Annotated in this window: 197 protein-coding genes, 1 tRNA gene and 2 pseudogenes (1 of these 200 running past the window's edge); 125 read left to right on the top strand and 75 right to left on the bottom strand. The window is 72.6% G+C overall.

From position 1 onward, the window contains the following. The 3 genes from ACFYMU_RS11235 to ACFYMU_RS11225 all read left to right on the top strand — a co-directional run. On the top strand, positions 1-793 hold the 3' portion of the coding sequence (locus ACFYMU_RS11235; RefSeq protein WP_388371276.1) for a S1 family peptidase. The gene continues 113 nt to the left of window position 1, outside the view; only the last 793 of its 906 coding nucleotides appear in the window; the start codon falls outside the window, past its left edge; the stop codon is at positions 791-793. A 579-nt stretch (positions 794-1,372) separates the two neighbouring features. Beyond that, entirely contained in the window at positions 1,373-2,416 is a 1,044-nt protein-coding gene (locus ACFYMU_RS11230; protein ID WP_388371405.1) for a S1 family peptidase, read from the top strand. A 269-nt stretch (positions 2,417-2,685) separates the two neighbouring features. Then, on the top strand, positions 2,686-6,135 hold the full coding sequence (locus ACFYMU_RS11225) for a DNA polymerase III subunit alpha (RefSeq protein WP_388371274.1): 3,450 nt from the start codon (positions 2,686-2,688) through the stop codon (positions 6,133-6,135). Between the two features lie 58 nt (positions 6,136-6,193). Here the strand turns inward: ACFYMU_RS11225 and ACFYMU_RS11220 are convergent, their stop codons facing one another. Further along, positions 6,194-6,568 (bottom strand): cupin domain-containing protein, encoded by a 375-nt coding sequence (locus ACFYMU_RS11220; RefSeq protein ID WP_388371273.1) that lies wholly within the window; start codon positions 6,566-6,568, stop codon positions 6,194-6,196. A 110-nt stretch (positions 6,569-6,678) separates the two neighbouring features. Between ACFYMU_RS11220 and ACFYMU_RS11215 the strand changes: the two genes are divergently transcribed. The 3 genes from ACFYMU_RS11215 to ACFYMU_RS11205 all read left to right on the top strand — a co-directional run bounded on the left by ACFYMU_RS11215 (position 6,679) and on the right by ACFYMU_RS11205 (position 8,895). Beyond that, positions 6,679-7,125, top strand: a complete 447-nt coding sequence (locus ACFYMU_RS11215; RefSeq protein WP_388371270.1) for a MarR family winged helix-turn-helix transcriptional regulator — start codon at positions 6,679-6,681, stop codon at positions 7,123-7,125. Positions 7,126-7,356: 231 nt separating this feature from the next. Next, a complete protein-coding gene (locus ACFYMU_RS11210) occupies positions 7,357-8,214 on the top strand; it encodes an esterase/lipase family protein (protein ID WP_388371268.1) in 858 nt (285 codons plus the stop codon). Between the two features lie 207 nt (positions 8,215-8,421). Further along, positions 8,422-8,895: a GNAT family N-acetyltransferase gene (locus tag ACFYMU_RS11205; protein WP_388371265.1), complete on the top strand. Its 474-nt coding sequence runs from the start codon at positions 8,422-8,424 to the stop codon at positions 8,893-8,895. Positions 8,896-8,934: 39 nt separating this feature from the next. Here the strand turns inward: ACFYMU_RS11205 and ACFYMU_RS11200 are convergent, their stop codons facing one another. After that, positions 8,935-9,069 (bottom strand): hypothetical protein, encoded by a 135-nt coding sequence (locus ACFYMU_RS11200; protein ID WP_388371262.1) that lies wholly within the window; start codon positions 9,067-9,069, stop codon positions 8,935-8,937. 137 nt (positions 9,070-9,206) lie between these two features. Between ACFYMU_RS11200 and ACFYMU_RS11195 the strand changes: the two genes are divergently transcribed. Next, positions 9,207-9,845, top strand: a complete 639-nt coding sequence (locus ACFYMU_RS11195; RefSeq protein WP_388371259.1) for a class I SAM-dependent methyltransferase — start codon at positions 9,207-9,209, stop codon at positions 9,843-9,845. A 9-nt stretch (positions 9,846-9,854) separates the two neighbouring features. Here ACFYMU_RS11195 and ACFYMU_RS11190 read toward each other — a convergent pair whose 3' ends face one another. Beyond that, positions 9,855-10,355: a DUF402 domain-containing protein gene (locus tag ACFYMU_RS11190; RefSeq protein WP_388371257.1), complete on the bottom strand. Its 501-nt coding sequence runs from the start codon at positions 10,353-10,355 to the stop codon at positions 9,855-9,857. Further along, a complete protein-coding gene (locus ACFYMU_RS11185; RefSeq protein ID WP_388371254.1) occupies positions 10,336-11,265 on the bottom strand; it encodes a GNAT family N-acetyltransferase in 930 nt (309 codons plus the stop codon). The genes ACFYMU_RS11190 and ACFYMU_RS11185 overlap by 20 nt, the downstream gene beginning before the upstream one ends. A 72-nt stretch (positions 11,266-11,337) precedes the next feature. On the opposite strand from ACFYMU_RS11185, the gene ACFYMU_RS11180 reads away from it, so the two are divergent. Continuing rightward, positions 11,338-11,706 carry a GntR family transcriptional regulator gene (locus ACFYMU_RS11180; RefSeq protein WP_388371251.1) on the top strand — a complete coding sequence of 123 codons (369 nt, stop codon included), beginning with the start codon at positions 11,338-11,340 and terminating at the stop codon, positions 11,704-11,706. Positions 11,707-11,797: 91 nt separating this feature from the next. Here ACFYMU_RS11180 and ACFYMU_RS11175 read toward each other — a convergent pair whose 3' ends face one another. Both ACFYMU_RS11175 and ACFYMU_RS11170 read right to left on the bottom strand, forming a co-directional pair. After that, on the bottom strand, positions 11,798-12,589 hold the full coding sequence (locus ACFYMU_RS11175) for a DUF72 domain-containing protein (RefSeq protein ID WP_388371249.1): 792 nt from the start codon (positions 12,587-12,589) through the stop codon (positions 11,798-11,800). Positions 12,590-12,618: 29 nt separating this feature from the next. Then, the gene (locus ACFYMU_RS11170; RefSeq protein WP_388371246.1) at positions 12,619-13,713 is read right to left on the bottom strand and encodes a DUF5925 domain-containing protein; all 1,095 of its coding nucleotides are present in this window, start codon (positions 13,711-13,713) and stop codon (positions 12,619-12,621) included. A 373-nt stretch (positions 13,714-14,086) separates the two neighbouring features. Between ACFYMU_RS11170 and ACFYMU_RS11165 the strand changes: the two genes are divergently transcribed. After that, positions 14,087-14,881: an SGNH/GDSL hydrolase family protein gene (locus ACFYMU_RS11165; protein WP_388371243.1), complete on the top strand. Its 795-nt coding sequence runs from the start codon at positions 14,087-14,089 to the stop codon at positions 14,879-14,881. A 3-nt stretch (positions 14,882-14,884) separates the two neighbouring features. Here ACFYMU_RS11165 and ACFYMU_RS11160 read toward each other — a convergent pair whose 3' ends face one another. The 4 genes from ACFYMU_RS11160 to ACFYMU_RS11145 form a co-directional block, all read right to left on the bottom strand. Beyond that, the gene (locus ACFYMU_RS11160) at positions 14,885-16,495 is read right to left on the bottom strand and encodes a protein kinase (RefSeq protein ID WP_388371240.1); all 1,611 of its coding nucleotides are present in this window, start codon (positions 16,493-16,495) and stop codon (positions 14,885-14,887) included. A 63-nt stretch (positions 16,496-16,558) separates the two neighbouring features. Continuing rightward, positions 16,559-18,181 (bottom strand): sulfite exporter TauE/SafE family protein, encoded by a 1,623-nt coding sequence (locus ACFYMU_RS11155; RefSeq protein ID WP_388371237.1) that lies wholly within the window; start codon positions 18,179-18,181, stop codon positions 16,559-16,561. Continuing rightward, positions 18,178-19,839: a tetratricopeptide repeat protein gene (locus tag ACFYMU_RS11150; RefSeq protein WP_388371234.1), complete on the bottom strand. Its 1,662-nt coding sequence runs from the start codon at positions 19,837-19,839 to the stop codon at positions 18,178-18,180. Before ACFYMU_RS11150 ends, ACFYMU_RS11155 begins: the two co-directional genes overlap by 4 nt. 146 nt (positions 19,840-19,985) lie before the next feature. After that, positions 19,986-21,512, bottom strand: a complete 1,527-nt coding sequence (locus tag ACFYMU_RS11145) for a DUF4331 domain-containing protein (RefSeq protein WP_388371231.1) — start codon at positions 21,510-21,512, stop codon at positions 19,986-19,988. Positions 21,513-21,718: 206 nt separating this feature from the next. On the opposite strand from ACFYMU_RS11145, the gene ACFYMU_RS11140 reads away from it, so the two are divergent. The 3 genes from ACFYMU_RS11140 to ACFYMU_RS11130 all read left to right on the top strand — a co-directional run bounded on the left by ACFYMU_RS11140 (position 21,719) and on the right by ACFYMU_RS11130 (position 23,464). Next, on the top strand, positions 21,719-22,261 hold the full coding sequence (locus ACFYMU_RS11140) for a sigma-70 family RNA polymerase sigma factor (RefSeq protein WP_388371402.1): 543 nt from the start codon (positions 21,719-21,721) through the stop codon (positions 22,259-22,261). After that, positions 22,258-23,079 carry an anti-sigma factor domain-containing protein gene (locus ACFYMU_RS11135; protein ID WP_388371228.1) on the top strand — a complete coding sequence of 274 codons (822 nt, stop codon included), beginning with the start codon at positions 22,258-22,260 and terminating at the stop codon, positions 23,077-23,079. The genes ACFYMU_RS11140 and ACFYMU_RS11135 overlap by 4 nt, the downstream gene beginning before the upstream one ends. A 115-nt stretch (positions 23,080-23,194) precedes the next feature. Further along, entirely contained in the window at positions 23,195-23,464 is a 270-nt protein-coding gene (locus tag ACFYMU_RS11130; RefSeq protein WP_388371225.1) for a hypothetical protein, read from the top strand. Positions 23,465-23,526: 62 nt separating this feature from the next. Here ACFYMU_RS11130 and ACFYMU_RS11125 read toward each other — a convergent pair whose 3' ends face one another. From ACFYMU_RS11125 to hmgA, 4 genes are all read right to left on the bottom strand, one after another. Further along, on the bottom strand, positions 23,527-24,735 hold the full coding sequence (locus ACFYMU_RS11125; RefSeq protein WP_388371222.1) for a CaiB/BaiF CoA transferase family protein: 1,209 nt from the start codon (positions 24,733-24,735) through the stop codon (positions 23,527-23,529). Between the two features lie 102 nt (positions 24,736-24,837). After that, positions 24,838-26,013 (bottom strand): type ISP restriction/modification enzyme, encoded by a 1,176-nt coding sequence (locus ACFYMU_RS11120; RefSeq protein WP_388371219.1) that lies wholly within the window; start codon positions 26,011-26,013, stop codon positions 24,838-24,840. 12 nt (positions 26,014-26,025) lie between these two features. After that, positions 26,026-26,775, bottom strand: coding sequence for a GntR family transcriptional regulator (locus tag ACFYMU_RS11115; protein WP_388371216.1), 750 nt, complete (start codon positions 26,773-26,775; stop codon positions 26,026-26,028). Between the two features lie 27 nt (positions 26,776-26,802). Beyond that, on the bottom strand, positions 26,803-28,122 hold the full coding sequence (gene hmgA, locus ACFYMU_RS11110; RefSeq protein WP_388371213.1) for a homogentisate 1,2-dioxygenase: 1,320 nt from the start codon (positions 28,120-28,122) through the stop codon (positions 26,803-26,805). Positions 28,123-28,415: 293 nt separating this feature from the next. Here hmgA and ACFYMU_RS11105 point away from each other — a divergent pair, with 293 nt between their 5' ends. From ACFYMU_RS11105 to ACFYMU_RS11085, 5 genes are all read left to right on the top strand, one after another. After that, positions 28,416-28,820, top strand: a complete 405-nt coding sequence (locus ACFYMU_RS11105; protein WP_388371211.1) for a hypothetical protein — start codon at positions 28,416-28,418, stop codon at positions 28,818-28,820. Between the two features lie 154 nt (positions 28,821-28,974). Then, positions 28,975-29,595 (top strand): TetR family transcriptional regulator, encoded by a 621-nt coding sequence (locus tag ACFYMU_RS11100; protein ID WP_388371208.1) that lies wholly within the window; start codon positions 28,975-28,977, stop codon positions 29,593-29,595. Positions 29,596-29,769: 174 nt separating this feature from the next. After that, on the top strand, positions 29,770-32,007 hold the full coding sequence (locus ACFYMU_RS11095; RefSeq protein ID WP_388371205.1) for a molybdopterin oxidoreductase family protein: 2,238 nt from the start codon (positions 29,770-29,772) through the stop codon (positions 32,005-32,007). Positions 32,008-32,310: 303 nt separating this feature from the next. After that, a complete protein-coding gene (locus tag ACFYMU_RS11090) occupies positions 32,311-33,708 on the top strand; it encodes an aldehyde dehydrogenase family protein (protein WP_388371202.1) in 1,398 nt (465 codons plus the stop codon). A 4-nt stretch (positions 33,709-33,712) separates the two neighbouring features. Beyond that, positions 33,713-34,795 (top strand): Zn-dependent alcohol dehydrogenase, encoded by a 1,083-nt coding sequence (locus ACFYMU_RS11085; RefSeq protein ID WP_388371199.1) that lies wholly within the window; start codon positions 33,713-33,715, stop codon positions 34,793-34,795. 97 nt (positions 34,796-34,892) lie between these two features. Here the strand turns inward: ACFYMU_RS11085 and ACFYMU_RS11080 are convergent, their stop codons facing one another. The 3 genes from ACFYMU_RS11080 to ACFYMU_RS11070 form a co-directional block, all read right to left on the bottom strand. After that, complete coding sequence (locus ACFYMU_RS11080) at positions 34,893-35,891, bottom strand: DMT family transporter (RefSeq protein ID WP_388371197.1); 999 nt, start codon at positions 35,889-35,891, stop codon at positions 34,893-34,895. 190 nt (positions 35,892-36,081) lie between these two features. Further along, positions 36,082-36,819 (bottom strand): ArsR/SmtB family transcription factor, encoded by a 738-nt coding sequence (locus ACFYMU_RS11075; protein ID WP_388371194.1) that lies wholly within the window; start codon positions 36,817-36,819, stop codon positions 36,082-36,084. 79 nt (positions 36,820-36,898) lie between these two features. Then, positions 36,899-37,561, bottom strand: a complete 663-nt coding sequence (locus tag ACFYMU_RS11070; protein WP_388371191.1) for a TetR/AcrR family transcriptional regulator — start codon at positions 37,559-37,561, stop codon at positions 36,899-36,901. Between the two features lie 77 nt (positions 37,562-37,638). Here ACFYMU_RS11070 and ACFYMU_RS11065 point away from each other — a divergent pair, with 77 nt between their 5' ends. Together ACFYMU_RS11065 and ACFYMU_RS11060 are read left to right on the top strand one after the other, a co-directional pair. After that, positions 37,639-38,790: an acyl-CoA dehydrogenase family protein gene (locus tag ACFYMU_RS11065; protein WP_388371188.1), complete on the top strand. Its 1,152-nt coding sequence runs from the start codon at positions 37,639-37,641 to the stop codon at positions 38,788-38,790. A 175-nt stretch (positions 38,791-38,965) separates the two neighbouring features. Continuing rightward, positions 38,966-39,619: a TetR/AcrR family transcriptional regulator gene (locus ACFYMU_RS11060; RefSeq protein ID WP_388371185.1), complete on the top strand. Its 654-nt coding sequence runs from the start codon at positions 38,966-38,968 to the stop codon at positions 39,617-39,619. On the opposite strand, the gene ACFYMU_RS11055 is transcribed toward ACFYMU_RS11060, so the two are convergent. Beyond that, on the bottom strand, positions 39,610-40,071 hold the full coding sequence (locus tag ACFYMU_RS11055) for a MaoC family dehydratase (RefSeq protein WP_388371182.1): 462 nt from the start codon (positions 40,069-40,071) through the stop codon (positions 39,610-39,612). The genes ACFYMU_RS11060 and ACFYMU_RS11055 overlap by 10 nt on opposite strands. Before the next feature lie 114 nt (positions 40,072-40,185). Between ACFYMU_RS11055 and soxR the strand changes: the two genes are divergently transcribed. Beyond that, positions 40,186-40,698: a redox-sensitive transcriptional activator SoxR gene (gene soxR, locus ACFYMU_RS11050; protein WP_388371179.1), complete on the top strand. Its 513-nt coding sequence runs from the start codon at positions 40,186-40,188 to the stop codon at positions 40,696-40,698. Positions 40,699-40,748: 50 nt separating this feature from the next. Here the strand turns inward: soxR and ACFYMU_RS11045 are convergent, their stop codons facing one another. Together ACFYMU_RS11045 and ACFYMU_RS11040 are read right to left on the bottom strand one after the other, a co-directional pair. Further along, positions 40,749-41,816 carry an RNA ligase (ATP) gene (locus ACFYMU_RS11045; protein WP_388371176.1) on the bottom strand — a complete coding sequence of 356 codons (1,068 nt, stop codon included), beginning with the start codon at positions 41,814-41,816 and terminating at the stop codon, positions 40,749-40,751. 303 nt (positions 41,817-42,119) lie between these two features. After that, complete coding sequence (locus ACFYMU_RS11040; protein ID WP_388371174.1) at positions 42,120-42,722, bottom strand: hypothetical protein; 603 nt, start codon at positions 42,720-42,722, stop codon at positions 42,120-42,122. Positions 42,723-42,950: 228 nt separating this feature from the next. Between ACFYMU_RS11040 and ACFYMU_RS11035 the strand changes: the two genes are divergently transcribed. Then, positions 42,951-45,740, top strand: coding sequence for a penicillin acylase family protein (locus ACFYMU_RS11035; RefSeq protein WP_388371171.1), 2,790 nt, complete (start codon positions 42,951-42,953; stop codon positions 45,738-45,740). Between the two features lies 1 nt (position 45,741). Here the strand turns inward: ACFYMU_RS11035 and ACFYMU_RS11030 are convergent, their stop codons facing one another. Both ACFYMU_RS11030 and ACFYMU_RS11025 read right to left on the bottom strand, forming a co-directional pair. After that, complete coding sequence (locus ACFYMU_RS11030; protein ID WP_388371168.1) at positions 45,742-47,121, bottom strand: serine-threonine protein kinase; 1,380 nt, start codon at positions 47,119-47,121, stop codon at positions 45,742-45,744. A gap of 79 nt (positions 47,122-47,200) precedes the next feature. Next, entirely contained in the window at positions 47,201-48,436 is a 1,236-nt protein-coding gene (locus ACFYMU_RS11025) for an exo-beta-N-acetylmuramidase NamZ domain-containing protein (protein ID WP_388371165.1), read from the bottom strand. Positions 48,437-48,651: 215 nt separating this feature from the next. Between ACFYMU_RS11025 and ACFYMU_RS11020 the strand changes: the two genes are divergently transcribed. From ACFYMU_RS11020 to ACFYMU_RS10995, 6 genes are all read left to right on the top strand, one after another. Continuing rightward, a complete protein-coding gene (locus tag ACFYMU_RS11020) occupies positions 48,652-49,416 on the top strand; it encodes an SDR family oxidoreductase (protein WP_388371163.1) in 765 nt (254 codons plus the stop codon). Continuing rightward, positions 49,413-51,071 (top strand): class I adenylate-forming enzyme family protein, encoded by a 1,659-nt coding sequence (locus ACFYMU_RS11015; protein WP_388371160.1) that lies wholly within the window; start codon positions 49,413-49,415, stop codon positions 51,069-51,071. Before ACFYMU_RS11020 ends, ACFYMU_RS11015 begins: the two co-directional genes overlap by 4 nt. A gap of 26 nt (positions 51,072-51,097) precedes the next feature. After that, on the top strand, positions 51,098-51,691 hold the full coding sequence (locus ACFYMU_RS11010) for a TetR/AcrR family transcriptional regulator (protein ID WP_388371157.1): 594 nt from the start codon (positions 51,098-51,100) through the stop codon (positions 51,689-51,691). A gap of 64 nt (positions 51,692-51,755) precedes the next feature. Next, entirely contained in the window at positions 51,756-52,001 is a 246-nt protein-coding gene (locus ACFYMU_RS11005) for a ferredoxin (RefSeq protein WP_388371399.1), read from the top strand. Next, a complete protein-coding gene (locus ACFYMU_RS11000) occupies positions 51,991-53,385 on the top strand; it encodes an NAD(P)/FAD-dependent oxidoreductase (RefSeq protein ID WP_388371154.1) in 1,395 nt (464 codons plus the stop codon). Before ACFYMU_RS11005 ends, ACFYMU_RS11000 begins: the two co-directional genes overlap by 11 nt. A gap of 63 nt (positions 53,386-53,448) precedes the next feature. Beyond that, complete coding sequence (locus tag ACFYMU_RS10995; protein WP_388371151.1) at positions 53,449-54,684, top strand: cytochrome P450; 1,236 nt, start codon at positions 53,449-53,451, stop codon at positions 54,682-54,684. A gap of 60 nt (positions 54,685-54,744) precedes the next feature. On the opposite strand, the gene ACFYMU_RS10990 is transcribed toward ACFYMU_RS10995, so the two are convergent. The 4 genes from ACFYMU_RS10990 to ACFYMU_RS10975 all read right to left on the bottom strand — a co-directional run bounded on the left by ACFYMU_RS10990 (position 54,745) and on the right by ACFYMU_RS10975 (position 58,694). After that, on the bottom strand, positions 54,745-55,995 hold the full coding sequence (locus tag ACFYMU_RS10990; protein ID WP_388371148.1) for an acyl-CoA dehydrogenase family protein: 1,251 nt from the start codon (positions 55,993-55,995) through the stop codon (positions 54,745-54,747). 5 nt (positions 55,996-56,000) lie between these two features. After that, positions 56,001-57,023 carry a phosphotransferase family protein gene (locus ACFYMU_RS10985; protein WP_388371145.1) on the bottom strand — a complete coding sequence of 341 codons (1,023 nt, stop codon included), beginning with the start codon at positions 57,021-57,023 and terminating at the stop codon, positions 56,001-56,003. Between the two features lie 209 nt (positions 57,024-57,232). Further along, the gene (locus tag ACFYMU_RS10980) at positions 57,233-57,754 is read right to left on the bottom strand and encodes an NUDIX hydrolase (RefSeq protein WP_388371142.1); all 522 of its coding nucleotides are present in this window, start codon (positions 57,752-57,754) and stop codon (positions 57,233-57,235) included. 46 nt (positions 57,755-57,800) lie between these two features. Continuing rightward, positions 57,801-58,694 (bottom strand): DMT family transporter, encoded by an 894-nt coding sequence (locus ACFYMU_RS10975; protein ID WP_388371139.1) that lies wholly within the window; start codon positions 58,692-58,694, stop codon positions 57,801-57,803. Between the two features lie 296 nt (positions 58,695-58,990). Between ACFYMU_RS10975 and ACFYMU_RS10970 the strand changes: the two genes are divergently transcribed. The 5 genes from ACFYMU_RS10970 to ACFYMU_RS10950 all read left to right on the top strand — a co-directional run bounded on the left by ACFYMU_RS10970 (position 58,991) and on the right by ACFYMU_RS10950 (position 65,015). Further along, positions 58,991-60,646, top strand: coding sequence for an FAD-binding dehydrogenase (locus ACFYMU_RS10970; protein WP_388371136.1), 1,656 nt, complete (start codon positions 58,991-58,993; stop codon positions 60,644-60,646). Between the two features lie 175 nt (positions 60,647-60,821). Then, the gene (locus ACFYMU_RS10965) at positions 60,822-61,775 is read left to right on the top strand and encodes a hypothetical protein (RefSeq protein ID WP_388371133.1); all 954 of its coding nucleotides are present in this window, start codon (positions 60,822-60,824) and stop codon (positions 61,773-61,775) included. A 59-nt stretch (positions 61,776-61,834) separates the two neighbouring features. Then, complete coding sequence (locus ACFYMU_RS10960) at positions 61,835-63,385, top strand: APC family permease (protein WP_388371130.1); 1,551 nt, start codon at positions 61,835-61,837, stop codon at positions 63,383-63,385. 234 nt (positions 63,386-63,619) lie between these two features. Further along, complete coding sequence (locus tag ACFYMU_RS10955) at positions 63,620-64,393, top strand: molybdopterin-dependent oxidoreductase (RefSeq protein WP_388371127.1); 774 nt, start codon at positions 63,620-63,622, stop codon at positions 64,391-64,393. Next, positions 64,377-65,015: a cytochrome b/b6 domain-containing protein gene (locus ACFYMU_RS10950; protein WP_388371124.1), complete on the top strand. Its 639-nt coding sequence runs from the start codon at positions 64,377-64,379 to the stop codon at positions 65,013-65,015. Before ACFYMU_RS10955 ends, ACFYMU_RS10950 begins: the two co-directional genes overlap by 17 nt. Here ACFYMU_RS10950 and ACFYMU_RS10945 read toward each other — a convergent pair. Beyond that, the gene (locus tag ACFYMU_RS10945) at positions 64,969-65,961 is read right to left on the bottom strand and encodes an NAD(P)-dependent oxidoreductase (protein WP_388371122.1); all 993 of its coding nucleotides are present in this window, start codon (positions 65,959-65,961) and stop codon (positions 64,969-64,971) included. The two genes, ACFYMU_RS10950 and ACFYMU_RS10945, sit on opposite strands and share 47 nt — an antisense overlap. A gap of 59 nt (positions 65,962-66,020) precedes the next feature. Here ACFYMU_RS10945 and ACFYMU_RS10940 point away from each other — a divergent pair, with 59 nt between their 5' ends. Continuing rightward, positions 66,021-66,371 (top strand): MerR family transcriptional regulator, encoded by a 351-nt coding sequence (locus ACFYMU_RS10940; protein WP_388371120.1) that lies wholly within the window; start codon positions 66,021-66,023, stop codon positions 66,369-66,371. Between the two features lie 70 nt (positions 66,372-66,441). On the opposite strand, the gene ACFYMU_RS10935 is transcribed toward ACFYMU_RS10940, so the two are convergent. Together ACFYMU_RS10935 and ACFYMU_RS10930 are read right to left on the bottom strand one after the other, a co-directional pair. After that, entirely contained in the window at positions 66,442-67,839 is a 1,398-nt protein-coding gene (locus tag ACFYMU_RS10935) for a GntP family permease (protein ID WP_388371118.1), read from the bottom strand. 98 nt (positions 67,840-67,937) lie between these two features. After that, a complete protein-coding gene (locus ACFYMU_RS10930) occupies positions 67,938-68,468 on the bottom strand; it encodes a gluconokinase (RefSeq protein WP_388371116.1) in 531 nt (176 codons plus the stop codon). Between the two features lie 150 nt (positions 68,469-68,618). Between ACFYMU_RS10930 and ACFYMU_RS10925 the strand changes: the two genes are divergently transcribed. Further along, positions 68,619-69,320 carry a FadR/GntR family transcriptional regulator gene (locus tag ACFYMU_RS10925; protein ID WP_388371113.1) on the top strand — a complete coding sequence of 234 codons (702 nt, stop codon included), beginning with the start codon at positions 68,619-68,621 and terminating at the stop codon, positions 69,318-69,320. Positions 69,321-69,378: 58 nt separating this feature from the next. Here the strand turns inward: ACFYMU_RS10925 and ACFYMU_RS10920 are convergent, their stop codons facing one another. Beyond that, positions 69,379-69,762, bottom strand: coding sequence for a YchJ family protein (locus ACFYMU_RS10920; RefSeq protein WP_388371110.1), 384 nt, complete (start codon positions 69,760-69,762; stop codon positions 69,379-69,381). 162 nt (positions 69,763-69,924) lie between these two features. Between ACFYMU_RS10920 and ACFYMU_RS10915 the strand changes: the two genes are divergently transcribed. Then, positions 69,925-70,236, top strand: a complete 312-nt coding sequence (locus ACFYMU_RS10915; protein ID WP_388371107.1) for a dsRBD fold-containing protein — start codon at positions 69,925-69,927, stop codon at positions 70,234-70,236. 12 nt (positions 70,237-70,248) lie between these two features. Further along, complete coding sequence (locus tag ACFYMU_RS10910; RefSeq protein ID WP_388371104.1) at positions 70,249-71,559, top strand: phosphoribosyltransferase family protein; 1,311 nt, start codon at positions 70,249-70,251, stop codon at positions 71,557-71,559. 163 nt (positions 71,560-71,722) lie between these two features. Here the strand turns inward: ACFYMU_RS10910 and ACFYMU_RS10905 are convergent, their stop codons facing one another. Both ACFYMU_RS10905 and ACFYMU_RS10900 read right to left on the bottom strand, forming a co-directional pair. Then, positions 71,723-71,962: a hypothetical protein gene (locus ACFYMU_RS10905; protein ID WP_388371101.1), complete on the bottom strand. Its 240-nt coding sequence runs from the start codon at positions 71,960-71,962 to the stop codon at positions 71,723-71,725. A 37-nt stretch (positions 71,963-71,999) separates the two neighbouring features. Then, positions 72,000-72,800 carry an HPF/RaiA family ribosome-associated protein gene (locus tag ACFYMU_RS10900; RefSeq protein ID WP_388371098.1) on the bottom strand — a complete coding sequence of 267 codons (801 nt, stop codon included), beginning with the start codon at positions 72,798-72,800 and terminating at the stop codon, positions 72,000-72,002. A 174-nt stretch (positions 72,801-72,974) separates the two neighbouring features. Here ACFYMU_RS10900 and ACFYMU_RS10895 point away from each other — a divergent pair, with 174 nt between their 5' ends. After that, positions 72,975-74,108, top strand: a complete 1,134-nt coding sequence (locus ACFYMU_RS10895) for a CapA family protein (RefSeq protein WP_388371095.1) — start codon at positions 72,975-72,977, stop codon at positions 74,106-74,108. 8 nt (positions 74,109-74,116) lie between these two features. Here ACFYMU_RS10895 and polX read toward each other — a convergent pair whose 3' ends face one another. Continuing rightward, positions 74,117-75,844 carry a DNA polymerase/3'-5' exonuclease PolX gene (gene polX / locus ACFYMU_RS10890; RefSeq protein WP_388371093.1) on the bottom strand — a complete coding sequence of 576 codons (1,728 nt, stop codon included), beginning with the start codon at positions 75,842-75,844 and terminating at the stop codon, positions 74,117-74,119. A gap of 138 nt (positions 75,845-75,982) precedes the next feature. On the opposite strand from polX, the gene ACFYMU_RS10885 reads away from it, so the two are divergent. Both ACFYMU_RS10885 and ACFYMU_RS10880 read left to right on the top strand, forming a co-directional pair. Further along, on the top strand, positions 75,983-76,351 hold the full coding sequence (locus ACFYMU_RS10885; protein ID WP_388371090.1) for a MerR family transcriptional regulator: 369 nt from the start codon (positions 75,983-75,985) through the stop codon (positions 76,349-76,351). A 45-nt stretch (positions 76,352-76,396) separates the two neighbouring features. Continuing rightward, a complete protein-coding gene (locus ACFYMU_RS10880; protein ID WP_388371087.1) occupies positions 76,397-77,413 on the top strand; it encodes a zinc-binding dehydrogenase in 1,017 nt (338 codons plus the stop codon). Positions 77,414-77,566: 153 nt separating this feature from the next. On the opposite strand, the gene ACFYMU_RS10875 is transcribed toward ACFYMU_RS10880, so the two are convergent. Next, positions 77,567-77,654 (bottom strand) — tRNA-Leu (locus ACFYMU_RS10875). Between the two features lie 190 nt (positions 77,655-77,844). Here ACFYMU_RS10875 and ACFYMU_RS10870 point away from each other — a divergent pair. The 3 genes from ACFYMU_RS10870 (at position 77,845) to ACFYMU_RS10860 (ending at position 80,491) form a co-directional block, all read left to right on the top strand. Continuing rightward, positions 77,845-79,170: a M20/M25/M40 family metallo-hydrolase gene (locus ACFYMU_RS10870; RefSeq protein ID WP_388371084.1), complete on the top strand. Its 1,326-nt coding sequence runs from the start codon at positions 77,845-77,847 to the stop codon at positions 79,168-79,170. A gap of 135 nt (positions 79,171-79,305) precedes the next feature. Beyond that, a complete protein-coding gene (gene chpH, locus ACFYMU_RS10865) occupies positions 79,306-79,539 on the top strand; it encodes a chaplin ChpH (protein ID WP_054239358.1) in 234 nt (77 codons plus the stop codon). A gap of 184 nt (positions 79,540-79,723) precedes the next feature. Continuing rightward, the gene (locus ACFYMU_RS10860) at positions 79,724-80,491 is read left to right on the top strand and encodes a chaplin (protein WP_388371081.1); all 768 of its coding nucleotides are present in this window, start codon (positions 79,724-79,726) and stop codon (positions 80,489-80,491) included. Between the two features lie 144 nt (positions 80,492-80,635). Here ACFYMU_RS10860 and ACFYMU_RS10855 read toward each other — a convergent pair whose 3' ends face one another. Further along, a complete protein-coding gene (locus ACFYMU_RS10855) occupies positions 80,636-80,824 on the bottom strand; it encodes a DUF5703 family protein (protein ID WP_005485166.1) in 189 nt (62 codons plus the stop codon). A gap of 47 nt (positions 80,825-80,871) precedes the next feature. Here ACFYMU_RS10855 and ACFYMU_RS10850 point away from each other — a divergent pair, with 47 nt between their 5' ends. Then, positions 80,872-81,579 carry a hypothetical protein gene (locus ACFYMU_RS10850; RefSeq protein ID WP_388371078.1) on the top strand — a complete coding sequence of 236 codons (708 nt, stop codon included), beginning with the start codon at positions 80,872-80,874 and terminating at the stop codon, positions 81,577-81,579. A gap of 107 nt (positions 81,580-81,686) precedes the next feature. Here the strand turns inward: ACFYMU_RS10850 and ACFYMU_RS10845 are convergent, their stop codons facing one another. Together ACFYMU_RS10845 and ACFYMU_RS10840 are read right to left on the bottom strand one after the other, a co-directional pair. Beyond that, a complete protein-coding gene (locus ACFYMU_RS10845) occupies positions 81,687-84,059 on the bottom strand; it encodes a helix-hairpin-helix domain-containing protein (RefSeq protein ID WP_388371075.1) in 2,373 nt (790 codons plus the stop codon). Then, entirely contained in the window at positions 84,056-85,039 is a 984-nt protein-coding gene (locus tag ACFYMU_RS10840; RefSeq protein ID WP_388371072.1) for an aldo/keto reductase, read from the bottom strand. The genes ACFYMU_RS10845 and ACFYMU_RS10840 overlap by 4 nt, the downstream gene beginning before the upstream one ends. Before the next feature lie 159 nt (positions 85,040-85,198). Between ACFYMU_RS10840 and ACFYMU_RS10835 the strand changes: the two genes are divergently transcribed. Next, on the top strand, positions 85,199-86,254 hold the full coding sequence (locus ACFYMU_RS10835; RefSeq protein WP_388371069.1) for an LLM class F420-dependent oxidoreductase: 1,056 nt from the start codon (positions 85,199-85,201) through the stop codon (positions 86,252-86,254). Positions 86,255-86,511: 257 nt separating this feature from the next. Then, positions 86,512-87,300 carry a ferritin-like domain-containing protein gene (locus ACFYMU_RS10830; RefSeq protein WP_388371066.1) on the top strand — a complete coding sequence of 263 codons (789 nt, stop codon included), beginning with the start codon at positions 86,512-86,514 and terminating at the stop codon, positions 87,298-87,300. 78 nt (positions 87,301-87,378) lie between these two features. Here ACFYMU_RS10830 and corA read toward each other — a convergent pair whose 3' ends face one another. Then, positions 87,379-88,377, bottom strand: a complete 999-nt coding sequence (gene corA / locus ACFYMU_RS10825; protein ID WP_388371063.1) for a magnesium/cobalt transporter CorA — start codon at positions 88,375-88,377, stop codon at positions 87,379-87,381. Between the two features lie 104 nt (positions 88,378-88,481). Here corA and ACFYMU_RS10820 point away from each other — a divergent pair, with 104 nt between their 5' ends. The 4 genes from ACFYMU_RS10820 (at position 88,482) to mshC (ending at position 92,132) form a co-directional block, all read left to right on the top strand. Continuing rightward, entirely contained in the window at positions 88,482-89,168 is a 687-nt protein-coding gene (locus ACFYMU_RS10820) for a histidine phosphatase family protein (RefSeq protein WP_388371060.1), read from the top strand. A gap of 114 nt (positions 89,169-89,282) precedes the next feature. Beyond that, positions 89,283-89,873: a DUF3090 domain-containing protein gene (locus ACFYMU_RS10815; RefSeq protein WP_388371057.1), complete on the top strand. Its 591-nt coding sequence runs from the start codon at positions 89,283-89,285 to the stop codon at positions 89,871-89,873. Then, positions 89,837-90,655 carry an SCO1664 family protein gene (locus ACFYMU_RS10810; RefSeq protein WP_388371055.1) on the top strand — a complete coding sequence of 273 codons (819 nt, stop codon included), beginning with the start codon at positions 89,837-89,839 and terminating at the stop codon, positions 90,653-90,655. Before ACFYMU_RS10815 ends, ACFYMU_RS10810 begins: the two co-directional genes overlap by 37 nt. A 247-nt stretch (positions 90,656-90,902) precedes the next feature. Continuing rightward, on the top strand, positions 90,903-92,132 hold the full coding sequence (gene mshC / locus ACFYMU_RS10805) for a cysteine--1-D-myo-inosityl 2-amino-2-deoxy-alpha-D-glucopyranoside ligase (protein WP_388371052.1): 1,230 nt from the start codon (positions 90,903-90,905) through the stop codon (positions 92,130-92,132). Between the two features lie 116 nt (positions 92,133-92,248). On the opposite strand, the gene ACFYMU_RS10800 is transcribed toward mshC, so the two are convergent. The 7 genes from ACFYMU_RS10800 to ACFYMU_RS10770 form a co-directional block, all read right to left on the bottom strand. Next, positions 92,249-93,223 carry a PAC2 family protein gene (locus ACFYMU_RS10800; RefSeq protein ID WP_388371049.1) on the bottom strand — a complete coding sequence of 325 codons (975 nt, stop codon included), beginning with the start codon at positions 93,221-93,223 and terminating at the stop codon, positions 92,249-92,251. A 250-nt stretch (positions 93,224-93,473) separates the two neighbouring features. Continuing rightward, positions 93,474-94,793 (bottom strand): amidohydrolase, encoded by a 1,320-nt coding sequence (locus tag ACFYMU_RS10795; protein WP_388371046.1) that lies wholly within the window; start codon positions 94,791-94,793, stop codon positions 93,474-93,476. Beyond that, positions 94,790-95,563, bottom strand: a complete 774-nt coding sequence (locus tag ACFYMU_RS10790) for a nucleoside phosphorylase (protein WP_388371043.1) — start codon at positions 95,561-95,563, stop codon at positions 94,790-94,792. Before ACFYMU_RS10790 ends, ACFYMU_RS10795 begins: the two co-directional genes overlap by 4 nt. Positions 95,564-95,765: 202 nt before the next feature. Continuing rightward, positions 95,766-97,373: an FAD-dependent oxidoreductase gene (locus tag ACFYMU_RS10785; RefSeq protein WP_388371040.1), complete on the bottom strand. Its 1,608-nt coding sequence runs from the start codon at positions 97,371-97,373 to the stop codon at positions 95,766-95,768. A 6-nt stretch (positions 97,374-97,379) separates the two neighbouring features. Then, positions 97,380-98,918 (bottom strand): glycerol kinase GlpK, encoded by a 1,539-nt coding sequence (gene glpK / locus ACFYMU_RS10780; protein ID WP_388371037.1) that lies wholly within the window; start codon positions 98,916-98,918, stop codon positions 97,380-97,382. Positions 98,919-99,003: 85 nt separating this feature from the next. Next, positions 99,004-99,792 (bottom strand): MIP/aquaporin family protein, encoded by a 789-nt coding sequence (locus ACFYMU_RS10775; protein WP_388371035.1) that lies wholly within the window; start codon positions 99,790-99,792, stop codon positions 99,004-99,006. A 347-nt stretch (positions 99,793-100,139) separates the two neighbouring features. Further along, positions 100,140-100,904: an IclR family transcriptional regulator gene (locus ACFYMU_RS10770; protein WP_388371032.1), complete on the bottom strand. Its 765-nt coding sequence runs from the start codon at positions 100,902-100,904 to the stop codon at positions 100,140-100,142. 268 nt (positions 100,905-101,172) lie between these two features. On the opposite strand from ACFYMU_RS10770, the gene metH reads away from it, so the two are divergent. The 4 genes from metH to ACFYMU_RS10750 all read left to right on the top strand — a co-directional run bounded on the left by metH (position 101,173) and on the right by ACFYMU_RS10750 (position 109,425). Then, positions 101,173-104,700, top strand: coding sequence for a methionine synthase (metH, locus tag ACFYMU_RS10765; RefSeq protein ID WP_388371029.1), 3,528 nt, complete (start codon positions 101,173-101,175; stop codon positions 104,698-104,700). Positions 104,701-104,984: 284 nt separating this feature from the next. After that, positions 104,985-105,686: an HAD family hydrolase gene (locus tag ACFYMU_RS10760; protein WP_388371026.1), complete on the top strand. Its 702-nt coding sequence runs from the start codon at positions 104,985-104,987 to the stop codon at positions 105,684-105,686. 414 nt (positions 105,687-106,100) lie between these two features. Next, positions 106,101-107,705 (top strand): ABC transporter substrate-binding protein, encoded by a 1,605-nt coding sequence (locus ACFYMU_RS10755; RefSeq protein WP_388371023.1) that lies wholly within the window; start codon positions 106,101-106,103, stop codon positions 107,703-107,705. A 136-nt stretch (positions 107,706-107,841) separates the two neighbouring features. Further along, positions 107,842-109,425 carry an ABC transporter substrate-binding protein gene (locus tag ACFYMU_RS10750; protein WP_388371021.1) on the top strand — a complete coding sequence of 528 codons (1,584 nt, stop codon included), beginning with the start codon at positions 107,842-107,844 and terminating at the stop codon, positions 109,423-109,425. A 72-nt stretch (positions 109,426-109,497) separates the two neighbouring features. On the opposite strand, the gene ACFYMU_RS10745 is transcribed toward ACFYMU_RS10750, so the two are convergent. Together ACFYMU_RS10745 and ACFYMU_RS10740 are read right to left on the bottom strand one after the other, a co-directional pair. Beyond that, on the bottom strand, positions 109,498-110,169 hold the full coding sequence (locus ACFYMU_RS10745; RefSeq protein ID WP_388371018.1) for a response regulator: 672 nt from the start codon (positions 110,167-110,169) through the stop codon (positions 109,498-109,500). Positions 110,170-110,183: 14 nt separating this feature from the next. After that, on the bottom strand, positions 110,184-111,080 hold the full coding sequence (locus ACFYMU_RS10740) for a RecB family exonuclease (protein ID WP_388371015.1): 897 nt from the start codon (positions 111,078-111,080) through the stop codon (positions 110,184-110,186). A gap of 224 nt (positions 111,081-111,304) precedes the next feature. Between ACFYMU_RS10740 and ACFYMU_RS10735 the strand changes: the two genes are divergently transcribed. From ACFYMU_RS10735 to ACFYMU_RS10725, 3 genes are all read left to right on the top strand, one after another. Then, positions 111,305-112,987 carry a site-2 protease family protein gene (locus ACFYMU_RS10735; RefSeq protein ID WP_388371012.1) on the top strand — a complete coding sequence of 561 codons (1,683 nt, stop codon included), beginning with the start codon at positions 111,305-111,307 and terminating at the stop codon, positions 112,985-112,987. A gap of 107 nt (positions 112,988-113,094) precedes the next feature. Beyond that, a complete protein-coding gene (locus tag ACFYMU_RS10730) occupies positions 113,095-113,997 on the top strand; it encodes a tRNA (adenine-N1)-methyltransferase (protein ID WP_388371010.1) in 903 nt (300 codons plus the stop codon). A gap of 217 nt (positions 113,998-114,214) precedes the next feature. Continuing rightward, a complete protein-coding gene (locus ACFYMU_RS10725) occupies positions 114,215-114,793 on the top strand; it encodes a hypothetical protein (protein ID WP_388371007.1) in 579 nt (192 codons plus the stop codon). Positions 114,794-114,872: 79 nt separating this feature from the next. On the opposite strand, the gene ACFYMU_RS10720 is transcribed toward ACFYMU_RS10725, so the two are convergent. Continuing rightward, on the bottom strand, positions 114,873-115,175 hold the full coding sequence (locus ACFYMU_RS10720; protein WP_388371005.1) for a ferredoxin: 303 nt from the start codon (positions 115,173-115,175) through the stop codon (positions 114,873-114,875). Between the two features lie 244 nt (positions 115,176-115,419). Here ACFYMU_RS10720 and arc point away from each other — a divergent pair, with 244 nt between their 5' ends. From arc to prcA, 6 genes are all read left to right on the top strand, one after another. After that, positions 115,420-117,186: a proteasome ATPase gene (arc, locus tag ACFYMU_RS10715; RefSeq protein ID WP_388371001.1), complete on the top strand. Its 1,767-nt coding sequence runs from the start codon at positions 115,420-115,422 to the stop codon at positions 117,184-117,186. A gap of 232 nt (positions 117,187-117,418) precedes the next feature. After that, on the top strand, positions 117,419-118,930 hold the full coding sequence (gene dop / locus ACFYMU_RS10710) for a depupylase/deamidase Dop (protein WP_388370998.1): 1,512 nt from the start codon (positions 117,419-117,421) through the stop codon (positions 118,928-118,930). Between the two features lie 181 nt (positions 118,931-119,111). Continuing rightward, positions 119,112-119,330 (top strand): ubiquitin-like protein Pup, encoded by a 219-nt coding sequence (locus tag ACFYMU_RS10705; protein WP_356149350.1) that lies wholly within the window; start codon positions 119,112-119,114, stop codon positions 119,328-119,330. Between the two features lie 61 nt (positions 119,331-119,391). After that, positions 119,392-119,967 carry an endonuclease VII domain-containing protein gene (locus tag ACFYMU_RS10700; protein ID WP_388371397.1) on the top strand — a complete coding sequence of 192 codons (576 nt, stop codon included), beginning with the start codon at positions 119,392-119,394 and terminating at the stop codon, positions 119,965-119,967. Continuing rightward, the gene (gene prcB / locus ACFYMU_RS10695) at positions 119,919-120,764 is read left to right on the top strand and encodes a proteasome subunit beta (RefSeq protein WP_388370996.1); all 846 of its coding nucleotides are present in this window, start codon (positions 119,919-119,921) and stop codon (positions 120,762-120,764) included. The genes ACFYMU_RS10700 and prcB overlap by 49 nt, the downstream gene beginning before the upstream one ends. 60 nt (positions 120,765-120,824) lie before the next feature. Next, positions 120,825-121,595, top strand: a complete 771-nt coding sequence (gene prcA / locus ACFYMU_RS10690) for a proteasome subunit alpha (RefSeq protein WP_388370993.1) — start codon at positions 120,825-120,827, stop codon at positions 121,593-121,595. Between the two features lie 129 nt (positions 121,596-121,724). Here prcA and ACFYMU_RS10685 read toward each other — a convergent pair whose 3' ends face one another. After that, positions 121,725-122,783, bottom strand: coding sequence for a LacI family DNA-binding transcriptional regulator (locus ACFYMU_RS10685; RefSeq protein WP_388370991.1), 1,059 nt, complete (start codon positions 122,781-122,783; stop codon positions 121,725-121,727). 62 nt (positions 122,784-122,845) lie between these two features. Here ACFYMU_RS10685 and ACFYMU_RS10680 point away from each other — a divergent pair. Beyond that, positions 122,846-122,986 (top strand): annotated as a pseudogene (locus ACFYMU_RS10680) (MFS transporter); the annotation flags it as partial. A 438-nt stretch (positions 122,987-123,424) separates the two neighbouring features. Here ACFYMU_RS10680 and ACFYMU_RS10675 read toward each other — a convergent pair. After that, a complete protein-coding gene (locus tag ACFYMU_RS10675; protein WP_388370989.1) occupies positions 123,425-124,045 on the bottom strand; it encodes a hypothetical protein in 621 nt (206 codons plus the stop codon). 109 nt (positions 124,046-124,154) lie between these two features. Further along, positions 124,155-132,104, bottom strand: a complete 7,950-nt coding sequence (locus ACFYMU_RS10670; RefSeq protein ID WP_388370986.1) for a ricin-type beta-trefoil lectin domain protein — start codon at positions 132,102-132,104, stop codon at positions 124,155-124,157. Between the two features lie 543 nt (positions 132,105-132,647). Between ACFYMU_RS10670 and ACFYMU_RS10665 the strand changes: the two genes are divergently transcribed. From ACFYMU_RS10665 to ACFYMU_RS10655, 3 genes are all read left to right on the top strand, one after another. Further along, entirely contained in the window at positions 132,648-135,848 is a 3,201-nt protein-coding gene (locus tag ACFYMU_RS10665; RefSeq protein WP_388370984.1) for a DNRLRE domain-containing protein, read from the top strand. A 314-nt stretch (positions 135,849-136,162) separates the two neighbouring features. Beyond that, positions 136,163-136,786 carry a helix-turn-helix domain-containing protein gene (locus tag ACFYMU_RS10660; protein ID WP_388370981.1) on the top strand — a complete coding sequence of 208 codons (624 nt, stop codon included), beginning with the start codon at positions 136,163-136,165 and terminating at the stop codon, positions 136,784-136,786. Between the two features lie 29 nt (positions 136,787-136,815). Then, the gene (locus tag ACFYMU_RS10655; RefSeq protein ID WP_388370979.1) at positions 136,816-137,268 is read left to right on the top strand and encodes a hypothetical protein; all 453 of its coding nucleotides are present in this window, start codon (positions 136,816-136,818) and stop codon (positions 137,266-137,268) included. A gap of 70 nt (positions 137,269-137,338) precedes the next feature. Here the strand turns inward: ACFYMU_RS10655 and ACFYMU_RS10650 are convergent, their stop codons facing one another. Beyond that, complete coding sequence (locus tag ACFYMU_RS10650) at positions 137,339-137,752, bottom strand: hypothetical protein (RefSeq protein WP_388370976.1); 414 nt, start codon at positions 137,750-137,752, stop codon at positions 137,339-137,341. A gap of 329 nt (positions 137,753-138,081) precedes the next feature. Then, positions 138,082-139,287, bottom strand: coding sequence for an MFS transporter (locus tag ACFYMU_RS10645; RefSeq protein ID WP_388370974.1), 1,206 nt, complete (start codon positions 139,285-139,287; stop codon positions 138,082-138,084). Positions 139,288-139,538: 251 nt separating this feature from the next. Between ACFYMU_RS10645 and ACFYMU_RS10640 the strand changes: the two are divergent. The 12 genes and pseudogenes from ACFYMU_RS10640 to ACFYMU_RS10585 all read left to right on the top strand — a co-directional run. Next, positions 139,539-140,102 (top strand): annotated as a pseudogene (locus ACFYMU_RS10640) (MFS transporter); the annotation flags it as partial. Positions 140,103-140,111: 9 nt separating this feature from the next. Further along, the gene (pafA, locus tag ACFYMU_RS10635; protein WP_388370971.1) at positions 140,112-141,473 is read left to right on the top strand and encodes a Pup--protein ligase; all 1,362 of its coding nucleotides are present in this window, start codon (positions 140,112-140,114) and stop codon (positions 141,471-141,473) included. 129 nt (positions 141,474-141,602) lie between these two features. After that, positions 141,603-142,604, top strand: coding sequence for an FKBP-type peptidyl-prolyl cis-trans isomerase (locus tag ACFYMU_RS10630; RefSeq protein WP_388370968.1), 1,002 nt, complete (start codon positions 141,603-141,605; stop codon positions 142,602-142,604). A gap of 70 nt (positions 142,605-142,674) precedes the next feature. Beyond that, positions 142,675-143,046 carry an FKBP-type peptidyl-prolyl cis-trans isomerase gene (locus ACFYMU_RS10625; RefSeq protein WP_388370965.1) on the top strand — a complete coding sequence of 124 codons (372 nt, stop codon included), beginning with the start codon at positions 142,675-142,677 and terminating at the stop codon, positions 143,044-143,046. Between the two features lie 139 nt (positions 143,047-143,185). Next, positions 143,186-144,211, top strand: coding sequence for a helix-turn-helix transcriptional regulator (locus tag ACFYMU_RS10620; RefSeq protein ID WP_388370962.1), 1,026 nt, complete (start codon positions 143,186-143,188; stop codon positions 144,209-144,211). Positions 144,212-144,226: 15 nt separating this feature from the next. Further along, the gene (locus ACFYMU_RS10615) at positions 144,227-145,255 is read left to right on the top strand and encodes a helix-turn-helix transcriptional regulator (RefSeq protein ID WP_388370960.1); all 1,029 of its coding nucleotides are present in this window, start codon (positions 144,227-144,229) and stop codon (positions 145,253-145,255) included. Further along, positions 145,252-145,584 (top strand): hypothetical protein, encoded by a 333-nt coding sequence (locus tag ACFYMU_RS10610; protein WP_388370958.1) that lies wholly within the window; start codon positions 145,252-145,254, stop codon positions 145,582-145,584. The genes ACFYMU_RS10615 and ACFYMU_RS10610 overlap by 4 nt, the downstream gene beginning before the upstream one ends. A gap of 10 nt (positions 145,585-145,594) precedes the next feature. Further along, on the top strand, positions 145,595-145,789 hold the full coding sequence (locus tag ACFYMU_RS10605; RefSeq protein WP_388370956.1) for a hypothetical protein: 195 nt from the start codon (positions 145,595-145,597) through the stop codon (positions 145,787-145,789). Positions 145,790-146,100: 311 nt separating this feature from the next. Next, a complete protein-coding gene (gene tatA / locus ACFYMU_RS10600) occupies positions 146,101-146,382 on the top strand; it encodes a Sec-independent protein translocase subunit TatA (protein WP_388370955.1) in 282 nt (93 codons plus the stop codon). A gap of 47 nt (positions 146,383-146,429) precedes the next feature. Next, positions 146,430-147,380 (top strand): twin-arginine translocase subunit TatC, encoded by a 951-nt coding sequence (gene tatC / locus ACFYMU_RS10595; RefSeq protein ID WP_388370952.1) that lies wholly within the window; start codon positions 146,430-146,432, stop codon positions 147,378-147,380. Between the two features lie 31 nt (positions 147,381-147,411). Further along, positions 147,412-148,302, top strand: a complete 891-nt coding sequence (locus ACFYMU_RS10590) for a diacylglycerol kinase (RefSeq protein WP_388370949.1) — start codon at positions 147,412-147,414, stop codon at positions 148,300-148,302. A gap of 37 nt (positions 148,303-148,339) precedes the next feature. Continuing rightward, entirely contained in the window at positions 148,340-151,192 is a 2,853-nt protein-coding gene (locus ACFYMU_RS10585) for a DEAD/DEAH box helicase (protein ID WP_388370946.1), read from the top strand. A gap of 232 nt (positions 151,193-151,424) precedes the next feature. Here ACFYMU_RS10585 and atzF read toward each other — a convergent pair whose 3' ends face one another. The 4 genes from atzF to ACFYMU_RS10565 all read right to left on the bottom strand — a co-directional run bounded on the left by atzF (position 151,425) and on the right by ACFYMU_RS10565 (position 158,133). After that, positions 151,425-153,080 carry an allophanate hydrolase gene (gene atzF / locus ACFYMU_RS10580; protein WP_388370943.1) on the bottom strand — a complete coding sequence of 552 codons (1,656 nt, stop codon included), beginning with the start codon at positions 153,078-153,080 and terminating at the stop codon, positions 151,425-151,427. A gap of 63 nt (positions 153,081-153,143) precedes the next feature. After that, positions 153,144-156,665, bottom strand: coding sequence for a 5-oxoprolinase/urea amidolyase family protein (locus ACFYMU_RS10575; protein ID WP_388370940.1), 3,522 nt, complete (start codon positions 156,663-156,665; stop codon positions 153,144-153,146). After that, the gene (locus ACFYMU_RS10570) at positions 156,662-157,276 is read right to left on the bottom strand and encodes an urea amidolyase associated protein UAAP2 (RefSeq protein ID WP_388370937.1); all 615 of its coding nucleotides are present in this window, start codon (positions 157,274-157,276) and stop codon (positions 156,662-156,664) included. Before ACFYMU_RS10570 ends, ACFYMU_RS10575 begins: the two co-directional genes overlap by 4 nt. Positions 157,277-157,308: 32 nt before the next feature. Next, complete coding sequence (locus ACFYMU_RS10565) at positions 157,309-158,133, bottom strand: urea amidolyase associated protein UAAP1 (RefSeq protein WP_388370935.1); 825 nt, start codon at positions 158,131-158,133, stop codon at positions 157,309-157,311. Between the two features lie 218 nt (positions 158,134-158,351). Between ACFYMU_RS10565 and ACFYMU_RS10560 the strand changes: the two genes are divergently transcribed. From ACFYMU_RS10560 to ACFYMU_RS10535, 6 genes are all read left to right on the top strand, one after another. Then, positions 158,352-158,978, top strand: coding sequence for a TetR/AcrR family transcriptional regulator (locus tag ACFYMU_RS10560; RefSeq protein ID WP_388370932.1), 627 nt, complete (start codon positions 158,352-158,354; stop codon positions 158,976-158,978). A gap of 332 nt (positions 158,979-159,310) precedes the next feature. Next, the gene (locus ACFYMU_RS10555; RefSeq protein WP_388370929.1) at positions 159,311-160,921 is read left to right on the top strand and encodes an ATP-binding protein; all 1,611 of its coding nucleotides are present in this window, start codon (positions 159,311-159,313) and stop codon (positions 160,919-160,921) included. Then, entirely contained in the window at positions 160,918-161,325 is a 408-nt protein-coding gene (locus ACFYMU_RS10550) for a roadblock/LC7 domain-containing protein (protein ID WP_388370926.1), read from the top strand. The genes ACFYMU_RS10555 and ACFYMU_RS10550 overlap by 4 nt, the downstream gene beginning before the upstream one ends. Next, complete coding sequence (locus ACFYMU_RS10545; RefSeq protein WP_388370924.1) at positions 161,322-161,738, top strand: DUF742 domain-containing protein; 417 nt, start codon at positions 161,322-161,324, stop codon at positions 161,736-161,738. Before ACFYMU_RS10550 ends, ACFYMU_RS10545 begins: the two co-directional genes overlap by 4 nt. Next, complete coding sequence (locus ACFYMU_RS10540) at positions 161,719-162,339, top strand: ATP/GTP-binding protein (protein WP_388370921.1); 621 nt, start codon at positions 161,719-161,721, stop codon at positions 162,337-162,339. Before ACFYMU_RS10545 ends, ACFYMU_RS10540 begins: the two co-directional genes overlap by 20 nt. Positions 162,340-162,442: 103 nt before the next feature. Next, the gene (locus ACFYMU_RS10535) at positions 162,443-163,963 is read left to right on the top strand and encodes a cytochrome P450 (RefSeq protein WP_388370918.1); all 1,521 of its coding nucleotides are present in this window, start codon (positions 162,443-162,445) and stop codon (positions 163,961-163,963) included. A 221-nt stretch (positions 163,964-164,184) separates the two neighbouring features. Here the strand turns inward: ACFYMU_RS10535 and ACFYMU_RS10530 are convergent, their stop codons facing one another. Beyond that, positions 164,185-165,126 (bottom strand): RluA family pseudouridine synthase, encoded by a 942-nt coding sequence (locus ACFYMU_RS10530; RefSeq protein WP_388370916.1) that lies wholly within the window; start codon positions 165,124-165,126, stop codon positions 164,185-164,187. Between the two features lie 78 nt (positions 165,127-165,204). Between ACFYMU_RS10530 and ACFYMU_RS10525 the strand changes: the two genes are divergently transcribed. After that, positions 165,205-165,843, top strand: a complete 639-nt coding sequence (locus tag ACFYMU_RS10525; protein ID WP_388370913.1) for a GNAT family N-acetyltransferase — start codon at positions 165,205-165,207, stop codon at positions 165,841-165,843. 242 nt (positions 165,844-166,085) lie between these two features. Here ACFYMU_RS10525 and ACFYMU_RS10520 read toward each other — a convergent pair whose 3' ends face one another. Beyond that, complete coding sequence (locus ACFYMU_RS10520; RefSeq protein WP_388370910.1) at positions 166,086-167,645, bottom strand: amino acid permease; 1,560 nt, start codon at positions 167,643-167,645, stop codon at positions 166,086-166,088. Positions 167,646-167,899: 254 nt separating this feature from the next. Here ACFYMU_RS10520 and ACFYMU_RS10515 point away from each other — a divergent pair, with 254 nt between their 5' ends. The 3 genes from ACFYMU_RS10515 to ACFYMU_RS10505 all read left to right on the top strand — a co-directional run bounded on the left by ACFYMU_RS10515 (position 167,900) and on the right by ACFYMU_RS10505 (position 170,515). Next, positions 167,900-168,550 carry a PadR family transcriptional regulator gene (locus ACFYMU_RS10515; protein WP_388370907.1) on the top strand — a complete coding sequence of 217 codons (651 nt, stop codon included), beginning with the start codon at positions 167,900-167,902 and terminating at the stop codon, positions 168,548-168,550. Positions 168,551-168,728: 178 nt separating this feature from the next. Next, the gene (locus ACFYMU_RS10510) at positions 168,729-169,742 is read left to right on the top strand and encodes an ATP-binding cassette domain-containing protein (protein WP_388370905.1); all 1,014 of its coding nucleotides are present in this window, start codon (positions 168,729-168,731) and stop codon (positions 169,740-169,742) included. Beyond that, a complete protein-coding gene (locus ACFYMU_RS10505) occupies positions 169,739-170,515 on the top strand; it encodes an ABC transporter permease (RefSeq protein WP_388370902.1) in 777 nt (258 codons plus the stop codon). The genes ACFYMU_RS10510 and ACFYMU_RS10505 overlap by 4 nt, the downstream gene beginning before the upstream one ends. A 78-nt stretch (positions 170,516-170,593) precedes the next feature. Here the strand turns inward: ACFYMU_RS10505 and ACFYMU_RS10500 are convergent, their stop codons facing one another. After that, positions 170,594-171,436: a siderophore-interacting protein gene (locus ACFYMU_RS10500; RefSeq protein ID WP_388370899.1), complete on the bottom strand. Its 843-nt coding sequence runs from the start codon at positions 171,434-171,436 to the stop codon at positions 170,594-170,596. Between the two features lie 105 nt (positions 171,437-171,541). Further along, on the bottom strand, positions 171,542-172,462 hold the full coding sequence (locus ACFYMU_RS10495; RefSeq protein ID WP_388370896.1) for a 5'-3' exonuclease H3TH domain-containing protein: 921 nt from the start codon (positions 172,460-172,462) through the stop codon (positions 171,542-171,544). A gap of 644 nt (positions 172,463-173,106) precedes the next feature. On the opposite strand from ACFYMU_RS10495, the gene ACFYMU_RS10490 reads away from it, so the two are divergent. Both ACFYMU_RS10490 and ACFYMU_RS10485 read left to right on the top strand, forming a co-directional pair. Continuing rightward, positions 173,107-173,682 carry a helix-turn-helix domain-containing protein gene (locus ACFYMU_RS10490; RefSeq protein ID WP_388370893.1) on the top strand — a complete coding sequence of 192 codons (576 nt, stop codon included), beginning with the start codon at positions 173,107-173,109 and terminating at the stop codon, positions 173,680-173,682. A gap of 134 nt (positions 173,683-173,816) precedes the next feature. Next, positions 173,817-174,536, top strand: coding sequence for a helical backbone metal receptor (locus tag ACFYMU_RS10485; RefSeq protein ID WP_388370890.1), 720 nt, complete (start codon positions 173,817-173,819; stop codon positions 174,534-174,536). Here ACFYMU_RS10485 and ACFYMU_RS10480 read toward each other — a convergent pair. Beyond that, a complete protein-coding gene (locus ACFYMU_RS10480) occupies positions 174,502-175,620 on the bottom strand; it encodes a TDT family transporter (protein ID WP_388370888.1) in 1,119 nt (372 codons plus the stop codon). The genes ACFYMU_RS10485 and ACFYMU_RS10480 overlap by 35 nt on opposite strands. A gap of 71 nt (positions 175,621-175,691) precedes the next feature. Between ACFYMU_RS10480 and ACFYMU_RS10475 the strand changes: the two genes are divergently transcribed. Then, on the top strand, positions 175,692-176,672 hold the full coding sequence (locus ACFYMU_RS10475) for a LysR family transcriptional regulator (RefSeq protein ID WP_388370886.1): 981 nt from the start codon (positions 175,692-175,694) through the stop codon (positions 176,670-176,672). 41 nt (positions 176,673-176,713) lie between these two features. Here ACFYMU_RS10475 and ACFYMU_RS10470 read toward each other — a convergent pair whose 3' ends face one another. Both ACFYMU_RS10470 and ACFYMU_RS10465 read right to left on the bottom strand, forming a co-directional pair. Beyond that, the gene (locus tag ACFYMU_RS10470) at positions 176,714-177,403 is read right to left on the bottom strand and encodes a gamma-glutamyl-gamma-aminobutyrate hydrolase family protein (RefSeq protein ID WP_388370884.1); all 690 of its coding nucleotides are present in this window, start codon (positions 177,401-177,403) and stop codon (positions 176,714-176,716) included. Between the two features lie 52 nt (positions 177,404-177,455). After that, positions 177,456-178,199, bottom strand: coding sequence for a FadR/GntR family transcriptional regulator (locus ACFYMU_RS10465; RefSeq protein ID WP_388370881.1), 744 nt, complete (start codon positions 178,197-178,199; stop codon positions 177,456-177,458). Between the two features lie 74 nt (positions 178,200-178,273). Between ACFYMU_RS10465 and ACFYMU_RS10460 the strand changes: the two genes are divergently transcribed. Genes ACFYMU_RS10460 through ACFYMU_RS10445 form a run of 4 tightly spaced genes read left to right on the top strand, consistent with a single transcriptional unit; the run spans position 178,274 to position 183,107 of the window. Continuing rightward, positions 178,274-179,638 carry a glutamine synthetase family protein gene (locus tag ACFYMU_RS10460; RefSeq protein WP_388370878.1) on the top strand — a complete coding sequence of 455 codons (1,365 nt, stop codon included), beginning with the start codon at positions 178,274-178,276 and terminating at the stop codon, positions 179,636-179,638. Positions 179,639-179,649: 11 nt separating this feature from the next. Further along, complete coding sequence (locus tag ACFYMU_RS10455) at positions 179,650-181,044, top strand: aldehyde dehydrogenase family protein (protein WP_388370875.1); 1,395 nt, start codon at positions 179,650-179,652, stop codon at positions 181,042-181,044. Further along, positions 181,041-181,832: a 3-oxoacyl-ACP reductase gene (locus ACFYMU_RS10450; RefSeq protein WP_388370872.1), complete on the top strand. Its 792-nt coding sequence runs from the start codon at positions 181,041-181,043 to the stop codon at positions 181,830-181,832. The genes ACFYMU_RS10455 and ACFYMU_RS10450 overlap by 4 nt, the downstream gene beginning before the upstream one ends. A gap of 27 nt (positions 181,833-181,859) precedes the next feature. Continuing rightward, entirely contained in the window at positions 181,860-183,107 is a 1,248-nt protein-coding gene (locus ACFYMU_RS10445; protein ID WP_388370869.1) for a haloacid dehalogenase-like hydrolase, read from the top strand. A 38-nt stretch (positions 183,108-183,145) separates the two neighbouring features. Here ACFYMU_RS10445 and ACFYMU_RS10440 read toward each other — a convergent pair whose 3' ends face one another. Continuing rightward, on the bottom strand, positions 183,146-184,423 hold the full coding sequence (locus ACFYMU_RS10440) for a DUF6923 family protein (RefSeq protein WP_388370867.1): 1,278 nt from the start codon (positions 184,421-184,423) through the stop codon (positions 183,146-183,148). A gap of 323 nt (positions 184,424-184,746) precedes the next feature. Here ACFYMU_RS10440 and ACFYMU_RS10435 point away from each other — a divergent pair, with 323 nt between their 5' ends. Continuing rightward, positions 184,747-185,670 carry a DUF2510 domain-containing protein gene (locus tag ACFYMU_RS10435; RefSeq protein ID WP_388370864.1) on the top strand — a complete coding sequence of 308 codons (924 nt, stop codon included), beginning with the start codon at positions 184,747-184,749 and terminating at the stop codon, positions 185,668-185,670. A gap of 4 nt (positions 185,671-185,674) precedes the next feature. Here the strand turns inward: ACFYMU_RS10435 and ACFYMU_RS10430 are convergent, their stop codons facing one another. Next, a complete protein-coding gene (locus tag ACFYMU_RS10430) occupies positions 185,675-186,877 on the bottom strand; it encodes an amino acid deaminase/aldolase (RefSeq protein ID WP_388370861.1) in 1,203 nt (400 codons plus the stop codon). A 600-nt stretch (positions 186,878-187,477) separates the two neighbouring features. Here ACFYMU_RS10430 and ACFYMU_RS10425 point away from each other — a divergent pair. Both ACFYMU_RS10425 and mycP read left to right on the top strand, forming a co-directional pair. Next, on the top strand, positions 187,478-188,578 hold the full coding sequence (locus ACFYMU_RS10425) for a hypothetical protein (RefSeq protein WP_388370858.1): 1,101 nt from the start codon (positions 187,478-187,480) through the stop codon (positions 188,576-188,578). Positions 188,579-188,630: 52 nt separating this feature from the next. Beyond that, positions 188,631-189,806 carry a type VII secretion-associated serine protease mycosin gene (gene mycP / locus ACFYMU_RS10420; RefSeq protein ID WP_388370855.1) on the top strand — a complete coding sequence of 392 codons (1,176 nt, stop codon included), beginning with the start codon at positions 188,631-188,633 and terminating at the stop codon, positions 189,804-189,806. 82 nt (positions 189,807-189,888) lie between these two features. Here the strand turns inward: mycP and ACFYMU_RS10415 are convergent, their stop codons facing one another. Then, positions 189,889-190,839, bottom strand: coding sequence for a serine hydrolase (locus tag ACFYMU_RS10415; RefSeq protein ID WP_388370853.1), 951 nt, complete (start codon positions 190,837-190,839; stop codon positions 189,889-189,891). A 150-nt stretch (positions 190,840-190,989) separates the two neighbouring features. Between ACFYMU_RS10415 and ACFYMU_RS10410 the strand changes: the two genes are divergently transcribed. Continuing rightward, positions 190,990-191,721, top strand: a complete 732-nt coding sequence (locus ACFYMU_RS10410; protein ID WP_388370850.1) for an SseB family protein — start codon at positions 190,990-190,992, stop codon at positions 191,719-191,721. Positions 191,722-191,806: 85 nt separating this feature from the next. On the opposite strand, the gene ACFYMU_RS10405 is transcribed toward ACFYMU_RS10410, so the two are convergent. Beyond that, positions 191,807-192,928, bottom strand: coding sequence for a helix-turn-helix domain-containing protein (locus ACFYMU_RS10405; RefSeq protein ID WP_388370847.1), 1,122 nt, complete (start codon positions 192,926-192,928; stop codon positions 191,807-191,809). A 253-nt stretch (positions 192,929-193,181) separates the two neighbouring features. Here ACFYMU_RS10405 and ACFYMU_RS10400 point away from each other — a divergent pair, with 253 nt between their 5' ends. The 4 genes from ACFYMU_RS10400 (at position 193,182) to ACFYMU_RS10385 (ending at position 197,722) form a co-directional block, all read left to right on the top strand. Beyond that, a complete protein-coding gene (locus tag ACFYMU_RS10400) occupies positions 193,182-193,931 on the top strand; it encodes an SDR family NAD(P)-dependent oxidoreductase (protein WP_388370844.1) in 750 nt (249 codons plus the stop codon). 205 nt (positions 193,932-194,136) lie between these two features. Then, entirely contained in the window at positions 194,137-195,498 is a 1,362-nt protein-coding gene (locus tag ACFYMU_RS10395; protein ID WP_388370841.1) for a flavin-containing monooxygenase, read from the top strand. After that, complete coding sequence (locus ACFYMU_RS10390) at positions 195,495-196,355, top strand: SDR family NAD(P)-dependent oxidoreductase (protein ID WP_388370838.1); 861 nt, start codon at positions 195,495-195,497, stop codon at positions 196,353-196,355. Before ACFYMU_RS10395 ends, ACFYMU_RS10390 begins: the two co-directional genes overlap by 4 nt. Continuing rightward, on the top strand, positions 196,352-197,722 hold the full coding sequence (locus ACFYMU_RS10385; RefSeq protein ID WP_388370835.1) for an MFS transporter: 1,371 nt from the start codon (positions 196,352-196,354) through the stop codon (positions 197,720-197,722). Before ACFYMU_RS10390 ends, ACFYMU_RS10385 begins: the two co-directional genes overlap by 4 nt. Positions 197,723-197,884: 162 nt before the next feature. On the opposite strand, the gene ACFYMU_RS10380 is transcribed toward ACFYMU_RS10385, so the two are convergent. Beyond that, positions 197,885-198,271, bottom strand: coding sequence for a DUF1844 domain-containing protein (locus tag ACFYMU_RS10380; RefSeq protein WP_388370832.1), 387 nt, complete (start codon positions 198,269-198,271; stop codon positions 197,885-197,887). Positions 198,272-198,687: 416 nt separating this feature from the next. On the opposite strand from ACFYMU_RS10380, the gene infC reads away from it, so the two are divergent. The 10 genes from infC (at position 198,688) to ACFYMU_RS10330 (ending at position 210,142) form a co-directional block, all read left to right on the top strand. Next, positions 198,688-199,383: a translation initiation factor IF-3 gene (gene infC / locus ACFYMU_RS10375; protein ID WP_388370829.1), complete on the top strand. Its 696-nt coding sequence runs from the start codon at positions 198,688-198,690 to the stop codon at positions 199,381-199,383. Between the two features lie 188 nt (positions 199,384-199,571). Then, complete coding sequence (gene rpmI / locus ACFYMU_RS10370) at positions 199,572-199,766, top strand: 50S ribosomal protein L35 (RefSeq protein ID WP_007829094.1); 195 nt, start codon at positions 199,572-199,574, stop codon at positions 199,764-199,766. A 95-nt stretch (positions 199,767-199,861) separates the two neighbouring features. Beyond that, complete coding sequence (gene rplT / locus ACFYMU_RS10365) at positions 199,862-200,245, top strand: 50S ribosomal protein L20 (protein ID WP_055492778.1); 384 nt, start codon at positions 199,862-199,864, stop codon at positions 200,243-200,245. Between the two features lie 175 nt (positions 200,246-200,420). Beyond that, on the top strand, positions 200,421-201,281 hold the full coding sequence (locus ACFYMU_RS10360) for a TrmH family RNA methyltransferase (protein ID WP_388370825.1): 861 nt from the start codon (positions 200,421-200,423) through the stop codon (positions 201,279-201,281). A 90-nt stretch (positions 201,282-201,371) separates the two neighbouring features. Continuing rightward, on the top strand, positions 201,372-202,514 hold the full coding sequence (locus tag ACFYMU_RS10355) for an ATP-binding protein (protein ID WP_388370822.1): 1,143 nt from the start codon (positions 201,372-201,374) through the stop codon (positions 202,512-202,514). A gap of 205 nt (positions 202,515-202,719) precedes the next feature. Then, positions 202,720-203,844 (top strand): phenylalanine--tRNA ligase subunit alpha, encoded by a 1,125-nt coding sequence (pheS, locus tag ACFYMU_RS10350; protein WP_388370820.1) that lies wholly within the window; start codon positions 202,720-202,722, stop codon positions 203,842-203,844. Beyond that, positions 203,844-206,354, top strand: coding sequence for a phenylalanine--tRNA ligase subunit beta (gene pheT, locus ACFYMU_RS10345; protein ID WP_388370817.1), 2,511 nt, complete (start codon positions 203,844-203,846; stop codon positions 206,352-206,354). Before pheS ends, pheT begins: the two co-directional genes overlap by 1 nt. Before the next feature lie 560 nt (positions 206,355-206,914). Next, positions 206,915-207,895 carry a PP2C family protein-serine/threonine phosphatase gene (locus tag ACFYMU_RS10340; RefSeq protein ID WP_388370814.1) on the top strand — a complete coding sequence of 327 codons (981 nt, stop codon included), beginning with the start codon at positions 206,915-206,917 and terminating at the stop codon, positions 207,893-207,895. Positions 207,896-208,170: 275 nt separating this feature from the next. Next, positions 208,171-209,511, top strand: coding sequence for a transcriptional regulator (locus tag ACFYMU_RS10335; protein ID WP_388370811.1), 1,341 nt, complete (start codon positions 208,171-208,173; stop codon positions 209,509-209,511). Positions 209,512-209,596: 85 nt separating this feature from the next. Further along, positions 209,597-210,142, top strand: a complete 546-nt coding sequence (locus tag ACFYMU_RS10330; protein ID WP_388370809.1) for an NUDIX hydrolase — start codon at positions 209,597-209,599, stop codon at positions 210,140-210,142. A gap of 29 nt (positions 210,143-210,171) precedes the next feature. Here the strand turns inward: ACFYMU_RS10330 and ACFYMU_RS10325 are convergent, their stop codons facing one another. Further along, positions 210,172-210,429, bottom strand: a complete 258-nt coding sequence (locus ACFYMU_RS10325; protein WP_388370806.1) for a hypothetical protein — start codon at positions 210,427-210,429, stop codon at positions 210,172-210,174. 189 nt (positions 210,430-210,618) lie between these two features. Then, entirely contained in the window at positions 210,619-211,479 is an 861-nt protein-coding gene (locus ACFYMU_RS10320; RefSeq protein WP_388370803.1) for a 3-hydroxybutyryl-CoA dehydrogenase, read from the bottom strand. A 221-nt stretch (positions 211,480-211,700) separates the two neighbouring features. On the opposite strand from ACFYMU_RS10320, the gene ACFYMU_RS10315 reads away from it, so the two are divergent. Next, entirely contained in the window at positions 211,701-212,921 is a 1,221-nt protein-coding gene (locus ACFYMU_RS10315) for a glycoside hydrolase family 10 protein (protein ID WP_388370800.1), read from the top strand. A gap of 4 nt (positions 212,922-212,925) precedes the next feature. On the opposite strand, the gene ACFYMU_RS10310 is transcribed toward ACFYMU_RS10315, so the two are convergent. Both ACFYMU_RS10310 and ACFYMU_RS10305 read right to left on the bottom strand, forming a co-directional pair. After that, positions 212,926-213,129 carry a DUF1918 domain-containing protein gene (locus tag ACFYMU_RS10310; protein WP_388370797.1) on the bottom strand — a complete coding sequence of 68 codons (204 nt, stop codon included), beginning with the start codon at positions 213,127-213,129 and terminating at the stop codon, positions 212,926-212,928. Between the two features lie 94 nt (positions 213,130-213,223). Next, positions 213,224-214,147, bottom strand: coding sequence for a DMT family transporter (locus tag ACFYMU_RS10305; protein WP_388370794.1), 924 nt, complete (start codon positions 214,145-214,147; stop codon positions 213,224-213,226). On the opposite strand from ACFYMU_RS10305, the gene ACFYMU_RS10300 reads away from it, so the two are divergent. From ACFYMU_RS10300 to ACFYMU_RS10290, 3 genes are all read left to right on the top strand, one after another. Beyond that, a complete protein-coding gene (locus tag ACFYMU_RS10300; protein WP_388370791.1) occupies positions 214,146-215,588 on the top strand; it encodes a PLP-dependent aminotransferase family protein in 1,443 nt (480 codons plus the stop codon). The two genes, ACFYMU_RS10305 and ACFYMU_RS10300, sit on opposite strands and share 2 nt — an antisense overlap. A gap of 99 nt (positions 215,589-215,687) precedes the next feature. After that, entirely contained in the window at positions 215,688-216,173 is a 486-nt protein-coding gene (locus ACFYMU_RS10295; RefSeq protein ID WP_388370789.1) for a GNAT family N-acetyltransferase, read from the top strand. A gap of 45 nt (positions 216,174-216,218) precedes the next feature. Next, the gene (locus ACFYMU_RS10290) at positions 216,219-216,797 is read left to right on the top strand and encodes a histidine phosphatase family protein (protein ID WP_388370786.1); all 579 of its coding nucleotides are present in this window, start codon (positions 216,219-216,221) and stop codon (positions 216,795-216,797) included. A gap of 4 nt (positions 216,798-216,801) precedes the next feature. Here the strand turns inward: ACFYMU_RS10290 and ACFYMU_RS10285 are convergent, their stop codons facing one another. Beyond that, positions 216,802-217,251, bottom strand: coding sequence for a DUF6314 family protein (locus tag ACFYMU_RS10285; RefSeq protein WP_388370783.1), 450 nt, complete (start codon positions 217,249-217,251; stop codon positions 216,802-216,804). A 379-nt stretch (positions 217,252-217,630) separates the two neighbouring features. Here ACFYMU_RS10285 and ACFYMU_RS10280 point away from each other — a divergent pair, with 379 nt between their 5' ends. Genes ACFYMU_RS10280 through ACFYMU_RS10270 form a run of 3 tightly spaced genes read left to right on the top strand, consistent with a single transcriptional unit; the run spans position 217,631 to position 221,728 of the window. Next, positions 217,631-220,279, top strand: coding sequence for a YfhO family protein (locus tag ACFYMU_RS10280; RefSeq protein WP_388370780.1), 2,649 nt, complete (start codon positions 217,631-217,633; stop codon positions 220,277-220,279). Between the two features lie 22 nt (positions 220,280-220,301). Beyond that, positions 220,302-221,279: a glycosyltransferase family 2 protein gene (locus tag ACFYMU_RS10275; protein ID WP_388370777.1), complete on the top strand. Its 978-nt coding sequence runs from the start codon at positions 220,302-220,304 to the stop codon at positions 221,277-221,279. Further along, on the top strand, positions 221,279-221,728 hold the full coding sequence (locus tag ACFYMU_RS10270; RefSeq protein ID WP_388370775.1) for a GtrA family protein: 450 nt from the start codon (positions 221,279-221,281) through the stop codon (positions 221,726-221,728). Before ACFYMU_RS10275 ends, ACFYMU_RS10270 begins: the two co-directional genes overlap by 1 nt. On the opposite strand, the gene ACFYMU_RS10265 is transcribed toward ACFYMU_RS10270, so the two are convergent. After that, the gene (locus ACFYMU_RS10265; protein WP_388370772.1) at positions 221,697-222,569 is read right to left on the bottom strand and encodes a universal stress protein; all 873 of its coding nucleotides are present in this window, start codon (positions 222,567-222,569) and stop codon (positions 221,697-221,699) included. The two genes, ACFYMU_RS10270 and ACFYMU_RS10265, sit on opposite strands and share 32 nt — an antisense overlap. A gap of 153 nt (positions 222,570-222,722) precedes the next feature. On the opposite strand from ACFYMU_RS10265, the gene argC reads away from it, so the two are divergent. From argC to ACFYMU_RS10240, 5 genes are all read left to right on the top strand, one after another. Further along, entirely contained in the window at positions 222,723-223,751 is a 1,029-nt protein-coding gene (argC, locus tag ACFYMU_RS10260) for an N-acetyl-gamma-glutamyl-phosphate reductase (protein ID WP_388370770.1), read from the top strand. Beyond that, positions 223,748-224,899, top strand: coding sequence for a bifunctional glutamate N-acetyltransferase/amino-acid acetyltransferase ArgJ (gene argJ, locus ACFYMU_RS10255; RefSeq protein WP_388370767.1), 1,152 nt, complete (start codon positions 223,748-223,750; stop codon positions 224,897-224,899). Before argC ends, argJ begins: the two co-directional genes overlap by 4 nt. A gap of 163 nt (positions 224,900-225,062) precedes the next feature. After that, complete coding sequence (gene argB, locus ACFYMU_RS10250) at positions 225,063-226,010, top strand: acetylglutamate kinase (RefSeq protein ID WP_388370765.1); 948 nt, start codon at positions 225,063-225,065, stop codon at positions 226,008-226,010. After that, on the top strand, positions 226,007-227,218 hold the full coding sequence (locus ACFYMU_RS10245; RefSeq protein WP_388370763.1) for an acetylornithine transaminase: 1,212 nt from the start codon (positions 226,007-226,009) through the stop codon (positions 227,216-227,218). Before argB ends, ACFYMU_RS10245 begins: the two co-directional genes overlap by 4 nt. Before the next feature lie 7 nt (positions 227,219-227,225). Continuing rightward, entirely contained in the window at positions 227,226-227,762 is a 537-nt protein-coding gene (locus tag ACFYMU_RS10240) for an arginine repressor (protein WP_388370760.1), read from the top strand. Positions 227,763-227,913: the final 151 nt, after the last annotated feature.

Raw genomic sequence — 227,913 nt, 5'->3', positions numbered from 1 at the left:
GAACGACGCACACACCTTCAGTGCGAACCAGCTCAGCAAGGCGAGCGACTCGGTGCTCAAGTCCGATGTCGCCGGCACGGCCTGGGCCGTCGACCCGACGACGAACCGTGTCGTCGTCACCGTCGACAACACCGTCTCCCAGGCCGAGATCGCGAAGATAAAGAAGGCGGCCGGCGGCAACGCCGACGCCCTCACCATCAAGCACACGCCCGGCACCTTCAACAAGCTGATCTCCGGTGGCGACGCCATCTATGCGAGTAGCTGGCGCTGCTCGCTCGGCTTCAACGTCCAGGACGGCAGCGGGAACTACTACTTCCTGACCGCCGGCCACTGCACCGACGGCGCGGGCACCTGGTGGTCGAACTCGTCGCACTCCACCACGCTCGGCAGCACCGCCGGCTCCAGCTTCCCCGGCAACGACTACGGCATCGTGCGGTACACCAACAGCTCGGTGACCAAGTCGGGCACGGTGGGCAGCGTCGACATCACCAGCGCGGCCACACCCTCGGTCGGCGCCACCGTCTACCGTCGCGGTTCCACGACCGGCACCCACAGCGGCCGGGTCACCGCGCTCAACGCGACGGTCAACTACGGCGGCGGCGACATCGTCTACGGCCTCATCCAGACCACGGTCTGCGCCGAGCCCGGCGACTCCGGCGGCCCGCTGTACTCCAGCGGCGGCGTCGCCTACGGTCTGACCTCCGGCGGCAGCGGTGACTGCACCTCCGGCGGCACGACCTTCTTCCAGCCGGTCACCGAGGCGCTCAGCGCCTACGGGGTCCACGTCTTCTGACCCTGCCACCGGCGCCCGCACACCGCCCGGCCCGCGCCCGGCGGCCGGCGAGCCCCCGCACGCGACCCGCGTGCGGGGGCTCGCCCTTGCCCGCGCCGCGGCGCGGCGGCCGGTGGCGGTGCGCCCCCGTGGCAGGCCGCGCCACCGCCCGGGCCCCGGGGCCCCCGCGGCCCCGGCCGCCGAGCAATCGGTGCAGGAGCAACGCCCGTCCGCCCCTCCCCTCCCGAAAACGGGTTCCGGCGGGTCGAGTTCCGGACAGGACCAGACCCCGTGGGCCGCACAGGGAAAACCCTGGCGTGGCATTTGCAGAGGGAACGCGGATCGGGAGACCAGGGGCCGGTCACGACGCGGGGGGCGCAGGCCTGTTGACGCGCGCGCGTCCTGAAGTCGGTCTTGTGTGCGCCCCCGGGCCTCGGAATAGTGGGCGCCGCACGTGGGCGCGGACGTGGCTTCTGTGGTGTACCGCCTCCGTGCCCGTACGCCTTCCGGTCCGCGGCGGTCCCCACAATCTCCGCGGCCGGTCCCCCCACAGGAGGACATGAGTTGAAGCACCGACACATACCCGAGCGGCGTGCCGTCATGGCCGGAGCGGGTGTCGCCGCGCTGATCGCGGCGGGCGTCACCTTCCAGAACGCGAACGCGAGCGAGGCCCCGCGGACCGGGACACCCCACATCCTCTCGGTCGCCGCGGCCGGAAAGCTCGCCTCGACGCTCGGCGGGGACCTGGGCACCGCCGCGGCCGGAACGTATTACGACGCGAAGACGAAGCAACTCGTCGTCAACGTGCTCGACGAGGCGGCCGCGAAGAGCGTCCGGACGGCGGGAGCCCGGGCCAGAGTCGTCCCGAACTCGCCGGCCGAGCTGGCGGCCGCCCGCACCACGCTGAAGGAGGACGCGACCATCCCCGGCACCTCGTGGACGACCGACCCGAGGAGCAACAAGGTCGTCGTGACCGCCGACCGCACCGTGTCGAAGGCCGAGTGGGCGCGGCTCACCAAGGTGGTCGACGGGCTGGGCGGGAAGGCCGAAGTCAAGCGGTCGAAGGGGAAGTTCACCCCCTTCGTCGCGGGTGGCGACGCGATCACCGGCTCCGGCGGGCGCTGTTCGCTGGGCTTCAACGTGGTCAAGGACGGCCAGCCGTACTTCATCACCGCCGGTCACTGCACCGAGGCGATCTCCACCTGGTCGGACTCCAGCGGCAACGTGATCGGGCAGAACGAGCAGTCGAGCTTCCCGGGCAACGACTTCGGCCTGGTCAAGTACACCGCGAGCGTCGACCACCCGAGCGAGGTCGACCTCTACGACGGCTCCTCGCAGTCGATCACCAGGGCGGCCGACGCGACCGTGGGCGAGCAGGTGACCCGCAGCGGCTCGACGACCCAGGTGCACTCCGGCACGGTCACCGGCCTGGACGCCACCGTGAACTACGCGGAGGGCACGGTCAGCGGCCTCATCCAGACCGATGTCTGCGCCGAGCCCGGGGACAGCGGCGGCTCGCTGTTCGACGGCGACGCCGCGATCGGCCTCACCTCCGGCGGCAGCGGTGACTGCAGCTCGGGCGGTGAGACCTTCTTCCAGCCGGTCACCGAGGCGCTGTCGGTCTTCGGCGCCCAGATCGGCTGACCCGCACGCCGGTCCGTCGGAGCCCCGCCCCGCACCCGGGGGCGGGGCTCCTGTCCGTCGGGTCGCCGCCGTCGGGACGGTGGTCACCGCCTCCCCGGGCCGCCCCTCCCTCCGGGCCCCGCGGCCATGCGGTCCGGCGTTTGCGCAGGTCGGGCGGGTGCAAGTGGATGTCGTACGACAGTTCGAAAATTAGTCTATGGTGAGGGTGAGGGAGATGGGAACGGACGTTCGAGAGTCGCCGTGCGGGGCTCAGGTCACTGGAGGTGCGTGTGCCCGGTTTCACGCATCTGCACACCGTCTCCGGGTTCTCCCTGCGGTACGGGGCATCACACCCGGAGCGGCTGGCCGAGCGCGCCGGTGAGCGGGGCATGGACGCCCTCGCGCTCACCGACCGGGACACCCTCGCCGGCGCCGTCCGGTTCGCCAAGGCGTGCGCGACGGCGGGCGTCCGGCCCCTGTTCGGAGCGGAGCTGGCGGTGGGGGAGCCGGAGTCCGTACGGCGGGAACACCGCCGCACCCCCGTGCGCGGCGGTGCCTTCGTCGACGAGTCGGCATCCCGCGCGGTCTTCCTCGCCCGCGACGGCGCCCGCGGCTGGGCCGACCTGTGCCGGCTCGTCACCGCCGCCCATTCCTCGTCCCGGGGCACGCCCCTGCTGCCCTGGGACGGCAACCACGCCGACGGGCTGACCGTTCTGCTCGGCCCCGACTCCGACGTGGGCCGCGCCCTCGCCGCCGGGCGACCGGACCGCGCGGCCAGGCTCCTCGCGGCCTGGCGGGAGGTCTACGGCGACGCCCTGCGCCTGGAGGCCGTCTGGCACGGGCGCACGGGCACCGGTCCCGGCTCGCTCCGCCTGGCCGCCCGCACCCTCGGCCTCGCCGCCGAACAGGGCGTCCGGCCCGTGCTCGGCAACGCCGTCCGGTACGCCGACCCGGGTCTGGGCCCGGTCGCCGACGTCCTGGACGCCGCCCGCCGCCTGGTTCCCGTCGACCCCGCCGCAGGGCTGGACTCCGGGGAAGCCTGGCTCAAGGGCCCCCAGGCCATGCTCGAGGCGGCCGAGCGGATCGTCGAGGCCGCGGGCTACCGGCGCGACACCGCCCACCGGCTGCTGGAGCAGACCCGGGCCACCGCGGCCGAGTGCCGGGTCGACCCCGAGGACGACCTCGGCATCGGCACCGTCCACTTCCCCGAGGCGCACCTCGTCGGCGCCGGCCGCCGCACCGCCCAGCGCGCGCTCGCCTCCCGGGCGGCGGCGGGCATGGTGCTGCGCGGCTACGGCGCCCGGCGCGCCTACTGGGAGCGGATGCACGAGGAACTGGACATCATCGCCCACCACGGCTTCGCCTCCTACTTCCTGACGGTCGCCCAAGTGGTCGACGACGTACGGAAGATGGGCATTCGGGTCGCCGCGCGCGGCTCCGGCGCCGGGTCCCTCGTCAACCATCTCCTCGGCATCGCGCACGCCGACCCGGTCGAGCACGGGCTGCTGATGGAGCGCTTCCTGTCCAAGCGCCGGGTGGCCCTGCCCGACATCGACATCGACGTGGAGTCCGCGCGCCGCCTCGAGGTCTACCGTGCGATCATCGGCCGGTTCGGCACCGAGCGGGTCGCCACGGTGGCGATGCCCGAGACGTACCGGGTCCGGCACGCGATCCGCGACGTGGGCGCGGCCCTGTCCATGGACCCGGCCGAGATCGACCGGATCGCCAAGTCCTTCCCGCACATCCACGCCCGCGACGCCCGCGCGGCCCTCGACGAACTGCCCGAGCTCAAGGCCCTGGCGGCACAGCGGGAGCGGTACGGCAGGCTCTGGGAGCTGGTCGAGGCCCTCGACGCCCTGCCGCGCTCGGTCGCCATGCATCCGTGCGGGGTCCTGCTGTCCGACGCCACCCTCCTCGCCCGTACGCCGGTCATGCCGACCAGCGGTGAGGGCTTCCCCATGTCACAGTTCGACAAGGACGACGTCGAGGAACTCGGCCTGCTCAAGCTCGACGTGCTCGGTGTGCGGATGCAGTCCGCGATGGCGCACGCGGTCGCGGAGGTCGAGCGGACGGCGGGGGAGCGGATCGACCTCGATTCCCTCGCCCCGGGCGACCCGGCGACGTACCACCTCATCCGCTCCACCGAGACGCTCGGCTGCTTCCAGATCGAGTCGCCGGGCCAGCGGGACCTGGTCGGGCGGCTCCAGCCGACCGGCTTCCACGACCTCGTCGTCGACATCTCGCTTTTCCGGCCCGGCCCGGTCGCGGCCGACATGGTGCGGCCGTTCATCGAGGCGCGGCACGGGCGGGCTCCGGTCCGCTGTCCGCACCCCGATCTGGAGGCGCCGCTGAAGGAGACGTACGGCGTGGTCGTCTTCCACGAGCAGATCATCCATATTTTGGACATCATGACCGGGTGCGGGCGCGACGAGGCGGACCGGGTGCGGCGCGGTCTGTCGGATTCCGAGGCGCAGGAGCGGATCAGGATCTGGTTCGCACAGCGGGCGGCGGCGAACGGGTACGACGCAGAAACGATTCAGCGCACCTGGGAGATCGTCGAGGCGTTCGGGTCGTACGGCTTCTGCAAGGCGCACGCGGTCGCCTTCGCGGTGCCGACCTACCAGTCGGCCTGGCTGAAGGCCCATCACCCCGCCGCCTTCTACGCGGGGCTGCTCACGCACGACCCCGGGATGTACCCGAAGCGGCTGCTGCTGGCGGACGCGCGGCGCCGGGGCGTGCCGATCCTGCCGTTGGACGTGAACAAGTCGGGGGTCGCCCATCGCATCGAACTGGTGTCTGAATCAGGGGAGTCCGGCGGGCCGCCCGGACCGGGCCGGACGGAGTGGGGACTCCGGCTCGCCCTGTCCGACGTGCACGGCATCAGCGAGGCCGGGGCGAAGCGGATCGAGGCCGGGCAGCCGTACGCCTCGCTGCTCGACTTCTGGGAGCGGGCGCGGCCGAGCCGTCCCGTCGCCGGGCGGCTCGCCCAGGTCGGCGCACTGGACACGTTCGGCGCCAACCGCCGTGACCTCCAGCTACACCTGGCCGAGCTGCACCGGGGCGCCCGCGGCGCGGTCGGGGACCAACTCCCTCTGGCCGGCGGGCGGAAGACCGCGTCCGCCGGGCTGCCCGACCTCTCCCCGGCGGAGCGGCTCAGCGCCGAGCTGGGCGTGCTCTCCATGGACGCCTCGCACCATCTGATGGACGATCACCGTGCGTTCCTCGACGAACTGGGCGTGGTGCCGGCGCGCCGGCTGCGCGAGGCCGAGCACGGGGAGACGGTGCTGGTCGCGGGCGCCAAGGCGGCCACCCAGACGCCGCCGGTCCGCTCCGGCAAGCGGGTCATCTTCACCACCCTGGACGACGGTACGGGCCTGGTGGACCTGGCCTTCTTCGACGACTCCCACGACGCGTGCGCCCATACCGTCTTCCACTCCTGGCTGCTGCTGGTGCGCGGGGTGGTGCAGCGGCGCGGGCCGCGCAGCCTGAGCGTGGTGGGCGCCGCGGCCTGGAACCTCGCCGAACTGATCGAGCTGCGCGTCGAGGGCGGTCTCGACGTGGTGGCGGCACGGCTGGCGGAGCCCGCACCGGAACGGCCCGAGGGTGACGCCGCGAAGGGCCGCCGCATCCGGATGTCCACGGGGTACGAGATGAACCCCTGGGCCGACATGCGTCCCGCCGGTGAGGGCCCGGCGGGCGGGAGGAAGCTGTGGCACCAGAGTCCGGGGAGCGCGGGATGACCGCCTCGCCGCGGGCGTGATGCCGGGGCGCCCGGCCGCACGGTCCCTTCGCGGCGGTTCAGCCGGCCCACGGCGGGGCGACGCGGGTGCCGTCGGCCAGCTCCGCCTCCAGGCCGATGGACGTGGTGACCCATGAGACGGCGGTGTCCGGTGTCGGGTTCTCGACGCCCAGGGTCGCACCGCGGTTGACGATCACCGTGTCGCCCGCGGTGATCCGCTCGGTGCGGCCGTCGAGCGTGATCAGCAGCTCGCCGCTGAGCAGGTGGAAGATCTCCTCCCGGGTGACGGTGTGGAGGGGGGCCCTGGTGCCCCCGGGGATCTCGCCGCGCCATGCGCACAGTTCCCTGCTTCCGTTCAGGGAAGTGGCGTACGAGACGAAACGGGCGCCGTGCATCTCATGGGTGACGGCTTCGGACGAGCGGACGACGGGCATGGAAGCCTCCTGCTGTCGGGCGGGTAGATGGTCAAGCTGCTTGACCAAGTTGCGACGCCCCTTATGGTCAAGGAGCTTGACCGGTCTGTCAACGGTGTTTCAATGCCTGTGTGCAGAACTCCGAGGCCATGGGCCTGACCGCCGCCCTGCTCGCCGTCGCCGGTGAACTCACCCGGCGTATCCATGAGGGCGTGGAGGCGCGCGGCTTCGAGGGCCTGCGGCCCGCGCACGGCTTCGCGTTCGCCCGGCTCGCCCCGGACGGTGCGACCGTCACGGACCTGGCCGCCCACCTCGGGGTCACCAAGCAGGCCGCGAGTCAGCTCGTCGAGGAGATCGTCCGCAAGGGGTACGCCGAGCGGCGGCCGCACCCCGACGACGCGCGGGCCCGGCTCGTCGTGCTGACCGAGCGCGGCCGCGCCTGCACGCGGGCCGCGGAGGAGGCCGCGGCCGAAGCGGTGCGGCCGTGGGTCGAACTGCTGGGCGAGCGTGAGATCCGCGCGCTGTCCCGGCGGTTGTTCGAGATCGCACCCTGTGGGCCGATACGGCCGACCTGGTGATGATCCGTCACTTACGTCGGGTGGTTATCAGCAGGCGCGTGAAGACACCCGCTATCACTGGAAGTTTTTACTGACGCGTAACTTCACGCTTCCACTACTCGCCCGTAACTTGATGGGTGAACAGACAGCATCCTTGTGATCCGGATCACCAGGCGTCGTCAATGCCGTCGTCACGGCCGTCGTCACGGCCGTTGCACCTCCTCCTCCCCTGAGCCGCAAGGAGATCACCCGATGCTGCCCTGGAAACGACTGCTCAGACCACTGGCCGCGGTCCTGCTGACCACCGCGCTCGCCGTCGCTCCCGCCGCCGCAGCCCACGCCGCCGCCCCGAGCAGCGGCTGGAACGACTACACCTGCAAGCCGTCCGCGTCCCATCCCCGCCCCGTCGTCCTCGTCCACGGCACCTTCGGGAACTCCGTCGACAACTGGCTGTCCTTCGCCCCCTACCTGGAGGACCGCGGCTACTGCGTCTTCTCGCTCGACTACGGCCAACTGTCGGGCGTCCCGGTCTTCTACGGGCTCGGCTCGATCGCCGACTCCGCCGGGCAGCTCCAGACCTTCGTCGACAAGGTGCTCGCCGCGACCGGCGCCGCCAAGGTCGACATCGTCGGCCACTCGCAGGGCGGCATGATGCCCCGCTACTACCTCAAGTTCCTCGGCGGTGCCGCCAAGGTGAACACCCTCGTCGGCATCGCGCCCAGCAACCACGGCACCACCCTGGACGGGCTCACCCAGCTCCTGCCGTACTTCCCCGGCATCGAGGACCTGCTCACCACCGCCACGCCCGCGCTCGCCGACCAGGTGGCCGGTTCGGCGTTCCTGACGAAGCTCAACGCGGGCGGCGACACCGTGCCCGGCGTCCACTACACGGTCATCGCGACGAAGTACGACGAGGTGGTCACGCCGTACCGCACGCAGTTCCTCAGCGGATCCGACGTCCACAACGTCCTGCTCCAGGATCTGTGCGCGGTCGACCTCTCCGAGCACGTGGCGATCGGCCTGTTGGACCGGATCGCCTTCCACGAGGCGGCGAACGCGCTCGATCCGGCGCACGCCACCGCGACCACCTGCGCCTCGGTGTTCAGCTGACGGCGGCGCCCCACCCGGCCGCGGCGCCCCCGGCCGCCGCGGCCGTCGCCGGGGGTCTGTCCGGCCTGAGCCGCCGGACAGACCCCGAAGATCCCGCCGACCGCCACCAGGAAACCGCGGAATCGCCTGCTCGGGGCGGCCGGAGGGGATCCTTATGGTCGCGTTAAGGGAGTGCTGAGACTGCGATCAGGTACGTACCGTGCCGTCATGAGGTACTTCACCAGGCCCCCCGTGCCGGCCGCGGAGATCAGGCCGGCCGTCGCCGCGGACGTGCCGGCCGTGCGGGCCGTGACCGACGCGGCGTACCACCCCTACATCGAGCGCATCGGGGTCGTGCCCCAGCCCATGGAAGCGGACCACGCGGCGAACGTGGCCGCCGGGCGTGTGTTCGTGACGGGAGAACCCGTGGACGGGCTCGTGGTGGTCGAGGCGTTGCGGGACCATCTCTTCCTCGACAGCATCGCCGTGCACCCCGACGCCCGCGGCCGGGGCGTGGGGCGGCGGCTGCTCGCCTTCGTGGAGGCGCGTGCGCGCGCGCTCGGGCTGTCCGAGATCAGGCTCTACACGAACGCGATGATGTGGGAGAACCAGCAGATCTATCCGAAGTACGGGTACGAGGTCGTGGAGCGCCGCGTCGACGGACCGTACGACCGCTTCCACTACCGCAAGCGGCTGGAGTGAGCGTCCTCGCGCTGCCGCCGCGGGGCACGGGCGGGCCGCTCAGCCCTCCGGCCACCAGACGCGGGCGATGTCCTTGCGCACCTCCGGACGCTCGGCGGGGCGCTCGTCGGACTCCTCCCGCACGCGGCGGGCATCGGTCCTCTTCAGGGGCTTGTGCACGGTCACTCGGCGCATGGCTGCCTCCTTGTGCCTACCGGATACCGCAGCCTGTGCGGGGGCAGACCCTCTCGGCGAGGGTTTTTCGTGGGCCCCGGCCTGTCTGTGGCTTCTGTCATGACTCGACTGTCAGTGGTGCCTGTCACCCTGGCGACATGACCAGGAACATGACCAGGAACAAGGCGACCGAAACCTCCACGGGCACAAGCGCGGGAGTGGACTGGGACGCCGCCTCCGCCACCTTCGACGACGAGCCGGACCACGGGCTGCGTGATCCGGTGGTACGCGAGGCGTGGGCGGCGCGGCTGGAGGCCTGGCTGCCCCGGCGTGCCTGCGACGTCCTCGACCTGGGCTGCGGCACCGGCAGCCTCTCCCTTCTCGCCGCCGAGCGCGGGCACCGGGTCACCGGGGTGGATCTGTCGCCGGCCATGATCGAGCTGGCCCGCGCCAAACTGGCGGGCCGTGACGCCGTGTTCCTGGTGGGTGACGCCGCGGCCCCACCGGTCGGCGAGCAGCGCTTCGACGTCGTGCTCGTCCGCCATCTGCTGTGGGCGCTGCCCGACCCCGGCCGGGCCCTGCGGCACTGGCGGGGTCTGCTGCGCCCCGGAGGGCGCCTCGTACTGGTCGAAGGCGTGTGGGGCACCACGAGCCCCCTCGGCATCCCCGCCGACCGTCTCGCCGCCCTCCTCGCCCCTCTCGCCGGGGACGTCCGCGTCGAGCGGCTGTCGGACGACGCCCGGCTGTGGGGGAGGGAGGTGGACGACGAGCGGTATGCGGTGGTGGCGGTGGGCTGACCGTCCGGCTCACGCCAGCAGCGACGCGAAGCCGCCCTCGCGGGCGAGGAGTTCCAGGGTGTCCAGGGCCCGTTCGGCGGCCTCGGCGGCCTCGGGGTCGGCCGCCGCCAGGCCGCTCGCGGCGAACTCGTCCTCGTCCAGGCGCAGCACGGTCGAGCCGTCCGCGGAGCGCCACAGGTCCAGATCCAGGTCCTCGACGACGAGTTGGGCGCCGGAGAGGGTGGCCGGGCGGGTGATGTCGCAGTACCAGCCCTTGAGAGCCCCCTGCCCGTCGCGGACCTCCTTCACCGCGTACCAGCGGTCCCGCCAGTAGTACTCGGTGAAGACGTCACCGGGCTCGAACCGCACGAAGCCGAAATCACGTACGCCCTCGCCCGCCCAGGAGGCGCGCACGGCGATCCGGGTGCCGTCGTCGTCGACCAGCACGGCGGGATAACGGATCTTCGTACGCCCCGCCTTGACCAGGACCACCTCCACCACGGCGGCCGGCTCAGCCGAGTTCGCGGACATACCGCACCTCCGTCGCACAGATCTCGTAGCCGAACCACTCGTTGATCGCGATCATCGGGGCGTTGCCCGCGTCGTTGCCCGTGAACGCCTGCGTGTATCCGGCGGCGCGGGCGCGGTGCAGGGAGTGGTTCTTGGCGAGCTTGGCGAGGCCGCGGCCGCGGAACGCGCGGGCGGTGCCGGTCATCGCGGTGGAGTAGGCGGCGGCGCCGTCGGTGCGGGCGGCGGTGAAGGCGGCGGGGCGCCCGTCGGCCACCGCCACCATGGTCAGTTCGGGGCTGAACAGCGGGTGCCGCCAGCTCTCCTCGAGCCACGCCTCGTAGTCGGTGAACTCCGCGTCGATGTCGCTCGGTTCGTCCGCCATCGTCTCCGCGTCCAGTTCGAACAGGGGCCGCGGGTCGTCCGCGAAGTCCGCGCCCGTGCGCAGTTCGACGCCCGGCGGGGGATCCTGGAGCGGCGGCAGGCCGCCGTTCGCCAGGTCCAGGCGGAGGAAGTGCGCGGAGCGGCTGGCCCGGTAGCCGTGCCGCTCGGCGAACACACGGTTGCCGGGCTCGTCCAGGACCCAGGACAGCAGCCGGGTCGCGCCCACGGCGGTCAAGTGCTCCTCGGCGGCGCGGACGAGGACGGACCCCGCGCCGCGGCCTCTGCGCTCCGGGTGCACGTACACGTTGACGTTCCCCTGGCCGGGCTCCCGGCTGTCGTGGGCGAGGTGGACCTGGGCCGTGCCGATGATCTCGCCGTCCTGCTCGGCGACCAGCGGCCGGTAGCGGGCGTCGGGATGCAGGTGGGCGATGTCGTGGGCCAGGGCCTGCGGGCTGTACACCATGAACGGCAGGGCCCGTTGCCGGACCCGCACGAACCCCTCGGTGTCGGCCCGTACGTCCGGGCGCACATCACGCACGATCACTGTCATGTCGGCGCACGGTACGCGGGCGGCGGCCGGGGTGCCTCTCAATTTTCCGCCGGGTGCGGGAGAATCGCCTATGTGACCTTGAAGATCCACATCGACGGGAGCGCACCGCCGTACGAGCAGGTTCGGGCGCAGATCTCCGAGCAGGCCCGGTCGGGGGCGCTGCCGGTGGGATACCGGCTGCCGACCGTGCGCGGGCTCGCCGAGTCCCTCGGCCTCGCGGCCAACACGGTCGCCAAGGCGTACCGGGCGCTGGAGGCGGACGGGGTGATCGAGACGCGCGGCCGCAACGGGACGTTCGTGGCCGCCGCCGGCTCGGCCGCGGAGCGTGAGGCGGCGGCTGCCGCCGCCCACTATGCCGAGCGGGTGCACCGCCTCGGCCTCAGCGAGTCCGAGGGCCTGGCGGCGATCCGGGAGGCCCTGCGGGCGGCGTACCGGGAGTAGGGCAGGCGGGGCGCGCCCGTGCCGTGCCGCGGGCGTCGGCGGGGCCGCGCTCGTGTCGTGCCGCGGGCCCGCCGAGCGAGCGGACGGGTGCTCAGGGCCGCGCCGGGGCCGGTGCCCGTGCCGGCAGTGCGCGGGGTGCCCGGGTCGCCCGCAGGCCCGCCGCCGTCGCGACGCGGGCGAACGCCGTCGCGTCCAGGACCGCCGCCGCGTGGGGGTCGTTGTTGAAGTATGCGTAGACGTCGCGGTCGTCGGGCCAGGCCGCCGCGATGCGGTGCGCCCAGGACGTCAGGGACCGGCGGCCGTAGCGGGGCCACGGCTCGGCGCAGCCGGCGTGGAAGCGGACGTAGCCCCAGTCCGTGGTCCGCCACAACGGGGTGACCGGTCGGGACAGCACGTCGGCCCAGCACAGCGCCGCACCCCGCGTCTCGAGCACCGCGCGCACCTCGGGCGTCCACCAGGAGTCGTGGCGCGGTTCGACCGCGACCCGGGCGCCGGCGGGGAAACAGGCCAGGCAGTCGTCCAGGAGCACGGGGTCCGCGCGCAGCGTCGGAGGGAGCTGGAGCAGCACCGGGCCGAGACGGTCGCCGAGGCCGGCCGCATGGGTCATCAGGCGGTGCACCGGCTCCTCCGGCTCCCGCAGCCGTTTGATGTGCGTCAGATAGCGGCTCGCCTTGAGGGCGACGACGAAGTCCGGCGGGGTGCGCTCGCGCCAGCTCTCGAAGACCTCGCGGGACGGCAGCCGGTAGAACGCGTTGTTGATCTCGACCGTGGCGAACCGTGCCGCGTACTCCTCCAGCCACAGCCGCACGGGCACCTGCGGCGGGTACAGGACGTCCCGCCAGTCCTTGTACTGCCACCCCGACGTGCCGACGAACAGGGTCATACCTCCATCAAAGCACCGTCGGCGGTCTCCTACAGGTACAGCCCCGCGTCCGCTCCCGCCCGCTGGTCCGGCACCGACGCGGGTGACGTCCCCCGCTGCAGCGCGTAGAGCTCCGCCAGGGTCGCGCCGTCGCGGCCCACGCCCTCCTCCCGGCCCAGCCAGGTCACCGCCTCAGGGCGGGTCAGCGGGCCCACCTCGATGCGGGCCAGACAGCGTCCGGGACGGACGACGGCCGGGTGGAGGCGCTCCAGGTCCTCGTTGGTCGTGACGCCCACCAGGACGTTCCTGCCCTGCCCGAGCAGGCCGTCCGTCAGGTTCAGCAGGCGCGACAGGGCCTGGCCCGCCGTGTGCTTCGCCTCGCCGCGGATCAGCTCGTCGCAGTCCTCCAGCAGGAGCAGACGCCAGCGGCCCTTGCCCGCCGCGTCCTCCTCGCCGATCGCGATGTCCATGAGATAGCCGACGTCGGAGAACAGGCGCTCCGGGTCCAGGACGCAGTCCACCTGGCACCAGTCACGCCACGAGCGCGCCAGCGTCCGCAGGGCCGACGTCTTGCCGGTGCCCGGCGGGCCGTGGAGCAGCAGCAGCCGGCCCGCGATGTCCTCCGGGGTCGTCTTCATCAGGCGGTCCATCGCGTCTGCCACCGGCGCCGTGTAGTTGGCGCGGACCTCCTCCCAGGTGCCCGCCGAGATCTGCCGCGTCGTACGGTGCGGGCCGCGCCGCGGCGACACGTACCAGAACCCCATCGTCACGTTCTCCGGCTGCGGCTCCGGCTCGTCCGTCGCGCCGTCCGTCGCCTGGTTCAGCACCGTCTCGGCCAGTTCGGCGCTGGTCGCGGTCACCGTGACGTCCGCACCGCGGTTCCAGCGGGAGACCAGCAGCGTCCAGCCGTCACCCTCGGCGAGCGTCGCGCTGCGGTCGTCGTCGCGGGCGATCCGCAGTACTCGGGCGCCCGGCGGCAGGAGCGTGGCACCGGACCGCACGCGGTCGATGTTCGCGGCGTGCGAGTACGGCTGCTCGCCCGTTGCGAAGCGGCCGAGGAACAGCGCGTCGACGACATCGGACGGGGAGTCGCTGTCATCGACGTTGAGCCGGATCGGCAGAGCGTCGTATGGGTTCGCAGACATGTCGCCATGATCCGTCACGAGGGGGCCCCGTGCACCCGGTTTCCGCGGTCCGCCGGGAGTGTCGGCCGTGTCCCGTGCCTCCGGTCGGTCCCGTCCGCTCTGTCACCGGGCTGTCGCACGACGCGATCCGCCGTCCGGTCGACGCGCCCCTTTGCTGTCGTTTCTGATGGGGCGTCATGGGTGGAATTCGGGGGTTCCGAGGGGCCCTTAAGTGCGCCTTTAGCTGTCATGCGCATGCTTTGCCGGCTCGGCATCCGAGGGAACGGCCGTGTCGGCGCTGACTCGTGTTCAACAGTTTTGGCATGAACACTTCCAGTCAACACGCGTAGCTGCTACCAAAGTTGGTGCAGAGATCCTGCTAAAGGGAGGTTCCATGAGACGTTTCCGACTTACCGCATATGTGACTTCACTCTTCCTCGCCATCGGGCTGGCCCTCGCCGGGGCCGGCACGGCGCAGGCGGCGGGCGTCAACTACGTTGCCCTCGGCGACTCCTATTCCTCGGGCGTCGGGGCGGGCAGCTACACCAGCGAGAGCGGTGACTGCAAGCGCAGCACGAAGGCATACCCCTACCTGTGGCAGGCCGCCCACTCGCCTGCCTCGTTCAGCTTCACGGCCTGCTCGGGCGCCGTGACGACCGATGTGATCAATAACCAGCTCGGCCCCCTCAACTCCTCCACGAACCTCGTGTCCATCAGCATCGGCGGCAACGACGCCGGCTTCGCCGACGTCATGCTCACCTGCGTGCTCGGGAACGACAACGACTGCCTGAACCGGATCGCGACGGCCAAGGCGTACGTCGACTCCACCCTGCCCGGTCGGCTGGACGCCGTGTACTCGGCGATCAGCGCCAAGGCTCCCTCGGCCCACGTCGTCGTCCTCGGCTACCCCAGCTTCTACAAGCTCGGTACGTCCTGCGTCGGGCTCTCCGAGACCAAGCGGTCCGCGATCAACGGCGCGGCGAGCTACATGGACGACGCGATCGCCAAGCGTGCGGCCGACCACGGCTTCACCTTCGGTGACGTCCGCACCACCTTCAGCGGCCACGAGATCTGCTCCGGCAGCCCCTGGCTGCACAGCGTCAACTGGCTGAACATCGGCGAGTCCTACCACCCGACCGCGGGCGGCCAGTCCGGCGGCTACCTGCCCGCGCTCAACAGCGCGGCCTGACGGTCAAGAAGACGAAGGGGAGGCCCCGCCCGTCGGGGTCTCCGTCCGGCACGTCACGGAGAACGGCACGGAGCCGGACGTGACGTGCACCGGATCGCGCACCTCGACGCCGATCCCGTTGCGGATCGTCGCGTCCGTCTCGTACGCGGTGACCACGACCCGCGTCTGCTTGGTCCTCCCGTCGCCCGCCGCGAACGACAGCGTCTTCCAGCCCGGGTCCGACACCTGCCCCGTCCGGGTGACCCAGCGGTAGGACACATCGACGGGAACGCTGCCCACCGTGAACGTCGCCGTGAAGGCGGGCGCCTCTGCCTCCGGCGGAGGGCAGGCGCCGGAGTAGTCGGTGCGCGTGCCCGTGACCGTCACCCGGACGTACTGGGCGGGCGGGCTCGTCGTGCGACCGCCGCCGGTGCCCGAGGCGGAGTCGCCGGCGGGAGCGGTGGCCGTGCCGGTGCTCTCCCGCGTACTGCTCGGACTCCCGCCGCCCGCACCCCCGCCGGCGGTGCCGCTGCTCGTACCGGCTTTGCCCGCACCGCCGTTGTCGCGGTGCACGAAGGCGTACGTCAGCCCGGCGGCGGCGAGCGCGAGGGCGGCCACCCCCGCGACCAGGGCGACGGCCGCCCGGCGGTCGCGCGGACGGTCCGCGGAGTCGGGCGGGGCGAGCGGTGCGGTCGGCGCGTGGCCGCGTCCGGACGGCGGCGCGGTGGGCGTTGCCGCCGGGCCGGGGAAGGCCGCGACCGTCGGCGTGTACGCGGCGGCGCCGGCGCGCGGGGTGTCGGCGGGAGCGCCGCCCGCGGCGACGGCCCGCAGGTCCTGCTCGGCCCGTTCCGCGGAGACCCGCTCCGCCGGATCCTTGCGCAGCAGTCCCTGGATCACCGGGGCCAGCGGACCGGCCCGGCGGGGCGGCGGCAACTCCTCGTCGACGACGGCCCGCAGGGTGCTCAGCGGGGTGCTCTGCCGGAACGGCGAGTTGCCCTCGACCGCCGCGTACAGCAGCACGCCCAGCGACCACAGGTCGGACTGCGGGCCCGGTGTGCGCCCGAGCGCCCGCTCCGGCGCCAGGAACTCGGGCGAGCCGATGACCTCGCCGGTCATGGTCAGCGCGGAGCTGCCCTCGACGGTGGCGATGCCGAAGTCCGTCAGCACCACCCGGCCGTCGTTCGCCAGCAGGACGTTGGCCGGCTTGACGTCACGGTGCAGCACGCCCACGGCGTGTGCGGCGCGCAGGGCGGCGAGCACCTCGGCGCCGATGTGCGCGGCCCGCTGCGGAGCGATCGGGCCCTCCGCGTCCAGCAGGTCCGACAGGGCGACACCGCGGACCAGCTCCATGACGATCCAGGGGCGGCCCTCCTCGGTCGCCACGTCGTAGACCGTCACCACGTTCCGGTTCGCCACCCTGGCGGCCGCCCACGCCTCGCGCTCCAGCCGGGCGTACATGCGCTCGACGTCGGCCGCCTGGAGCCCCGCCGGGGCGCGTACCTCCTTGACGGCCACCTCGCGGTGCAGGACCTCGTCACGGGCCCGCCACACCGTGCCCATGCCGCCCTGGCCGAGCGGGGACAGGAGGCGGTACCGTCCCGCGATCACACGTTCACGGCCGGGTTCTCCGGACACGGGCGCCCCCCATTCGCATCCGCGCGATGTATCCACTCCGCGTGATATCTCCCCAAAAGTAGCTCAACCGAGTGCGGATGCCGCCCCCTTGAACACGAGTCCGGCTCCCAGGGCCAGGACGACGAACGCGGATCCCAGCGGCGCGGTCCTGCGCAGCAGGGCCGCGGCCGGACCGCGGGTCCAGTCGGGGCGCCGGTCCAGGACGCGGTTCATCCCGCTGCCGAGCTTGACCACGGCGACCCCGGCCGCCGTCAGCGTCAGGGCGAGCCCGACGCCGTAGGCCACCACGAGCAGCAGACCGAACCATGCCTGGCCGAGGGCGGCCGCGCCGACGAGGACCACCACGGCGGAAGGGCTGGGCACGAGCCCGCCGGCGAAGCCGAGGAGGATCGTGCCGCGCAGCGTGGGGGCGGTGGGGTGGGTGTGGGGGACACCCCCGTGGGTGTGGGAGACGCCGTGGCTGTGGTCCTGCTCGGGGTCCGGGTGGGGGCGGGCGTCCTCGTGGCGGTGCTCGTGCGTGGCCCCCGGGTGGGAGTGCGCGTGCTCGTGCGCGTGCGCGCTCTCCGCGAGGTGGTGCGCGTGCCGGCGCCCGTGGTGGTGCCCGTGGTCGTGCCCATGGTGCTCGTGGGTGTGCGGGTGCCCGTCGGCGCGGACCCGGTTGCGCCACGCCCGTCGTACGAGCGACGCGCCGGCCAGCGTGACCAGGAACCCGCTGGCCAGTCCCAGCCACGCGATCACCGACGGCGCCGCCGCCGAACCCGCCGTGACCAGCAGGCCCAGCGTGACCACGCCCAGGGTGTGGGTGACCGTCACCGAGGCGGCCAGGGGCAGCACGTCCCTGGGCCGTGCCCGGCCGCCGCGGGCCGCCGCCGTCGCGGCCATCAGGGTCTTGCCGTGGCCCGGGGCGAGCGCGTGCATCGCACCGAGGCCGATGGCGACGACCAGGGCCAGCGCGGCGAAGCCCGGCGTGAGGTCGTGGCGGGCGACCAGATCGTCCAGCGCCCGGGTCCAGCGGTCGGCGCCGCGCGGCAGCACGGAGGCGGCCGGCGCCTCCCGCCGGTCGTCGGCCAGGGCGGGGCCGCCCGGGCGCACCCGCAGGGACGCGCTGACGGTGTCGGCCGGAGAGGAGAGCAACTCCTTCGGGTAACTGGTCAGTTCGCGGGACGACGAGGTCCCCGGCACGGTCGAGGCGGTGAGCGTCGTACGGTCGCCGCGCGCGGTGATCTCCCGCCAGCCGGGCCCGGTGGCCGTACCCGCGCTGTGGAAGTCCAGGGTGAGAGTGGTGTCCCTGGGCAGCGGTGCCGTCAGCCGGCACTCCACCCGCAGTGTGTTCAGCCCCGCCTGGCCGGGGCGCGACTGCGCGCGGCTCGTGCCGACGGCCAGTGCGGCCGGCTGTCCGCCGACGGTGACCGTGCTGCCCGCGGCGGCCTTCTCGCACCGCTGCCGGGCCCACTCCGCCAGCCCCAGCCGCCCGATGTCCGGCTTCGCCTGGGTGGCCGGGATCTCGGCGAGGTCCTCCACGTGGTCGACCCGCAGCTGCCCCGGTGCGGCGACCAGGCCGTCGTACCGGTTGACGGTGAAGTTGCCGAGGGGATGGGCGCCGGCCTGCCCGGCGGGCAGCAGGACGAGCGCGCACGCGGCCGTGAGCACGGCCGCGCCGGAGGCGACGAGGCGGCGGAGGATCACTTCATCGCCTCCAGCGCCTCACGGGCCGTGCGGGCGCCCAGCGGCGAGAAACCGGCGTTGAGCCGCAGCGCCGTGGTGAGGGAGGCGCGGGCCTGCCGCGGGTGACCGGTGGCGCGCTCGATCATGCCGCGGTGGTAGAGGAAGGCGGCGTTGCGACAGCCGGTGGCGGTGGCCCGCCGGGCGTACGGCAGGGCCTCCCGGTCGCGGCCGCCCACGTGCAGGGCCCAGGCGAGGGCGTCCGCGGTGTGCACGGTGTGGCGCCGCGCCCACTCGGCGCGGGCCGCCTTCAGCGCGGCCGCCCGGTCGCCGTGGTCGGCGGCGGCCAGGGCCGTGTCGAGGTCGGCGTCGACGCCGTTCGCACGGGCCAGCGAGACCCAGGCGTCGACGAGGGCGTACTGGTCGCGCGCTCTGGCCAGGTCGCCCTCCTTGCCCCGCGCCTCGTACAGTTCGCCGAGCTCCACCAGGGGCTGCGGCAGCGGAGCACGGTCGACGACCTGCTCCATGCCGCGGATCGCGGCCTCGGTGTCGCCCCGCGCCGCCTGGGCGCGGGCGCGCCCCTCGAGCGCCGGGAGATAGGTGTCGTCGGCGGCCAGGGCACGGGCGTAGTGGGCGAGGGCGGTCGCGTACCGGCCCTGGCTCCACGCGAGTTGGCCGAGCGCGGTGGCCACGTACGCGATGTCGCCGCGGCTCGTCGCCGTGCTCAGGGCCTGTTCCAGGACGCGGCGGGCGCTCGTCACGTCGCCGCGCAGTTCGTGGACGTAGGCGTAGCGCGTGAAGACGGGGACGCCGGGCCGGCGCGCGTCGGCCAGGTCCGCGGCCTTGGCGGCGTCGGAGTAGCGGCCGAGTTCGACGAGCGCGTCGACGCGGGAGGACAGGGCGCGCTCGCTGTACGGGTTCTGCTTCAGGGCCAGGTCGGCGTCGGTGAGGGCGCCGGCGAAGTCGTGCCGGGCCGCGGCGAGGGCGGCGCGGCCGGCGAGCGCGGCGTCGTTGGCGGGGCGCAGCCTCAGCGACCGGTCCAGGGCGCGCTGCGCCTGCGGGTAGCGGGAGGGGTCGCCCTTGGTGCGGGCCTGCTCGACGTAGGCGAGACCGAGCGTCGCCCAGCTGCCGTAGTCCCGTGGCTGGGCGCGGAGATGGGTCTGCAGGGCGCGGATGCCGGAGTCCAGGTCGCCACCGGCGAGCAGAGCGGGGGAGACGCCGCCGGGCGTGGCGGCGACCGGGGCGGTACCGCTGTTCCGCACGGCCCCGACGACCATGGCCCCGGCGGTGAGCGCGACCGCCAACGAGGCGGCACACAGGCCGAGTCGCACGGCACGCCACCGCCTCCCCGACGCGGAGAACCTCCGCAGCGCGACGATCCGCTCCTCGGCGCCGGCCGGGGGCGAGGCGGCCTCCGCGGCGGACGCGCCGGCCCCGGCGGTGGACACGGTGGCGGCGGCGGTCTCGGCGGCGGTCGTGTGCGCCGGAGCCGGAGCCGGAGCCGGAGCCGGAGCCGGAGCCGGAGCCGGAGCCGGAGCCGGAGCCGGAGCTGTGCCCGTGGCCATCTCTGCGGACGCGTCGGCGCTCACGGGGCCCTCCTCGGGCGTGGGGCCCGCCGGCCCGGCCTCCGGCCGGCCGCCGTGCCCGCTCTCCGGCGCGCTTGCGTTCGTACGCGGGGACATGCCCTCTCCTCGATCTCCTGGGCGGAAACGGTCGTTGTCGGGACGGGTCGGGACGGGTCGGCGCGGCCCGCGCCGTGGGGGATGGGAAGGGTACGGGCCGCGCCGGTCGAGGGGACGGGCCACCGCGGTGGCCCGTCGAAGGGCGCTCAGTACGCCCGGTAGCGGGCGCGTCGGCGCCACCACATCAGCGCGCCGGCGATCAGCAGGAACCCGGCCGCGCCCGCCGCCGCGGAGGCCGCGATCAGCGTGGTGTCCGAGCCGCTCGAACCGGTCGGCACGAGCCCGTCGCCCAGCTGGTTGCGCACGTTGTTCCCGGTGCCCTTCGCCAGCGGGCCGCGCGAGCCCGAGGTCGGTTCGGCCAGGTACGGGAAGGAGTGCCCGAACTTCTTGTCGTTCGCGTCGACCGCGTCGCCCAGGTCGTTCTTGGAGCCGACCAGCTCGCCCTCCACCACCTGGAGTGCCTCGTCGATCACGTCGTCGGTGAGCCGGCGCCCGTTCGGGAAGCCCGCGTTGTCGCCGTCGAGCACACCGAGCCGCTTGGGGTCGGCGCTGGGCTGGATCGAGGTGTTGAGCCGCAGTTCCTCCGCCGGCCGTACGTACGGCGGCTGGTTGAGGCCCTTGACGCCCTTCAGGAAGACGTCCACCAGGTCGTTGCGGGGCTCGGCCGGAGCCTTGATCTTGTAGATCGCCTCGATGAGCTTCGGCAGCTCCGGGTTGGTCACGTTCTTCAGGAACTGCGCGTCCTGCCACGGCGCGGACGCGTTGAACGTGTCCTTGTCCTTCTGCGGGTTGACCACCTCGTTGACCAACGGGTTGCCGAGGCGCGAGACCTGCGTCCAGTCGCCGTGCGCGTCCTTGCGCTGGACCGTCGCCCAGATGCCGACGACCGGCTGGTGCGCCGACTCGCGGATCAGGTCGTTCGGCACCTGGAGGGCGAGCGAGTTGACGTTGTAGCCCTTGAGGGTGTCGTTGCCGACCTCGGAGAGGTTCCCGCCGTACAGCAGGTCGAAGACCCGCAGGTCCGCGAAGAACGGGTCGTCGGCCTGCCCGGCGAACGTCGTCGCGCCGCCCGCCAGCTGATGGACCGCCTGGTCGCGCAGCTTGCCGTAGTCGGGCATCGACGCCTTGCCGACGTTCGACGGGGCGACCGGCACGTCGTCCGCGATCCTCGTCTTCGCGACGAGCCTCTGCTTGTGCAGCTTGACGAGGTCGATGTCGTACGTCTGCGTCACGTTGAGGTCGGGGTCGTCGAGGCTGTCCACCGGACCCGTGTTGTAAAGGAAGGTGTTCTTGTTCTTGACGTGCGTCTTGAACGTGTACCGGAAGACCAGCTCGCCCTGCGCGTCACCGTTGTTGTCGACGTGGATGTCGTACTGGGCGTCGTCCGCGAACGTGTAGAAGTTGGGGCCGCCCGCCGGCTCCTCGAACGGGACGAAGTTCGCGATGACCGTCGTCGTGTCCGGCTTGTCGGGGCTCACGAACGCGTACAGGTCGGTGTTGTCGTACTGCGGCTGCCCCGAGATCAGCGGGGCCTCCCGGTGGGAGGAGGCGGAGGCCGCCCCCGGTTCCAGCGTGGTCACGCCGGCGGCCGCGAGCCCTCCGGCCGCCAGTGCGCCACAGATGAGGGCCGCGAGACTCCCGCGTCCCACGCTGCTCCTGGAGAAACGTGTCATGCCGTCCGTCCTCAGTGCCAACTTGCCTGACGCACGGGGATTCGGAGCGGTGGCCGGGGTGGATTGGTCGAATCCGAAAACTCATTTCCTGCCTGCTGGACCCGCGTTTTCGGCAGGCTGATCCGTAACACCGTCCGAGGGCGTGAGCGCTCCGAATGCCACAGTGGAGCAAGCTGCCGTGCGCGGCGGCGGAGAGGGGGAGACGAGTGGAGGCGGACGAACTTCTGGTGCTGGTGGCCGGAGGTGACCAGAAGGCATTCGAGGACCTGTACGGACTGGTGTCCGGTCCGGTGTTCGGGCTGGTGCGCCGGGTCGTGCGGGACCCCGCCCAGTCGGAGGAGGTGGCCCAGGAGGTGCTGCTCGAACTGTGGCGTTCCGCCCCGCGGTTCGACCCCGGTCGCGGCAGTGCGCTGTCGTGGATCCTCACCCTGGCCCACCGCCGCGCCGTCGACCGGGTGCGCAGCGTCCGCGCGGCCGGCGAACGCGAGCAGCGCGAGGCCCGGCGCGCCCACCATCCCGCCTTCGACCATGTCGCCGAGGAGGTGGAGGCGGGCCTGGAGCGCGAGTGGGTGCGCCGCTGCCTGGACCGCCTGACCGCGCTGCAGCGCCAGTCCGTCACGCTCGCCTACTACGACGGCTACACGTACCGTGAGGTGGCCGAGCGGCTCAAACTCCCGCTCGGTACGGTCAAGACGAGAATGCGCGACGGACTCACCCGGCTGCGCGAGTGCCTGGGAGGTGTCGCATGAGCTTCTTCTCCCGTCTGCGTTCCGGCGATCTGCACTCGCTCGCCGCCCCCTACGCGCTGGACGCGCTCGAACCCGGCGAACGGCGCCGCTTCGAGAAGCACCTCAAGCACTGCGACCGCTGCGCCGCGGACGTGCGCGCCCTCTCGGAGGACGCCGTCCGCCTCGCCTGGTCCACGACGGCCCCGGCCCCGCCCGGTCTGCGGAACCGGGTGCTGACCGCGGTGCGGACCATCCCGCAGGACCTCGCTCCCGCACCGGACACGGCCCGCGGCCGGGAAACACATCTGCCGCCGTACGTCTGGGGCACCGCGTCGGCGCCCCCGCGCGCCCGTGCGCCCCGGCTGCGCCCTCTCTTCGGCCCGCTCGCCACGGCCACGGCCGCCGCGGCCCTCGTCGTCGCCGCGCTGTTCGCCGTCCAGGCCACACGGACGCAGGACCAACTCGACGCGGAGCGCGCGCAGGCGCGTCGGATCGCCGCCGTCCTCGCCGCCCCCGACGCCCGTGCCACCGGCGACCGGGACGCCGAGGGGCGGGGGATCGCCGTGGTCGCCTCCGCGTCCGAGGGGCGCGCCGTCGTCACCCTCAGCGGACTCGGCGCACCGTCAGGCGGCCGTGTGCATCAACTCTGGCTCATGCGCCCCGACGTGCAACCACGCTCCCTCGGTCTGTTCCAGGGCGACACGCCCCTGGTGGCGAGCGGGATCGGCAGGTCGGCGACGTCACTCGCCGTGACCGTGGAACCCGATGGCGGCTCACCACAGCCCACCAGCCAGCCAGTTGTCCAACTCGCCCTGCGCTCCGTCGGATTCGGTGGGTAGTCGTCAACGCCCCGACGGCGAAGGTGAATCCTGCGCCCGCGATACACGAGTGCCATGAGGGAGCGATAGGGTTACTCTGCCCGGGCTGGGTGGACTCGTACGGGTGGGGAGTGACATGGAACAGATAACAGCGCGCAGCAGGGCGAGGGTCCCTGCGATCACCTGCGGGAGCAGCGCGACCAGTTCGCGCCTCGACCGCCATCTCTCGGTGCTGGCCGGTCCCGCCGTCCCGCAGCGCGAGACGGTCGAGGCGACCTCGCTGATGCGTGAGCTGACCGCACGTGACGCCGCGCGCGACCGCAGCGGCAGGGGGGCCCGCATGCGCGGGGTCTCGCTGTTCGCGCCGCTGCGCCGTCTGCGTCGTTCGCTGTTCGGCGGGCGCTGAGCGACACCGGCTCTCTCACCTTGTGACGCCCGGTCCGCGGGCGTGCCGCAAGGAGCCCGCGCTCAGGCGGCCACACCGTCCCGACGCAACGCTGCGATCTCGTCGTCCGTCATCCCCACGGCACGCAGCAGCGTCCCGGTGTGCTCCCCGAGCGCGGGCACATCCCCCATCCGTGCCTCGTCCCCGCCCGGCAGCGTGATCGGCGGCAGCAGTGCCCTCAACGGCCCCACCGGCGTCCCCACCTCCCGCCACCGCCCCCGGGCCGCCAGCTGAGGGTGCGCTGCCACCTCCCGTACGTCCCTGAGGCGTGCGCACGCGATGCCGGCCGCCTCCAGCCGGGCCACGGCCTCGTCCGTCCCGAGCGCTCCCAGCGCCTTGGCGACCAGGGCGTCCGTGTCCTCCCGGTGGGCGACGCGCGCCGCGTTCGTCGCGTACGCCGGGTCGGTTCCCCACTCGGGGCGGCCGAGGACCTGCGCGGCGAGCCGCCGCCACTCCCGGTCGTTCTGCACGGACAGCAGCACCCGCCCGCCGTCCGCCGTGGGATAGGCGTCGTAGGGCGCGATGACGGCGTGCGCCAGGCCCGTGCGCGCCGGGGGAGTGCCGTCGTGCATCACATGGTGCAGCGGGTGCCCCATCCACTCGGCGAGCGCCTCCAGCATGGAGATCTCGACCGGCCCGCCGCGCCCGGTCGTGCCCCGCCGGACGAGCGCCGCGAGCACTCCCGAGAAGGCGTACATGGCCGCCGCGATGTCGGCCGCCGGAATCCCCGCCTTCACCGGCTGCCGCGGAGTGCCGGTGACCGACACGAGTCCCGCCTCGCACTGCACGAGCATGTCGTACGCCCGCTTGTCCGCGTACGGCCCCGACGCCCCGTAGCCCGAGATGTCCACCGCGACCAGCCGCGGATGGGCCGCGCACAGCGTGGCCGCGTCCAGGCCGAGACGGGCGGCGGCGCCCTGGGCGAGGTTCTGCACGAAGACGTCCGCCTCCGACACCAGCCGCCGTACGACGTCCAGCCCGCGCGGGTCCTTGAGATCCAGCGCGATCGACTCCTTGCCGCGGTTGCACCACACGAAGTGCGAGGCCAGACCGCGGGCGGCGGTGTCGTAGCCGCGGGCGAAGTCACCGCCGTCCACCCGCTCGACCTTGATCACGCGGGCGCCGAGATCGGCGAGCTGCCGGGTCGCGAACGGCGCGGCCACGGCCTGCTCGACGGCGACGACGGTGATGCCCTCCAGGGGCAGGGGAAGGGGAGCCATGGGACGGATCATGTCCCGTACCTGCTGCCTTTGTCAGCGGGCGGCGTCACACGCGGGTGTCCCGCACGCCGACTCCCCCCATGCCTGCGGCTCCCCGGGGCCGGTGCCCCGGCACTAGATCAACGCGAACTGCCCCTCGGGGCCTTCTTCGCGGTGGTCCAGCACCGAGGCGGGGCGGCGTGCCGCCGCCGGTACCGGCAGCACACCCGCCGTGCGCAGCTCGCCGGCCGTCACGGGAGCGGTCACGGTCAGGCCGGCCCGCAGCGGACGCAGCTCCGCCAGCAGGGCGAGGACGGTGATCAGCTCAAGCAGCTCCGAGGTCCACGGCTGCGGCCAGGTGGCCGGGCGGATCGCCGCCAGCGTGCCCGGCTCGGCCCGGGCGGTCCGGGCCGCGAACCACTCCTCGAGCACCCGCACGCCGCCCGCCTCGAAGTCCCAGGCGGCGGGGGGCACCGGAGCGATACGGCCCTCGTCGAGGTGCAGGGTCTCCTTGTCGGCGTCGTAGCGGACCGTGAGCGGGACGGGCGGCAGCGGGGCGCGGACGTACGGGCGGCGACCGCCGGGAAGCCTGGGGCGTTCGCCGTCGCGGCGCATCAGCCAGAGCATACGGTGGCCCAGCTCGACGCCCTCCGTCCACAGCCCGGCGTCCTCGGTGAGCGGGACCCGTGGGCCCTCGGGCCCGGGGCGCGCGACGGCCAGGCTCCAGGCGAGGACGTCCACCGGAGCGGGGGACCTCCCCAGGCGGGCGCCGAGATGCTCCGGCAGTCCGGGTGCCAGATTGGGTTCCTCGCCGGCGGGGCGCCGGAACAGCGGGCGGATACGGCCGGAGCGGAGCGTGGGCACCAGGGACGTCGCGAGCAGGAGGGGCTCGCGGGAGCCCGGGGCGGCGCCCGTCTCCACGAGGAAGATCTGGTGCTCGTCCGCCACCCGCCACAGCTCCGGCCGGGCCGCGTCGATCAGACGGTGGTCGGGGATCAGCCACTGCTCGTCGAACGGTGCGTGCAGCACCCGCACCGGCTCCGGGCAGGGCCCCGAGGCGCGGATCAGTCGTCCGGTGCCGCCGGGACGGCCGGGCAACTGGCCGACCGCCGAGTGCAGCGTACGGGCACGGGTCGGCTCGAACAGGGCCTCCCGCTCAGGGCCTTCGGCCTTCATGAGGGCGTCCCAGCGGGCTCTCAGGGATGCCGCGTCGGGTGCCGACGGCCAGGCGCGGCCCGGCCGCAGGGGGGCGACGGACCACGGCATGAGGTCCGCGAGCAGCGGAGCGTCGTCGTGCGTCACGCCGGGCATCGTACGACGGGGTCAGGTGGCCTCGAGGGTGACCGTGAAGGAGAAGCGGTCCCCGCGGTAGTGGATCACCGCCACGTCCAGGGGCCGCCCGTCGGTGTCGTAGGTGACGCCCGTGTAGTGCAGGATCGGGCTGAGCAGCGGGACGTGCAGCAGCCGGGCCGTCTCCGGGTCCGCGAGCCGGGCTTCCACGGTGTCCGTGATGCGGCTGATGTCCGCGCCGACGACGTCCCGCAGCACCTTGGTCATCGGCCAGCGGACCAGGTCGTCCGGGGTGATGCGGTCGGCCAGCTCCGGGCGGACGTAGTTGCGGGCGTGGTTGGTCGGCTCGCCCGTCTTCTCGTCGCTGCGCAGCCGGTGGTACGTCGCCGCCTCGGCGAGGTCGGGGAAGTGCTCGGCGAGTTCGGGCGGCACCGGCGCCCGGCCGTGGTCCAGCAGTTCCGTCGTCATGCCGGACTGCTGGGCCACGATCGCGTCCACCGAGCCGAGGAGCCGGACCGGGGCGCCCCTGCGCACGCTGGGCTCGATGAACGTGCCGCGCCGGCGGTGGCGCGTGATCAGCCCCTCGTCCTCCAGCTCCTTCAGCGCCTGCCGCATGGTCAGCACGCTCACCCCGTAGTGCCCCGCCAACTGCTCCTCGGTGGGCAGGCGCAGCGGGTCCCGGGGGGAGCGGCCGAGTATCGAGGCGCGCAGCGACTGCGACACCTGGTACCAGAGCGGCAGCTTTCGGTTCAGGACGATCGAGTCCGGGGCGAAGGAGGTCACGGGGCTATCCGTACCGGTCGGGGGCGCTCAGTGCAACGGGCGGAAGTGGCGTTCGAGGCCCTGCCACACCTCGTCGTACGCGGGTTGCAGCTGCTCGGTCCGGGCCGCCTGCGGTGTGAGGGTCACCGGCCAGCGGGTCTCGAACATGAACGCCAGCCCGTCGTCGACCTTCTGCGGGCGCAGCTCGGCGGCGCTCGCCCGCTCGAACGTCTCCCGGTCCGGGCCGTGCGCCGACATCATGTTGTGCAGCGATCCTCCGCCCGGCACGAAGCCCTCCGCCTTGGCGTCGTAGGCGCCCTCGACGAGGCCCATGTACTCGCTCATCACGTTCCGGTGGAAGTAGGGCGGCCGGAAGGTGTCCTCGCCCACCAGCCAGCGCGGCGCGAACACGACGAAGTCGATGCCCGCCAGGCCGGGGGTGTCGCTCGGCGAGGTCAGCACGGTGAAGACCGACGGGTCCGGGTGGTCGTAGCTGATGCTGCCGATCACATTGAACCGGCGCAGATCGTAGAGGTACGGCACATGGTTGCCGTGCCAGGCGACGACATCGAGCGGCGAGTGGTCGTACGTCGCCGTCCAGAGGTTGCCGCAGAACTTGTTGACCACCTCGACCGGGCCCTCGACGTCCTCGTAGGCGGCGACCGGGGCCTGGAAGTCCCGGGCGTTGGCCAGTCCGTTGGCACCGATCGGGCCGAGCTCGGGGAGGCGGAAGGGGGCGCCGTAGTTCTCGCACACATAACCCCGGGCGGTGTCGTCGAGCAGCGCCACCCGGAAGCGGACCCCGCGAGGGATCAGCGCCACATGGCCGGGCTCCGCGTGCAGCATCCCGAACTCGGTGTGCAGCAGCAGCCCGCCGCGCTCGGGGACGATCAGCAGCTCGCCGTCGGCGTCGCTGAAGACGCGCTCCATGGACGCGTCGGCGTGGTAGAGGTGCACGGCCATGCCGGCGCGCTGGGTGGCGTCGCCGTTGCCGCCGACCGTCCACAGGGCCGCCAGGAAGTCCGTGCCCGCCGGGGGTTCGGGCAGCGGGTCCCAGCGCTGCCGGTTGGGATCGGGCACCGTCTCGGTGAACGGCGCCGAGCGGAGCGTGCCGTTGTCCGCGCGGGTGAACGCCGGATGTGCCGCCGAGGGGCGGATGCGGTACAGCCATGAACGGCGGTTGTGCGCGCGCGGTTCGGTGAACGCCGTACCGCTCAGCTGCTCCGCGTACAGCCCGAGCGGTGCGCGCTGAGGGGAGTTGCGGCCCTCCGGCAGCGCGCCCGGGACGGCCTCCGAGCTGTGCTCGTTGCCGAAACCGGAGAGGTACGACAGCCCCTCCGCGGTCTTCCTCGCGTCGTCCCCGCTCATCACCGCTCCCTCGTCGCTGATTCCTATGCATCACCGTAGGATTCGGGGCGGCGCACGCGCAAGGGGTGGGCGGAGCCGGTGGAACGGCGGGCGCCGGCCGGGACCGTCGTCCGGAGGATGCGGAAACCGGCCTTCGGACGGATCCGGCCGACGGCGGGGTGCCCTACGCTCCCCGGCATGGCGTGGACGCGCGGACTGCTCGCCGCGCTCGCGGTGGGTGCCCTGCTCGGCGGCTCGGCGGCTCGGCGGGTTGCGGCTCGGACGGTGCGCACCGCGGGGCGACGGCCCCGCCGGTGGGCAAGGTGCTGAAGGACACGGACGAGGAAGGGCGGCACTACCGTGAAGTCGACCCGTCGGGCGCGCCCCGGGTGGCGGTCGTGGTCGAGCCGGACTCCGGCGGCTGGGACGTGCGGCTGACCGTCCGAGCCTTCCGCTTCTCGCCCGCCGGCGCCCGGCCGGTGGCCGTGGCCGGCCGCGGCCTCGCCCGGCTCTATCTGGACGGCCGCTCCCTCGGGTGGCTGCACGCCCCCGACCACCACCTCCCCGGCCGGCTGGTGCCGCGCGGCACGCACCATGTGACGGCCCGGCTGTACGCGGACGACGGGACGGTGTGGGCGGTGCACGGCGCGCCGGTCCAGAGCACGGCCGACATCACCGTGTCGGGCACGGAGACGGCGGTGAGCCCGGAGCCCAGGTGATCCGCCGAGGGCCGGAGACCCGCCGAGGGCCGGAGACCCGGACGGGGCGGGCCGGGTGACCCTGAGTGACACGGCCGATTCGTCCGGTGAGTAACCGGCCCGATTCCTTCCGTACAGCCGGGCGAGGTTCACCGGCCACCGGCGGAAAGGCATCATGAAACACGTGCCCCACGCGACATCGCTGCGCCGTGCGCCGGTTCAACGCCGTAGCGCGGAACGACTGACCAGAATCCTCGACGCCTGCGCCGATCTGCTCGACGAGGTCGGTTACGACGCCTTGAGCACCCGGGCCGTCGCCCTGCGTGCGGGCGTCCCCATCGGATCCGTCTACCGCTTCTTCGGCAACAAGCGCGCGATGGCCGACGCCCTCGCCGAACGCAACCTCGAACGCTACATCGAGCGTGTCGTCCGGCGCCTGGCGGACGCGGAGGGCGAGGGCGGCTGGCGCGAGGTCATGGACGCGGTCCTGGACGAGTACCTCGACATGAAGCGCACGGCGCCCGGGTTCGCCCTCGTGGACTTCGGCAACCAGATCCCGGTCGGCGTCCGCCACTCCGAGCCCAACCGGCGGGTCGCCGACCGCCTCGTGGACCTCCTGTCCGGGCACTTCGACCGCGCACCGGACGAGGACCTGCGTCGCATGTTCCTGATCGCGGTGGAAACGGCCGACACCCTGATCCAGCTGGCCTTCCGGGCGGACCCCGAAGGTGACGAGAAGATCATCGAGGAGATGCGCGGGCTGCTGAGGGCGTACATAGGGCGGGCGCTGGACTGACCGGGTCCCGGAGCCCCGGCTCGAACCCGGTCACCCCGGCGGTACGGCGACGACAGGGCCTGGGGCCCTCGCGGATCCCAAACGTGAGGGCCGCCGCCCCTCCCCTCCATGCGTACCGGTCGGTATGCTCCCTCTCGTCCGTGCGCCGTCGCCGCCACGCCTCCGGGAGGACCCGTGTCCCGCACCGCCCTGCGTATCTGCCCGCTCTGCGAGGCCACCTGCGGGCTGACGCTCACAGTCGAGGGCACCCGTGTCACCGGCGCCCGGGGCGACCGTGACGACGTGTTCAGCAAGGGGTTCATCTGCCCCAAGGGGGCCTCCTTCGGCGCCGCCGACTCCGACCCCGACCGGCTGCGCACCCCCCTCGTGCGCCGGGACGGGGAACTGCGCGAGGCCACCTGGGAAGAGGCGTTCGACGCCGTCGCCGCGGGGCTGCGACCCGTCGTGGAACGGCACGGACCGCATGCCGTCGGGGTCGTCCTCGGCAACCCGAACGTGCACACCATGGCCGGCGCCCTCTACCCGCCGCTCCTGCTCGCCGGCCTGCGCACCCGTAGCGTGTTCACGGCCTCCACGCTGGACCAGATGCCCAAGCACGTCTCCAGCGGACTGCTGTACGGAGACGCGGGCGCCATCCCCGTGCCCGACCTCGACCGCACCGACCATCTCCTGCTGATCGGAGCCAACCCGCTGGAGTCCAACGGGAGTCTGTGCACGGCCCCCGACTTCCCCGGCAGGCTCAAGGCGCTCAGGGCCCGCGGCGGCACCCTCACCGTGATCGACCCGCGCCGCACCCGCACCGCGCGGCTCGCGGACCGGCACATCGCCATCCGCCCCGGCACCGACGCCCTGCTGCTCGCGGCGATGGCGCACGTCCTCCTCGAGGAGGACCTCGCCGACCTCGGGGACCTCGCCCCGCACGTGCAGGGGCTCGGGGAACTGGCCGCGGCGTTGAGGGACTTCACCCCGGAGGCCGCCGCCGGGGCGTGCGGCGTCCAGGCGGACACCGTCCGGGACCTCGCCCGCGGGCTCGCGGCGGCGCCCACCGCTGCGGTCTACGCACGCATCGGCACGTGCACCGTCCCGCACGGCACCCTGGCCAGCTGGCTCGTCGACGTGCTCAACATCCTCACCGGCAACCTCGACCGGCCAGGCGGCGCCCTCTTCCCGCTGTCGGCCACCGACAGGACCCCGCGCCCCGCCGGGCCCGGACGCGGCTTCGCGCTCGGGCGCTGGCACTCGCGGGTGCGCCGGCACCCCGAGGCCAAGGGGGAGTTGCCGATCGCCGCGCTCGCGGAGGAGATCGACACCGCCACCGACGAGGGCAGCCCGGTGCGTGCGGTCGTCGTCGTCGCCGCCAACCCCGTGCTCTCCGCGCCGGACGGAGACCGGCTCGACAAGGCGCTCGGCTCGCTCGACTTCATGGTCAGCGTCGACCCGTACCTCAACGAGACCTCGCGCCACGCGCACGTCGTGCTGCCGCCGCCCCCGCCCTCCCAGGCCGCCCACTTCGACTTCGCCTTCAACTCCCTGGCCGTGCGCAACCAGGTCCGCTACACCCGCGCCGCCGTCCCCCCGGAGCCGGGCCGCATGGCGGAGGCCGAGATCCACGCGCGGCTGATCCTCGCCGCGACGGGCCTGCACGGCGCCGACCCGGAAACCGTGGACGCCATGGTCGTCGAGCAGACCCTCGGCAAGGCCGTCACCGAGGCGCACTCGCCGGTCCACGGCCGCGATCCGCACGAGCTGGCCGCCCGTCTCTGCGGTGAGAACGGTCCCGAGCGGCGGCTCGACCTGATGCTGCGGCTCGGTCCGTACGGCGACGGGTTCGGCGCCCGCCCCGACGGGCTCACCCTGGAGCGGCTGCTCGCCCACCCGCACGGGATCGACCTCGGCCCGCTCGGGCCCCGCCTGCCGCAGCCGCTGAAGACCCGCAGCGGCAAGGTCGAGCTGCTGCCCGGGCCGATCGCGGACGACCTGCCGCGCCTGAGGCGGGCCCTGGGCGAGCGCGCCGCCGGACTCGTGCTCGTCGGGCGGCGTCATCTGCGCTCCAACAACAGCTGGCTGCACAACGTGCCCGCGCTGACCGGCGGCTCCAACCGCTGCACCCTGCACATCCACCCCGAGGACGCCGAGCGGCTCGGGCTCGCCGACGGCGCGCCGGTACGGGTCAGGGGCGCCGGGGGAGCGGTGACCGCGCCCGTCGAGATCACCGACGCCATCCTGCGCGGTGTGGTCAGCCTTCCGCACGGCTGGGGCCACGACCGGCCCGGTACCCGGACGAGCCATGCCGCGCTGGACCCCGGCGTCAACGTCAACCAGCTCCTCGACGGCAGTCTGCTCGACCCCCTGTCGGGCAACGCGGTGCTCAACGGCATACCCGTGGAACTGACCCCGGTGGGCACGGACTGACCCCGGTGGGTACGGACTGAACCCGAGCGTCCGCTTTCTCACGGTGCGCGATCGGACGCCCGATCGCGTCAGGTCTCTTCCCCCGAGCGCGTGCCGTCCGTCACCTTCCGTGACCCACAGTCCCGTACGACCCGCACGGGACGGCCGACCGCGCGGCACCTGCGGCACCTGCGGTACCTGTGAGCCCCGGGGACACCGCGAGAGCGCTCTCAGGCCTGGCGCGATAAAACTAACACCGCTAGTTTGGTGTCCATCGCCCGTACGGGGGGCGGGGACGACGCCGCCCGGCCCAGGAGGAGAACGATGCAGGCACACGACGGCATGTACATCGACGGCGCGTGGCGCGCGGCCACGGGACCGGACCTGATCGAGGTCGTGAACCCGGTCGACGAACAGGTCATCGCCCACGTCCCGGCGGGCGCCGTCGAGGACGTCGACGCCGCTGTGCGGGCGGCCCGTGCCGCGCTCCCCGCCTGGGCGGCCACCGCGCCGGCCGAACGTGCGGCGCGCCTCACGGCCCTGCGGGACGTGCTCGTCGCCCGCAAGGACGAGATCGCCGAGACCGTGACGGCCGAACTGGGCTCGCCGCTGCCGTTCTCGCAGTCCGTCCAGGTGGGCCTGCCGATCCTGGTCGCGGGCTCGTACGCCGAACTGGCCGCCGCGCACCCCTTCCAGGAGGAGGTCGGCAACTCCGTGATCCACCACGAACCGGTCGGTGTCGTGGGCGCGATCACTCCCTGGAACTACCCCCTCCACCAGATCGTCGCCAAGGTCGCCCCCGCCCTCGCGGCGGGCTGCACGGTCGTCCTCAAGCCCGCCGAGGACACCCCGCTGACCGCCCAGTTGTTCGCGGAGGCGGTGCACGAGGCGGGTGTCCCGGCCGGTGTGTTCAACCTGGTCACCGGCCTCGGCCCGGTCGCCGGCCAGGCGCTCGCCGGACACGAGGGCGTCGACCTGGTCTCCTTCACCGGCTCCACGGCGGTGGGCAGGCGGATCGGCGCGACGGCGGGAGCCGCCGTGAAGAAGGTCGCCCTGGAACTCGGCGGCAAGTCCGCGAACGTCATCCTGCCGAGCGCCGACCTCGCCAAGGCGGTGAACGTCGGCGTCGCCAACGTCATGTCCAACTCCGGCCAGACCTGCAGTGCCTGGACGCGGATGCTGGTGCACCGGGACCAGTACGACGAGGCGGTCGCCCTCGCCGCGGCGGCCGCCGAGAAGTACGGCGACCGCATCGGCCCGGTGGTGAACGCGCGGCAGCAGGCGCGCGTGCGCGGGTACATCGAGAAGGGCGTGGCGGAGGGCGCGCGGCTGGTCGCGGGCGGCCCGGACTGCCCGCGCGAGCGGGGCTGGTTCGTGCGGCCCACCGTCTTCGCCGACGTGACCCCCGAGATGACGATCGCCCAGGAGGAGATCTTCGGTCCCGTGCTCTCCGTCCTGCGCTACGAGGACGAGGAGGACGCCCTGCGGATCGCGAACGGCACGGTGTACGGGCTCGCCGGCGCCGTCTGGGCGGGCGACGACGCGGAGGCGGTCGCCTTCGCGCGGAAGCTGGAGACCGGGCAGGTCGACATCAACGGCGGACGCTTCAACCCCCGTGCGCCGTTCGGTGGTTACAAGCAGTCCGGCGTGGGCCGGGAGCTGGGTGCGCACGGGCTCGCCGAGTACCTCCAGACCAAGTCCCTCCAGTTCCAGGAGCGTTAGCCACATGATCCGCGCCGCTGTCCTGCCCGCCGTCGGTGCCCCGCTGGAGGTCACCGGGATCGAACTGCCCGAACCGGGCCCCGGCCGGGTCCGCGTCCGGCTGGCCGCCGCCGGGGTCTGTCACTCCGACCTGTCCCTGTCCGACGGCACCATGAGGGTGCCGGTGCCCGCGGTCCTCGGCCACGAGGGGGCGGGGACGGTGGTGTCCGTGGGGAAGGGCGTCACCCATGTCGCCCCCGGCGACGGGGTCGTCCTCAACTGGGCGCCGTCCTGCGGGCGCTGCCACGCCTGCGGGCTGGGCGAGGTGTGGCTGTGCGCCGACGCGCTCACCGGAGCCGCTGACGTCCACGCCCGCCGCGCCGACGACGGCACGGACCTGCACCCCGGTCTGAACGTCGCGGCCTTCGCCCAGGAGACGGTGGTGGCCGCGTCCTGCGTACTGCCGGTGCCCGACGGCGTGCCGTTGGTCGACGCGGCCCTGCTGGGCTGCGCGGTGCTCACGGGCTACGGGGCCGTGCACCACGCGGCGCGGGTACGGCCGGGGGAGTCGGTGGCCGTGTTCGGCGTCGGAGGAGTGGGCCTCGCGACGCTCCAGTCGGCCCGGATCGCGGGCGCGGAGCGCATCATCGCCGTGGACGTGTCCGCGGAGAAGGAGGAACTGGCGCGGCGGGCGGGAGCCACCGACTTCGTGCTCGCCTCCGAGAACACCGCCCGCGAGATCCGCGCCCTCACGGACAAGCACGGGGCCGACGTGGCGGTGGAGTGCGTGGGCCGGGCGGTCAGCATCCGCGCGGCCTGGGACTCCACGCGCCGCGGCGGCCGTACGACGGTCGTCGGCATCGGCGGCAAGGACCAGCAGGTCACGTTCAACGCCCTGGAGATCTTCCACTGGGGCCGCACCCTGGCCGGCTGCGTCTACGGCAACTGCGACCCGGCCCGGGACCTGCCCGCGCTGGGGGAGCACATCAGGGCCGGCCGCCTCGACCCGGGCGCCCTGGTGACGGAGCGGATCTCCCTGGAGGGCATTCCGGCGGCGTTCGAGAACATGCGGGCGGGCAAGGGCGGCCGCGCGCTCGTGGTCTTCTAGAAGGCCGCGCCACGACCCCGGCCGCGCTCCGGGCGGCCGGGGTCCGCGGGGTGCCCGCGCCCCGCGGTCACGCCCGTGCGCGCCGGGCGTCCGGGCCTCAGGCCCGATCGGGTTCGGGCTCGGGTTCGGGCTCGGTTTCCGGTTCGGGCCGCGGTCGTGCGGCGGACTCCTCGGCCGCGGCGCGGTGCCGGAGCGACGCCTCGCGCGGCCGGGACCGGGACACCGCCACCCCGGCCAGGCACACCAGGCCGCCCCCGAGCGTCAGCAGCCCCGGCACCTCGTCGAGGAACAGCCACGACATCAGGACCACCAGCGCGGGCACGGCGTACGTCGTCGCGCCCATCCGGCTCGCGGTCGTACGGGCCAGGGCGTACGCCCAGGTCGTGAAGGCCAGAGCGGTCGGGAAGACGCCCAGGTAGAGCATGTCGAGTGTGGCGGAGACCGGCGCGCGGGCGGCGTCGTGGACCAGTTGCCCCGCGAACGGCAGGCAGGCGACGGCGCCGACGAGGCAGCCGAACGTCGTCACCTGCAGCGCGCTCGCCGTCGCCAGGGCCGGCTTCTGCCCGACGACCCCGAACGCGTAGGCGGCCGCGGCGAGGACGCAGAGCACCACCCCGAGGACCGACGACCCGCCCCCGCCGGACATCGACAGTCCCACGGCCACCGCCCCGGCGAACGACACGGCCATTCCCGTCAACAGCCGGGGTGGCATGGTGTCGCCCAGCAGCCGCGCGCCCAGCAGCGCGATCAGGATCGGCCCGATGTTGACCACCAGGGCGGCCGTTCCCGCGTCCACCCGCTGCTCGGCCCAGTTGAGGGCGACCATGTAGAACCCGAACCACAGCACCCCGGATATCGCGATGCCCCGCCATGCGGCACGCGGCGGCAGTCCCTCCCGCCGCACGGCCCACAGGAGCCCGAGCGCGACCGCCCCCGACAGCAGGCGTCCGAGGGCCAGCGCGCCGGGTGCGTAGGCGGCGCCCGCGCTGCGGATCGAGACGAAGGCGGAGGCCCAGAGCACCACGGTGACCGTGGCCGCGCCCGCGGCGAGCAGGTCCGCGCGACGGGCAGAAGGGGGCGTAGACGCGTTCATCATGCTCCACAGGTTAGGAACCGGGCCGATCGAGGGCTCGCGGTTTTCGGACGCCGAGACGACGGGCGCAGACAAGGGCGAGGGCAGGGGCGAAGGCAAGGGCAGGGACAGGGGCAAGGGCGAAGGCAGAGCCAAGGGCAAGGGCAGACGCGGGGCAGGGGCGCCCGACGGGCCGTGGCCGGCCGCCGTGGGGTCAGCGCAGCGCCGCCGCCTCGATGCCGAGGAGCTCGGCCAGCGCGCGCTCGCCCGCCGGCGTGACCTTCACGGCCCGTTCGGAGCCGATGCGCACGCACCAGCCCGTGTCCAGGGCGTGCCGGCACAGGGCGGCGCCCGCCACGCCCGCGAGGTGGTGACGGCGCTCGGTCCAGTCGAGGCAGGCGCGGGCCAGCGGGCGGCGACCCCCGCGGACGAGCATGATGCCGACGGCGTCGAACCACCGCAGGCCCGCGTCCGTGAGTGCGAACCCCGTGTCCCGGCGCAGCAGCCCGCGCGCCGCCAGCGCGTCGGTGACGGCGATGCCGAGCTGGCCGGCGAGATGGTCGTAGCAGGTGCGCCCGCGGGCCATGGCGCTCTCGGCGCTCGACTCCCTGAGGGTGCGGGGCCGCAGTGCCGAAGGAGCGGGCGCGACCTGTGCGGCCAGGTCCTCGACGAGCTGGGCGGCCCGCGCGTCGGCCAGTCGTACGTATCGGTGCCGGCCCTGCCGCTCCTCGGTCAGCAGCCCGCCGGCCACGAGCTTGCCCAGGTGTTCGCTCAGCGTCGAGGGGGCGACGCCCACGTGCCGCGCCAGCTCACCCGCGGTCCAGGCACGTCCGTCGAGCAGCGCCAGCAGACAGGCGGCCCGCGTCTCGTCGGCGATCAGCCGGGCGAACGCCGCGAGGCCGGGCGCCTGACGGTCCCCGGCCCGTGTCCGGCCGGTGTTCCCGATGGTCATGCGTCCCAGCATGGGGCACACATGCTTCGGCGCCCACCGAACGGTGTCGTACCGGGCGTCGCGACGCCGCGGAGATCCGTCAGAAGGGTCCCTGAGGCCCCCGTCCGAGCCGCTGGAACTGCCGCTCCAGCCCGTCGAGCAGCGCCGTGAGCCCGGTCTCGAAGGCCCGTTCGTCGATCTTCTCCTGGTGCTCGGCCAGGAGGTGGGCCTGGCCGAGGTGGGGGTAGTCGGCCGGGTCGTACGCCGTCCGGTCGTCGACGAAGCCGCCGGCGAAAGAGCCGAGCGCCGACCCCATGACGAAGTAGCGCATCAGCGCGCCGATGGAGGTGGCCTGGGCCGGCGGCCAGCCCGCCCGGACCATGGCGCCGTACACCGCGTCGGCCAGGCGCAGCGCGGCCGGGCGGCGGCCGGGGCCGCGGGCCAGGACGGGCACGATGTTCGGGTGGTCGCGCAGGGCCGTGCGGTAGGAGACCGCCCAGTCGTGCAGCGCGGTCCGCCAGTCGCGGCCGTCCTCGAACATCGACAGATCGACCTGTCCGCTGACGGAGTCCGCCACCGCCTCCAGGATCTGGTCCTTGGTGCGGAAGTGGTTGTAGAGGGACGGGCCGCTGACCCCGAGTTCGGCGGCGAGCCGGCGCGTGGAGACGGCCGCGAGGCCCTCCGCGTCCACCAGCGCCCGGGCCGTGTCGACGATGCGGTCGGTGCTGAGCAGGGGCTTGCGCGGTCGGGCCATGGCGCACATAGTAGGGCTGCACTCTGAAACTAGCAGTGCTAATTTAAATGTGCGGGATTCAAAGACTTCCCTTGGGGTGACGCGTCGTGAACCTGGAGCTCAGCGAGGAGCAGGCCGCCGTGCGGCAACTGGCCGAGAACTTCGTCGACCGCGAGATCGCCCCGCATGTCGTGACCTGGGACCGGGCCGAGGAAGTCGACCGGTCGATCGTCAGGAAGCTGGGCGAGGTCGGCTTTCTCGGGCTCACCGTCGGTGAGGAGTACGGCGGATCGGGCGGCGATCACCTCGCGTACTGCCTGGTGACCGAGGAACTGGGCCGCGGGGACTCGTCCGTGCGCGGCATCGTGTCCGTCTCGCTCGGCCTGGTCGCCAAGACCATCGCCCACTGGGGGAGCGAGGAGCAGAAGCGGCGGTGGCTTCCCGGGCTCACCTCGGGCGAGTACGTCGGCTGCTTCGGCCTCACCGAGCCGGGCACCGGGTCCGACGCCGGCAACCTCACCACCAAGGCGGTCCGTGACGGCGACGATTATGTGATCAACGGCGCCAAGATGTTCATCACCAACGGCACCTGGGCCGATGTCGTGCTCCTCTTCGCCCGCTCCACCGACGCCCCCGGCCACAAGGGTGTCTCCGCCTTCCTGGTACCGACCGACACGCCCGGTCTGACCCGCCGTACCATCCACGGCAAGCTCGGCCTGCGCGGCCAGGCCACCGCCGAGCTCGTCCTCGAGGACGTCCGGGTGCCCGCCTCCGCGATGCTGGCGCCCGAGGGCAAGGGCTTCTCCGTCGCCATGTCCGCACTCGCCAAGGGGCGCATGTCGGTCGCGGCGGGCTGTGTCGGCATCGCCAGGGCGGCCCTGGACGCGGCCGTCAGGTACGCGGGCGAGCGCGAGCAGTTCGGCGCGCCCATCGCCCGGCACCAACTCGTCCAGGAACTCATCAGCGACATCGCCGTCGACGTGGACGCGGCACGGCTGCTGACCTGGCGGGTCGCCGACCTGATCGACCGCGGTCTGCCCTTCGCCGTCGAGTCCTCCAAGGCCAAGCTCTTCGCCTCCGAGGCGGCCGTCCGCGCCGCGAACAACGCCCTGCAGGTGTTCGGCGGCTACGGCTACATCGACGAGTACCCCGCGGGCAAACTCCTGCGCGACGCCCGGGTGATGACCCTCTACGAGGGCACGAGCCAGATCCAGAAGCTGCTGATCGGGCGCGCGCTGACGGGGGTTTCGGCGTTCTGACGGTTGTCGCCCGCCCGCTGCGCGGAGGGTGGGGGACGGGTGGGGGACTCCTTGCCGCACCCGCACCGCGCGAGAGCCCCGAGGGGCGCGTTTCGGACGCCGCCCGGTGGGCTCTCTAAGCGCCCGCTCACCTTCGGGGGTATGGTGTTCGTCCTGCCAGTGGAAGGGGCGAGCGATGAGTACGGCGGAGGAGACGGCCGACGACGGGATGCAGCCGTGGGCGGAGGTCACCCCTGACGCGGCACGGCGGCTGCTGGCCGCCGCCGTCGAAGCCTTCGCCGAGCGCGGCTACCACGCCACCACGACCCGCGACATCGCGGGCCGCGCGGGCATGAGCCCGGCCGCGCTGTACATCCACTACAAGACCAAGGAAGAACTGCTCCACCGCATCAGCCGGATCGGGCACGAGAAGGCCCTGGACGTGCTGCGCACCGCGGCGAAGGGCGAGGGGAGCGCCGCCGAGCGGCTCGCCGAGGCCGTGTCGTCCTTCGTCCGCTGGCACGCGGCGCAGCACACCACCGCGCGGGTCGTCCAGTACGAACTGGACGCGCTGGGCCCCGAGTCGCGCGCCGAGATCATCGCCCTGCGCCGCCAGGTCGACGCGGAGGCGCGCGGGATCATCGAGGACGGCGTGGCGGCGGGCGAGTTCGACGTGCCCGACGTGCGCGGCACCACCCTCGCCGTGCTCTCGCTCTGCATCGATGTGGCCCGCTGGTTCCGGGTGGACGGCCCGCGCACCCCCGACGAGGTCGGCGCGCTCTACGCCGACCTCGTGCTGCGGATGGTGGGGGCACGGCGGCAGTCGCCGTCCGCGACGGCTCAGAGGTAGTACCGCGCCACCGACTCGGCCACGCACACCGGCTTGTCGCCGCCCTCGCGCTCCACGGTGAAGGCGACGGTCACCTGCACCCCGCCCGGCACGTCGTCGACGCCCGTGATCGTCGCGGTGGCCCGCAGCCGGGAGCCGACCGGGACCGGGGCGGGGAAACGGACCTTGTTCGTCCCGTAGTTGACGCCCATCTTCACGCCCTCGACGTGCATGAGCTGGGGCCCGAACAACGGGAGCAGCGACAGCGTGAGGTAGCCGTGCGCGATGGTGGTGCCGAACGGGCCCGCGGCCGCCTTCTCCGGGTCCACGTGGATCCACTGGTGGTCGCCCGTGGCCTCGGCGAACAGATCGATCCGCTTCTGGTCGACCTCCACCCAGTCGCTGTGTCCCAACTGCTCGCCCACCGCCGCCTTCAGTTCGTCGGCGGACGTGAAGGTCCTCGGCTCTGCCATGTCCCGGCCTCTCGCATCACGAAACAACTGTGTCTAAGCAACTGCTTAGCATGGTCGGGGGCGGGGCGCATGTCAACGGACCGGGAGGGTGACGTGACCGGTAGGCTCCGGGGGGTGCCCCAGATCCCCGAGAAGATCCATGAGCTGACCGTCGGCCAGTTGTCCGCCCGCAGCGGCGCCGCCGTCTCCGCCCTGCACTTCTACGAGTCCAAGGGCCTGATCAGCAGCCGCCGCACAGCGGGCAACCAGCGCCGCTACCAGCGCGACGCGCTGCGCCGGGTGGCCTTCGTGCGCGCCGCGCAGCGCGTCGGCATCCCGCTGGCCACCATCCGCGAGGCGCTCGCCGAACTCCCCGAGGAACGGACGCCGACCCGGGAGGACTGGGCCCGGCTCTCGGCGGCGTGGCGCTCCGAGCTCGACGAGCGCATCAACCAGCTCACCCGGCTCCGCGACCACCTCACGGACTGCATCGGCTGCGGCTGCCTGTCCCTGAGGACCTGCGTGCTGTCCAACCCGGACGACGCCTTCGGCGAGCGCCGGTCGGGCTCGCGACTGATGGTCGAGCCCGGCTCCGCACGGCGGCGACGCAACCCGCAGCCGTGCGAGCCGGCCGGGGACTGCCGCTGAGCGGTCCCGGCCCCCGGCCCCGGCCCCTGGTCCCCGCCCCCCGCCCCCGGTCACTCGTACTCGGTCCCGCCCTTCCGCGTCAGGTACGCCGGGCTGACCGCCTTGGCGATCGCCCTGCCGCCGGTCACCGGGCTGTGGCGCTCGGTGACCGGGCGGATCACCACGCCCTCGCGCAGATGCAGCCCGCGACCGGAGACGGTCTCCCGCCCCGAGGCGAACTCCAGCACCCGGGCGATGTCGTACGGGCCCTGGTACAGCCGTGGCACCAGCGGCAGTTCGCCCTCCAGCAGGGTCCGCGCGTCCAGCCACCGCAGCGCCCCGCCGATCTCGGCGGACACGTCGAAGACCGCGTACCCGAGCGTGTCGCGGCGGCCGTCGGCCCCGTAGGCCAGGTCCTGGACGCCCGCCCCGTACACCTCGCCGAAGATCCCCACCCGGCGCGCGCCGAGCCGCTCGGCGAGCCGTGCCGCGGCCTCGGGGACGCCGTGGCCGCGCACCGCGCGCCAGTACAGATTGCGCGGATCCTCCACGAGCGCCAGGGACTTGGCGCCGAACCCCTTCGAGGAGACGAGCACCCGGTCCTCGTCCGCGAGGTACGTCAGCAGGCACGCCGAGCCGTGCAGCTTCTCGGTCAGGACCACGGGCTCACCGAGCGTGAAGACGTCCGGAAAGCGCTGGACGTTCTCGATGTCGACCCAGGGCAGCAGGTCGGGCGCGGACTCGATCTCGCCGTTCATGGTCGGCGGAATCGGCGGCACCCACTTGGTGATGCCGAGCGCCTCCGCGAAGTCGGTGCCCTCGGCGGCGGCCCGCGCGAGGTCGACGTCCGCCAGGGCCCTGGGGCGGCACACGATGCCCTGGGACAGCTCGCCGCGCAGCCTGACCGCCTTGACCCGGTCGGACCCGCTGCCCGCGAGCCGTCCGGTCAGGCCCAGCTCCTCGATCAGCTCCGGTGGGAGCACGGACTGCTCGGGGACGTAGACGGCGGTGTCACCGGTGCGGTACTGGCCCTTCGCCACGACGGCCCGGTACAGGCCCACTTGGGCCAGTTCGAGCGCGTCGGCGTTCGGATGCTCGTGGACGGTCAGTACTTCGGCGGTGACGCGCAGCGTCGACATCGGGGCTCCTCGGGTTGCTCAGCCGTGTTTCATCACCTCCGACTGTCCGGGTGCCAAACGGGTGGAGCGAGCGGATTTGCGGCTGGTAGCGTCGTGCCTCCGCGTCGATGCGGGCCGCCGGCCCGGAGTGCCCGGCCACGGCACCAGGCGCACCACCGGCCAGGTGCCCGCCCCTTGGCCCTGTGGCGGCACCGGATCACGCCAGGGCGCCGCCGGGCCCGGACGGACCCGCACCCCGCCGTCCGGGCTGCCGGACGCCGCGGACCACGGGGGTGCGGCATCCCCCGGCGCACCCCCTCGCCCTCAGGCGGACACCAGCACCCGCGCGCGCCTGGCCCCTGCCAGGGCCCCGGGCGTCAGCACGGGCCGCGGCACCACGATGCCGCAGTCGGTGCAGACCGGGCCCGACGACGGTTCATGGGCCAGATCGTGCTTCCAGACGAGACGTTCACCGGCGCACACCGGGCAGACCGAGCCCGGCTCGCGCTCCAGTGCCGCGATGAGCCGGCGCAGCACCTCGGCCAGTGGCTCGTGGGGGTGGACCCGCGGGTCGTCGCACCAGGCGACCCCGAACCCGCCCCAGGTCAGCCGGTGCCAGTCGTCCACGGTGCCCGGCCTGCGCAGTCCACCGTGCTTCTCCCTCCTGCGGCGTTCGGTGAACTCCGCCTCGTAGGCCAGCCAGACGGAACGGGCCGCCTCCAGTTCGTCCAGTGCGGCCACGAGCCGCGCCGGATCGGGGGAGCGGTCCTCGGGACCGAAACCGGCCCGGGAACACAGATGGTCCCAGGTCGCCCGATGCCCGTAGGGCGCGAACTTCTCAAGGCACTTGCGCAGTGAGTAGCGCCGTAGTGCCAGATCGCACCCGGGATCTCGCACCTGTCTCGCCAGACTCCGGAAACCGGCCATCGCCCTGCACCTCCGTCACACCTGTACCTGTACTCCGGTCACTTCGGCGTCGTCGTACGGACGTCGTCGAATAGACGTATCGACAAGCGATCCGGCTCCATCCGTTTTCCGAGGATCTTCATCCTCCGCCTGCCGACCCATTGAAAAAGTGACGCATGTTCAACTTCAATCACGGGGATACCAAGCGGTAACGTCCGCCCGCCCCCACTCCGTTCGGGAGGAGCCGCCATGCGATGGCGCACCCCAGGCAACGCTCTCGACAGACTGAGAACTCCCCGCAGATTCCCGAAGTTCCTCAAGGCCGCCGCGATATGCACCCTCGTCGGCGGTCTTCTCTCGCCGCTCTCCCAGGCGGCGGCCGCAGGCGCGTCGGCCACGGCCTCCAACGACTACTGCGGCGGCCAGTGCTCCGACATCCTCCCGCCCGGTGAGAACGGCAACGCCACCCTCGCCGACATCCTGCTCCACCAGGTCTTCGGCACCCAGCCCAAGCACGCCGAGGACCAGCTCGCCCCCTACGCCAACCTGGCCACGGGCTACTCCTCGCTCACCGACGCCAAGATCAACACCTTCTTCAACGACGCGTCGTTCGGAGTCCCGTCCGACCAGGTCGCCTCCACCGAGAAGCCCGGCGGGCGCGGCGACGTGACGATCGTCCGCGACAAGAAGACGGGCGTCCCGCACATCAGCGGCACCACCCGGTACGGCACCGAGTACGGTGCCGGCTACGCCGCCGCCGAGGACCGGCTGTGGCTGATGGACGTCTTCCGGCACGTCGGACGCGGCCAGCTGACCTCCTTCGCGGGCGGCGCGGCCGCCAACCAGGGCCTGGAGCAGGAGTTCTGGCGCAACGCGCCCTACACCGAGGCCGATCTGCAGGCTCAGATCGACCGCGCGGTGGCCGGCGCCGGCGCCCGCGGCCAGCAGGCCCTCGCCGACGTCAACGCCTACCTCGACGGCATCAACGCCTACATCGACGCCTCCGACAAGGGCCTGTACTTCCCCGGCGAGTACGACCTGACCGGCCACAAGGACGCCCTCACCAACGCCGGCACCATCGAGCACTTCAAAGTCACCGACATGGTGGCGCTCTCCTCCGTCATCGGCGCGCTCTTCGGCTCCGGCGGCGGCGGCGAGGTCAACAACGCGCTGTCCCTGCTCGCCGCCCAGTCCAAGTACGGCGTGGAGGAAGGCACCAGGGTCTGGGAGTCCTTCCGCGAGCGCAACGACCCCGAGGCCGTCCTCACCGTCCACAACGGCGAGAGCTTCCCGTACGTGTCGAAGCCCGCGAGCCCGCAGGGCGCGGCGCTGCCCGACGCGGGATCGGTCACCCGGGAGCCGCTCGTGTACGACCGCACCGGCAGCGCGGCGACCGCCGGCGCCACCGGTACCTCGGTGAAGGCGGCCACCGCCGCCCTGAGCTCCGCCCGGCGCGGCATGTCCAACGCCCTCGTGGTGAGCGGCAAGCACACCGCCAGCGGCCACCCGATCGCCGTCTTCGGCCCGCAGACCGGCTACTTCGCGCCGCAGCTGCTCATGCTCCAGGAGATCCAGGGCCCGGGCATCAGCGCCCGCGGCGCCTCCTTCGCGGGCCTGAGCATGTACGTCGAACTGGGCCGCGGCCAGGACTACTCGTGGAGCGCCACCAGCGCGGGCCAGGACATCATCGACACCTACGCGGTCGAGCTGTGCCAGGACGACTACCACTACCTGTACCACGGCACCTGCACCGCCATGGACAAGGTCGAGCAGAAGAACTCCTGGAAGAAGACCCTCGCCGACTCCACCCCCGACGGCTCCTACACCATGCGGGTGTGGCGCACCAAGTACGGGCCCGTGGAGTACCGCGCCACGGTCGGCGGCAAGAAGGTCGCCTACACCACCCTGCGCTCGTCCTACCTGCACGAGACCGACTCCATCATCGGCTTCCAGATGCTGAACGACCCTGACTACGTCAAGGGCCCGCAGGACTTCCAGAGCGCGGTGCAGCACATCAACTACACGTTCAACTGGTTCTACGCCGACTCGCAGCACACCGCGTACTACAACAGCGGTGACAACCCGGTGCGGGCGAGCGGCGTCGACGCCGAGTTCCCGGTGTGGGCGCAGGCGGCGTACGAGTGGAGGAACTGGGACCCGGCGGCGAACACGGCGGACTACACGCCGACGTCCGCCCACCCCAACTCCGTGGACCAGGACTACTACATCTCCTGGAACAACAAGATCGCCAAGGACTACACGGCCGGGTCCTGGGGCGAAGGGTCCGTGCACCGCGGTGACCTGCTGGAAGACCGGGTGCAGAAGCTGGTCGCGGCCGGCGGGGTCACGAGGACGTCGCTGGTGAAGGCGATGGCGGACGCAGCCCTCGCCGATCTGCGCGCCGAGGACGTGCTGTCGAACCTGCTCAAGGTGATCAAGAGCTCGCCGGTGACCGACTCCACGGCGGCGGCAGCGGTGGACAAGCTGTCGACCTGGCTGTCGGCGGGCGCGCGGCGCACGGAGACCTCGGCGGGCTCGAAGACGTACGCCGACGCCGACGCGATCCGCATCCTGGACGCCTGGTGGCCGCTGCTGGTGAAGGCCGAGTTCGAGCCCGCTCTCGGCACCGACCTGTATACGGCCTTCACCGCCAACCTGCCGGTCGACGAGTCCCCGGCGGCCGGGCACGGCCCGACCGGCGGCCACGCCGGAAGCGCCTTCCAGTACGGCTGGTGGAGCTATGTCGACAAGGACATGCGAGCGGTGCTGGGTGAGACGGTGGGCGGTCCGCTGACGCAGAAGTACTGCGGCGGCGGCAGCCTGGCCTCCTGCCGGGACACCCTGCTCAGCACGCTGAAGGACGCCGCCGGCAAGACCGCGTCGCAGGTCTACCCCGGCGACGACCAGTGCTCGGCCGGTGACCAGTGGTGCGCCGACGCGATCGTCCAGCGGCCCCTCGGCGGCATCAAGCACGGCAAGATCAGCTGGCAGAACCGGCCGACGTTCCAGCAGGTAGTGGAGTACACGTCACACCGGTAGGTCAGTCCCCGACGGCGGCGGGCCGGCCCACCCGGCCCGCCGCCAGCACCACCTGCGCCAACTCCCGGTGCACGATGTCGCTGTGCGCGCCGGTCGGTGGTCCGCCGCGGCGGACCACCGCGGACGCGTCGACGTTCACGCAGCCCGACGCGGGCAGCGCGCCCCGCAGCGCGTCGGCGAGCGCGACGTGGGGAGTGCCGTCCACCGCCTGCACCCCGTCGTGCCCCATCGCTCCCCACTTCGGCCCCAGGAAGCGGCCGATGTCGAATCCCTCCGCGAGCCCGGTGACGCACCCGGCCACCGACCGCGCGTCCCCGGCCATCCGTGACGCCAGCGGATAGAACGTGCCGAGGGCCGAGTCGAAGCGCGACCAGCAGCACACCAGGGGACCGTCGATCCGGGTCTGCCGGCCCGAGAGGGCGCCGCACGACCGCGGGTCGTGGGGCAGACGGGTCGCGAACGCGTAGTGGGAGAAGGCTCCCTGGAGCAGGGTCACGGACTTCACCGTGCGCACGCCCTCCGGCAGGCCGCGCAGGGCGAACGACACCAGCCGGCCGCCGAAGCTGTGACCGACCAGGTGCACCCGCACGTTCGGCGCCGCGTGCGCCAGCCGCCCGATCACCGGCCCCAGGCCGCGCTCCCCGACCGTCCCCGCGCGTCGCTTCATCGCGTAGTAGGTGGCCTGCCGCAGCAGTTCGTGAGCCCCGTCCCACAGGCCCTTCGGCGTGAAGGCGAACTCCCGGGTGTCCGCCGCGCGCGCGTGTGCCGACTCCACCCGCTCCAGGGCCCGCGCGAAGTCCTCGCACACCCGCACCGCGTCCCCGCGCAGCATCTCCGGACCGGTCCCGGGCGACCCCTCCGCCGGCGTGTCCGCGGCGCACCCGGGCGACTCCCCGGACGGCTCCACCAGCCCTCCCACGAGCCGCCCGAACTCCCGCAACGACGGGCCCTCGTCCGGGCGCAGCCGCAGCAGCCGCGCGATCTGCTCCACCGTGTCCCCACGGCCGGGGAAGACCGCCGTGAGGGCGGCGCGGCTGTGCTCGTCCAGTCCGGGCCGCGCGGGCGCCGCGACCGCCGCCGCGGCCGACGCCGGGAAGTCCGGGACCGGTTCGTCCGCGAACGCCATCGACGGCCAGATCACGCCGACGTAGCCGAGGTTCGCCCGAGGAGCCAGCGAGGGCACCGGCGCGAAGAAGCGGTCGTAGAGCCGGGTCGCGCCGGAGCGCTCGTTGTTCCAGCCGTGCGCGAAGACCAGCAGGTCCCGCACCCCGCGCCGGGTGACCTCCGCGAGCAGCCGGTCCCGCTCCGGCCCGGCCGCGTCGCCGTCCGCGTCGAAGGCCAGCTCCCAGTAGGGACTCACGCTCATCGCCGGTTCCGCCATGACAACCCCCTTGTCCGAGGCCGAGCGCGCCGTGGGCGCATCGTCCTGCCGGCGGGGCGGGTTGGCCAGACGCCAGGACTCATCCGTACACGAGGTACTCCCTGCGCACCCGCCGGAAAGCCGCCAGCTCGTCCTGCCAGGCGGCCACCACCTCGTCGGCCGTCGCGCCCGCGTCGATCATCGTGCGCACCTGCGTGGAGCCCGTGAGCTTGTCGATCCAGTCGTCGGAGCGCCAGGCGAAGCCGCTCCACACCTTCCTGGCGGTCACGAGGAGCGCGATCCCGGTGCGCACCGGGTCGTACACCGCCCGGTCGTGCACATGGACCTGCACGCCCCCGACGGTCTTCCCCTGGAACTTGGAGAAGGCGGGCGCGAAGTACGCCTCCCTGAAGTGCACCCCCGGCAGCCCCAGCCGTTCCGCCTCGGCCGCCCACCGGCCGTCGACGCCCTCCGCGCCGAGCAGTTCGAAGGGGCGGGTGGTGCCGCGTCCCTCGGAGAGGTTCGTGCCCTCGAAGAGGCATGTGCCCGCGTAGACGAGCGCGGTGTCGGGCGTCGGCATGTTCGGGCTGGGCGGCACCCAGGGCAGCCCGGAGGCGTCGTAGAAGTCCGTGCGCCGCCAGCCCGTCATCAGGACGGTCTCCAGCGGCACCGGCGTGCTCAGGAACTCGCCGTTGAACAGCCGCGCCAGCTCCGCCACCGTCATGCCGTGCGCCTGGGAGACGGGCCGGCGTCCCACGAAGGTCGCGAACTCCTTGTGCAGGACCGGGCCCAGGGCGCACCGGCCGGTCACGGGGTTCGGGCGGTCCAGGACCATGAACCGCTTGCCCGCCAGCTGGGCCGCCTCCATGCAGTCGTACAGCGTCCAGATGTAGGTGTAGAAGCGGGCGCCCACGTCCTGGATGTCGAAGACGACGGTGTCCACGCCGGACGCCGTGAAGACGTCCGCGAGGGCCCGGCCGCTCTTCAGGTACGTGTCGTAGACGGGCAGCCCGGTCGCCGGGTCGGCGTAGCGCCCCTCGGAACCGCCGGCCTGAGCGGTGCCGCGGAAGCCGTGCTCGGGCCCGAAGACGGCGACGAGGTTCACCCGCGTGTCGGCGTGCATGACGTCGACGATGTGCCGGACGTCCCGGGTCACCCCGGTGGGGTTGGTGACGATGCCGACCCGTCGGCCGTCCAGCGGCGCGTAGCCGTCCGCCGCCAGGCGTTCGAAGCCGGTGCGCAGCCGTCTGCCGCGGCTCCGGGCGGACGCGGTGGGCACGGGGAGCGCCACGGCCGCCGTGGTCGTGGCGAGCAGTCCTCGTCTGGACAGTCTCATGCGGTGACCTCCGTGATCGACGCAACTGTCATGACCATGAACGCTAACCATCAACCCCGGCCCTGAACACCGGCGCGCGCGCCCGCATGGCACAACCACCCCACCGCCTCTTCCCCGACGACATACCGACTGGTTAGTCTGGAGCGTGAAGCAGGAGCCGACTGGCAGTGGAGCGACCGCGGCAGGACCGATTCGCTTCACGTCGAAGGAGACCGATGGTGCAAGCCGTGCAGGATGCGGGAGTGGTCGTCACCGGGGCGGGAGGCGGCATCGGAGCCGCCCTGGCCCGCCGTTTCGCGGCCGAGGGGGCCCGGGTCGTCGTCAACGACCTGGACGCCGGGAAGGCGAAGGCCGTGGCCGACGAGATCGGAGGCATCGCGGTACCGGGTGACGCCTCCGCGATCGTGGACGAGGCGCGGGACGCCCTCGGCGGCACGGTCGACGTCTACTGCGCCAACGCGGGCCTCGGCTCCGGCGGCACCGAGGCCGCCGACGAGGAGGTGTGGGCGGCGGCCTGGGACGTGAACGTCATGGCGCACGTCCGCGCGGCCCGCGCTCTCCTGCCCGGCTGGCTGGAGCGCGGCGCGGGCCGGTTCGTCTCCACCGTCTCCGCGGCCGGACTGCTCACGATGATCGGCGCCGCCCCGTACAGCGTCACCAAGCACGGGGCGTACGCCTTCGCGGAATGGCTGTCGCTGACATACCGTCACCGCGGGGTCAGGGTTCACGCGATCTGCCCCCAGGGCGTCCGCACCGACATGCTGACCGCCTCCGGCAGCGCCGGCGACCTGGTGCTCGCCCCGACCGCCATCGAGCCCGAGCACGTGGCGGACGCCCTCTTCCGGGGCATCGAGGAGGACCGGTTCCTGATCCTCCCGCATCCCGAGGTCGCCGAGTTCTACCAGGCACGCGCCGCTCAGCCGGACCGGTGGCTGACCAACATGAACCACATCCAGCAGAAGTGGGAGGCCACCTGGTGAGCGCGTCCCGCTATGCCGCACGCCCTTGGCTCGCCCTGCTGAACGACGCCCAGCGCGCCCCGGTCAGCCCCCCGGACTCCCTGGTGCACGCCCTGCGCACGGCCCCCGCGGACCGCACCGCCCTCGCCTACTTCGACGGCCGGATCACCTACGCCGAACTCGACGCCCTGACCGACTCCGTCGCCGGCCACCTCGCCGCCCGCGGCCTGGAGCGCGGCGACCGGGTCGCGATCCTGCTGCAGAACTCGCCGCAGTTCGTGCTCGCCCTGCTCGGCGCCTGGAAGGCCGGCGCGAGCGTCGTGCCCGTCAACCCGATGTACAAGGCGGGCGAGGTCACCCATGTGCTCCGGGACGCGGAGGTGACCGCACTGGTGTGCTCCGACCGGGCCTGGGAGTCGTATCTGCGCGAGACGGCCGCCGCGTCCCCCGTCCGCGTGGTGCTCACCACCGGCGAGCGGGACCTCCAGACCCGTGACGACCCCCGCGTGCTGGGCTTCGAGCGCCTTCCGCAGGCCCCGGACGCGGACGACCTCGTGGCCGTCGCGCGGCAGGGCGGCAGCGCCCCCGAGGGGCGCGACCCGGGCCCGTCCGACGTGGCGCTGATCAGCTACACCTCCGGCACCAGCGGCACCCCCAAGGGCGCCACCAACACGCACGGCAACATCATGTACAACGCCGAGCGGCAGCGGACCGGACTCGGCCTGCCGGAGGTGCCCGTCTACTTCGCGCTGGCCCCCCTGTTCCACATCACCGGCATGGTCGTCGAACTCGCGGCCTGCCTCGACAGCGCGGGCACGCTCGTGCTCGCGTACCGCTTCGACGCGGGCGTCGTGCTCGACGCCTTCACCGAGCACCGGCCCCACTACACCGTCGGCCCGTCGACCGCCTTCATGGCGCTGGCCGCGCACCCCTCGGCCACACCCGACCACTTCTCCTCCTTCCAGGTCATCTCCTCCGGCGGCGCCCCGCTGCCGCCGGCCCTGGTGGAGAAGTTCCGGGCCGGCTTCGGGCCGTACATCCGCAACGGCTACGGCCTCACCGAGTGCACCGCCCCCTGCGCCTCCGTGCCGCCCGGCCACGAGGCGCCCGTGGACCCGGCCTCCGGGACTCTGGCTGTGGGCCTGCCCGGCCCGGACACGGTCGTCCGCATCGTCGACGACCAGGGCGAGGAGGTACCGTTCGGCGAGCAGGGCGAGATCGTCGTACGGGGCCCGCAGGTGGTGCCCGGCTACTGGCGGCGCCCCGAGGCCACCGCCGAGACGTTCCCCGGGGGCGAACTGCGCACCGGTGACATAGGGTTCATGGATCCACAGGGCTGGCTCTACGTCGTCGACCGGAAGAAGGACATGATCAACGCGTCCGGCTTCAAGGTGTGGCCGCGCGAGGTCGAGGACGTCCTCTACACCCATCCGGCGGTGCGCGAGGCGGCCGTCGTCGGAGTGCCGGACGGGTACCGCGGGGAGACCGTCAGGGCCTACATCAGCCTGCGGCCGGGGGCGGAGGCCGACCCGGATGCGCTCGCCGCGTACTGCAGGGAGAGACTGGCCGCCTACAAGTACCCCCGGCAGGTGGAGATCCTCCCCGACCTGCCGAAGACGGCGAGTGGGAAGATCCTCCGTCGGGAACTGCGTTCCCGGACGCGGACGAGCCAGTAGACATCACGGAAAGGCAGGTGGCGGCAGTGCCCAGAACGACGGACGGGAACGGTACGCCCGTTCCGCAGCGGCTGCTCGCCGCCGCCACCCGGCTCTTCGCGGAGAAGGGCTACGACCGCACGTCCGTGCAGGAGATCGTCGAGGCCGCCGGCGTCACCAAGGGCGCGCTGTACCACTACTTCGGCTCCAAGGACGACCTGCTGCACGAGGTGTACGCGCGCGTGCTGCGCGTCCAGCAGGAGCGCCTCGACGCCTTCGCGGGCGCCGACGAGCCGGTGGAGAAGCGGCTGCGGGACGCCGCCGCCGACGTCGTCGTGACCACGATCGACAACCTCGACGACGCGTCGATCTTCTTCCGGTCCATGCACCACCTCAGCCCCGAGAAGAACAAGCAGGTGCGCGTGGAGCGGCGCCGCTACCACGAGCGGTTCCGCGCCCTGATCGAGGAGGGCCAGAAGGCCGGCGTGTTCTCCACGGCCACGCCCGCCGACCTGGTCGTCGACTATCACTTCGGCTCCGTGCACCACCTGTCGACCTGGTACCGCCCGGACGGTCCGCTCAGCCCGCAGGAGGTCGCCGACCACCTCGCGGACCTGCTGCTGCGGGCGCTGCGGCCGTAGGGGCGTTCACTCCTTCGGTGCGCCTCGGCGGGCGCGGGCCCGCGGCGGTTCCGATGCTGGCGTGGTGAGGCTCGTCGTCGATCTCAACAGATGCCAGGGATACGCGCAGTGCGCGTTTCTCGCACCGGACGTCTTCGCCCTGTACGGCGAGGAGTCGCTGGTCTACAACCCGCGGGCGGGGGAGGAGCAGCGGGAGAAGCTGGCCCGCGCGGTCGCGGCCTGCCCGGTGCAGGCGATCACGGCCGAAGGACTGGACGGTCCGGGCGACCCGCCCGCCGCGGCCGGGCAGGAGACGTCCCGTGGCGGCTGACGCGTTCCTGGAACGGCTCAGACGCGAGGGCCGGATCGTGATCGTGGGAGCCTCGCTGGCGGGCCTGCGGGCCGCGGAGACGCTGCGGGCCGAGGGCTTCGCCGGTTCGCTCACCATGATCGGCGACGAGCCGCACGAACCGTACGACCGGCCGCCGCTGTCCAAGGCGGTCCTGCTGGGCAGGGCGTCCCCGCTCCACACCGAGCTGCCGCGCCGCCGGGAGGTCGACGCGACGTGGCGCCTCGGGGTCGCGGCGACCGGCCTCGACGTCGCCGCCTACCGGGTGCGGCTGGCCGACGGGGACGAGGTGGAGTACGACCGGCTGCTGATCGCGACCGGGGTGCACGCCAGGCCCTGGCCGAAGGAGACGGAGGCCCGGCTGGACGGGGTCTTCGTGCTGCGGACCCGCGACGACGCGGACGGTCTGCACCGACGGCTGAAGGCCGGACCGCGCCGGGTGTTCGTCATCGGCGCCGGATTCACCGGTTCGGAGATCGCCTCCGCCTGCCGGGACCAGGGCATCGAGGTCACCGTCGCGGAACGCGCGGGCGCGCCCCTGGTCGGCGCCCTCGGCGGGGTGATCGGCGCGGTGGCGGCGGAGCTGCAGCGCGAGCACGGTGTGGACCTGCGCACCGGGATCACGGTGACCGCCCTGGAGGGCGACGCGGCGGGCCGGGTGCGGGCCGCCCATCTGTCCGACGGCGCCGTCGTGGAGACGGACGTCGTGGTCGTGGCGCTGGGCGCGACCCGGAACACCGCCTGGCTGGCCGGGTCCGGACTGGGCGCGGGCCCCCGGGGCATCGCCTGCGACGCGGGCTGCCGGGCCTTCGACGTCCGCGGCATCGTCACCGACGACGTCTATGTCGCCGGCGATGTCGCGCGGTCCCCGCACCCGCTGTTCGGCTACCAGTTCCTGTCCCTCGAACACTGGGGCAACGCCGTCGCCCAGGCGGAGGTCGCCGCCCACAACATGATCAGCCCCGGTGCGGAGCGGCGCCCGCACCTGTGGGTGCCCGCCTTCTGGTCGGCGCAGTTCGGGGTGAACATCAAGTCGGTCGGCGTCCCGACCATGGGCGAACAGATCATGATCGCGCAGGGGTCGCTCGCCGAACGCCGGTTCGTCGGCGTGTACGGCCACCAGGACCGCGTCATCGCCGCCGTGAGCTTCGACAACACGCGGTGGCTGCAGTTCTACCAGCGGCTGGTCGAGACCGGCGCGCCCTTCCCCCTGGACTTCCCCACCGTGGACCGCCGGCCCGAGGGGCGCCGGCCGGTGCCGGCCGACTTCCCGGACCCGGCCCTGCCCACGCACGGCCCGACGGTGACCCTCAGCGGTTACTCGCCGGCCGACCAGCGGCTGGTCTTCACCCCGGGCCGCCCCTGACCGCCGGCCACCCCGGCAGCACACCCCACCCCCGACGGACCGTCACGCCCCGAGGACCCCCCCATGACGCACGCCTCGCTCCTGCGCCGGATCACCGACTACGCGTATCGCGCCGACCCGTACCCGCTCTACGCGGAGCTCCGCGGGACCCCGGTGCTGCACGAGGAGGAGGGCGGCCCCTACCTCGTCGGCTCCTACTGGGACATCCGCGGCCTGCTGCACGATCCGCGGATCAGCTCCGACGCCGCCAACCTCGCCGCCGCGGGCGGCGACGAACCCGGCGGACCGGAGGAGGCCGGGCTGCCGCCGAGCTTCATCCGTCTGGACCCCCCGGAGCACGACCGGCTGCGGCGCATGGCCAACCGCCCCTTCGGCCCGCCGCACAGCCCCCGCCGGATCGATGCCATGAGCGGCGAACTCCGCGAGATCGTCTCCGGCCTGATCGACGGACTGCGGGACGCAGGACAGGTCGACCTGGTCGACCAGTTCGCGTATCCCTTCCCGGTGACCGTCATCTGCCGCCTGCTCGGGGTGCCGCGCGAGGACGAGCCGCGCTTCCGCGCCTGGGTCGACCCGCTCGTCGCCAGCCTGGACCCGGAAACGGGCGGGAACGAGACCGACCGACTGCGCGCCGTGCAGGAGACACGGATGCAGCTGGGCATGTACCTGGCCGGACTGGTCGAGGAGCGCCGCAGGGAACCCGGCGCGGACCTGCTGTCCGAGCTGGCGGCCGACCACGGCCCCGACGGCCCGATGACCATGACGGAAGTGCTCAGCACCGCCGTGCTGTTGCTGATCGCGGGCCACGAGACCACGGTCAACCTGATCACCAACGGCATGCTCACGCTGCTGCGCCACCCGCACGTCCTGCACCGGCTGCGCGACGAGCCGGGCCTGGCCGTCAACCTCGTGGAGGAGCTGCTGCGCTACGAGCCGCCGGTGCAGTTCGTGCCGCAGCGCACCTGCATCGCCGACGTCGAGGTGCGCGGGACCGTCATCCCGAAGGGATCGAGGATCTGGCTCGTCCTCGCCGCGGGCAACAGGGACCCGGAGCGCTTCGAGGACCCCGACCGGTTCGACCCGGACCGCAAGGACATCCAGCACCTCGGCTTCGGCAGCGGTGTCCACAGCTGCTTCGGCGCGCCGCTGGCCCGGCTGGAGACGCAGATCGCGCTGTCCGAACTCGCCCGCAGGCTCGACGCCCCCCGCCTGGTCGAGGACCCGCCGCCCTACCGGCGCAACGCGGTCCTGCGCGGCCCGCGCCGTCTGAACGTCGCCCTCGACGGGGTGCGCCCCTGACAGGTGCGCGGGTGGGGAGGGCCGGTGCGCGCGAGGAGGACGCCCGCACCGGCCCCGGGCTCACCGGTACTTCCTCAGCTCCCGCCGGGCCAGCGAACGCTGGTGCACCTCGTCCGGGCCGTCCGCGATCTTCAGCGTCCGGGCCGCCGCCCAGAGCTCGGCGAGCGGGAAGTCCTGGCTGACACCGCCCGCGCCGTGCAACTGGACCGCCTTGTCGATGATGTCGACGACCGTGCGCGGGGTGGCGATCTTGATGGCCTGGATCTCGGTGTGGGCGCCCTTGTTGCCGACCGTGTCCATCATCCACGCCGTCTTCAGGACCAGCAGCCGCAGCTGCTCGACGGCAACGCGCGCATCGGCGATCCAGCCGTGGACGACGCCCTGGTCGGCCAGCGGCCTGCCGAACGCCGTGCGCGAGACCGCCCGCCGGCACATCAGCTCGATGGCCCGCTCGGCCATGCCGATCAGCCGCATGCAGTGGTGGATGCGTCCGGGACCGAGGCGGGCCTGGGCGATGGCGAAGCCGCTGCCCTCCTCGCCGATCAGGTTCGACACCGGCACGCGCGCGTGGTCGAAGACGACCTCGGCGTGGCCGCCGTGGTAGTGGTCCTCGTAGCCGTACACCTGCATGGCACGGGTGACCTCGACGCCGGGGGTGTCGCGCGGGACCAGCACCATGGACTGCTGGCGGTGGACGTCGGGACCGTCCGGGTCGGTCTTGCCCATCACGATGAAGATCTTGCAGTCCGGGTTCATCGCCCCCGAGGCGTACCACTTGCGGCCCGTGATGACGTACTCTCCCCCGCTCTCGGCTCCGCTCGAGCGGGAGGTGCCCCCATCCTCCCGCTCGATGCGCGTGGCGATGTTGGTCGCGTCCGAGGAGGCCACCTCGGGCTCGGTCATGGCGAAGGCCGAGCGGATCTCGCCCGCCAGCAGCGGCTCCAGCCACTGCTTCCGCTGCCGCTCGTCGCCGAACTGCGCGAGCACCTCCATGTTGCCCGTGTCGGGCGCCGCGCAGTTCAGCGCGGTCGGCGCCAGCTGGGGCGAGCGGCCGGTGATCTCGGCGAGCGGGGCGTACTGGAGGTTGGTGAGCCCGGCGCCGTACTCGGCGTCCGGCAGGAAGAGGTTCCACAGGCCCTGCCTGCGGGCCTCGGCCTTCAGCTCCTCCACGACCGCGGGCGTGTCCCACGGCGAGGCGAGCCGTGCACGCTGCTCGTGGGCGACGGGCTCGGCCGGGTAGACGTACTCGTCCATGAAGGCGAGCAGCTTGGCGCGCAGTTCCTCCGTGCGCGCGTCGAACGCGAAATGCATGGCGGTCAGCCTTCCTGAAGGGTGGTGAGACCGTGCTCGACGAACAGGGGCACCAGCTCGCCGATGCGGTCGAAGCCCGCGCCGACCGTCTGGCCGAGCGTGTAGCGGTAGTGGATGCCCTCGAGGATCACGGCGAGCTTGAACCAGGCGAAGGCCGTGTACCAGGAGACCGCGGCGACGTCGCGCCCGGAACGCGCGGCGTACCGCTCGACCAGCTCGGCCGGGGCCGGGTGTCCGGCGGCCGAGGCGGTCGTGGAGATGGGGGAGTTCGGCAGCTGGAGCGGCACGCTGTACATCACCAGCAGACCCACGTCGGTGAGCGGGTCGCCGAGCGTGGACATCTCCCAGTCCAGGACGGCGGCGATGCTGTCGTCGTCGCCCAGCAGGACGTTGTCCAGGCGGTAGTCGCCGTGGATCACGGTGGGTGCGGGCGAGGTCGGCAGTTCCCGGCCGAGAGCCGAGTGCAGTTCGTCGATGCCGGGCAGCTCGCGGTTGCGGGAGGCGTCCAGCTGCTTGCCCCAGCGGCGCAGCTGGCGGTCGAGGAAGCCCTCCGGGCGGCCGAAGTCCTCCAGACCGACCGAGGCGGGGTCCACCGCGTGCAGCTCGACCAGCGTGTCGACCAGGCCGAGGACCGCGTCGCGCGTGCGCTGCGGGCCGAGCGGGGCCAGCTGCTCGGCGGTGCGGTAGGGGGTGCCCTCGACGAAGTCCATGACGTAGAAGGGGGCGCCCAGCGCCGACTCGTCCTCGCACAGGAGCACCGGTCGGGGCACCGGGACGGCCGTCGGGTACAGCGCGCTGATCACCCGGTGTTCGCGCTTCATGTCGTGCGCGGTGGCCAGCACGTGCCCGAGCGGCGGCCGCCGCACGACCCACTTGGTCGTGCCGTCCGACACCGCGTAGGTGAGGTTCGACCGCCCGCCCTCGATCAGCCGCCCGGTGAGAGGGCCGGTCACCAGGCCGGGCCGCTCGGCGTCGAGCAGGCCGCGAAGCCGGTCGAGATCGAGACCCGGCGGGTGATCTGGGCTCATCATTGCTCCTACCTACGTGGAAACGTGACGGTCAACATGATGCCGACCGGTCGGTATGTCGTCCAGTGTGCGGAGCAAACGTGATCGGCGCCACGGTGTCGCCGCGGCGCCGACCGGACCGGATCAGCGATCGTCCCGGTGCGGTGTCTCCGACGCGTCGGGCGTGTGCGCCGCCGAGGTGCTCCGAGGCGTCCGGAGCCACTCGTCCGTCACTCCGTGGCGCGGCGGCGGTGCGCCATGAGCCGCTGGTACGCCACGAGCCCGTCCGGCACCCAGGTCCATTCGGACAGCCGGCGCTCCACCTCGTCCTCGGGCAGGAAGTCGTGCCAGGCGATCTCCTCGGCCTGGGGACTGACGGGCAGCTCGCAGCGGACCTGGTAGACGGAGGACCACCAGCTCCGGCCGGCCCCGTCGTCGTACAGGAACGTGAAGAGCGGCTCGGGCCGGGGCAGCCCGCGGACGCCGAGCTCCTCCTCGGCCTCCCGCAGGGCGGCGTCGTCGTAGGTCTCGCCCGCACCGACGACCCCACCGACGAACATGTCGTACAGGGAGGGGAAGACCAGCTTGGTGGGCGTGCGGCGGTGGACGAAGATCCTGTCCTCGGCGTCCCGCGCCAGGACGAACGCACACCGGTGGCGCAGCCCGCGCGCATACGCCTCGCCCCGCGGCAACTGCCCGATGATCCTGTCGTTCTCGTCCACGATGTCGATGAGTTCCTCGGCGGCATTCATGGACCCCATCCAAGCAGCCACGCGGGCGGCGGGGCGGTGCCGCCGGTCAGCCCGGCTGGAGATCCTTCTGCCGTTGCACGGCCCCCGTGCCCCGAGGCATGGCGGGGTGCATCCCGAGCAGCACGATGCCGGCGACGATCGCCGCCAGGCCCGCCGCCTGCCAGGCCAGCGCGCCCACGTCGGTGCGCAGCCGGTCGCCGAGGAAGCCCACCCCGCACAGGATCCCGGCCAGCGGCTGGGCCGCGGTGAGGGCTGGCAGGGACATCCGCAGCGGCGCCGTCTCGAACGCGCTCTGGACCAGGATCAGTCCCGCCACCCCGAGCACCAGCACACCGTAGGGCTGCCAGCCGGTGACGAGCTCCGCCAGGCCGCCCCGTGCGAACCGCTGCCCGCTGACCCGGGTGAGCGCGTCCTGCACGCCGTACAGGAGCCCCGCCGCGAGCCCCAGCAGTACCGGCCCGATGATCAGCCGGGACTTCTTCGCGCACGTCGTCAGCAGCAGCGCGAGTCCCACCGTCACGCCGATGATCAACCAGTGCCGCAAGGGGTTCGTGACGGCGTTGCCCCCCTCGGGCCGGCCCGCGAGGAGGAACGCGGTGACACCGCCGGCGAGCAGCGCGAGTCCCGCCCAGCCCTGGCGGCCCAGGGGCTGCCTGGTCTGCTGACGGGACAGTGCCAGGGCGAACAGCAGGTTGGTGGCGACCAGCGGTTCGACCACGGAGATCTCCCCGTTGGCCAGTGCGCCCGCGCTGAGGACCATCCCCGCGACCATCAGACCGATGCCGGCGAGCCAGCGGGGCATCCTCATCAGGTCCAGCAGCAGCCGGGGGGAGAGGAAGTCGCTCAGCGGTGCCTGCTGGGCGGCGTTCTGCTGCAGCACGAACCCGGTCCCCAGACAGACGGCCGCGCTCACGGCGAGGGCCAGAACCAGTACCGACACGCTGCGTACCTCAATGATTCAGCGGGGTCACGGGATGCGTATCACGCCGACTGTAGCGCTCCGCGCCGTGACCCGCCCGTGGTCGGCCGCTCACGGCAGGCTCCCGGCCGCCCGGGTGGCGCCCGGGCCGAGCGTGCCGGGCGGCGGCGCACCCGCCGGTGGAAAGGCGGACGAGCAAGGCGACGGCCTCACGAGTACCCGGAAGCGGCCGGTTGACGCGGTCGCTCTTTCTGCCGAAGGATCTGACCCGTCAGTAACAAGGGATCGACCGCCGGTCGTGGCGAGAGGACGGGCGCATGGCCTACGACGCTGATGTCATCGTGATCGGGGCGGGCCTCGCCGGACTGGCGGCGACCGCGGAGCTGGTGGACGCCGGCCGGACGGTGGTCCTCCTCGATCAGGAGCCGGAGCAGTCGATGGGCGGCCAGGCGTTCTGGTCCTTCGGCGGCCTGTTCCTCGTGGACTCGCCCGAACAGCGCCGGCTGCGGATCCGGGACAGCCATGCGCTCGCCCTCCAGGACTGGATGGGCACGGCCGCCTTCGACCGCCCCGAGGACCACTGGCCGCGCAGGTGGGCGGAGGCGTACGTCGACTTCGCGGCCGGCGAGAAGCGGGCCTGGCTGCACGGGCAGGGCGTGCGCTTCTTCCCGGTCGTGGGCTGGGCCGAGCGCGGCGGCTACGACGCCACCGGGCACGGCAACTCCGTGCCCCGCTTCCACATCACCTGGGGGACGGGCCCCGGTCTGATCGAGCCGTTCGTGCGGCGGGTGCGGGAGGGGGTCGCCCGCGGCCTCGTCCGGCTGCGGTTCCGTCACCGCGTCACGGGGCTCTCGCGCAGCGCGGGCGCCGTCGACACGGTCACCGGAGAGGTACTGAAGCCCTCGGACGCGGAGCGGGGCAGGGCCAGCAGCCGTACCGTCACCGGCGCCTTCGAGTTCAGGGCCCAGGCGGTGATCGTCACCACGGGCGGCATCGGCGGCAACCACGACCTGGTCCGCGCGAACTGGCCGGAGCGCCTCGGCAGCCCGCCGGAGCGGATGGTCTCCGGGGTGCCCGCACACGTCGACGGGAAGATGCTGGGCATCGCCGAGCAGGCGGGCGCCCGGCTGATCAACCGCGACCGGATGTGGCACTACACCGAGGGCCTGCACAACTGGAATCCCGTCTGGCACAACCACGGCATCCGCATCCTGCCGGGACCGTCCTCGCTCTGGCTCGACGCCCGCGGCCGGCGGCTTCCCGTCCCGCTGTTCCCCGGCTTCGACACCCTCGGCACCCTCGAGCACATCATGCGCACCGGGTACGACCACACGTGGTTCGTGCTCGACCGGAAGATCATCGGCAAGGAGTTCGCGCTCTCGGGCTCCGAGCAGAACCCCGACCTCACCGGGAAGTCGGTCAGGGACGTGATCGGACGGGCCCGCACGGACGTGCCCGGGCCGGTCAGGGCCTTCATGGACCACGGCGTCGACTTCGTCGTCGAGAAGGACCTGGGGGCACTGGTGCGCGGCATGAACGCGCTCACCGAGGAGCCGCTCATCGACGAGGCCGCGCTGCGCCGCGAGATCGTCGCGCGGGACAGGGAGATCCTCCATCCCTTCACCAAGGACCTCCAGGTGACGGCGATCCGCGGTGCCCGCAGGTTCCTCGGCGACCGGCTGATCCGCACGGCCGCCCCCCACCGCATCCTCGACCCCAAGGCGGGCCCGCTGATCGCCGTGCGCCTCAACATCCTCACCCGCAAGACGCTCGGCGGCCTGGAGACCGATCTCTCCTCGCGGGTGCTGACCGAGGGCGGCGATCCGCTCCCGGGCGTCTACGCGGCCGGCGAGGCGGCCGGGTTCGGCGGCGGCGGCGTCCACGGCTACCGCTCCCTCGAGGGCACGTTCCTCGGCGGCTGCCTGTTCTCGGGGCGCACGGCGGGCCGGGCGGCGGCCGAGGCGCTCGGGTAGCCGCCGCCGGGCGGCACCAGCGGGGCACGCGGTCGTCCCGGGTCTCAACGCCGTTGGGGCGGCGGTCACTTGAAACGGCGGCCGGACAGGTCCGCCCTTGACGTGCGCCCTGGGCGGAGGGTTTGCTGTGCGTGACCGCTCCCTGACGAGCCGCGTTCTGTGAGGATGTTCCGCGGTGCCACCCCCGCCCCCAGCGGCCTTCAGCCGCGGCCGCAAACGCGCGGCCCACGTCTTCGACGCCGCGCTCGACGACGTCGAACTCGTCGCCGCCCGCGCCTCGCTGGCACGGGGACGATGGGCCATCGTCCGTGCCCTGCTCGCCGCGACCCGTGACGACTGGGACCGCCGCGGGCACCGCGTCACCGTCCTCGCGCAGGAGCCCTCCGCCCTCGCCTGGGCGCGCGACTGGCAGCTCGCCGAGCCGGAGTCGCGCTGCGCCTCCGTCCTCGTCGCCCACGCCACCGTGTACCGCGCGCTGCAGGGCAAGGAGCGGGCGGAGGCGGCGCGCGAGGCATGCCGGGCCGCGGCCGTGACCGCCCCCGAGGACCCGACGCCCTGGCTCGGCCTGCTGATCCTCGAACGGTCGCTCGGCACCGAGGAGGACGTGGTCCGTCTCTTCGACGAGGTCCGCGCCCGCTACCCGGACCACCATCACGCCCACTACCTGATGATCGCCCGGCTCGCCGAGCGCCGCGCCGACCTGGGGCAGGACCCGCTGCACGAGGTCTACGACTTCGCCGGCTGGGCCGCCGAACAGGCCCCCGCGGACTCGCCGCTCGCCATCCTCCCGGTCGTCGCGCACGCCGAGCGCTACCGCGTGCTGGCCGCCGCGGGCAGCGAACCCGCCGATCCCGTCGCCTCCGGCCACTGGGTGGGGCGGCGGGCCCGCCAGGTGATGAAGGCCGCCTTCGACTGGTGGCTGGAATGGGAGCGCGACGACCACCCGCGCCGTCACATCGACCTCAACTTCCTCGCCCACGCCAAGTACTGCGAGGGCCGGAGCGCCGAGGCCGCGGCCCTGTTCCACCGCATCGGGCCGTACGCGACGCCGGCACCGTGGTCGTACCCGGACCGCGACCCGTACCGGGCCTTTTGCACCGCACGCGAGCAGGCGCTGGGCACGACGTGACGGTGGCCGGCCGCAGAGACCCCCCTTTCCGCAAGCGACCCCGAGAGGACCATCGCGCGATGACGACCGGCAGTGCGAGCCCGAGCGGACCGGCCACCGACGGCGGCTGCACCATCAGCACCTTCAAGGGGCAGGAGCACGCGCTGCGCGCGGGCCGGCTGGGCACGGCCGGACTGCTGCTGTCCGTGCTGGCCGCGACCGCCCCCCTCATGGTGGTCGCGGGTGTCATGCCCACCACATTCGGGGTGATGGGTATCGTCGGGCAGCCCCTGCTCTTCGTCGTCCTCGGCCTGGTGCTCGGCCTCTTCTCCTTCGGCTACGCGGAGATGAGCCGCCACGTCCACAACGCGGGCGCCTTCTACGCGTACATCTCCCGCGGCCTCGGCGGCACCTTCGGCGCGGCCGCCGCCGCGGTCGCCCTCGTCGCCTACAGCGCAATGCAGTTCGCCATCTACGGCATCTTCGGCTTCGAGGTCTCCGGCCTGTTCGCCACCTACCTGGACGCTCAGGTCGCCTGGTGGATCCCGGCGCTGGCCGCCGTCCTCGTCGTCGGCGTGCTCGGCCGGCTGAAGATCGACGTCAACGCGCGGGTGCTGGGCGTGGTGCTGCTGATCGAGGTGGCGCTCGTCGTCCTCTTCGACGTCGCGGCCGTCGCCAACCCGGCCCCGGAGGGCCTGTCGCTGCACGCCTTCGACCCCGGCACCCTCACCGGGGCGGGCGTCGGCACCGCGCTCTGCTTCTGCGTGGCGGCCTTCCTGGGCTTCGAACAGGCCCCCGTCTACGCCGAGGAGACCAGCCGTCCGCATGTGCTGGTCCCGCGGGTGATGTTCCTCGCGGTCGGCTTCGTGGCCGTCTTCTTCGCGGTCACCTGCTGGGCGCTGACGGTCGCCGCCGGCCCCTCCGGGATCGTCCCGGCCTCGCGCAGGCAGAGCGCGGGCCTGCTGTTCTGGCTGACGGAATCCCTGCTCGGCCACACCTTCACCGATGTGCTGCACGTACTGTTCGTCACCGGCATGTTCGCGGCGATGCTCAGCTTCCACAACGTCGTCGCCCGGTACGCGTTCGCCATGGGCCGCGAGGGCCTGCTGCCCGCCGCCTTCGGGCGCACGACCGGCACCAGCGGAGCCCCCGGCACGGGCTCCCTGCTGCAGAGCACGGTGTCCGCCGCGGTCGTGATCACCTTCGCGGTCACCGACGACGGGCCGAACGGCGATCCGACCGCGCCCGTGCTGCACCTGTTCACCTGGTTCGGCAGCGTGGGCGCGCTCGGCGTCACGGTGCTCATGGTCGCCGCCTCCGCCTCGGTGATCGTCTTCTTCGCCCGCCGCGGCTCCGCCCGCGCGCAGGCATGGCGGCTCGTCACCTCCGCGGTGTCCGGTCTCGCGCTCCTCGTGATCGTCGGCTACACGGTCAAGGACTTCGACGTCCTGGTCGGTACGGGCCCGGACTCGGTGCTCGGCCGGCTGCTCCCGGGGATCATCGGGGCGGCCCTGCTGGTCGGTCTGGTCCAGGGACTGCTGCTGCGCTCCCGCCGGCCGGAGGCGCACGCCCGCATCGGCCTGGGCAACGAGGCGTTCCAGCTGGAGAAGGCCGCCGAGTCGGCGGCGTAGGGCGTCGCGGGGGCGGCCCGGTGACGCGGGTACGGGCCGGTGCCCGCCCCCGGTGCCCGCCGGTACGGGCCGGTGCCCGCCGGTACGGGCCGGTGCCCGCCGGTACGGGCCGGTGACGCAGGTACGGGCCCGCGGGTGCCGCTGCCCGGGAACCGGGTGGGACGTGGTTACGGAAATCTGACGGGCTCCCGTCGCCCCTGGCCCCCAGGGGGTGAAGGGTGCTCGAATCGTGGGGTGAACACCGAACGACCCGAAGAGCGGGACGCACCGGGGCCCGCGGACCGGGAGACGCCCGAGCCGACGGCGAGCGGCACCCCCGTCGGCCGCCGGGTCCTGCTGGGCACCCTCGGACTGGGCGCGCTGGGCGTGGTCGCGGCGCCCAGGCTCCAGCGCGGCCTGGAGTCCTTCCTGGGCAGCGTCTCCGGCAAGGACCCCACGGGCCTGACCGGTCTGCTGCCCAACGGCGGCGGCTTCCGCTACTACTCCGTGACGGCGTCCGTCCCGCACCGGGGCGAGAGGGACTACCGCCTCACCGTGGACGGCCTGGTCGACCACCCGACCACGTACACGCTCGCCGATCTGCGCGCCCTGCCCCGGACGCGGGTCGTGCACGACGTGCAGTGCGTCACGGGATGGCGGGTGCCGAGGACGCCGTTCGAGGGCGTACGGCTCGCCACGCTGCTGGACGCCGCGGGTGTCCGCCCCTCCGCCGGGGCCGTGCGCTTCACCTGCTTCGACGGGGCCTACACCGAGAGCCTCACCCTCGACCAGGCGCGCCGCGACGACGTGCTGGTCGCGCTGACGATGCAGGACAAGCCGGTGCGCCACGAGCACGGTGGCCCGGTCCGCCTCTATGTCGCCCCCATGTACTTCTACAAGTCCGCGAAGTGGCTCTCCGGCATCACCGTCACCCGGGACGTACGCCCCGGGTACTGGGAGGAACGCGGCTACGACGTCGACGCATGGGTCGGCCGGTCGAACGGACGGGACGATGCCCCCACGAGTTGACGCCCCCCGCCCCGTCTCCGCCCCCGCCCCCGCCCGGGTACGGCGCTTCACGCGCGCCGAGCGCTGGGTCCACCGCGCCACGGCCGCGCTCATGGGCGTGTGCGTGGTCACCGCGGCCTGCCTGTACATCCCCGCCCTCGCGGAGCTGGTGGGACGCCGCGAACTGGTGGTCCGCCTCCACGAGTGGGCGGGGCTGCTGCTGCCCGTCCCCGTGCTGGCGGGCCTCGTCTCCCGCGCCTTCCGCGCGGATCTCGGGCACCTGAACCGCTGGGGGCCGCACGACCGGGTCTGGTTGCGTGCGGCCCTGCGCCGCGACCACCGCCGTGCGTCCCGGCCGGCCGGCAAGTTCAACGCCGGCCAGAAGACGTACGCGGCCTGGATCGCGGGCGCCACCCTGGTGATGCTCGGCACGGGGCTGCTGATGTGGTTCACCCACCTCGCACCTCTGGTGTGGCGCACGTCCGCGACCTTCGTCCACGACTGGCTCGCCCTGACGATCGGCGTGGTCGTCGCCGGCCATGTCGGCATGGCCCTCGGCGACCCGGAGGCCCGGCGGGGCCTGCGCACCGGGCTGGTCAGCCGCGCGTGGGCGGAGCGGGAACACCCGCTGTGGCGCCCCTAGCGCTGTGGCCGGGCGTCGCGAGCCGGTGAACCTTCCCGGTCACAGCACTGGCGGCCGCCATGGCCGGGACGAGACGGGCCAGCCCCTGCTCACCGTCGCCGTCGGCGACGACCCGGTCGGCGGCCCGCTTGGCCGCCGTCAGCGCTCCGACGTCCAGGCCGTGCCCGGCCGCGGCCTCGACGAGCCGGGCGAGCGTCGCCGCCGCCGAGGCGACCGTGGAGCGCTCCCCGGGGAAGCGGCCGGTGCGCAACTGCTCGGCCCAGCGCGGAATCATCTCCGCCAGCAGCCCGCTGATCCGGACGGCGAACGGCGCGAGGTCCCCGGGCGCGATGCCCTCGGCCGAGGTGAGGGCGAAGGCGTGCGCGGCGCCGTGCACCGAGGTGGCGAACAGATCCAGCAGCGCGACCTCGTACGCCGCCGCGCGCCCCGGGTCGGCACCGAGATACGTGCCCGTGCCGCCCAGGGCCGCCATCGCCTCCCGCACCGCCTCGTACGCCTGAGGGTCCCCGCTGTAGAGGACCGCGGCGGCAGATGTGCCGATCGCCGGGGTGGGGGTGAGGATCGCGCCGTCCAGGTGGCGGATGTTGTGGTCGGCCGCCCAGTCGGCCAGGGCACGGGCCTGGTCCGGCTCCGCGCTGGTGAGGTCGACCAGGGTACGGCCGGACCAGCCGGCGGCCGGCAGCACGGCACGTACGACGTCGTGGTCCAGGAGGCAGGTCACGATCACGTGCCCGGCACGCAGGGCCTCCTCGACCGAGGCTGCGACCGTCGCTCCCCGGTCGGCGAGGTCCCCGGCCCGGCCGGGGGTGCGGTTCCACACCGTCAGCGGGTGGCCCGCGGCCAGGAAGGCGGCCGCGAGGGCTCGGCCCATGGGGCCCAGGCCGAGGACGGTGACGGGGGCGGGGCGGACGGTCGGCATCGGGGACTGCGAAGGGGATGTCGTCATGCGTCGACGCTAGACATTCACGTTGACGTCAGAGTCAAGTCCCTGTTGGACTCGGCCGCATGAGGATCGGTGAACTCTCGCGCCGCACCGGCGCGAGCCCGCGCGCGCTGCGCTACTACGAGGAACAGGGCCTGCTCTCGCCGGTGCGGCGGCCGAGCGGGTACCGCGAGTACGGGGAGCGGGACGTGACGACCGTGCGGCGGATCCGGGTCCTGCTGTCCGCCGGGCTCGGCACGTCCGCCATCTCGGAGATCGTGCCCTGCGCCGACGACGAGAACGTCGTCCTGGCGGGCAGCTGTCCCGAACTCCTCGACGGGCTCGCGAGGGAGCGCGCGCGGATCACGGCGGCGATCGACGATCTGATCGCCGCCCGCGACATCCTGGACTCCGTGGTGGGACGCCCGCTGTGACCGGGTCCCCCCAGGGCCCGGAGGCGGCCCGGAGGCGGCCTGGAGGGGTCCGGAGACCGCCCGGAGGGGTCTAGAGGACGAGGGACAGCAGCAGGACCAGGCCCCCGGCGACCACGGAGATGATGCACTCCATGACCGACCAGGTCTTCAGGTTCTGCCCGACACTCAGCCCGAAGTACTCCTTCACCAGCCAGAATCCGGCGTCGTTGACATGGCTCAGGAAGAGGGAACCGGCGCCGATGGCCAGCACCAGCAGGGCGGTGTGCGTGGTCGACATGTCGGCGGCGAGGGGCGCCACGAGACCGGCGGCCGAGACGGTGGCCACGGTGGCGGAACCGGTCGCCAGCCGGATCGCCACCGCGATCAGCCAGGCCAGCAGCAGCGCGGGTATGGACCAGTCCTTGGAGATGTCCAGGATCATCCGGCCCACGCCGCAGTCGATCAGCGTCTGCTTGAAACCACCGCCCGCACCGACGATGAGCAGGATGCCCGCGATCGGCGCGAGTCCCTTCTCGACGATCCCCGAGATCCGCTCCTTGCCGAACCCGGCCGGGCGGCCCAGCGTGAAGATGCCCACGATCACGGACGCGAGCAGGGCCGTCAGGGGGGAGCCGATCACGTCGAAGACGCGCTGCACCATCCGCGCCGGGTCGTCGACGACGATGTCGACCAGCGCCTTGGACAGCATCAGCACCACCGGCAGCAGCACGGTGGCCAGCGTCGCGCCGAAACCGGGCCGCCGCTCCAGCTCCTCCGAGGCGCGCGGAGGAATCATCCGGTCGGGGACCGGGGCGTCCACCCAGCGGGCGGCGACCTTCGAGAACAGCGGCCCGGCGATGATCACCGTCGGCACGGCGACCAGCACGCCGAGCGCCAGCGTCACGCCGAGGTCGGCCTTGACCGCGTCGATCGCGACCAGCGGGCCGGGGTGCGGGGGGACCAGGCCGTGCATCACGGACAGGCCCGCGAGCGCGGGAATGCCGATGCGCATCAGTGAATAGTTGCCGCGCTTGGCGACCATCAGCACGACCGGGATCAGCAGCACGATGCCGACCTCGAAGAACAGCGGCAGGCCGATCACCGAGGCGATCAGCACCATCCCCCACGGCATCGCACGGCCTCCCGCCTTCGCGAGGATCGTGTCGACGATCTGGTCGGCGCCGCCCGAGTCGGCGAGCAGCCTGCCCAGGATCGCGCCCAGCGCGATCAGGACGCCCACACCGGCGACGGTCGAGCCGAGCCCGGTGCTGAAACTGGTGATCGCCTTGTCGAGCGGTGCCCCGGCGAACGCGCCGAGCGCGAGCGAGCCGATGGTGAGGGCGAGAAAGGCATGGAGCTTGAACACGGTGATGAGCAGCACGATGACGGCGATGCCCGCCAGTACCGCGATGCCCAGTTGAGCGTGGCCCGCCGAGGTGATCGGCTCGACGGGGTCCGCTGCCAGCATCTCGACGCTGAGTCTGGTCACGGGTGTTCCCTTGGGTGAGGAGAGGGACTCTCGGTTTCGGGTGGGGAGGGTCCGCGCGGCGGCGCCCCTCGAGGGCGGGCCGCGAGGGGGAGAGGGGATTACTGCGAGGGCCGGGCGGAGGGCGGCTCGACGTCACGCAGCGCGTCGAGGGCGCGGGAGGCGATCTCCTCGGGAGTGCCCGAGACGTCCACCACGACCCCGGCCTCGTCCCGCTCCAGCGGCTGGAGCGTGGCGAACTGGGAGTCCAGCAGCGCCGTGGGCATGAAATGCCCCCGCCGGTGTGCCATCCGGTCCTCGATGAGCGGGCGGTCGCCCGCGAGGTGCACGAAGACGAGGTCGGGAGCGGCGGCCCGCAGCCGGTCGCGGTACGACCGCTTCAGCGCCGAGCAACTGACCACCCCGCCGAGGCCCGCCCGCCCGTGCGCCCAGGCGCCGATGGCGTCCAGCCAGGGCCGGCGGTCCTCGTCGCCGAGGGGCGTCCCGGCCGCCATCTTGGCGACGTTGGCCGGGGGGTGGAAGTCGTCGCCCTCGGCGTACGGAACGCCGAGCCGGGCCGCCAGCAGGGGACCGATCGTGGTCTTGCCGGTGCCCGCGACGCCCATGACCACGACGACGTGGGGGGTACTCATCGCTGCCTCGCTGTCTTCGTCCTCGTCGACCTCTGGTGTCGACGACCGATGTCGCACGCCACTGAAACCGATTAGGTACGACGAATTCAAGGCTCTGTGACCAATAAATCTGACTTTTGCGTCCCGTGATCCGCCTCGTACGCTGAGTGCATGACCACACCGGGCCGGGGGCTGCACGGCCGCGTACTCGACACCCTCGGCCCCGCGATCACCGCGGGTGAATACCCGCCGGGCAGCGTCCTGCGCACGGACGAACTCGCCCAGCACTTCGAGGTGTCGCGCTCCGTGATGCGCGAGGCCGTGCGGGTCCTGGAGTCGATGCACCTGGTGGCGTCCCGCCGCAGGGTGGGCGTGACGGTCCGCCCCAAGTCCGAGTGGAACGTCTACGACCCCCAGGTCATCCGGTGGCGGCTGGCCGGCTGCGACCGCCCGCAGCAGCTGCGCTCGCTGACCGTGCTGCGCTCGGCGATCGAACCGGTGGCCGCGGGCCTGGCCGCGCGCAACGCCACCTCCGAGCAGTGCGCCCGGCTCACGGAGTGCGCGCTCGGCATGGTCGCCAACTCACGCGGCCACCGGCTGGAGGCGTACCTCTTCCACGACGTGGCCTTCCACCGGGTGATCCTGGACGCGTCGGGCAACGAGATGTTCGCCCGCCTCGGGGACGTCGTCGCGGAGGTCCTCTCGGGCCGCACCCATCACGACGTCATGTTCGAGGACCCCGACCCGGCGGCCGTCACCCTGCACGTGCAGCTCGCCGAGGCCGTACGGGAGGGCGACGCGGCCCGCGCGGAGCGACTGACCCGCGAGATCACCGTCGGCGCACTGCACGAGCTGGACATCCTGGCCCCCTGAGCGGACACGGCTCGGAGCCTGTGTCCTCGGGCCCGGGCGCGGGGGTGTACACGGGCTCTCAGTCCAGGAACTCCCCGTCCACGTACACCCACGCCCCGTCGACCCGCTCGAACCGGCTCCGCTCGTGCAGCGAGCCGCCGCGGTAGGAGGCCCGGAAGGTCACGGTCCCCGTGGCGTGGAACGCCGTGCCCCCGGTCGTCCCCAGCACCTCCAGCCCGGTCCACCGCATCCCCGGATCGACCTCGAGCCGCGCCGGCCGGGTGCGCGGATGCCAGGTGCGCAGCAGATATCCCGCGTCCCGCCTCACGAAGGCGCTGTACCGCGACCGCATGAGCGCCTCGGCGGTCGGCGCGGGGGCGGCACCGGAGTGGAAACGGCCGCAGCAGTTCTCGTACGCCTCGGGCAGCCCGCACGGGCAGGAACGCATGGTCATGACCGCCATTGTGCCCACCGGCGCCGGGGCCGGGGCCGCCGGCCGGTCCCCGCTCCCGCACCGGCCGGAGCCGCCCGCCCATGCGGTACGCGCCCATCCGAGTCACAGTGGAAGAAGGCCGCACAGCCCTTGTGTCCCGCTGCCTCGCTGCGGCGTGAGGAGGGACGGAAGATGACCCGAGCCGACGGCAGCCGGCCCCCGTCCGCCAAGGAGTGGACGCTGCGCCTGTACCTGTCCGAACACGACCCGGACACCACCGCACGGGTCGTCCTGGACACGGGTGACAACCTGCTGGAGAGCCGCGCGGAGGCCCACCGGAACCCGTACGACCGGGCGGTGCCCGAGATCGGTGACGAACTCGCCGCCGGTCGGGCCCTGATCCTGCTGGGCCGGCAGCTGCTGCGCGACGCCGCAGGTGACATCAGAGCGGTCGGGGCGCCGGAGAGCGCCCCGCCCATCCCGCTCTGGTTCCCTCGGGAATGAGGAGGCGGAATCGTGTTCTTCATGGATCGTCGCGACGCTGGACGGCAACTGGGCGCCCGCCTCCAGCACCTCATGGGCAAGGACGTCGTGGTGCTGGGGCTCCCCAGGGGCGGGGTCCCCGTCGCCCTGGAGGTCGCCGAAGCGCTCGGCGCGCCGATGGACGTCTGCCTGGTCCGCAAGCTCGGCGTGCCCTACCAGCCGGAATTGGGCATGGGGGCGCTGGGCGAGGACGGCGTGCGCGTGATCAACGACCTGGTGATGCGCGAGGCACGCGTCACGCCGGAGGAGCTGGCGCAGGTCGAGGAGCGCGAACGCGAGGTGCTGGAACGGCGCGCCCGACGCTACCGCGGCCGCCGGCCGCCGGCCCACATCGCGGGGCGCACGGTGGTGGTGGTCGACGACGGCGTCGCCACCGGCTCGACCGCACGGGCGGCCTGCCGGATCGCCCGGGCCCGCGGGGCGGCGCACACCGTGCTCGCGGTCCCGGTCGCGCCGCGGGACTGGACCGCGCGACTGAGCGGTGAGGCCGACGAACTCGTCTGCCTCGACACGCCGCGGGACTTCTTCGCGATCGGGCAGTTCTACGCCGACTTCGCGCAGGTCGGCGACGAGGAGGTCGTCGCCTGCCTGGAGCGGGCGGCGCACCGGCCCCACGGAGCCGCCGCCGGCGCGACGGCACCCCGGTCCCGGGAGGTGGAGATCACGGCCGGGCCCGTGCGGCTGCGGGGGAGTCTGACCGTGCCCGAGGCCGCGGACGGGATCGTGCTCTTCGCGCACGGCAGCGGCAGCAGCCGGCACAGCCCGCGCAACCGGTTCGTGGCCGAGGGACTGAACAGGGCCGGGCTCGGCACGCTCCTGTTCGACCTGCTCACCGAGGACGAGGAGCGAGACCGGGCCAATGTGTTCGACACCGGCCTGCTGGCCGGACGACTGACCGACGCCACCGGCTGGGTGCGCGGACAGCCCGAGGCCGAAGGGCTCGCCATCGGCTACTTCGGCGCCAGCACCGGCGCGGCCGCCGCCCTCTGGGCCGCCGCCGAACCGGAGGCGTCGGTGGCCGCCGTCGTCTCCCGCGGGGGCAGGCCCGACCTGGCCGGACCCCGACTGCCCGCGGTCACGGCCGCCACGCTGCTCATCGTCGGAGGCGCCGACCTGACCGTCCTCGACCTCAACCGGGAGGCACAGGCCCGGCTGCGCTGCGAGAACCGGCTCGCGGTCGTGCCCGGCGCCACGCACCTGTTCGAGGAGCCCGGCACGCTGGAGGCGGTGACCGAGCTGGCCCGTGACTGGTTCACCGACCACATGGCGCCGGCCCACGTCTGACGCGCACGCCCGCATGGCGTCGGCCCATGTCTGACGCGCACGCCCGCACGCCCGGACGCGCGCCGCGCATCCGGGCGCTCTCCGCGCATCCGTCCGCTCTCCCCGCACCCGTCCCGGCCCCCGAGGGAGCCGGGACGGGTGCGGACGGGGACGGTGCCGCGCGCTACAGACCCTGCGAGAGCAGCAGTTCGTGAGCCAGCCGGGCTCCCTTGGCCGCCTCCTCCGGAGGAGTGTCCTCCGCGGGGACGTTCTCCAGGCCGTGGGCCAGCGCCCGGACGGCGCCGGCGAGGGTCGCGACCTGCGATTCCAGCCGGCTCAGCCGGGCCTCCGGGCTCAGCTCGCTCTCCGCGCCGGAAGCGGCGGCACGGGTCTCGGTGTCCGGTTCGCTGGAGTGGTGCGTCATCTCGGGCCTCCTTGTCTGGCGGTGGTAGGCCGGGTGGCTACTCGACGGGCGTGATCAGGCCGTAGTGGCCGTCGTAGCGGTGGTACAGGACGTTCCCGCGTCCGGTCTCCTCGTCGGTGAAGAACACGAACGGGAACCCGCTGATGTCCAGCCGCTGCTTCGCCTCGTCCACGCGCATCCGGGGGGCGGGCATCTCGCTCACGGTCAGCGGCACGGCCGCGCCGTCGACCGGCGGGTTGTCGGGGTGCGCCAGGGCGAGCCGGTAGCCGGTCGGGCCGCCCCGGTACACCACACAGTCCTCACCGGTGTCGATGTCGGTGAACAGGTGGAAGCCGTAGTCCATCATCTCCATCTCGAAGGCCGCCTCGTCCAGCGTCTCGCGGGCCAGGGAGAACGACTTGTGCCGGACGACCTGCCGCTCCTCGGCGGGGCGCGGGAAGTAGTCGGGGCGCTGCGCGCGCTCGCTGCCGTGCCGCCACTCGTGCGGCTCCGGGACGGGCATCCGTCCGCGGCGGGCCTGCCAGTGCCGCTCCAGCCGCTGCATGCGTTCCGAGAGCCGGTCCTGGAGCTGGTCGACGGCCTCGGTCATCGTCGGGGCGGCGACATGCGCCCGGGCGAGGCGCCCGTTCACATCCAGGTTCGCCTGGGCCACCGCCGGCCGCTGCATGGCGGGATTCGCCATGTGGGTCAGCTTGACCCGGGCGAACAGGACCGGTTCACGGGTCCGTTCGATGAGTGCCCCCACCTTCTCCCGCGCGTACTCCGTCACGTCCGGCGGCATCTGGCCCTGGGCCTCCACCTGGATGTCGGGAGCCTGCTGTGGTGCCGATCGCTTCATGGCGCCTCCTGTGCTGGAAGGTGTCACCTTCAAGACTTGTCGCCGATCAGTGGGATGTGGAGGGCCGAAGGTCCCCGGCATCGTCGCCGCCAGGGCCCTGAGGTCGGCCGTCACCGTACGGGTGCACCCGCCGTGGACTTCGCACACCGTCCGGAACCGCTCTAGCGTGGGACCATGCACGAGGATGTGGTCACGCTGTTCCTCGGCGGCGACGTCATGCTCGGCCGGGGTGTCGACCAGATCCTTCCGCACCCCGGCGACCCGGTGCTGCGGGAGGCGTACATCCGCGACGCCCGGGCCTACGTCGACCTCGCCGAGGACGCGAACGGGCCGATTCCCCGGCCCGTCGGCTTCGACTGGCCTTGGGGCGAGGCCCTGGAAGCCCTGGACGGCGCCGCGCCCGACGTGCGGGTGATCAACCTGGAGACCAGTGTCACCGGGGACGGGGAGTTCGCGACCGGCAAGGGCGTCCACTACCGGATGAGCCCGGCCAACCTGCCGTGCCTGGCCGCGGCCCGCCCCGACGTGTGCGTCCTGGCCAACAACCATGTGCTCGACTTCGGCCGGCGCGGCCTGGACGAGACACTCGACGCCCTGGCCGGGGCGGGGCTGCGGACGGCGGGCGCGGGCCGGGACGTGGTCGCCGCGAGACGGCCCGCGATCGTCCCCCTGGACGCGGGCGGACGGGTGCTCGTCTTCTCCTTCGGGATGCCCTCCAGCGGGATCCCGCACGGCTGGGCCGCCGGAGAGGAGCGGTCCGGCGTCGACTTCGTCGAGAGGCCGTCGGCCGCCGCCGCGGCAGCGTTCGCCGACCGCCTGCGCCAGGTGAAGCGCCCCGGGGACATCGCGGTCGCCTCGGTCCACTGGGGCCCCAACTGGGGTTACGAGGTCTCCAGCGGAGAGGTCCGCTTCGCCCACGCCCTCGTCGACGCGGGCGCGGACATCGTGCACGGACACTCCTCGCACCACCCGCGCCCGCTGGAGGTCCACCGGGGCCGGCTCGTCCTGTACGGCTGCGGCGACCTGGTGGACGACTACGAGGGCATCGGCGGCTACGAGCACTACCGGGACGATCTGCGGCTGCTGTACCTGGTGTCGGTGGAGCCGGACACCGGCAGGCTGGCGGGCGTGCGGATGGTGCCCCTCCAGGCGCGCAGGATGCGGCTGGAGCATCCCTCGCCCGACGACACCGAGTGGCTGCGCGCCACCCTCGACCGTCACTGCCGGGGCTTCGGCACCGGTATCGACCGGGAGCCTGGCGGCACCTTCGCGCTCCGGACGCTGCGGGGGGCGCGGTCGGGCGGCTGACCGGCACCTCATGCGCCCCGGCCCTTGCGCAGGAACTGGCGCAGCCGGCGCAGCGGCCACGTGTTGATCACGTCGTCCGCGGTGAGCCAGCCCCGCTGCGCGGTGCCGACGCCGTAGCGCAGGTAGGCCAGGTGCAGCACGGAGTGCGCGTCGGTGTCGACGGCGAATTTCACCCCGTGCCGCCTGGCGCGCAGGATGTCCTCGTCGCCCAGGTCGAGTCGGTCGGGCTGTGCGTTGACCTCGAGCGCGGTCCCGGTACGGGCGCAAGCGGCGAAGACCTCGTCCCAGTCGGCGTCGATGCCGGGGCGCTTGCCGATGATCCTGGTGGTCGGATGGCCGATCACGTTCACACAGGGGTTCTCGCAGGCCCGCACCAGCCGCCGGGTCATGGCCGCACGGTCGAGATGGAAGTGGGAGTGCACGGAGGCCACACAGAGGTCGAAACCCTCCAGGAAGTCGTCCGGCCAGTCCACCTCGCCGTCCGGGCCGATGTTCAGCTCGGTGCCGTGCAGCAGCCGCATCCGGTGGTGGGCGCCGTCCAGCGCCCGCAGCCGCTCCCGCTGGGCCAGGATCTTCTCGTCGGTCATGCGCTGCATGTACAGGTTCGGCGCGTGATCGGTGACGGCGTAGTAGGCGTAGCCCCGTTCGGCGGCGGCCGCAACCATCTCCTCCAGCGGGGCGAGGCCGTCGGTGAGGTCGGTGTGGGTGTGCAGGTCGCCCCGGATGTCCCGCTCGGTCACCACCTCGGGCAGTTCGCCGCGCAGTCCGGCCTCGATCTCCCCCCGGTCCTCCCGCAGGGTCGGCGGGATCCACGGCAGGCCCAGCCGGGCGTAGACCTCCTCCTCGGTCCGGGAGGCGATCGCCTTGCCGCTGTCCGCCTCGAACAGCCCGTACTCGGACAGCTTGAACCCGTGGCGGATGGCGATCGTACGGGTGCGGATGTTGTGCGCCTTGGACCCGGTGAAGTACTGCAGTCCGGCGCCCCAGGAGTCGGGCGGCAGCACCCGCAGGTCCACCTGGACGCCCTTCACCGTGCGGATCGACGTCTTCTTCTCGCCGTGGGCGATGACCTCCGCGGTGGACGGCAGCTCGCTGAGCGCGTCCATGAAGGGGCGGGAGCGGTCGGCGGCGACCAGGACGTCGATGTCCCCGATGGTCTCCTTCATTCGGCGCAGGGAGCCGGCGTAGGTGCAGCGGCGGCAGCCGGTCACCCGGGAGAGCTCGGCGACGATGTCCTCGGCCGGGTCCATCGCGATGTGCAGCAGGATGCGGCCGCCCGCCTGCTGCATCAGCGCGATGCCGTGCAGGATGTTCTCCTCCGTCTTCCTGCCGAAGCCCTTCAGCCCCTCCAGCTTGCCCGCCCGGATGGCGTCGGCCAGTTCGTTCACCGAGGAGATGCGCAGGTCCTCGTAGAGCGTCATCGCCTTCTTGGGGCCGAGGGTGGGGATCGTGATGAGCTCCCGCACCCCGGTGGGGATCGCCGCCCGGCGCTCCTCGACCACGGCGACGGTGCCGGTGCGGAAGTACTCGGTCACCTTGTCCGCGATGGACCTGCCCACCCCGGGGATGTCGCGCAGTCCCTTGGCGTCCAGGTGGGAGACGTCGGCGGGGTAGCCGCCGATCGCACGCGCGGCCTTCTCGTAGGCGCGCGCCTTGAAGGCGTCGCCTCCGGTGATGGCGATGAGGTCGGCGTACTCCTGAAGGAGCGCTTCGACCTCCTCGTTGGGCCGGCCCACACTCCGAGTCTAGGAACGTACACGCGGAAGGGACCAACCGGAAGGAACGGGGTAATACGGACTGCGATCGCAGAGTCGCAGTGTGTGGCGGCCGGAAGTCACGGAAGTCCGCGGAGCGTCCGGACGTTGACGCCAGGTATGAAGATCGGCGAAGCGTCCAGGATCAGCGGCGTGAGTGCGAGGTCGTTGCGGTACTACGAGGACGAGGGCTTGATCGTCCCCGGCCGTTTCAGCAATGGGTACCGCGACTACTGCCCGTCGACCGTCGACCGGGTCCTCGCCGTCCGCTCGCTGCTGGAGTCCGGACTGCCCTTGCGATTGATCAAGGAGATCCTGCCCCACCTCACGGACGGACGCGAGGGCGGCGGCACGGACCCGGTGTGCGCGGAGTTCCTTCGCGAGGTGCGGAACTATCGCGATCGGCTCACCGCCCGCATCGCGGATCTCAGTGCTCAGCGGTCAGCACTCGACGCCTACTTGCGGGAGGTCCGATCCACTGACGCCTGATCACCTTGACCTTGACGCAAGTGTGAAGCTTCTACGTTCCGGCACATGGAGATTCACGAACAGCGACACGGCGCCGAGCAGACGATGCGGGCCCTGGTCCAGCGCTCGCACCGCGGGCCGAAGGACCTGAGCCGCACGACCGACCGGCGCCGCCCCGTCCCGGGCCCGGGCGAGTACCTGATCCGCGTCGGCGCCGCCGGGGTCAACTTCGCGGACGTCATGCAGACCCGCGGTACGTACGCGGGAGGCCCACAGGCGCCCTACGTGGCGGGCTTCGAAGCCGCCGGCGAGATCGTGGGCGTCGGACCGGACGTCACATGTCCGCTCCAGGTCGGCAGCCACGTCGTCGGGACCGGTCCGGGCGCCTTCGCGCAGTACATGACGATCCCGGCCGCGCAGGCGCTTCCCGTCCCGTCGGGCTGGACGGACGCCGAAGCCCTCGGCCTGGTGCTGAACTGGGCGACCGCGTTGGCGGCACTGAAGCCGCTGGGCGAGATCGAGGCGGGCGACACGGTGCTCGTCCATGCCGCAGCCGGCGGTGTGGGACAGGCCGCCGTCCGCCTCGCACGTCACTACGGCGCACGGGTGATCGCCACGGCCTCACCGGCCAAGCACGATGCCGTCGAAGCACTCGGCGCCGACGCGGTCCTGGACAGCTCACACCCCGGCCTGGCCGCGGAGATCACCCGCCTGAGCGGAGGCGTGGACCTGGTCCTGGAGTCCGTGGGACGAGCCACATTCCGGGTCAGCCTCGCGGTCACCAAGCCCTTCACCGGACGCGTCGTCGTGTTCGGAGCCGCCTCCGGCGACGCCGGCCTGACCACACACGACCTGGTCTTCGCCCACCAGGTCCAGGTCAAGGGCCTGCACATCGGCGCGCTGGCAACCGCAGCCCCGTCCGTCTACCGCGGGCTGCTCGCCGAGATCGATGCACTCATCGCCGACGGCGTGTACCCGCCGGGCACCCCCCAGGTCCATCCCCTGGCCGACGGGAGGACCGTCCTCCAGGAACTCGGAGCGGGCCGGACCCGCGGCAAGCACGCCCTCGATCCGTGGCTCTGAGCACCGGCTGCGACCGCTGAACCGGCGCCGCCCCGTCGGCCCCGGCGGCGACACGGACCGGGAGCCACGGAAGACCACGGCCCGCCGTCCCGCTCAACGCTCAAGAGGGCCTCGACCGTCAGGTCGAAGCCCTCGTCATCACATCGTCCGCGATGGTGTCCGAGGGGGGACTTGAACCCCCACGCCCGATAAAGGGCACTAGCACCTCAAGCTAGCGCGTCTGCCATTCCGCCACCCGGACCAGGTGTCTGTCGTACCGGGGTCTCACCCGCGGCGACGAAGGAAACATTACCAGGCTTTCGGGGCCGTTCGATCACACCCGGTTCCCGCGTGAACGGCCTGTGACGGGGCGGACGCCCGCTTGGGGCGGGGCCGGGATCGGGGAGAGGATGAGGGGGGAAGCACCGGCAGGGACAGCGGGAGGAAGCAGCGTGACCGAGACGGACACGGCCAGGAGCGTCACCGGCGAGGACGAGGTCGTGGACCTCTGTCGTGAGCTGATCCAGATCGACACCAGCAACTACGGAGACCACTCCGGACCCGGCGAGCGCAAGGCCGCCGAGTACGTCGCCGGGAAGCTGGCGGAAGTGGGACTCGAACCGCAGATCATCGAGTCGCACCAGGGCCGGGCCTCCACGGTGGCGCGCATCGAGGGCGAGGACCCCTCGCGGCCCGCGCTGCTGATCCACGGCCACACCGACGTGGTACCGGCCAACGCGCAGGACTGGACGCACCACCCGTTCTCCGGCGAGATCGCCGACGGGTGCGTGTGGGGGCGGGGCGCGGTCGACATGAAGGACATGGACGCCATGACGCTGGCGGTCGTCCGGGACCGGCTGCGCAGCGGACGCAGACCGCCCCGCGACATCGTCCTCGCCTTCGTCGCGGACGAGGAGGCCGGCGGCACCTGGGGCGCCCGGCACCTGGTCGACCGCCACCCCGGGCTCTTCGAGGGCGTCACCGAGGCGATCGGGGAGGTCGGCGGGTTCTCCTTCACGGTCAACGAGCAGCTGCGGCTGTATCTCGTCGAGACCGCCCAGAAGGGCATGCACTGGATGAAGCTGACCGTGGACGGCACCGCGGGGCACGGCTCGATGATCCACCGGGACAACGCCATCACCGAACTGTCCGAGGCCGTCGCCCGCCTGGGCCGCCACCGGTTCCCGGTGCGCGTGACCAAGACGCTGCGGCATTTCCTCGACGAACTCGGCGACGCGCTCGGCACCGAACTCGACCCGGAGGACATGGACGAGACGCTCGCCAAGCTGGGCGGCATCGCCAAGCTGATCGGGGCCTCGCTGCAGAACACCGCCAACCCGACCCAGCTGGGCGCCGGTTACAAGGTCAACGTGATCCCGGGCCAGGCCACCGCGCACGTCGACGGGCGCTATCTGCCGGGCTACGAGGAGGAGTTCCTCGCCGACCTGGACCGCGTCCTCGGCCCCCGCGTCACACGCGAGGACGTGCACACGGACAAGGCACTGGAGACCACCTTCGACGGTGCGCTGGTCGAGGCCATGCAGACCGCTTTGTCCGCCGAGGACCCCATCGCCCGCGCCGTGCCCTACATGCTCTCGGCGGGCACCGACGCCAAGTCCTTCGCCGACCTCGGCATCCGCTGCTTCGGCTTCGCGCCGCTGAAGCTGCCGCCGGAGCTGGACTTCGCGGGCATGTTCCACGGCGTCGACGAGCGGGTTCCGGTGGACGCGCTGAAGTTCGGCGTGCGCGTGCTGGACCGGTTCATCGACGCGTCCTGAGCGCTATTCGCCCGTGCGTGCGGAGCCCGACCAGGACGGGTGAATGCGACGATACGCTCGTAGCCTCATTACTCCCTCCTCGTTACACGTGATGCGGTCCGAGGCTTGGACCGCTCTTGCCAACAAGGAGGAAGAATGATCAAGAAGGTCGTCGCTGCCGCGGCTGCCACCGGTGGTCTCGTTCTCGCCGGTGCGGGACTGGCCGTCGCGGACGCCGGTGCCCAGGGTGCCGCCGTGCACTCCCCGGGCGTCGTGTCCGGCAACGTCATCCAGGTCCCGGTGCACGTGCCGGTGAACGTCTGCGGCAACACGATCTCGGTGATCGGGCTGCTGAACCCCGCCTTCGGCAACACCTGCATCAACAAGTGACGTTGTGCCTCACCCCGTGAGGGGCCCCACCCCACGCGGGTCTGAGTCCGCCGGCCCCGGAGTGCGTGCCATGCGCTCCGGGGCCGGCCGGTTCCTCCGCGTCCGCGCACAGCGCGCGGGCGCCCCCCGGACCGTTACGGACGGTCCACACCAGCACGACACAGTCGAAGGCAGGGAATCAGCAATGCGACAGGTCACCCGCAAGGGCCTGATGACCGTGGCCGCCGCGACCGGCGTCCTCGCCGTCACCGGCGGCTACGCGCACGCCGACTCGGGTGCGAACGGATCGGCCACCGGCTCGCCCGGCGTGCTGTCCGGCAACACCGTGCAGGCGCCCGTACACGTCCCGGTGAACGTCTGCGGCAACACCGTGAACGTGATCGGGCTGCTCAACCCGGCGTGGAACAACACCTGTGCCAACAGCGGCGGCGGTGGCCACACCGGCGGCGGAGGCGGCGCCCACGCCGGCGGGCACACCGGTGACTCGCCCGGCGTCGGCTCCGGCAACGAGGTGCAGGTGCCCGTGGACGTGCCGGTGAACGTCTGCGGCAACAGCGTCGATGTCGGCGGACTCGGCAACGCGGCGGGCGGCAACGACTGTGCCGACGTCCCCGGCGGCGGCCACTCGACCACCCCGCCCGTCACGCCGCCTCCGGGCGGCGGGCACGAGACGCCGCCCGGAGGCGGTGGCAGCACCCCGCCCGGCACGCCCGGACAGCCGGAACAGCCCGGACAGCCCGGGCTGCCCACCCACCCCGGCACTCCGCAGCAGCCCGGCGTCGGCACCGGTCACCCCAACCAGCCCGGGGCGCACTCCGCCCCCCAGCCCGCCGGCAGCGCACAGCTCGCGCACACCGGGAGCAGCCTGCCGCTCGGCATCCTCGTTCCGACGAGCGCCGGGGCACTGCTCGGCGGTGCGCTGCTCTACCGCCGGGCGCGCGCCGGCATGTAGCCGTCCCCGCGCCCCCGAGGCCGGGACGCCCCACGAGCCGGGACGCCCCACGAGCCGGGTCGGCGCACCACCGCTCGCCCAGCGGCGCGCGGAACGGATCGGGCCCCGCCGACGCGGGGCCCGATCCGTCTCAGTGGCCTGCGCTCACCACGTGGCGCGCACCTGGCGAATGATCCGCCGGCGCAACCGCACCCTGCGGCTGCCGTCCCGCAGCAGGCTCAGGCGGTCCAACTCCCAGTGTCCGTACTCGGCATGGTCCGTCAGCAGACGTGTGGCGTCCTTGCGGGAGACCCCGCGCGGTACGTACACGTCGACAAATTCGTATTCCGGCATCGCATCTATTGTGCGGGCTGGGGCCCGGTACGGATAGCGTCTGCACTATGTCTGATGCTGCGCAGCCCACCGCTGCCGAGGTACGCGCCGCCGCCGAGGCGGTCAAGACCGCGCTCGACCGCCACCTGGCCGCGGTCGAGCGCAGGACGGGCGAGGACGACCCGGCCGTCTACGAGGCGTTCAACGAGCTGGCCGCGGCGGCCGAGGAGTACGACGAACTGCTCTACGACCGCTACGACGAGGTCACACCCTTCGAGATCCCCGGTGCGGAGGAGACGCTGCCGCCGTACACGGGCCCCGAGGAACCGAACGCGCTGAGCGTGCTGATCCGCCGTGACTACACGGTGGCGGAACCGCAGCGACTGCTGGCGCAGGCGGAGCGTGTGGAGGCGGCGGACGAGGACAGCGCGCCGCCGGCGTCGTCGGCCGGCACGGTCCACGGGGCGCTCGGCGTCCTCTTCGGGGAGTTCGAGCCGGACGAGATCGCCTCCCGGCACAAGGAGTTCGGCCTGGAGGAGGGCGACTCCACGCTGTGGGTGACGGCCGCGGACGAACCGGCGGAGCCGGGCGAATGGCTGGAAGACCCCTTCGAGCAGATCGATCCGCAGCGTGTCGTCTGCCGCTTCGACGTCAGCGCCGTCTTCGACGAGGAGACGGAGGACGGCGACCTGGAGGACGACCTCGGACCCGATCCGGAGTTCGACGGCGAGCTGGAGGACGATGCGGACCTGGAGCCGCTGGACGCGGACCGCTGAGCGACCCCGGCCGACCGCCCCGCGAGAGCGGCGGCGGGCCGGCCGGGGCGGGACGGCGGCCACCGGGCGCTCCGGTGGCCGCCGTCGTCGTCTGCCGCGCCGGTGCCTCAGCCGGGCGCCGGGACCTGGGGCCGGAGCAGCACGGGCAGGCGGGTGGTCCTGGGCTTGGCCGGGACCTCGGCCACGGCTCGCGGCAGCGCCTGCTCCACCCCGAGCACGACGGACAGATGCCCTGCCGCCCGCCCGAAGGCCGTGTACACCCAGGGCCGGGTGAGGGCCTGGGCGGCGTCACCGGGCAGCACCACGACCACCGCGGGCCACCGCTGCCCCACGGCCTGGTGCGCGGTCAGCGCCCATCCGTGCCGCACCGACTGCTCCACCCGCTCCTTCGGTACGACGACGGGGGCACCGGAGCACTCCAGGTGCAGCCCCTCCGCGTCGGCCCTGACGACGCGGCCCGGCAGCGCACGGCCCGGGGCGGGGGAGTGGACGATCCGGTCTCCGGGGTCGAAGCCGCCGAAGCGGCCGGGACCCGGGTTGAGCCGTTCCTTCAGCGCCGCGTTCAGGGCGCGCGTGCCCGCCGCGCCGCCATGGCCCGGCGTGATCACCTGGGTGTCCTCGGGCGGGATCCCGATCGCGCGCGGCACCGAATCCGCGACGAGCTGCACGGTCCGGTGCACCGCCTCCCCGGCGTCCCGCACCGGCACGATCACGACCTCCTTGCCGGGCGCGTCGACCTGTGGAAGCTCACCCACGCCGATCGCGGAGACCAGCTCGCCGATCGGGCCGGGATCGGGCGTCCGGGAGGCGATCCGGGGGCACACACCGGCGGCGAGCACGTCGGCGAAGACCCGCCCGGGACCGGCCGACCACAGCACGCCCGGATCGCCGCTGAGCACCAGGCGGGCACCGTCGGGCAGCGACTCGGTGAGCAGGGCCGCCGTCTCGACGTCGAGCTGCGGCGCGTCGAGCACGATGAGCAGATCGAGGTCCAGGGCACCGTCCGCGTCCCGGCCGGGGCCCTCCGTACCGGACAGCAGACCCGCCACCGTCGCGACCGCCGGGCGCGGCTCCTCAGGAGCCGGGGGCAGGCCGGACCCGCCGATGAGGGCCGCGAACAGCGTGCGGCCGGCCGGGCTGTGCGTGGCGGCCCAGGCGCGCACTCCGAGTTCGCGCGCCGCGCACAGCAGCGCCGCCGGCTCGGCGCGCGACGCCTCCCCGCCCGTGTGGACGACCAGGCCGTGGCCGGCGGCCGCGCGGATCAGCTCCGCCGCGGAGCCGCGCGCCGACCGGGCCGCCCGCTCCCAGCCCTCGGCCGAACCGTCGTCCTTCGGCACCGAGCCGACCAGCCGTGCCAGTCCGTCGGCGAGGCTCTCCTCCGCCAGCGCGTACCGCTCCAGGCCGATCAGCACCCGGACCGGGCGCTCCTCCTCCGACCCCTCCTCCTCGTCGCCACCCGGCGCGGCGGTGTCCAGGGCGTCCTGGAAGACGAGGGCCTCGCCCTCGGCGATCGTGCTCCGCACCGCCGCGTCGGGATCCGGCACCGAGCGCTGGGCGAGTGCGGCCTCGAGGGCCGGGGCCTCCAGCGCCGTGTGCCCCGCGAGGGCCGCCTGCTCCAGCAGCCAGACCGTGACCGCGCGGGCCCGCCGCTCGTCGTCCGGGCGGCACTGCGGACCGAGCAGTGCCCGGGCGAAGGTGTCGGCCTGCTCGGGCCGCACCCCCGGGATCCGCAGCAACCGCCACGGGTCGGCGCGCAGCCGCGCATCCGCCTCCTCGCCGAGGGTCGCGGCGATCTGGGGCGCCAGGCCGTCGGGGGCACCGCCCTCCACCAGCACGGCGCGCACCGCCGCGACGGCCTGGGCGGCGGGAGCCGCCGGGGCCGGGGGCGCCTGGGGCTGCACGCGCCGCACGGGCTCCGGCGCGGCGGGCCGGCGCGGGGTCGGCTCCGGCCCGCTGAAGGCGCTCGCCGCCGGCTTCTCACCGCTCTCCACGGCCCGCACGGCCGCGAGCAGGTCGGCGGCCTTCCCGCTGAGCCTCGCGCCGGCCGCGATCGGCCCCTTCTTCTCCGCCTTGCGCCGCTCGATCCGCTCCCGCTCGATCCGCTGGGCGGCCAGTTCCGCCTCCGCCTCGGACAGCTGGGGCGAGACGGCCGCACCGTCCCCGGTCCCCACCGCCTCGCCGCCGTCCCCGGCCGCGTCCCCGGAGCCGTCCGCGCCGGAGGCCCCCGCGTCCCCGGAAGAGGCCGGCGCGTCCGCGGAAGAGGCCGGCGCGTCCGCGCCGCCGTCCCCGGTCCGGCCGCCCCCCGTGGCGGCGTCCGCCCCGGTCCCGCCCACCGGGTCCCCGGAGCCCCTGGCGGACGCCGGGCCCCCGCCCGTCTCGCCGGCCGCGCCACCGGCGGTGCCGGCGGCCCCTGCCCCTGCCCCGGCCTCCGGCCGCTCCGGCCCTGGGGCCGTCTCCGTGGTCTCCGGGTCGGTGGTCACAGCGTGCTCCAGTCGTGATCGGGATAGCGGTGCACCGGGGCCGACACGTCGTCCAGCGCCCGGCAGATCTCGTCAGGAAGACTAAGCCTCTCCACTGACAACGCCGCCGTGAGCTGCAGTGCGTTGCGGGCGCCGACGATCGGCGCGACCACCCCCGGCCGGTCGCGGACCCACGCGAGCGCCACCTGGAGCGGCGTTGTGGCCAGCCCGTCGGCGGCCGTCTGCACCGCGTCGACGATGCTGCTCGCGGTGTCGTCCAGGTAGGGCGCGACGAACGGGGCCAGCTGCTCCGACGCCCCGCGCGAGTCGGCGGGCGTCGAGACCCGGTACTTGCCGGTCAGCACGCCCCGGCCCAGCGGGGAGGACGGCAGCAGCCCGACGCCGAGGTCCAGGGCGGCGGGCAGCACCTCGCGCTCCACGCCGCGCTGCAGCAGTGAGTACTCCATCTGCGTACTGGCGATGCGGGTCCGTGTGCCCGGCGCCGCCAGCTGCCATGTCGCCGCCTTGGCGAGCTGCCAGCCGCAGAAGTTGGAGACGCCCGCGTACCGCACGCGTCCGCTGGTGACCGCCAGGTCCAGGGCCTGCAGCGTCTCCTCCAGCGGGGTGTGCGGGTCGAAGGCGTGGATGTGCCACAGGTCGACATGGTCCGTGCCGAGGCGGGCGAGGGAGGCGTCCAGCGCGGCGAGCAGGTGGCCGCGTGAACCGTCGAAGCGGCGGTCGGGATCGGGCACGCTCCCCGCCTTCGTCGAGATGATGAGGTCCCGGCGTGGCACCAGCCCGTCCATGAGCCGCCCGAGCAGATACTCGGCCTCCCCGTCCCCGTACACGTCCGCCGTGTCGACGAGGGTGCCGCCGGCCTCCCAGAACGCCTTCAGCTGGTCCGCGGCGTCATGCTCGTCCGTGTCGCGGCCCCAGGTCAGGGTGCCGAGACCGATCCGGGACACACGAAGGCCGGTACGGCCGAGATGCCTCTGCTCCATGAACGCCGACATTACTGGCCGGAACTGGTGGTGCGGGGAGGCTGTGGACAACCGGTCGTCCCAGGCCCGCCGCTCGTGGCTCCGCTCTCCCCTCAGGGCGGGCCGCCGCGCTAAGGTCTGCCGACAAGGGACGTTACTGATCGGTAAGGGGAATGGGCCATGCAGCTCGGTATCAACCTCGGCTACTGGGGTGCCGGAATGGACACGGACAACCTGGCCGTGGCCCGGGAAGCCGACCGGCTCGGGTACGCGGTGTGCTGGGCCGCGGAGGCGTACGGCTCCGACGCGGCGACCGTGCTCGCCTGGGTCGCCGCGCAGACCGAACGCATCGACGTCGGCTCGGCCATCTTCCAGATCCCGGCTCGTCAGCCCGCCATGACCGCGATGACCGCCGCCACCCTCGACTCGCTGTCCGGCGGCCGCTTCCGCCTCGGTCTCGGCGTCTCCGGACCGCAGGTCTCCGAGGGCTGGTACGGCGTCAAGTTCGACAAGCCCCTGGCGCGGACCCGCGAGTACGTCGAGATCGTACGGAGGGCGATGACGCGCGAGCGGCTGACGTACGAAGGCGAGCACTGGACCCTGCCCCTGCCCGGCGGCCCCGGCAAGCCGCTGAAGCTGACCGTGCACCCCCAGCGCGAGCACATCCCGCTCTACATCGCCGCGATCGGCCCGAAGAACCTGGAGCAGACCGGCGAGATCGCCGACGGCGCCCTCCTCATCTTCCCCGCCGCCGAGCACCTCGAGGAGACCGCGATCAGGTATCTGCGCGCCGGGCGTGAGAAGGCGGGCAAGACCCTCGACGGCTTCGACGTGTGCCCCACCCTCCCGCTCGCGCTCGGTGAGGACAAGGACGTCGCCACGCTCGCCGACACCTTCCGCCCCTACACCGCCCTCTACGTCGGCGGCATGGGCAGCCGCAAGCAGAACTTCTACAACCGGCTCGCCCAGCGCATGGGCTACGAGCAGGCGGCCGCCGAGATCCAGGACAAGTACCTGTCCGGCGACAAGCAGGGCGCCGCCGCCGCCGTCCCCCACGAGCTGATCGACCGGACCACCCTGCTGGGCTCCGTGGACCGCATCGCCGACCGGATGAAGGCGTACGCGGCCGCAGGCGTCACCACCCTCACGCTGGCGCCCGCCGGTTTCACGCTGGAGGAGCGGATCGCCGCGCTCCGGGCCGGGACCGAGGCCCTGGAGCGGGCCGGGCTGGCCTGACCGCAGGAAAGGGTCTCCACGGCCGTGGTGGGGGCTCGGGGGTCCTCCCCGCCACGGCCGTCACCGGGAACAACGCGCCGGCGTGCCACGGGTTACGCGGTGGCGGACGCCGGGTCACGCGGCGGCGCGGCCCGGGGCGCCCGGCGGGCCGGCCCTCCGCGTCCTCCGTTCGGCCCAGTCGCCGGCCCCTCGTGTTGCCGCCTCCCTGGCACCGCATTTGACTCGTTCTTTGCGGATCCTGCAGAGAGGTGCCAGTGATGCTTTCGGCCAAGAGCGTGTTCCAGGAGATCTTCGACAACGACGAGTCGTTCCGGCTCTTCTGCTCCATCGCCGCCAGCGGCGAGGCACAGGGCGGCTGGGAGAACGGACGCATCGCCACGCTGGTGCCGGCCGGTGAACGCGACCTCGCGCCCAAGATCGCCCGGCACGGCGCCGACGAGGACAAGCACGGGCGGCTCTTCAACGCCCTGATGAGGAAACGCGGCCTGGAACCCGTCGAGGTGCCTCCCGAGACCGACTACACGATGCTCCTGGAGAAGCACGGGATGGGGCTCGCCCACGAGAAGCTGCGGGGCGACCGGCCGCTGACCGTGCAGGACATCGTCACCTACCTCGCCCACAGCAGGGTCACCGAACAGCGAGCCTCGGAACAGATGCGGCTGCTGCGCAAGAACTTCGCCGCCCATCCGGACGTGGGGCGGGCGGTCAGGATGATCTCGGACGACGAGGACAACCACCTCGCCTACTGCCACGAGGAGCTGTTGCGCCTCGCGCGCGCCGGACACGGCCGCGCCATCCAGCGGGCGCTGCGCGAGTGCGCCCTGGCCGAGATCCGCATCCACCGGGACGTCGGCCTCGCGGTGACGGCCCGCATGGGGCGCATCCTGCGCTGGCCGCGGGCGAAGACGGCGCTGCTCTCGGCGGCCGTCCACCTGCTGTACGCCTACGAGCGCGTCGGCGGCTGGCGCCGCATGGTCTCGCTGAGGATGCCGGAACGGCGCAACGCCCTGGGCGGCCCCGCCACCACGGCGTCGGACGTCGCCTAGCCGCCGGCGCGCTCCACGCGCACGTGGAGCGCGCCGGCGCTGTCGCCGTCCGACGGGGGCCGCGCGGCCGCGCGCCTCCTACAGCCAGCCCCGCCGCTTGAACAGCCGGTACAGCAGGACCTCCAGGGCCCCCATCAGCAGGATCACCACCGGGTACGCCGCGACCCAGCGCAGTTCCGGCATGTGGTCGAAGTTCATGCCGTAGATCCCCGCGATCATGGTGGGGACCGCGGCCATCGCCGCCCACGCCGAGATCTTCCGCATGTCGTCGTTCTGCCGGACGCTCATCTGCGCCAGATGCGCCGAGAGGATGTCGGACACCAGCCGGTCCAGGCCCTCCACGGACTCGTTCACCCGGGTCAGATGGTCGCTGACGTCGCGGAAGAAGGGGCGCGACCTCTCCTGCACGAACGGCACCGTCGCACCGAACGCCCCCTGACCGGCCAGCCGGGCCAGCGGCGGTGCCAGCGGGACCGTCGCCCGCCGGAACTCCAGGATCTGCCGCTTGAACGTGTAGATCCGCGAGGCCGTGTGCCGTGAGTCCCCGCCCGTGGGCGAGAAGACGTCCGCCTCCAGCTCCTCCAGGTCGGTCCCCAACTCGGTCGCCACGTCCAGATAGTGGTCGACGACCCGGTCCGCGATCGAGTACAGCACCCCCGTCGGCCCGTGCCGCAGCGTCTCCGGCTGCTCCTCCAGATGGCGGCGGACGGACGCGAGCGGCATGTCCTGACCGTGGCGCACCGTGACCACGAACGAGTCGCCGAGGAACAGCATCAGCTCGCCGGTGGTGACGGTGTCGCTGCGCGGCTCGTACGACACCGGCTTGAACACCACGAACAGCGAGTCCTCGTACACCTCCAGCTTGGGCCGCTGGTGGGCCTTCAGGGCGTCCTCGACGGCCAGCGGATGCAGCCCGAACTCCTCGGTGACCATCTCGAACTCGTCCGCCGTCGGCTCGTACAGGCCGATCCACAAGAACGCGTCCCCCGCCCCGCGCGCCTGCTCCAGGGCGTCGGAGAGGTCCTCGGGGCCCTCGGTCCGGCGGCCGTCGCGGTAGATGGCGCAGTCGATGATCACGACAGGTATTCTCCGCTCCGACGCGACACGGGCGCGCGGAGGGGCTCCCTCGCGCGTCCGCTCGCCCTGCCCGGGGCGTGGGACGTCCCCTTAGGCTGGGCGGCATGCCCACGTTGATCCTCGTCCGGCACGGACGCTCCACCGCCAACACCGCGGGACTGCTCGCCGGCTGGACCCCCGGCGTCGCCCTCGACGAGCGTGGCAGGGCCCAGGCCGCCGCCCTGCCGGGGCGCCTGGCCGAGGTGCCCCTCGCCGAGGTCGTCACCAGCCCCCTCCAGCGCTGCCGGGAGACGGTGCAGCCGCTCCTGGACGCCCGGCCCGGACTGAGCACCCACGCCGAGGAGCGGATCGGCGAGTGCCACTACGGCGACTGGTCCGGCCGCAAGCTCGCGGAGCTGAAGGACGAGCCGCTGATGGAGGTGGTGCAGGCGCATCCGTCGGCGGCCGCGTTCCCCGGCGGGGAGTCGATGCGGGCCATGCAGACCCGCGCCGCGGAGGCGGTGCGGGAGTGGAACGCGCGCGTGGAGCGCGATCACGGCGCCGACGCCGTGTACCTCATGTGCTCCCACGGCGACGTCATCAAGTCCCTCGTGGCGGACGCTCTCGGACTTCATCTCGACCTCTTCCAGCGGATCTCCGTCGAACCGTGTTCCATCACGGCGATCCGTTACACCCGGCTGCGGCCGTTTCTCGTCCGCCTCGGCGACACCGGCGATTTCGCCTCCCTCGTGCCGCACGAGGAACCCCCCGGTTCCGACGCCACGGTCGGCGGCGGCGCGGGCGCACCGTGATCGTCGGCCGCAGTAGGGTGAAGCGGTCGAACCAGCGCAGCAGTTGTCAGCAACCCAGCCGGACCGGTGCGGTCGCCGGTCCCGAACCCGATCCCGATCCCATGGAGACAGGACGTGTCCCGTCAGGTGTTCCTCTACGACCCCCCGGACCGTTTCGTGGCCGGTACGGTCGGGCTGCCCGGGCGCCGTACCTTCTTCCTTCAGGCGTCGTCCGGACCGCGGGTCACCAGCGTGGCCCTGGAGAAGACCCAGGTCGCGGCGCTGGCCGAGCGCATGGACGAGCTTCTCGACGAAGTCGTGCGACGGAGCGGCGGCAGCGCGGCCGTCCCCGCCGTGGCCCCCACGGAGGTGTCCGACACGGCCCCGCTGGACACTCCCATCGAGGAGGAGTTCCGCGTCGGCACCATGGCCCTCGCCTGGGACGGCGACGAACAGCGCATGATCGTCGAGGCCCAGGCCCTGGTGGAACTGGACGCCGACTCCGAGGAGGACCTCGCCGAGGCCGAGGAGCGGCTGCTGCAGGACGAGGAGAACGGTCCCCCGATGCTGCGGGTCCGGCTCACCGGCGCCCAGGCGAGGGCCTTCGCCAAGCGCGCACTCGACGTCGTCAACGCGGGGCGCCCGCCCTGCCCGCTGTGCAGCCTCCCGCTCGACCCGGAAGGACACGTATGTCCGCGCCAGAACGGATACCGCCGCGGAGCCTGACCACGGCCGGAATGCTCGCCGAGGGCGAGCTGACCGTGCGCGGACGCATCCGCGAGGCGTCCAACGCGGCGCTGTACTGCACGGTCGCCCACGACGGCCGCGAGGCGGCCTGCATCTACAAGCCCGTCGCCGGGGAGCGGCCCCTGTGGGACTTCCCCGACGGCACGCTGGCCCAGCGCGAGGTCGCCGCGTACGAGGTGTCCGAGGCGACCGGGTGGGGGCTCGTGCCGCCCACCGTGCTGCGCGAAGGGCCGTACGGGCAGGGCATGTGCCAGCTGTGGATCGAGGGCGGGCCGGAGACCGAACTGCTCGCCCTCGTGGACGGCGACGAACCGGGGGAGGGCTGGAAGGCGATCGGCCTCGCCGACGTCGGCGGCGGCAGGACCGCGCTGCTCGTGCACGCCGACGACGAGCGGCTCCGCCGGCTCGCCGTCCTCGACGCGGTCATCAACAACGCCGACCGCAAGGGCGGTCACCTGCTGCCCGCGGACGGCGGACGCCTGTACGGCATCGACCACGGGGTCACCTTCAACACCGAGAACAAGCTGCGCACCCTGCTGTGGGGCTGGGCCGGGGAGCCCCTGACCCGCGAGGCGATCGAGGCGCTGGGCGTCCTCAGGGCCGGGCTGCGGGCCGGCGGGGCCCTGGCCGGCCGACTGGCCGAGCTGATCACCCTCGCGGAGGTCGAGGCGACGCGCGCCCGGGTGGAGGCACTGCTGGCGTCCGGGAAGCATCCGGAGCCCGGCGGGGAGTGGCCCGCGATTCCCTGGCCGCCCGTGTGACCGGAGACCGCGGGCCGGCGCGGTCACCGGGCGGCGGGCAGGCCGTCGGCGGGCGGCGGGCAGGCGCACCGCCCGGGCGCGGCGGGGCCGGCCGCGGCGGGCCCGGGACCGGGCGACGGTCGCGGGACGCCGCACCGCACGCGCGTCGGGCTTCCGTGCAAGAACGCCGTCTTGGCCATTCGGTGCGTGCGTCCGGTTCGTGCGGTCCGGTTCGTAGCCCGAACCTTCCGCCGGTTACGCTCATGACATGCATGCCTGGCCCGCTTCCGAGGTCCCCGCCCTGCCCGGTCAGGGTCGCGACCTGAGGATCCACGACACCGCGACCGGTGGCCCCGTCACCCTCCGCCCCGGTCCCGTCGCCCGTATCTACGTCTGCGGCATCACCCCGTACGACGCGACCCACATGGGTCATGCGGCGACCTACAACGCGTTCGACCTCGTCCAGCGCGTGTGGCTCGACACCAAGCGGCAGGTGCACTACGTCCAGAACGTCACCGACGTCGACGATCCGCTCCTGGAGCGCGCGCAGCGCGACGACGTCGACTGGGTGGCCCTCGCCGAGCGGGAGACGGCCCTGTTCCGCGAGGACATGACCGCCCTGAGGATGCTGCCCCCCAGGCACTACATCGGCGCCGTGGAGGCGATACCCGGCATCGTCCCCCTGGTCGAACGGCTGCGGGACGCGGGCGCCGCGTACGAACTCGACGGCGACATCTACTTCTCCGTGGAGTGCGACCCGCACTTCGGTTCGGTGTCCCGTCTGGACGCCGCCACCATGCGGCTGCTGTCCGCCGAGCGCGGCGGTGACCCGGACCGTCCGGGCAAGAAGAACCCGCTCGACCCGATGCTCTGGATGGCCGCCCGCGCGGGCGAGCCCAGCTGGGACGGCGGTTCGCTGGGCCGGGGAAGGCCCGGCTGGCACATCGAGTGCGTGGCCATCGCGCTCGACCACCTGGGCATGGGCTTCGACGTCCAGGGCGGCGGCTCCGACCTCGCCTTCCCGCACCACGAGATGGGCGCCTCGCACGCCCAGGTGCTGACCGGCGAGTACCCGATGGCCAAGGCGTACGTGCACGCCGGCATGGTCGCTCTGGACGGCGAGAAGATGTCCAAGTCCAAGGGCAACCTCGTCTTCGTCTCCCGGCTCCGGCGCGACGGCGTCGACCCGGCCGCCATCCGGCTCGCGCTGCTCGCCCACCACTACCGGTCCGACTGGGAGTGGACCGACGCGGTGCTGCAGGACGCGGTGGCGCGGCTCGACCGCTGGCGCTCCGCCGTCTCCCGGCCCGACGGCCCGCCCGCGGAGGCCGTCGTCGAAGAGATACGCGACGCCCTGGCGAACGACCTGGACGCGCCCACGGCGCTCGCCGCGGTCGACCGCTGGGCGGCGCTCCAGCAGGAGAGCGGCGGCACGGACACGGCCGCTCCCGGCGTGGTGTCGCGTGCCGTGGACGCCCTGCTCGGCGTGGCCCTCTGAGCACCGGCGCCGTTCGCCCCGTGCCCGGGCACCGGACACGGGGCGCCGTGACCGCCGTCGGCACCTGACGGCGGGAGCGGCACGACGAGGGCGGTGCGCCGAGGCGCACCGCCCTGTCAGTCCTCCGACGAGTCCTCGTCCTCGGCGCCCGGCCGGGGCGGCTTCGGCGGCCGCGTCCGACCGCTCGGGTTGTCCCGCAGGTACGAGCCGCCCTCGCCGCCCTCCGCGGTGGCGTGGCCGCCCGGCGGGCTGACGTCCCGGCGCCGCAGATACCGCTCGAACTCCCGGGCGATCGCCTCACCGGACGCCTCCGGCAGCTCGGCGGTGTCGCGGGCCTCCTCCAGCGTCTGGACGTACTCCGCGACCTCGCTGTCCTCGGCCGCCAGCTGGTCCACGCCGACCTGCCAGGCTCGCGCGTCCTCCGGCAGCTCGCCCAGCGGGACGCGCAGGTCCAGGAGGTCCTCCAGCCGGTTCAGAAGGGCCAGCGTGGCCTTCGGGTTCGGCGGCTGCGACACATAGTGCGGGACCGCCGCCCACAGCGAGACGGCCGGGACGCCCGCGTGGGTGCACGCCTCCTGCAGGACGCCCACGATGCCCGTGGGGCCCTCGTACTTGGTCTCCTCCAGGTCCATCCGGCGGGCCAGATCCGGATCGGACGTGGTCCCGCTGATGGGGACGGGACGCGTGTGCGGGGTGTCGCCGAGCAGCGCGCCCAGGATCACCACCAGTTCCACCCCCAGCTCGTGGGCGAAGCCCAGCAGCTCGTTGCAGAACGAGCGCCAGCGCATCGACGGCTCGATGCCGCGGACGAGTACCAGGTCGCGGGGCTTCTCGCCGCCCACCCGGACCACCGAGAGCCGGGTCGTCGGCCAGGTGATCTTGCGGACCCCGGCCTCCATGAAGACGGTGGGGCGGTTCACCTGGAAGTCGTAGTAGTCCTCGGCGTCCAGCGCCGCGAACACCTCGCCCTTCCACTCCCTGTCCAGATGCGCGACCGCGGTGGAAGCGGCGTCGCCGGCATCGTTCCAGCCCTCGAACGCGGCCACCATGACCGGGTCGATCAGCTCGGGAACCCCCTCGAGCTCGATCACCCAGCGCCTCCTTCCGACGTGCCCTCGCGTACGTCCCAACCTTACGGCGTGCGGCGGGGGCGCCCGCAGCCCCCTTGCACGGGGGAGTGAACGGATGACTGCCCCGTCCAGGGCCTTCGAACACCCATGATCGTCACCTCGGCCACCCGCGCCGACCACGGTCGCGACCGCGCCCGCGACGGCGGCGGCGGCGCGGAGGGTGCGGCGCAGCCGCTGCCCGACGGAGGCGATGGGCGCGCGCGGGTGCGGCCTACCGCGTCACGGGTGACGCGGCCACCGCCTCCAGCTCCGCCAGCGCCGCCTCCTCGTCGAGGGTCTCCAGCACCCGGTCGCGCATCAGGACCCGCCCGTCCACGACCGTGTCCCGCACGTCCGCCGACTGCGCGGCGTACGCGAGCGTGGACCACACGTCGTGCCGTGGACGCAGATGCGGCCGGTCCAGGTCGAGCACGATCAGGTCGGCCCGCTTGCCCGCCTCCAGCGAGCCCAGCCGGTCGCCGAGCCCGAGCGCGCGGGCGCCCTCGGCCGTCGCCATCCGCACCGCCCGCTCCGCGCCGACCGCCGTGGGATCGCCGCCCGCCTTGTGCACCAACGCCGCCTGCCGGACCGCGCCCAGCACGTCCAGCGTGTTGGAGCTGACCGCCCCGTCCGTGCCGAGCGCGACGGTGACCCCCGCGGCCAGCAGCCGTGGCACCGGCGCGATCCCGCAGCCCAGCTTGAGGTTGGACACCGGACAGTGGGCCACCGAGGCGCCCGTGCGCGCCAGCGCCGCGATCTCCCGGCCGGTGAGGTCCACGGCGTGCGCGAGCAGCACATCGGGGCCCAGCAGGCCGAGCGAGTCGAGCAGTTCCACCGGACGCCTGCCGTACCGCATCTCGACGGTGGCGACCTCGGTCGCGTTCTCGGCGGCGTGGAGGTGCAGCAGCGCCCCGAACTCCCCTGCCAGTGCGGCGATCTCGGTGAGCTGCTCCGGAGCCAGGGTGTAGGCCGAGTGCGCGAACAGCACCGGCCGGGTCCCCGGCCGCGTCCCGGTGCGCCCCGCCAGATCCCGGCGAGCCCACGCCATGCGGTCCCCGTACGCCCTGCCGTCGGGGGAGTCCGGGACGTCCATGAAGGTCGGCCCGGTCAGGATCCGCCAGCCCGCCTCCCGCGCGGCCTCCTCGGCGGCCTCGTGGAACCAGTACATGTCGAGCGCCGACGTCACCCCGGCCCGTACGCTCTCGGCGACCGCGACCCGCACCGCCGCGCCCACGGTCTCGGGTGACAGCAGCTCGGCCTCCCAGCGCAGCACGCGCTCCAGGAAGCCCTGCAGGGAGACGTCGTCGGCGCGGCCGCGCAGCAGTGTCATCGCCAGATGGGTGTGCGCGTTGACGAGCCCCGGCAGGACCAGGCACCCCCGGGCGTCGACGACCGTGTCCGCCGTGTACCGCGTCCGCAGCTCCCCGGCCCCGCCCACCTCGACGATCGACCCGTCGCGGACCGCGACGGCGCCCTCCCGTACGAAGGTTCCGGCGTCGTCGACCGTCAGCACGTCGCCGCCGCGCACCAGCAGGTCGACGCGCTCACTCATGGTGCGACATCCTCCTGCTCCTCCTCCGCCAGCAGCCGCAGCGCCTCGAGGGCGACGACCGCGCCGTGCTCCACGCCCCGGGCGACGATCTCGCGGTGCGGGTCGTAGGCCCCCGTCGAGAAGGAGGACCCCTCGTCGACGAGTTCGTCGGCGTTGACCCCGTCCACGACGAGTACCCCGCCCGCGACGAGTCCGCGCAGCGACGCGGTCACCAGCAGCGCGGACAGCTCCATCTCGATCGCCGCCAGGCCCGCCCGGTCGTACGCGTCGAGCGGGATCAGCCCGGGCTGGAAGGCCGCCCGGGTCCACACGAACCCCCGGTGGTGCGGCACGCCCGCCGCGCGGGCGGCGCGCAGCAGCGCGAGGACCGCCTCGGGCGCGGACACCGCCGGGTACTCGGGCGGCAGCAGCTGCTGGGTGACCCCGTCGTCGCGCACGGCGGCCTCCGCGATCACCAGGTCGCCGTCGCCGATCCCCGGTCTCATCGCGCCCGCCGTGCCGAGCCGCAGGAACGTGCGGACCCCCGCGTCCGCCAGCTCCCGGAAGAGCAGAATCGCCCCCGGCGCGCCGACCCCGTGCGAGGCGACCGTCACCGGCACGCCCCGCCAGCTCCCCCTGAACACCCGGTACTCGCGGTGGTGGGAGACCTCCGCGGCGCCGTCGAGCAGCGCGGCGACGTCCGCCGCGCGCGCCGGGTCGCCGACGACGACGGCGTACGGGGACAGTCCGGTGCGGGGGACGCGCGTGACGGGCGACAGGTCCTGCGGCATGAGGCGGCTCCAGCGGGTCGGGTACGGCGACGGGGGCGGCGGGCCGGCCGACGCGGAACCCCCGGCCCAGCCGGCCACACCGACACCGTACGCAGCGGTCACCCGCGCACACGGAAGGGGCGGCCTCCGCCGTGGAAGCCGCCCCCTTGTCTCCCGCGGGGCCCGGGCCCCGCCGTTCGGATCACCCCGGCGTCGCGGGGGCCTACCTCTTGTCGAGCAGGTCCTGCACCCTGCCGCGCAGCTCGTCCGTGGCCAGGCCGCGGATCGTCAGGGTGGTGCGGCGGCGCAGCACGTCGTCCGCCGTCTCGGCCCACTCGTGGTCCCGGGCGTAGACGACCTGCGCCCAGATCTCCGGGGCGTCGGGGTGGATCCGCTCGCCCAGTTCCGGGTTCTCGTTGGCCAGCCGAGCGATGTCGAAGGCCAGCGAACCGTAGTGGGTGGCCAGGTGCCCGGCCGTGTCGGGCGCCATGCGGGGACCGGGCGCCGGACCGTCGACCACCAACCGGTGGGCGACCGCGCGCGGGTTGGCGATGCCCGGCAGCGGCAGCCGCTTCGGCAGCGTGGAGATCGGCTCGAAGTCGTCGCCGAGCGGGCGGCCCGGCAGCGACTCCAGCTTCCGCATGACGGTGCGGCCGATGTGCCGGAAGGTCGTCCACTTGCCGCCCGCGACGGACAGCATGCCGCCCCTGCCCTCGGTGACGACGGTCTCGCGCCTCGCCTTGGCGGTGTCGCCGGGACCGCCCGGCAGCACCCGCAGACCCGCGAAGGAGTAGCTGATCAGCTCGCGCCGCAGCTGCTGGTCGCGGACGGAGAAGGCGGCCTCGTCGAGGATCTGCGCGATGTCCTTGTCGCTCACCGCGACCTCGGCCGGGTCGCCTTCGTACGGCTCGTCGGTCGTGCCGAGCAGCAGCATGTCCTCCCAGGGGAGGGCGAAGGTGATGCGGTACCTGTCGATCGGCGTCGCCAGCGCCGCCTTCCAGGGGGAGGTGCGCCTGAGCACCAGGTGCACCCCCTTGGACAGGCGTATGGACGGCGCCGCGTTCGGGTCCTCCATCCTGCGCAGGTGGTCGACCCACGGGCCGGTCGCGTTCAGCACCAGCCGCGCGTCGACGCCGAACTCGTCACCGGAGAGCCGGTCCCTCAGCTCGGCACCCGTGACCCGGCCGCGGGCGAAGCGCAGGCCGGTCACCTCGGCGTGGTTGAGGACGACGGCCCCCGCGTCGACGGCCGCACGGACCGTCATCAGCGCCATGCGCGCGTCGTTCATCTGGTCGTCGCCGTACACGGCCACGGCCTTCAGGTTCTCGGTGCGCAGCTCCGGCACGTCCTGCTGCGCCTTGGCCGGGGAGAGCAGGTGGCCGACGCCGTCACCGAACGCCGACAGCGCGGAGTAGGCGAAGACGCCCGCCCCGAGCTTCGCCGCGCCGTGCGGCCCGCCCTTGTACACGGGGAGGTAGAAGGTGAGCGGGTTCGCCAGGTGGGGGGCCACCTGGCGGGAGACCGCACGGCGCTCGAAGTGGTTCTCCGCCACGAGCTTCACCGCGCCGGTCTGCAGATAGCGCAACCCGCCGTGGAGGAGCTTGGAGGAGGCGGAGGAGGTGGCGCCGGCGAAGTCGCCGGCGTCCACCAGCGCCACCCGCAGGCCCGACTGCGCGGCGTGCCACGCCGTGGAGATGCCCAGGATCCCGCCGCCGATCACCAGGAGGTCGTACGTCGCCCTGGACAACTGCTCCCGGGTCTCGGCGCGGCTCGGGTGGGAGCCGTAGGCCGGGTGCGTCCCCAGAGCCGGGACACTCTGCAGGGTGGTCATCTGTGATTACTCCTCGTGCTCGATCCAGCCCATGGTCCGCTCGACGGCCTTGAGCCAGTTCTTGTACTCACGGTCGCGGGTCTCCGCGTCCATGTGGGGCGTCCACTCGGCGGCCCGGCGCCAGTTGGCGCGCAGGTCGTCGACGTTGGTCCAGAAGCCGACGGCGAGACCGGCGGCGTAGGCGGCGCCGAGGCAGGTGGTCTCGGCCACCATGGGGCGCACCACCGGCGCGTCCAGGACGTCGGCGAGCGTCTGCATCAGGAGGTTGTTGGAGGTCATGCCGCCGTCGACCTTGAGCGTCGCCAGCTCGACGCCCGAGTCCTTGGTCATGGCGTCGGCGATCTCACGCGTCTGCCAGGCGGTGGCCTCCAGCACGGCGCGCGCGAGGTGCGCCTTGGTGACGTACCGGGTCAGGCCGGCGATCACACCGCGGGCGTCGGAGCGCCAGTACGGGGCGAACAGGCCGGAGAAGGCGGGCACGAAGTAGGCGCCGCCGTTGTCCTCGACCGACAGCGCGAGGGTCTCGATCTCGGCGGCGGTGGAGATCAGCCCCATCTGGTCGCGCATCCACTGCACCAGGGAGCCGGTGACGGCGATCGAGCCCTCCAGGGCGTAGACCGGCTTCTGGTTGCCGATCTGGTAGCCGACCGTGGTCAGCAGGCCCGAGTAGGAGTTGATGATCTTGTCGCCGGTGTTCATCACCATGAAGGTGCCGGTGCCGTAGGTGGACTTGGTCTCGCCCTCGGAGAAGCACGTCTGGCCGAACAGGGCCGCCTGCTGGTCGCCGAGGGCCGAGGCGACCGGGATGCCGCCGAGCAGCTCGCCGAGCCGGCCGCCGGTGATCTCGCCGTAGACCTCGGCGGAGGAGCGGATCTCCGGCAGGATCTGCATCGGGACGCCGATCGACTCGCAGATCTTGTCGTCCCACTGCATGGTGTGCAGGTTCATCAGCAGGGTGCGGGAGGCGTTGGTCACGTCCGTGACGTGGTGCCCGCCGTCGACACCGCCGGTCAGGTTCCAGATGACCCAGGTGTCCATGGTGCCGAAGAGGATGTCGCCGGCCTGGGCGCGCTCCCGCAGGCCCTCGACGTTGTCGAGCAGCCAGCGGGCCTTCGGACCGGAGAAGTACGAGGCCAGCGGCAGGCCGGTCTCGCGGCGGAAGCGGTCCTGGCCCACGTTGCGGCCGAGTTCCTTGCACAGGGTGTCGGTGCGGGTGTCCTGCCAGACCAGCGCGTTGTGGACGGGCACACCGGTGTTCTTGTCCCACAGCACGGTGGTCTCGCGCTGGTTGGTGATGCCGATGGCCTTGATGTCGTCCCGGGTGATGCCGGCCTTCTCGATGGCTCCGGCGACGACCTCCTGGACGTTCGTCCAGATCTCGGTCGCGTCGTGCTCGACCCAGCCCGGCTTGGGGAAGATCTGCTCGTGCTCCTTCTGGTCGACGGACACGATGCGGCCGTCCCGGTCGAAGACGATGCAGCGCGAGGACGTCGTGCCCTGGTCGATGGCGGCGATGAACGGGCCGGCGGTGTGTGCGTCGGTCACGGTGTGCTCCTGAGGTTCCATGGATAAGAGAGGCGGTCTTTACAGCGCGGCGGCGACGGGCGGTGCCTGGAAGAGCTCACTGTTCTCAAGCAAAGGCGACGTTGTAAATGCCCGCAGCGACCGCCCCGCCGATCAGTGGACCGACCACCGGAACCCAGGCGTAGCCCCAGTCGGAACCGCCCTTGTTGGGCAGCGGGAGGAGGGCGTGCACCAGGCGCGGACCGAGGTCACGGGCCGGGTTGATGGCGTATCCGGTCGGCCCGCCCAGGGAGAGACCGATCGCGACCACCACGAGCGAGGTGATCAGGGCGCCCAGGATGCCGAGCCCGTTGCCCTTGTCGTTGAGGCCCTGGGTGAGCACCGCGAGCACCAGCACGACGGTGCCGATGATCTCGGTGGCGAGGTTCATCGCCGCGTTCCGGATCTCCGGACCGGTGGAGAAGACGCCGAGCACGGGACCGGCCTGGGCCTCCTGCGCCTCGACGGCCTTGGTGTCCTGCGCTCCCGGGCCGCCGACGATCTCTCTGTCGGTGAGGTGGGCCTGGAACTGGCCGTAGTAGGCGACCCAGACCAGGGCCGCACCGATCATGGCGCCGAGCAGTTGGCCGGCCCAGTAGACCGGCACATTGCCCCAGTCGCCGTCCTTGATGGCCAGCGCCAGCGTCACGGCCGGGTTGAGGTGCGCACCGGACAGCGGTGCCGAGGTGTAGACCGCCGTGAGGACCGCGAAGCCCCACCCGAAGGTGATCGCGAGCCAGCCGGCGTTACGGGCCTTGGAGGCCTTCAGCGTCACGGCGGCGCAGACGCCGCCGCCGAGCAGGATGAGTATGGCGGTACCGATGGTCTCGCCGATGAAGATGTCGGAGCTGGACACCCGCGACTCCTTTGTCCTTCGTCCAGGGGAAGGCGAACCCCGGGTCCCTCCGGTGGTCCGCGCCCTCGGGGGTGAGGGCGATGTCGGCCCGTGACGTTGCCACACTCTAGCGTGTATTGCCGGTAGGTGTTCGACAATGCCGACCGATGGACGGGAGTCTTGCCCCCTGTTCGCAGGGTCGTCAAGAGTCCCGTTCTCGAATGCGCGATCGTTATCGATCGCCGCAGGTCATCGATCTTCACGAGGGGGCGGCGGCGGCCCCGTGCCGCGGGTCGAACCCGCATCGGGACCCCGGAGCACGAAGAAGCCCCCGGCCGTGCCGGGGGCCACCTGCGGGCGTGCGGGTCTCAGAAGCGCCCTGCGCCCAGGTCCCGCGACACCGCGCGGGCGCAGTCGCGGACCGCCGCGATCAGCTCGGGGCGCAGCTCCCCGTCCTGGCACACGCGCTCCACGGCGCCGGTGATGCCCACCGCGCCCACCGGCATCCGCCGCCGGTCGTGGATGGGTGCCGCGATCGAGGCCACCCCGGTCCACGTCTCCTCCGTGTCGGCCGCGTAGCCACGCGCGCGCGTCATGTCGAGGATGTGCTCGAACCCGTCCAGGTCGCACACCGTACGGTCGGTGAACGCCTTCCGGTCCGCCTCCAGCGCCTCGCTGTGCGCGACCGGGTCGTAGGCCGACAGCACCTTGCCCAGGGCGGTGGAGTGCAGCGGCTGCATCGCCCCGATCTCCAGGACCTGCCGGCTGTCGTCGGGCCGGAAGACGTGGTGCACGATCAGCACGCCCTGCTGGTGCACCACTCCCAGGTAGACGCTCTCCCCACTGGAGCGGGCCAGGTCGTCGGTCCACACCAGGGCGCGGGCCCGCAGCTCGTGGACGTCCAGGTAGGTGGTCCCCAGGCGCAGCAGTTCGGCGCCCAGCTGGTAACGGCCCGAGGCCGCGTCCTGTTCGACGAACCCCTCCTGCTGGAGCGTGCGGAGTATGCCGTGGGCCGTGCCCTTGGCGAGTCCCAGCGACGAGGCGATGTCCGACAGGCCCAACCGTCGTTCGCCGCCCCCGAGCAGCCGCAGCATCGCGGCCGCCCGTTCGAGCGACTGGATGTTCCGTGCCATCGCCGTCCTGCCCTCCGTCCCCTTCGACCGCCGACCGGTGTTCGCTACCGTCGTTCGGCAATGTCGAACACTACCGGTCGTCACCGACCTCTCGCCAACGGGCGTCGCCATCCGTTCCCCCGGAATCCCCGCCCGCGTCACCCGAGCCACGCGCGTCCGGCTCGTGGACGCCTCTGACCGTACGGCCCGCTGCGGGCTACCCTGGCGGCGTGCGTCTTCCGTGGGAGGCGCAAAGCCGACAGCCGTCGCACTCCAGGGAGCATCTTCCATGGCCTCGTTGCCGAACCCGTCCCTTTCGTCCGCCTCCGCCGACAGCCGGAACCGAACCGAGACCCTCCGCGACGCCCTCGCCACCCGCGTCGTGGTGGCCGACGGGGCGATGGGCACGATGCTCCAGGCCCAGGACCCCACGCTGGAGGACTTCGAGGGCCTCGAGGGCTGCAACGAGATCCTCAACCTGACCCGCCCCGACATCGTCCGCTCCGTCCACGAGGCGTACTTCTCGGTGGGCGTCGACTGCGTGGAGACGAACACGTTCGGGGCGAACCACGCGGCCATGACCGAGTACGAGATCGCCGACCGCGTGCACGAGCTGTCCGAGGCGGGCGCCCGGATCGCCCGTGAGGTGGCGGACACCTTCGTGGCCGGTGACGGCCGCCCCCGCTGGGTCCTCGGCTCCATGGGGCCCGGCACCAAGCTGCCCACCCTCGGCCACATCGCCTACACCACGATCCGCGACGGCTTCCAGGCCAACGCGGAGGGCCTGCTGGCCGGCGGCGCGGACGCGCTGATCGTGGAGACCACCCAGGACCTGCTGCAGACCAAGGCGTCGGTCCTGGGCGCCCGACGCGCCATGGAGGCCACCGGTGTCGAGGTGCCCCTGCTGTGCTCGATGGCGTTCGAGACGACCGGCACGATGCTGCTCGGCTCGGAGATCGGTGCGGCGCTGACCGCGCTGGAGCCGCTGGGCATCGACATGATCGGCCTGAACTGCTCGACCGGCCCCGCCGAGATGAGCGAGCACCTGCGCTACCTGGCGCGCCACTCCCGCATCCCGCTGCTGTGCATGCCGAACGCGGGCCTGCCGGTCCTCACCAAGGACGGCGCGCACTTCCCGCTCGGCCCCGAGGGGCTGGCCGACGCCCAGGAGAACTTCGTCCGCGACTACGGCCTGTCCCTGGTCGGCGGCTGCTGCGGCACCACCCCCGAGCACCTCAGGCAGGTGGTCGAGCGCGTGCGCGGCGTCGGCCCGGCCGAGCGCCGGCCGCAGCCGGAGCCGGGCGCGGCGTCGCTCTACCAGTCGGTGCCGTTCCGGCAGGACACCTCGTACCTGGCGATCGGTGAGCGCACGAATGCCAACGGCTCGAAGAAGTTCCGGGAGGCGATGCTGGAGGGCCGCTGGGACGACTGTGTGGAGACGGCGCGTGCGCAGATCCGTGAGGGTGCGCACATGCTGGACCTGTGCGTGGACTACGTGGGCCGTGACGGGGTCGCGGACATGGAGGAGCTGGCGGGGCGGTTCGCCACCGCTTCGACGCTGCCGCTGGTGCTGGACTCCACCGAGGTGGAGGTCCTCAGGGCGGGTCTGGAGAAGCTGGGCGGCCGTGCGGTCATCAACTCCGTCAACTACGAGGACGGTGACGGGCCCGAGTCCCGTTTCGCGAAGGTCACACGGCTGGCGAAGGAGCACGGTGCCGCGCTGATCGCGCTGACGATCGACGAGGAGGGACAGGCGCGTACGGCGGAGAAGAAGGTCGAGATCGCGGAGCGGCTGATCGCCGATCTGACCGGCAACTGGGGCATCCGAGAGGAGGACATCCTGGTGGACTGCCTGACCTTCACCATCTGTACGGGGCAGGAGGAGTCCCGCAAGGACGGGACCGCGACGATCGAGGCGATCCGTGAGCTGAAGCGGCGCCACCCCGACGTGCAGACCACGCTGGGCCTGTCGAACATCTCCTTCGGTCTCAACCCGGCCGCCCGCATCCTGCTCAACTCGGTGTTCCTGGACGAGTGTGTGAAGGCGGGGCTGGACTCGGCGATCGTGCACGCCTCGAAGATCCTGCCGATCGCGCGCTTCGACGAGGAGCAGGTGACCACCGCCCTCGACCTGATCCACGACCGGCGCCGCGAGGGGTACGACCCGCTGCAGAAGCTGATGGCGTTGTTCGAGGGCGCCACGGCCACGTCCCTGAAGGCGGGGAAGGCCGAGGAACTGGCCGCGCTGCCGCTGGAGGAGCGGCTCGCGCGGCGGATCGTCGACGGTGAGAAGAACGGTCTGGAGGCGGATCTCGACGAGGCTCTTGAGACGCGCAAGGCTCTGGACATCGTCAACGACACGCTGCTCGCGGGCATGAAGGTGGTCGGTGAGCTGTTCGGCTCCGGCCAGATGCAGCTGCCGTTCGTGCTCCAGTCCGCCGAGGTCATGAAGAGCGCGGTCGCCTACCTCGAACCCCACATGGACAAGACCGACGAGGCGGGCAAGGGCACCATCGTGCTGGCCACCGTGCGCGGCGACGTGCACGACATCGGCAAGAACCTGGTGGACATCATCCTGTCCAACAACGGCTACAACGTCGTCAACCTCGGTATCAAGCAGCCGGTCTCCGCGATCCTGGAGGCCGCCGAGGAGCACCGGGCCGATGTCATCGGCATGTCGGGGCTCCTGGTGAAGTCCACGGTGATCATGAAGGAGAACCTGGAGGAGCTCAACCAGCGTGGCCTGGCCGCCACCTACCCGGTCATCCTCGGCGGCGCCGCGCTGACCCGGGCGTACGTCGAACAGGACCTGCACGAGATCTACGAGGGCGAGGTGCGCTACGCCCGGGACGCCTTCGAGGGCCTGCGGCTGATGGACGCCCTGATCGGCGTCAAGCGCGGCGTGCCCGGCGCGGCCCTGCCCGAACTGAGGCAGCGCCGGGTGCGGGCGGCCACGGTCGAGATCGAGGAGCCGCGGCCGGAGGAGGGCCATGTCCGCTCCGACGTGGCCACGGACAACCCGGTGCCGACCCCGCCGTTCTGGGGCAGCCGGGTGGTCAAGGGCGTCCAGCTCAAGGAGTACGCCTCCTGGCTGGACGAGGGCGCCCTGTTCAAGGGGCAGTGGGGCCTCAAGCAGGCGCGTACGGGTGAGGGGCCGACGTACGAGGAACTGGCCGAGACGGAGGGCCGGCCCCGGCTGCGCGGTCTGCTGGACCGGCTCCAGACGGACAACCTCCTCGAAGCGGCCGTCGTGTACGGCTACTTCCCGTGCGTGTCCAAGGACGACGACCTGATCGTCCTGGACGAGGAAGGCAACGAGCGCACCCGCTTCACCTTCCCGCGCCAGCGCCGCGGCCGCCGGCTGTGCCTGGCCGACTTCTTCCGCCCGGAGGAGTCGGGCGAGACCGACGTCGTCGGCTTCCAGGTCGTCACCGTCGGCTCGAGGATCGGCGCGGAGACCGCACGGCTGTTCGAGTCGAACTCCTATCGCGACTACCTCGAACTGCACGGCCTGTCGGTGCAGTTGGCGGAGGCACTGGCCGAGTACTGGCACGCGCGCGTGCGGTCGGAGCTGGGCTTCGCCGGTGAGGACCCGGCCGACATCGAGGACATGTTCGCCCTCAGGTACCGGGGCGCCCGCTTCTCCCTCGGCTACGGCGCCTGCCCCGACCTGGAGGACCGCGCCAAGATCGCCCGGCTGCTGGAGCCGGAGCGGATCGGTGTCCACCTCTCCGAGGAGTTCCAGCTCCACCCGGAGCAGTCCACGGACGCGATCGTGATCCACCACCCGGAGGCCAAGTACTTCAACGCGCGGTGACGCGCGGCCGTACGCCGTCGTCCCGCGGCGCCCCCTCGCCGTCGGCGCGGGGGCGCCGCCGCCCCTGGGTGCCCGCGGGCCGGAACGGAGGGCCCCGCCACCCGGGGACGCCCCGCCATTCGGAGACGCCCCGCCACCCGGAGCGTCCCGGGCGCACCGACACGCACCGGCGTTTCCCCGTTGACAGGCGCATGCTTCACGAGCGTCGTACACTGGTCGGTCCACCGCAGGCCGGTTCCCCGTCCGGGAACCGGCCTGGTCGTCCCTTCAAGGAGGTACGCCTGATGACCACCACGGTTCCCGCGCTCGGAACCCGTACGGCCGAAGGCTCCGCGCTGCAGGCGGTGCTCCTCGACATGGACGGCACCCTGGTGGACACCGAGGGATTCTGGTGGGAGGTCGAGGTCGACGTCTTCGCCACTCTCGGGCACACGCTCGACGAGTCGTGGCGGCACGTCGTCGTGGGCGGTCCCATGACCCGCAGCGCGGGCTTCCTGATCGAGGCCACCGGCGCCGACATCACCTTCGAGGAGCTGAGTGTGCTCCTCAACGACGGTTTCGAGCAGCGCATCGGCCGCAGCCTGCCCCTGATGCCGGGCGCAGCACGGCTGTTGGCCGAACTGGCGGCGCACGAGATCCCCACCGCCCTCGTCTCCGCCTCCCACCGGCGCATCATCGACCGCGTCCTGGACTCGCTCGGCCCGCAGTACTTCGCGCTGACCGTCGCGGGGGACGAGGTCGGGCGCACCAAGCCCTTCCCGGATCCGTATCTGCTCGCGGCCACGGGCCTTGACGCGCATCCCACCCGGTGCGCGGTCATCGAGGACACGGCGACCGGCGTCGCCGCCGCCGAGGCCGCGGGCTGCCGGGTGGTCGCCGTGCCGTCGGTCGCCCCGATCGCACCGGCGGCCGGCCGCACCGTGGTGACCTCGCTGGAAGAGGTTGACCTGCCATTTCTCCACGGTGTGATGACGGAAATGCGATAGGCGCCGCACGCCCACCGCCGCTGAATATATGTATCACTGCGGCCCGGATATTCGAATGAATACATTCGGCCACGAGGCCGAATTTCGCCGTGCCCGGGCGACTCAGGTGTGATGTTTGCCACGCCTGCGGGCCTCGACGGGTGACCCGGCGTGTGCTGTTCCACCCCGTGAGGGCGGCCGTGGTGTGCCCTTGTGCCCCGATTGGTGAGACGTTGCGCGAATCCTTCCGCGTCCGCTCTGCCGGTGCGTCCGCGGCCGGTTCCGCAGCGTGATGGGGCGCCAACTTCGGCGGCTTTAGCGTCCCTTCAGGTCCGGACTAACCTCGTCGCGAAAGCATCGACACATTCCCGTGATCCGCCGCAGCGCCGATGTTTGCCGCATGCACGGACTTCCCAGCTCTGGAGAAACTCGAGCATGAACCGCAAGACCTTGGTGCTGTCTGCCGTCGCTGGTCTGCTCACCCCCGCCCTCGCTGCCTGTGGCGGGTCGGGCAGCGGGGGCGGGGGTGGTGACGCCATCGTCGTCGGCACCACCGACCGGTTCACCGCCTCCAGCGACGCCCCCGCCCCCCTCGACCCGGCGTTCGCGTACGACGTGGGCAGCTGGAACATCCTCCGGCAGACCGTCCAGACACTGATGGTCCAGCCCCGCGGCGAGGGCGACCCCGTACCCGAGGCCGCCGAGAACTGCGGGTTCACCGACACCGGCAACGAGCGCTACGCCTGCAAGCTGCGCAGCGACCTGACGTTCTCCGACGGCGACCCGGTGACCGCGGCCGACGTCAAGTTCTCCATCGACCGGGCCCTCGCCATCAAGTCCGACAGCGAGGTCTGGGCCTTGCTGTCCACCATCGACACCGTCGAGACGCACGGTGACAACGAAGTCATCTTCCATCTCAAGACGGCGGACGCCACCTTCCCGTTCAAGCTGTCGACGCCGGTCGCCGGCATCGTCAACCCCAAGGACTACGACAAGAAGAAGCTGCGCGACGGTTTCGACATCGACGGCTCCGGCCCCTACACGATGCACGCCGAGGTCAAGGACAACGAGCTCGTCAAGGCGACCTTCACCAAGAACCCGCACTACGACGGGCTGCTGAAGCCGAAGAACGACACGGTGGAGCTGAAGTCCTTCGACGACGCCGACAGCATGGGCGCCGCGCTCGACAAGGGCGACATCGACGTCATGACCCGCACGATGTCGCCGGAGCAGATCCGCAAGCTCCAGAACGCCAACGGCGGCAATGTGAACCTGGTCGAGATGGCGGGCCTGGAGATCCGCTTCCTCGGCTTCGACACGGACGCCCCCTCGGTCAAGAACAAGGCCGTCCGTCAGGCCATGGCACAGATCATCGACCGCGCCGCACTGGTCGCCAAGGTGTACGGCACCCAGGCCCAGCCCCTGTACTCCCTCGTCGCGGCCGGCGTCACCGGCCACGCCAACTCGTTCTTCAACAGGTACAGCGAGCCCAGCGTCGCCAAGGCCCGCAGCCTGCTGACCGAGGCGGGCGTCACCACCCCGGTGAAGCTGACGCTGCACTACACGACCGACCACTACGGCCCGGCCACCGCCAAGGAGTTCGAGGTGCTGCGGCAGCAGCTCAACGCGAGCGGGCTGTTCGACGTCGGCATCGAGGGCACGCCCTGGAACAAGTTCCGCAAGGCCGAGCAGAAGGGCCGGTACGACGTCTACGGCATGGGCTGGTTCCCGGACTTCCCGGACGCCGACAACTACCTCGCGCCGTTCCTCGACGCGGACAACACCCTCGGCTCGCCCTACGCGAACAGCGAGATCCGCAACACCCTGATCCCCCGGTCCCGCCGGCAGGCCGACCGGCTGTCCGCGTCGAAGAGCCTCACCGACATCCAGGGCATCGTCGCCAAGGACGTACCGGTCATCCCGCTGTGGCAGGGCAAGCAGTACGTGGCCGCCCGTGACGACGTCACGGGCAGTGAGTACGCCATGAACTCCTCTTCCACGCTGCAACTCTGGGAGCTCGGTCGCGGCGTGAGCGACTGACGTCGACCCCTCCGCGGGCCCTCGGGTATCCCCCCGGGGGCCCTTGTCGTGTTCGCGGTACGATCCGGGAGCGCCCACAGGCCCTGGGCTTCGTGGTGTTCGGGGCCACCCAGAACCCGAGACAAGGCACATGCACGTGAACATGCGCACCCCGTGGCCCGTCCTGTCCCTCGCGGCAGGGCTCGCCGTCGGCCTGCTCACCGGATGCGGCACGCAGTCCGGTGACTCCGGAGGATCCGGCTCCTCCGTCGTGATGGGGATGTCCGACGACGTCCTGGCCACAGACCCGGCGTCCGGTTACGACCCGGGCTCCTGGATGCTGTTCAACAACGTGTTCCAGACGCTGCTGAACTTCCCCAAGGGCGGCACGGAACCCGTGCCCGAGGCCGCCAGGGAATGCCAGTTCACGGACACCCAGACCAGGGTCTACCGGTGCACGCTCGAGGATGGACTGACGTTCAGCAACGGTGACTCGCTCACCTCGGAAGACGTCAAGTTCTCCTTCGACCGGCTGTTGAAGATCAACGACCCCAACGGTCCCGCGAACATGTTCCCCATGCTGGGCTCGGTGGAGACACCGGACGAGAAGACCGTCGTCTTCAAGCTGAAGTACGCCGACGCCACCTTCCCCAGCAAGATAGCCTCCGGCGCCGGCTCCATCGTGGACCACACCCAGTACCCCGCCGACGCCCTGCGCAAGGACAACAAGGCGGTCGGGTCCGGCCCGTACACCCTGGACTCCTTCGGCAAGGACAAAGCGGTCTTCTCGGTCAACGGCCGCTACAAGGGCCCCGCCCACGTCCGCAACTCCGGCGTCACCATGAAGTTCTTCCACGGCGACCAGAAAGCCCTGAAGAAAGCCCTGCTCGACAAGGAGGTCGACCTCGCCTACCGCGGCCTCATCGCCGCGGACGTCGCCGACATCGCCGACGACACCGACACCGGCAAGGACATCAAGGTCGTCGACGGCTCCAGCGCCGAGGTCCAGCACCTCGTCTTCAACATGGACGACCCCGTGGCGGGCAAGCTCGGCGTCCGCAAGGCCGTCGCCTACCTCCTCGACCGCGAAGCGCTCGTCGACAAGGTCTACGACAACACCGCGACACCGCTCTACTCGATCATCCCCGCGGGCATCACCGGCCACAACACGTCCTTCTTCGACACCTACGGCGCCCGCCCGTCCAAGGACAAGGCCAGGGCCGCCCTGCAGTCCGAGGGCATCTTCGACAAGGTGCGGCTGACCCTGTGGTCGACCCCCTCCCGCTACGGGCCCGCCACCGACGAGGAGCTGAGGACGATCGCCCGGCAGCTCAACGACAGCGGGCTGTTCAACGCCACGGTCACGTCCGTGCCCTTCGACCGGTACGAGAAGGACATCGCGCAGGGCAAGTACGGCGTCTACGTCAAGGGCTGGGTCCCCGACTACCCGGACCCCGACAACTTCACCGCGCCCTTCTTCGGCAAGGGCAACGTGCTCGACAACCGCTACGTCAACCGCACCATCACCAGCGATCTGATCCCGAGGACGGCCGCCCAGAGCGACCGCTCCTCCACCAACGCCGACTACGGCAAGCTCCAGGACATCGTCGCCGACGACCTGCCGGTCATCCCGGTGTGGCAGGCCAAGCAGTACGCAGTCACCCGCGACGACATCTACGGACTCGAGTACTGCCTCGACCCCGCGGCGGTGTTCCGGTTCTGGGAGATCAGCAAGGGCTGAACGAAGCCGCACGGGCGGCGGGCGGAGGGCCCCCTCGTACGAGGGCACCTTCCGCGCCCGCCGCCGCCCCGCCTACTGCGCCCCGGGGCGCACCAGCCCGCTCTCGTACGCGTACACAGCGGCCTGCACCCGGTCCCGCAGCCCCAGCTTCGTCAGCACATGGCCCACATGGGTCTTCACCGTCGTCTCGCTGACGAAGAGGTCCGCGGCGATCTCCGCGTTGGACAGCCCCCGCGCCACCAGCTTCAGCACCTCCACCTCGCGCTCGGTGAGGGTGTGCAGCGTGTCGGGCACCGGCTCCTCCCCGGACGGCAGATGCCCCGCGTACTTGTCGAGCAGCCGGCGCGTGATGCTCGGCGCGAGCATCGCCTCGCCCGCGGCGACCACCCGGATCGCCTGCACCAGCTCATGCGCCGGGGCGTCCTTGAGGAGGAAACCGCTGGCACCGGCGCGCAGCGCCTCCACCACGTACTCGTCGAGATCGAAGGTGGTCAGCACCAGCACCTTGGCCGGGCCGTCCCGGCCGGGCCCGGTGATCTGCCGGGTCGCCTCCACCCCGTCCATCCGGGGCATACGGATGTCCATCAGAACCACATCGGGCTGCAGGGCACGCACCTGGTCGAGCGCCTGGAGGCCGTCCCCGGCCTCACCGACGACCGCGACGTCCTGCTCGGCCTCCAGGATCATCCGGAAGCCCGTACGCAGCAGCGGCTGGTCGTCGACCAGTAGGACGCGGATGGCCACGTCAGTCTCCTTCGCTAGTCCCGCCCCATTCTGCTCTGCTCCCCGCCCCCCGATTCCGGCTCCCCGACCGGCAGCGGATACGGCGGGGGAGTGCCCCCGAACTCCGGACACCGGTCCTGGTGGTCGCACCAGCCGCACAGCTTCGTCGGACGGGGCCGCCACTCACCCGTCCGCGTCGCCAGCTGGATCGCCTCCCACAGCGCGAGCAGCTTGCGCTCCACGCGCTCCAGGTCCGCGGGGACCGGATCGTACGTCAGCACGTCCCCGCTGCCGAGATACACGAGCTGCAGCCGCCGCGGGACGATCCCCTTCAGCCGCCACACCACCAGGGCGTAGAACTTCATCTGGAACAGCGCGCCCTCGGCGTACTCCGGCCGGGGAGCCTTGCCCGTCTTGTAGTCGACGATCCGCACCTCGCCCGTGGACGCCACGTCGACCCGGTCGATGATCCCGCGCAGCCTCAGCCCCGACTCCAGCTCCGCCTCCACGAACAGCTCCCGCTCCGCGGGCTCCAGACGCGCCGGGTCCTCCAGCGCGAACCATCGCTCGACGAGCCGCTCCGCCTCCTCCAGCCAGCGCGCCAGCCGCTCACCGTCCGGGTCGTCCGCGAACAGCTCCACGACCTCCGGTCTGCTCTCCCGCAGCCGGTCCCACTGACCGGGCACCAAGGACCTGGCGCGCGGCGCGGTCCGCTCGACGGCCGGCACGTCGAAGAGCCGCTCCAGCACCGCATGCACCAGCGTGCCCCGCGTCGCCGCCTCGCTCGGCTTCTCGGGCAGCCGGTCGATCACCCGGAACCTGTACAGCAAAGGGCACTGCATGAAGTCACCGGCGCGCGAGGGCGACAACGATGCCGGGGGCACGGCGGCCACGGCGGACGGCTCGGCGACGCCGTCGGTGCGGGTTTCCATGACCACAGACCATACGGCCCGCCACTGACAGTGACACAGCCGCGTCCCGCCCCGGGCCGCGCACGCCGCGGATCCGGGACCGCCGGCCCCCGCCCCGACGCGAGTGCGGGCACAACGGAACGGGTGCCGAGGCGGAACACGGCCCGAGTGGCGCATACCATCGACCACAGACCCTCCCGCCCGGCACGACCGGGCCCGGGAGACGCATCGAACGAGGGGACAGCGTGGACCAGAGCGGCGGGAGCGGACAGCCGCGCTCCGGCAACGACGGGGCGACCGACCACGAGGCGGCCCCCACGGCACGGACCGCCGACAGCGCGCGCCCCGAGGAGGAACGGGACCGCGCCGGCGACCGGCCGACCCCGGCCGGGGACGGGACGGCACCCGGACAGGACGCGGATCCCCCCGCGCCCGCCGGCACCCCCACGGCGCCCGAGGGCCCCCGGGACACCGCCACCCGGCCCGCGGCGGCGGACGACGGCCCGACGGCACCGGACCCCGGCCCCGCGACCCCCACCGCGCCGACGACGCCGTCCGGCGACCGCCCCGCGGCACCCGCCGCCGCCGACCAGGACCCCCCGCCCCGCCCCGACGACCGGGACACCCGTCCGTCCCCCGCGGGCGACGACGAACCGGCCACCGAGACGCGCCCCACGCCCCCCACCGCACCACCCCACCCCACCGGCCCCGCCCCGGCCCGCACCCTCGCCGGCTCCGGCCCCACCGGCAAGGGCCGCCCCCCACGGCGCCCCAGGGAACCCGGCGGCGGCATCCTCATGGGCCGGCCCTTCGGCGTACCCGTCTACGTCGCGCCCAGCTGGTTCCTCGTCGCCGCCCTCATCACCTGGGTCTTCGGCGGCCAGCTCGACCGCGTCCTGCCCGGACTCGGCGCCGCCCGCTACCTCGTCTCCCTCTTCTTCGCGGTCGCCTTCTACGCCTCCGTCCTCATCCACGAACTCGCCCACACCGTCGCCGCCCTCCGCTTCAAACTGCCGGTGCGCCGCATCCAGCTCCAGTTCTTCGGCGGCGTCTCCGAGATCGAGAAGGAAGCCGAGACCCCCGGCCGCGAGTTCGTGCTCGCCTTCGTCGGCCCCCTGCTCTCCCTCGTCCTCGCCGGGGCCTTCTACCTCGCCATGCAGCCCGTCGACCCCGACACCGTCCCCGGCGTCCTGCTGGCCGGCCTGATGATCTCCAACCTCATCGTGGCCGCCTTCAACCTGCTCCCCGGCCTCCCCCTCGACGGCGGCCGCATGCTGCGCGCCGTCGTCTGGAAGATCACCGGCAGGCCCATGAGCGGCACCATCGCCGCCGCCTGGGTCGGCCGCGCCCTCGCCGTCTCCGTCCTGGTCGGCCTGCCCCTGCTCACCCAGTCCGGCGCCCTCGGCTCCACCGCCGAGGACAACGTCGGCATGGACACCGTCACCGACGCCCTGCTCGCCGCCATCCTCGCCGCGATCATCTGGACCGGCGCCGGCAACAGCCTCCGCATGGCCCGCCTGCGCGAACACCTCCCCGACCTGCGCGCCCGCACCCTCACCCGCCGCGCCGTCCCCGTCGAGACCGACACCCCCCTCTCCGAGGCGCTGCGCCGCGCCAACGACGTGGGAGCCCGTGCCCTCGTCGTCGTCGACGCCGACGGCCGGCCCCTCTCCCTCGTCCGCGAGGCCGCCATCGTCGGCGTACCGGAACACCGCCGCCCCTGGGTCCCCGTCAGCGGCCTCGCCCAGGAACTCACCGACGGCATGCGCGTCTCCGCGGAACTCTCCGGCGAGGACCTCCTCGACGCCCTGCGCGCCGCCCCCGCCACCGAATACCTCGTCGTCGAGGAGACCGGCGAGATCTACGGCGTCCTGTCCGCCGCGGACGTCGAACGCGCCTTCGTCAAGGCGATGGCCCGCCCCAGCTGAGCCACGGCACCGACCCGGCACCGACCCGGCACCGACCCGGCACCGGGCCGGTGCCCGGGGGCGGGCACGTGGTCGGCGGTCCCTGCGGCGCCCGGTAGGCTGGTCACATGTCCGAACCGACCGGTGCCGCCCGCCGTCGCGGGCCCTTCAAGGTCGGGGACCAGGTACAGCTGACCGACCCCAAGGGCCGCCACTACACGTTCACGCTCGAAGCGGGGAAGAACTTCCACACCCACAAGGGTTCCTTCCCCCACGACGAACTGATCGGCGCTCCCGAGGGCAGCGTTGTCCGCACCACCGGGAACGTCGCCTACCTCGCGCTGCGCCCCCTGCTCCCCGACTACGTCCTGTCCATGCCCCGCGGGGCAGCCGTCGTCTACCCCAAGGACGCGGGGCAGATCCTCGCCTTCGCCGACATCTTCCCCGGCGCGCGCGTCGTCGAAGCCGGCGTCGGCTCGGGCTCGCTCAGCAGCTTCCTGCTGCGCGCCATCGGCGACCAGGGCATGCTGCACAGCTACGAGCGCCGCGCCGACTTCGCCGAGATCGCGCAGGCCAACGTCGAGCGCTACTTCGGCGGCCCGCACCCCGCCTGGCAGCTCACCGTCGGCGACCTCCAGGACAACCTGTCCGACACCGACGTCGACCGCGTCATCCTCGACATGCTCGCCCCCTGGGAATGCCTGGACGCCGTCTCCAAGGCGCTCGTCCCCGGCGGCATCCTCTGCTGCTACGTCGCCACCACCACCCAGCTCGCCCGGACCGTCGAGTCCATCCGCGAGATCGGCTGCTTCAACGAGCCGACCGCCTGGGAGACGATGATCCGCAACTGGCACATCGAGGGCCTCGCCGTCCGCCCCGACCACCGGATGATCGGCCACACCGGCTTCCTCCTCACCGCCCGCCGCCTCGCCGACGGCGTCGAGCCCCCCATGCGCCGCCGCCGCCCCGCCAAGGGCGCCTACGGCGAGGACTACGCCGGCCCCAACGCCGACGGAGGCCAGGGCCGCTGAAGCGGCTCACCACCCCAGGTCAACGAATCGAAGCCGTGGCCGAGTTCCCCCGAACACCCGGGAACTCGGCCACGGCGCTCTTGTGTTGAGGCACCGTCCGCGCCCCGAGAACTGACGCACCGCCAGAAGTGCAGCCCCGCCGTTCCCTCGGCACTGTGACGTGTGGCACGATGCGGGGCACCCCACCGGCACAGCCCTCACAGGAGACACCTCCGTCGTGCAGCATCCCGCCGTACCGGAACTCGCGCACACCGCCACCCGGCCCATCCACTGGGTCGCCACCGCCACCGCCGTCTCCGGCGTGATCGCCCTGTCGTCCGTGCTGCAACCGGGCTCCAGCGCGACGGCGGCCCAGCGCCACACCGAGACCAAGGCGGCCCCCGCCGCGACCGCGCCCCCCGACCCGGCCCGGGCCGACTTCCCCCTCGACTGCGGGCCCACCAGACTGCTCGTCCGCAAGAAGGCCACCGGCGACCTCGACGGCGACGGCCGCCCCGAAACCGTCGCCCTCGTCCACTGCGACGCGAGCATGGGCACCCCACCCGACGGCGTCTACGTCCTCACCCAGGCGGCGAGCACCCCCAGGCCCCGCGTGGTCGCCACCCTCGTCGACCCCAAGGACCGCCTCACCGTCATCGACTTCGCCGTCCGCGACGCCGCGGTCACCGCCACCCTCCTCGGCTACTCCTCGCCCGACGTGCCGAGTTGCTGCCCCGACACGAAGGCTCCCGCCAAGTGGCAGTGGAAGGGCGGCGTGTTCGTCCGCTCCACGCCCGCCGACAGCCGGAACGTGTGACCACCCCGCGGCACATCGCCCGCCACGCGTCGGCGGAATGTGAGAAACCAGACATTCGTGACAGCAGGTGGTCGTACGATCACGCGGCGTCCGGGCCGTGGACCTCCACCCTGTCCGAAATCCGACGCACGTGAATGCACTCGCCCGGGCACTCCCGGGCCGAGGACACCACATCCTCGAGCAGCGGCAACGGCACCGGCGCCGCGGCCCTGACCTGCAAGAGCTCGCCATCCGGGCCCTTCACGTAGGCCAGCCCGTCGATGTCCAGCTCGAAGACCTCCGGCGCGTACTGCACACAGATGCCGTCGCCGGTGCACAGATCCTGGTCGATCCACACCTCCAGCGCCTCACCACCGGCCCCGGCCCGCTGCTGCACCGTCATCTCCCCTGCCGTCTCCTGCGCCGGGCCACCGGGAATCCGGCCAGCTCCGGCGGGTGTTGAACAACCCGACCCTACCCTCGGCCGCTTCCCAACCATGTTCGGTGGGTATTCCCCTGGCGTGAGGGAGAGCGCAAGGGTGAAGATCGGACACACCCCGACAGTCTTTGTGATCTAGGGGTTTCAATCGACACCCGCCCAGGTAGGGTCTGGAAGCGTCCAGCTCCCCTTGGAGGAGGTGAGGACCGTGGCAGCCCACGACGACGACATGAACCGCGGCATCCGCCCGGGACGAGGGTCCGACGACCCTGCCGGGCAGATCGCCTACCTTGAGCAGGAGATCGCCGTCCTGCGACGCAAGCTCGCCGACTCTCCGCGACACACGAGGATTCTCGAAGAGCGGATCGTCGAGCTGCAGACCAATCTGGCCGGCGTGTCCGCACAGAACGAGCGGCTCGCCAATACGCTCCGTGAGGCCCGCGACCAGATCGTCGCCCTCAAGGAAGAAGTCGACCGGCTCGCACAGCCACCGGCCGGCTTCGGCGTCTTCCTGCAGGCCAACGAGGACGGCACGGCCGACATCTTCACCGGAGGCCGCAAACTCCGCGTGAACGTCAGCCCCGGCGTCGAACTCGACGAGCTCCGGCGCGGCCAGGAAGTGATGCTCAACGAAGCGCTCAACGTGGTCGAGGCCATGGAATTCGAGCGCGTCGGTGACATCGTCACCCTCAAGGAGATCCTGGAGGACGGCGAGCGCGCCCTCGTGCTCGGGCACACCGACGAGGAACGGGTGGTACGGCTCGCCGAGCCGCTGCTGGACGTCACCATCCGGCCCGGCGACGCCCTCCTGCTCGAACCACGCTCCGGCTACGTCTACGAGGTCGTGCCCAAGAGCGAAGTCGAGGAACTCGTCCTCGAAGAGGTACCGGACATCGGCTACGAACAGATCGGCGGCCTCGGCAACCAGATCGAGGCCATCCGGGACGCCGTCGAGCTCCCGTACCTCTACCCCGACCTGTTCAAGGAGCACGAACTGCGGCCGCCCAAGGGCGTCCTGCTGTACGGGCCCCCCGGATGCGGCAAGACGCTCATCGCCAAGGCCGTCGCGAACTCCCTCGCCAAGAAGGTCGCCGAGGTGACCGGCCAGGCCGCCGGCAAGAGCTTCTTCCTCAACATCAAGGGCCCCGAGCTCCTGAACAAGTACGTCGGCGAGACCGAGCGGCAGATCCGCCTCGTCTTCCAGCGCGCCCGCGAGAAGGCCAGCGAGGGCACACCCGTCATCGTCTTCTTCGACGAGATGGAATCCCTCTTCCGCACCCGCGGCTCCGGCGTCAGCTCGGACGTGGAGAACACCATCGTCCCCCAGCTGCTCGCCGAGATCGACGGCGTGGAGGGCCTGCAGAACGTGGTGGTCATCGGCGCCTCCAACCGCGAGGACATGATCGACCCCGCGATCCTGCGCCCCGGCCGGCTCGACGTGAAGATCAAGATCGAGCGTCCGGACGCCGAAGCGGCCAAGGACATCTTCGGGAAGTACCTCACCGAGAACCTCCCCCTGCACGCCGACGACGTCAGCGAGCACGGAGGCGACAAGGCGATCACCGTCCAGGGCATGATCCAGACCGCCGTGGAACAGATGTACGCCGAATCCGACGAGAACCGCTTCCTCGAGGTCACCTACGCCAACGGCGACAAGGAAGTCCTCTACTTCAAGGACTTCAACTCCGGCGCCATGATCGAGAACATCGTGGGCCGCGCCAAGAAAATGGCGATCAAGGATTTCCTCGAACACCGCCAGAAAGGCCTCAGGGTCTCCCACCTCCTCCAGGCATGCGTGGACGAGTTCAAGGAGAACGAGGACCTGCCCAACACCACCAACCCCGACGACTGGGCCCGCATCTCCGGAAAGAAGGGCGAACGGATCGTCTACATCCGCACCCTCATCACCGGAAAGCAGGGCGCCGACACCGGCCGCTCCATCGACACGGTGGCGAACACCGGCCAGTACCTCTGAGGGCACGACGGCTGCGGGTGCCCACGACGGGTACCCGCAGCCGCCTGTTTTCCGGCCACGGCTGGAGCAAGGCAATGACGCAAATGATCTCCCCACCAGCGCAAAGGCGTTCTAGGCTCTTCGGTACCGCCGCGTCGCGCCGTGCGGGGACGGGCACCGCACGCGCACCGGAGCACCAGCGGTACTTGAGCGCCGCCCCCGACCGAGGGCGCCGCCTGGCAAGGAGGGCCGCATGACCGTACGGCGAGTAATGGGCATCGAGACGGAGTACGGCATCTCCGTCCCCGGCCACCCCAACGCCAATGCCATGCTCACCTCATCCCAGATCGTCAACGCGTACGCGGCAGCGATGCACCGGGCCCGCCGGGCCCGCTGGGACTTCGAGGAGGAGAACCCGCTGCGGGACGCCCGAGGCTTCGACCTCGCCCGCGAGGCCGCCGACGCCAGCCAGCTCACCGACGAGGACATCGGCCTCGCCAACGTGATCCTCACCAACGGCGCACGGCTCTACGTCGACCACGCGCACCCCGAGTACAGCGCGCCCGAGGTCACCAACCCCCGCGACGCCGTCCTCTGGGACAAGGCCGGCGAGCGGATCATGGCGGAGGCGGCGGAACGAGCCGCCCAGCTCCCCGGCGCCCAGCCGATCCACCTCTACAAGAACAACACCGACAACAAGGGCGCCTCCTACGGCACGCACGAGAACTACCTGATGAGGAGGGAGACCCCCTTCTCCGACATCGTGCGCCACCTCACCCCCTTCTTCGTCTCCCGCCAGGTCTTCGCCGGAGCGGGCCGCGTCGGCATCGGCCAGGACGGACACGAACACGGCTTCCAGCTCAGCCAGCGCGCCGACTACTTCGAGGTCGAGGTGGGCCTCGAGACCACGCTGAAGCGCCCCATCATCAACACCCGGGACGAGCCGCACGCCGACGCGGAGAAATACCGCCGGCTGCATGTGATCATCGGCGACGCCAACCTCTCCGAGATCTCCACCTACCTCAAGCTGGGGACGACCGCTCTCGTCCTCTCCATGATCGAGGACGGCTTCATCGCCGTCGACCTCGCCGTCGACCAGCCCGTGCGCACCCTCCACCAGGTCTCCCACGACCCCACCCTCAAGCGTCTGGTCACCCTCCGCAGCGGCCGCACCCTCACCGCCGTCCAGCTCCAGATGGAGTACTACGAGCTGTCGCGCAAATACGTGGAGGAGCGCTTCGGCGCCGACGCCGACGAGCAGACCAAGGACGTCCTCGCCCGTTGGGAGGACACCCTCAACCGCCTCGAGAACGACCCGATGAGCCTCGCCGGCGAACTCGACTGGGTCGCCAAGCGCGAGCTCATGGAGGGCTACCGCCGCCGGGACGGCCTGGACTGGGACGCGGCCCGCCTCCACCTCGTCGACCTGCAGTACGCCGACGTGCGCCCCGAGAAGGGCCTCTACAACCGCCTGGTGGCCCGTGGGCGCATCAAGCGCCTCCTGGACGAGGCCGACGTCGAGAAGGCCCGCACGAGCCCGCCTGAGGACACCCGGGCCTACTTCCGGGGCCGCTGTCTGGAGCAGTACGCGGACGACGTCGCGGCGGCCTCCTGGGACTCGGTGATCTTCGACCTGCCGGGCCGGGACTCGCTCCAGCGGGTGCCAACCCTGGAACCGCTTCGCGGAACGCGTAATCACGTCAAGGAGCTCCTGGACCGCTGCCGCACGGCGGAAGACCTGGTCAGGGTCCTGTCCGGGGGCTGAACGGATACCCGGGACCGGTACCGGCCGGACGGGGTGGAAAACCCCGCCGCCGGGAATCATGGAGGTGGCCCCCGAACGTTGGAGAACTGCGGGGCCGATGTCGGACCCGGCTTGTAGGGTCTGATCATCACCATCGGCACGAATGCCGACCATGTCGGGCGAACTGAGCGGGGTGAGGGTTATGGCGACCAAGGACACCGGCGGCGGCCAGCAGAAGGCGACGCGCTCCACGGAGGAGGTCGAGGAGCAGGCGCAGGACGCGCAGGCCACCGAGGACCTCAAGGAGCGGCACGAGAAGCTGAGCGACGACGTGGACTCGGTTCTGGACGAAATCGATGATGTGCTCGAGGAGAATGCCGAGGATTTCGTGCGCTCATTCGTTCAAAAGGGTGGCCAGTAGGCTCTTTTGCCTTCGAATCTAAGGTTCGAGGGGTGGGGGGAGAGTGGGCGAGGGGCAGGCGGTGAAGCGTTGCTCGCGGTGCAAGGAGTTCGAGCCGCGGGCAGCCTTTGCCGGCAACAGGTCGGTTCGTGACGGGCTGCAGGCCTACTGCCGGGAGTGCTGGGCGGCGTACCACCAGGCCCGGCAATCGGCGAGGGGGAAGAACGCCAGGCCGCGGGTGGAGGCGCCCGAGGGGCACAAGTTCTGCCGGTGCTGTGGGGAGATCAGGCCCCACGGTGAATGGCATCGCAATGCAACCGCCTCGGACGGCTTGTCGACGAGTTGTAAGGCGTGCCGGGCGACGAAGGCGCGAGCGGACCACCTGAAGCGCCAGTACGGCATCACCGAAGCCGAACGTGACGGACTGGTCGCCTCCCAGGGAGGCGTCTGCTGCATCTGTCTTGCCGCCCCGGCCGAACATGTGGATCACTGCCCTGAGACGGGTAGGGTCCGTGGCGTACTGTGCTTCAGCTGCAATGCCGCACTGGGGCAGTTCAAGGATCGGCCCGACGTCATGAGGCGGGCTGCGACATACGTGGAAGGAAACGCGTGGAAGCCAACCCTCGTAGCACCGGGCGTCTACCAGCTGCCTTCCTGACGCCTGGGTCCTCGTCCTTCATGGACTTCCTCGCCGAGCACCAGCCCGAGCTGCTGCCCGGCAAGCGGCAGCTGCCGCCCACCCAGGGCGTGATCGAGGCTCCGCACGGCACCACGATCGTCGCCACGACGTTCCCGGGGGGCGTCGTGCTGGCCGGTGACCGGCGGGCGACCATGGGCAACGTGATCGCGCAGCGGGACATCGAGAAGGTGTTCCCGGCGGACGAGTACTCCGCGGTCGGCATCGCCGGCACGGCGGGTCTGGCCGTGGAGATGGTGAAGTTGTTCCAGCTGGAGCTGGAGCACTTCGAGAAGGTCGAGGGCGCCCAGCTGTCCCTGGAGGGCAAGGCGAACCGCCTGTCGACCATGATCCGTTCCAATCTGGGCATGGCCATGCAGGGCCTGGCGGTGGTCCCGCTCTTCGCCGGTTACGACCTGGACCGCGAGAAGGGCCGCATCTTCTCCTACGACGTGACGGGCGGCCGCTCGGAGGAGCACGGCTTCGCGGCCACGGGGTCCGGTTCGATCTTCGCGCGCGGCGCCATGAAGAAGCTCTTCCGCGAGGACCTGACCGAGGAGCAGGCCACGACGCTCGTGGTGCAGGCTCTGTACGACGCGGCAGACGACGACTCGGCGACCGGTGGTCCCGATGTCGCCCGCCGGATCTATCCGATCGTCACGGTGATCACCGAGGACGGCTTCCGCCGGCTGACGGAGGACGAGTCCTCCGGGATCTCCCGCTCGGTGCTGGAGCGGCGTCTGGAGCAGCCCGACGGCCCGCGGGCCGCGCTGCTCTGAGGGCGGCGGGGTTGTTGTCAGGGTGATCCAGTGACTACGACAGAAAGGGACGGATAACCGGTGTCGACGCCGTTCTATGTCTCCCCCCAGCAGGCCATGGCCGACCGGGCGGAGTACGCCCGCAAGGGCATCGCGCGCGGCCGCAGTCTGGTCGTGCTGCAGTACGCCGACGGCATCGTCTTCGTCGGCGAGAACCCGTCCCGTGCGCTGCACAAGTTCAGCGAGATCTATGACCGGATCGGCTTCGCGGCCGCCGGTAAGTACAACGAGTACGAGAATCTGCGGATCGGTGGTGTGCGCTATGCCGATCTGCGGGGGTACACCTACGACCGCGGCGATGTGACGGCCCGTGGCCTGGCGAACGTGTACGCGCAGACGCTGGGCACGATCTTCTCGAGTGCGGCGGAGAAGCCGTACGAGGTGGAGCTGGTGGTCGCCGAGGTGGGGGAGACCCCGGAGGGCGATCAGATCTATCGTCTGCCGCACGACGGTTCGATCGTGGACGAGCACGGTTCGGTCGCGGTGGGTGGCAACGCGGAGCAGATCAGCAGCTATCTGGATCAGCGGCACCGGGACGGGATGTCGCTGGCCGAGGCGCTGAAGCTGGCGGTGCAGGCGTTGTCGCGTGACACGAACGGCAGTGAGCGGGAGATCCCGGCCGAGCGCCTGGAGGTGGCGATCCTGGACCGTACGCGTCCACAGAAGCGCAAGTTCAAGCGGATCGTGGGTCGTCAGCTGTCGCGTCTGCTGGAGGCGGACGGTGCGGTCACCGCTTCGGAGGCGGAGGCCGCGGCCGAGGCGGAGGCCGAGTCCTCCGAGGGCGAGGAGTGATGATCCGCGCCGCTGTCTGAGGAGTGTGCTCCCGCACCGGTATGTCGCCGCGCGCCCCGCCGTCTTCGGTCGGGGCGCGCGGCGTTTCCGTGTCGTGCGGGTGCGGGTGCGGGTGCAGGTGCAGGTGTGTCAGGGGCCGGGTGGCGGGGCCGTGGAGCCGCGGACGACGAGTTCGACGGGGATGTCGCCCTGGTGGGGTGCGTGGCCTTCCAGGACGGCGAGGAGGGCCTGCATGCCGCGTTCGCCGAAGAGTTCCGCGTCGAGGCGGACGGTGGTGAGTTCGGGGTCGAGGGCGGTGGCGAGGGCCAGGTCGTCGAGGCCGGTGACGGAGAGGTCGTCGGGGATGCGCAGGCCGAGGCGCCGGGCGGCCTTGTAGGCGCCGGCCGCGAGTTTGTCGTCGTCGCAGACGAGGGCGGTGGGGCGGGGGCCGGGGCCGGCGAGGGCGGTCTCGGTGGCGGCTCGGGCTTCGTCGATGGTGATGGGTGCGCGGGTGGTGCGGAGGGTCGTGCCGGGTTCGCGGGCGAGCCGGGCGCCCAGTGCCTGTGCGCGGGTGCGGAAGGTCCAGGAGGGGATGTCGGCGGCGAGGTGGAGCAAGCGGCGGTGGCCGAGGGCGAGGAGGTGTTCGGCCACTTGGCGTACGCCGTCGCCGATGTCGAGGTTGACGGTTGCGGCGCCGAGGCTGCCGTGGGGGTCGCTGTCCAGCATGACGAGGGGGAGCCGGTCGCCGCGGATGGCGGTGAGGGCGTCGGCGGCCATGGAGGAGGCGATGACGCCGTCGAGTGCGGCCTGGGCGGAGTGGAAGGGGTCGCGGGCGGGGCCGACGCCTTCGGGTGAGGGGTAGAGGACGACGCCGAAGCCGTGCCGGGCGGCGACCCGGGCGGCGCCGGTGTAGACGCCGGCGAAGAATTCGGTGGTGAGTGCGGGGACGACGAGGAGGACGGTGCGGGTGCGGCCGAGGCGGAGGTTGCGTGCGGCGAGGTTGGGGCGGTAGTCGAGGTCGCGTGCGGCTGCCCGGACGCGTTCGGCGGTGGTTTCGGAGACGCGGCCGCGCCACTTGTCGCCGAGAACGAGGGAGACGGCGGCCTGGGAGACGCCTGCGGCGCGTGCGACGTCGCGGCTGGTGGGGCGCGTGCTCCCGTGTGCCACCGGTGACCTGCTCTTTCGTCTGGACTCCTGGTCAGCGCTCATGGTACGTATGACGGACGACGTTATACGTAAAACTTCCTCTCCTGCCGCGAGAAGGGTGGGCCATGGCCGCGGGGTACCTGGAGATCCTCAGGGCGAGGCATGCCGCGCGCCTGCTCGTCGGGACGCTGGTGGGCCGGCTGCCGAACGCGACGGCGGCGATCGCGGTGGTGCTGTTCGTGCGTGCCCAGGGGGGCAGCTACAGCCGCTGGTCCAGAGTCCCGCTGGGAGGGGGCTGCGGCCGCGGTTCGCGTCGATGCGCCGGCCGTATCCAGCTGTTCTCCCAGGCCCGACCGAAAGCGCAACGCGGCCAGGCCCGACGCTGTCGCGGTGCGGGACGGTCGGTCTGAGGGACGGCGAGCCCGTAGCGAGTGCGAGGGCGTCGCCGACGGGCGCCGGTGATGTCCATCCGGTCCTTCACCAGTGAAGGGGCGCGTACGGCGCTGAGGGCGCCCCCTGTGGCAGGGGGCGCCCTCAACGTGTGATCCGCGTCAGCCGACGCTGCCGTACTCCACGGGGAGGTCCGGGGGCCAGGGCCGGGTGAAGTCGAATGCGGCGTCGTGGGGGTCCCCCCGCTCGAGCGGAGCCGAGAGCGGGGGAGCGTGCCGGGCGTCGCGACGGGGCGAACGTTGCCTGTTGGGGCACTAGCGAGTGCCCCGCGCGGTCGCGTACGCGAGCCAGCGTTCGGCCCACCGCCGTAGCTCGTCCTCCAGCCAGTCGAATTCGAAGGCGATGCGGCGGGCGTGGTCCCGCAGTTCGGGAATGCGCTCAGGATGCCGGAGCGTGCTCGCGCCGATGCCGTCCTGGTAGTAGGCGCCCTTCAGGAGGACATCGGCGGCCGGCGACATCATGACGAAGGCCGGGTTGTTGGCTCCCGCCCCCAGGATCCCGTCCTCGCAGCCGGCTCCCGCGATGTCCCACTGGTCGGCGAGGGCCACCCGGACCCAGCGCCAGACCTGGAGTTCCCCGTCGTCGGAGTGGTCCTGTGCGATGTCGACGCCGACCAGGAACTCGGGCCGGCCGCCGGCGCCCGCGGAGAAGAGTCCGCTGTCGCGGGCCAGTCGCTCCCACTCCTGGTTGAAATGGTTTCCGAGGTCCTTCTCGTCGTGCGCGAGCAGGAATCCGTGCCGGCCGCTCTCGGCGCCGAGATTCCCCATGAAACTGGCGACGTTGACGGGCGGCAACTCGTCCCGCGTCTCCATGACCTCGCAGAAGACGAGTCCGGCGGCGGAGAGCTTGTCCAGGGCCTCCTGTGCCACGTCCATTCGGGTGTTCCCCTTCTTCTCACGCGAGCGGGCGGGCCGTCCGAAAGACGACCCGCCCGCTCGGCTTCTCACAGCCGGATGTTCACGGCCGGATGTTCACAACCGGTTCTCAGCGACGACGCGCGTAATGGTAGAGCGTCGGCCTGTTGTAGTCGTGGACTCCGTTCTTGAGCGGGAACCACGCTACTTGCCCGGTCTGCAGATTCAGCATGACGCGCAGCTGGTTGTTCGCCGGCAGACCGATGTTCTCACCGTCGAAGATGGGCGAGCCCACCCAGTTGTCCCAGCCACGCACGTTGCCGAAGTTCCCGAAGTTGTCCGGACCGGGGTTCATCCGCTGCCGGGCACCCGGGTTGTTGGCCACCTCGCGGGCGAGCCTGTCGAGCTGCCTCGTCAGGTCCTCGTAGTTGGCGAAGTGTGCGTTCCACGCGTCGCTGCGGGCGTCGCGTGCTGCCTGGCTGTACGGATCGCCGTCGAACGCGGGGTTCTCCGGTGTCAGCCCGTCGCCCTCGTTGTCCCGGCTCGGACCACAGTTGTGGACGAGGGCCGAGACACCCGCCGACACCACGTAGTACGTGTGGACGTCGGAGACGGTCAGGTTGTGGACGGTGGCGCCGCGCGCCGTCCAGCGTTCGACCGAGCTGATCTGGACGTAGCTGCCCGCGCTGGTCCGCAGCCACTGACCCGATGTGAGGTCGGTGGCTTCGATCCACCTGCCGGCCTCGGGGACCCAGAAGGGGTGCCCGTCGGTCGCCGTGATCTTCGCGGTCCTCGTTCCCGCCTTACCGTCGATGTCGACGGTGACGGTGACGAGGTGCTTGAGGCCCTGGCCCTTGATCTCGGCCGTGACCGTCTCGATCCGGGTCTCCCCGGTCCTCGGGTCGGTCGCGACCACCTTGTCGCCAGCTCTGACCTTCTCGATCGGCTTGGTGGAGCCGTCGGCCATCAGCACCTTCGTGCCGGGCACGAAGCTGTTGCTGATCGGGCAGGAGCCGCCGTCGGCCTTGCCGGAACCGCCGCCACCGCTCGAACCACCGCTGCTGCGGGAGGAGCCGCCGGTCTTTCCACCGGTCTTTCCGCCCCCGCCGCCGCTGCCTCCGCCGCCCTTGCCGGCGTGGGAGGAGGACTTGGGCGCCGCCTTGGCCTGGGCCTGCTTGTGGACGGGGTTGCCCGTCTTCCGCTTCGCCGCGGCCGCCGCGTCGGCCTTCCTCTTGGCTGCCTCGGCCGCCTTCTTCCTGGCCCTCTGCGCGGCCTCCTTCTTGGCTTTCTCGATGGCCAGCTTCTTGGCCCGTAGCGCCGCCGCCTCGGCTGCCTTGGCCGCCTTGAGCACGGCTTCGGCGGCTCTCTTGGCGGCCTTGAAGGCCTGGATGGCGTCGATGGTGCGGTTGATCGCCTTCAGGACCGAGGGGATCTTGCCCAGCTTCGTCCATGGAATGGCGTCCAGGATGATGCTGCCGCACGACCACATGTCACCGCCGAAGCAGGCCATGGCGTCGTTGATGCCGATGAAGTCCTTCAGCGTCTCCCAGGCCACGGCCAGGATCACCGAGGTCAGGGACCTGCCCATGGTGGACTGCGCCTGGGCGATCTGCGCCGCGGACAGACCCGCGCCGGCGAGGGCCGCGGCCTTCTCCGAGGCGGACAGGGTGATCGCCAAACCGGTCGGGTCGTCGTACGTCACCGGGTTGTTGTGCGCGTACGCGTAGCCGTTGCTCTGCTGCGGGTCGTTCAGGTCGAGCACCGGGTCGGCGGACAGGAAGCGTCCGACCAGCGGGTCGTACATGCGGGCGCCGAGCGGCTGGAAGCCGGAGGCGTCGTCCCGTGTCTGGCCCGTGAAGCCCTTGTGGCTGTGGAGGTTCTGACCCGCGGTGTCGGCGCCGCGCTGGTTGCCGAACGGGTCCTGCTTGCGCACCCGGACCGGCATGCCGCCGTTGAGCGCGACCTCGGTGTAGGTGCTGTTCTGGTGGTCCGAGGTCTGGGCGACCAGGACCTCGGAGCCGGTGCCGCTGGCGTAGCGCATGACCTGGCCGCCGGGGGCGGAGTAGGTGCGCTGGGTGCTGACCAGGACGCCGCCCAGCTGGACGGTGACCGAGGCCTCGTCCAGCAACAGGGTCGCCTGCTTGCCCTGGATGGTCAGCAGCCGCTGACCGTCGGGGCCGTAGATGTGCCGGGTGTCGTTCTGCGGCAGCCACTGCTGGGCGGCCTGGGCCGCGTCGCAGGTGGCCAGCACGATCGCGGTGGCGTTCACGTTCGCCGCGCCCTGGACCGCGAGGCACAGGGTGGAGTCGACGTGGATGAGCTGGCCGGACGCGTTGCGCTTCAGACGCTGGGCGCTGGTGCCGTCGCACTTGCGCACCTGGACCGCGGAGCCCGCGGTGTCGGCGGCAGGCTGGACGCACCAGGTGTCGTAGATCTCCAGAGTGCCGAGGTCGGGGTTCGGCTGGGGGGTCTGCGTCGGGCCCGGGACCGGCTGGAAGTGCCAGCTCTGCGCCACCGTGGTGTTGCACTGGTACAGCTGGACCGGCTGGCCCGTGGCGGCGAGACCGGACTTGAGGTCGAGGCACTTCTGGCCGAGACCCACGTACGGGGTCTTGCCGCCTGTGCCCTGGCCGGCGATCCGGTCGATCTTGCCGTCCGGGGTCCAGGTCAGGTCCTGCTTGTCGCCGTTGTCGACCGAGGTGACCGACTTGGTCTCACCCGTCAGCTCGTAGAGCCGCTGCGCCTCGGCCTTGACCTGGGCGCCCGCCGGGGTCGTGAAGGTCTTCGTGACCCGGGTGAGCGTGTGCGGCTGGTCCTTGGCGGCGTTCTTGCCGTAGACGTAGTCGGTGACCGCGTCCTTGGCGGTGTCGCCGGCGAGGTTCTTCTCGGTCAGCCTGGTGCGGTTGCCCAGGAGGTCGTACTCGTACTCCTGCCAGTAGCCGGAGCCGTCGGTGCCGGCCGCGACGTTGAGCGTGCCGTCGGCCTTCTTCGGAGCGGTGCAGTCCTGCTCCGGGTCTTTGGAGGTCCAGGCGGACTTCAGCTGACCCACCGGGTCGTAGACGAAACACTGGCGCTCCTCGATCCCGACGGCCCGCTCGTGGATGGAGGTGATGTTGCCGGCCGGGTCGTATCGGTAGGCGCGGTTCGAGACCAGGTTGCCGCCGACGATGCTCGCGGTGTTCTGCTCCCGGTAGACCGCCTGCTCCTGCAGCTCACCGCTGCTCTCGTCGTACGAGTTCTGCGTCCACACCCGGTAGGGCTGGGCGCCCAGGGTCGAACGGAGGACCTGGCCGTACGGCGAGTAGGCCGTCTCGGAGCCGTACCAGTCCTTGCCGGAGATGGAGAGCGGCTTGCCGTCCTTGTTGTAACGGACGACGAGATTCTCGGCGGCGAGCTTGCCGATCGCGGGAAGGGTGGTGTCCTCCAGCGCGCCGGTGTCCGAGTAGGAGTAGGAGTAGGTGTAGTCCTTCTTCAGGCCCCACGTGTCGGCGATCGACTGCGGCAGGGACAGGGTGGTCGCGGTTGGCTGGTAGTCGCTGGTGTAGCCGTTGACCGTCTGCGTGTACCCCAGCCCGTCGGTGAAGCGGGTCGCGGTGGCGGGCATGCCCTTGCCACCCGGGGCGGAGTCGTACGTGAAGTTCGCGAGCAGGGTGCCGTTGGTGTCGTTCAGATGCTGCTGGGTCGGCCGGGACAGTTCGTCGTAGCTGTTCCAGATCTTCACGCCGCGGGCGTTGGTGGTCGTCAGGACGCGGTCGCGGGAGTCGTACTCGGTACGGGTGGTACCCGTGTCCGGGTCGGTGGACGAGTCCATCCGGCCGCGGTGGTCGTACGTCCAGGTCCACGGGTGCGTCGGGTCGGCCGAGGCGGTCGCCTTCTCGAGCTGGCCCTTGGCGTCGTACGCGTAGCGCGTCGAGGTGAAGCCGCCCGGCGCTGCGGGGTTGAAGGTGTCCGTGCGGATGGTCCGGCCCGTCGCGTCGGTGTAGACGCGGTAGGAGGAGTCGCCCTGCGGGTTGATGACCTTCGACCAGTCCTCGCCGTACTCGTACGTGGTGGCCCGGTCCTCGTACACCCTGGAGGAGGACTCCTTGGTGACCGGGTCGACCCACTTGAGGTACGGCGTCTCCTGCGTCACGCGGCCGAGACCGTCGTAGGTGTAGCGCGTGATGTTGGGGACGGCCGTGTCGGAGACCGGGGTGAACAACTCGCCCGGCTTGGCCTCGTCGGTCAGATAGGCGTTGTTGGTCTGGTAGACGTCACCGGCGTTGTTGTACAGGGTGTCGGTGATCAGCCAGCCGGCGTCGTTGTCGGCCTCCTCCTGCGTCTGCCGCTCGCGGCCGAGACCGTCGTAGAGGGTGACGGAGGTTTCGACCCGGTCCTCGTAGCCACGCGTGTAGGTGGTGACGTACGGAGGCTTGCGGATCTTGGTGTTCGGGTCGTCCGGGTCGGTCTCCTCCGGCGGGACGGTGTAGACCGCGCGGAAGTCCGGCACCGACGACGTCGACGGGGTGCGGCCCGGGGCCCAGGCCTCGGACAGCCGGCCCAGCGGGTCGTACGAGGCCTCGCTGACGAGGTCGTTGGCGTCGGTCGTTTTGACGGTGACCGAGCGGCCCGGCTCCAGCTCCATGATCTGGCTGTGGCCGAGCACGTTGGTGTAGGTGACCTTGAAGACCTGGCCCGTGGCCGGTCCCACGGAGGCGTAGGTGGTCGTCGACGACTTCGGGATCGGCTTGGCCAGCTCGTCCGGGTCGGTCTGCCGGACGACCCGGCCGATCTCGTCGAAGCCCACGGTGCCGTTGGTCAGGAAGCCGGTGCCGGTGCCGTTCAGCGACCACGACTCGGTGGCCAGACCGCGGGTCGAGGCGGACAGCGCCGTGCCGTAGGCGGTGCCGTCGTACGCGGTGCGGGTGGCGCCGGTCAGCGTGGTGAGATCGGCCCAGTCCGCGTCGGCGCAGGTGGTGGGCGAGACGAGGACCTGCTTGCTGAGGCCGATCAGGTTCTTGGCGGTCTGGTGCACGTACTCGGACTTGGTGCAGGACTCGTCACCGGTCTTCCCGGTGTCGCCGAGCGACTCGACGAGCGTCGGCAGACCGTACGTCGGGTCGTACGCCGTCGTCGTCTTCACCGAGCGCACCGTGCGCGGGTCGTCGGTGTTGGTGCCGGACGACTTGGTGTACGCGATCTCCTCGGGCTCCGTGACCCGCCAGGCCCGCAACGGGCTCAGGCCGTCGTCACGGTCGCGCTTGCCGAGTTCGGTGGCCGCGGGCTTGGTGATGCTGCGGGTCAGCCAGTCGGAGTCGGCCTTGGTGGAGTCGACGTAACTGAGCTCCTCGGCGATCCGGCCGGCGAACGGCTCCTCGTCCTTGGCGATCTCGGCGCCCGTGATGTCCTTCACGGACACGGTGTCGCCGAGGCCCCGGAAGAAGCGGGTGACGGACTTGGAGCGCTGGCCGGCGGTGTCCGGGGTGCCGTCTTCGTTGACCGACCCCGTCAGGACCGTGGTCTGCTCGACGCCCGCGAACTGCGAGTAGGTGCGCTGCGACTTCTTGGTGAACTCGGCCTCGGCGAGCTTCCAGGCCGGGTTTTTGTACTTGTACTCCGTCCTGGTGGTGAAGTTGCCGTCGATGTTCGGCAGTTCCTCGACGGTGTCCACGACGTACTTGTGGAACCAGTCGATGTCCTCGACCTCGGGGTCGGGGTTCCAGAACGACGGGTAGCAGAGCCGGTTGTTGACCTTGAGCTGGGCCTGCAGCCGGGCCATGGCCGTGGCGCGGTCCTCGCCGGGCTGCTGGTCGAGCAGCGGCAGGTTGCCGGTGAGGCAGTCGCCCTCGATCTTCTTGTAGGTGACGACGGTCTCGCCGCCGTACTCGTTGACGACGCGGCCGATGCGCAGCCGGGAGAAGCCGGGACGCGAGGCGTGGACCGCCTTGACGCGGTTCGGCATGTCCTCGGTGTTGGGCTCGAATCGCACGGTGTTGAGCGTCACGCTCGCGTCGGTGGAGCCCTTGCGGGCGTAGCCGGTGCGCTGCACGGACTCCAGCCACAGGGCCGTGTTCGGGCCGGTCAGCAGCTTGGCGAAGCTCTGCTTCAGCTGGTACTCGTCGACGACCTGGCGGGCGGCGGTGTCGGTGAGCCGCTGGGCCGAGGTCGTGATCTTGTCGAGGCGCTTACGTGTCCAGAAGGACGGACCGGCGTTCCAGCACTTCTTGCCGGACTCGCAGCGCAGGTCGGCCGGGGTGTCGAACCAGGGCCGGTAGTTGCGCGGGTCCTTGGAGGTGAAGTTGGCCTCGGAGCAGGTGACGTCGTCGACGGTGTAGCAGCGTTCGGCCACCGTGAAGCCGACCCGGGCCGGGGCCGTCTGAGTGAAGATGTTGTCGCTGCGCTGGCCGTAGTGGATGTGGTCGAGCCAGCCGTCGCGGTCGTAGACGACCGGGTCCTTGAAGTTGAAGTTCCGGGCGTAGTAGTTCTGGTCCTTGTCCCACCACAGCGACATCGCGTTGCCGTGGATGTCCTCGACGTAGTCGAGGCCCCAGCGCCAGCCCTGCGTGCACCAGGAGTTGGTCCAGTCGGTGGTCGTGGGGCCCTTGTAGCAGTCCTCGCCGTCGTGGTTGCCGTACACGGGGACGGTCAGGACGGACTTGGTGGTCGGGTCGTCGGCGGCCGTGCCGTGGTCGGACCAGCCCGGGAGCTTGTTCTTGCCGAAGTGGTACTTGGTGCCGTCCTTGGTGGTGACGACCCAGTACTCACCGTCCTTGGCGCCGTTGCCGGTGGCCTCGCCCTTGATCAGCTGGACGGTGGAGCCGTCGCCGTTGGCCGTGAACCACTCGCCCTTGGTCTTGTCCCAGACCAGCTCGGTGGTCAGGCCGCCGAGGGAGAGGGTGGCGTTCTCCGAACCCCAGCACAGGTCCGCGGTGCGGTGCGTGGAGTTGTTCGACCCCGCCTTCTTGGAGTCCTGACGGCAGTTGGCGTACGTACGGGTGATGGAGCCCGCGTTGTATTCCCAGCCGTCACCGATCCAGGAGGCCTGGTTGTTCGTCGAGGAGGTGCGGCCGTCGACGGACTGCGAGGAGTACGCCAGGCCGACCTTCGGCATCAGTCCGCCGGCGGTCTCCGGGACCTGGATCTGGTACGAGTACGTGAAGGCGCCCGAGGACGAGCCCGACGACCAGGAGCCGGAGGACAGCAGTGGCGAGGCCGTGAAGTCACCGGACACCGACGAGCCGGTGTCGAGGCCGCCGACGGCGGCGCCGCCGTTCGCGGCGACCGCGGGCTGGACGCCGTCCCGGTAGGAGGCCTTCGACGCCGCGGTCGACGCCTTGGAGGGGACGAAGCCCTCGCCGACCAGGTCGGCGACGGGGATGCTGCCGCTGAGGACTTTGCGGGTCTTGGCGTTCTTGGCCGTCTTCGTCCGCGTGGGTGCGTCCTTGGCCGGCACGGTCTCGACCGTGCTGCGCAGCCGCTGGAAGTTCTTCTTGCCGTTCTTGACGTCCTTGTCCCCCTGGGGGACGGACATCGTGGTCGTCCCGCCGCCGTCGGCGCAGTCGCCCGTGGTGGGCGAGGAGTAGACGCACTCGGGCAGCAGCATCAGACCGAAGCGGTTGGCGGCCTGCGGTCCGTACAGGTCGGCGAAGCCGGTGGTGTCGATGCTGATGGCGACCTCGGCAGCCGGGTCGACGGTGGCCGGCGGGGTGAGCTTCATGACGATGCCCGAGACGCCCGCGTCCTGCGAGGTGGTCTGCGGGGCCACGCCCACGGTCCAGTCGCCGGCGAGGCCGGCGGGGTCGCCGCCCTCGGGGACGCCGATGGCGACCGGCAGGTTGTTGGTGACCGGCACGGTGGTGCCGGGCTCGCTGCTCGTGGAGAGCGTGGCGCTGCCGGTGCCGGAGGTCCACGGCGTGACGGCGCCGGGGGTGTACGGGGCGACCGGGTTCTCCGGAGCCAGGGTGAGGGTCTTGGCGGCGGCCTCGTCGCCCTCGACCTCGGTGGCCTTCGGCAGGTCCGGGAGGTCGACGTTGGCGATCGACTTCTCGCGGCTCATGGTGGGGTCGGGGACGGCCAGGGCCTGCCCGCCCAGGCTGGTCACGGTCAGTGTCGAGGACAGCAGAAGAACGGTCGCCGTGCGGCTTCGCCGCCGGCGCCTTCGTTGTGACTCTGTCATGGCTGGGCGTCCCCGCCCCAGCCATGACAGCGGACCTGAAGCACGCATTAGCGTCGACTCCCACCCTGGCGGATCGTTCAACAGGCACACGTCTGGCTCAGGCGCGTGCGTGCGCACTCTCTGTCATGTCCGCTGCACAATTCAAGATCGCCTGTCGGCCGGATCGCCCTGCGAAGTGATCCGCGTCACGGGGCGAAACGCACCAGATGGTTTTGTTGACGGCCCATCAGGCGGATGTGGGGGAATGACTTGATCATGGTCAATACGACACCGGAAAAGCTCCGAATCGGGCAAAGTTGGCATGCTGCCCCATCGATTCACCGGTTTCATAACGGATTCACAACTTACTCACACGTAGACGTGCTGGTGCCCATGTGTGATCGTGTGCGCGCATCTGCCCCACGGCCTGCCGATCGGGGCTGTCTGTGCAGTCCTCAATCCGCTTGGTTCCCAAGGGAGTAGACCGCCGTGACCGCGCCGCCCCGATATCTCAGCCCCTTCGTGCGCACGCGCACACGGCTGTCCCTGACCGTCGGCCTCGTGCTGGCCGCCCTGACCGCCGCCCTGCTGCCCTGGTGGTACCCCGACCACTCCGCCCCGGAGACGGCCCGGGGCGCCACCGACGCCACCCCCGCCTCCACCGGTCCGCGCGACGAGACCGCCGCGATGGCCGAGGCCCGGCGCACCGGCAAGCCCGTGCTCGTCGACACCGCCACCACCGCCACCACCTTGACCTGGGCGCTGCCCGGCGGTCGGCTGAAGACCCGGATCACGGCCACCCCCACCCGGGCGAAGAACGCCGAGGGCGAGTGGGCCCCGATCGACAACACTCTGAAGCGAACAGCCACAGCACCCAAGGACCTTGGCGTCACCCCCGTGAACCCGGCCGTCGCGGTGCGCTTCGCGAGCGGCGACGCCGGCAAGGACCGCGCCGGCGCCCGCAAGGACCGCGCCGACCGCTCCTTCACCCGCGCGAAGGCCCCGGGCGAGACCGTGCTGGCCGAGGTCGACCTCGGCGGTCACACCGTCGCGTACACCTGGCCGGGCACCCTGCCCGAGCCGGTGCTCGACGGACCGCGCGCCCTGTACCCGGAGGTGCTGCCCGGCGTCGACCTGCTGCTCGTGGCCCGTGAAGAGGGCGGCATGGCGCAGGTCCTGATCGTCAAGACCCCCGAGGCCGCGGAGAGCAAGGCGCTCGCCACCGTCTCCTACGGGCTGCGCTCCGACACGGCCGTGTTCCGGCGCGACACCAAGGCCAGCCGGGTCCAGGTCCTGGACAAGGGCGGCAAGGAAGTCGGCTCCATCCCGACCCCGTTCGCCTGGGACTCCAGCGGCCGTGACCCCGAACTGCCCGCCGGCACCCCGAACCGTACGGCGGTCGCCACCCCGGCCGACGTGCTGAAGCTGTCGGGCCTCACCGGCATCGAGCCCGGCGCCGAGTCCGCGCCCCTGCCGATCGCCCTGGACGGCGCGAACACCGGTGACGCCCGCCTGGAGGTCGGCTTCGCCGCCACCGGCCTGGCCGACCGCGAGGGCGTCACCTACCCGCTGTTCGTCGACCCGCCGCTGAACCCCGGCTGGGACGCCTGGACGGTGGCCTACAAGCCGTACCCGAGCACGAGCTTCTTCAACGGCACCAACTTCTCCTCCGGCACCTCCGACGCCCGCGTCGGCCACGAGAGCGACACCGGCGGCACCGCCCGCTCGTTCTGGCGCATGGACTGGTCCAGAAGCATCAAGGGCGCGGAGATCAAGTCCGCGACCTTCAAGGTGCTCAACAACCACTCCTGGTCCTGCACGACCCGCGAGTTCCAGATCTGGCGCACCGGCTCGATCTCGTCGGGCACGACATGGAACGCCCAGCCCAGCTGGTCCGACGAGCTCCAGCGCAAGTCCTTCGCGCACGGCTGGTCGTCGAGCTCCTGCCCCGACGAATACGAAGCGTTCGACGTCAAGGACGCCGCCCAGTACGCCACGAACAACGGCCACTCGACCCTCACCCTCGGCATGCGGGCCACCAGCGAGTCGGACACGCAGACCTGGCGCAAGTTCAAGGCGACCTCCGCGACCATCGAGGCCGTCTACAACCGCAAGCCGAACGAGCCCACCGACGGTGAGACCGTCCCCGGCGGCGACTGCGTCGTCGGCTCCCCGGGCCGCACGGTCGGCAAGACCAACCTGACCCTGAAGGCACGCGCCACCGACCCCGACGGCAACCTGAAGGGCCTGCGCTTCCGCTTCTGGAAGGCCGGCACGACCGCCCCGACCGGCGTCCTGGCCACCAACCTCAGCAGCGGCTGGGCCTCGACGATCATCCAGTCGTCGTCCCTGGTGGACAAGACCACCTACTACTGGGACGTGCGCGCGGAGGACTCCGACACCCCCACCCCGGCGGTCTCCACCTTCTTCCCGTCCGGCACCACGCCCTGCGCCGTGACCGTCGACGGCTCCGGCCCACCGCCGCCGGTCGTCACCAGCGACGTATGGCTCAAGACCACCTCGGACGGCGCCACTTGGGCGAAGGTGAACTTCGGCCAGGCCGGACCGATCGCCTTCTCCTCGCCGGGCGCGGCGAAGTTCACGTACGCCTGGGGCGGCGTCGCCCCGGTCCCGGTCAACGCCGACGCCGACGGCAACGCCACCGTCCCCGACCTGCAGCCGCCGAACGCCGGCCCCAACACCCTCCAGGTCTTCGCCTACGACAGCCTCGGCAACCCGAGCGCGCGCACCGACCACACGACGTACGTCCCGCCGAAAGAGAACGCCGACACCCCCGGCGACACGGGCGGCGACGGCACCCCCGATCTGCTCGTCATCAACGAGGCCGGTGCCCTGCGCACCTACGCGGGCCAGCCTGGCGGCGAGCTGTACGGCTCGCTGGCCTCGTCGTACACGAGGGGCAAAGACGGCAAGGCGACCCTCAACCCCCCGGGTCACTGGTACGACGCCACTTCGACGCTCGGCAACAAGGCCGCGCTGATCGCGCACTACCAGGACACCTACCCGGGCGACGGCACCACCGACCTGTTCGCCCGCACCCCCGACGGCGGCTTCTGGCTCTACTCGGGCGACGGCTACGGCTCGTTCGACGTCGACCAGCGCATGAAGATCCGTCTGCCGTCGAACGCGCCCGCGCCGTCCACCTGGACGCAGCTGAAGGCCCTCGGCGACATCACCGGCGACAAACTGCCCGACCTGGTGCTGCGCACCGCCGCCGGTTTCTGGGTGCTCTCCGGCTACACCGGCGGCAGCATCCAGACCGCGACGCAGATGAACGCCGACGCCTGGGCCCGCCGCGACATCGTCAACCTGGCCGACATGAACAAGGACGGCACACCCGACCTGCTCTGGCGCAACCTGGACAACGGCAACATGTACCTCCGCCGCGGCAAGCCCGGCCCGGTGACGGACAGCGTCGACCTCAACTCCCTGATGCTGGCCTCCAACGCCGTCAACGGCGACGAGCTCTTCGGCACCAACTGGACCGAGGCCGACGCCAACGCGGCGATCGGCATCCCCGACATCAACAACGACGGCATCCCGGACATCTGGGCCCGCTTCGCGTCCGACGGTCACATGTCGATCTACCACCCGTCCACCACGAACACGAACCCTCCGGTGAAGACGGTGATCGGGTCGGGGTGGAACGAGAAGTTGGCGTTCGGGTGAGGTGATCCCGCCTTCGGGCCTGAATGGGGGTGCCCCCGGCGTTGTGCGGCGCCGGGGGCACCCCCGTTTCCCGTACGGCTATGGGGGCGCGGCGCCGCCCTCCGCGACGGCCTGCCTCCCTGCGGTACCGCACATCACTCTTTCGAAGCACACTCCGGCGTTCACTCTCCATCTGGTTGGTGGCCGGCGACGAACGGCGCGAAGGGGAGTGAGCGACGGACACGTTCCGCTCCTGGGAAGAGGTAAGGCAGGAGGCCTTCGACGAGGACGATCTCGACGAGATCCGAGCGGGCGCCGAGAGGTTGGTCGCACAGGTGCGCGCCCACCGGCTGGCCGAGGTGCGCCAGGAACTCGGTCTCACCCAGAGTGAGGTCGCGGCGCGTACGGCTGTCCGGCAGGAGTGGGTGTCCGCGATCGAGCGCGGCGAGACCGTCTCGACGGAGGTCGGCACCATGGCGGCACACGTCGCCGCGCTCGGCGGCACGCTGGGAGACCGTCGCGAACTTCGGTGGCCCCCGCATCGTCATTGCCCGGTAACCCTGCTCCTGCGCAGGGGGAGCCGCTCGACCGTACTCGCACTGTCGTCATACGCGTATTGCGATGCCCTCGTGGCAAAGGCGGGCATCAGCATCAGCTTGGAGCAGGACCAGGCCGAACGCATCCGGCAGCACGCGGAACGAGCAGGCATGGACGTCTCGGCATACCTGGTGCACGCCGCGACGCGCCAGATGGCCGAGAGCGATGCCATAGAAGAACAGTTCGCCGAGGTGGACGCACTTATCGCCCGGGCGGAGCGGGCAGCGGACGGGCTGCCCGCCGAACCCGTTCGGGAACCGACCGCGGAACTCACGGAGCAGGAACGCCGCGAGGTCGACGAGGCCCTGGCTCTCGTCCACGGCCGGGACCGGCAAGGCCGTCGTCCGGGCCACGCCGCGTGAGCGCACGGGTGCCGGTCTACGACACCGGCATGCTCATCGCACTCGCCGACCGCAAGGCGAAGGCGGTGGCTCTCCACGAGGGACTGCGCATGGTCCCGCACCGGGCGCTGGTGCTCGGACCGGTCCTCGCCCAGGTGTGGCGCCCCCAGCCGGCGCTGGTGCACGCCCTGTCCGGCGTCCTGAAGGAATGTACGGTCCCTCAGGCCCGTACGTCCGGGCCGCCCATGCGTGAGACGAAGGCAGGCCGTCCGGAGTGCCTGGCCTGCGCCACGGGCCCGGACCTCGCGGATCGGCGGCGCATCGGCACCGCTCTGGGGCAGGCGGCCCTGCCGGTGAAGAAGTGGCCGGACGCGGTGGACGCCTGGGTGGCACTGGCGGCGGCCCGGCACGGCAGCGCGGTGATCTTCACCACCGACCCGGGGGACATCCGGGCCTGCCTGACGGTCCTCGCGCCGATGGACGTGCACGTGGTCGCCGTCTGACGACCTGGAGCCACGCGGGTCAGCGTCAGCGTGCCGGTCCTGGCTGTGCGCCCGGCGCCGTCGTCGGGCGTCAGTTCCCAGGGGCCGACCTCGTCGACTCCATCTGGGCGGAGTGGGTACCGGGAGTACTGCCCAACTTCACAACGGCCGCGTCGACAGTCGTCCCGGACGCCTCGCCCTTGGACGCCGACGTCGAGACACCGATGGGTGTCACCGCCGGCTTGATCCGGCCGGCTGCAGTGCCCTTGTGCGTGATCACGTCCACGTGCAGAGGACCCGGTACGCCGGTGATCCGGCGCAGGATGACGGTCAGTTCCCGGTCACCGAGCGGCTGGGCGACCTGTACGTCGTTGCCGCTGGACGCGGAGTCGGCCGTGACCGCCGAGCTCGATCCGAACAGCAAGGCCACGGCGCACACCAGGACGGAGAGCACAGCCCAGAGGCGGCGGTGGGGGTGGTGCGTCTGCGGGCGTGTGGGGCGCACGCGCGGTACGAAGCCGCGCACCGGGCGGGTGCCTGGCTGTCTTCACGGCGGGCCGTTCGCGGCCCTTGGCCCTGTCCGATGGCTCTGGTGATACCGGCGACGGGGGCGCGGGCGCGGTTCTCCGACCCCTTCGTCCGCGGGCTGCACCGGAGCGGCCCGCGCATGGCGGCCACGGGCCTCCCAGGGCAGGACGCGGTCACGCCGGTGGCGCGCCGCGGCGTGACGTACGGGTTCCGGGAGGGTGGTCCATGACGACATTCCCGCGGTGGTCCGTGAGGTCTCGGCGGAGTTCCCGCGTTCGAGGCCGTGGCCCCGTGTCACGGTGCACGTCATGCCGTGGAAACAGCCGACGCCAGGTTGTCCGCCTGCCGGTCCGAATCCAGCCGTGACTGCCCGGCCAGGAGCATGAGAACGCTGACCGTGAGCCCGAGCACGCCACACGCCGCTGCCCAACTCGGACCGCCGTGTTCCAGGACCAGCCCGACGACGGCGGATCCGAGCGCCATGCCCGAGGTCATCAGCGTGACGAGCCAGGCAAACGCCTCCGTGACGGTGCCCGCCGGGGCGAGCTCTCCGACCAGGACGAACGAGACGGTCAGTACCGGCGCGAGGAACAGTCCGGTCAGCACCATCAGGCCGGACATCAAGGGCGGCCCGGGCAGCAGGCACAGGAGCGCATAACCGGGAGCCAGGCAGAGGGTCAGCAGCAGAGCCCGCCGAGCGGGCGGGATCGACCAGTGGCGTACGGCGCCGTAGGCGAGTCCCCCGACGAGGGCGCCGAAGGCATTGAGAGCCAGGAGCACCGGAGCACCCCCGGGCACGCGGTGTTCTTCCGCATAGGCCACGACGACGACATTGAGCGTGCCGAGTGCGACGCCCACGCCGGTGAGACTGACCAGCAGGACGACCAGACCCCGGCTGCGCAGCGGGCCGAGCCAGTCGGCCTCGCGAGCGGGGGCCCGCCAGGCCCGGGCCGGCTCGGCGGTGCCGACCACCAGCACACCCGAGAGTCCCAGCAGCGCGGCGGCCCACAGGGCTGTCACGGGTGAGGCGACGGCGACACAGCCGGCGACGATCAGCGGCCCGCCCATGAAGATCAGTTCCTGGGAGGCGGAATCCAGGGCGTAGGCCGACTCCAGTTCCTCATCCGGGACGACCCTCGGCCACAGTGCCCTCAAGCAGGGTTCCAGTGGCGGCGACGCCGCTCCCGCCAGGACCGCTCCGGCTGTTACGGAAGCCTGTCGGCCAGGGGCCGCCGCGATCACCAGGAACCCGCAGGCCGCCAGCAGGGCTGCGGGCAACAGCACCGGGGTCTGGCCGACGCGGTCCACCAGACGGCCGAGCAGCGGTCCTCCCAAGGCTGTGGCTATGGCGAACGCCCCGACGACGAGCCCGACGAAGCCGTACGGCTGGTCCTCCTCGCGCAGCGCCAGAGGGATCGCCACGGCGGCCATTCCGCTCGGCAGCCGCCCGACAAGGGTGCCCACCAGCAGCCGGGCTACATAGGGACTTCCCAAGAGGCTCACGTACCTCATGAGACGCCTCTGTCACCGTCGGAAACCGAGGGGCCTCCGGTCAGGTGCGCGTGCGGCGCGGCCGGGCTGAGCGTGTTCGTCATTGAATGTCCCTGTCGCTGACCTTGCCCGAAGGATTTGGTTATACGTAACACTTAGCCGGGCGGGCCGCTTCGGGTCAACCCCGCCCCGGGGCAGACCGCACCGGTGTGGAGGGAGGGTGGCGATCCGCCAGGGCCGGACCGGGTTGCTGGGTGCACGGCGCCTGAACGGCGGCGGTGTCGTACGCGGACGGGCACGGCGGTGACGCGGTGTACGGCCGGCTGATGGCGGCTCTGGGACTGGGGGCCCTCGTGGGGGGCGCCCTGTACGGGGCGCGCCGGTGGTCCGGTGCGCCGGAGCGGCGGCTGCGGGTGCTCGTGGGGTGTCTGGCGCTGAGCTATCTGCCGCTGGTGCTGATGCCGTCGGCGCCGGCGATGACGGCGTTGACGGGGTTCGCGGGGGTGTTCCTCGCGCCGTGCATCGCCTGCGCGTTCGTCATCGTCGACCGGCATGCGCCGAGGGGCACGGTCACGGAGGCGTTCTCCTGGCTGGTGACGACGTTCACCGTGGGGGCGTCGGTCGGGACGGGGCTCGCCGGGCCGGTGGTGGAGGCGGGCGGGGCCCTGTGGGGCTTCGCGGTGCCGGGTGCGGCGGGGGGCGTGTCCCTGCTGGTGCTGGCGGCCACGGGGCGGGTCCTCGCAGCTCCTGCTGGGGGCGGGGTGGTTGCGGCTTCACCGGAAAATGATCCAAATCGTGCTGCCGAACCCCGTTTCAGGTCCGAGGATCGGGCGTAATGTTCACTCATGGACCGCCGCATTTTCGGGCTGGAGAACGAGTACGGCGTCACGTGCACGTTCAGGGGACAGCGCCGCCTGTCGCCTGACGAGGTGGCGCGGTACCTCTTCCGCCGTGTCGTGTCATGGGGCCGCAGCAGCAATGTCTTTCTGCGCAACGGTGCCCGCCTCTATCTCGACGTGGGCTCACATCCGGAATATGCGACACCCGAGTGTGACAATGTGATCGAACTGGTCACCCACGACAAGGCCGGCGAGCGCATTCTGGAGGGACTCCTCGTCGACGCCGAACGCCGCCTGCACGAGGAGGGAATCGCAGGCGACGTCTACCTCTTCAAGAACAACACCGATTCGGCGGGCAACTCCTACGGCTGCCACGAGAATTATCTGGTGGCCCGCCACGGCGAGTTCTCGCGGCTCGCGGACATCCTGATCCCGTTCCTGGTCACGCGGCAGTTGCTGTGCGGTGCCGGCAAGGTGCTGCAGACCCCACGGGGCGCGGTGTACTGCGTGAGCCAGCGGGCCGAGCACATCTGGGAGGGCGTCAGCTCGGCGACCACCCGCTCCCGGCCGATCATCAACACGCGTGACGAGCCGCACGCGGACGCCGAGCGTTACCGCCGTCTGCACGTCATCGTCGGCGACTCGAACATGTCCGAGACGACCATGCTGCTCAAGGTGGGTGCCACGGACCTGGTGCTGCGCATGATCGAGGCGGGCACGGTGATGCGCGACCTCACCCTGGAGAACCCGATCCGGGCGATCCGCGAGGTGAGCCACGACATCACGGGCCGCCGCAAGGTGCGCCTGGCCAGCGGCCGCGAGGCATCCGCCCTGGAGGTGCAGCGCGAGTACTACGAGAAGGCCGTGGACTTCTGCGAGCGCCGCGGCATCCGCACCGGCACGGTGGAGCAGGTCCTGGAGCTGTGGGGCCGCACGCTGGACGCGATCGAGACCGAGGACCTGGACCGGATCGGTACCGAGATCGACTGGGTGATGAAGTACCAGCTCATCGAGCGGTACCGCGCCAAGCACAACATGACGATGTCGCACCCGCGGGTCGCGCAGATAGACCTCGCCTACCACGACATCCACCGGCGCCGCGGCCTGTACTACCTGCTGGAGAAGAAGGGACAAGCCGCCCGGATCTGCAACGACTTGAAGATCTTCGAGGGCAAGTCGGTTCCTCCGCAGACCACTCGGGCCCGGCTGCGCGGCGATTTCATCCGGCGCGCGCAGGAGCAGCGTCGTGATTTCACGGTCGACTGGGTGCATCTCAAGCTCAATGACCAGGCGCAGCGGACCGTGCTGTGCAAGGACCCGTTCCGTTCGGTCGACGACCGGGTGGAGAAGCTGATCGCCGGAATGTGAGCCGTGCGTTCCGGTGGCACGCCGCCGGAACGCAACGCGGGCGCCGTACGTTTGCCGTACGGCGCCCTTCTCACGCCGTAGAGTTGCGCGCACGCCATCAACAAGATCGACCGATACGAGGCCCCCACCGTGCGCCGACGCTCCCTCCTCCTCGCCACCGTGCCCGCCGGACTGGTCACGCTCGCCGGGTGCGGCGACGACTCGTCCGGCAAGGCCGGCACCAGTTCGTCCCCTTCGCCCTCGGCCACGTCGTCCACCACCCCACCGCCCAAGATCGTCGACGGCCCGTTGCCGGCCATCACCGCGGGCACCAAGTTCGACCAGAAGCCCACCGTGGCCAAGGGCGACGGCTCGCCGTCGAAGGACCTGGCGGTGAAGACGGTGATCGCGGGCAGCGGTCGCACGGTCGCGGAGAACGACTACGTCCAGGCGAACTACCTCGGCCAGATCTGGGACACGGCGAAGGTCTTCGACAACTCCTACGACCGCAAGACGCCGCTGGTCATCCGGCTGGCCCAGGGCAGCATCATCGACGGCTGGCGGTACGGGCTGCAGGGCAGGAAGACCGGCAGCCGTGTCCAGATGGCCGTGCCCCCGACCTGGGGCTACGGCTCGCAGGGCAACGCCCAGGCGGGCATCAAGGGCACCGACACGCTGGTCTTCGTGGTCGACATCCAGAACACGTTCAACGCGAAGAGCTCCGCCCGCGGCAAGGTCGTCGCCCAGAGCGACGCCGCTCTGCCGAAGGTCGGCACCAACACCGACGGCAAGGCCCCCTCCATCGAGGTGCCGAAGACGAAGGCCCCGACCGCTCTGGCCGCGGCCTACGTGATCGAGGGCGACGGCGCCACGGTCACGGCGGACAGCACCCTTCTCGTGCAGTACAAGGGCGTGCTGTGGGACTCCGGCAAGGAGTTCGACTCGACGTACCGCCGCAGCGACCTCGCCTCGTTCCCGCTCCAGCAGGTCGTCAAGGGCTGGGCCCAGGGGCTGACGGGCAAGAAGGTGGGCAGCCGGGTGCTCGTGGTCGTCCCGCCGAAGCTGGGCTACGGCGACAACCCGCCCGCGGGCAGCGGTATCCAGAAGGACTCCACCCTGGTCTTCTCCGTGGACATCCTCGCGAAGATGTAACCCCCGCGGGGATATGAGAGTGTCGGTGGTGCCGCAATGGCCTCAACACGAATCAGCAGGAGCTTTTGACGTGAGCATCGAGAAGCCCGAGATCGACTTCCCGGGCGGCGAGCCCCCGGCCGACCTGGAGATCAAGGACATCTGGGAGGGTGACGGCCCGGAGGCCAAGGCGGGCGACACCGTCTCCGTCCACTACGTGGGCGTGGCCTTCTCCACCGGTGAGGAGTTCGACGCGTCCTGGAACCGCGGCACGCCGCTGAGGTTCCAGCTCGGCGTCGGCCAGGTCATCAAGGGCTGGGACCAGGGTGTGCAGGGCATGAAGGTGGGCGGCCGCCGCCAGCTGACGATTCCCGCGCACCTCGCCTACGGCGACCGCGGTGCGGGTGCCCGGATCAAGCCGGGCGAGACGTTGATCTTCGTCTGCGACCTGGTCGGCGTCTGATCCGACGGTTCGATCCCGGACCGGAAGCGATCATCCGGGGCCCATGCCCGAGCGGGCGTGGGCCCTCGGCTTTTGTCACGACACGTGCGAGCGGTACGGTCGTCGATCGTAAGCACCACAGGGAAGGCGAAGGGCGTCGATGGCCATTGCCAAGGCCGAGCGGTTGATGAATCTGGCGCTGTGTCTGCTCGGCACACGGCGGCCGCTCAGCAAGCGCGAGCTGCGGGAGTCCATCGAGGCATACGTCGAGGCCTTCGGGCCGGGGAGGAGTGCGGCGTCCGGGCCGGGGAGAGGCGCGGCGTCCGGGCCGGAGAGGACCGCGGCGGGCTCCGACGACTCCTTCAACCGCATGTTCGAGCGCGACAAGGACGATCTGCGCGAGCTGGGCCTGGTCATCGAGACCGTGGAGAACCTGGACGGCGAGGTCGGCTATCTCGCCCGCCGTGACAGCAACCGCCTGCCGCCCATCACCCTCGATGCGGAGGAGGCCGCCGCCCTCGGCCTGGCCGCCAAGGTGTGGCAGCAGGCCCGTCTCGCCGGTGCCGCGAGCGGCGCCCTGCAGAAGCTGCGCGCCGCGGGGCTGCCCGAGGACGTCGACCCGTACGAGGCGCACGGTGCCCTGGAGCCACGCATCCCCGTGCACGAGGCCGCCTTCGAGCCGCTGATGCTGGCGTGCCGCGACCGCCGGCCGGTGGTGTTCGACTACCGCAAGGCCACCGCCGCACGCCCGGAGCCGCGCCATGTCGAGCCGTGGGCGCTGGAGTGCTGGCGTGGCCACTGGTATCTGGCGGGCTGGGACCGCGACCGCGGCGCGGAGCGCGTCTTCAGGCTGTCGCGGATCACCGGCAAGGTGCGTTCCCGCGGCGGCGGTTTCACGGCCGAGGTGCCCGATGCGGTCACCGTCCGCGAGACCGTGGCGGGCTGGGCGGGGGAGATCGCCGATCGCACCGCCCTGATCCGGCTGCGCGCGGGCGCGGGGTACCCCCTTCGGGCGAAGGCGACCGCCGTACGGGAACTCGACGAGGGCTGGGACGAGTTGGAGATTCCGTACGGGCACGGTCTCGACGCGTGGCTGGTCGAGTTCGGGCCCGACGTGGTGGTCGTGGAGCCGGCCGAGCTGCGGGCCGACGTGGTGGACCGGCTGCGTGCCGTGGCCAAGGGCTGAGGGGGAGGGGACGACATGGCAGGCAGACCGGCCAGGCCCGCGAACGCCATCGACCAGACCCGGCGGATGCTGTCTCTGGTGACGTATCTGCGGGAGCGCCCCGGCGCGCGGATCGAGGACGTCGCCCGGGCCTTCGGCATCACCGAGGACGAGCTGGTCTCGGACCTCGACGTGCTGCCCATGTGCGGCACCAGCTTCCGCGGCGGCGACCTGCTCGACATCGACACCGACGGCGAGCGCATCTGGTGGCACAACCCCGCCGCCCTCGGCGCGGAGGCGGCCGAGCCGCTGCGTCTGGCGGCGGACGAGGCCACCGCGCTGCTGGTGGCCGCGCGGGCCGTCGCCACCCTGCCCGGCCTGCGCGAGAGCGACCGGCAGGCGCTGCTGCGCGCCACCGCCAAGGTGGAGACCGCGGCCGGTGAGGCGGCAGGGGCCAGCTCCCGGCTGTCGGTGACCTTCGAGTCGGAGGGCGGCGTCTTCGCGGACGTCGACAGGGCCATCTCCGAGCGCCGCCGCCTGTGGATCCGCTACTACTCACCGGCCCGCGACGAGGTCACCGAGCGTGAGATCGACCCGATCCGCCTGGTCAGCGTCGGCCACACCTATGTGGAGGCGTGGTGCCGCCGTTCCGAGGCGCGCCGCACCTTCCGGCTCGACCGGGTCGCCGAGATAAAGATCCTGGACGAGCCGTCGGCGCCGCCGGAGATCGAGCTGCGCGACCTGTCGGAGGGGCTCGTCCAGCCCGCCGCGGAGGACCCGGAGGTCGTCGTCGAGGTCGGGCCCGGCGGGCGCTGGGTCGCCGAGTACTACCCGCACGACAGCGCCGATGAGCTGCCGGACGGCGGGCTGCGTATCACCTTGCGGACCCCGGACCCGGCGTCGCTGCGACGGCTGGCGCTGCGGCTCGGGCGGGACGGCCGGATCGTGGCGCCGCAGGACCTCGCGGACAGTGCCCGCCGGGCGGCCCGTGAGGCGCTGGCGGCCTACGAGGGGCCGGACGTGGTTCAGGACGGGCTGTACGACAGGCAGGAGCAGAGGCTGTGAGCACGTCGGCGGTGTCTGGTACGTCGGAGCGGTCGGGCGCGTCGGCCGGTGCGCCAGGGTCCGGGGAGATGTCGGTGCGCACGGCGTTCGCGGGCATGAGACGGGTGGCCGACGTGGTGTTCCGGGCGGGCTGCCCGGACTGCAGGGCCCGCTTCGAGCTCGGTGCGGGTGCCCTGCGGCTGGCCATCGGCGCCACCAGCGAGCGCACCTTCTACTCCTTCACCTGTCCCGAGTGCGGCGTCTGCGTCCGCAAGCCGGCGGGTGAGCGCATCGTCGAGCTCCTGACCGGGGGCGGGGTGCGGACACTGCGTCTGCACTCGACCCTCTAGGCTCGACGTCATGTTCTGGCCGATGCTCGCGATCGCCCTGGGGTTCCTGGGGCTCGCCGTTCTGGGTGTGCTCGCCGTCCGGGTCTTCATGGAGGCGCAGCGGCTGGGGCGGCAGGTCGCTGACTCCGCGCGACGGATCAACCGGGCCGCGGACGATCTGGAGCGGGCCGCCGTGGGAGCCGCGCGCGCCGCGGAGCGGGCATGAGGTGCGCAGGGGCGCCGGCCGCGCCGGGCGGCCCCCGAAGTGCCCCTGGGACCGGCCCGTTTCGTGGGTCCGGTATGAGTCGCGCCATGGATGCGCAATGAGTCGCTTCGGCCTGTCTCCCGTTCCTCGCGGACAGGTACGCTGCAGATCGTGGTCCGCAGAACGAGGCGCGGGCCGCAGGCCGGGAGTACGCACAGGGATTGCCCCGCGTTCACCCCTGAGCGTTACGATCGCTGCACGACGGGCGGGCACGCGTCCGACCGATCGGACAGCAACCCCCACCCACGCCGCCTCGGTGAGAAGGTAAAGACATGTTCGGTGGAAGGCTCGGAGCTCCCGAGATCATCCTCATCCTCGTCGTCATCGTCCTGCTGTTCGGCGCGAAGAAGCTTCCGGACATGGCGCGCTCCCTCGGCAAGTCGGCGCGCATCCTGAAGAGCGAGGCCAAGGCGATGAAGGAGGACGGCAAGCCGTCCGCACCGGCCGGCCCGCCGAACGACGAGGCCCCCGCCCAGCGCACGATCCAGGCCGCGCCCGGCGACGTGACCAGCGCCCGCCCGGTCACGGAGCCCACGGACACGACCAAGCGCTGACGCACGGCCGGACGCATCCGGCCTGCCGCACGAGATGAGGACGTGGGTTGCTCAAGTCTGCCCGCAAGCAGGAGAAGGATCCCGAGGGGAGGATGCCCCTCACCGAGCACCTTCGTGAGCTCCGCAACCGGCTCGCGAAGGCCCTGTTGGCCATCACCGTCGTCACGGTCCTGGCTGCCTTCTTCTACAACGACATCGTCAACGTCATCACCAAGCCGGTGCTGAACTCGGTGGGCTGCGCCAAGACCTTCGAGGAACTCGCGAGGTCGTCCGACGACACCGAACAGTGCGCGCAGATCACGATCAACGGTCTGCTGGCGCCGTTCACGCTGGCGCTGAAGGTGTCCCTGACGGCCGGTGTCGTGCTGGCCTCCCCGGTCTGGCTCTACCAGCTGTGGGCCTTCGTCGCCCCGGGACTGCACCGGCACGAGAAGAAGTACGCGCTCGCCTTCGTCGGTACCGGCGTCCCGCTGTTCCTCGCCGGCGCCTACTTCGCCTACCGGGTGCTGCCGACCACCGCCAGGGTCCTGATCGGCTTCACGCCCAACGGCGTGAGCAACCTGCTGCCGTTGGACGACCTGCTCGATCTGGTCACCCGCATGGTGATCGTCTTCGGTCTCTCGTTCGAGCTGCCGCTGCTGCTGGTCATGCTCAACCTCACGGGAGTGATCTCCGGCCGCCGCATGCTCGGCTGGTGGCGCGCCATGATCCTCGGCATCACGGTCTTCGCGGCCGTCGCCACGCCCAGCACCGACCCGCTGACCATGCTGGCGCTGGCCGCGCCGATCTGGGTGCTGTACTTCGGCGCGGTGCTCTTCTCGCTGCTGAACGACCGGCGCAGGCGTCTGCGCGAGGCCGCGGGCCCCGCCGACGACGAGGCGTCCGAGCTGGATCTCACCCCCGAGGACATCGGAGAGGCCGAGTCCGTGACGGCCGGACGGACCCTGCCGGAGCAGGCGGGCACGGACCGGGTCAACGGTTATGACGACGTGACCTGAGGACCGGGCGGCCGGCCGTAAGGTCACCTCCGTGACCAGCGAGCTCACCCTCTTCGTCAATCCCACCGCGGGACGCGGCCGGGGCGCCCGGGCGGCGCAGCCGGCCGCTTCCGCTCTGCGGGCGGCCGGTTTCTCCGTACGGACGATCCTCGGGGACAGCCCCGAGGACGCCCTCACCCGCGCGCGCGGCGCCGTCCGGGACGGCACCGGCGCCCTGATCGCCGTCGGCGGGGACGGCATGGCCAACCTCGCCCTGCAGGCCGTCGCCGGCACCCGCACCCCGCTCGGACTGGTCGCCGTCGGCACCGGCAACGACTTCGCCCGCGCCCTCGGACTGCCCGTGCGGGACCCGGCCGCGGCGGGCCGCCTGATCGCCGACGCCCTCACGGGGGACCGGCTGCGGGAGATCGACCTCGGCCGGGTGGGCGACCGCTGGTTCGGCACCGTGCTGGCCTCCGGGTTCGACTCCCGCGTCAACGACCGCGGCAACCGCATGGCGTGGCCGACCGGCCGCCTCAAGTACGACCTGGCGATGCTCGCCGAACTCGCCGCCTTCCGGCCGTTCCCCTACCGCATCACCCTCGACGGCGGCGAGGTCCGGGAGGTCGAGGCGACCCTGGTGGCCGTCGGCAACGGATCGTCGTACGGCGGCGGCATGCGCATCTGCCCGGGCGCCGACCCGGCCGACGGGCTGTTCGACATCACCGTCGTCGGCGACTGCGGCCGGGCGACGCTGCTCACGGTGTTCCCGCGCGTCTACCGGGGCACCCACATCGAGCATCCCAAGGTCACGGTGCACCGGGCCGCCCGGGTCGACCTCGCCGCCGACGGCATCACGGGATACGCCGACGGGGAGCCGCTCGGCCCGCTGCCGCTGACCGCGCGCTGCATCCCCCGGGCGGTGCGGGTCGCAGCCCCCTGAGCTGCGGCCTCCGGGCCCCGGAACCGGATTCCGGATAATGATCGTCCTGTTGTCAGCGGCGCCCGGTACGCTCGAAAGCACGATGACAGAGGACCTCTCACCGGCCGAGCGGTACGCGGCGGCCCGCCGTCGCGCCGCCGAGCAGGCCACCGCGCTCGCCTCGTTCCGCGAGATGTACGACTTCGGCCTCGACCCCTTCCAGATCGAGGCATGCCAGGCACTCGAGGCGGGGAAGGGCGTCCTGGTGGCCGCGCCCACCGGCTCCGGCAAGACGATCGTCGGCGAGTTCGCCGTCCACCTGGCCCTGAACCAGGGCAAGAAGTGCTTCTACACGACACCCATCAAGGCGCTGTCGAACCAGAAGTACGCCGACCTGTGCCGCCGCTACGGCGCCCCCAAGGTCGGGCTCCTCACCGGCGACAACAGCGTCAACGCCGACGCCCCGGTGGTCGTGATGACCACCGAGGTCCTGCGGAACATGCTGTACGCCGGCTCCCGGACCCTCCTCGGCCTCGGCTACGTCGTCATGGACGAGGTGCACTACCTCTCCGACCGCTTCCGTGGCGCCGTCTGGGAGGAAGTGATCATTCACCTGCCCGAGTCGGTGACGCTGGTGTCGCTGTCGGCGACCGTGTCCAACGCGGAGGAGTTCGGCGACTGGCTCGACACCGTCCGCGGCGACACCGAGGTGATCGTCTCCGAGCACCGGCCCGTGCCGCTGTTCCAGCACGTGCTGGCCGGCCGCCGCATGTACGACCTGTTCGAGGAGGGCGAGGGCCACAAGAAGGCCGTCAACCCCGACCTGGCGCGCCTGGCCCGCATGGAGGCGAGCCGCCCCTCGTACACGGACCGCAGGCGTGGCCGCGCCATGCGCGAGGCCGACCGTGAGCGGGAGCGCAGGCAGCGCGCCCGGGTCTGGACGCCGAGCAGGCCCGAGGTCATCGAGCGGCTCGACGCCGAGGGCCTGCTGCCCGCGATCACGTTCATCTTCAGCCGGGCCGCCTGCGAGGCCGCCGTCCAGCAGTGCCTGTACGCGGGGCTCCGCCTCAACGACGAGGAGGCGAGGGAACAGGTGCGCGCCCTCGTCGAGGAGCGCACGGCCTCCATCCCCGCCGAGGACCTGCACGTCCTGGGCTACTACGAGTGGCTGGAGGGCCTGGAGCGCGGCATCGCCGCCCACCACGCGGGCATGCTGCCGACGTTCAAGGAGGTCGTCGAAGAGCTGTTCGTCCGCGGTCTGGTGAAGGCCGTGTTCGCGACCGAGACCCTCGCGCTCGGCATCAACATGCCCGCGCGCTCGGTGGTGCTGGAGAAGCTCGTCAAGTGGAACGGCGAGCAGCACGCCGACATCACCCCGGGCGAGTACACGCAGCTGACCGGCCGGGCGGGCCGCCGGGGCATCGACGTCGAGGGCCACGCCGTGGTGCTGTGGCAGCGCGGCATGAGCCCCGAGCACCTCGCGGGGCTGGCGGGCACCCGCACCTATCCGCTGCGCTCCAGCTTCAAGCCCTCGTACAACATGGCGGTGAACCTGGTCGAGCAGTTCGGCCGGCACCGCTCGCGCGAACTGCTGGAGACGTCGTTCGCGCAGTTCCAGGCCGACAAGTCGGTCGTGGGGATCTCCCGCCAGGTGCAGCGCAACGAGGAGGGACTCGAGGGCTACAAGAGTTCCATGACCTGCCACCTCGGCGACTTCGAGGAGTACGCGCGGCTGCGCCGCGAACTGAAGGACCGCGAGACGGAGCTGGCCCGGCAGGGCGCGGCGCAGCGCCGCGCCGAGGCGGCCGTCGCCCTGGAGAGACTCAGGCCCGGTGACGTCATCCACGTCCCGACCGGCAAGTACGCCGGCCTCGCCCTGGTGCTGGACCCCGGCCTGCCCGCCGGCCGCACGGACGGCCACCGCGGCTTCGACTACCAGGACGGCCCGCGCCCGCTGGTCCTCACCGCCGAGCGACAGGTCAAGCGGCTGGCGTCCATGGACTTCCCGGTGCCCGTCGAGGCGCTGGAACGGATGCGCATCCCGAAGTCGTTCAACCCGCGCTCGCCGCAGTCCCGCCGCGACCTCGCCTCCGCGCTGCGCACCAAGGCGGGGCACATCCCTCCGGACCGGCACCGCAAGAAGCGGTCCGCGGTCGCCGACGACCGGGAGATCGCCCGGCTGCGCGCGGCGCTGCGTGCCCACCCCTGCCACGGCTGCAACGACCGAGAGGACCACGCCCGCTGGGCGGAGCGCTACCACCGGCTGCTGCGCGACACCTCGCAGCTGGAGCGCCGCATCGAGGGGCGTACGAACACCATCGCCCGCACCTTCGACCGCATCGTCGCGCTGCTGACGGAGCTGGACTATCTGCGCGGCAACGAGGTGACGGAGCACGGCAGACGCCTGGCCCGGCTGTACGGGGAACTGGACCTGCTGGCCAGCGAGTGCCTGCGGGCCGGTGTGTGGGAGGGGCTCGCCCCGGCCGAGCTGGCCGCGTGCGTCTCGGCGCTCGTGTACGAGTCCAGGGCCGGGGACGACGTGATGGCGCCACAGCTGCCGTCGGGCAGGGTCAAGGCCACGCTCGGCGAGATGGTGCGCATCTGGGGCCGGCTCGACGCCCTGGAGGAGGAGTTCCGGATCACCCAGACCGAGGGCGTCGGCCAGCGCGAGCCGGACCTGGGCTTCGCCTGGGCGGCGTACATGTGGGCCGACGGCAAGGGACTCGACGAGGTGCTGCGGGAGGCCGAGCTGCCGGCCGGTGACTTCGTCCGCTGGTGCAAGCAGGTCATCGACGTGCTCGGCCAGATCGCGGCGGCGGCACCCGGCGAGGGGTCGACGGTCACGAAGAACGCCCGCAAGGCGGTCGACGGCCTGCTGCGCGGGGTGGTCGCCTACTCGTCGGTGGGCTGATCCGGTCCGCCCGCACGACGGGGCCGCGGTCCGCGTCGGACGCACCGGGCGCAACCCGGCGGGGGCGGCGCGGCGGCGCAGGCTCGTGGGGTGGCGGGATCACCCGCCTCGGCCGCGCGGGACGGCCCGGCTCTCCGTCGCGCCGTCGCGGGCCGCGGGCCGTGGGCCGTGGGAGCGGGGTGACGCGGAGATCCCGTACGCAAGGCCGCGGAGCGGCCCGGCGCCCGGTCGGTCAGTGGTCGAGGTAGGCGCGCCAGCCGCCGTAGGCGGTGATGTCGGGCGCGTTCTCCAGCGCGGCGGGCTCGCACAGGAAACCGGGGGCGTGGCCGCCGTCGGCGAGTTCGACCCGGCCGAGTGTCATCGGGCGGGGCAGCCCGGCGAGCAGCCGGCCGAGGCCCTCGGCGGGCAGCCGCCACACCTCCGCCTCGATCGCGGCCCCGCCCTCGCCGACGTGGACCAGGCCGGGCTTGGGCGGAGTCGTCGGCAGGGCGTGCAGGCGGTAGACGGGGGCGGTCGCCGTCGTACGGTCCAGGCGGGCGCCCAGGGCCAGGAGCTGGGGGTTGAGAGGCCGGCCCGACAGATGAGCGCCCACCACGACGAGCTGTGTGTCCGCCTCCAGCGAGCGGGCGATCCGGGCCAGCCGCTCGTCGGTGAACGCCGGGCCGATCAGCATCACGCCGAACGGCAGGCCGTCGACCTCGCCCGCGGGCACGGCCACCGCGGCGAGGTCGAAGAGATTGGTGGAGTTGGTGAAGCGGCCCAGTCGCGCATTGGAGCCCAGCGGATCGGCGGCCACCTCGGCGAGGGTGGGGTGGCCCGGCGTCGTCGGCAGCAGCAGGGCGTCCGCGTCGGCCAGCCCGGCGAGGGCGTGGGCGCGCAGGCCGGCGAGCCGGGCCCGGTCGGCGAAGAGCCGGTGGGCCGGGATGTCGCGGGCGCGGGTGATGATGCCGGCGACGGTCGGGTCGAGGCCGTCGCCGCCCTCGGCGATCGTCTTGTCGACGAACTCGCCGACGGCCGTGTAGCGCTCGGCGACGAACGCGCCCTCGTAGAGCATCGCGGCGGCCTCGGTGAAGGGGGTCAGGTCGACGGCCCGCACCTCGGCGCCCGCCCGGGCGAGCCGGGCGACGGCGCCTTGGTAGGCCCGCGCCCAGCCCTCGTCGAGTTCGCCGAGCTGCGCCAGGGGCGGGACGGCGATGCGCCAGGGGCCGGGGGCGCGCTGCGGGAGGGGCGGGAGGGCCCGGCCCGGCGGGGACGCCATGTGCGCCAGGGCCCGCTCGGCCTCCGGGAGCGTACGGGCGAAGACGGTGACGCAGTCGATCGAGGCGCAGGCGGGGACGACGCCGGTGGTGGGCACGAGACCGCGGGTGGGCTTGAGCCCGACGATGCCGTTGAACGCGGCCGGCACGCGCCCCGATCCGGCGGTGTCGGTGTCGGTGCCGAGGGCGAAGTCGACGATGCCGAGGGCCACCGCCACCGCCGAACCCGAGCTGGAGCCGCCGCCGATCCGCGTCGGATCGTGGGCGCTGCGCACCGCGCCGTAGGGGGAGCGGGTGCCGACCAGACCCGTGGCGAACTGGTCCAGATTGGTGGTGCCGAGCGCGATCGCACCGGCGGCGCGCAGGCGTGCGACGACCGGCGCGTCCGCCGTGGGCGCGTAGGCGTAGGCGGGGCAGCCCGCGGTGGTGTCCAGGCCGTGGACGTCGATGTTGCCCTTGACGGCGAACACGAGTCCCGCCAGGGGGAGGTGTTCGCCCGCGGCGACGCGTTCGTCGATCGCGCCGGCCTCCGACTCGACCTCCGCCCGGGACCGCAGGCCGATCCAGAGGTCGGGGCGGTCCACGGCCGCGATGCGTTCATGGGCCCGCCGGACTCGGGTGAGACTCGACATCTCTGCTCCTGGCTGGGGGTCGGGTGCGGGGGACGGGGGTGGGATGCGGGCGGGGCCGTGCCCTCAGGGTGCCGTCGTCGCCGCCGGGGCGAGCACGACCAGTGCGGTGCCCGGCTCCACCCGGTCGCCGGGCTTGGCGAGGACCCGCGTCACCACGCCGTCCATCGGGGCGGGTACCCGGGACTCCATCTTCATCGCCTCCAGGGCGAGCAGCGGCTGCCCGGTGGTGACCAGGTCGCCCGGGCGGACGTTCAGCTGCCACACGGACGCGGCGAACTCGGCCTCCACCAGGCGGCCGCCGTCCGGGACCGCCACCTCGGCCGCCTCGGGTGCCGGTGCCGTCGCGGTCTGCGCCCGGGTGAACTCGCCCGCCGCCTCCCAGGCGGCGCGCTCCGCCGCGAAGGCGGCACCCTGACGGGAGCGGAACTCGGCGATCGAGTCGGCGTTCTCGGCGAGGAACGTCTCGTACGCCGCCAGGGAGAACTCGCCCTCCTCGATGCGCGGCGCATAGCGGCCCGAGACGATGTCCGCGCGTAGGTCCAGCAGTTCGTCGGCGCCGACCGGGTACCACTTGATGCGGTCGAAGAACCGCAGCAGCCAGGGCGAGCCCGGCTCGAACGCGCCCCGCTGCCGCCATCCCGACCACACCTGCGTCGTACGGCCCACGAACTGGTAGCCGCCGGGACCCTCCATGCCGTAGACGCACAGGTAGGCCCCGCCGATGCCGACGGAGTTCTCGGCGGTCCAGGTGCGCGCCGGGTTGTACTTCGTGGTGACCAGGCGGTGGCGCGGGTCCAGGGGCGTGGCCACGGGGGCGCCCAGGTACACGTCGCCCAGGCCGAGGACCAGGTACTCCGCGTCGAAGACCGTGCGGTACACGTCCTGCACGGAGGCGAGCCCGTTGACGCGGCGGATGAACTCGATGTTCCACGGGCACCAGGGCGCGTCGTCGCGCACGCCCGCCATGTAGCGGGCGATGGCCTCGCGGGTGGCCGGGTCGTCCCAGGACAGCGGCAGGTGGACCGTGCGGGAGGGGACGACCAGCTCGTCGGTGGGCGGCAGCTGTGCGGCCGTGTCCCGCACGGCGGTGAGCAGTTCACGCGGGGCGAGGCGTGCCGGGTCCGTCCGGATCTGCAGGGAGCGGATGCCGGGCGTCAGGTCCGTGACCCCGTCGAGGCCGGCCTCCGCGACCGCCTCCATCAGCGCGTGCACCCGCATCCGCAGCGCCAGATCGAGCTGCATCGGCCCGAACTCGACCAGCAGGTTGTCGTCGCCGCTGCGCCGGTACGTCACGTCGCCGTCCCGGGCCAGCACCCCGCCGTCCGCGATCTCCGGCCGCGGTGCGCCGTCGTCGGCCAGGGGTGCGAAGCGGACCGTGTCGCCGGGGCGGAGTTGGCCGAGCTTCCACCGCTCCCACGTCGCCACCGTGGCCGGGCAGACGAAGCCGCCCAGCGAGGGGCCGTCCGGGCCGAGCAGGACCGGCATGTCGCCGGTGTAGTCGACGGCGCCGACCGAGTACGGCGTGTCGTGGATGTTGGACGGGTGCAGACCCGCCTCCCCGCCGTCCGAGCGGGCCCAGCGGGGCGCGGGGCCGACCAGTCGCACGCCCGTGCGCGCCGAGTTGAAGTGGACCTCCCACGCGGCGGCGTAGAAGGCGTGGATGTCGTCCTCGGTGAAGAACTCCGGTGCCGCGTGCGGACCCTCCAGCGCCCCGAGCCGCCACGACGAGGTGAACACCGGGCGGTCCGCCGGCGGCACCGGGGAGCCCGTCGCCACCGTGCCGCCGTGCAGGACGTCCCCCGTGCGCAGCGCCCGGCCGCCGTGGCCGCCGAACCCGCCCAGGGTGAAGGTGGCCGCGCTGCCGAGGAAGGCGGGCACGTCCAGGCCGCCCGCGAACAGCACGTAGGTGCGCAGCCCGTGCGCCAGGGGTGCGCCGATCTCCAGGACGGCGCCCGCGGGGACGGTCACCGGCTCCCACTGCGCGACGGGTGCGCCGTCCACCGCGACCGGTGCCGGGGCGCCGGTGACGCACACGGTCGTGGCGTGGGTGAAGCGCAGGGCCGGTCCCTGCAGCGTGCACTCCAGGCCGGGCAGGCCCTCCGCGTTGCCGAGCGCCCGGTTGCCGAGCCGGAAGGAGAGGTCGTCCATCGGTCCGGACGGGGGCACGCCCACCTGCCAGTGGCCGGTGCGGCCCGGCCAGTCCTGGACGGTGGTGAGGGTGCCCGCCGACACCACCTCGACGCGCGGGGTGGGGTCGGTGACGCCGGCGAGGGTCGCCGTGGAGTGCGCGGCCGAGCGGACGCGCCGGTCCGCCAGCGCCGCGCGCACCAGTCCCAGGTTCGTCTCGATGCCGTCCACGCGGGTACGGGACAGGGCCTCGTCCAGGCGCCGCAGCGCGTGCGCCCGGTCAGGACCGTGGGCGATCACCTTGGCGAGCAGGGGGTCGTACGAGGCCGTGACCTCGGTGCCCGTCTCCACCCAGCCGTCCACCCGCACGCCCTGCGGGAACTCGACCCGGGTCAGCAGGCCCGCGCAGGGCCGGTGGCCGCGCGAGGGGTCCTCGGCGTACAGGCGTGCCTCCACGGCGTGGCCGCGGGGCGGGCCCGGGTCCCGTACGACGTCCAGGTCCCCGCGGGCCAGCCGCAGCATCCAGGCGACGAGGTCGACGCCGTAGATCTCCTCGGTGACCGGATGCTCCACCTGGAGCCGGGTGTTGACCTCCAGGAAGTACGCCTGCTCGCGGGCCGCGTCGTACACGAACTCGACGGTGCCCGCGGAGCGGTAGCCGACCGAGGCGCACAGATCGCGTGCGGCCGTGGCGAGCCGCTCGCGGACGTGCGGGGGCAGCCCGGGCGCCGGCGCCTCCTCCACGACCTTCTGGTGGCGGCGTTGGAGGGAGCAGTCGCGGTCGCCGAAGGTGACGACACGGCCCCGGCCGTCGCCGAAGACCTGCACCTCGATGTGGCGGGCGTGTTCGACGAGGCGCTCCAGGAACACCCCGGCGGAGGAGAAGGACGCGGCGGCCACCCGCTGCACCCGCTCCCAGGCGTCGGTCAGTTCATCGGCGGAGCGGCATGCCGACATGCCGATGCCGCCGCCCCCGCCGGTCGCCTTCAGCATGACGGGGTAGCCGATGGCCGAGGCCCGCTCCAGCGCCTGCGCCCGGGAGGCCAGCAGCCCGGTGCCGGGTGCCAGCGGCACCCCGGCCGCCTCGGCCGCGGCCCGCGCGGTGTGCTTCGCGCCGAACAGCTCCAGCTGCTCCGGCGTGGGCCCCACGAACACGATTCCGGTGTCCTCGCAGCGGCGCGCGAAGCCCGCGTCCTCGGACAGGAAGCCGTAGCCCGGGTGGATCGCGCCCGCGCCGGTGTCCTTGGCCGCCTTCAGGACGAGGTCGGCGTCCAGGTACGACGCCGTGGCGGGTGCCGGGCCGAGCCGCACCGCCTGGTCGGCGAGCCGGACGTGCGGTGCGCCGCGGTCGGCGTCGGAGTACACGGCGACCGTGCGCAGGCCCAGCTCGCGGGCCGTGCGGATGATCCGGACGGCGATCTCGCCGCGATTGGCGACCAGCAGCGTGTCGAAGCTCATCCGGCGGCCCCGATCGTCATCTCCACCGCCGTCGGCTCGAATCCGTTGCAGGGGTTGTTGATCTGGGGGCAGTTGGAGACCAGGACGAGCACGTCGCGTTCGGCGCGCAGCGTCAGCGAGCGGCCCGGGGCGGAGATGCCGTCGACGATGCCGAGGGTGCCGTCCTTCTCGACGGGCACGTTCATGTACCAGTTGATGTTGGACACCAGGTCGCGCTTGCCGAGGCCGTACCGCGCCCCTTCGGCGAGGAAGTTGTCCACGCAGGCGTGCTGGGCCCAGGTGTGATGCCCGTACCGCAGCGTGTTCGACTCCTTGGAGCAGGCGCCGCCGACGGTGTCGTGCCGGCCGACCTCGTCGGCGACCACGGTCATCAGCGGGGTGTGCTCGCAGGACAGCAGCACGCTGCCGGTCCTCAGGAAGATGTTCCCCTGGGCGTGGACGGTGTCGGGCGCGCTGTAGCGGACGGACGTGTCGTGGGCGTCGTACACGAGGAAGTCGACGGCCTGGTTGCCGTGCAGGTCGGTGATGGTCAGGGTCTCGCCGGCGCGGACGGTCGAGGACCAGGCGGCGCGTGCGGGAACGACGGTCCTCGTCGTGGCGGTCGTGGTCATGCGGGCCCTCTCGGTCTCATGGCGGCCGGCGCTCACGCGCGCCCCCTCGCGGCAAGGAACTCGGCGGTGTTCAGGAAGGCGCGGCGGCCTTCCGGGGTGGCCTCCCACAGCGGGTCGCCAGGGCGTGTCGCCGCCGCGCGCCAGGCGAGCACCTCCAGCGGGGTGCACACGTAGTCCGGGCGCGGGTCGGCCGGGTGCGGGACGTTCACGACGAGCACCGTGACGTCCTGTTCGGCGCGCAGGGTGACGCTGCCGCCCGGACCGGCGGAGCCCGTGAAGTCGAGGGCGCCGTCCTCGCGGACCTCCACGCCCCGGAAGAACGACAGCGAGGGCGGCAGGTCGCGCGGCTGAAGGCCGTTCTTGGCGGCGGCCAGCTTGAACAGCTCGCGTCCGGCGGGGGACGGGGACTGCGGGGTGCCGTCGCCGTACCGCCGCGTGTTGCGGGCGAGCGTGGACGTGCCGCACAGCGCGTCGTGCCGGCCGGAGGTGTCCGCGACGACCGAGGCGAGCACGCGGCCCTGGTCGGACAGGAGCAGGCGCCCCTCGCCGAGGTAGGCGTTCCACTGCACCTTGACCGTGTCGGCGACGTTCAGCCGCTCCCACGGGCGGTCGGCGGCATACAGCAGCAGGTGGGCGCAGGCGTCGCCGTGGGGGTCGGTCAGGCGCAGCTCGGTGCCGCGGGCGAGGACCCGGTGCGTGTAGTTGCCGCCCGCCACGGTCTCCGCCCACACCAGGTGGCCCGCCTCGCAGGGCGGTGCGGGCCAGGCGCTCGCCGGCACGACGGGCATGGCCTCGGCGCGGGCGCCCTCCTGCGCCCGGGCGTGGTCGCGTGCTCCGTGGGTGGTGGCTGTCGCCATGCGGGACCTCCGGTGATCCGGTGAACTGCTGCGCTGGACTGCCGCGCCGATTTCTGTCGCCCGACAGAAATTAGGCGGGGGCCGCGTCGCCGTCGTGTCCCGGGTGTTGCCGGCCGGTTACCCATTTCTCACGCCGTGGTCCGTGACGGTGACGTAAGCCGTCGTGTGCGCCCCGCGGTCGCGACGGGCGTGCGCCGCCGTGTGCGAGGATCGAACGCATGGGAACCGGTGGTGGGCGGCGGGTCGGCAGGCCGCGCGTGGCGCAGCGGCCCGACAGCGGGCTGTCGCCGCGCGACGAACTCCTCGTCGCGGCCGCCGAGTTGTTCACCACCCAGGGGTACGCCGCCACCACCACCCGGGCCGTGGCCGAGCGGGCCGGTATGCGGCAGGCGTCCATGTACCACCACGTCGCCGGCAAGGAGGAGTTGCTCGCCGAGCTGCTGGAGTCCACCGTCACGCCCTCGCTGGCCTACGCCCGTGAGCTGCTCGCCGACGGCGCCGCCCCCGCCGGGGAGCGGCTGTGGGAGCTGTGCCGTACCGACGTGGAGCTCCTGTGCGGCGGCCCGCACAACCTCGGCGTCCTCTACCTGCTGCCCGAGGTCCGTGCCGAGCGCTTCGCGGGCTTCCGTGCCGTGCGTGCCGAACTCAAGGACGCCTACCGGCAGTTGCTCGCGGCGACCCGGGCGGGTGGCGCGCTCGCGAAGAGCGAGCTGGACCTGCGGACGGATCTGGTCTTCGGGCTGATCGAGGGTGTCATCCTCGTTCACCGCTCCGATCCGGAGCGTCCGGTCGCCGCCTTCGCCGAGGCGACGGCGGACGCGGCCCTGCGCATCGTCGGCGTCTGAACGTCAGCGCACTCCCGAGGTCTTCCACCCTTCCGGCGCGCTTTCCTTCGTACGCGCGTACGTCATGACACAACGTGTGCGAACGGCGGCGCAGCGTGCAAATGCGCCCGAGGGTACTCCTGCCCCAGGGGCCATTTCAGGTGCTTGCGGAATATGACATAGCGATGATCCGGTCGGACTAAGCTCGCCCGCAGCGCACCGAGTTGAGGTATTCGTGCGTTTGTTCCCGATGATGCTGAAGATCCGATGCATCCCCATGCCCGATTCCATGCGTACCCCCACGTTTCGTCCGTAAGCATCCTGACCCAGCCGATTCATCTCAGAGGGCATACATGGTGAGTGTTCAATCGCCTCCCGGTGGCCGTGAACTTCCCTACGCGCGCATGCTGGTGGTGCCGGTCATACTGATGGCCGCGGCGACCGGGGCCGCCGTCGCCGTGGTGACGGGCCCGGCCCGCGTCGCCGTCGGCTGGTGCGGAGCCGTCGCCACCGTCCTGGTGACCTCCCTCGCCGCCGTGGCGGCACGCCGCGGCCGCACCCTCCGTGCCCTGCGGGCCGAGTTCGCGCAGCGGACCGCCTACCTGGAACAGCGGATCGCCTCCCAGGACGACGACATCGAGTACTTCCGCACCGAGATCGTGCCCAGGACGCTGGAGGTGCTGCGCTCCGGTGTCTCCCCCGCGGAGGTGATCCGGACCGTCATCGACGAGAGCCCGTACTTCCGCGGACTTCCCGAGCCGCAGCGCCAGTTGCTGCGCACCCTGCTCCAGATCGTCGACCGTGAGATCGCGATGCGCGACTCCTCGCAACGCGCCTTCGTCAACATCGCCCGCCGGGTCCAGGCCATCGTCCACCAGCAGGCCAAGGAACTCAGGGAGATGGAGGAGGACCACGGGCGCAACCCGGAGGTCTTCGACGACCTGCTGCGCATCGACCACGGCACCGCGCTGATCGGCCGCCTCGCCGACTCCATCGCCGTCCTCGGCGGCGGCCGCCCCGGACGCCAGTGGCCCAAGCCCGTCCCCCTCTACAGCGTGCTGCGCGGTGCGATGTCCCGCATCCTGGAGTACCGCCGCATCGAACTGCACTCCATCGCCAAGGTCAACATCAAGGGCATCTCGGTCGAACCGATCATCCACGCCGCGGCCGAACTCCTCGACAACGCCACGCGTTACTCACCGCCCCAGACCAAGGTGCACGTCACCGCCGTCGAGGTGCAGACCGGCATCGCCGTCGAGATCGAGGACGGCGGAGTCAGCCTCAGCGAGGAGAGCCGCGCCAAGGTCGAGAAGAGGCTCGCCGAGGCCCAGGCCGGCGTGGACGTCCAGGAAATCGGTGAGGCCCCGCGTCTCGGTCTCGCCGTCGTCGGCCGGCTGTCGTCGATGTTCCACATGCACGTGTCGCTGCGGCAGTCGGCGTACGGCGGCGTCCGCGCCATCCTGGTCATCCCGAACGACATGCTGACCACCGAGCCCGCCCCCGGCTTCGCCCACGGCATCGGCGCGTCCTCCGTGCCGACCCTGGACAACGACGGGGTGCAGGGCCCCGACCGCAAGGCCAAGAAGCGCCGCCCCACCACCGGGCCCCGGATCCCGCGGCAGTTCTCCATGGAGGACGACGTGCCCGTCGTCACCGAGTGGACGGCGGGCGGCCTGCCGCAGCGCCGCAGCCGGGTGAAGACCCCGCTGAGCCAGCGGCTCGCCGAGGCGGCCGCCGCGGAGGCCGCCGGCGCATCCTCTCCCTGGGCGACCGAGCCCGAGCCCCTGCCGGAGAAGGACGAACCCGCGCCCGGTCTGTGGGTCGAGGCGTTCATGAACGGGCTCAAGGCCGACCCGGACCCGCACGCCTTCTCCTCCGGGCCCCCGGCCGGCGACCCGCACGCATTCACCAGGAACGACGAGCCGGCCCCTGCCGAGGCCGAGGACGAGGGGGATCTCAAGTGATCCAGCAGCGAGGCAACTTCGACTGGTTGCTCAAGGAACTCGCCGACGGCGTACCGGGTGTCCACCAGGTCGTGGTGCTCTCCGCCGACGGTCTGCGCATCGCTCGCCACGGCGGCGACCCCGACGCCGCCGACCGCGTGGCCGCCGCCTGCGCCGGGCTGCAGAGCCTGGCCGGCGCGGTCGCCGCGGAGATCCCGGACAGCGACGGCCGGATGCGCATGGTCATCATCGAGATCGACGGGGGCTACTTCTACATGATGGCGGCCGGGCCCAACGCCTACCTCGCCGTGCTCGCCGACACCGTCGCCGAGGCCGGGCTGATGAGCAACCGCATGCGCGATCTCGTCATCCGCATCGGCTCCCACCTGACCAGTCCGCCGCGGCGCGACGAGCAGACCGTATGACTCCTCCCCAACGCCGTCGGCGTCACCCCCAGGAACACCCACCGCCGGAGCCCGTCCCGGCGGGCGGCGGGAAGCAGGGCGAGGAGAAGAACCCCGAGCGGTTGTACATCCTCACCGGCGCGACCGAGGGGGGCGAGCGGGCCCCCATCGACCTCGTCACCCTGATCGTGGCGAGCGCCGACCCCCCACCCACGGCCACGCCGGAGCAGGTGGCGCTGCTCCGGCTCTGCCGGGCCCCCCTGTCCGTGGCCGAGATCTCGGCCTACCTCAGTCTGCCGTTCAGCGTGGTCACCGTGCTGCTCACCGACCTGCTGGCGGCCGAACTGGTCCAGGCACGCGCCCCGATCGCCCGGCAGGCGATGCCCGACCGTTCCCTCCTCGAAGCGGTGATGCATGGACTACAGAAGCTCTGACACCGTCCCCGGCCCACGGACCGAGGACCACCTGCCGCACACGGCTCAGGCCGCCGTGAAGATCGTGATCGTGGGCGGTTTCGGGGTCGGCAAGACCACCATGGTCGGTTCCGTCAGCGAGATCAGGCCGCTGACGACCGAGGAGACCATGACCCAGGCAGGCATCGGGGTCGACGACAACTACGGCTCCGACAGCAAGACGGCCACCACCGTGGCCATGGACTTCGGACGCATCAGCATCACCGAGCAACTGGTGCTGTACCTGTTCGGCACGCCCGGCCAGGAACGCTTCTGGTTCCTGTGGAACGGCCTGTTCGAGGGTGCGCTCGGCGCGGTCGTCCTGGTCGACACGCGCCGCCTCGAGGTCAGCTTCGACGTCATAGGCCGTCTGGAGGAGCGCGGCGTGCCCTTCGTGGTCGCCGTCAACTCCTTCCCGGACGCGCCCCGTCATGCCATGGCGGAACTGCGTGCCGCCCTCGACCTGCCCGACGAGATCCCGATCATGGAGTGCGACGCGCGGCGCCGGGCCTCCAGCCGCGACGTCCTGATGACGCTGATGCGCTTCCTGCACTCCCTCACGGCGAACCGCGCACCCGTCTGACCCGTGCAACGCCTCCGGCGCGTACCCGCCGCGCCCCGGCCCGCCCCGTGTCCCGTTCCCACCCCTCCACACCGGATCCACCCTCAGTACCGGAGCGACCATCGTGACGACTGAACCCCATTCCCTGACCGGCAGGGACCTCACCCGCACGGACCACGCCCCGTCCGTGCCGCCGCCAGGCTGCCCGGCCCACGGCCGGGGCCCCGGCGGAGCGCGCCGGCTGTACGGCCCCGAGGCGCAGGACCTGGGGGTCCTGTACGAGGAACTCCGCGCGGAGCACGGTGCCGTGGCCCCCGCGCTGCTCCACGACGACGTGCCCGTCTGGGTGGTGCTCGGCCACGGCGAGAACCTGCACATGGTGCGCAGCCCCGCGCATTTCACCCGCGACAGCCGCATCTGGTCGGCGCTGCAGACCGGCGAGGTCGCGCCCGACCACCCGCTGACGCCGCACTTCGCCTGGCAGCCCATCTGCTCCTACGCGGAGGGCGACGAGCACCTCCGGCTGCGCGGCGCGGTCACCGGCGCCATGTCGACGATCGACTACCGGGGCCTGCGCCGGTTCATCAACCGCGCCTCGCAGGCGCTGGTCAACCGCTTCTGCGAGGAGGGCCGGGCCGATCTGGTCGCACAGTTCGCCGACCACCTCCCGATGGCGGTGATGTGCGAGGTGCTCGGCATGGCCGACGAGTACAACGACCGGATCGTGCACGCCGCCCGCGACATGCTCAAGGGCACGGAGACCGCGATCGCGAGCAACCAGTACATCGTGGACGCCCTGACCCGGCTCACCGCACGCCGCCGGATCCAGCCCGAGGACGACTTCACCACCCATCTCGTCAACCACCCGGCCGGGCTCACCGACGACGAGGTCAGGGAGCACCTGCGGCTGGTCCTGATCGCCGCCTACGAGGCCACGGCCAACCTCCTCGCGAACGTGCTGCGCGTGGTGCTCACCGACCCGCGCTTCCGGGCCCAGCTCAACGGCGGCCAGATGACGGTGCCGGAGGCGGTGGAGCAGTCCCTGTGGGACGAGCCGCCGTTCAGCACCATCCTCGGCTACTTCGCCAAACAGGACACGGAACTCGGCGGCCGGCGCATCCGCAAGGGCGACGCACTGCTCCTGGGCATCGCGCCCGGCAACGTCGACCCGCGGGTACGGCCCGACCTCTCCGCCCACATGCAGGGCAACCGCTCCCACCTCGCCTTCGGCGGCGGCCCGCACGAATGCCCCGGCCAGGACATCGGCCGTGCCATCGCCGACACCGGCGTCGACGCGCTGCTGATGCGGCTGCCGGACATCGAACTCGACTGCGGCGAGGACGCGTTGCGCTGGACCGGGTCCCTGGCGTCGCGGCATCTGGTGGAGCTGCCGGTGCGGTTCGAGCCGAGGCCGCCGCAGGACGTGACCGCGGCACCGGCGCTGCGGCAGGTGCCGCGGCAGAGCCCCGGCTGGGAGATCACGACGTCCGGCCCGCAGCCGGCGACGCCTCTTCCGCAGCCGGCGGCCGCCCCGCCGCCGCCCAGGCCGGCGGCCGCCCGGCCGGTGCCTCCCGAGCCGGCCGCCGTCACGCAGGAGCGGCCCGGCGTATGGCGACGCCTCCTGCGGTGGTGGCAGGGCGAGTGAGCCCCGCCGGGCGGCCCCGCGCCGTACGGTGAGCCCTCGGCCCTGTCGTTTGGATCAGGCCGGCTGTGCGTCCCGGTCCTTCCGGGCCGACCCGAGCGGGGTCCGGTGCGTGCGGCTGCAAGGCGGAGGAGGGCGCCGACGCGGGGCGTCGGCAACCGACGACAACGCCGCAGATGTGCGTGCCGGACCCTGCGACGCCGGGGTGATCCAAACGACAGGGCCTACCGGGCCCACGCGTCGTACGACGACCACGCCCGCAACTGCCGCCCGCTGACGAAGCGGTGTGCGCGCCCCGTGACCGGATCGGTGAACTCCAGCTCCCGCGCCAGCAGTTGCAGCGGGCGCCGGAAGTCACCGGCCGGAACGGGGCCGGTCACCACCGGGTAGAGCGGATCGCCGAGGATCGGCAGGCCCAGCGCGGTCATGTGGACGCGCAGCTGGTGGGTCTGCCCGGTGCGGGGAACCAGCCGGTAGCGCCCGCGCCCGTCCCGGTGCTCCAGCAGCTCGACCCGGGTCACCGCGTTGGGCTCGCCCGCCACCTCCCGGGCCGCCAGGACCCCGCGCTCCTTCACGATCCGGCTGCGCACGGTGCGCGGCAGGGACAGCCCCGGGTCGTACCGGGCGACGGCCTCGTACTCCTTGGTGACCTGCCGGTCGCGGAACAGCGACTGGTAGCTGCCGCGCTCCTCGGGCCGCACGGTGAACAGCACCAGTCCGGCGGTGAGCCGGTCCAGCCGGTGCGCCGCGGTCAGCGTCGGTATCGCCAGATCGCGCCGCAGCCGGGCGAGGGCCGTCTCGGCGACATGGCTGCCGCGCGGGGTGGTGGCGAGGAAGTGCGGTTTGTCGGCGACGACGATGTGCTCGTCGCGGTGGACCACCTCGACCGGGTACGGCACCCGCTCCTCGTCGGGCAGCGGGCGGTGGAACCACACGTACGCCCCCGGCGCGTAGGCGGCGTCGGGCGCGACGGGCCGGCCGTCCGCCCCCACGATCAGCCCCGCGTCGAGCATGCCGTCGACCACCCCGTCCCCGGCCGCGAGCCGCGCCACGAGATGGTCGCGGACGGTGGCCCATCCCTCGCCGGGGGGCAGCCTCACCCGCACCGGGTCGACGCCGTCGCGCTGCGGCAGCGGGGAGGGCGGGGTCCTGGGTCTGCGTCTCATCACGAGCAGCGTACGAGGGGGGAGGGCGGGTGCGAAAACCGCTGGGCACACCCCGACGCACCCTGCGAGGATGCCGCCGTGCCCTACCTCACCCAGCCCGTCCTGCCCGCCGGGACGCTCGCCGGCACCGCCCAGCCGACCCTGGCCACCGGGGACGGCCTGGTCCTGCGCCCGTGGACCCCCGAGGACGCCCCCGCGGTCCACGCGGCCTTCCAGGACCCGCTCATGCACCAGTGGCACGTCCGTGCCGCCGACTCCGAGGACGAGGCCGACGGCTGGATCGAGGAGTGGCTGGGGGAGTGGGCCGAGGAGCGCAGGGCCCAGTGGGCCGTCGTCGACGCCGCCGGCGGACGGCTGCTGGGACGGGTGGCACTGCGGGACATCGTGCTCGCCGACGGCACGGCCGAGGTGGCGTACTGGACCGTGGCGGCGGCCCGCGGACGGGGCGTGGCCGCACGGGCCACCGAGAGACTCGCCCGCTGGGCGCTCGACGAGACCGGCTTCCACCGGCTCGAACTGCTGCACGCGTTGCGCAACGAGGCGTCCTGCCGGGTGGCCGCCAAGACCGGCTTCGCCCTGGAGGGCACCAAGCGCAGCGCCGTCCTGCACCCTGACGGCTGGCACGACATGCACCTGCACGCCCGCCTCCGGGGCGACCGGGCCCCTGGCGACGCGACCCCGGGCCGACGACCGGACCCGGACGGTCCGCTGAGCTAGTGCTGTGACCGGGAAGGTTCACCGGCTCGCGACGCCCGGCTCGCGACGCCCGGCATGCTCCCTCACGCTCGGCTGCGCTCGCGCGGGAGGGGCCCCCACCGCCGCGTTGTCGCATCACCCGCGTACATCCGGTACGCGGGCGACACTCCGCCTTGCGATGCTCCCCCGCGGCCCGAAGGGCGCGGGAGGTGCCCCCGGCACCGGACGCCGCGAGCTTCCGGCGAACCTTCCCGGCCACAGCACTAGGCGGTCGCCTCCTGGACGGCCGTCTCCGGCACCGCGGCGGCGGCGTCCGCCGAGCGCCTGCTCCAGAGGCGGTGGGCCGCGCCGGCGGCCAGGGTCACCGCCAGGAACAGCACCGTGAACCACTGGAAGTACCAGTGCCCGCCGGCCGGGTCGTACACGGCCGCGCGCGGCCAGGCCAGGTTGACGGTCATGAGCAGGCCGTAGAGCAGGGCGAGCGCATTCACGGGGATGCCCCAGCGGCCGAGGGAGAACAGCGGGGCACCCGTCTCGTCCGTCCCCCCGGCCGGGAACCGGCCGCGCAGGCGCCGCACCAGCAACGGGCCCGTCACCATGGCGTACGCCAGGTACAGCATCACGATGCACGTGGTGCCGATGGCGAGGAAGGCGTCCGGGGAGACGAAGTTCAGCAGGAGCAGGGCGGCCGCGAGGACGCCCACCACCAGGGCGGGGGCGGTCGGCATGCCGGTGCGCGGGTTGACCCGGGCGAGCGGCGCGGCGAAGGGGAGCCGGCCGTCACGGGCCATGGAGAAGATCATCCGGCAGGCCGCCGTCTGGATCGCCAGGGTCGCCACCGCGACGGCCACCACCACGTCGGCGAGCAGAACCCGGCCGACGCCGTCGCCGAGGCTGCTGGTCAGGACGTAGCTCAGACCGTCCGTGCCGAGGCGTCCGTCGGTCAGGGCGGGTGCGGCGAGGATGCCGCCGAGGATGATCAGGCCGCCGAGCAGACCGGCCGCGCCGAGCGCGGTGAGGATCGTGCGGGGCGCGGTGCGGCGCGGGTTGTGGGTCTCCTCGCTCATCTCGCCGGCGCTGTCGAAGCCGATCATCACGTACGCCGCCGTGAACGAGCCCACGAGCAGCGCACCGAACAGGCCGCCCGTGCCGGGGGCCGTGTGGAAGGTGATGCCGGGGGAGCGCTCGGAGTGGGTGAGCAGCAGCACGACGATCAGGCAGGCGCCGATGATCTCGGCGGTCACCCCGACCCGGTTGATGGCTGACATCACACGGTTGTCGACGATGTTCACGAGCGTGGTGAGCACCAGCAGGACGACGCCGAGGACCGCCGCGTTCGCCGCACCCGTCGGCGAGGTGGGCGCGGGGTCGCCGCCCACCAGCTGGAAGCCGGACCAGAGCGGCGGCAGCACCGTCTGCAGGGCGAGGGCGGCCGCCGCGACCACCACGATCTGCCCGATGACCATGATCCAGCCGGCGAACCAGCCGAAGGTGGCGGTGGACAGCCGCGAGGACCACTGGTAGATGGCGCCAGAGATCGGATAGCGCGCGGCCAGTTCGGCGAAGCAGGCGGCCACCAGCAGCTGGCCCACCAGCACCGCGGGCCAGGTCCAGAAGAAGACGGGACCCCCGAAGGCGTACCCGAACGCGAAGAACTGGAAGACGGTCGTCAGTACGGAGATGAAGGAGAACCCGGCGGCGAAGGACGCGTACCGGCCGAGGCTGCGGTGCAGCTCCTGGCGGTAGCCGAACCGTGCGAGGTCGGCGGCCCCCTCGGGGCTCGGCGGGTCGGGGCGGACGTCGGCGGGGGCGGTGCTCGTCATGGCGGCAACCTGCTTTCGCGCTGCGGCGGGAGGGTTCCTGTCGGGTGACAGAAATTCCTGTCGGGCGACAGAACGTAAGGAGGGGCTGTTTCGCCGGCGTCACGCGACCGTGTCGGGAACGGACCCAAGTGCTCACCCCCTTGCCGGCGGTGGCCGAACGCGATACATCGTGTGTGTTGACCGGGCTCGTGCAGACACGATATGTTCGGCCACGGATATTCGTAGGCGAGCCCATGGGATGTGAGGTGCAGGTCATGGCGGCGAAGCGCCGGAAGCTCGGCAATCCGCTGGCCCTCGCCGTCATGGTGCTGCTCACGGAGAAGCCGATGCACCCGTACGAGATCGCCCAGACCCTGCGGCGGCGCGGCAAGGACACCAGCCTGAAGATCAACTATGGCTCCCTCTACACCGTCGTCCAGAACCTGGAGAAGCACGGCTTCGTCGAGGTCGCCGAGGTGCAGCGCCAGGGCAACCGGCCCGAGCGCACGCTCTACGGCATCACGGACGCCGGACGCGAAGAGGCCGTCGAGTGGCTGTCGGACCTGCTGGCCGTGCCGGCGCGGGAGTTCCCCGTCTTCGAGGCGGCGCTCTCCCTGATCGCGGTGCTCCACCCCGACGAGGCGGCCCGTCTGCTGGGGGAGCGGCTCGCCGGACTGGAGGTGCAGGCGGCGAGCCTGCGCGGCGGACTGGAGAAGCTTCGCGAGACGCTTCCCCGGCTCGTGCTGATCGAGTGCGAGTACCAGCTCCACATGATCGACGCCCAGGCCGCATGGGTCCGCGGCTTCCTCGAGGAGCTCACGGAGGGGACGTTCCCCGGCCTCGAGGAATGGCGCGTCTTCCACGAGACCGGGGAGGTGCCCGAGCAACTGCGGAAGCTGGAGGGCGGCAAGGCCGACGGACCGTAGCCGCCGGAGAAGAACGGACCCCGGCGGGCCTGTTGCAGCAGTCCCGCCGGGGTCGGCAACCCCGAGCTGAATCCGCCGTGAGGCACATCCGGGCGATCGAGGTGCGGCACACCCAGCATAGGCCCGGTGCTCCTCGCGTGGATCAGCCGTCATCCGCTCACGAAGGAGAGCAGTCGTCATGAGCACCCGTGCGCCCGCAGTGGAGGCGCGCCAGCTGATCAAGACCTATCCCGGTGAGGTCACCGCCCTCAACGGCATGGACCTCACGGTCCGGCCGGGCACCGTCCTCGGGCTCCTCGGCCCGAACGGCGCCGGGAAGTCCACCACCGTCAAGATCCTCACCACCCTGGCCCGCCCCGACTCGGGCACGGCCACCGTCGCGGGCCACGACGTGCTGCGCCACCCCGACCGGGTGCGTCGCGCGATCGGCGTGGTCGCCCAGAGTTCGGGCGCCGACCCCGTGGCCACGGGGCGCGAGAACCTCCGGCTCCAGGGCAGGCTCCACGGCCTGAGGGGCGCCGCACTCGACCACCGTGTGGACGAACTGCTGGAGCGCTTCACCCTGACCGATGCGGCGAAGCGCCAGGTCAAGGGCTACTCCGGCGGAATGCGGCGTCGCCTGGACGTGGCGCTGGGCCTGGTGCACCGGCCGGAGGTGCTCTTCCTGGACGAGCCCACCACCGGCCTGGACCCCGAGGCCCGCACCGCGATGTGGGAGGAGATCGGCCGCCTGGCCGGCGAGGACGGACTGACCATCCTGCTGACCACGCACTACCTGGAGGAGGCCGACCGGCTCGCCGAGCGCATCGCGATCGTCGACCGCGGCCGGGTCGTCGTGGAGGGCACCCCCGACTCCCTCAAGGGCGAACTCCGCGGCGACGCGGTCCACATGGAACTGCGCCAGGCGGTCGGCGAGGCGGGCCGCACCCTGCTCAGGGGCGCCCTTCGCGAGCTGCAGGGCGTGCACGAGGTGTTCGTCGACGGCCGCCGGATCAGCGCCCGCGCCGACGACGGGGCCGCCGCGATGCCCGCCCTCATCGGCGCGCTCGAACGCGCCGGGGTCATGGTCGCCGCGGCGACGGTCGCCCGCCCCTCCCTCGACGACGTGTACCTCCGCCATGCCGGCCGCCGCTACTCCGAGGCGGATGCGGACACCGGCGCCGGCCTCGTCCCCGCCGGAGGTGTGCGATGAGCGCCGCCGTCTCCCAGACCTGGTACATGACCCAGCGTCAGCTCATGGTCTTCACCCGGCAGCCCGCCTACGCCGTCATCACCCTGATCCAGCCCGTGATCTGGCTGTTCCTGTTCGGCAACCTCTTCAAGAAGGTCGTCGAACTCGGCGGCTTCGGCACCACCTCGTACCTCGACTACCTCGTGCCCGGCGTGGTCGTCATGAGCGCGCTCAGCTCCAACATGTGGGCCGGCATGGGCACCTTGGAGGAGATCCAGCGGGGCACGCTCGACCGCTTCCTGACCACCCCCGTCAGCCGGGCCGCGCTGATGAACGGCAACGTGGTCCACAACGGCCTGATCACCGCCCTGCAGTCGGTCGTCATCGTGCTGCTGGGGCTGCTGGGCGGCGCGGACTACCCCGGCGGCGTCGGCGGCGTCGCCGTCCTGGTGCTCGCGGCGGTGCTGCTCGGCACGGTCTTCGGGGCGCTGTCCAACGCGCTGGGCATGCTGGTCCAGGAGCGGGAGTCGATCATCGGCATCAACACGTTCCTGCTGCTGCCGCTGACCTTCCTGTCCACCGCCTTCATGGCACCGTCCCGGATGCCCTCCTGGATCCGGCGCATCGCCGACCTCAACCCCCTCGACTGGGCGATGACGGCGGGCCGCTCCGCGATGTCCGCGCACCCGGACTGGGGCGCCGTGCTGGGCAGGGGAGGAGCGCTGCTGGGACTGGCGATCGCCGCGGTGTGGCTGTCGATCCGCACGTTCCGGTCCTACCAGCGGTCGGTGTGAGCGCACCGGACCCCACGGCCGGCGCGAGCCGGCACGACGACGCGGCGGCACCCCGGCGGTGCCGCCGCGTCCGGCGTCCTATGCCGCGGACGCCCCTTCCTGCTCCGCCTCGACGCGCGCGTTCCACTCCCGCTTCGACGCCTGCCAGCCGTCCTCGTTGTGTCCGAGGCGCCAGTACCCGGAAATCGAGAGGTCGTCGCGCGGGATGCGGTGCTCGATGCGCAGCAGTTGGCGCAGCTCCTTCACGAAGCCGGCCTCGCCGTGCACGAACGCGTGCACCCGCCCCTCCGGGAACTCCAACGCCCGCACGGCCTCCACGAGGGCCGCACCGACCGGCCGGTCCCCGCGGTGCAGCCAGACCACCTCCACATCGGAGTCGATCTCCTGCTCCTCCTCGGGGCCCGAGACCTCCACGAACACATGCGCCTCGGTATCGCCGGGCATCGCCTCGAGGGCGGACGCGATCGCGGGCAGTGCGCTCTCGTCCCCGGCGAGCAGATGCCAGTCGGCGCCCGTGTCCGGGGCGTAGGCGCCGCCGGGTCCCATGAACCGCACGGTCTGGCCCGGCCGCGCGCGCAGGGCCCACGGTCCGGCGAGGCCCTCGTCGCCGTGGATCACGAAGTCCAGCGTCAGCTCCCGGTGCCGGGGGTCCCAGGCGCGCACGGTGTACGTCCGCGTCACCGGCCATGCCGCGCGCGGGAACTCCTCGCGGATCCGCTGCAGGTCGAAGGGTTCGGGATAGACGACGCCCTCGGCGGGGAACAGCAGCTTCACATAGTGGTCGGTGCACGCGTCCGCCGCGAAGCCGGCCAGGCCGTCGCCGCCGAGCACCACACGCTGCATGTGGGGGGTCAGCCGCTCGGTGCGGACCACCTGCGCGGAGTGGACCCTGCGGACCCTGCCTGCCGGGCGCTCTGCCATCACGGCCTCCCAGTTTCCCATGCTTAGGTTTGCCTAAGTTAGCATCTCCTTCTCGTGGACACATCTGTCCCCCGAAGGGCCGATGACACTCCGGTGTCGCAGCCGTCACGTCCCGAGCGTGACCAGAAGCCGCTGCAGCGACCCGCCCAGGCCCCAGCGGGCCGCCAGCTCCTCCAGTCCGGCGGGATCGCGCGGCGCGCTCGGCAGCGCCGTGCCGACCTCCGGCAGCGGTACGTCGTCGGCGACCCGCACGACCCGGGGAGCGACCGCCACATAGGCCCGCGCGGTGTCGAGCCGCTTGCGCTGCGCCGGCGTGAGCCCGGCCCCGGGGTCGTCGACCGCGGCCATGATCCCCGCCAGGTCCCCGAACTCGGCCAGCAGCTTCGCGGCCGTCTTCTCGCCGATCCCCGGCACGCCCGGCAGCCCGTCGCTCGGGTCCCCGCGCAGCAGCGCCAGATCCGCGTAACCCCGGCCGTCGACGCCGTACTTGCCGCGCAGCACCGCCTCGTCGGTGAGCTGGAGCGTGCCGACGCCCTTGAGCGGGTACAGCACGCGCACCTCGCGCCCGTCGTCGACCAGCTGGTACAGGTCGCGGTCCCCGGTGACGATGTCGACCGGGCCGTTCGCCCGCGCCGTGAACGTGCCGATCACGTCGTCCGCCTCGTACCCCTCGACGCCCACGCGCGCGATGCCCAGCGCGTCCAGGACGGCCTCGATGACCGGAACCTGGGGGGAGAGGGCGTCCGGCACCTGCTCCTGGTCCCGCCCCGACTCGTACTGCCCGGCCACGCGGTGCGCCTTGTAGGAGGGGATCAGGGCGACCCGCCAGTGCGGGCGCCAGTCCGCGTCCATGCAGGCGACCAGGTCGTCCGGGTGGTGGTCCCGGACCAGGCGGTCGATGAAGTCCAGCAGCCCTCGCACGGCGTTCACGGGCGTCCCGTCGGGGGCCCTGACGGACTCCGGGACGCCGAAGAAGGCGCGGAAGTAGAGCGAGGCGGTGTCGAGGAGCATCAGGCGTCGGATCATTTTCCGCATCATGCCGTACGGCACCGACAGGGGCCGGAGACCGGGAGCGGGGGACCGGTGGGCCCGGCCGGGAGAGCCGGGGCCGGTCGTCCCGGCCGGTGGACGGCCGTACGGGACGGCAGCACGGGCCGTACGGTCTGGCACGGCGGCACGGGCCGTACGGTCTCGCACGGCGGCACGGGCCGCGCACCTGCGGACCGGAAGGATCCGGACAACCCCGTCGGGTTCGCCCTCGCACCCGTCCGGACCCCCGGCCGACCGCCGCTGCCGACTGCCGTTCCGGCGGCCGCGCGCCCCGTCGCGCTGCTCCCGTTCGCCGCGCAACCACGACTTCGCGCCCGCCGCCGTCCGTCCGACGGACCGTGCGGCCCCGGCCACGCCGCGTCACCCGCCGCTGTCGGCCGCAGACCGCACCGTATCCCGCCCCACGCACCTGACCAGCGGTTTCGTCGTGCCGAGGCCGCTGCGCGCGAGGAGGCGCGGCGGCTCGCTCCCTGGCGCGAACCACGACCCCCGCCACCCCCGTACGGGACCACGATGTGACGGGCGCATGAAACGGTTTGCCGAACATGCGTAGGGTGCAGACAACTCAACAGAAGCAGTGACCGATGACCGGTGGACCGACGACGAGGAAGGAGGGAGCGATGGGCGACCACAAAGAGCGGCCCCTTCGGGTGGGCGCGGCCGTCCGGCGGCGGCGCCGGGCGCTGGAGCTCACCCTCGCCGTCGTGGCCGAGCGCAGCGGCCTGTCGGTTCCCTTCCTGAGCCAGGTCGAGAACGAGCGGGCGCGCCCCAGCCGGCCGTCCCTGGAGCGGATCGCCGACGCCCTGGACACCACCGCCGCCGCCCTGCTCGCGGCGGCCGACCCGGCGTGCAGCGTGGACGTGCTGCGCGCCGAGGACGAAGGCGTCACGCCGGGGCAGGCACGGGTGCGCACCCTGGTGCGGGGGCACCACCAGCTGCACGCCATGGAGTTCGTCGGGGAGCACGACGAGGGCCGCGAGTTCCAGCACCGCAACGACGAGGTGATGTACGTCGTCGACGGCGCCGTCGAGGTCGAGGCGGAGGGCCGGGCGCACCGGCTGGGGCGCGGCGACACCCTGTACCTGAGCGGGGGCGTGCGCCACCGGTGGCGGGCCGCCGAGCCGGACACCCGCGTGATCGTGGTGGCGGTCGCGGACCACATCGAGGCGTTGGAGGACCCCTCGCGCCGGCGCTGATCCTGCCGGCCCTACGGGCGACACCCGTCCAGGTGCCGTCCTGGGATACTCGCCGGCATGCCCGACATCTCCGAAGCCACTGCCGGCGCCGTGCGGGAGCGCGTCCCCGGATCCTCCAGCCGGCGGCGGCCGTGATGCGCGTCGTCTCGCTGGTGCCGTCGCTCACCGAGGCGGTGGCCGCGTCGGCGCCGGGCGTCCTGGTGGGCGCGACCGACTGGTGCAGCCATCCGCCGGACCTCGGTGTCGCCCGGATCGGCGGGACGAAGAACCCCGCGGTCGAGCGGATCGTCGCACTCGCCCCCGACCTGGTGCTCGCCAACGAGGAGGAGAACCGGGAGCCGGATCTCGCCGCCCTGCGCGCGGCGGGCCTCAAGGTCCTGGTCACCGAGGTGCGGGACGTGCCGCAGGCGTTCCGGGAGCTGGAGCGCGTGGTGGCCGCGTGCGGGGTGCCCTCCCGGCCGCGCTGGCTGGATCAGGCCCGGTCCGCCTGGTCGGACCTGCCCGCGCCGCGGCACCGCAGGACCGCCGTGGTACCCGTCTGGCGACGGCCCTGGATGGTGCTGGGCCGGGACACCTTCGCCGGGGACGTGCTGGCCCGGCTCGGCGTCGACAACGTCTGCGCGGCCCACGCGGAGCGCTATCCGAGGATCCCGCTGCCCCAGCTGCACGACGCGGCCCCGGACCTCGTGGTGCTGCCCGACGAGCCGTACCGCTTCACCGCCGACGACGGCCCGGAGTCCTTCCCCGGGACGCCCTGCGCGCTGGTCAGCGGGCGCCATCTCACCTGGTACGGGCCGTCACTGGCCGAGGCCCCGCGCGTCATCGGCGCGGCGCTGCGAGCAGCTCTCCGCTGACGAGGCCGCGGCCCGTGCCCACGGCGGCGACGGCCCAGGCGGTGACGAGCAGCGCGTACAGGCCGACCGCGAGTCCGTCCAGGACGGCGAGCCCCGTGCGCCGGGCCAGTGCCTCCGCGCCGGTGACGCACGTGCCGACGGGGAACGTGAAGGCCCACCAGGTCATCGCGAAGCCCATGCCGCGCCGCCGGGCGCGCACCACCATCGTCGTGGCGAGGGCGAGCCACATCAGCGCGAAGCCCGTCACGGGAACGCCGTAGAGCACGGAGAGCACGCCGAGGCCCTGCCCGTACGGGGCCGGTACGACGCCCGGCGCGGCGGTCGCGGACGCGGCGACGGCGGTGGTGGACTGGCCCAGCGGCCCGAGGACCAGGAACAGGGTAGGGGTCAGGGCGGGCGGCAGCGGACCCGCGACGATGAGCCGGGCGAGGATCAGCGGCAGCATCACGAGCGTGGCCAGCAGACTGAGCCCGAACATCGCGAAACTCGCCAGCAGCAGCGTCTCCCGCGGCTGACCGGCGGGCAGGTGGGGGACCAGCAGGGGGCCCTGGGCCGCGGAGACCATGGGGGCCACCAGGGGCAGCAGCCAGACGGGGGTGGCCTGGCCCGGCTCGATGCGGTGCCGGGCGATCATCAGGTACGGCACGGCCACCACCGCGACGAGCCCGACGGCGGTGCCGGCGGTGAAGAGGACGGTGTCCAGGGCGACGGCCGTCCGCGTACCGGTCCAGTCCCGGCCGACGGCGAGGGTGCCGCCGCCCACGGCCAGCAGGGCCATCGCGAGGCAGCCGTAGAAGGGGGCCACGGCCGGGTCGAGGAGATGGGCGCGAGCCTGGTCGCGATGGTGCGCCCAGTGCAGTGCGCGGGCGGCGAGGAGTGCCAGGAGCAGGGCCGCCGAGAGGGCCCAGACGGCGGCGCAGGCGGTCCGCAGTCCGGGCAGGTGCGCCGCGCCGGGCAGACCGGCGCCCGCCGTGGCCACGATCGCGGTCCCCATGACGGAGGCGTACCAGTTGGGGCCGAGGTGCCGCACGGCGGCGCGGCGCCGGCGGGCGGGGACGACGAGGGACTCGGTTGCGAGGGCCATGCATGCACCGTGCCGCCGTGCGCGGGCTCCTCGCCAGAGAGCGCGTCTCTATGAGGGCATAAGCTCTGCTTATGAGCAAGGGGGACAGCGGAAGGTCTCCGGCGGCGGGGCTGGCGCACCGGGTGCCGGATCTGGGGGCGCTGGAGCTGCTGCTCGCCGTCGCCCGGCTGGGCAGCCTGGGGCGGGCGGCGCGGGAGCTGGGGATCACCCAGCCGGCGGCCAGCAGCCGGATCCGCTCGATGGAGCGGCGGCTGGGCGTGGCGCTGGTCGACCGCTCGCCGCGGGGCTCGCGGCTGACCGCCGCGGGTGCCCTGGTCACCGACTGGGCGCGGCGCGTCGTGGAGGCGGCGGAGGCGTTCGACGCGGGAGCGCAGGCGTTGCGGGGCCGGCGGGACTCACGGCTGCGTGTGGCCGCGAGCATGACCATCGCGGAGTACCTGCTTCCCGGCTGGCTGATCGCCCTGCGCGCCCAGCGGCCGGACACGGCGGTGTCGCTGCTGGCGGGCAACTCCGCGGCGGTCGCGGACCGCCTGCTCGCGAACGAGGCGGACCTGGGCTTCGTCGAGGGGCTGGCGGTGCCGGCCGGCCTCGACGAGGCGGTCGTCGCCCGTGACCGGCTCATCGTGGTGACGGCGCCGGGACACCCGTGGGCCCGCCGTCGCACGCCGGTGCCGGCCGCGGAACTGGCGGCGGCGCCGCTGATCCTCCGGGAGGAGGGCTCGGGCACCCGCCAGGTCCTGGAGGCGGCCCTGGGGGAGCTGGCCAGTCCGCTCCTCGAACTGTCCTCGACGACGGCGGTCAAGGCCGCCGCGGTGAGCGGTGCGGGCCTGGCGGTGCTGAGCGAACTGGCCGTGGGAGAGGAACTGTCCGCCCGCCGACTGGTGGGCGTCCCGGTCGCGGGGGTTCGGCTGGACCGGACGCTGCGCGCGATCTGGCGCACGGGCCACCGGCCGACGGGACCGGGCCGCGACCTGCTGGGCCTGACACGGGGACAGCCCGGCGTGCCGGGCGGCGTGCCGCGACGGCGCCCGAAGCCCCCGCCGTCGTCATGAGCGCCGCCGACGGGAGCGGCCACGGGGGCGCCGGGGCGGACTCAGGAGGTGGCGGCGGCTCGGACGAGGGCCCGTACGACCCGCACGTCCTCCCCCATCTCCGGATGCCACTGCACACCCAGCACCCAGGAGGATCCCGGCAGTTCGACCGCCTCCACCGTCCCGTCCTCCGCGTGGGCCGACACCACGAGCCCGTCGCCGAGCCGGTCCACCGCCTGGTGGTGATAGGTCGGCACGGACGCCGGTTCGGGGGCGATGCCCCCGTACCGCGTGCCCGGCACCGGCTTCACGGGGTGCCGGCCGAACACGCCCACCTCGGCGACGTGCCCGTCGAGGTGCTGCACGAGCGTGCCCCCCAGGGCGACGTTCAGCAGTTGCATCCCGCGGCAGATGCCGAGCAGCGGCGTGCCGGAGTCCAGCGCGGCCCGGATCAGGGCGAGTTCCCAGGCGTCCCGCAGGGGCGCGGGCGGGCCCGTCCGCGGGGAGCGCTCCGCCCCGTAGCGGGAGGGGTCGACGTCCGGGCCGCCCGCGATCACCACCCCGTCCAGCCGGGCCACCGCGGCCGCCGCCCGCTCCGGATCGTCCGGCGGCAGCATCGCCGCGAGCCCGCCGGCCCGCTGCACCAGCCGCGGGTAGCCCGACGGCAGCAGCGCCGCGTCCAGCTCCCAGACGCCCCAGCGCGCCCCGCTCTCCAGATACGTGCTCACGCCGATCAGCGGTCGTGCGGTCATGCGATCCTCCCAGCCTTCCAATGGAGCGCATTCATACCTTTGCCCGGTCTCCTCATGCCAGGAACCCCCGCAGCAGTGCCGCCGTCCCGGAGCAGTGCTCCCGCATGATCTCCCGCGCCCCGTCCGCGTCCCCGTCGAGCACCGCCTCCACCAGCGCCACGTGCTGCCGCTGCGAGTGCTCCAGGTTCCGCACCAGCAGCGGAATGCAGTCCAGCAGGTCGTTCACGGTCGCCCGGACGGCCGCGTACTGCGCCGTCAGGGAGGGTGACCCGCCGAGCTCGGCGAGGGTGAGGTGCAGCAGGGTGTCCAGCCGCCGGTAGTCCGCCAGCGGCGCGTCCCGCGTGCGCGCCAGCGCCTCCCGCAGCCGTTCCTCCTGCTCCGCCGTCAGACCGTGCGCGGCGCACAGGCCCGCCGCCCCCACCTCCAGCACCTCGCGGAAGCGCAGCACGTCCTCGATGTCGACCCTCTCGACGCGCCGGCGCAGCTCGTCCTCGCCGCCCGCCTCGGTCCGGGGCCGCACGAAGGTGCCGCCGTAGCGGCCGCGCCGCGACTCCACCAGGCCCTCGTCCTGCAGCACCTTCAGCACCTCGCGCAGCGTCACCCGGCTGATCCCCAGCCGGTCCGCCAGCTCCCGCTCCGCCGGCAGGCGCTCACCGCCGGGCACCAGGCCGAGGCGCACGACCTGGAGGATCTGCTCCAGGGCCTCCTCGAAGCCGTTGCCGGCGCGCACCGGTCGCAGCACCGGGGTCAGCCGGTCCTGCGGGTCCCCGCCGCCCCCGGGTTCCGTCTGTGACATCTGGCCGCGCCCCCTTCCCAATCAATGGTTCTCGGAAATACCTTATGGCTCTCGGCGACCGAAGGAGACCTCCCGTGCCGGACCGCACACCCCCGCTCGGTGTCGAGGAGCTGCACGCCCTCGTCGCCGGCGGCGAGATCGACACCGTCGTCCTGGCCTTCCCGGACATGCAAGGCCGTCTGCAGGGCAAGCGGTTCGCCGCCCGCTTCTTCCTCGACGAGGTCCTGGAGCACGGGACCGAGGGCTGCAACTACCTGCTCGCCGTCGACACCGAGATGAACACCGTCGACGGCTACGCCATGTCCTCCTGGGACCGGGGCTACGGCGACTTCGCCCTCCACCCCGACCTGAGCACCCTGCGCAGGCTGCCCTGGCACGAGGGCACCGCCATGGTCGTCGCGGACCTCGCCTGGAGCGACGGCTCGCCCGTGGTCGCGTCCCCCCGCGGGATACTGCGCGGCCAGCTCGACCGCCTCGCCGCGCTCGGCCTGACCGCCCAGGTCGGCACCGAGCTGGAGTTCATCGTCTTCAAGGACACCTACGAGCAGGCGTGGGACGCGAACTACCGGGACCTGACCCCGGCGAACCAGTACAACGTCGACTACTCCGTGCTCGGGACCGGCCGGATCGAGCCCCTGCTGCGCCGGATCCGCAACGAGATGGCGGGCGCCGGCCTCACCGTCGAGTCCGCCAAGGGCGAGTGCAACCCCGGCCAGCACGAGATCGCCTTCCGGTACGACGAGGCGCTGGTCACCTGCGACCAGCACGCGATCTACAAGACCGGAACCAAGGAGATCGCGGCCCAGGAGGGCGTCTCGATCACCTTCATGGCCAAGTACAACGAGCGCGAGGGCAACTCCTGTCACATCCACCTCTCGCTCGCCGACGCCCACGGCGCGAACGCGATGGCGGGGGACGGTCCCGGCGGGATGTCGGAGCTGATGCGGCACTTCCTCGCCGGGCAACTCGTGGCCCTGCGCGAGTTCTCGCTCCTGTACGCGCCCCACATCAACTCCTACAAGCGGTTCCAGCCCGGCTCCTTCGCCCCGACCGCGGTCGCCTGGGGGCACGACAACCGCACCTGCGCCCTCCGGGTCGTCGGCCACGGCCGTTCGCTGCGCTTCGAGAACCGGGTGCCCGGCGGAGACGTCAACCCGTACCTCGCGGTCGCCGGCATGGTCGCGGCGGGACTGTACGGCATCGAGCAGAAGCTGGAGCTCCCGGGGCCGTGCCCGGGCAACGCGTACACCGCCGAGTACGAGCACGTGCCCACCACCCTGCGCGAGGCCGCCGAACTCTGGGAGAACAGCGCCATCGCCGAGGCCGCCTTCGGCGACGAGGTCGTCGCGCACTACCGCAACATGGCCCGCGTCGAGCTGGAGGCCTTCGACGCCGCGGTGACCGACTGGGAGCTGCGCCGCTCCTTCGAACGCATGTGAGGGGTCCTTCCGTGTCCGACCAGTCCCCACCCGACGAGCACGAGCTCCAGGTCCTCAATCCGGCCACCGAGGAGGTCGTCGCCACCGTTCCCGCCGCCACCGCCCAGGACGTCGACGCCGCCGTCGTACGGGCCACCAGGGCGCAGTCCGTGTGGGCCGCGCTCGCGCCCGGCGACCGCGCCCGGCTGCTGCGCCGCTTCGCCACCGCCGTCGACGAACACCTCGAGGAGCTGGCCCGGCTGGAGGTGCGGGAGGCCGGCCACGTCATCGGCAACGCCCGCTGGGAGGCCGGCAACGTCCGCGATCTGCTCGACTACGCGGCCGGAGGAGTGGAGCGGCTCACCGGCCGCCAGATCCCCGTCCCCGGGGGCCTGGACGTCACGATCCTCGAACCGCTCGGCGTCGTCGGCGTCATCGCGCCCTGGAACTTCCCCATGCCGATCGCCGCGTGGGGCACGGCCCCGGCGCTCGCGGCGGGCAACGCGGTGATCCTCAAGCCCGCCGAGACGACGCCGCTCACGGCCCTGCGCCTGGCCGAGCTGGCCCTGGCGGCCGGCCTGCCGGACGGGCTGTTCCAGGTCCTGCCCGGCCGCGGCCCCGTCGCGGGCGGCGCGCTGGTCGAGCACCCCGGCGTGGCCAAGATCGTCTTCACCGGGTCGACCGCCGTGGGCACCCAGGTGCTGGCGAGGGGCTCCGCCCTGCTCAAACGCGTCACCCTGGAACTCGGCGGCAAGAGCCCCAACATCGTCTTCGCGGACGCCGACCTCGACGCGGCCGCCGCCGCCGCCCCCATGTCCTTCCTCGACAACTCCGGCCAGGACTGCTGCGCCCGCACCCGCATCCTCGTGCAGCGCTCCGCGTACGACCGCTTCCTCGACCTGCTGGCCCCCGCCGTCGAGTCCGTCCTCGTCGGCGACCCGGCCGACGAGAGCACCGGGATGGGTCCGCTGATCTCGAAGGCCCAGCTGGAGCGGGTGCGGTCCTACGTCGACGCCGACGCGCCCGGCATCCGCGGCAAGGCGCCCGAAGGTCCCGGCTTCTGGTTCCCGCCCACCGTCCTCACCGGCGTCGACCCGCACGCGCGCGTGGCCGTCGAGGAGGTCTTCGGGCCGGTCGCCGTCGTCCTGCCGTTCGAGGACGAGGCCGACGCGGTCCGCCTCGCCAACGACACCGCCTACGGCCTCTCCGGCTCCATCTGGACCCGGGACGTCGGCCGCGCGCTGCGCGTCTCGCAGGCCGTCCGCGCGGGCAACCTGTCCGTCAACTCCCACTCCAGCGTCCGCTACTGGACCCCCTTCGGCGGCTTCAAGCAGTCGGGGATCGGCCGTGAACTCGGCCCGGACGCGCTGACCGCCTTCACCGAAACCAAGAACGTCTTCATCAGCACGGAGGGCCCCGCACAGTGACCTCGCAGACACCGGACCCCATCTGCCGCCGCCTGGTCGGCCGTACCGCCGTCATCACCGGTGCCGGCAGCGGCATCGGCCTCGCCGCCGCGCGCCGGCTCGCCTCCGAGGGCGCCCACGTCGTCTGCGGCGACGTCGACGACACCCGAGGCAAGGCCGCCGCCGACGAGGTCGGCGGGCTGTTCGTGAAGGTGGACGTCACCGACCCCGAGCAGGTCGAGGCGCTCTTCAAGGCCGCGTTCGACACCTACGGCTCCGTCGACATCGCCTTCAACAACGCGGGCATCTCCCCGCCCGACGACGACTCCATCCTGGACACCGGCCTGGAGGCGTGGAAGCGGGTCCAGGAGGTCAACCTGACCTCCGTCTACCTCTGCTGCAAGGCCGCGATCCCCTACATGCGGCGCCAGGGCAGGGGCTCCATCATCAACACGGCGTCGTTCGTGGCCCGCATGGGCGCGGCGACCTCGCAGATCTCGTACACGGCCTCCAAGGGCGGGGTCCTCGCCATGTCACGCGAACTGGGCGTGCAGTTCGCCCGCGAGGGCATCCGGGTGAACGCGCTGTGCCCCGGGCCGGTCGACACCCCGCTGCTGCAGGAGCTGTTCGCGAAGGACCCCGAGCGTGCCGCCCGCCGTCTGGTGCACATCCCGGTCGGCCGGTTCGCTCGGGCCGAGGAGATCGCCGCGGCGGTCGCGTTCCTCGCCAGCGACGACTCCACCTTCGTGAACGCCACCGACTTCCTGGTGGACGGAGGCATCTCGGGCGCGTACGTCACCCCGCTGTAGGGGGCAAAGCGGTACGGTCCACGCCGTATGAGACATCTTCTCGCGTGGACCCTGGTGGCGGCCGCCGCGCCGGCGGCCGCACCGCCGTCCTCCGCCGCCACCGTTCCCCCCGCGAACTGCCCGCGGCTGACCACCCCGTGGTACGGCGACAACCGCGCACGCATCCAGCGGACGATCGACGAGCGGGGCCGCTGCGGTGCGCCCGCCGGCACCCCGGTCGCCGTCTTCGACTGGGACAACACGGTCACCAAGAACGACGTCACCGACGCCACCCTCGACTGGGCGCTCGAGCACGACAAGCTCCTGCGCCCGGCCCGCTGGAAGGACACCAGCGCGTGGCTCACGGACGACGCCGACCGGGCCCTCACGGAGGCGTGCGGCGACGCGGTCCCCGTGGGGGCGCCCCTGCCGACCTCCACCACGGTCCGCTGCACCGACGAGATCCTCGCGATCCGCGAGCAGGGCAGGACCATGCGCGGGGCCGCCGCCTTCGCCGGCTCCTGGAACCACCGGCGCACGGTGCCGCAGTACGCGTGGGTGCCCCAGCTGTTCGCGGGCCGCACGGTGGCCGAACTGTCCTCGTACGCCCGCAGCGCCCGCGCCGAGGCCCTTGCGGCGCCCGTCGGCTCGACCCGGGTCCTCGGCACCCACACCCTCCCGGCGTACGTCCGCTACTACGCCCAGCAGCGCGATCTGATCGGCACCCTCCAGCGGGCGGGCTTCGACGTCCACATCGTCTCCGCCGGCTCCGAACCCGTCACCGAGGTCTGGTCGCGGGGCGTCGGCGTGGACGCCGCGCACACCCTCGCCATCCGCTCGGTCCTCGACGGCCGCGGCCGCATCACCACCCGCAACGAGGGCTGCGGCGACGTGCCCGCGAGCCGGGGCGAGGCCATCCCGTACATCGACGGCAAGCGCTGCTGGATCAACCAGGAGATCTACGGCGTCCGGGGCGCCGCGGCCTGGCGGAGGCAGGACCCCGCGCACCGGCCCGCGCTGGCGGCCGGTGACGCCGACACCGACGTCACCTTCGTCGGTGACGCCACCGGTGTGCATCTGGTGGTCAACCGGAACAAGGACGAGCTGATGCGCCGGGCCTACGACGACGCCGACGGGCGCTGGCTGGTCAACCCCATGTTCATCGAGCCGCTGCCGCGCCGGCCGGACCCCTACCCCTGCTCGACGCGTGCCTACACCGCGCCGGACGGCAGCCGGGGGCCGGTCCTGCGGGAGGACGGCTCGGTCGTGGCCGACCAGAAGGACCGCGTCCACTGAGCGAGCGAAGGGGAGGGGAGCGGGGTCGACCGCCTGCGTCAGGTGTTGGCGCAGGCGTTGCCGAACGCAGGGTTGAGCACGCCGATGACGTCGATCGTGTTCCCGCACAGGTTGACGGGGGCGTGGATCGGGGTCTGGACGGCGTTGCCTGTGAGGATGCCCGGAGAGCCGGTCGTGCCGCGCGGGACGCCGACGGTGGTGTGGACCGAGGAGGTGTTGTTGCCCGGGTCGGGATCGGGGTCGTTGCCGAAGACGGTGGCGGTGTTGGTCAACGTGGTGCCGCCGGAGCCGGCGGTACCGGTGACGGTGATGGTGTGGCTGGCGCCGACGGCCAGCCTTCCGCCGGTGCAGGAGAGCCTGTCACCGCTGATGGTGCAGCCCGGGGTAGGGCTGCTGGCGTCGAGCAGGCCCGCAGGGAGGACGTCGTCGACGGTCCAGCCCGAGGAGTCGGAGGGGCCGTGGTTGGTCACCGTGATCCGGTAGGTGACCCGGTCGCCGGCCTCGACCGAGGCGGGCCCGGTCTTGGTCACCGACAGGTCCGCGCGTGCCACGAAGCACGAGGTCGCGTCGACGTTGCCGCCGGGCCGCGTGCTCTGCCTGGACAGGAGGTCGAAGACGGGCCCGGCGCTGTCCGGGTGCGCGACGTGAACGCGGGCCAGGAATCCGCTGTTGTGGAAGAAGCCCAGGTCGCCGTTGCCGTAGGTGAAGGCACCGCCGTAGCCGGGCTTGACGGCCGGCAGGGGCGAGGCGAACGTGACGACGGCTCCCGTCCCGAGGTCGATGCGCTGGATGCCTCCGTCGTTCGTCGCCGCCCAGAAGTACCCCGCCGAGTACGTGATGTCGGCTCCCTGCAGGCGGGAGTTCAGGTGGACGACGCCGGTCACGCTCCGCGTGCGCACATTGATCTTGTACAGGACGGAAGGGTCGGGGCCGGAGACGTAGTAGTCTCCCGCGGCGTCGAAGCCTCCGATGTAGTACCCCGCGCCCGGGAGGCCGGCGATCGCCCCGACGTCGGTGGTACGGCCCGCCCTGTCGATCCGCAGGAGGTGGGCGTCGCGGACGCGCAGGGCGAAAACGTACCGGGTGGCCGGATCCACGCCCATCGCGTTGTAGGCCGGCACGGCCGGGCCGAGGGGGGAGAAGGAGACGGTGCCCGCTCCGGCGGCACCGAGCTGGAGTTGGTTCGCAGCGGTGTCCGTGGCCACGTAGAAGATCTGGCCGTTGCACGCGAAGCCGTCCGGAGCGGCTGCCACGGCGCTCTGGGGGGCGCCGAACGCCCCGAGCGCGGCGGCTGCCGCGCCACCGACCATGAGCATGGTCGCGGGTGAACGACGCGAGAGATGATGCATTGTGGTCGCGGTGACGGCGAGTACTGCGGCACCGGCCCGACGTCCGTGTACGGACATATCGGCTCCTCAAACCAAGGGACGGGGCGGAATGATCCGCTCCCCATACGGGCCGGTCAACGATGCAGAGGGTCAGCGGTTACCACTGCGACATGACGAGCGCCCCGACAGGCGACGTTCGCCCCGTCGTGCCGCCCGGCCACGCTCTCCCGAGCTCTTCGAGCGGGCGGGACCCCCACGACGCCGCTCCTTCACGGGCGAACGTCGCCTGCCGGGGCACTAGAGTGGCCGGGATGAGCAGTTCGCCCCCGCCCGGCTGGTACCGCGACCCGTCGTACCCGCTCACCGAACGCTGGTGGGACGGGACCGCGTGGACCGACCACCGGCGTCAGCCCGAGATGCCCGTGCCGCCGCTGGTCTCCCCGCGGCCCCCGGACGGCGGCGGCTCCCGGCGTGCCAAGGTGGTCGCGCTCGCGACGGCCGGAGCCGTCCTGGTCGCGGCCATCGTCACCGGCGCGGTCGTGCTCGGCCACGACGGCGGCGGCGCCGCGCAGGCCAAGTCCTCGCCCACGACGGGGACATCGGTCTCCCACGACAAGCGGCCGACCGCCCCGTCCGCCTCCGCCTCCGCCTCCGCCTCCGAGGATCCGAACGTCGTCGTGGACGAGCTCAACGGCATCACCTTCCCGGTGCTCGACGGCTGGGCCAGACCCGAGAACGTCGCCGAGGACGACGTCGTGCTGACCACGCCCGGCACCTACGACTGCCCGGGCGACCCCGGCCTGTGCCGTCACGGCCGGGTCCTGTCGCGGACCGCCACGGTCGGCGAGGGCAGTTCCCCGGAGACGCTGGCGAAGGGCGACATCGCGGACGCCGCGAACGCGGAGTTCGACCGTGACACGATCGGCAGCCGGCCCTTCGGCGGTATCACCTCCCACCGACTGGTGAAGGCCGGTCAGATCGCGGTCGCCGGCCGGGCGGGCTACTTCGTGCGGTGGCGCGTCACCACCGCCAAGGGCCCGGGCGGTTACGTCCAGTCGCTGGCGTTCCCGTCCAGCGTGGGCTCGCAGGCGCCGATCATCGTCCGCCTCGCCTTCGACGCGGGACCCGACGGACCCCCGCTCGCCGACATGGACAGGATAGCCAAGGGGATCCGGCCGGTCGGCGACACGTCGGGCGACGGGGGAGTGGGCAGCAGCATCGGGCCCTCGAAGTGACCCCTCACAGGAAGGTGCGTCCCTCGCCCCGGTAGGTCGGCACGGCGGCCGTGACCTTGTCGCCCTCGACCAGGTGCAGCACGTCGAACCGCTCGCACAGCTCGCCCGCCTTGGCGTGCCGGAACCACACCTTGTCGCCGATGAGGAGGTCGTCGGCGGGCGCGCCCAGCAGAGGCGTCTGGACCTCGCCGGCACCCTCCTGGGGGTCGTATGCGAGCCCTTCGGGCAGATACGGGACGGGCAGCCGGTCGCGTCCCGGGGCGCCCGACGCGGGATAGCCGCCGCCCAGCACCGTCACCACGCCGACACCCGGCCTGCGCACGACGGGCTGGGCGAACAGCGCCGCCGGACGCCCGCGGAACGAGGTGTAGTTGTCGAACAGCCGCGGCACGTACAGCCCCGAGCCCGCGGCGATCTCCGTCACCGCCTCCTCGGCTGCCGTGTGCTGCACGCTGCCCGTGCCACCGCCGTTGACGAACTCCAGGTCCGGCGCCACGGCCCGCACGGCGCGCACCACGTCGGCGCGCCGCCGGGCCAGCTCCCCGCGTGCCGCGGCCTGCATCAGCCGCACGGCCCGCGACCGCACCGGACGGCCCGCCACCGCGTCGCCGACACCCGCGACATGGCCCTCGTACGCCATGATGCCCACGAGCCGGAAACCCGGCCTGCGCGCCACGGCACGGGCCATCTCCGCCATCTGGGCGGGGGAGTGCAGCGGCGAGCGGCGGGCACCCACCCGGACGCGCCCGCCGAGGAGTTTCAGCGAGGTGTCCAACTCCAGGCAGACACGCACCACTTCGGTGCCGCCCCGGCGGGCGTCGTCGATCAGACGCAACTGGGCCGGATCGTCGACCATCACGGTGACGGCGGCGGCGAGCTTGGGATCGGCGGCCAGTTCGGCGAAGCCCTGCCGGTCGGCCGACGGATAGGCGAGCAGGACGTCGTCGAAGCCGGAGCGGGCCAGCCACAGGGACTCGGCGAGCGTGAAGGACATGAGGCCCGCGAAACCGTCCCTGGCCAGGACGCGTTCGAGCAGGGCACGGCAGCGCACGGACTTGCTGGCGACGCGGATCGGTTTCCCTCCGGCCCGGCGGAGCAGGTCGTCGGCGTTCGCGTCGAACGCCTCCAGGTCCACGATCGCGACAGGGGCGTCGAGGTGGGCGGTGGCCCGGTCGTAGCGGGCGCGGTCTGCGGCGCGGGCAGTCATGAACGAAGCCTGCCAGATGCGATTACCGCGGGGTAGGGGGACGATCCGGGCAGATGCCCCCGGCGCTGCGGACCGGTTCCCGTTCGAGGCGGATCAAGCCGTAGAGTGACGCGCACGCGAGGTCGAGCGGCCGTCGCCCGGGCGCGCACGCCTGGGATGGGCGTTCGCCCGCGCGGGTATGCCTGCCCAGGACGGGCGGCGCGTGCCGCACCGCGCGAACCGGCCGCCCCCCAGGGGCGGTCGAAGACCCCGGTCGACCCCCGGGGCTGCCCGGCCACCAGGAAACATGGGGGGTGCATGAGCACGGAAGCGCGTCGCGCCTCCATCCCTCCGCGCCCCACGGTCCCACCCCGGCCCTCTGGCATGCCCGGCGGGCCGCCCGAGGAACCGCAGGACCCGCCCCGGGCGACAGCGCGCGACGGCGCCGCCGGAACCGTCCCGCCCCGCCCCGAGCACCCTCCCGCGGCCGCGCATCCGCCGCCTCCGCGCCCCGCCCGGCCGGCCGGGGACCAGGGGCCCGCACGGCCCCGGGGGACCGCGCGTCCGTTCCGGCTCGGCACGCCCGACGCCCCGCGGCGCTCCGGGGGCGCCCCCGGCCCCGTGCCGCCGTCGGTGCCGGGCCGCGACGCGGAGCCGCCGGGCCGGCGCACCCCCGAGTCCTCCCGGTTCCCGAAGCTCCGGCTCGACCGCGGCACGGGGCCCGACGATCCGCCCCCGCCCGTCGCCTCCGCTCGTTTCCCGGACGCGCCGCCGACGGCCGGCCCGGCCACGGGCGCTCCCGCGAGCGCCGCCGTGCCGCCGCCGCGCACCGAGCCGTCCGCCGGCGGCATCGTGGAGACCACCGAGCGGCTGCACCGCCGGCCCTTCGTGCCCGACCGGCCCGTGGTGACCCTCGCCCAGCCCGACACGCGGGCCGTCGCGGCCACCCGCCCGTGGCGCCTCGCGCTGCGGCCGCGTCCCCGGGCCGCCGCGGCCGCCGCGTGCCTGGTCCTCGGCCTCGGGCTCATCGGCGGCGCGGCGACCGGAAGCTGGCTGACCGGCGAGGAGACCGGGGACGGAGCACGCGGCGCGTTCGCCGTCGCCGGAAGCCTGTGGCACAGCACCCCCGTCGACCGGTTCTTCCCGCCGACCGTCGACGGGACGGGCGCGGGCCCCGGTGGTGCCGACCGCACCTGGACGCGCATCGCCGTCGCGCCCGACAGCGGCTGCCAGGACGCCTTCGACCCCCTGCTGCGCCAGGTCCTCGCCCCGGCCGGATGCCTGCGGCTGCTGCGTGCCACGTACACGGACGCCACCCGCAGCCACGTCACCACCGTCGGCCTGCTGTTCACGCGGGCGGACGCCGCCGCCATGGGCGTGCTCCACAGCCGCTTCAAGGACGAGGGCCTGGACCGGCGCACCGACCTGCTGCCCCGTCCGTACGCGGCGAAGGGCACCGTGGCCGCGGCCTTCGGCGACGCCCAGCGCGCCTCCTGGACGATCTCGGTCCTCACCGACGCGCCCGTCGTGGTCTACGCCGTCTCCGGCTTCGCCGACGGCCGAACCGTCACCGAACCACAACCCGCCGCGGACGCCCTGAAGGCCGGCGCCACCACGGCCCCCGCCCAGGCCGGCCTGGGCAACGAGGCCGCGGGCCTCGCCGACCGCGTCGAGGCGGCCCTGCGCAGGACCTTCGCCTCGGCCACGGAGAAGCCGTCATGACCGCCCGCACGCACACCCGCCCACGGCCCGCCACGACCACGGAGACGCCCTCGTGACCCGCCCGGCAGGCGCCCGGCTCCTCACCCTCCTCCTCGCCGGCCTTCTCGCCCTGCTGCCCGCCGCCGTCGCGCACGCCGACGGGATACGCGCACAGGAGTGGGCCCTGGACGCCCTGCACCTCCAGAAGGCATGGCGGACGACCAAGGGCAGGGGGATCACCGTCGCCGTCCTCGACACCGGCGTCGACGCCACCCACCCCGACCTGGCCGGCAACGTCCTGGCGGGCACGGACCTGGTCGGCTTCGGCGCCCGGCGCGGCGACCGCCCCTGGGCCCGGCACGGCACCGCCATGGCCGGCATCATCGCCGGTCACGGCCATGGCACCGACGACACCGGCGGTGTCGTCGGCGTCGCCCCCGAAGCCCGTATCCTGCCCGTCCGCGTCATCCTGGAGGACGGCGACCCGGCCCGGGCCAAGGCCCGTGACTCACGCGGCAACGCGCTGGCCGAGGGCATCCGTTGGGCCGCCGACCACGGCGCCGACGTCATCAACCTCTCCCTCGGCGACGACTCCGACTCCGCCCACCCCGAAGCGGCCGAGGACGAGGCGGTGCAGTACGCGCTGAAGAAGGGCGCCGTCGTCGTCGCCTCGGCCGGCAACGGCGGCGAGAAAGGCGACCACATCTCCTACCCGGCGGCCTACCCGGGCGTCATCGCAGCGACCGCCGTCGACCGCTACGGCACCCGCGCCTCCTTCTCCACCCGCCGCTGGTACGCCACCGTGAGCGCGCCCGGCGTCGACATCGTCATCGCCGACCCCGACCGCAAGTACTACGAGGGCTGGGGCACGAGCGCGGCGTCCGCGTTCGTCTCGGGCGCCGTCGCCCTGATCAAGGCCGCCCACCCGGGCCTGGCCCCCGCCCAGATCAAGCAGCTCCTGGAGCGGACGGCCCGCAACGCGCCCACCGGCGGCCACGACGACTCCCGCGGCTTCGGTCTCATCGACCCCGCGGCGGCCATCAAGGCGGCCGCCGCCCTCCCCCCGGAGGGCCTGCGTACGAGCTCGTACGGACAGAGGTACTTCGGGCCCGGCCCCGACCGGGCCGACGGCACGACGGGCTCCCCGGGCTGGGTGGGACCGCTCGCGGGAAGCCTGGGCGCCGTGCTGCTGGTGGCGTCGGTGGTGCTGTGGCGCGGCCGCACCAGGACACGCCCCGACGGCCTGTGAGGAAAGGCCGGACCGCAGGCCCGACTCAGAGCCTGTGTACAAGCCCGCGCCCGGGCCCGAGGGGGGGCTTGTACACAGGCTCTCAGGCGAACGCCGCGACCGCCGCACGCGCGGCGGCCTCCACCAGCGCGATCCCCTTCTCCTTGGTGGAGTTGCCGTTCGACAGCGTCACCAGGAGGTAGCCGTGGCCGTCGGCGGTGATCCGCCCGATGCTGTTGATGTCCCACAGCCCGGTCGTACTGCGCGCCAGCCAGCCGTTCTTCAGGGCCCACCGGGAGCCGTCCGCGGCCGCCGACACGCCCCAGCGCTGGTCCTCGGCGACGCCGCCCATGAGTCCCTGCAGATACGTCCGCGAGGGCCCGCTCAGCAGGGAGTCGTCCCCGAACACCTGCCGGAGCAGGGTGAGCTGATCGGCCGCGGTGGTCTGCGTCAGCCCCCACAGGCTCCCGTCGCCGCCCGCGGTGTGCGTCAGGCCGAAGCGCGCGTTCGCGCGGTCGAGACCCTCCGCCCGCCCGATCGCGGTCCACAGCGCCGACGCCGAGGCGTTGTCGCTGTTCTCGATCATGGCGGCGGCCCAGGTCTTCTCCTGCGCGCTCGGCCGCCGGTCCGCGTCCTGCGCCTGCAGCAGCAGCGTCGCCAGGATGTCGACCTTCACGATGCTCGCCGTGTCGAAGGTGCCCCCTCCGTACGTCGCGCTGTCATCGGAGTCCGTGTCGAGCACGGCCACCGCCACGTCCGCGCCGTCCTCGACGGGCACCTCCGCCATGGCCTTCCCCAGGAGCGCGTCGCGGTCCGCCGAGGGCTCGGCCGCAGGTTCCACCGATGCCTCCTGACGGGCTGGGGACGACGCCGGGGACGCCACCGACGACGATGACGATACGGGGCCGGCGTCGGCGTGCGCCTGCGTTCTCACATACGCCGTTCCCGCGGCCGTACCGCCGGCGACGAGGACCGACGCCAGCGCCGCGCCGACGAACGGGCGGCGCCGGGAGGAGCGGGCGCGGCGGCGCCGGTGGGCTCTGCGGGACTCCATGGCCGCGATGCTCGGGCCGGGTGCTGTGCGTGCCGTGGGACGGACGTGAGATCCGGGTCAGGGACGGCTGAGAAACCCGTGAGACCGGCGGGCGCGGTGGTCCAGGGGCGGCGCCGTCCCCGCGGCGGATCCCGGATAGGGTCGGGGACCGTGGCGAACAAGAACATTCCCGACCATCCGTTCTCCGACGACGACGGTTCCGCCGACCCCCGGCTGAGCGCGGCGCTGGCGGCCTGGGCCGAGGACCGCACCGCCGTGGGGCCCGTCCTGGAGGCGCTCGGCGGCGCCCGGCTGCTCGTGCCCGTCGTGGCCGTGCTCGGCGAGGTCGAGGAGGACGAGAACGGTCTGCGCCGCGAGAAGACCAGCGACATGGCCGTACCGACCCTGAAGGCCGGCGGCCGCACCGCCCTGCCCGCGTTCACGTCCACGGACGCGCTCGCCCGCTGGGACCCCGCCGCCCGCCCCGTCGCCGTCCCCCTGCACCAGGCCCTGCGGGCCGCCGCGCACGAGAAGGCCGACACGATCGTGCTGGACATGTCCGGTCCGGTGCCGTTCGAGCTGACGGGCCCCGCGCTGCTCGCGCTCGCCGAGGGCCGGACGACGACCGATCCGCTCGCCGACCCGGCCGTCACCGAGGCCGTGCGCGCCGCGGTGGCCGCAGAACCCGCCGTGCAGCGCGCCTATCTCGGCCCCGGACAGGCCGACGGCATCCTCGCGCTCGTCCTGGATCCCGCCGCGGCCCCGGCCGACGCCGCACGGGCGGTGGCGCGGCGCATGGCCGCCGACGAGACGCTCAGGGCCCGCCTGGTACGCGGCCTCGACCTGGCGCTGCTGCCGGCCGGGTCGGCGCCCGCGGGCGAGCCCCTGTTCGTCCGCGCGTGATCCCGCACCGCACCGCCCCGCACCGGTGTCCGGGAAACCGGTGCGGGGGGAACCGCCGTCGGGTCAGCCGCGGGTCAGCCGCGGGTCAGCCGCGGGTCAGCCAGGTCCGGCACAGCCACCAGGCGTCCACCGCGCCGAAGGTGGTGTACGGATCGATCCCGGTGGCCTCGGTGAAGCGCTGCACGCGGTTGCGGACCGTGTTGGGGTGGACGAAGAGCTGCCCGGCGGCCCCGTTGACGTCCCTGTCGGCCTCCAGCCAGGCGCGGACCGCGAGCGCCACCGGCTCGGCGTTGGCGCCGAGCGCCGTCCAGGCGGGCTGGTGGTGATCGAGCAGGACGGTGGCCAGGTCCGCCCGGTCCAGCACCGCGGCGAGTGCCGCGGCCTGCGCCACATGGACGAGGCCGGGCCGCCCGGTGGCCTCGGCGGCCGCCAGGGCCAGGGCCGACAGGCGCCGCGCCGCGGCCAGTTCCTCCGGACCCGCGGGGCCGGCGAGACCGGCCCGCAGCGGCGTGACGCCCGAGCGCGGCGGTGCCTGGGCGAGCACACCCACCAGCAGTCCGTCGACGACCCCGAACAGCACCGGCGCCTGCTCGGACAGCCGCTGCCGCACCCCCGCGGCCGCCACGTCCGGCCGCAGGACCAGCACCCACAGACCGCCGGTGGGCAGCCCGGCCTCGGCGGCCGCCAGCGCGGCCGCCGAGCCGCCCTCCAGCACACGCCGTAGCAGGGCCGCCTCCCGGTCGCTGGTCCGCACCCCGTGGTCGGCCCTGGTCACCCGGTGGGCCTCGATGAGCCGGGCACGCACCGCCTCCGCCCAGTCGTCGTACAACTCGCGGGCGTCCAGCAGCAGTTCGATGCTGACCCCGGTGGCGGCGGCGATCTCCCTGGCCCGCGACCAGATGGCCCGCTCCGCCACGTGGACGGCCCGCAGCACCGCCTCGATGGGCACACCCTGCCGGGCCCTGGTCACCCCCAGGTCCTCCACGAAGGACAGCTCGGCCTGCGTCGGGCCGCGCCGGGCGGCCAGGGCCCGGGTCGCCGCGGCGAGCAGGGCGCGGGTGTGCCCGGCGATGTCGGCCGTGGTCAGCGCCGCGACCTCCGGGACCATCGTGCGCACGCCCGCCACCGAGGAGGACAGCAGGTCCTCCTCGCCGACCACCCTCTCGATGAGGTCGACGACGGCGGACCAGTCGTCACGGGAATCCATCCCGCGATGGTGCCCTGCGTTGTGAGCAGGCACAAGGCGGCCGCCGAAGAGCGTGGGCCGCGCCATGGTTCACCGGGCATCCAGCTCCTACTGTTGGCGTCCACCACAAGTGACCTTCCCCCGTCCTGTCGTCGCGCTCCCGTCGTCCGCCCGAAGGACTGCCGGCCACGACGGCCGCCCCCCACAGCCGCCCGCCCCGCCGCCGCCTCGCTCGGCAGACCCCGCAGGGACCGCACGGAAGAAGAGGAACCCCATGACCCAGGTGGCCGTCATCACCGGCGCCGCAGGCGGCATCGGCGCGATGCTGATGAAGCGGTTCGGCGAGGCCGGATACACGGTGGCGGGCCTGGACCTGCCCGGCGTCTGCCCGCCCGGCGACGACCGCTTCGTCACGTGCGACATCACCGACGAGGAACAGGCACGGGCGGCCTTCGGTCAGTTGGAGGCCCGCCACGGCCGGATCGACGTGCTGGTCAACAACGCGGGGATCTCGGCCGTCGGAGCCTTCCTCGACCACGACGTCGCCACCTACCGCCGGGTGATGGAGGTCAACTACATCGGGGCGCTGATCTGCACCCGGGCCGCGATGCCCGCGCTCACCGCCGCCCGCGGGCGGATCGTGGTCCTCAGCTCCGTCGCCGGCTTCGCACCGGTCCTGGGCCGCCCCGCGTACGTGGCGGCGAAACACGCGGTCACCGGACTGTTCACCGCCCTGCGGGCCGAACTCGCCCCGAGCGGGGTGTCCGTGACGATGGTGCACCCCACTTTCGTCACCGGCGGCATGACGGAGGTGCCCCGCGCGCCCGGGGTGACGCGCTCCGTCACCGGAGCGCAGATCACCGCCGACCATGTGGCCGGGGAGATCGTCCGGGCGGTGGTCCGCGGGAGGGACCTGCTGCTGCTCGGGCGGACCGCCCGCCTCGCCTGGTGGGCCCACCGCATCTCGCCCCGTGGCTATCTGCGCCTGATGACCCGACGGCTGCGCACGGCCGGTCAGGCGTAGGCCGGCCACCGCCCGGCCCGCCCCTGCGGCCCCACGCCCAGCTACCCCGCCCCGCCCGGCACCGCGACCGCAGACCACGCCCGGCACCGCGCCCGGACACCATGCCCGGCACCGCGCCCGGACACCGCGCCCGGCGGACGAGCCGTGCGCCCGTCCCGGCCCGGCGGCCCCTTCCGCGCCCCGATCCGCCCTGGAGGAAGCACCCATGACGCCTCACTGCCGCGTCGCCGTGATCGGCGCCGGAGCAGCCGGCCTGACCGCGACCAAGGCCCTTCTGGAGGCCGGCTGCGACGTCGTCACCCTCGAGAAGGGTGACCGGCCGGGCGGGCTGTGGGCCCGGGACAACGCGAGCGGCCTGTCACCCGCCTACGCGTCCCTGCACCTGAACACCAGCAAGAGCCGCACCCAGTTCGCCGACTTCCCGATGCCGGCGTCCTGGACCGACTACCCGTCGGCCGACCGGATGGCCGGGTACCTGGCCGACTACGCCCGGACCTTCCACCTCACCGACCACATCCGCTTCCACACCACGGTCACCGCCGTCGAGCGCGACGAGGCCGGCGGGACCTGGAGCGTCACCACGGAGGACGGCCGGAGCGAACGGTACGACGCCGTGGTGGTCGCCAGCGGCCACAACTGGGACCCCCGATGGCCCGGTCCCGCCTACCCCGGCACCTTCACCGGCGCCCAGATGCACGCCCACGACTACCGCACCCCCGACGTCTTCCGGGACAAGCGGGTCCTCGTGGTGGGCATGGGCAACTCCGCCATGGACATCGCCGTCGACGCCTCGTACACGTCCCGCGGCCCGGTCCTGCTCTCCGCCCGCCACGGAGTGCACATCGTCCCCAAGTACCTGTTCGGCAGGCCGTCCGACGCGACCGGCGGCGCCCTGGCCGTCCTCCCCTGGCGCATCCGCCAGCGCCTCGCCGAGACGCTGCTGCGCCTGGCGGTGGGCACACCGCAGCGCTACGGCCTGCCGGCGCCGAGAGGCGGGCTGCTGCAGAACCACCCCACCATCAGCGACACCATCCTCCACCGCCTCACGCACGGTGAGGTCGTCGCCCGTACCGGGATCGACCGGCTCGACCGGGACCGGGTGGTCTTCACCGACGGCACGTCGGACCCGGTCGACCTGATCGTCTGGGCCACCGGCTACCGGGTGACCCTGCCGTTCCTGTCCCCCCGGTGGGCGGGGGAGGACCCGGAACGGCTGCCCCTGTACAAACGGGTCTTCCACCTGGAGGAGCCGAGCCTGGCGTTCGTGGGGCTGATGCAGTCCACCGGCGCCGCCCTGCCGGTCGTGGAGGCCCAGGCCAAGCTGGTCGCCGCCTGCTTCTCCGGTGACTACGCGCTGCCCTCGGGACACGACCAGCGCCGCGCGGTGGCCCGCGCGCTGCGCGCCGCCACCGTGCGCTGGGGCCAGGACCGGCGCCCGATGATGCGTATCGACTTCGACCAGTACGTCGCCGACCTGCCGCGTGAGATCACCGCCGGGCGCGCCCGGCGGGCCCGCGGCGCCGCCCGGGCGTTCGCCCCGGCCCGCCACGAACGGACAGCGCCATGAGCACCCGCCCTCCCCTGGCCGCCCTTCCCGGCGGCCGCCGCAGCGCACACGGCCTGCGCGTCCTCGTCACCGGGGCCTCCGGCACCTTCGGCCGGGCGATCTGCGAACGCCTCAGCGGGCTCGGTGCCCGCGTGATCGGACTGGACCTCGCCCCGGGGCCGGACGACCCGGTGCGGGTGCTCCCGTGCGACGTCACCGACGACGCGAGCGTCGGGGCCGCGGTCCGCACGGCGCTGGACGAACTCGGCGGACTCGACGTCCTCGTCAACAACGCGGGAGTCGGCGGCCCGGCGCCGGCCGAGCTCCCGCCCGGCGCGGAGGCCCGCCGCCAGCTGGACATCAACCTGCTGGGCACCTGGCGGGTGACCGCCGCCTGCATCGGGGCGCTGGTGGCATCGCGGGGACGGGTGGTCATGCTCGCCTCGCGGATGGCCGTGCTGCAACTGCCGCTGGCCGCGGCCTACGGCGCGTCCAAGCGGGCCCTGGTGGCGTACGCCGACGCCCTGCGGCTGGAGGTCGGCACCCATGTCGGGGTCACCTGTGTGTACCCCTCCGCGGTGCGCAGCCCCATCCACGACTCGACGGCCGCCGCGGGGCTGTCCCTGGAGGGCATGAGCACCTACGAGCCGCTCGACGGCGTGGTGGACGCGGTGCTGCGCGCGGTCCTCAGCCGCCGGGTGCGCCGCGATCTGGCGACCACCCGCAAGGGCGCCGTCGAGTTCTTCCTCGCCCGGCACCTGCCCTCGGTGACCGACCGGATCGTCGCCCGCACCCTGGCCGCGCGGGCCCGCTCCGGCGCCTTCGAGGGCGCCGAACTGGCGGCAGGCGTCGTCCGGCGCCACACGGAGCGGCCGTGACCACCCCCTCGGGCACGCCCGTGACCGCGGTGCCGGGCCTGGCCGCCCCGGCCGCACGGGCCCGGGCCGGTGCGCTCACCGCCTACGCCACCGGGTCGCTGGGGATGGGCGTGTGGGTGACCGTCCCCGGTCTGCTGCTGCTCTACTTCCTCACCAACACCCTGGGCGTCTCCTCGGCCGTGGCCGGGGTGACGCTGCTGCTGCCGCGGATCGTGGACACGCTGGTGCATCCGCTGCTCGGCTCGCTGTCCGACCGGCAGGCGCGCGGGTCCGGGCACCGCCGGGGGATGCTGCGCTGGGGGCTGCTGCTGGCCGTGGCGATGGTGGCGACGTTCACCGTTCCGGCCGGGTGGACGGGACTGCCCGCCGCGCTGTGGGTCGGCTGCTGGTTCGCCGCCGGCAACCTGCTCTTCGCCGCGTTCCAGGTGCCGTATCTGACCACGCCGTCCGACCTGCGGATCGGGTACCACGAGCGCACCCGGGTGTTCATGGTCCGGATGCTCTTCCTGACCCTGGGCCTGCTGGGCTCGGGCGTCGCGGCCCCCGCCCTGGTGAGGGACGGCGGCCGCACCGGGTATGCGCGGATGGCCCTGCTGCTCGCCGGAGCCATGGTCGTGTGCGGGCTGGTCGCCATCGCCGGTGTCAGGAGGCTCACCGCGCAGTGCGGCTTCGGCGTCCCGGACCGGCGGCCCACGACGGCCTTCGGCGACATCCGGGCCGCCTGGCGGGACCGGGACTTCCGGGCCCTGGCGCTGTCCTACCTGCTCACCGGCACCACCACGCACCTGTTCCTGGCCGCGCTGCCCTTCTACACCGCGTACGTCCTGCGCGACGCCGGGCTGACCGCGGTGCTCATGGGCGGCTTCCTGGCCCCGGCGGTGCTCGCCGGCCCCGGGTGGATGCTGCTGTCGCGGCGCATCGGCAAGCAGCGGGGACTGCTGATCGCGCAGGGCGTCTTCACCGCCGGCTCGCCGGCCCTGCTGATCGGCAGGACGCTGGGCACCGCGGTCACACTCGTCGTCGTGGTGGTGCTGGGATGCGCGTTCGCCGGCCTGCAGCTGCTGGCGTTCTCCATGGTCCCGGACGCGGTCGCCGCCGCGGAGACCCGGGGGAGCGGCCTCGCCGGCGCCTACACCGGGGTGTGGACCGCCACCGATGCCGCGGGCACGGCGATCGGCCCGTACATCTACTCCGCCGTCCTGGCCGTGGGTGGCTTCGTCTCCACCTCCGAGGGGCACACCGTGGCCCAGCCGGACGGTGCGCTGACCGCGCTGCTGTGGGGGTTCACCGTGCTGCCCGCCGTGCTGATGGCCGGCGCCGTCGCCGTCCAGCTCCGCTGCCGCCTCGACCGCCGGGCGGCGCGGTGACCGCCGTGGCGGCGTGCTTCCGGCGGCCGCACGCGCCCGGCGGAGGACGGCGGCGCCGCCGGGCTCCGTCGCTCGGATCAGGCAGGCGGCAGGGCGCGACGCCGGGGTGATCCGAACGCCACGGCCCCGTGCTGCGGCCGGTGAGGCTTTCCGGCCACGGCACTAGCCGTAGACCGGGCCGGTGTACTTCTCCCCGGGGCCCTGGCCCGGCTCGTCGGGGACGATCGACGCCTCGCGGAAGGCGAGCTGGAGGGACTTGAGGCCGTCGCGCAGCGGGGCGGCGTGGAAGGAGCTGATCTCGGTCGCGCTCGCGTCGAGCAGACCGGCGAGGGCGTGCACCAGCTTGCGGGCCTCGTCCAGGTCCTTGTGCTTGTCGCCCTCCTCGGTGAGCCCGAGCTTCACGGCGGCGGCGCTCATCAGGTTGACGGCGACGGTCACGATCACCTCGACCGCGGGCACCTCCGCGATGTCGCGGGTCATGGCGTCGAAGTCGGGGCTGTCGGCAGAATCGGCGGGGGCCGCGGATTCCTCGGGGGAGGTGTCACTCATGTCCCACACGATAGGCCCCGGCGCGCCCCCGCCCGCCGGGAGGCCGCCGGGCCCGGACCCGGCCCGCCGCCCGCCGCCCGCCGCGGCCGGCGGATGCCCGGTGCACGCCGGTTCGCGCCCGTCCCGGGGAGCTGCTAGCCTGGTCTGACGACCGGCCGGACACCGTGTGCCCGGCCCACAAGTGGAGGCTCCGATCTCCCACCTGACCGTCCTCCGGGACGGCGGGTCACCGGTCAGGCGGCGGCCACCGTTCCGTACGGACGGTGGAGTCGCCCGAAAGTGCGCCCCGCGGTTCACCGCGGCGGTGCTCCGGAAAACTCGGAGTCCCGCCTGTGTCCCGTCCGGGGCATTTTTGATGCGCCGCGGCGGTTGGTCCCTATGTCAACCGGACATACGCGGCTGTCCACCAGGCGGCCGTGGGGTGCTACCGAGGAGGATCCATCAGCGCCGAGCCCCGCATCAACGACCGGATTCGCGTTCCCGAGGTGCGACTTGTCGGTCCCAGTGGCGAGCAGGTCGGCATCGTGCCGCTTGCCAAGGCACTGGAGCTTGCGCAGGAGTACGACCTGGACCTGGTCGAGGTCGCGGCGAACGCCCGTCCGCCCGTGTGCAAGCTCATGGACTACGGGAAGTTCAAGTACGAGTCGGCCATGAAGGCCCGTGAGGCGCGCAAGAACCAGGCGCACACGGTCATCAAGGAGATGAAGCTCCGGCCGAAGATCGACCCGCACGACTATGACACCAAGAAGGGTCACGTCGTCCGGTTCCTCAAGCAGGGCGACAAGGTCAAGATCACGATCATGTTCCGTGGTCGTGAGCAGTCCCGGCCCGAGCTGGGCTACCGGCTGCTGCAGCGTCTCGCGGAGGACGTCCAGGACCTCGGTTTCGTCGAGTCGAACCCGAAGCAGGACGGCCGGAACATGATCATGGTTCTCGGTCCGCACAAGAAGAAGACCGAGGCGATGGCCGAGGCCCGTCAGGCGCAGGAGGCCCGCAAGGCGGAGGCGAAGGCCCACCCCGGCCGCTCGCAGAACCCCGCCGACGCCGAGAGCGCCGAGGCCCCGACCGAGGCCCCGACCGAGGCCCCGGCCGAGGCTTCCGCCGAGGCATGATCCCGGGGCTCCGGCCCCGGGGGGACGCCGGACGTACGGACGTACGACCACCGCGAGGCGGCCGTACGGACCCCGGAAAGACCCGGGACACGAGTCCCAGGACGTAACCGATACAAGAGCGACGCTCCATCGTGCCCGGTTTTCACGACCGGGCACCGGAGCGCCACCGACGAGGAGAGAACGGCGCTATGCCGAAGAACAAGTCGCACAGCGGTGCCAGCAAGCGCTTCAAGGTCACCGGCTCCGGCAAGGTGCTCCGCGAGCGCGCCGGCAAGCGCCACCTGCTCGAGCACAAGTCGTCCCGTCTGACGCGTCGCCTCACCGGCAACGCCGAAATGGCCCCGGGCGACGCCAAGAAGATCAAGAAGCTTCTCGGCAAGTGAGGCGGCGGCGCCTGAGCGCCGTACGTCAGGACCGGGACCCATTCGTTTCCGGGCTGCGTGGGTCCAACCGCAGCCCCGCTACAAGGAGTTAACAAGTGGCACGCGTCAAGCGGGCAGTCAACGCCCACAAGAAGCGCCGGGCGATCCTCGAGCAGGCCTCCGGCTACCGCGGTCAGCGTTCGCGTCTGTACCGCAAGGCCAAGGAGCAGGTCACCCACTCGCTGGTCTACAACTACAACGACCGCAAGAAGCGCAAGGGCGACTTCCGCCAGCTGTGGATCCAGCGCATCAACGCCGCGGCCCGCGCCAACGGCATCACGTACAACCGCTTCATCCAGGGCCTGAAGGCCGCGAACGTCGAGGTCGACCGCAAGATCCTCGCGGAGCTGGCCGTCAACGACGCGGGTGCGTTCGCCGCGCTCGTCGAGGTCGCGCAGAAGGCCCTGCCGGCGGACGTCAACGCGCCGAAGGCGGCGTGACGCGCCGGCGCCAGCCGCACTCGGAACGGACCCGCAGGCACGCGTAGCCTGCGGGTCCTGTCATGTCCGCTCCCGTGGCGCCCGCGCGGCCGCGGACGGCCCCGCGGCGGGCACCCGCCGCGAGCCCCGAGCGGACCAGAGAACCAAGCCCCCGTCCGTAGCGAAGGTGACACCCATGCCCCCCGCCGCCCCCGAGCCGATCTCCCCCCGCTCGCCCCGCGTCACCGCCGCCAGGAGGCTCGCCCGGCGGAACGCCCGGGGCAAGGAGCGACTGTTCCTCGCGGAGGGGCCGCAGGCCGTGCGGGAGGCAGCGGGACACCGGGCCGGAGGCACGGCGACGCTCGTGGAACTCTTCGCCACCCGGGAGGCCGCGGAGCGCTACACCGCCGTCGTGGACGAGGCCCGCGACGCGGGAGCCCGAGTGCACCTCGCGGACGAGGACGTCGTGGCCGGCATCTCCACCACCGTCACCCCGCAGGGCCTCGTCGGGATCTGCCGGTTCCTCGACGCCCCGTTCGAGGACATCCTCGCGCGCCGGCCCAGGCTGGTCGCCGTGCTCGCGCATGTGCGCGACCCCGGGAACGCGGGAACCGTGCTGCGCTGCGCCGACGCCGCCGGGGCCGACGCCGTCGTCCTCACCGACGCCTCCGTCGACCTCTACAACCCCAAGGCCGTCCGCGCCTCCGTCGGCTCCCTCTTCCACCTCCCCGTCGCGGTCGACGTCCCCGTCGAGCGCGCCGTGGCCGGTCTCCGGGACGCCGGCGTGCGCGTCCTCGCCGCCGACGGCGCGGGGGACCACGACCTCGACGACGAACTCGACAAGGGCACCATGGGCGGCCCCACCGCCTGGGTGTTCGGCAACGAGGCATGGGGGCTCCCGGAGGACACGCGCGCCCTGGCCGACGCCGTGGTGCGCGTCCCCCTCCACGGGAAGGCCGAGAGCCTGAACCTCGCGACGGCAGCCGCCGTATGTCTCTACGCGTCCGCCCGTGCCCAGCGCACCCGCGGAGGGTGCCGTTCCGTCACTCACGGCTAGTAGGGTGGCGGGCCCGGGGGCCTCCCCCAAGCTCTCGGCGTCGCTCGAGCTAGGGGTTCCCCCATGCCAGGGGAGAGATGGGGTACGGGGATGATCGGCACGAGCAGAGCACCGGGGGCATGGGACGCGCAGCGCGCGTCCGCGCCCCCGTGCGGCGATCTCGCCGAGCTGGGCATCGACCCCGACGATCTCCCCGACGGACTTGTGATCGCCGACGAGCACGCCCGGGTGATCTGCTTCAACGCCGCGGCCGCCCGCATCACCGCCGTCCCGGCCGCCGACGCCCTCGGCCGGCGCCTGGAGCACGTCCTGCCGTTAGAGGACCTCGAGGGGCGGCGCTGGTGGCAGCTGACCGACCCCTACGGCGGGCTCGCGATCCGGGTGGGGCAGCCCGAGCGCAATCTGCTGCTGCCCGGTGGCCGGGAGGTCCTGGTCTCGGCGCGGTACGTCCGCACGCACCCCACGGGCCCGATCCGCCGCGTCGTGGTCTCGCTCCGCGACACCGAGGCGCGGCGCCGCACCGAGCGCAGCCACGCCGAGCTGATCGCCACGGTCGCCCACGAACTGCGCTCGCCCCTCACCTCCGTCAAGGGCTTCACCGCCACCCTGCTGGCCAAGTGGGCACGCTTCACCGACGACCAGAAGCGGCTGATGCTGGAGACCGTCGACGCCGACGCGAACCGGGTCACCCGGCTCATCGCCGAGCTGCTCGACATCTCCCGCATCGACTCCGGACGGCTGGAGGTGCGCCGCCAGCCCGTCGACATGGGCGCGGCGGTCGGCCGGCACATCCAGGCGTACGTGGCCGCGGGCCAGCCCGCCGACCGTTTCCTGCTGCGCGTCGAGCAGCCCCTGCCCGCGCTCTGGGCCGACCCCGACAAGATCGACCAGGTGCTCGGCAACCTCCTGGAAAATGCCGTGCGCCACGGCGAGGGAACTGTCACGATCGACATCACGCCCTCGGCGTCCCCGCGCGACGGGGAGGAGGAGGGGAACACCGCCACCTCGGTCACGGTGAGTGACGAGGGTCCCGGCATCCCGGAGGAGTCCATGAACCGCGTCTTCACCCGCTTCTGGCGGGGCAGCAAGCGCGGCGGCACGGGCCTCGGGCTGTACATCGTCAAGGGCATCGTCGAGGCCCACGGGGGCACCATCACGGTCGGCCGCGCCCGCGGCGGCGGGGCCGAGTTCCGATTTACGCTGCCCGTGGGCACCCCGGCGTATCTCCAGTAGCCGCCGCGCGGGGTCCACGGGCTCCTCCGCGTCCCGGGAGCACCGGCCGGCCGCATATGGACACCCGGTCCGGTAGCCGCTCCCACCCCGTTAGACTCGGCCTTTGGCACCTTTGCGTCCCGAAGTCGGCGACGATTTGTCATCGGACCAGTGTCAGGACCAGTGACGGGGACCTTCAGCCAGCCAATCGGAAGCACGGGAAAAGATGTCGGCACCCAATAAGTCGTACGACCCTGTCGAGGTCGAGGCCTTGAAACCGGAAGAGATCGAGCGCATGCGGGACGAGGCGCTCGCCGCCTTCGCTGCCGCGGACTCCCTCGACGCGCTCCACGAGACCAAGGTCGCCCACACCGGCCCGGCCTCGCCGCTGGCCCTCGCCAACCGCGAGATCGGCGCCCTGCCCCCACATGCCAAGGCCGATGCCGGCAAGCGTGTCGGCATGGCCCGCGGCGCGGTGAACAAGGCTCTCGCCGCCCGCCAGGCCGAGCTGGAGGCCGAGCGGGACGCGCGCGTGCTGGTCGAGGAGTCGGTGGACGTCACGCTGCCCTACGACCGCGTGCCGGCCGGCGCCCGGCACCCGCTGACCACGATGATGGAGCGGGTCGCGGACGTCTTCGTGTCCATGGGCTACGAGGTCGCCGAGGGCCCCGAGGTCGAGGCGGAGTGGTTCAACTTCGACGCGCTGAACTTCACCCCCGACCACCCGGCCCGGCAGATGCAGGACACCTTCTTCGTCGAGGGCCCGAAGGGCGATCACGGCGAGTCGGGCGTCATCCTGCGCACCCACACCTCACCCGTCCAGGCCCGCGCCCTGCTCGACCGCGAGCTGCCCGTCTACATCGTCTGCCCCGGCCGCGTGTACCGCACCGACGAGCTGGACGCCACGCACACCCCGGTCTTCCACCAGATCGAGCTGCTCGCCGTCGACGAGGGCCTGACCATGGCCGACCTCAAGGGCACCCTGGACCACATGGTCCAGTCGCTGTTCGGGCCGGAGATGAAGACCCGGCTGCGGCCGAACTACTTCCCCTTCACCGAGCCGTCCGCCGAGATGGACATGCTCTGCTACGTCTGCAAGGGCGAGTCCGTCGGCAACCCGGACCGGCCCTGTCGCACCTGCTCCAGCGAGGGCTGGATCGAGCTCGGCGGCTGCGGCATGGTCAACCCGCGGGTGCTGGTCGCCTGCGGCGTCGACCCGGAGAAGTACAGCGGCTTCGCCTTCGGGTTCGGCATCGAACGGATGCTGATGTTCCGCCACAACGTCGAAGACATGCGAGACATGGTCGAGGGTGACGTCCGTTTCACCCGGCCGTTCGGGATGGAGATCTGATGCGGGTCCCGCTTTCCTGGCTGCGGGAGTACGTCGACCTGCCGGCGACTCAGACCGGGCGCGACGTCCAGGCCAAGCTCATCTCGGTCGGTCTCGAGGTCGAGACCGTCGAGCAGCTCGGCGCCGACCTCAAGGGCCCCCTGGTCGTCGGCCAGGTGCTGTCCATCGAGGAGCTGGAGGGCTTCAAGAAGCCGATCCGGTTCTGCACGGTCGACGTCGGGCAGGCCAACGGTACGGGTCAGCCGCAGGAGATCGTGTGCGGCGCCCGCAACTTCTCCGTCGGCGACAAGGTCGTCGTGGTGCTGCCGGGCGCCGTGCTGCCCGGCGGTTTCGCGATCTCCGCGCGCAAGACCTACGGCAAGACCTCGCACGGCATGATCTGCTCCACCGACGAGCTCGGCATGGGCGACGACGGCTCCCACGGCATCATCGTCCTGCCGCCCGAGCACGAGGCCGGCACCGACGCGATCGAGCTGCTCGAACTGGTCGACGAGGTGCTCGACATCGCGGTCACCCCCGACCGCGGCTACTGCCTCTCGCTGCGCGGCATCGCCCGCGAGACCGCCACCGCCTACGGCCTGCCGCTGCGCGACCCGGCCCTGCTCGACGTCCCGACGCCGAACGCGTTCGGCTACCCGGTGCAGGTCTCCGAGCCGCAGGGCTGCGACCGCTTCACCGCCCGCACGGTCACCGGCCTCGACCCGGAGGTACGCTCCCCGATCTGGCTCCGGCGCCGACTGCAGAAGGCGGGCATGCGCCCCATCTCGCTGGCCGTCGACATCACCAACTACGTGATGCTGGAGCTGGGCCAGCCCCTGCACGCCTACGACCGCTCCAGCCTCCAGGGGACGATCGGCGTGCGCCGGGGCCGGCCGGGGGAGAAGCTGGAGACCCTCGACGGCGTCACGCGCACCCTGGACGCCGAGGACCTGGTGATCACCGACGACCGCGGTCCCATCGGCCTGGCGGGCGTCATGGGCGGCGCCGACACCGAGATCGCCGACACCGACCACGAGGCCGGAGCCACCACCGACGTCGTGATCGAGGCGGCCCACTTCGACGCGATCTCGATCGCGCGCACGGCCCGCCGCCACAAGCTGTCCTCGGAGGCGTCCCGCCGCTTCGAGCGCGGCGTCGACCCGCTGGCCGCGTCCGCCGCCGCCCAGCGCACCGTCGATCTGCTGGTGCTCCTCGCGGGCGGCACCGCCGACGCCGGCGTCACCGAGGTGATCGCGGCGTCCGTGCCGCGCACCATCACCGTCCCGGCCGACCACCCGGACCGGGTCGCGGGCGTCTCCTACGGCCGCGAGACCGTCGTGCGCAGGCTCCAGGAGGTCGGCTGCGACGTCTTGGGGCAGGACGAGCTGATCGTCACCGTCCCGTCCTGGCGGCCCGACCTGACCGACCCGAACGACCTCGCCGAGGAGGTCGTCCGGCTGGAGGGCTACGAGAACCTGCCCTCCACGCTGCCCCGGCCGCCGGCCGGGCTCGGCCTGACCGACCGGCAGCGGCAGCACCGCCGCGTGGGCCGGGCGCTGGCCGGCGCCGGCTTTGTCGAGGCGCTGAACTACCCGTTCATCGGGGAGCAGGTCTTCGACCAGCTCGGCCTGGCCGCCGACGACCCGAACCGCGCGGTCGTCAAGCTGGTCAACCCCCTCTCCGACGAGGAGCCCGCGCTCCGCACCACGCTGCTCCCCGGCCTGCTGGGCGCGCTGCGCCGCAATGTCGGCCGCGGTGCGCACGACCTGGCGCTCTTCGAGACCGGGCTGGTCTTCCACCCGCGCGAGGAGCGGCGCGTCGCGGAGCGCCTGCCCGTCGACCGCCGCCCGGCCGACGAGGAGATCGCCTCCCTCACGGCCGCGCTCCCCGAGCAGCCGCGGCATGCGGCCGCCGTCCTGGCGGGCGCCCGGGAGCAGGCCGGCTGGTGGGGCAAGGGCCGCCCCGCCGACTGGGCGGACGCCGTCGAGGCGGCGCGCGTCGTCGCCCGCGAGATCGGGGCGGACCTGATCGTCCGCCGGGGCCAGTACGGACCGTGGCACCCCGGCCGCTGTGCCGAGCTGGCCGTGGTGGCCGACGGCGGCGAGCGGGTCGTCGGGTACGCCGGCGAACTGCACCCCGGCGTCCTGAAGTCCATGGGCCTGCCCGCCCGCAGCTGCGCGATGGAGCTGAACCTGGACGTGCTGGAGGAGGCGAGCGCCGGCCTGGTCAAGAGCCCGCGGATCTCCACCTTCCCGGTGGCGACCCAGGACGTCGCGCTGGTCGTCGACCGGAGCGTGCCGCACACGGACGTCGAGGCCGCGCTGCGCGAGGGCGTGGGCGAACTGCTGGAGTCCATCCGGCTGTTCGACGTCTACGAGGGCGAGCAAGTGGGCGAGGGCAAGAAGTCGCTGGCCTACGCACTGCGCTTCCGCGCCCCCGACCGGACCCTGACCGTCGACGAGGCGTCCTCGGCCCGCGACGCGGCCGTCGCGCTGGCGGGCGAACGCACCGGCGCGGTGCTGCGGAGCTAGCGCCCCAACAGGCGACGTTCGGCCCGTCGCGACGCCCGGCGCGCTCCCCCAAGCTCTTCGAGCAGGGGGACCCCCACGCGCCGCACCGGGTGCAAGGCCACGTACATCCAGTACGAGGGCCTGCACCCGGCGCGCACTCTGCCCGGGGAGCCGGCCCTTCCAGGGGCGGGGAAACCGCCGGGTGCCGGCCGGCCGCGGTTCGTCCGTGGCCGGCCGCGCCGTGTCCCGCGGCCCCGGCGGGCTGCCCTCGGGCCGCTCCACCGGCGATCTCACTCATTCGGGTGGCAAGTCCGGCTGATCAAGGCCGATCCGGGCACGCGGTGGACAGAATCGGACCGGCCCAGGGGTGGGGACATGGCGCTCCACGGGTCGCTTCTGCGCAGTCAGGGCTCTCATGGGGGGCCGATCGCATGATCCGAACCAAGGCTGGGTCTCCTCGCAGATCACGGCCCCGAGCACATCCCCGCGGGCGGTTCACGGCCGCCGTCGCCCTCGGCGTCGCGCGTCCCCGCAGGGACCACCGGCGCCTCCGGCGCGCGCTGGCGATCAGCCTGCCCGCCGTGTGGGGGGCGACCGCGATCTCGTACAAGCTGGCCTGCCCGCTCGCCCAGCAGAACGGGTTGGGCGCGCGGGTCGCCACCAGCGCGGTGTTCTTCGCGGTGGGCACCGGGCTGCTCCTCCACGTCCGACGGGTGTTCCTGCGGGAGCTCCGACAGGCCCGCAGGGTCGCGGGCGCCGCCCAGAACGTGCTGCTGCGTCCGCTGCCGCCGCGGATCGGCGGCCTGAACGTCGCCGCCGCCCGGCTCTCCGCGGACCGCGGGGCGACGGTCGGCGGCGATCTGTACGAGGTCATCGCCACCGAGTACGGCGTCCGTGTCGTGATGGGCGATGTGCGCGGACACGGGCTCGGGGCGCTCGCCACCGTCGCCGCCGTCCTCGGCAGCTTCCGCGAGGCCGTGCACGACGAGCCCGAACTGGACCGGGTGCTGCACCGGCTGGAGCGGGCGCTGGCCCGGCACCTGCGGGAGCGGGCCCGGGCGGAACACCCCTCCTCCGGCAGGGAGCCCGACAGCCCGGTCGCCGAGGACTTCGTGACGCTGCTGCTCCTGGAGATCGGCCGCGACGGGGAACTGCGCGCCCTGAACTGCGGCCACCCGTGGCCGTATCTGCTCGCGCCGGGCCGCATCGAGCCGCTGGCCCGTGCCGAACCGCTGCCTCCGCTGGGTCCCTTTCCGCTCCCCGACGACCTGCCCGCCGTCGACTGCGGCCGGCTGCTGCCCGGGCGGGCGCTGTTCCTGCACACCGACGGCGCCGAGGACGCCCGCGACGTCCGCGGCCGGTTCTTCGCCCTGCCCGCGACGCTCGCCGACGCCGTCCGCGACCGCCACGTCGTCGTACCGCAGACGGTGCTGCGGACCGTCTTCACCGGACTCCTGCGCCACACCGGTGGCCGCCTCACCGACGACGTGGCCCTGCTGGTCCTGTGCAACGACCGTCTGGCCCGACGCACCTCGCTGACCCGGGCCGACACCGTGACGTGAGCGGTCAGCGGGTGTTCTGCGGGCGCGGGAGCACGCGTCGTCCGCCCCGCCGCGGAGTGTCGGGCGGGCGGCGGGGCGGACGACGCTGCAGCGGGCCGCCGTACTGTACGAGGGGGAGCCGGCGGCCCGGCCGGCCTCTTTACGAGGTGTCCCAGTCAATCGGCCGGGAACTCTGCGCAACAGCGCGCGTACGGGCCGGATTCGGGCACTCCGTTCACACCCCGTGTGAATCCGGACGCACTAGGCTGTCCGCACCGAGCCACCGGGGGGCACCCATGCAGCCCAACACACTGCTCGACGCGATCCTGGACGAGGCCGGGATCTCCCACGCCGGACTCGCGGCGCACGTCAACCAGGCGGGGCGGGCGCGCGGTCTCGTACTCCGGTACGAACACACGGCCGTGGCACGGTGGTTGAAGGGGCAGCGCCCGCGCGGCCAGGTACCCGATCTGATCTGCGAGGTGCTCGCCGCCCGGCTGCACCGCCCGGTGACCCTCGACGACATCGGCCTCGGCGTGCCCGGAGAGCCCTCCGCCCCGCACGGCTCCAACCTGTCCGGCTTCGTCGAACGGGCCACCGCCCTGTGGCGCTCCGACGAGCAGCAGCGCCCCCACGTCCTGGGCGCCCCCGCCGTCACCGGCACGCCCGCCGTGATGCCCGTGTGGGAATGGGAGAACCCGCCCGAGGACGTGGACGTCTCGCGCGGCGGACGGCACCGGGTCACCCCGGCCGACATCGAGATGCTGCGCGCCGCCCGGGGCCACTACGAGCAGATGTACCGCAAGGCCGGCGGCATCGCGACCCGCAGTCGGATCGTCGGGTTCCTCAACGCCGAGACGGCACCGCTGCTGCGCGGCGGCTACACCGACGCGACGGGCCGTCAGCTCCACCGCGCCACCGGCGGCCTGGTGGCCGTGGCGGGCATCTGCGCGTACGACTCGGATGCCCACGGCCTGGCCCAGCGCTACTTCCACCAGGCGCTGCGCCTGGCGAAGGCCAGCGGGGACCGGGGACTGGGTGCGTATGTCATAGCCCTGCTGGTCAACCAGTCGCTGTTCATGAAGGAGTACCGGCAGGCCGTCGCCTTCGCCGAGGCCGCGCTGCGCGCCGCGGGCAGGGACATCACCCCGGCACTCGCCTCCGACCTGTACGCGATGCAGGCGAAGGCGTACGCCCACCTCGGCGACGCCGCCGGCGCGCTGTCCTGCATCCGGCGGGCCGAGTCGGCCGCCGCACGCATCCGGCGCGGCTGCGAACCCGACGAGACCGGCTATGTGCAGCCCGGACTCGTCAATGTCCAGGTCGCGGAGGCGCTGCTCAGCCTCGGCGATCTGGTGGCGGCGCGGGAGCACGCCGCGGCCGCCGTCGACACCCCGGCGCACGACCGCGGGCGGGTGCACCGGCTCGCCATCCTCAGCCAGATCGAGCTGCGTCAGGGGCATGCCGACAAGGCCGCGGCCACCGCGGTCGAGATGGCGGAGCGGGCGCGGGGGATGGAGTCCATGCGGCTGCGCGACAGACTGCGGGCGGTGCGCGAACACCTCGCACGCAGCGGCTGCCCGGGCACGGCCGAGGCGGCCGAACTCATCGACGGGGCCCTGCGCGTGCCGCTGTAGGCGGCGCCCCGCCCACTGCCGGGGCCTGCTGAGTGGACGCTCCTGCTGCGATATTGCCACTTACTCAGCGGAAGGTGGCAGAACCGTGCAGTGGACGAAACTGAACGAACAAACTGTGTATGCAAACCGCTGGTTCAGCGTCAATCTCGCCGATGTCGAACTGCCGGACGGCCGGCACCTCGACCACTTCCTGATACGGCTGCGGCCCGTCGCCGTGGCCACCGTCGTCAACGAGGCCAACGAGGTGCTGCTGCTGTGGCGGCACCGCTTCATCACCGACACCTGGGGGTGGGAACTCGCGGCGGGCGTCGTCGAGGACGGCGAGGACATCGCCGTGGCGGCGGCCCGCGAACTCGAGGAGGAGACCGGCTGGCGGCCGGGACCCCTGCGCCGTCTCATGAGCGTCGAGCCCTCCAACGGGCTCACCGACGCCCGGCACCACGTCTACTGGACCGACGAGGCCGAGTACGTCGGACACCCCGTGGACGACTTCGAGTCGGACCGTCGGGAATGGGTTCCCCTCAAGCTCGTCCCCGACATGGTCGTCCGCGGAGAGGTCCCGGCCGCCGGCATGGCGGCCGCGCTGCTCCTCCTGCACCATCTCAGGCTCGGGCAGGACGCCTTGCCCTGATCCCCCGTCCGCCGCCTGCGGGCCGGGGTCTAACGGCCCAGAACCTGCCAGACCGTCACGACGAGGGCGCCCACGGCCGTGAGGGCGGCGACCGCGGGCAGCGGCCAGCGCGTGTGTTCCAGCGCGACGACCCGCAGGCTCAGATCGTCGAGATCCTTGGCGGTCTGCTCGGCGCGGTGGCTGAGCAGCGCCAGCCCTCCCTCGACGCGGGCGTGTGCCACATCGAGGCGGCGGCGTAACTCCGCGACGTCTCCTTGGACCACGGGATGCTCGGGGTCGGCGGTCACGAGTCCGCTCCTTTCCGTAGTCGTCACATCCCTTGCATGCGCATGATGAGTCAACTCCCCTGGTCGGCACGTGGGGAGAGTGTGCGGCAGGCATATGCGGGTCCGGTCCGCACACGCCGTGTGAATGACACGGGCCCGGCACCGGAGATGGTGCCGGGCCCGTTCCGGAAGGGGAGCGACGGTCCGCGATCAGGCGTAGCTGTAGAAGCCGGAACCCGTCTTCCGGCCGAGTCGACCCGCCTCCACCATGCGCTGCAGCAGCGGGGGAGCGGCGTACAGGGGCTCCTTGTACTCCTCGTACATCGAGTCGGCGATCGAGACGATGGTGTCCAGGCCGATCAGGTCGGAGAGCCTCAGCGGACCCATCGGGTGGGCGCAGCCCATCTCCATGCCGTTGTCGATGTCCTCGCGTCCGGCGATGCCCGACTCGAACATCCGGATGGCGGACAGCAGATAGGGCACGAGCAGCGCGTTGACCACGAACCCCGAGCGGTCCTGGGCGTGGATGGCGTGCTTGCCGAGGACCTTCTCCGCGAACAGTTGCGCCCGGCCGACGGTGCCCTCGGAGGTGGTGAGCGCCGGGATCAGTTCGACCAGCTTCTGCACCGGGGCGGGGTTGAAGAAGTGGATGCCGACCACATGGTCGGGCCGCGAGGTGGCGACCGCGAGCTTCACCAGCGGGATCGAGGAGGTGTTGGAGGCGAGGATCGCGTCCGGACGGCTCACCACCTGGTCGAGCACCTGGAAGATCTCCGTCTTCACCTGCTCGTTCTCCACGACCGCCTCGATCACGAGGTCCCGGTCCGCGAACTCGCCGAGGTCCGTGGTGAAGGAGAGGCGCGCCAGCGTCGCCTCCCGCTCCTCCTCGGATATCTTCCCCCGTTCGGCCGCCCTGGAGAGGGAACCGAAGAGACGGGTACGGCCGATCTCCAGGGCCTCGCCCGTGGTCTCGGCGACCCTCACGTCCAGTCCGGCGCGGGCGCACACCTCGGCGATTCCCGCTCCCATCTGGCCACAGCCGACCACTCCGACGCGTTCGATGTCTGTCACATCGTGCCTTTCCGCTGATCTCGGGCCTGGTGAGGCGCCCTGTGGATCACCCGGGCTCCCCGGATCGCAGGACGCTCTCCGGCAGGTCCTCCGTGGTTCGGTGCCTGCTCCGATCGTGCACGTTACTCCGGATGGAGCGATGATCGATCGTCCGGGTCGGGCATGCTCTGGCGGGAGACGATCCGTGACCGCGCGGATCCGCAGCGTATGGGGATGAGCGCATGGGACGAGTGTCACGCCGGGCGTTCGCGGTGGCCGCGCTGTCGACCCTGGTGGCGGCGGGTGACGCCGCCGCCGTGCCGCGGGGCGCCCCGACGGGCGAGATGCGGGGGATGTGGCTGGCGACGGTGCTCCATCGCGACTGGCCCTCACGCCCCGGCGCGGCGGCCTCCGCCCAGCGCGCCGAGCTGTGCGCCCACCTGGACACGGCGGTGCGGCGCCGGCTGAACACCGTCTTCTTCCAGGTGCGCCCCTCGGCGGACGCGCTGTGGCCCTCACCGTACGAGCCCTGGTCCGAGTACCTCACCGGCACCCAGGGGGCGGACCCCGGCTGGGACCCGCTGGGCACGGCGGTGGAGGAGGCGCACGCGCGGGGACTGGAGCTGCACGCCTGGTTCAACCCCTACCGCATCGCCCTGCACGCCGACCCGGCCCGGCTGGCCGCCTCGCACCCCGTCCGCACGCACCGGGAGTGGGCCGTGGCCTACGGCGGCAAGCTCTACTACAACCCCGGACTGCCGCAGGTCCGCGCCTTCGTGCAGACCGCGGTCCTGGACGCCGTGCGCCGCTACCCGGTGGACGGCGTCCACTTCGACGACTACTTCTACCCGTACCCGGTCGCCGGCCGGTCCTTCGACGACGACGCGGCCTACGCGGCCCACGGCGGCGGCTTTCCGAGCCGGGCCGCCTGGCGCAGGAACAACATCGACCTGCTGGTGCGGGAGACCGCCGCCCGGATCCGGCAGCTGCGGCCCACCGCGCGCTTCGGGATCAGCCCGTTCGGGGTGTGGCGCAACGCCTCGACCGACTCCCGCGGCTCGCACACCCGGGCCGGGGTGCAGACCTATGACGACCTGTATGCGGACACCAGGACATGGGTGAGATCAGGGTGGCTGGACTACATCTGCCCGCAGATCTACTGGAACATCGGCTACACCGCGGCCGACTACGCCGAACTGGTCTCCTGGTGGGCCGGGGTCGCCCAGGGCACGTCCGTGCAGCTGTACGTGGGGGAGGCGCTGTACAAGGCCGGTGACCCGCAGCAGCCCGCCGCCTGGCAGGACCCGGCGGAACTGTCCCGGCACCTCACCCTCGCACAGCGGTACCCGCAGGTGCGTGGGCATGTCTTCTTCGCCGCCGAGGAGGTCGGCGCGGACCGGGTCGGCGCGATGGCGCGGGTGGTGGCCGACCACTACCGGCAGCCGGCCGTGCCCCCGCACTGAGCGGTCACCGGACCCGTCGGCCGGCCTTCTTGTGGCGGATCTCGGTGTCGGGCCCGGGCGAGCACACGCCCTCGTGCCCGTCCTCGAAGCGGACCCGGTAGGGCGGATTTCCCTCCTTGCCCATCACCTCGACGATCTCGCCGACCTTGTCGTGCTGGCCGACGATCCTGCCGTGCTGCACCAGCTTGTCGCCCACGGTTGCGCGCATCCGACGGGCCTCCTCGTCGCGTGCGGGGGAACGGAACGGGCCGCGGGGCCGCGGCCGGTGGTGCCGGTGGGCCGCTCCGTGCGCCCCGCCCGGGTCAGCCCCGCGCCCGCTGCGTGACCGCGATGCAGACCACGACCGCCACCGCCGTCAGGGGCGCGGCCGGAGCGAGGTGCTCACCGAGGAGCAGCACCGACCACACCAGTGTGAGCAGCGGCTGGGCCAGCTGCAACTGGCTGGCCTTCGGGACTCCGATCACCGCCATGCCCCGGTACCAGACGACGAGCCCGAAGATCTGCGACCCGGCCGCCACCCACAGCACCCCCGCCACGGCGTGCGCCGTGAGGTGGACCGGCTCGTGCGCCAGGGCCAGCAGCGCACCGGGCACCGTGAGCGGCAGGCACAGCACCACCGCCCAGCTCGCGACCTGCCAGCCGGGCATGACCCGCGCCAGCCGGCCGCCCTCGGTGTAGCCCGCGGCGCACACCAGCAGCGCGGCGAAGAGATAGGCGTCCGCACCGGTCAGCGTGCCACCGCTCTGCCGCACCGTGAAGGCGACGACGGCGGCGGCCCCCGCGAGGGCGGCGAGCCAGAAGGCGCGGGACGGGCGGGCGCCCGTGCGCAGGGCCGAGAGCACGGCCGTGGTGAGCGGCAGCAGCCCGACGACCACGGCGGCGTGGGCGGTGGTCGAGGTCTGCAGGGCGAGGGTGGTCAGCAGCGGGAACCCCAGCACGACCCCGGCCGCGACGACGGCGAGACCCGCCCGGTGCGGCCGTGCGGGCACGGGCACGCGGAGGGCCAGCAGACACACGGCGGCGATGACGGCGGCCAGCACGCTGCGCACCGCGACCAGCGACCAGGGGCCGAACCCCTCCAGACCCCACGCGGTGGCGGGAAACGTGAGGGAGAAGGCGACGACCCCGAGGGCGGCCTGGACGATGCCGTACTTGCGTCCGCGAGGGCCCCCGTTCACGGTGACCGCTATCGGCGCCGATGCAGTAGCGCTATTCTCTACTCTCATGCATGAGCGTAGCAGTGTCGGTGAACTGGTGAACCACCTGCGATCGGAGCTCAACCGCTACTCTCCGGGCGAGAAGCTTCCGTCGAGCCGCGCACTCGTCGAGCGGTTCCGGGTGAGCCCGGTGACCGTGTCGCGGGCACTGGCGCGACTGGCCGCCGAGGGACTCGTGGTCACGCGGCCCGGAGCGGGCGCGTTCCGTGCCGAGCCGCGCACGGCGGCACCGGCGGTGGGGGACACCGGCTGGCAGGAGGTCGCGCTGAGCGCGGACGCCGCCACCGATGCCGTGCCGCGAAGCGTCGACGCCTCGGGCGTGCTGGCCTCCCTGGCCGCTCCGCCACCCGGCGTCGTCGAGTTCAACGGCGGTTATCTGCACCCGTCGCTGCAGCCCGAGCGCGCGATGGGCGAGGCGCTGTCCCGGGCCGGGCGGCGGCCCGGCGTCTGGGGGAGGCCGCCCGTCGAGGGGATCCCCGAGCTGCGCGAGTGGTTCGCGCGGGGCATCGGCGGCGCGACCACCGCGGCGGAGGTGCTGGTCTCGGCCGGCGGCCAGTCCGCGCTGACCACCGCGCTCAGGGCACTGGCACCGCCGGGCGCCCCGGTCCTGGTCGAGTCCCCCACGTATCCGGGCATGCTGGCGATCGCCCGTGCGGCGGGACTACGGCCCTTGCCCGTGCCGGTCGACGCCGACGGGGTGAAACCGGGCCTGCTCGCCGAGGCGTTCCGGGCGAGCGGCGCCCGTGTCCTCGTGTGCCAGCCGCTGTTCCAGAACCCCACCGGCGCCGTCCTCGCGCCCGGGCGGCGCCATGAGGTGCTGCGCATCGCCCGCGACGCCGGGGCGTTCGTGGTCGAGGACGACTTCGTACGGCGGCTGGCGCACGCGGACGCCGGACCGCTCCCGCCCCCGCTCGCCGCCGAGGATCCCGACGGCGTCGTCGTGCACGTCTGCTCGCTCACCAAGGCGACCTCGCCCAGTCTCCGGGTCGGCGCCCTGGCCGCACGCGGTCCGGTCCTGGAACGGCTGCGCGCCATCCAGATCGTCGACACCTTCTTCGTGCCGCGGCCCCTCCAGGAGGCCGCGCTGGAACTCGTCGGCTCACCTGCCTGGCCCCGCCATCTGCGGGCTCTCTCCACGGAGCTCAAGCACCGCCGCGACACCATGACCGCCGCACTCCGGCTGCACCTGCCCGAACTCGCCCTGCCGCACGTCCCGTCGGGCGGCTATCACCTCTGGCTGCGCCTGCCCGACGGCACCGACGAGTCCGCCCTCGTCTCCGGCGCCCTGCGGGCGGGTGTGGCGGTCACCCCCGGCCGCCCCTACTTCAGCGCCGAACCTCCCGCCGCCCATCTGCGGCTGAGCTTCGCGGCCGTCGCCGGGGAGGGGGAGATCGCGGAGGGCGTACGCCGTCTGCGGGCCGCCTGCGACGAGGCCGTCCGGGCCCGCTGAGCGGTCCGGCCGAGCGGTCCGCACGCGGCACACCCCGCCGCCCGCGCGGCCGTCGGAAACGGGTTCGACAGCATCGTCCCCGACTGCGAGCCCTGCGCCATGACCACTGCGCCACCCCTCCTCGACGGCTACGAGCTCTCCGCCGACACCGCCCGCATCGATGTCGACCGCACCCACCACTGGCTGTCCACGGACGCGTACTGGGCGCTGGACCGCCCCCGCGAGAAGCACCGGCGCGCTGTCGAGCGCTCCCTCGACTTCGGCGTGTACGAGACGGTTTCGGGCGACCAGGTGGCGTACGCGCGCGTGGTGACCGACGGGGAGCTCTTCGCCTGGCTCTGCGATGTGTACGTGGACCGGTCCGTGCGCGGCAAGGGCATCGGCACCGCACTGGTCGGCGCGGTCCGCGACCATCTCGCCCCGCTGGGGCTGCGCCGCATCCTGCTGGCCACGCACGACGCGCACGGGGTCTACGCGAAGCTCGGCTTCGAGCCGCTCGACAGACCGGACGACTGGACGGCGCTGCGGTACGACCGGGCGGCCCGGGCGGCGGGTGAGGTGCCGAACACCCTTGGTAACTCCTGAGTAACGCCTCTTGACCTGCACACATGTCCGGCTCACGATCGCGGCATGCCTTTTCGGGTCACATTCGTCGCCGCCGCGCGCAGTTCCTCGCTGCTCGCGGAGCGCTTCGAGGACGACCGGCCGCTGGACCAGGCGGGCTGGGACGAGGTGCAGCGGGCCGCCTGGGGGCTGGTGCCGCTGGCGGCGGCCGAGCTGCGCTACTGCTCCCCGACACCACGGAGCCGGGCGACCGGTGACGCGCTCGGGTACGCGCCGTTGGTGCAGCCGGCCCTGCGGGACTGCGACATGGGCCGCTGGCGCGGTCTCACGCTGGGGGAGGCGATGGCCCGGGAGCCCTCGGCGGTGGACGCCTGGCTCGCGGATCCACGCTCCGCGCCGCACGGCGGCGAGTCGCTCGTGTCGTTCGTCTCGCGGGTGGGCGGCTGGCTGGACACGCGTCCCGTGGACGACGGCAGCCGCATCGTCGCCGTGGCGGAGCCGTCGGTGGTACGGGCCGCGCTGGTGTACGCGCTGAGGGCGCAGCCGTCGTCGTACTGGAACATCGACGTGCGCCCCCTGTCGACGGTCTCGCTGGCCGGGCGGGGCGGGCGCTGGAACCTGCGTCTGGAACCCGACTCCCGGTAGCCCGTCAGGGCTCGCGCGTGTAGTCGGTCGTCAGGACCAGGTCCTTCGCGGGCCCGCCGACCCGCCACACGGTGCGCCAGTGGTCCTCGTCGTGCACCGTGAACTCGCCCCGGTAGAGGTCGGCGGCGCACGGGTGCTCGGCGACATGGTGCCCGCTGGTGAGGTCGAGGTCGTGGAAGAGGCGGCCGTCGGCGAACCGTACCCGGGCCGTGCCGGGCGGGTTCCCGGGCAGGAACCACAGGGTCCGCTCGGCGGGGCGCGGCGTGCCCTGCCAGACGGCGACGCCCGACTCGCGGTGCAGCAGCCCGTCGCCGCCGTCCTCCAGCGGCGTGAACACGGTCGTCCCGCTGAAGTGCCCCTCCTCGCCGCTCGCGAGGTCCCGCATGGTGCGCTCCGCGTGCCAGCGCCCGGCCAGATGGGCCAGCACGTCCTTCACCGGCCAGAACTCCTCCACCGCCACCCCTTCCCCGGCTTCGTCGGACGCGGTCGACCCTACGTCCGCCGGCGCTCCGGTGCGGCATGCGGCGGAGTCCGCGGCCCGGGCGGTCCGAGCGGAGTCCGGGGCCGATGCCGCGCCGGAATTCACCTGGAATTCACCTCCCCACTTTCCGGCGAGGACACAACCATCCGGAAGAAATACCTGTCTAAGTCGGCGAATAGAAGGCCGCGGGGAGTGACGCCCCCGGACGAGACGCCATACGTCCCAATTCCTCTGGGGGCCCGCCGAGAATGTTGTGCTCGACCCTGCCCGCGACCTATGTGCCGACCGGTCCTTCCTGCGGACGTGGCCTTGCTCACGGGAATGCGCGACGCCGGCCGGACAGGGGCCGGATGTGAGGACCGTGATCCGTCCGGAACCGAGGCGCGCCGCCGCCCTGCTCGCGGCGGCGGTCACCACCGCCGCGTTCTGTGCCGCCGACGCCGTGGCCCGCAGCTACCCCTTCGGCCCCCGCACCCGGAGCGTCAACGACCTGGGCAACCAGTACGTGCCGTTCCACGCGCACCTGTGGGACCTGCTGCACGGCAGAGCCGACGGCGGTCTCCTCGTCAACTGGCAGTCCGGGTTCGGCTCCAGCTTCCTCCCCGACCTCGGTACCTACCTCGGCAGCCCGTTCGCCCTGCTGGTCGCGGTGTTCCCGCGGGACGAGATCGACCTCGCCGTGTATGTGATCACCCTGCTGAAGACGGCGTCCGCGGGGGCCGCCATGGCCTGGCTGCTGTCCGTCCTGCGTCCCGGGCGATGGTGGGCGGCGGGACTGCTGGGCGTGTCCTACGCCCTGTGCGGCTGGAGCGTGGCGGACGCCGCGTACAACCCGATGTGGCTCGACGGCCTCCTCGCCCTTCCGCTGCTGTGCCTGGTCGGCGAGTGGACCCTGGCCGGGCGGCGCCAGGTCCTGGGGGTGCTGGTGGTGGCCGCCGCCTGGATCGCCAACTTCTACACGGCGTACATGGCCACGCTCGCCGCCTGCCTGGTCCTGCTGCTGCGGCTGTGGCTGGCCGGCCTCCCGCGGAGGCGGGCGCTCGCGGCGGCCGGCCGGGCCGGTGCGACCGTCGCCGTCGGCGTGGGCCTGGCCGCACCGCTGGTGGCGGTGGTCTACGCGGGCACCCGGCACGCCTACCCGGGCAGGGTCAGGCACTTCGTCCCGGTGGCGACGGAGGACCTGCTGGCCCGCCTGCTGCCCACCACCTACTCCTTCGGCACGCCGGCCGTGTACGTGGGCACCGCGGCGCTGCTGCTCGCCCTCGCCCTGCCCTTCCACCGGGCGGTGCCCCGGCGGGTGCGTGCGGGGTGGACCCTGCTGGTGGCCGGGGTGGCCCTGTCGATGCAGTGGGAGCCCACCCATCTGGTCTGGCACGCCTTCACGACGCCGCAGGGCAGCGCGTACCGCCAGGCGTTCGTCCTGTGCGCCCTGCTGGTGATCGCCGCGTGGCACTCGCTCTCCTACGGACCGCCCGGCCCGCGGGCGCTGTGTGCGGCGGCCGGGCTGCTCGCGCTGGTCGCCGCCGTCGCGAGCCGCAGCGATCTGGTGCGGCCCTTCGCCTGGCCGGTGCTGCTGCTCGCCGCCGCGGGCACGCTGGGCGGACTGGCCCTGCTCGGCCGCACGTCCGGCGGGCGGCCCGCGGGCAGCGGCCGCCGGGGCGCGCTGGCCGGGCTCGCCGCGGTGCTGCTCGTCGGCGCACAGCTCGGCGAGGCCACCGCCACGTCCGCCGTGGCCACCCGGCTGCGGCTCGCGCACATGGACGACTACGCCCCCTGGGGAGCGCGCCAGCAGCGGCAGGCCGAGGCGATCGCCGAAGCCGACGGCTGGCCCCGGTACCGCACCGAGCCGGGCCGGGAGCAGACCGTCGGCAACGATCCGCTGCTGGTCGGCGGCCAGGGCGCCCAGTACTACAGCAGCCTCACCTCCGACGTCCTCAGCCGCACGCTCACCGCGCTGGGTGACGGCTGGACCTCGCGCGGCCGGAACCTGCAGAGCCTGGACAACGCCGTCACGGACGCGATCTTCTCCGTCGGCGCCCGGGTGCACTCCCCGCCGGACCCCCACCAGAACTGGTTCCCGCAGGACGGCAGCGGGGTCACCGTGTCCCGCCAGGACGTTCCGCCCCTGGTCACGGTGCGCCCGTCCGCGGTCCCCGCCCGCACCGGCGACCTCGGCTTCGGGCCGTCGCCGTACCGCAACCAGGAACTCCTGCTGGGCACCCGCGTCTACACGGTGCCCCGCCTCACCGTGCGCACCGGTGCCGGGAAGGCGCCGGACCGCAGCGGCGACGAGCGGCCGGGCCTGCGCATCGGCGCGCCGCCCGCCGGGACGGCCGCACGCAGGCCCACGATCACGGCGCGCTGCCCGGCCGGCAGCGAGGTGTACCTGTGGGCGCCCCACTTCTCCGGCACCGCCCGGCTCGCCGGTGCCCCGGCCGACGGCCCGACCGGCCGCTTCAGGTCCGACCACCCCGTCACCAAGATCGCCGCCATGCAGCGGCTCGGGAGGGTCCCGGCCTCCGGCCGGCTCCGGATCGAGCTGTCGCCCGACCGCACGGGCGTCGTCCCGGACGGTGCGGTGGGCTGCCTGGACACCGCCCGGCTCCGGGCGGCCGTCGAGCGCCTGAAGGCCACCGGTGCCACCGAGGTGACCGTGTCCGACGGCACCGTCCGCGCCGCACTCCCGCCCGGCAGCACGGGGACCGCCGTCGTCGCGGTCCCCCGGATCGCCGGCTGGCGCTGCGCCACGGGCGACGCCCCCGCCGTGCCCGCGCGGGAGTACCACGGACTGGTCGCCGTGCCCCTCGACGGCTCCTCCACCAGCCTCACCTGCACGTTCCGTCCGCCCGGGCTGCGGCTGGGCACCGCCGTCGGGGCCGTCTCGCTGCTGGCGCTGATCCTGCTCGGCGCCCTCCCCGCCGCCCGCCGCCGCAGGGCCGCGGGCGGCCCCGTACCGCGCACGACCACACGACCGCGCGAGCGCCTGACCGATGCTCGCTGACCGCGCCCCCGGGGGACCAACCATGCTCATCTCGATCGTCGTGCCCTGCTACAACGAGGAAGACGTCATCGGGCGCTTCCACGACCAGGTCCGGGACGTCGCGGACGACCTGCTGCCGCTCGGCCACGACATGGAGTTCGTGTACGTCGACGACGGCAGCCGCGACCGGACCCTCGCCGCCCTCCAGCACCTGGCCGACCTGGACTCGCGCGTGCGGTACGTCTCCTTCAGCCGCAACTTCGGCAAGGAGGCGGCGCTGCTCGCCGGCCTGCGCCACGCCTCGGGCGACTGCGTGGTCGTCATGGACGCGGACCTGCAGCACCCGCCGGAACTGATCAAGCGCATGGTGGACCTGCACGCCCAGGGCCACGACCAGGTCATCGCCCGGCGCACCAGGAGCGGCGACCGCTTCACCCGCACCCTCACCGCCCGCCTCTACTACCGGCTCATCAACCGTCTCGTCGACGTGGAACTCGTGGACGGCGTCGGCGACTTCCGTCTGCTGTCCCGGCGCGTCGTGGACGCCGTGCTGGCCCTCACCGAGTACAACCGCTTCTCCAAGGGCCTGTTCGCGTGGGTGGGGTTCCCGAGCACCACCTTCGAGTACGAGAACGCCGTACGCGCGCACGGCCGCAGCTCGTGGACCTTCCGGAGCCTGCTCAACTACGGGCTCGACGGGCTGCTCTCCTTCAACAACAGGCCGCTGCGCGCCGCGGTGTACCTCGGTATGGGGCTGCTGCTGTGCGCGGGGCTGTACACGGTGTGGATCGTGGCCGCCGCGCTGGTCCACGGCGTGGACACGCCCGGCTACGTCACGATCATCACGGCCGTCACCGCCCTCGCCGGGGTGCAGATGATCATGCTGGGGGTCATCGGGGAGTACACCGGCCGCATCTACTACGAGGTCAAGGGGCGCCCGCACTTCCTGGTGAAGGCCACCAACGTGGAGCGGACGGAAGGCCGCGCGCCGCGCGGCACGAGGAAGGACCTGATTCCCTGATGCGTACGGCAAAGGCGCGGCCGATGGCACGGCAGATGCTCGTCTTCGCCGCGGTCGGCGTCATCAACACCATGACGTATTACGGACTTTACCTGTTGTTCCTCGCCCGTTTACCTTATCTCGCCGCGCATATTCTCGCATTCGCCGTGAGTATGACCGGTTCCTTTTTTCTCAACGCGCGGTTCACCTACCGTACACGGCCGACCTGGCGGAAATTCCTGCTCTTTCCGCTGACGAACGCCACCAATTTCGTGGTCACGACGGCGGGGGTGTACGCGGTCGTCGACGTGCTGCACGCCGGGAGCCGGCTCGCCCCGCTGCTCGCCTCCGCGGCGGCGATTCCCGTGACCTTCGTCGTCTCCCGCACGATCATGCTCGAACCGGCCCGCCGCGGCGGCGGCCCCGGCGGCGCACCGGCTACCGGCCGTGAGCGCGTGGGACGGCGATGAGCGGGCAGCGCGCGTGGTGCAGCAGGCCCTGACCGACCGAGCCCAGCAGCATGCCGGTGAAGCCGCCGTGCCCCCGGGTGCCCACGACCACGCCCAGGGCGTCCTCGGACGCCTTGGCGAGGACCTCCACCGGGTGGCCCGACAGGACCTCGTGCCGCAGGTCCACCTCGGGATGGTCGGCGGCGCGCCCGGAAACCGTCTCCGCCAGCAGCCGACGGCACTCCTGGACGGCCGCCTCGTCCGGAACCCCGAGCCAGGGGGCGTGCCACACCCACAGGGCCCGCAGGGTCGCGCCCCGCAGGGCGGCCTCCTCGATGGCGACGTCGACGGCGGCGGCGGACTCGGGGCTGCCGTCGACCCCGACCACGACGTACGGCGGCTGCCGGGCGGCGCGGCCCGACTCGGGGACCACCACGACGGGGCAGGGGGAGTGCGTGATGACCGGCAGGGCGACGGCGGCGGAGGTGAAGAGCTCCCGGCGGGCGTTCAGGTGCCAGGAACCGAGCACGACCTGTGCGGCGTGCCGCGCCTGTTCCTCCAGCACCCACGCCGGATGGCCTTCTGCCAGGAGCCCGGACACCCCCACTCGCGGATACCGGGACTCGACGAAGGCCACCGCCTCCCTCAGCGCCCGCTCACCCGTGGCGTGCAGGGACTCGTTCCACTCCTCCCAGGACGGCCGTCCGCCCGTGGGCCGGTGGCCGGGCGTCGGCAGGTTCTGCGCGAGGACCAGCAGCAGCGGCAGGCGCCGCCGGTCCGCCGCGTCGGCGGCCCAGGCGAGCGCCCCGCGCCGGGCGGGGTCGGGGTCGACGCCGACCACGATCGGTGTACGTCCTGGCACACCACCATGCTCGGACGGATCCCCGGGCGGCGCACCCGCACGTCCTCCGTGCCGGCGAGGCGCCGGGCCGGCCGGGCGGGCGGGGCCGCACCCAGCATGGATTGCATAAACGTGCAGCGAAACGTATAGTCATGCCATTCAGAGGGAGGTTCCATGACGGTACGTGCGGCGGTGGCCGGAGCGAGCGGATACGCGGGCGGAGAGCTCCTCCGGCTGCTCCTGGCGCACCCCGGGGTCGAGATCGGCGCCCTGACCGGGAACTCCAACGCCGGCCAGCGGCTGGGCGCGCTGCAACCGCATCTGCTGCCCCTCGCCGACCGTGTGCTGGAGGAGACCACCGCCGGGGTCCTGGCCGGGCACGACGTGGTCTTCCTCGCCCTGCCCCACGGACAGTCCGCCGCCGTCGCCGAGCAGCTCGGCCCCGATGTGCTCGTGATCGACATGGGTGCCGACTTCCGGCTGAAGGACGCCGCCGCCTGGGAGACGTTCTACGGTTCCCCGCACGCCGGGACCTGGCCCTACGGCCTCCCCGAACTGCCGGGCGCCCGCGCCGCGCTGGAGGGGTCCAAGCGCATCGCGGTGCCCGGTTGCTACCCGACCGCCGTCACGCTCGCGCTCTTCCCCGCGTACGCCGCCCATCTCGCCGAGAACGAGGCCGTGATCGTCGCCGCCTCCGGCACCTCCGGCGCCGGCAAGGCGCCCAAGGCGCATCTGCTCGGCAGCGAGGTCATGGGCTCCATGTCCCCGTACGGCGTCGGCGGCGTGCACCGGCACACCCCGGAGATGATCCAGAACCTCGGCGCGGTCGCCGGGCAGCCCGTCTCCGTCTCCTTCACGCCCACCCTCGCGCCGATGCCCCGAGGCATCCTGGCCACGTGCAGCGCGAAGGCCAGGCCCGGCGTCACCGCCGAGACCGTCCGCTCCGCGTACGAGAAGGCGTTCGCCGACGAGCCCTTCGTGCACCTGCTCCCCGAGGGACAGTGGCCCGCCACCGCGTCGGTCCACGGCTCCAACGCCGTCCAGGTGCAGGTCGCCCACGACGCCGCCGCGCACCGCATCATCGCGATCAGCGCCATCGACAACCTGGCCAAGGGCACCGCGGGCGGTGCCGTCCAGAGCATGAACATCGCTCTCGGGCTCCCCGAGGAGCTCGGACTTTCCACGATCGGAGTCGCACCGTGAGTGTCACGGCAGCACGAGGATTCCGGGCGGCGGGCATCGCCGCCGGGATCAAGCAGAACGGCAACCCGGACCTGGCCCTCGTGGTCAACGACGGGCCCCGCCGCGCCGCCGCGGGCGTCTTCACCTCCAACCGCGTCAAGGCCGCACCGGTGCTGTGGTCCGAGCAGGTCCTCACCACCGGCCGGCTCTCCGCGGTGGTCCTCAACTCCGGGGGCGCCAACGCCTGCACGGGACCCAAGGGTTTCCAGGACACCCACGCCACCGCCGAGAAGGCCGCAGGCGTCCTCGGCCTCGGCCCCATCGAGGTCGCGGTCTGCTCCACCGGCCTCATCGGCGTCCTGCTGCCCATGGACAAGCTGCTCCCGGGGATCGAGACGGCCGCCGCCCAGCTCTCCGAGCACGGCGGCGAGAAGGCCGCCATCGCCATCAAGACCACCGACACCGTCCACAAGACGTCCGTCGTGACCACGGACGGCTGGACCGTGGGCGGCATGGCCAAGGGGGCCGGCATGCTCGCGCCGGGCCTGGCCACCATGCTCGTCGTCCTCACCACCGACGCCGACGTCGACAGCGAGACGCTGGACCGGGCGCTGCGCGCCGCCACCAGGGTCACCTTCGACCGCGTCGACTCCGACGGCTGCATGTCCACCAACGACACCGTCCTGCTGCTCGCCTCGGGCTCCGCCGGCGTCACTCCCCCGTACGAGGAGTTCGCCGAGGCCGTGCGGGCCGTCTGCGCCGACCTCGCCCGGCAGCTCGTCGGCGACGCCGAGGGGGCCGGCAAGGACATCAGGATCGAGGTGGTCAACGCCGCGACCGAGGACGACGCCGTCGAGGTGGGCCGGTCCATCGCCCGCAACAACCTCCTCAAGTGCGCGATCCACGGCGAGGACCCCAACTGGGGCCGGGTGCTCTCCGCCATCGGCACCACGTCCGCCGCCTTCGAGCCCGACCGGCTGAGCGTCGCCATCAACGGCGTCTGGGTCTGCAAGAACGGCGCGGTCGGCGACGACCGGGACCTCGTCGACATGCGTTACCGCGAGGTCCACATCCTTGCGGACCTCGCGGCAGGCAACGAGTCTGCGACGATCTGGACCAACGACCTCACGGCCGACTACGTCCATGAGAACAGCGCCTACTCCTCTTGACGTGCCCGCTTGGCTGTCGCGGGTCCTCGTCGTCGCCGACGAGGGTTCCTGTTTCACAGGCGACCGCTCGCCCCGGACACGTCCGGTCACAAGTCTTATGTCGCCTCCGCAGGCCAACACCGCCCGCCCGGCGGCTGATCCGAGATCCTTCCGAAAGTCGGCTATGACGGTCAATCACTCAGAAGAGCGAAAGTCCTCGACCCGCAAGCACACCGCACAGCCCAAGGCCCAGATCCTCATCGAGGCGCTGCCCTGGCTGACCCGGCACCACGGCAAGACCGTCGTCATCAAGTTCGGCGGCAACGCCATGGTGGACGACGATCTGAAGGCCGCCTTCGCCCAGGACGTGGTCTTCCTGCGGCACGCCGGCCTCAGGCCCGTGGTCGTGCACGGCGGCGGTCCCCAGATCAGCGCCGCCCTCGACCGTCACGGCATCGTCAGCGAGTTCAAGGCGGGGCTGCGCGTCACCACCGAGGACGCCATGGACGTCGTCCGCATGGTGCTCGCCGGGCAGGTGCAGCGCGAGCTGGTCGGACTGCTCAACCGGCACGGGCCGCTCGCCGTCGGCCTGACCGGCGAGGACGCGCACACCATGACCGCCACCAAGCACCGGCCCGAGATCGACGGCGAGCTCGTCGACATCGGGCGGGTGGGCGAGATCACCGGGATCGACACCGGGGCGATCGAGGCCCTGCTCGCCGACGGCCGCATCCCGGTCGTCTCGTCGATCGCCCGGAGCCAGGACGACGGGCACGTCTACAACGTCAACGCCGACACGGCGGCCGCGGCCCTCGCCGCCGCACTGGGCGCCGAGACCCTCATGGTCCTCACGGACGTCGAGGGCCTGTACGAGGACTGGCCGAACAGCGACGAGGTGATCAGCCGCCTCACCGCCTCCCAGCTGGAGAAGCTGCTGCCGGATCTGTCCGCCGGCATGGTGCCGAAGATGGAGGGCTGTCTGCACGCCGTGCGCAACGGCGTGCACACCGCCCGCGTCATCGACGGCCGGGTCCAGCACGCGATCCTGCTGGAGATCTTCACCGACGAGGGCATCGGCACCATGGTCGTGCCCGACCGGGGCGACCGGGAGAACAAGGGGGACGCGGCATGACCGCAAACGAGGAGCTCACCCGGCGGTGGCAGGGCGCGCTCATGAACAACTACGGCACCCCGCGGCTGCCCCTCGTGCGGGGCGAGGGCGCCCGGCTGTGGGACGCCGACGGCACGGAGTACGTCGACTTCGTCGGCGGTATCGCCGTCAACGCGCTCGGCCACGCCCACCCGGCGGTCGTCGAGGCCGTCAGCCGGCAGGTCGCCTCCCTCGGCCACGTCTCCAACCTGTTCGTCGCCGAGCCGCCCGTCGCCCTCGCCGAGCGGCTGCTCCAGCTCTTCGGCCGGGAGGGCAGGGTCTACTTCTGCAACTCCGGGGCCGAGGCCAACGAGGGCGCCTTCAAGATCGGCCGGCTGACCGGACGCCCCCACATGGTCGCCACGGAGGGCGGCTTCCACGGCCGCACTATGGGCGCCCTCGCGCTCACCGGCCAGCCCGGCAAGCAGGCGCCGTTCCGGCCGCTGCCCGGCGATGTCACGCACGTCCCCTACGGCGACGCCCAGGCGCTGGCCGCCGCGGTGACGGAGGACACCGCGTTCGTCGTCATCGAGCCGATCCAGGGCGAGAACGGCGTGGTCGTGCCGCCCCCCGGATACCTGAAGGCGGCCCGTGCGATCACCGCAGCCACCGGGGCGCTGCTCGTCCTCGACGAGGTGCAGACCGGAATCGGCCGTACCGGGCACTGGTTCGAGTACCAGGCCCACGAGGGCGTGCTGCCGGACGTGGTCACGCTGGCCAAGGGCCTCGGCGGCGGCCTGCCGCTGGGCGCCACCGTCGCCTTCGGGCGGGCGGCCGACCTGCTCCGGCCGGGTCAGCACGGCACGACCTTCGGGGGGAACCCCGTCGCGTGCGCCGCCGGGCTCGCCGTCCTCGACACCATCGCGGCCGACGGTCTCCTGGAGAACGTGAAGCGGCAGAGCGAGAGGCTGCGGGACGGGATCGAGGGCGGGGGCGCCGGTTCCCGTCATCCGCTGATCGACCATGTCCGGGGCGCGGGCCTGCTCCTGGGTATCGTGCTCACCGAGCCGCTGGCGCAGCAGGTGCAGCAGGCGGCTCAGGACGCCGGCTTCCTGGTGAACGCGCCCGCCCCGAACGTCGTACGGCTCATGCCACCGCTGACCCTCGGCGACGACGAGGTGGAGGCGTTCCTCCGGGCGCTTCCCGGCGTCCTCGACGCAGTGCACGGGGACGGACGATCCGGAGAATGAGACGACGATGAGCCAGGCGCAGGACCACGAGCACGCGGGGCCCTCCCTGCCGCAGACCCGCACCGCACGCCACCGCCGGATCGTGGACATCCTCAACCGGCAACCGGTGCGCTCGCAGAGCCAGTTGGCGAAGCTCCTCGCCGACGACGGGCTGAGCGTCACCCAGGCGACGCTCTCCCGGGACCTGGACGAGCTGAACGCGGTGAAGATCCGCAACACCGACGGCGACCTGATCTACGCGGTACCGAGCGAGGGCGGCTTCCGCACCCCGCGCGCGCCGCTGGGCGGGTCGGCCAAGGAGGAACGGATGCGGCGCCTGTCCCAGGAGCTGCTGATCTCCGCGGAGGCGTCCGCCAATCTCGTGGTTCTGCGGACGCCGCCGGGTGCGGCGCAGTTCCTCGCCTCGGCCATCGACCAGGCGGAACTGCACGACATCCTCGGCACCATCGCCGGCGACGACACCCTGCTGCTGATCAGCCGTGATCCGAGCGGCGGCCAGGCTCTGGCGGACCATCTGCTGCGGCTGGCGCAGAACAGCCACTGAGCCGTGCCACGGGGCGTGTCGCGGCCCGCGACGGCGTGCGAGGGGGGGGGGGGGGGCCGGGGCCGGGGCCCCCCCCCCCCCCCCCCGGCCCCCGCGCGGGCCCCCCGCCCCCGCCCCCCCCCCCCCCCCCCCCCCCCCCCCCCCCCCCCGG

This window comes from Streptomyces sp. NPDC007264, assembly GCF_042869095.1.
Classification (GTDB): Bacteria; Actinomycetota; Actinomycetes; order Streptomycetales; family Streptomycetaceae; genus Streptomyces.
The sequence above is the reverse complement of the archived record's forward strand: the minus strand, read 5'-3'. Positions and strand labels throughout refer to the sequence as shown.

Coding starts and splice junctions, on each gene's coding strand:
- ACFYMU_RS11230 (WP_388371405.1), top strand. CDS start 1,373: ATGGCCGGAGCGGGTGTCGCCGCGCTGATCGCGGCGGGCGTCACCTTC.
- ACFYMU_RS11220 (WP_388371273.1), bottom strand. CDS start 6,568: ATGCCCGTCGTCCGCTCGTCCGAAGCCGTCACCCATGAGATGCACGGC.
- ACFYMU_RS11210 (WP_388371268.1), top strand. CDS start 7,357: ATGCTGCCCTGGAAACGACTGCTCAGACCACTGGCCGCGGTCCTGCTG.
- ACFYMU_RS11205 (WP_388371265.1), top strand. CDS start 8,422: ATGAGGTACTTCACCAGGCCCCCCGTGCCGGCCGCGGAGATCAGGCCG.
- ACFYMU_RS11200 (WP_388371262.1), bottom strand. CDS start 9,069: ATGCGCCGAGTGACCGTGCACAAGCCCCTGAAGAGGACCGATGCCCGC.
- ACFYMU_RS11195 (WP_388371259.1), top strand. CDS start 9,207: ATGACCAGGAACATGACCAGGAACAAGGCGACCGAAACCTCCACGGGC.
- ACFYMU_RS11190 (WP_388371257.1), bottom strand. CDS start 10,355: ATGTCCGCGAACTCGGCTGAGCCGGCCGCCGTGGTGGAGGTGGTCCTG.
- ACFYMU_RS11185 (WP_388371254.1), bottom strand. CDS start 11,265: ATGACAGTGATCGTGCGTGATGTGCGCCCGGACGTACGGGCCGACACC.
- ACFYMU_RS11175 (WP_388371249.1), bottom strand. CDS start 12,589: ATGACCCTGTTCGTCGGCACGTCGGGGTGGCAGTACAAGGACTGGCGG.
- ACFYMU_RS11170 (WP_388371246.1), bottom strand. CDS start 13,713: ATGTCTGCGAACCCATACGACGCTCTGCCGATCCGGCTCAACGTCGAT.
- ACFYMU_RS11165 (WP_388371243.1), top strand. CDS start 14,087: ATGAGACGTTTCCGACTTACCGCATATGTGACTTCACTCTTCCTCGCC.
- ACFYMU_RS11150 (WP_388371234.1), bottom strand. CDS start 19,839: ATGTCCCCGCGTACGAACGCAAGCGCGCCGGAGAGCGGGCACGGCGGC.
- ACFYMU_RS11145 (WP_388371231.1), bottom strand. CDS start 21,512: ATGACACGTTTCTCCAGGAGCAGCGTGGGACGCGGGAGTCTCGCGGCC.
- ACFYMU_RS11135 (WP_388371228.1), top strand. CDS start 22,258: ATGAGCTTCTTCTCCCGTCTGCGTTCCGGCGATCTGCACTCGCTCGCC.
- ACFYMU_RS11130 (WP_388371225.1), top strand. CDS start 23,195: ATGGAACAGATAACAGCGCGCAGCAGGGCGAGGGTCCCTGCGATCACC.
- ACFYMU_RS11125 (WP_388371222.1), bottom strand. CDS start 24,735: ATGATCCGTCCCATGGCTCCCCTTCCCCTGCCCCTGGAGGGCATCACC.
- ACFYMU_RS11120 (WP_388371219.1), bottom strand. CDS start 26,013: ATGCCCGGCGTGACGCACGACGACGCTCCGCTGCTCGCGGACCTCATG.
- hmgA (WP_388371213.1), bottom strand. CDS start 28,122: ATGAGCGGGGACGACGCGAGGAAGACCGCGGAGGGGCTGTCGTACCTC.
- ACFYMU_RS11100 (WP_388371208.1), top strand. CDS start 28,975: ATGAAACACGTGCCCCACGCGACATCGCTGCGCCGTGCGCCGGTTCAA.
- ACFYMU_RS11090 (WP_388371202.1), top strand. CDS start 32,311: ATGCAGGCACACGACGGCATGTACATCGACGGCGCGTGGCGCGCGGCC.
- ACFYMU_RS11085 (WP_388371199.1), top strand. CDS start 33,713: ATGATCCGCGCCGCTGTCCTGCCCGCCGTCGGTGCCCCGCTGGAGGTC.
- ACFYMU_RS11080 (WP_388371197.1), bottom strand. CDS start 35,891: ATGATGAACGCGTCTACGCCCCCTTCTGCCCGTCGCGCGGACCTGCTC.
- ACFYMU_RS11075 (WP_388371194.1), bottom strand. CDS start 36,819: ATGACCATCGGGAACACCGGCCGGACACGGGCCGGGGACCGTCAGGCG.
- ACFYMU_RS11070 (WP_388371191.1), bottom strand. CDS start 37,561: ATGTGCGCCATGGCCCGACCGCGCAAGCCCCTGCTCAGCACCGACCGC.
- ACFYMU_RS11060 (WP_388371185.1), top strand. CDS start 38,966: ATGAGTACGGCGGAGGAGACGGCCGACGACGGGATGCAGCCGTGGGCG.
- ACFYMU_RS11055 (WP_388371182.1), bottom strand. CDS start 40,071: ATGGCAGAGCCGAGGACCTTCACGTCCGCCGACGAACTGAAGGCGGCG.
- ACFYMU_RS11045 (WP_388371176.1), bottom strand. CDS start 41,816: ATGTCGACGCTGCGCGTCACCGCCGAAGTACTGACCGTCCACGAGCAT.
- ACFYMU_RS11040 (WP_388371174.1), bottom strand. CDS start 42,722: ATGGCCGGTTTCCGGAGTCTGGCGAGACAGGTGCGAGATCCCGGGTGC.
- ACFYMU_RS11035 (WP_388371171.1), top strand. CDS start 42,951: ATGCGATGGCGCACCCCAGGCAACGCTCTCGACAGACTGAGAACTCCC.
- ACFYMU_RS11030 (WP_388371168.1), bottom strand. CDS start 47,121: ATGGCGGAACCGGCGATGAGCGTGAGTCCCTACTGGGAGCTGGCCTTC.
- ACFYMU_RS11025 (WP_388371165.1), bottom strand. CDS start 48,436: ATGAGACTGTCCAGACGAGGACTGCTCGCCACGACCACGGCGGCCGTG.
- ACFYMU_RS11020 (WP_388371163.1), top strand. CDS start 48,652: ATGGTGCAAGCCGTGCAGGATGCGGGAGTGGTCGTCACCGGGGCGGGA.
- ACFYMU_RS10995 (WP_388371151.1), top strand. CDS start 53,449: ATGACGCACGCCTCGCTCCTGCGCCGGATCACCGACTACGCGTATCGC.
- ACFYMU_RS10990 (WP_388371148.1), bottom strand. CDS start 55,995: ATGCATTTCGCGTTCGACGCGCGCACGGAGGAACTGCGCGCCAAGCTG.
- ACFYMU_RS10985 (WP_388371145.1), bottom strand. CDS start 57,023: ATGAGCCCAGATCACCCGCCGGGTCTCGATCTCGACCGGCTTCGCGGC.
- ACFYMU_RS10980 (WP_388371142.1), bottom strand. CDS start 57,754: ATGAATGCCGCCGAGGAACTCATCGACATCGTGGACGAGAACGACAGG.
- ACFYMU_RS10970 (WP_388371136.1), top strand. CDS start 58,991: ATGGCCTACGACGCTGATGTCATCGTGATCGGGGCGGGCCTCGCCGGA.
- ACFYMU_RS10960 (WP_388371130.1), top strand. CDS start 61,835: ATGACGACCGGCAGTGCGAGCCCGAGCGGACCGGCCACCGACGGCGGC.
- ACFYMU_RS10950 (WP_388371124.1), top strand. CDS start 64,377: ATGCCCCCACGAGTTGACGCCCCCCGCCCCGTCTCCGCCCCCGCCCCC.
- ACFYMU_RS10945 (WP_388371122.1), bottom strand. CDS start 65,961: ATGACGACATCCCCTTCGCAGTCCCCGATGCCGACCGTCCGCCCCGCC.
- ACFYMU_RS10940 (WP_388371120.1), top strand. CDS start 66,021: ATGAGGATCGGTGAACTCTCGCGCCGCACCGGCGCGAGCCCGCGCGCG.
- ACFYMU_RS10930 (WP_388371116.1), bottom strand. CDS start 68,468: ATGAGTACCCCCCACGTCGTCGTGGTCATGGGCGTCGCGGGCACCGGC.
- ACFYMU_RS10925 (WP_388371113.1), top strand. CDS start 68,619: ATGACCACACCGGGCCGGGGGCTGCACGGCCGCGTACTCGACACCCTC.
- ACFYMU_RS10920 (WP_388371110.1), bottom strand. CDS start 69,762: ATGGCGGTCATGACCATGCGTTCCTGCCCGTGCGGGCTGCCCGAGGCG.
- ACFYMU_RS10915 (WP_388371107.1), top strand. CDS start 69,925: ATGACCCGAGCCGACGGCAGCCGGCCCCCGTCCGCCAAGGAGTGGACG.
- ACFYMU_RS10905 (WP_388371101.1), bottom strand. CDS start 71,962: ATGACGCACCACTCCAGCGAACCGGACACCGAGACCCGTGCCGCCGCT.
- ACFYMU_RS10900 (WP_388371098.1), bottom strand. CDS start 72,800: ATGAAGCGATCGGCACCACAGCAGGCTCCCGACATCCAGGTGGAGGCC.
- ACFYMU_RS10895 (WP_388371095.1), top strand. CDS start 72,975: ATGCACGAGGATGTGGTCACGCTGTTCCTCGGCGGCGACGTCATGCTC.
- ACFYMU_RS10885 (WP_388371090.1), top strand. CDS start 75,983: ATGAAGATCGGCGAAGCGTCCAGGATCAGCGGCGTGAGTGCGAGGTCG.
- ACFYMU_RS10880 (WP_388371087.1), top strand. CDS start 76,397: ATGGAGATTCACGAACAGCGACACGGCGCCGAGCAGACGATGCGGGCC.
- chpH (WP_054239358.1), top strand. CDS start 79,306: ATGATCAAGAAGGTCGTCGCTGCCGCGGCTGCCACCGGTGGTCTCGTT.
- ACFYMU_RS10860 (WP_388371081.1), top strand. CDS start 79,724: ATGCGACAGGTCACCCGCAAGGGCCTGATGACCGTGGCCGCCGCGACC.
- ACFYMU_RS10855 (WP_005485166.1), bottom strand. CDS start 80,824: ATGCCGGAATACGAATTTGTCGACGTGTACGTACCGCGCGGGGTCTCC.
- ACFYMU_RS10850 (WP_388371078.1), top strand. CDS start 80,872: ATGTCTGATGCTGCGCAGCCCACCGCTGCCGAGGTACGCGCCGCCGCC.
- ACFYMU_RS10840 (WP_388371072.1), bottom strand. CDS start 85,039: ATGGAGCAGAGGCATCTCGGCCGTACCGGCCTTCGTGTGTCCCGGATC.
- ACFYMU_RS10835 (WP_388371069.1), top strand. CDS start 85,199: ATGCAGCTCGGTATCAACCTCGGCTACTGGGGTGCCGGAATGGACACG.
- ACFYMU_RS10830 (WP_388371066.1), top strand. CDS start 86,512: ATGCTTTCGGCCAAGAGCGTGTTCCAGGAGATCTTCGACAACGACGAG.
- ACFYMU_RS10820 (WP_388371060.1), top strand. CDS start 88,482: ATGCCCACGTTGATCCTCGTCCGGCACGGACGCTCCACCGCCAACACC.
- ACFYMU_RS10810 (WP_388371055.1), top strand. CDS start 89,837: ATGTCCGCGCCAGAACGGATACCGCCGCGGAGCCTGACCACGGCCGGA.
- mshC (WP_388371052.1), top strand. CDS start 90,903: ATGCATGCCTGGCCCGCTTCCGAGGTCCCCGCCCTGCCCGGTCAGGGT.
- ACFYMU_RS10795 (WP_388371046.1), bottom strand. CDS start 94,793: ATGAGTGAGCGCGTCGACCTGCTGGTGCGCGGCGGCGACGTGCTGACG.
- ACFYMU_RS10790 (WP_388371043.1), bottom strand. CDS start 95,563: ATGCCGCAGGACCTGTCGCCCGTCACGCGCGTCCCCCGCACCGGACTG.
- ACFYMU_RS10785 (WP_388371040.1), bottom strand. CDS start 97,373: ATGACCACCCTGCAGAGTGTCCCGGCTCTGGGGACGCACCCGGCCTAC.
- ACFYMU_RS10770 (WP_388371032.1), bottom strand. CDS start 100,904: ATGGCACGGAACATCCAGTCGCTCGAACGGGCGGCCGCGATGCTGCGG.
- metH (WP_388371029.1), top strand. CDS start 101,173: ATGGCCTCGTTGCCGAACCCGTCCCTTTCGTCCGCCTCCGCCGACAGC.
- ACFYMU_RS10760 (WP_388371026.1), top strand. CDS start 104,985: ATGACCACCACGGTTCCCGCGCTCGGAACCCGTACGGCCGAAGGCTCC.
- ACFYMU_RS10755 (WP_388371023.1), top strand. CDS start 106,101: ATGAACCGCAAGACCTTGGTGCTGTCTGCCGTCGCTGGTCTGCTCACC.
- ACFYMU_RS10740 (WP_388371015.1), bottom strand. CDS start 111,080: ATGGAAACCCGCACCGACGGCGTCGCCGAGCCGTCCGCCGTGGCCGCC.
- ACFYMU_RS10730 (WP_388371010.1), top strand. CDS start 113,095: ATGTCCGAACCGACCGGTGCCGCCCGCCGTCGCGGGCCCTTCAAGGTC.
- ACFYMU_RS10720 (WP_388371005.1), bottom strand. CDS start 115,175: ATGACGGTGCAGCAGCGGGCCGGGGCCGGTGGTGAGGCGCTGGAGGTG.
- dop (WP_388370998.1), top strand. CDS start 117,419: ATGACCGTACGGCGAGTAATGGGCATCGAGACGGAGTACGGCATCTCC.
- ACFYMU_RS10705 (WP_356149350.1), top strand. CDS start 119,112: ATGGCGACCAAGGACACCGGCGGCGGCCAGCAGAAGGCGACGCGCTCC.
- ACFYMU_RS10685 (WP_388370991.1), bottom strand. CDS start 122,783: ATGAGCGCTGACCAGGAGTCCAGACGAAAGAGCAGGTCACCGGTGGCA.
- ACFYMU_RS10675 (WP_388370989.1), bottom strand. CDS start 124,045: ATGGACGTGGCACAGGAGGCCCTGGACAAGCTCTCCGCCGCCGGACTC.
- ACFYMU_RS10655 (WP_388370979.1), top strand. CDS start 136,816: ATGCTCATCGCACTCGCCGACCGCAAGGCGAAGGCGGTGGCTCTCCAC.
- ACFYMU_RS10645 (WP_388370974.1), bottom strand. CDS start 139,287: ATGAGGTACGTGAGCCTCTTGGGAAGTCCCTATGTAGCCCGGCTGCTG.
- pafA (WP_388370971.1), top strand. CDS start 140,112: ATGGACCGCCGCATTTTCGGGCTGGAGAACGAGTACGGCGTCACGTGC.
- ACFYMU_RS10620 (WP_388370962.1), top strand. CDS start 143,186: ATGGCCATTGCCAAGGCCGAGCGGTTGATGAATCTGGCGCTGTGTCTG.
- ACFYMU_RS10615 (WP_388370960.1), top strand. CDS start 144,227: ATGGCAGGCAGACCGGCCAGGCCCGCGAACGCCATCGACCAGACCCGG.
- ACFYMU_RS10605 (WP_388370956.1), top strand. CDS start 145,595: ATGTTCTGGCCGATGCTCGCGATCGCCCTGGGGTTCCTGGGGCTCGCC.
- tatA (WP_388370955.1), top strand. CDS start 146,101: ATGTTCGGTGGAAGGCTCGGAGCTCCCGAGATCATCCTCATCCTCGTC.
- ACFYMU_RS10585 (WP_388370946.1), top strand. CDS start 148,340: ATGATCGTCCTGTTGTCAGCGGCGCCCGGTACGCTCGAAAGCACGATG.
- atzF (WP_388370943.1), bottom strand. CDS start 153,080: ATGTCGAGTCTCACCCGAGTCCGGCGGGCCCATGAACGCATCGCGGCC.
- ACFYMU_RS10575 (WP_388370940.1), bottom strand. CDS start 156,665: ATGAGCTTCGACACGCTGCTGGTCGCCAATCGCGGCGAGATCGCCGTC.
- ACFYMU_RS10570 (WP_388370937.1), bottom strand. CDS start 157,276: ATGACCACGACCGCCACGACGAGGACCGTCGTTCCCGCACGCGCCGCC.
- ACFYMU_RS10565 (WP_388370935.1), bottom strand. CDS start 158,133: ATGGCGACAGCCACCACCCACGGAGCACGCGACCACGCCCGGGCGCAG.
- ACFYMU_RS10560 (WP_388370932.1), top strand. CDS start 158,352: ATGGGAACCGGTGGTGGGCGGCGGGTCGGCAGGCCGCGCGTGGCGCAG.
- ACFYMU_RS10555 (WP_388370929.1), top strand. CDS start 159,311: ATGGTGAGTGTTCAATCGCCTCCCGGTGGCCGTGAACTTCCCTACGCG.
- ACFYMU_RS10545 (WP_388370924.1), top strand. CDS start 161,322: ATGACTCCTCCCCAACGCCGTCGGCGTCACCCCCAGGAACACCCACCG.
- ACFYMU_RS10540 (WP_388370921.1), top strand. CDS start 161,719: ATGGACTACAGAAGCTCTGACACCGTCCCCGGCCCACGGACCGAGGAC.
- ACFYMU_RS10530 (WP_388370916.1), bottom strand. CDS start 165,126: ATGAGACGCAGACCCAGGACCCCGCCCTCCCCGCTGCCGCAGCGCGAC.
- ACFYMU_RS10520 (WP_388370910.1), bottom strand. CDS start 167,645: ATGACGAGCACCGCCCCCGCCGACGTCCGCCCCGACCCGCCGAGCCCC.
- ACFYMU_RS10515 (WP_388370907.1), top strand. CDS start 167,900: ATGGCGGCGAAGCGCCGGAAGCTCGGCAATCCGCTGGCCCTCGCCGTC.
- ACFYMU_RS10510 (WP_388370905.1), top strand. CDS start 168,729: ATGAGCACCCGTGCGCCCGCAGTGGAGGCGCGCCAGCTGATCAAGACC.
- ACFYMU_RS10505 (WP_388370902.1), top strand. CDS start 169,739: ATGAGCGCCGCCGTCTCCCAGACCTGGTACATGACCCAGCGTCAGCTC.
- ACFYMU_RS10500 (WP_388370899.1), bottom strand. CDS start 171,436: ATGGCAGAGCGCCCGGCAGGCAGGGTCCGCAGGGTCCACTCCGCGCAG.
- ACFYMU_RS10495 (WP_388370896.1), bottom strand. CDS start 172,462: ATGATCCGACGCCTGATGCTCCTCGACACCGCCTCGCTCTACTTCCGC.
- ACFYMU_RS10490 (WP_388370893.1), top strand. CDS start 173,107: ATGGGCGACCACAAAGAGCGGCCCCTTCGGGTGGGCGCGGCCGTCCGG.
- ACFYMU_RS10485 (WP_388370890.1), top strand. CDS start 173,817: ATGCGCGTCGTCTCGCTGGTGCCGTCGCTCACCGAGGCGGTGGCCGCG.
- ACFYMU_RS10480 (WP_388370888.1), bottom strand. CDS start 175,620: ATGGCCCTCGCAACCGAGTCCCTCGTCGTCCCCGCCCGCCGGCGCCGC.
- ACFYMU_RS10475 (WP_388370886.1), top strand. CDS start 175,692: ATGAGCAAGGGGGACAGCGGAAGGTCTCCGGCGGCGGGGCTGGCGCAC.
- ACFYMU_RS10470 (WP_388370884.1), bottom strand. CDS start 177,403: ATGACCGCACGACCGCTGATCGGCGTGAGCACGTATCTGGAGAGCGGG.
- ACFYMU_RS10465 (WP_388370881.1), bottom strand. CDS start 178,199: ATGTCACAGACGGAACCCGGGGGCGGCGGGGACCCGCAGGACCGGCTG.
- ACFYMU_RS10445 (WP_388370869.1), top strand. CDS start 181,860: ATGAGACATCTTCTCGCGTGGACCCTGGTGGCGGCCGCCGCGCCGGCG.
- ACFYMU_RS10440 (WP_388370867.1), bottom strand. CDS start 184,423: ATGCTCATGGTCGGTGGCGCGGCAGCCGCCGCGCTCGGGGCGTTCGGC.
- ACFYMU_RS10435 (WP_388370864.1), top strand. CDS start 184,747: ATGAGCAGTTCGCCCCCGCCCGGCTGGTACCGCGACCCGTCGTACCCG.
- ACFYMU_RS10430 (WP_388370861.1), bottom strand. CDS start 186,877: ATGACTGCCCGCGCCGCAGACCGCGCCCGCTACGACCGGGCCACCGCC.
- ACFYMU_RS10415 (WP_388370853.1), bottom strand. CDS start 190,839: ATGGAGTCCCGCAGAGCCCACCGGCGCCGCCGCGCCCGCTCCTCCCGG.
- ACFYMU_RS10405 (WP_388370847.1), bottom strand. CDS start 192,928: ATGGATTCCCGTGACGACTGGTCCGCCGTCGTCGACCTCATCGAGAGG.
- ACFYMU_RS10400 (WP_388370844.1), top strand. CDS start 193,182: ATGACCCAGGTGGCCGTCATCACCGGCGCCGCAGGCGGCATCGGCGCG.
- ACFYMU_RS10395 (WP_388370841.1), top strand. CDS start 194,137: ATGACGCCTCACTGCCGCGTCGCCGTGATCGGCGCCGGAGCAGCCGGC.
- ACFYMU_RS10390 (WP_388370838.1), top strand. CDS start 195,495: ATGAGCACCCGCCCTCCCCTGGCCGCCCTTCCCGGCGGCCGCCGCAGC.
- ACFYMU_RS10380 (WP_388370832.1), bottom strand. CDS start 198,271: ATGAGTGACACCTCCCCCGAGGAATCCGCGGCCCCCGCCGATTCTGCC.
- rpmI (WP_007829094.1), top strand. CDS start 199,572: ATGCCGAAGAACAAGTCGCACAGCGGTGCCAGCAAGCGCTTCAAGGTC.
- ACFYMU_RS10360 (WP_388370825.1), top strand. CDS start 200,421: ATGCCCCCCGCCGCCCCCGAGCCGATCTCCCCCCGCTCGCCCCGCGTC.
- ACFYMU_RS10355 (WP_388370822.1), top strand. CDS start 201,372: ATGATCGGCACGAGCAGAGCACCGGGGGCATGGGACGCGCAGCGCGCG.
- pheS (WP_388370820.1), top strand. CDS start 202,720: ATGTCGGCACCCAATAAGTCGTACGACCCTGTCGAGGTCGAGGCCTTG.
- pheT (WP_388370817.1), top strand. CDS start 203,844: ATGCGGGTCCCGCTTTCCTGGCTGCGGGAGTACGTCGACCTGCCGGCG.
- ACFYMU_RS10335 (WP_388370811.1), top strand. CDS start 208,171: ATGCAGCCCAACACACTGCTCGACGCGATCCTGGACGAGGCCGGGATC.
- ACFYMU_RS10315 (WP_388370800.1), top strand. CDS start 211,701: ATGGGACGAGTGTCACGCCGGGCGTTCGCGGTGGCCGCGCTGTCGACC.
- ACFYMU_RS10310 (WP_388370797.1), bottom strand. CDS start 213,129: ATGCGCGCAACCGTGGGCGACAAGCTGGTGCAGCACGGCAGGATCGTC.
- ACFYMU_RS10300 (WP_388370791.1), top strand. CDS start 214,146: ATGCATGAGCGTAGCAGTGTCGGTGAACTGGTGAACCACCTGCGATCG.
- ACFYMU_RS10305 (WP_388370794.1), bottom strand. CDS start 214,147: ATGAGAGTAGAGAATAGCGCTACTGCATCGGCGCCGATAGCGGTCACC.
- ACFYMU_RS10295 (WP_388370789.1), top strand. CDS start 215,688: ATGACCACTGCGCCACCCCTCCTCGACGGCTACGAGCTCTCCGCCGAC.
- ACFYMU_RS10290 (WP_388370786.1), top strand. CDS start 216,219: ATGCCTTTTCGGGTCACATTCGTCGCCGCCGCGCGCAGTTCCTCGCTG.
- ACFYMU_RS10275 (WP_388370777.1), top strand. CDS start 220,302: ATGCTCATCTCGATCGTCGTGCCCTGCTACAACGAGGAAGACGTCATC.
- ACFYMU_RS10270 (WP_388370775.1), top strand. CDS start 221,279: ATGCGTACGGCAAAGGCGCGGCCGATGGCACGGCAGATGCTCGTCTTC.
- argC (WP_388370770.1), top strand. CDS start 222,723: ATGACGGTACGTGCGGCGGTGGCCGGAGCGAGCGGATACGCGGGCGGA.
- argB (WP_388370765.1), top strand. CDS start 225,063: ATGACGGTCAATCACTCAGAAGAGCGAAAGTCCTCGACCCGCAAGCAC.
- ACFYMU_RS10245 (WP_388370763.1), top strand. CDS start 226,007: ATGACCGCAAACGAGGAGCTCACCCGGCGGTGGCAGGGCGCGCTCATG.
- ACFYMU_RS10240 (WP_388370760.1), top strand. CDS start 227,226: ATGAGCCAGGCGCAGGACCACGAGCACGCGGGGCCCTCCCTGCCGCAG.